This is a genomic window from Leptospira yanagawae serovar Saopaulo str. Sao Paulo = ATCC 700523, assembly GCF_000332475.2.
GTDB classification, from domain to species: domain Bacteria; phylum Spirochaetota; class Leptospiria; order Leptospirales; family Leptospiraceae; genus Leptospira_A; species Leptospira_A yanagawae.
Genome location: NZ_AOGX02000015.1, coordinates 1 through 230,686 on the forward strand (window position 1 = coordinate 1; position 230,686 = coordinate 230,686).

At 38.2% G+C, this 230,686-nt stretch carries 222 protein-coding genes and 2 pseudogenes (1 of these 224 cut by a window edge); 123 read left to right on the forward strand and 101 right to left on the reverse strand.

Annotation, left to right across the window (positions count from 1 at the left end):
- Together LEP1GSC202_RS03585 and LEP1GSC202_RS03590 are read right to left on the reverse strand one after the other, a co-directional pair.
- The coding region (locus tag LEP1GSC202_RS03585) for an IS3 family transposase (protein ID WP_083930001.1) at nucleotides 1-705 on the reverse strand (705 nt) is incomplete at its 3' end.
- A gap of 23 nt (nucleotides 706-728) precedes the next feature.
- Nucleotides 729-995 carry a transposase gene (locus tag LEP1GSC202_RS03590; protein ID WP_015676611.1) on the reverse strand — a complete coding sequence of 89 codons (267 nt, stop codon included), beginning with the start codon at nucleotides 993-995 and terminating at the stop codon, nucleotides 729-731.
- A gap of 67 nt (nucleotides 996-1,062) precedes the next feature.
- On the opposite strand from LEP1GSC202_RS03590, the gene LEP1GSC202_RS03595 reads away from it, so the two are divergent.
- From LEP1GSC202_RS03595 to LEP1GSC202_RS03605, 3 genes are read left to right on the forward strand one after another with little or no spacing between them, the layout of a single operon-like run.
- Nucleotides 1,063-2,574: a PP2C family protein-serine/threonine phosphatase gene (locus tag LEP1GSC202_RS03595; RefSeq protein WP_015676795.1), complete on the forward strand. Its 1,512-nt coding sequence runs from the start codon at nucleotides 1,063-1,065 to the stop codon at nucleotides 2,572-2,574.
- An 8-nt stretch (nucleotides 2,575-2,582) separates the two neighbouring features.
- The gene (locus tag LEP1GSC202_RS03600) at nucleotides 2,583-3,518 is read left to right on the forward strand and encodes an adenylate/guanylate cyclase domain-containing protein (protein WP_015677415.1); all 936 of its coding nucleotides are present in this window, start codon (nucleotides 2,583-2,585) and stop codon (nucleotides 3,516-3,518) included.
- 31 nt (nucleotides 3,519-3,549) lie between these two features.
- Entirely contained in the window at nucleotides 3,550-4,134 is a 585-nt protein-coding gene (locus LEP1GSC202_RS03605) for a DUF6272 family protein (protein ID WP_015677526.1), read from the forward strand.
- On the opposite strand, the gene LEP1GSC202_RS03610 is transcribed toward LEP1GSC202_RS03605, so the two are convergent.
- A complete protein-coding gene (locus LEP1GSC202_RS03610; RefSeq protein WP_015676962.1) occupies nucleotides 4,109-4,831 on the reverse strand; it encodes a TetR/AcrR family transcriptional regulator in 723 nt (240 codons plus the stop codon). The genes LEP1GSC202_RS03605 and LEP1GSC202_RS03610 overlap by 26 nt on opposite strands.
- Nucleotides 4,832-4,834: 3 nt before the next feature.
- On the opposite strand from LEP1GSC202_RS03610, the gene LEP1GSC202_RS03615 reads away from it, so the two are divergent.
- Together LEP1GSC202_RS03615 and LEP1GSC202_RS03620 are read left to right on the forward strand one after the other, a co-directional pair.
- A complete protein-coding gene (locus LEP1GSC202_RS03615; RefSeq protein ID WP_341830635.1) occupies nucleotides 4,835-5,821 on the forward strand; it encodes a hypothetical protein in 987 nt (328 codons plus the stop codon).
- Complete coding sequence (locus LEP1GSC202_RS03620; protein ID WP_015677110.1) at nucleotides 5,818-6,243, forward strand: ABA4-like family protein; 426 nt, start codon at nucleotides 5,818-5,820, stop codon at nucleotides 6,241-6,243. Before LEP1GSC202_RS03615 ends, LEP1GSC202_RS03620 begins: the two co-directional genes overlap by 4 nt.
- On the opposite strand, the gene LEP1GSC202_RS03625 is transcribed toward LEP1GSC202_RS03620, so the two are convergent.
- Nucleotides 6,240-7,880: an ankyrin repeat domain-containing protein gene (locus tag LEP1GSC202_RS03625; RefSeq protein WP_015676664.1), complete on the reverse strand. Its 1,641-nt coding sequence runs from the start codon at nucleotides 7,878-7,880 to the stop codon at nucleotides 6,240-6,242. The two genes, LEP1GSC202_RS03620 and LEP1GSC202_RS03625, sit on opposite strands and share 4 nt — an antisense overlap.
- Nucleotides 7,881-7,957: 77 nt before the next feature.
- On the opposite strand from LEP1GSC202_RS03625, the gene LEP1GSC202_RS03630 reads away from it, so the two are divergent.
- The 6 genes from LEP1GSC202_RS03630 to LEP1GSC202_RS03655 all read left to right on the forward strand — a co-directional run bounded on the left by LEP1GSC202_RS03630 (nucleotide 7,958) and on the right by LEP1GSC202_RS03655 (nucleotide 12,140).
- A complete protein-coding gene (locus LEP1GSC202_RS03630) occupies nucleotides 7,958-8,248 on the forward strand; it encodes a hypothetical protein (RefSeq protein ID WP_015676492.1) in 291 nt (96 codons plus the stop codon).
- A complete protein-coding gene (locus tag LEP1GSC202_RS20165) occupies nucleotides 8,229-8,408 on the forward strand; it encodes a hypothetical protein (protein WP_015676915.1) in 180 nt (59 codons plus the stop codon). Before LEP1GSC202_RS03630 ends, LEP1GSC202_RS20165 begins: the two co-directional genes overlap by 20 nt.
- A gap of 51 nt (nucleotides 8,409-8,459) precedes the next feature.
- A complete protein-coding gene (locus LEP1GSC202_RS03635; RefSeq protein ID WP_015677351.1) occupies nucleotides 8,460-9,482 on the forward strand; it encodes a zinc-dependent alcohol dehydrogenase in 1,023 nt (340 codons plus the stop codon).
- Between the two features lie 177 nt (nucleotides 9,483-9,659).
- Nucleotides 9,660-10,514: a DUF4846 domain-containing protein gene (locus tag LEP1GSC202_RS03640; protein ID WP_015676749.1), complete on the forward strand. Its 855-nt coding sequence runs from the start codon at nucleotides 9,660-9,662 to the stop codon at nucleotides 10,512-10,514.
- A 186-nt stretch (nucleotides 10,515-10,700) separates the two neighbouring features.
- Nucleotides 10,701-11,291 carry an LOG family protein gene (locus LEP1GSC202_RS03650; protein WP_015677254.1) on the forward strand — a complete coding sequence of 197 codons (591 nt, stop codon included), beginning with the start codon at nucleotides 10,701-10,703 and terminating at the stop codon, nucleotides 11,289-11,291.
- Nucleotides 11,292-11,327: 36 nt separating this feature from the next.
- The gene (locus LEP1GSC202_RS03655) at nucleotides 11,328-12,140 is read left to right on the forward strand and encodes a hypothetical protein (RefSeq protein WP_015676539.1); all 813 of its coding nucleotides are present in this window, start codon (nucleotides 11,328-11,330) and stop codon (nucleotides 12,138-12,140) included.
- Between the two features lie 793 nt (nucleotides 12,141-12,933).
- Here LEP1GSC202_RS03655 and LEP1GSC202_RS03660 read toward each other — a convergent pair.
- Entirely contained in the window at nucleotides 12,934-14,208 is a 1,275-nt protein-coding gene (locus tag LEP1GSC202_RS03660; protein WP_015676515.1) for an adenylate/guanylate cyclase domain-containing protein, read from the reverse strand.
- Nucleotides 14,209-14,601: 393 nt separating this feature from the next.
- Between LEP1GSC202_RS03660 and LEP1GSC202_RS03665 the strand changes: the two genes are divergently transcribed.
- Nucleotides 14,602-15,105: a hypothetical protein gene (locus LEP1GSC202_RS03665; protein WP_015676714.1), complete on the forward strand. Its 504-nt coding sequence runs from the start codon at nucleotides 14,602-14,604 to the stop codon at nucleotides 15,103-15,105.
- Nucleotides 15,106-15,372: 267 nt separating this feature from the next.
- Here LEP1GSC202_RS03665 and LEP1GSC202_RS03670 read toward each other — a convergent pair whose 3' ends face one another.
- Nucleotides 15,373-16,347 (reverse strand): DUF418 domain-containing protein, encoded by a 975-nt coding sequence (locus LEP1GSC202_RS03670; RefSeq protein ID WP_015677418.1) that lies wholly within the window; start codon nucleotides 16,345-16,347, stop codon nucleotides 15,373-15,375.
- Nucleotides 16,348-16,363: 16 nt separating this feature from the next.
- On the opposite strand from LEP1GSC202_RS03670, the gene LEP1GSC202_RS20420 reads away from it, so the two are divergent.
- From LEP1GSC202_RS20420 to LEP1GSC202_RS03685, 3 genes are all read left to right on the forward strand, one after another.
- Nucleotides 16,364-16,852 carry a TetR family transcriptional regulator gene (locus LEP1GSC202_RS20420; protein ID WP_051125282.1) on the forward strand — a complete coding sequence of 163 codons (489 nt, stop codon included), beginning with the start codon at nucleotides 16,364-16,366 and terminating at the stop codon, nucleotides 16,850-16,852.
- Nucleotides 16,853-16,957: 105 nt separating this feature from the next.
- Nucleotides 16,958-17,389 (forward strand): hypothetical protein, encoded by a 432-nt coding sequence (locus LEP1GSC202_RS03680; protein ID WP_015677096.1) that lies wholly within the window; start codon nucleotides 16,958-16,960, stop codon nucleotides 17,387-17,389.
- A gap of 20 nt (nucleotides 17,390-17,409) precedes the next feature.
- On the forward strand, nucleotides 17,410-17,757 hold the full coding sequence (locus tag LEP1GSC202_RS03685) for a YciI family protein (RefSeq protein WP_015677433.1): 348 nt from the start codon (nucleotides 17,410-17,412) through the stop codon (nucleotides 17,755-17,757).
- A 175-nt stretch (nucleotides 17,758-17,932) separates the two neighbouring features.
- Here the strand turns inward: LEP1GSC202_RS03685 and LEP1GSC202_RS03690 are convergent, their stop codons facing one another.
- Both LEP1GSC202_RS03690 and LEP1GSC202_RS03695 read right to left on the reverse strand, forming a co-directional pair.
- On the reverse strand, nucleotides 17,933-18,400 hold the full coding sequence (locus tag LEP1GSC202_RS03690; protein WP_208597382.1) for an adenylate/guanylate cyclase domain-containing protein: 468 nt from the start codon (nucleotides 18,398-18,400) through the stop codon (nucleotides 17,933-17,935).
- Between the two features lie 240 nt (nucleotides 18,401-18,640).
- Entirely contained in the window at nucleotides 18,641-19,234 is a 594-nt protein-coding gene (locus tag LEP1GSC202_RS03695; protein ID WP_015676577.1) for a DUF5939 domain-containing protein, read from the reverse strand.
- A gap of 419 nt (nucleotides 19,235-19,653) precedes the next feature.
- Here LEP1GSC202_RS03695 and LEP1GSC202_RS03700 point away from each other — a divergent pair, with 419 nt between their 5' ends.
- Nucleotides 19,654-20,997: an adenylate/guanylate cyclase domain-containing protein gene (locus LEP1GSC202_RS03700; protein WP_015677022.1), complete on the forward strand. Its 1,344-nt coding sequence runs from the start codon at nucleotides 19,654-19,656 to the stop codon at nucleotides 20,995-20,997.
- Between the two features lie 79 nt (nucleotides 20,998-21,076).
- On the opposite strand, the gene LEP1GSC202_RS03705 is transcribed toward LEP1GSC202_RS03700, so the two are convergent.
- Complete coding sequence (locus tag LEP1GSC202_RS03705) at nucleotides 21,077-22,474, reverse strand: hypothetical protein (RefSeq protein WP_015676485.1); 1,398 nt, start codon at nucleotides 22,472-22,474, stop codon at nucleotides 21,077-21,079.
- Between the two features lie 188 nt (nucleotides 22,475-22,662).
- Nucleotides 22,663-24,867 carry a PAS domain S-box protein gene (locus LEP1GSC202_RS03710; protein ID WP_015676627.1) on the reverse strand — a complete coding sequence of 735 codons (2,205 nt, stop codon included), beginning with the start codon at nucleotides 24,865-24,867 and terminating at the stop codon, nucleotides 22,663-22,665.
- Nucleotides 24,868-25,140: 273 nt separating this feature from the next.
- Here LEP1GSC202_RS03710 and LEP1GSC202_RS03715 point away from each other — a divergent pair, with 273 nt between their 5' ends.
- From LEP1GSC202_RS03715 to LEP1GSC202_RS03750, 8 genes are all read left to right on the forward strand, one after another.
- The gene (locus LEP1GSC202_RS03715; RefSeq protein ID WP_039928115.1) at nucleotides 25,141-27,420 is read left to right on the forward strand and encodes an autotransporter outer membrane beta-barrel domain-containing protein; all 2,280 of its coding nucleotides are present in this window, start codon (nucleotides 25,141-25,143) and stop codon (nucleotides 27,418-27,420) included.
- 96 nt (nucleotides 27,421-27,516) lie between these two features.
- Nucleotides 27,517-28,704: a GAF domain-containing sensor histidine kinase gene (locus LEP1GSC202_RS03720; RefSeq protein WP_015677121.1), complete on the forward strand. Its 1,188-nt coding sequence runs from the start codon at nucleotides 27,517-27,519 to the stop codon at nucleotides 28,702-28,704.
- A gap of 181 nt (nucleotides 28,705-28,885) precedes the next feature.
- Entirely contained in the window at nucleotides 28,886-29,524 is a 639-nt protein-coding gene (locus LEP1GSC202_RS03725) for a hypothetical protein (protein ID WP_015677049.1), read from the forward strand.
- 66 nt (nucleotides 29,525-29,590) lie between these two features.
- Nucleotides 29,591-30,787 carry a rod shape-determining protein MreC gene (gene mreC / locus LEP1GSC202_RS03730; RefSeq protein WP_015677047.1) on the forward strand — a complete coding sequence of 399 codons (1,197 nt, stop codon included), beginning with the start codon at nucleotides 29,591-29,593 and terminating at the stop codon, nucleotides 30,785-30,787.
- Nucleotides 30,784-31,299 (forward strand): rod shape-determining protein MreD, encoded by a 516-nt coding sequence (gene mreD / locus LEP1GSC202_RS03735; RefSeq protein WP_015676439.1) that lies wholly within the window; start codon nucleotides 30,784-30,786, stop codon nucleotides 31,297-31,299. Before mreC ends, mreD begins: the two co-directional genes overlap by 4 nt.
- Entirely contained in the window at nucleotides 31,296-33,233 is a 1,938-nt protein-coding gene (gene mrdA, locus LEP1GSC202_RS03740; protein WP_015676872.1) for a penicillin-binding protein 2, read from the forward strand. Before mreD ends, mrdA begins: the two co-directional genes overlap by 4 nt.
- Nucleotides 33,233-34,747, forward strand: a complete 1,515-nt coding sequence (rodA, locus tag LEP1GSC202_RS03745) for a rod shape-determining protein RodA (RefSeq protein WP_015677613.1) — start codon at nucleotides 33,233-33,235, stop codon at nucleotides 34,745-34,747. The genes mrdA and rodA overlap by 1 nt, the downstream gene beginning before the upstream one ends.
- A gap of 8 nt (nucleotides 34,748-34,755) precedes the next feature.
- Nucleotides 34,756-35,595, forward strand: a complete 840-nt coding sequence (locus LEP1GSC202_RS03750) for a hypothetical protein (protein WP_015677477.1) — start codon at nucleotides 34,756-34,758, stop codon at nucleotides 35,593-35,595.
- A gap of 114 nt (nucleotides 35,596-35,709) precedes the next feature.
- Here LEP1GSC202_RS03750 and LEP1GSC202_RS03755 read toward each other — a convergent pair whose 3' ends face one another.
- Nucleotides 35,710-36,639 carry a bifunctional riboflavin kinase/FAD synthetase gene (locus LEP1GSC202_RS03755; protein WP_015676548.1) on the reverse strand — a complete coding sequence of 310 codons (930 nt, stop codon included), beginning with the start codon at nucleotides 36,637-36,639 and terminating at the stop codon, nucleotides 35,710-35,712.
- 36 nt (nucleotides 36,640-36,675) lie between these two features.
- On the opposite strand from LEP1GSC202_RS03755, the gene LEP1GSC202_RS03760 reads away from it, so the two are divergent.
- Nucleotides 36,676-37,245, forward strand: coding sequence for an LIC10729 family protein (locus LEP1GSC202_RS03760; protein WP_244147631.1), 570 nt, complete (start codon nucleotides 36,676-36,678; stop codon nucleotides 37,243-37,245).
- Here the strand turns inward: LEP1GSC202_RS03760 and LEP1GSC202_RS03765 are convergent, their stop codons facing one another.
- Entirely contained in the window at nucleotides 37,246-37,590 is a 345-nt protein-coding gene (locus tag LEP1GSC202_RS03765; RefSeq protein WP_039928121.1) for an STAS domain-containing protein, read from the reverse strand. It lies immediately after the preceding gene.
- 119 nt (nucleotides 37,591-37,709) lie between these two features.
- Here LEP1GSC202_RS03765 and LEP1GSC202_RS03770 point away from each other — a divergent pair, with 119 nt between their 5' ends.
- Genes LEP1GSC202_RS03770 through LEP1GSC202_RS03780 form a run of 3 tightly spaced genes read left to right on the forward strand, consistent with a single transcriptional unit; the run spans nucleotide 37,710 to nucleotide 40,190 of the window.
- On the forward strand, nucleotides 37,710-38,429 hold the full coding sequence (locus LEP1GSC202_RS03770; RefSeq protein WP_015677071.1) for an LIC_12936 family protein: 720 nt from the start codon (nucleotides 37,710-37,712) through the stop codon (nucleotides 38,427-38,429).
- A 28-nt stretch (nucleotides 38,430-38,457) separates the two neighbouring features.
- Nucleotides 38,458-39,153 carry a DnaJ domain-containing protein gene (locus LEP1GSC202_RS03775; RefSeq protein ID WP_015676877.1) on the forward strand — a complete coding sequence of 232 codons (696 nt, stop codon included), beginning with the start codon at nucleotides 38,458-38,460 and terminating at the stop codon, nucleotides 39,151-39,153.
- A gap of 11 nt (nucleotides 39,154-39,164) precedes the next feature.
- Nucleotides 39,165-40,190: a type I phosphomannose isomerase catalytic subunit gene (locus LEP1GSC202_RS03780; protein ID WP_015677139.1), complete on the forward strand. Its 1,026-nt coding sequence runs from the start codon at nucleotides 39,165-39,167 to the stop codon at nucleotides 40,188-40,190.
- 147 nt (nucleotides 40,191-40,337) lie between these two features.
- Here LEP1GSC202_RS03780 and LEP1GSC202_RS03785 read toward each other — a convergent pair whose 3' ends face one another.
- From LEP1GSC202_RS03785 to LEP1GSC202_RS03800, 4 genes are read right to left on the reverse strand one after another with little or no spacing between them, the layout of a single operon-like run.
- On the reverse strand, nucleotides 40,338-41,198 hold the full coding sequence (locus LEP1GSC202_RS03785) for a pirin family protein (RefSeq protein ID WP_015677588.1): 861 nt from the start codon (nucleotides 41,196-41,198) through the stop codon (nucleotides 40,338-40,340).
- Nucleotides 41,195-42,373 carry a glycoside hydrolase family protein gene (locus tag LEP1GSC202_RS03790; protein ID WP_015676888.1) on the reverse strand — a complete coding sequence of 393 codons (1,179 nt, stop codon included), beginning with the start codon at nucleotides 42,371-42,373 and terminating at the stop codon, nucleotides 41,195-41,197. The genes LEP1GSC202_RS03785 and LEP1GSC202_RS03790 overlap by 4 nt, the downstream gene beginning before the upstream one ends.
- A 15-nt stretch (nucleotides 42,374-42,388) precedes the next feature.
- Nucleotides 42,389-42,931, reverse strand: coding sequence for an SRPBCC family protein (locus tag LEP1GSC202_RS03795; protein ID WP_015677458.1), 543 nt, complete (start codon nucleotides 42,929-42,931; stop codon nucleotides 42,389-42,391).
- 42 nt (nucleotides 42,932-42,973) lie between these two features.
- Nucleotides 42,974-44,293: an MFS transporter gene (locus LEP1GSC202_RS03800; RefSeq protein WP_015676703.1), complete on the reverse strand. Its 1,320-nt coding sequence runs from the start codon at nucleotides 44,291-44,293 to the stop codon at nucleotides 42,974-42,976.
- 46 nt (nucleotides 44,294-44,339) lie between these two features.
- Between LEP1GSC202_RS03800 and LEP1GSC202_RS03805 the strand changes: the two genes are divergently transcribed.
- From LEP1GSC202_RS03805 to LEP1GSC202_RS03815, 3 genes are all read left to right on the forward strand, one after another.
- A complete protein-coding gene (locus tag LEP1GSC202_RS03805; RefSeq protein WP_015677276.1) occupies nucleotides 44,340-45,314 on the forward strand; it encodes a cysteine synthase A in 975 nt (324 codons plus the stop codon).
- A gap of 451 nt (nucleotides 45,315-45,765) precedes the next feature.
- Nucleotides 45,766-51,498 carry a LamG-like jellyroll fold domain-containing protein gene (locus tag LEP1GSC202_RS03810; RefSeq protein WP_244147632.1) on the forward strand — a complete coding sequence of 1,911 codons (5,733 nt, stop codon included), beginning with the start codon at nucleotides 45,766-45,768 and terminating at the stop codon, nucleotides 51,496-51,498.
- Nucleotides 51,499-51,572: 74 nt separating this feature from the next.
- The gene (locus LEP1GSC202_RS03815; RefSeq protein WP_039928530.1) at nucleotides 51,573-51,932 is read left to right on the forward strand and encodes a c-type cytochrome; all 360 of its coding nucleotides are present in this window, start codon (nucleotides 51,573-51,575) and stop codon (nucleotides 51,930-51,932) included.
- A 71-nt stretch (nucleotides 51,933-52,003) separates the two neighbouring features.
- Here LEP1GSC202_RS03815 and LEP1GSC202_RS03820 read toward each other — a convergent pair whose 3' ends face one another.
- Together LEP1GSC202_RS03820 and LEP1GSC202_RS03825 are read right to left on the reverse strand one after the other, a co-directional pair.
- A complete protein-coding gene (locus tag LEP1GSC202_RS03820) occupies nucleotides 52,004-52,765 on the reverse strand; it encodes a hypothetical protein (protein WP_015677374.1) in 762 nt (253 codons plus the stop codon).
- Nucleotides 52,762-54,720, reverse strand: coding sequence for an acetoacetate--CoA ligase (locus tag LEP1GSC202_RS03825; protein ID WP_015676557.1), 1,959 nt, complete (start codon nucleotides 54,718-54,720; stop codon nucleotides 52,762-52,764). The genes LEP1GSC202_RS03820 and LEP1GSC202_RS03825 overlap by 4 nt, the downstream gene beginning before the upstream one ends.
- A gap of 241 nt (nucleotides 54,721-54,961) precedes the next feature.
- On the opposite strand from LEP1GSC202_RS03825, the gene LEP1GSC202_RS03830 reads away from it, so the two are divergent.
- Genes LEP1GSC202_RS03830 through LEP1GSC202_RS03845 form a run of 4 tightly spaced genes read left to right on the forward strand, consistent with a single transcriptional unit; the run spans nucleotide 54,962 to nucleotide 60,975 of the window.
- The gene (locus tag LEP1GSC202_RS03830; protein ID WP_015677179.1) at nucleotides 54,962-55,357 is read left to right on the forward strand and encodes a hypothetical protein; all 396 of its coding nucleotides are present in this window, start codon (nucleotides 54,962-54,964) and stop codon (nucleotides 55,355-55,357) included.
- Nucleotides 55,358-55,404: 47 nt separating this feature from the next.
- A complete protein-coding gene (locus LEP1GSC202_RS03835; RefSeq protein ID WP_015677012.1) occupies nucleotides 55,405-56,727 on the forward strand; it encodes a TolC family protein in 1,323 nt (440 codons plus the stop codon).
- Complete coding sequence (locus LEP1GSC202_RS03840; RefSeq protein WP_015676554.1) at nucleotides 56,724-57,863, forward strand: efflux RND transporter periplasmic adaptor subunit; 1,140 nt, start codon at nucleotides 56,724-56,726, stop codon at nucleotides 57,861-57,863. Before LEP1GSC202_RS03835 ends, LEP1GSC202_RS03840 begins: the two co-directional genes overlap by 4 nt.
- A gap of 1 nt (nucleotide 57,864) precedes the next feature.
- Nucleotides 57,865-60,975 carry an efflux RND transporter permease subunit gene (locus LEP1GSC202_RS03845; protein ID WP_015676807.1) on the forward strand — a complete coding sequence of 1,037 codons (3,111 nt, stop codon included), beginning with the start codon at nucleotides 57,865-57,867 and terminating at the stop codon, nucleotides 60,973-60,975.
- Here the strand turns inward: LEP1GSC202_RS03845 and LEP1GSC202_RS03850 are convergent.
- A complete protein-coding gene (locus LEP1GSC202_RS03850) occupies nucleotides 60,924-61,730 on the reverse strand; it encodes a dienelactone hydrolase family protein (protein WP_039928125.1) in 807 nt (268 codons plus the stop codon). The genes LEP1GSC202_RS03845 and LEP1GSC202_RS03850 overlap by 52 nt on opposite strands.
- A gap of 446 nt (nucleotides 61,731-62,176) precedes the next feature.
- Here LEP1GSC202_RS03850 and LEP1GSC202_RS03855 point away from each other — a divergent pair, with 446 nt between their 5' ends.
- Nucleotides 62,177-63,889 (forward strand): acyl-CoA dehydrogenase family protein, encoded by a 1,713-nt coding sequence (locus LEP1GSC202_RS03855; RefSeq protein ID WP_015677554.1) that lies wholly within the window; start codon nucleotides 62,177-62,179, stop codon nucleotides 63,887-63,889.
- 91 nt (nucleotides 63,890-63,980) lie between these two features.
- Here the strand turns inward: LEP1GSC202_RS03855 and LEP1GSC202_RS03860 are convergent, their stop codons facing one another.
- Both LEP1GSC202_RS03860 and LEP1GSC202_RS03865 read right to left on the reverse strand, forming a co-directional pair.
- Nucleotides 63,981-65,162 carry a fatty acid desaturase family protein gene (locus LEP1GSC202_RS03860; RefSeq protein WP_015676437.1) on the reverse strand — a complete coding sequence of 394 codons (1,182 nt, stop codon included), beginning with the start codon at nucleotides 65,160-65,162 and terminating at the stop codon, nucleotides 63,981-63,983.
- Nucleotides 65,163-65,218: 56 nt separating this feature from the next.
- The gene (locus tag LEP1GSC202_RS03865; protein ID WP_039928126.1) at nucleotides 65,219-66,304 is read right to left on the reverse strand and encodes a flavin reductase family protein; all 1,086 of its coding nucleotides are present in this window, start codon (nucleotides 66,302-66,304) and stop codon (nucleotides 65,219-65,221) included.
- Between the two features lie 148 nt (nucleotides 66,305-66,452).
- Between LEP1GSC202_RS03865 and LEP1GSC202_RS03870 the strand changes: the two genes are divergently transcribed.
- Entirely contained in the window at nucleotides 66,453-67,076 is a 624-nt protein-coding gene (locus LEP1GSC202_RS03870; RefSeq protein ID WP_039928128.1) for a TetR family transcriptional regulator, read from the forward strand.
- A gap of 10 nt (nucleotides 67,077-67,086) precedes the next feature.
- Here LEP1GSC202_RS03870 and LEP1GSC202_RS03875 read toward each other — a convergent pair whose 3' ends face one another.
- On the reverse strand, nucleotides 67,087-68,892 hold the full coding sequence (locus LEP1GSC202_RS03875; protein ID WP_015677059.1) for a PAS domain S-box protein: 1,806 nt from the start codon (nucleotides 68,890-68,892) through the stop codon (nucleotides 67,087-67,089).
- A 422-nt stretch (nucleotides 68,893-69,314) separates the two neighbouring features.
- Complete coding sequence (locus LEP1GSC202_RS03880; protein ID WP_015676631.1) at nucleotides 69,315-69,722, reverse strand: 6-carboxytetrahydropterin synthase; 408 nt, start codon at nucleotides 69,720-69,722, stop codon at nucleotides 69,315-69,317.
- 65 nt (nucleotides 69,723-69,787) lie between these two features.
- Between LEP1GSC202_RS03880 and LEP1GSC202_RS03885 the strand changes: the two genes are divergently transcribed.
- Together LEP1GSC202_RS03885 and LEP1GSC202_RS03890 are read left to right on the forward strand one after the other, a co-directional pair.
- Complete coding sequence (locus LEP1GSC202_RS03885) at nucleotides 69,788-70,009, forward strand: DUF1858 domain-containing protein (RefSeq protein WP_012390037.1); 222 nt, start codon at nucleotides 69,788-69,790, stop codon at nucleotides 70,007-70,009.
- A gap of 156 nt (nucleotides 70,010-70,165) precedes the next feature.
- Nucleotides 70,166-70,576 carry a DUF2721 domain-containing protein gene (locus LEP1GSC202_RS03890; protein ID WP_083929981.1) on the forward strand — a complete coding sequence of 137 codons (411 nt, stop codon included), beginning with the start codon at nucleotides 70,166-70,168 and terminating at the stop codon, nucleotides 70,574-70,576.
- On the opposite strand, the gene LEP1GSC202_RS03895 is transcribed toward LEP1GSC202_RS03890, so the two are convergent.
- The 8 genes from LEP1GSC202_RS03895 to LEP1GSC202_RS03930 all read right to left on the reverse strand — a co-directional run bounded on the left by LEP1GSC202_RS03895 (nucleotide 70,566) and on the right by LEP1GSC202_RS03930 (nucleotide 78,139).
- Nucleotides 70,566-71,576: a zinc-dependent alcohol dehydrogenase family protein gene (locus LEP1GSC202_RS03895; RefSeq protein WP_015677128.1), complete on the reverse strand. Its 1,011-nt coding sequence runs from the start codon at nucleotides 71,574-71,576 to the stop codon at nucleotides 70,566-70,568. The two genes, LEP1GSC202_RS03890 and LEP1GSC202_RS03895, sit on opposite strands and share 11 nt — an antisense overlap.
- A gap of 164 nt (nucleotides 71,577-71,740) precedes the next feature.
- Nucleotides 71,741-72,172: a VOC family protein gene (locus LEP1GSC202_RS03900; RefSeq protein WP_015677623.1), complete on the reverse strand. Its 432-nt coding sequence runs from the start codon at nucleotides 72,170-72,172 to the stop codon at nucleotides 71,741-71,743.
- A gap of 179 nt (nucleotides 72,173-72,351) precedes the next feature.
- Complete coding sequence (gene ccrA / locus LEP1GSC202_RS03905; RefSeq protein ID WP_039928129.1) at nucleotides 72,352-73,599, reverse strand: crotonyl-CoA carboxylase/reductase; 1,248 nt, start codon at nucleotides 73,597-73,599, stop codon at nucleotides 72,352-72,354.
- A gap of 64 nt (nucleotides 73,600-73,663) precedes the next feature.
- Nucleotides 73,664-74,608, reverse strand: a complete 945-nt coding sequence (locus LEP1GSC202_RS03910) for an LIC11086 family outer membrane transporter (RefSeq protein WP_015677459.1) — start codon at nucleotides 74,606-74,608, stop codon at nucleotides 73,664-73,666.
- Complete coding sequence (locus LEP1GSC202_RS03915; RefSeq protein WP_039928131.1) at nucleotides 74,605-75,480, reverse strand: hypothetical protein; 876 nt, start codon at nucleotides 75,478-75,480, stop codon at nucleotides 74,605-74,607. Before LEP1GSC202_RS03915 ends, LEP1GSC202_RS03910 begins: the two co-directional genes overlap by 4 nt.
- 23 nt (nucleotides 75,481-75,503) lie before the next feature.
- Nucleotides 75,504-76,712, reverse strand: a complete 1,209-nt coding sequence (locus LEP1GSC202_RS03920) for an MbnH family di-heme enzyme (RefSeq protein ID WP_015676585.1) — start codon at nucleotides 76,710-76,712, stop codon at nucleotides 75,504-75,506.
- A 57-nt stretch (nucleotides 76,713-76,769) separates the two neighbouring features.
- Complete coding sequence (locus LEP1GSC202_RS03925; protein ID WP_015677160.1) at nucleotides 76,770-77,615, reverse strand: MbnP family copper-binding protein; 846 nt, start codon at nucleotides 77,613-77,615, stop codon at nucleotides 76,770-76,772.
- Between the two features lie 92 nt (nucleotides 77,616-77,707).
- The gene (locus tag LEP1GSC202_RS03930; protein WP_244147687.1) at nucleotides 77,708-78,139 is read right to left on the reverse strand and encodes an LIC_11090 family protein; all 432 of its coding nucleotides are present in this window, start codon (nucleotides 78,137-78,139) and stop codon (nucleotides 77,708-77,710) included.
- A 164-nt stretch (nucleotides 78,140-78,303) separates the two neighbouring features.
- On the opposite strand from LEP1GSC202_RS03930, the gene LEP1GSC202_RS03935 reads away from it, so the two are divergent.
- Both LEP1GSC202_RS03935 and LEP1GSC202_RS03940 read left to right on the forward strand, forming a co-directional pair.
- On the forward strand, nucleotides 78,304-78,630 hold the full coding sequence (locus LEP1GSC202_RS03935) for an LB_289 family protein (protein WP_039928537.1): 327 nt from the start codon (nucleotides 78,304-78,306) through the stop codon (nucleotides 78,628-78,630).
- 68 nt (nucleotides 78,631-78,698) lie between these two features.
- Nucleotides 78,699-80,675, forward strand: a complete 1,977-nt coding sequence (locus tag LEP1GSC202_RS03940) for a 7TM diverse intracellular signaling domain-containing protein (protein WP_015677406.1) — start codon at nucleotides 78,699-78,701, stop codon at nucleotides 80,673-80,675.
- A gap of 24 nt (nucleotides 80,676-80,699) precedes the next feature.
- Here LEP1GSC202_RS03940 and LEP1GSC202_RS03945 read toward each other — a convergent pair whose 3' ends face one another.
- Entirely contained in the window at nucleotides 80,700-82,376 is a 1,677-nt protein-coding gene (locus LEP1GSC202_RS03945) for a Na/Pi cotransporter family protein (RefSeq protein ID WP_015676957.1), read from the reverse strand.
- 94 nt (nucleotides 82,377-82,470) lie between these two features.
- Between LEP1GSC202_RS03945 and LEP1GSC202_RS03950 the strand changes: the two genes are divergently transcribed.
- From LEP1GSC202_RS03950 to LEP1GSC202_RS03965, 4 genes are all read left to right on the forward strand, one after another.
- Nucleotides 82,471-82,962: an FKBP-type peptidyl-prolyl cis-trans isomerase gene (locus LEP1GSC202_RS03950; RefSeq protein ID WP_012390050.1), complete on the forward strand. Its 492-nt coding sequence runs from the start codon at nucleotides 82,471-82,473 to the stop codon at nucleotides 82,960-82,962.
- 255 nt (nucleotides 82,963-83,217) lie between these two features.
- Nucleotides 83,218-83,481, forward strand: a complete 264-nt coding sequence (locus LEP1GSC202_RS03955; protein WP_039928132.1) for an RNA recognition motif domain-containing protein — start codon at nucleotides 83,218-83,220, stop codon at nucleotides 83,479-83,481.
- A 268-nt stretch (nucleotides 83,482-83,749) separates the two neighbouring features.
- Nucleotides 83,750-83,956 carry an AbrB/MazE/SpoVT family DNA-binding domain-containing protein gene (locus LEP1GSC202_RS03960; RefSeq protein WP_015676399.1) on the forward strand — a complete coding sequence of 69 codons (207 nt, stop codon included), beginning with the start codon at nucleotides 83,750-83,752 and terminating at the stop codon, nucleotides 83,954-83,956.
- A complete protein-coding gene (locus LEP1GSC202_RS03965; protein ID WP_015677264.1) occupies nucleotides 83,953-84,324 on the forward strand; it encodes a type II toxin-antitoxin system VapC family toxin in 372 nt (123 codons plus the stop codon). The genes LEP1GSC202_RS03960 and LEP1GSC202_RS03965 overlap by 4 nt, the downstream gene beginning before the upstream one ends.
- Nucleotides 84,325-84,411: 87 nt before the next feature.
- Here the strand turns inward: LEP1GSC202_RS03965 and LEP1GSC202_RS03970 are convergent, their stop codons facing one another.
- The gene (locus LEP1GSC202_RS03970) at nucleotides 84,412-84,840 is read right to left on the reverse strand and encodes an ATP-binding protein (RefSeq protein WP_015676502.1); all 429 of its coding nucleotides are present in this window, start codon (nucleotides 84,838-84,840) and stop codon (nucleotides 84,412-84,414) included.
- A gap of 161 nt (nucleotides 84,841-85,001) precedes the next feature.
- Here LEP1GSC202_RS03970 and LEP1GSC202_RS03975 point away from each other — a divergent pair, with 161 nt between their 5' ends.
- A complete protein-coding gene (locus LEP1GSC202_RS03975) occupies nucleotides 85,002-85,334 on the forward strand; it encodes a DUF2878 family protein (protein ID WP_051125284.1) in 333 nt (110 codons plus the stop codon).
- Here LEP1GSC202_RS03975 and LEP1GSC202_RS20425 read toward each other — a convergent pair.
- Nucleotides 85,331-85,963 (reverse strand): DUF4785 family immunoglobulin-like domain-containing protein, encoded by a 633-nt coding sequence (locus LEP1GSC202_RS20425; RefSeq protein WP_341830639.1) that lies wholly within the window; start codon nucleotides 85,961-85,963, stop codon nucleotides 85,331-85,333. The genes LEP1GSC202_RS03975 and LEP1GSC202_RS20425 overlap by 4 nt on opposite strands.
- Before the next feature lie 11 nt (nucleotides 85,964-85,974).
- Here LEP1GSC202_RS20425 and LEP1GSC202_RS03985 point away from each other — a divergent pair, with 11 nt between their 5' ends.
- Both LEP1GSC202_RS03985 and LEP1GSC202_RS03990 read left to right on the forward strand, forming a co-directional pair.
- On the forward strand, nucleotides 85,975-86,241 hold the full coding sequence (locus LEP1GSC202_RS03985) for a transposase (protein ID WP_015676611.1): 267 nt from the start codon (nucleotides 85,975-85,977) through the stop codon (nucleotides 86,239-86,241).
- 47 nt (nucleotides 86,242-86,288) lie between these two features.
- On the forward strand, nucleotides 86,289-87,044 hold the full coding sequence (locus LEP1GSC202_RS03990; RefSeq protein ID WP_244147688.1) for an IS3 family transposase: 756 nt from the start codon (nucleotides 86,289-86,291) through the stop codon (nucleotides 87,042-87,044).
- A 50-nt stretch (nucleotides 87,045-87,094) separates the two neighbouring features.
- Here the strand turns inward: LEP1GSC202_RS03990 and LEP1GSC202_RS03995 are convergent, their stop codons facing one another.
- Together LEP1GSC202_RS03995 and LEP1GSC202_RS04000 are read right to left on the reverse strand one after the other, a co-directional pair.
- The gene (locus LEP1GSC202_RS03995; protein ID WP_015676355.1) at nucleotides 87,095-87,340 is read right to left on the reverse strand and encodes a hypothetical protein; all 246 of its coding nucleotides are present in this window, start codon (nucleotides 87,338-87,340) and stop codon (nucleotides 87,095-87,097) included.
- A 10-nt stretch (nucleotides 87,341-87,350) separates the two neighbouring features.
- Nucleotides 87,351-87,794: a Rossmann-fold NAD(P)-binding domain-containing protein gene (locus tag LEP1GSC202_RS04000; RefSeq protein ID WP_015676878.1), complete on the reverse strand. Its 444-nt coding sequence runs from the start codon at nucleotides 87,792-87,794 to the stop codon at nucleotides 87,351-87,353.
- On the opposite strand from LEP1GSC202_RS04000, the gene LEP1GSC202_RS04005 reads away from it, so the two are divergent.
- Together LEP1GSC202_RS04005 and LEP1GSC202_RS04010 are read left to right on the forward strand one after the other, a co-directional pair.
- A complete protein-coding gene (locus LEP1GSC202_RS04005; RefSeq protein ID WP_015676578.1) occupies nucleotides 87,784-88,560 on the forward strand; it encodes a glycosyl hydrolase family 18 protein in 777 nt (258 codons plus the stop codon). The genes LEP1GSC202_RS04000 and LEP1GSC202_RS04005 overlap by 11 nt on opposite strands.
- Before the next feature lie 87 nt (nucleotides 88,561-88,647).
- Nucleotides 88,648-89,703: an SH3 domain-containing protein gene (locus LEP1GSC202_RS04010; protein ID WP_015677206.1), complete on the forward strand. Its 1,056-nt coding sequence runs from the start codon at nucleotides 88,648-88,650 to the stop codon at nucleotides 89,701-89,703.
- Nucleotides 89,704-89,752: 49 nt separating this feature from the next.
- Here the strand turns inward: LEP1GSC202_RS04010 and LEP1GSC202_RS04015 are convergent, their stop codons facing one another.
- Nucleotides 89,753-90,685, reverse strand: coding sequence for an SH3 domain-containing protein (locus tag LEP1GSC202_RS04015; protein WP_015676829.1), 933 nt, complete (start codon nucleotides 90,683-90,685; stop codon nucleotides 89,753-89,755).
- Nucleotides 90,686-90,892: 207 nt separating this feature from the next.
- On the reverse strand, nucleotides 90,893-92,506 hold the full coding sequence (locus LEP1GSC202_RS04020; RefSeq protein WP_015676804.1) for a fumarate hydratase: 1,614 nt from the start codon (nucleotides 92,504-92,506) through the stop codon (nucleotides 90,893-90,895).
- Nucleotides 92,507-92,604: 98 nt separating this feature from the next.
- Between LEP1GSC202_RS04020 and LEP1GSC202_RS04025 the strand changes: the two genes are divergently transcribed.
- Nucleotides 92,605-93,201 (forward strand): class I SAM-dependent methyltransferase, encoded by a 597-nt coding sequence (locus tag LEP1GSC202_RS04025; protein WP_015677404.1) that lies wholly within the window; start codon nucleotides 92,605-92,607, stop codon nucleotides 93,199-93,201.
- An 80-nt stretch (nucleotides 93,202-93,281) separates the two neighbouring features.
- Here the strand turns inward: LEP1GSC202_RS04025 and LEP1GSC202_RS04030 are convergent, their stop codons facing one another.
- From LEP1GSC202_RS04030 to LEP1GSC202_RS04045, 4 genes are all read right to left on the reverse strand, one after another.
- Nucleotides 93,282-93,677 (reverse strand): DUF3703 domain-containing protein, encoded by a 396-nt coding sequence (locus tag LEP1GSC202_RS04030; RefSeq protein WP_015676476.1) that lies wholly within the window; start codon nucleotides 93,675-93,677, stop codon nucleotides 93,282-93,284.
- Nucleotides 93,678-93,798: 121 nt separating this feature from the next.
- Entirely contained in the window at nucleotides 93,799-94,263 is a 465-nt protein-coding gene (locus LEP1GSC202_RS04035; protein WP_015676881.1) for a hypothetical protein, read from the reverse strand.
- Nucleotides 94,264-94,320: 57 nt separating this feature from the next.
- Nucleotides 94,321-94,677, reverse strand: a complete 357-nt coding sequence (locus LEP1GSC202_RS04040) for a DUF3147 family protein (protein WP_039928540.1) — start codon at nucleotides 94,675-94,677, stop codon at nucleotides 94,321-94,323.
- A gap of 70 nt (nucleotides 94,678-94,747) precedes the next feature.
- A complete protein-coding gene (locus LEP1GSC202_RS04045; protein ID WP_015677070.1) occupies nucleotides 94,748-95,761 on the reverse strand; it encodes an alpha/beta hydrolase in 1,014 nt (337 codons plus the stop codon).
- 73 nt (nucleotides 95,762-95,834) lie between these two features.
- Here LEP1GSC202_RS04045 and LEP1GSC202_RS04050 point away from each other — a divergent pair, with 73 nt between their 5' ends.
- A complete protein-coding gene (locus tag LEP1GSC202_RS04050) occupies nucleotides 95,835-96,434 on the forward strand; it encodes a TetR/AcrR family transcriptional regulator (protein ID WP_015676869.1) in 600 nt (199 codons plus the stop codon).
- Nucleotides 96,435-96,680: 246 nt separating this feature from the next.
- Here the strand turns inward: LEP1GSC202_RS04050 and LEP1GSC202_RS04055 are convergent, their stop codons facing one another.
- The 7 genes and pseudogenes from LEP1GSC202_RS04055 to loa22 all read right to left on the reverse strand — a co-directional run bounded on the left by LEP1GSC202_RS04055 (nucleotide 96,681) and on the right by loa22 (nucleotide 101,015).
- On the reverse strand, nucleotides 96,681-97,484 hold the full coding sequence (locus tag LEP1GSC202_RS04055) for an IS3 family transposase (protein WP_015675630.1): 804 nt from the start codon (nucleotides 97,482-97,484) through the stop codon (nucleotides 96,681-96,683).
- A complete protein-coding gene (locus LEP1GSC202_RS04060; RefSeq protein WP_015675631.1) occupies nucleotides 97,481-97,747 on the reverse strand; it encodes a transposase in 267 nt (88 codons plus the stop codon). The genes LEP1GSC202_RS04055 and LEP1GSC202_RS04060 overlap by 4 nt, the downstream gene beginning before the upstream one ends.
- Nucleotides 97,748-97,811: 64 nt before the next feature.
- The gene (locus LEP1GSC202_RS04065; protein WP_015676463.1) at nucleotides 97,812-98,192 is read right to left on the reverse strand and encodes a DUF1801 domain-containing protein; all 381 of its coding nucleotides are present in this window, start codon (nucleotides 98,190-98,192) and stop codon (nucleotides 97,812-97,814) included.
- A 72-nt stretch (nucleotides 98,193-98,264) separates the two neighbouring features.
- Nucleotides 98,265-98,879, reverse strand: a pseudogene (locus LEP1GSC202_RS20175) (HpaII family restriction endonuclease); the annotation flags it as partial.
- 73 nt (nucleotides 98,880-98,952) lie between these two features.
- Nucleotides 98,953-99,720: an HNH endonuclease gene (locus tag LEP1GSC202_RS04075; RefSeq protein ID WP_039928139.1), complete on the reverse strand. Its 768-nt coding sequence runs from the start codon at nucleotides 99,718-99,720 to the stop codon at nucleotides 98,953-98,955.
- Nucleotides 99,704-99,928, reverse strand: coding sequence for a hypothetical protein (locus tag LEP1GSC202_RS04080; RefSeq protein WP_208597383.1), 225 nt, complete (start codon nucleotides 99,926-99,928; stop codon nucleotides 99,704-99,706). The genes LEP1GSC202_RS04075 and LEP1GSC202_RS04080 overlap by 17 nt, the downstream gene beginning before the upstream one ends.
- A gap of 517 nt (nucleotides 99,929-100,445) precedes the next feature.
- The gene (gene loa22 / locus LEP1GSC202_RS04085; protein ID WP_208597389.1) at nucleotides 100,446-101,015 is read right to left on the reverse strand and encodes an OmpA family outer membrane lipoprotein Loa22; all 570 of its coding nucleotides are present in this window, start codon (nucleotides 101,013-101,015) and stop codon (nucleotides 100,446-100,448) included.
- A gap of 56 nt (nucleotides 101,016-101,071) precedes the next feature.
- Between loa22 and LEP1GSC202_RS04090 the strand changes: the two genes are divergently transcribed.
- The 4 genes from LEP1GSC202_RS04090 (at nucleotide 101,072) to LEP1GSC202_RS04105 (ending at nucleotide 104,938) form a co-directional block, all read left to right on the forward strand.
- Nucleotides 101,072-102,010 carry an RluA family pseudouridine synthase gene (locus LEP1GSC202_RS04090; RefSeq protein ID WP_015676975.1) on the forward strand — a complete coding sequence of 313 codons (939 nt, stop codon included), beginning with the start codon at nucleotides 101,072-101,074 and terminating at the stop codon, nucleotides 102,008-102,010.
- Nucleotides 102,011-102,114: 104 nt separating this feature from the next.
- A complete protein-coding gene (locus tag LEP1GSC202_RS04095) occupies nucleotides 102,115-103,560 on the forward strand; it encodes a membrane protein (RefSeq protein ID WP_015677114.1) in 1,446 nt (481 codons plus the stop codon).
- A gap of 71 nt (nucleotides 103,561-103,631) precedes the next feature.
- Entirely contained in the window at nucleotides 103,632-104,366 is a 735-nt protein-coding gene (locus LEP1GSC202_RS04100) for a TerC family protein (protein ID WP_208597390.1), read from the forward strand.
- A 2-nt stretch (nucleotides 104,367-104,368) separates the two neighbouring features.
- A complete protein-coding gene (locus tag LEP1GSC202_RS04105; RefSeq protein WP_015676713.1) occupies nucleotides 104,369-104,938 on the forward strand; it encodes a DUF1569 domain-containing protein in 570 nt (189 codons plus the stop codon).
- Here the strand turns inward: LEP1GSC202_RS04105 and LEP1GSC202_RS04110 are convergent.
- Nucleotides 104,927-107,362 (reverse strand): hybrid sensor histidine kinase/response regulator, encoded by a 2,436-nt coding sequence (locus LEP1GSC202_RS04110; protein ID WP_039928140.1) that lies wholly within the window; start codon nucleotides 107,360-107,362, stop codon nucleotides 104,927-104,929. The two genes, LEP1GSC202_RS04105 and LEP1GSC202_RS04110, sit on opposite strands and share 12 nt — an antisense overlap.
- A 6-nt stretch (nucleotides 107,363-107,368) precedes the next feature.
- On the opposite strand from LEP1GSC202_RS04110, the gene LEP1GSC202_RS04115 reads away from it, so the two are divergent.
- From LEP1GSC202_RS04115 to LEP1GSC202_RS04135, 5 genes are read left to right on the forward strand one after another with little or no spacing between them, the layout of a single operon-like run.
- Complete coding sequence (locus tag LEP1GSC202_RS04115) at nucleotides 107,369-107,965, forward strand: response regulator transcription factor (RefSeq protein WP_015676622.1); 597 nt, start codon at nucleotides 107,369-107,371, stop codon at nucleotides 107,963-107,965.
- Between the two features lie 45 nt (nucleotides 107,966-108,010).
- Complete coding sequence (locus LEP1GSC202_RS04120; RefSeq protein WP_039928141.1) at nucleotides 108,011-108,523, forward strand: SixA phosphatase family protein; 513 nt, start codon at nucleotides 108,011-108,013, stop codon at nucleotides 108,521-108,523.
- Nucleotides 108,520-109,032: a hypoxanthine phosphoribosyltransferase gene (hpt, locus tag LEP1GSC202_RS04125; RefSeq protein WP_015676392.1), complete on the forward strand. Its 513-nt coding sequence runs from the start codon at nucleotides 108,520-108,522 to the stop codon at nucleotides 109,030-109,032. Before LEP1GSC202_RS04120 ends, hpt begins: the two co-directional genes overlap by 4 nt.
- Complete coding sequence (locus tag LEP1GSC202_RS04130; RefSeq protein ID WP_015676845.1) at nucleotides 109,029-110,525, forward strand: adenylate/guanylate cyclase domain-containing protein; 1,497 nt, start codon at nucleotides 109,029-109,031, stop codon at nucleotides 110,523-110,525. The genes hpt and LEP1GSC202_RS04130 overlap by 4 nt, the downstream gene beginning before the upstream one ends.
- Complete coding sequence (locus LEP1GSC202_RS04135; RefSeq protein WP_015677419.1) at nucleotides 110,498-112,036, forward strand: NHL repeat-containing protein; 1,539 nt, start codon at nucleotides 110,498-110,500, stop codon at nucleotides 112,034-112,036. The genes LEP1GSC202_RS04130 and LEP1GSC202_RS04135 overlap by 28 nt, the downstream gene beginning before the upstream one ends.
- A 117-nt stretch (nucleotides 112,037-112,153) precedes the next feature.
- On the opposite strand, the gene LEP1GSC202_RS04140 is transcribed toward LEP1GSC202_RS04135, so the two are convergent.
- Complete coding sequence (locus LEP1GSC202_RS04140) at nucleotides 112,154-113,065, reverse strand: phosphate ABC transporter substrate-binding protein (protein WP_015676814.1); 912 nt, start codon at nucleotides 113,063-113,065, stop codon at nucleotides 112,154-112,156.
- Nucleotides 113,066-113,174: 109 nt separating this feature from the next.
- Here LEP1GSC202_RS04140 and LEP1GSC202_RS04145 point away from each other — a divergent pair, with 109 nt between their 5' ends.
- The gene (locus LEP1GSC202_RS04145; RefSeq protein WP_015676581.1) at nucleotides 113,175-114,602 is read left to right on the forward strand and encodes an OmpA family protein; all 1,428 of its coding nucleotides are present in this window, start codon (nucleotides 113,175-113,177) and stop codon (nucleotides 114,600-114,602) included.
- Here the strand turns inward: LEP1GSC202_RS04145 and LEP1GSC202_RS04150 are convergent.
- Nucleotides 114,599-115,867 (reverse strand): lysophospholipid acyltransferase family protein, encoded by a 1,269-nt coding sequence (locus LEP1GSC202_RS04150; RefSeq protein ID WP_015677300.1) that lies wholly within the window; start codon nucleotides 115,865-115,867, stop codon nucleotides 114,599-114,601. The two genes, LEP1GSC202_RS04145 and LEP1GSC202_RS04150, sit on opposite strands and share 4 nt — an antisense overlap.
- A 48-nt stretch (nucleotides 115,868-115,915) precedes the next feature.
- The gene (locus LEP1GSC202_RS04155) at nucleotides 115,916-118,402 is read right to left on the reverse strand and encodes a sulfatase family protein (protein WP_015677180.1); all 2,487 of its coding nucleotides are present in this window, start codon (nucleotides 118,400-118,402) and stop codon (nucleotides 115,916-115,918) included.
- Between the two features lie 83 nt (nucleotides 118,403-118,485).
- Between LEP1GSC202_RS04155 and LEP1GSC202_RS04160 the strand changes: the two genes are divergently transcribed.
- From LEP1GSC202_RS04160 to LEP1GSC202_RS04200, 9 genes are all read left to right on the forward strand, one after another.
- Nucleotides 118,486-119,352: an alpha/beta hydrolase gene (locus LEP1GSC202_RS04160; RefSeq protein ID WP_039928543.1), complete on the forward strand. Its 867-nt coding sequence runs from the start codon at nucleotides 118,486-118,488 to the stop codon at nucleotides 119,350-119,352.
- A gap of 13 nt (nucleotides 119,353-119,365) precedes the next feature.
- On the forward strand, nucleotides 119,366-119,803 hold the full coding sequence (locus tag LEP1GSC202_RS04165) for an FAS1-like dehydratase domain-containing protein (protein ID WP_015676961.1): 438 nt from the start codon (nucleotides 119,366-119,368) through the stop codon (nucleotides 119,801-119,803).
- A gap of 17 nt (nucleotides 119,804-119,820) precedes the next feature.
- Nucleotides 119,821-120,240: a MaoC/PaaZ C-terminal domain-containing protein gene (locus LEP1GSC202_RS04170; RefSeq protein ID WP_015677334.1), complete on the forward strand. Its 420-nt coding sequence runs from the start codon at nucleotides 119,821-119,823 to the stop codon at nucleotides 120,238-120,240.
- 143 nt (nucleotides 120,241-120,383) lie between these two features.
- Nucleotides 120,384-120,809, forward strand: coding sequence for a PH domain-containing protein (locus tag LEP1GSC202_RS04175; RefSeq protein ID WP_015676912.1), 426 nt, complete (start codon nucleotides 120,384-120,386; stop codon nucleotides 120,807-120,809).
- A gap of 263 nt (nucleotides 120,810-121,072) precedes the next feature.
- Nucleotides 121,073-123,958, forward strand: coding sequence for an SNF2-related protein (locus LEP1GSC202_RS04180; RefSeq protein WP_039928145.1), 2,886 nt, complete (start codon nucleotides 121,073-121,075; stop codon nucleotides 123,956-123,958).
- 169 nt (nucleotides 123,959-124,127) lie between these two features.
- Entirely contained in the window at nucleotides 124,128-124,436 is a 309-nt protein-coding gene (locus tag LEP1GSC202_RS04185) for a nucleotidyltransferase family protein (protein WP_156825344.1), read from the forward strand.
- Nucleotides 124,423-124,815, forward strand: a complete 393-nt coding sequence (locus LEP1GSC202_RS19420; protein ID WP_015677034.1) for a HEPN domain-containing protein — start codon at nucleotides 124,423-124,425, stop codon at nucleotides 124,813-124,815. Before LEP1GSC202_RS04185 ends, LEP1GSC202_RS19420 begins: the two co-directional genes overlap by 14 nt.
- Nucleotides 124,812-126,875, forward strand: coding sequence for a site-specific DNA-methyltransferase (locus LEP1GSC202_RS04195; RefSeq protein ID WP_015676475.1), 2,064 nt, complete (start codon nucleotides 124,812-124,814; stop codon nucleotides 126,873-126,875). Before LEP1GSC202_RS19420 ends, LEP1GSC202_RS04195 begins: the two co-directional genes overlap by 4 nt.
- A gap of 2 nt (nucleotides 126,876-126,877) precedes the next feature.
- Nucleotides 126,878-129,922, forward strand: coding sequence for a restriction endonuclease (locus LEP1GSC202_RS04200; RefSeq protein ID WP_015677629.1), 3,045 nt, complete (start codon nucleotides 126,878-126,880; stop codon nucleotides 129,920-129,922).
- An 11-nt stretch (nucleotides 129,923-129,933) separates the two neighbouring features.
- Here the strand turns inward: LEP1GSC202_RS04200 and LEP1GSC202_RS04205 are convergent, their stop codons facing one another.
- From LEP1GSC202_RS04205 to trxA, 6 genes are all read right to left on the reverse strand, one after another.
- The gene (locus LEP1GSC202_RS04205) at nucleotides 129,934-130,518 is read right to left on the reverse strand and encodes a WG repeat-containing protein (RefSeq protein ID WP_015676821.1); all 585 of its coding nucleotides are present in this window, start codon (nucleotides 130,516-130,518) and stop codon (nucleotides 129,934-129,936) included.
- A complete protein-coding gene (locus LEP1GSC202_RS04210; protein WP_015677097.1) occupies nucleotides 130,515-131,279 on the reverse strand; it encodes a M15 family metallopeptidase in 765 nt (254 codons plus the stop codon). Before LEP1GSC202_RS04210 ends, LEP1GSC202_RS04205 begins: the two co-directional genes overlap by 4 nt.
- A gap of 80 nt (nucleotides 131,280-131,359) precedes the next feature.
- Nucleotides 131,360-132,241, reverse strand: a complete 882-nt coding sequence (locus LEP1GSC202_RS04215; protein WP_015677005.1) for a VanW family protein — start codon at nucleotides 132,239-132,241, stop codon at nucleotides 131,360-131,362.
- Nucleotides 132,231-133,514 carry a hypothetical protein gene (locus tag LEP1GSC202_RS04220; protein ID WP_015677252.1) on the reverse strand — a complete coding sequence of 428 codons (1,284 nt, stop codon included), beginning with the start codon at nucleotides 133,512-133,514 and terminating at the stop codon, nucleotides 132,231-132,233. Before LEP1GSC202_RS04220 ends, LEP1GSC202_RS04215 begins: the two co-directional genes overlap by 11 nt.
- 5 nt (nucleotides 133,515-133,519) lie before the next feature.
- Nucleotides 133,520-134,812, reverse strand: a complete 1,293-nt coding sequence (locus tag LEP1GSC202_RS04225; RefSeq protein ID WP_015676336.1) for a discoidin domain-containing protein — start codon at nucleotides 134,810-134,812, stop codon at nucleotides 133,520-133,522.
- A gap of 67 nt (nucleotides 134,813-134,879) precedes the next feature.
- On the reverse strand, nucleotides 134,880-135,194 hold the full coding sequence (trxA, locus tag LEP1GSC202_RS04230) for a thioredoxin (RefSeq protein WP_015677394.1): 315 nt from the start codon (nucleotides 135,192-135,194) through the stop codon (nucleotides 134,880-134,882).
- A gap of 132 nt (nucleotides 135,195-135,326) precedes the next feature.
- Between trxA and LEP1GSC202_RS04235 the strand changes: the two genes are divergently transcribed.
- Nucleotides 135,327-135,917 (forward strand): Crp/Fnr family transcriptional regulator, encoded by a 591-nt coding sequence (locus LEP1GSC202_RS04235; RefSeq protein ID WP_051125286.1) that lies wholly within the window; start codon nucleotides 135,327-135,329, stop codon nucleotides 135,915-135,917.
- Here LEP1GSC202_RS04235 and LEP1GSC202_RS04240 read toward each other — a convergent pair.
- Both LEP1GSC202_RS04240 and LEP1GSC202_RS04245 read right to left on the reverse strand, forming a co-directional pair.
- On the reverse strand, nucleotides 135,853-136,773 hold the full coding sequence (locus tag LEP1GSC202_RS04240; protein WP_015676522.1) for a type 1 glutamine amidotransferase domain-containing protein: 921 nt from the start codon (nucleotides 136,771-136,773) through the stop codon (nucleotides 135,853-135,855). The genes LEP1GSC202_RS04235 and LEP1GSC202_RS04240 overlap by 65 nt on opposite strands.
- 106 nt (nucleotides 136,774-136,879) lie before the next feature.
- A complete protein-coding gene (locus LEP1GSC202_RS04245) occupies nucleotides 136,880-137,911 on the reverse strand; it encodes an MBL fold metallo-hydrolase (protein WP_015677533.1) in 1,032 nt (343 codons plus the stop codon).
- A gap of 450 nt (nucleotides 137,912-138,361) precedes the next feature.
- On the opposite strand from LEP1GSC202_RS04245, the gene LEP1GSC202_RS04255 reads away from it, so the two are divergent.
- Together LEP1GSC202_RS04255 and LEP1GSC202_RS04260 are read left to right on the forward strand one after the other, a co-directional pair.
- Nucleotides 138,362-139,414: an SDR family oxidoreductase gene (locus LEP1GSC202_RS04255; protein ID WP_039928149.1), complete on the forward strand. Its 1,053-nt coding sequence runs from the start codon at nucleotides 138,362-138,364 to the stop codon at nucleotides 139,412-139,414.
- Between the two features lie 192 nt (nucleotides 139,415-139,606).
- Entirely contained in the window at nucleotides 139,607-140,191 is a 585-nt protein-coding gene (locus LEP1GSC202_RS04260; protein ID WP_015677232.1) for a DUF4269 domain-containing protein, read from the forward strand.
- A gap of 96 nt (nucleotides 140,192-140,287) precedes the next feature.
- Here LEP1GSC202_RS04260 and LEP1GSC202_RS04265 read toward each other — a convergent pair whose 3' ends face one another.
- The gene (locus LEP1GSC202_RS04265) at nucleotides 140,288-140,893 is read right to left on the reverse strand and encodes an alpha-ketoglutarate-dependent dioxygenase AlkB family protein (protein ID WP_039928151.1); all 606 of its coding nucleotides are present in this window, start codon (nucleotides 140,891-140,893) and stop codon (nucleotides 140,288-140,290) included.
- A 155-nt stretch (nucleotides 140,894-141,048) separates the two neighbouring features.
- Between LEP1GSC202_RS04265 and LEP1GSC202_RS04270 the strand changes: the two genes are divergently transcribed.
- Genes LEP1GSC202_RS04270 through LEP1GSC202_RS04280 form a run of 3 tightly spaced genes read left to right on the forward strand, consistent with a single transcriptional unit; the run spans nucleotide 141,049 to nucleotide 143,069 of the window.
- Nucleotides 141,049-141,285 (forward strand): hypothetical protein, encoded by a 237-nt coding sequence (locus tag LEP1GSC202_RS04270; protein WP_039928550.1) that lies wholly within the window; start codon nucleotides 141,049-141,051, stop codon nucleotides 141,283-141,285.
- On the forward strand, nucleotides 141,285-142,427 hold the full coding sequence (locus LEP1GSC202_RS04275; protein ID WP_015677041.1) for a suppressor of fused domain protein: 1,143 nt from the start codon (nucleotides 141,285-141,287) through the stop codon (nucleotides 142,425-142,427). The genes LEP1GSC202_RS04270 and LEP1GSC202_RS04275 overlap by 1 nt, the downstream gene beginning before the upstream one ends.
- A 60-nt stretch (nucleotides 142,428-142,487) precedes the next feature.
- Nucleotides 142,488-143,069, forward strand: a complete 582-nt coding sequence (locus LEP1GSC202_RS04280; protein WP_015676461.1) for a hypothetical protein — start codon at nucleotides 142,488-142,490, stop codon at nucleotides 143,067-143,069.
- Between the two features lie 333 nt (nucleotides 143,070-143,402).
- Here LEP1GSC202_RS04280 and LEP1GSC202_RS04285 read toward each other — a convergent pair whose 3' ends face one another.
- Nucleotides 143,403-144,422, reverse strand: coding sequence for a synaptic vesicle VAT-1 family membrane protein (locus LEP1GSC202_RS04285; protein WP_015677595.1), 1,020 nt, complete (start codon nucleotides 144,420-144,422; stop codon nucleotides 143,403-143,405).
- Nucleotides 144,423-144,499: 77 nt separating this feature from the next.
- Between LEP1GSC202_RS04285 and gcvT the strand changes: the two genes are divergently transcribed.
- From gcvT to LEP1GSC202_RS04310, 5 genes are all read left to right on the forward strand, one after another.
- Nucleotides 144,500-145,612, forward strand: a complete 1,113-nt coding sequence (gene gcvT, locus LEP1GSC202_RS04290) for a glycine cleavage system aminomethyltransferase GcvT (protein WP_039928153.1) — start codon at nucleotides 144,500-144,502, stop codon at nucleotides 145,610-145,612.
- Between the two features lie 23 nt (nucleotides 145,613-145,635).
- On the forward strand, nucleotides 145,636-146,028 hold the full coding sequence (gene gcvH / locus LEP1GSC202_RS04295; RefSeq protein ID WP_015677127.1) for a glycine cleavage system protein GcvH: 393 nt from the start codon (nucleotides 145,636-145,638) through the stop codon (nucleotides 146,026-146,028).
- 130 nt (nucleotides 146,029-146,158) lie between these two features.
- The gene (gene gcvP / locus LEP1GSC202_RS04300) at nucleotides 146,159-148,960 is read left to right on the forward strand and encodes an aminomethyl-transferring glycine dehydrogenase (RefSeq protein ID WP_244147690.1); all 2,802 of its coding nucleotides are present in this window, start codon (nucleotides 146,159-146,161) and stop codon (nucleotides 148,958-148,960) included.
- Nucleotides 148,961-148,974: 14 nt separating this feature from the next.
- The gene (locus tag LEP1GSC202_RS04305) at nucleotides 148,975-149,301 is read left to right on the forward strand and encodes a (2Fe-2S) ferredoxin domain-containing protein (protein ID WP_015676612.1); all 327 of its coding nucleotides are present in this window, start codon (nucleotides 148,975-148,977) and stop codon (nucleotides 149,299-149,301) included.
- 318 nt (nucleotides 149,302-149,619) lie between these two features.
- On the forward strand, nucleotides 149,620-150,396 hold the full coding sequence (locus LEP1GSC202_RS04310; protein WP_015676789.1) for a c-type cytochrome: 777 nt from the start codon (nucleotides 149,620-149,622) through the stop codon (nucleotides 150,394-150,396).
- A gap of 39 nt (nucleotides 150,397-150,435) precedes the next feature.
- Here the strand turns inward: LEP1GSC202_RS04310 and LEP1GSC202_RS04315 are convergent, their stop codons facing one another.
- Both LEP1GSC202_RS04315 and LEP1GSC202_RS20180 read right to left on the reverse strand, forming a co-directional pair.
- Nucleotides 150,436-152,889 (reverse strand): C1 family peptidase, encoded by a 2,454-nt coding sequence (locus LEP1GSC202_RS04315; RefSeq protein WP_015677527.1) that lies wholly within the window; start codon nucleotides 152,887-152,889, stop codon nucleotides 150,436-150,438.
- Nucleotides 152,886-153,269, reverse strand: coding sequence for a hypothetical protein (locus LEP1GSC202_RS20180; RefSeq protein ID WP_015677563.1), 384 nt, complete (start codon nucleotides 153,267-153,269; stop codon nucleotides 152,886-152,888). Before LEP1GSC202_RS20180 ends, LEP1GSC202_RS04315 begins: the two co-directional genes overlap by 4 nt.
- 82 nt (nucleotides 153,270-153,351) lie before the next feature.
- On the opposite strand from LEP1GSC202_RS20180, the gene LEP1GSC202_RS20185 reads away from it, so the two are divergent.
- On the forward strand, nucleotides 153,352-153,669 hold the full coding sequence (locus LEP1GSC202_RS20185) for a hypothetical protein (protein ID WP_015677044.1): 318 nt from the start codon (nucleotides 153,352-153,354) through the stop codon (nucleotides 153,667-153,669).
- Here the strand turns inward: LEP1GSC202_RS20185 and LEP1GSC202_RS04325 are convergent.
- From LEP1GSC202_RS04325 to LEP1GSC202_RS04335, 3 genes are all read right to left on the reverse strand, one after another.
- Entirely contained in the window at nucleotides 153,649-155,349 is a 1,701-nt protein-coding gene (locus tag LEP1GSC202_RS04325) for a hypothetical protein (protein ID WP_015677004.1), read from the reverse strand. The genes LEP1GSC202_RS20185 and LEP1GSC202_RS04325 overlap by 21 nt on opposite strands.
- 38 nt (nucleotides 155,350-155,387) lie before the next feature.
- On the reverse strand, nucleotides 155,388-158,762 hold the full coding sequence (locus tag LEP1GSC202_RS04330) for a methylmalonyl-CoA mutase family protein (protein ID WP_015676543.1): 3,375 nt from the start codon (nucleotides 158,760-158,762) through the stop codon (nucleotides 155,388-155,390).
- A gap of 103 nt (nucleotides 158,763-158,865) precedes the next feature.
- Entirely contained in the window at nucleotides 158,866-159,687 is an 822-nt protein-coding gene (locus LEP1GSC202_RS04335) for a lysophospholipid acyltransferase family protein (RefSeq protein ID WP_039928553.1), read from the reverse strand.
- A 71-nt stretch (nucleotides 159,688-159,758) separates the two neighbouring features.
- Here LEP1GSC202_RS04335 and LEP1GSC202_RS04340 point away from each other — a divergent pair, with 71 nt between their 5' ends.
- Both LEP1GSC202_RS04340 and LEP1GSC202_RS04345 read left to right on the forward strand, forming a co-directional pair.
- A complete protein-coding gene (locus tag LEP1GSC202_RS04340; protein ID WP_015676755.1) occupies nucleotides 159,759-160,769 on the forward strand; it encodes a phosphatase PAP2 family protein in 1,011 nt (336 codons plus the stop codon).
- A gap of 3 nt (nucleotides 160,770-160,772) precedes the next feature.
- Nucleotides 160,773-162,050, forward strand: a complete 1,278-nt coding sequence (locus LEP1GSC202_RS04345) for an oligosaccharide flippase family protein (RefSeq protein WP_015676931.1) — start codon at nucleotides 160,773-160,775, stop codon at nucleotides 162,048-162,050.
- Here LEP1GSC202_RS04345 and LEP1GSC202_RS04350 read toward each other — a convergent pair.
- Nucleotides 162,028-162,654, reverse strand: a complete 627-nt coding sequence (locus LEP1GSC202_RS04350; protein ID WP_039928162.1) for a hypothetical protein — start codon at nucleotides 162,652-162,654, stop codon at nucleotides 162,028-162,030. The two genes, LEP1GSC202_RS04345 and LEP1GSC202_RS04350, sit on opposite strands and share 23 nt — an antisense overlap.
- On the opposite strand from LEP1GSC202_RS04350, the gene LEP1GSC202_RS04355 reads away from it, so the two are divergent.
- Complete coding sequence (locus tag LEP1GSC202_RS04355; protein ID WP_015676765.1) at nucleotides 162,611-164,083, forward strand: hypothetical protein; 1,473 nt, start codon at nucleotides 162,611-162,613, stop codon at nucleotides 164,081-164,083. The two genes, LEP1GSC202_RS04350 and LEP1GSC202_RS04355, sit on opposite strands and share 44 nt — an antisense overlap.
- Here the strand turns inward: LEP1GSC202_RS04355 and LEP1GSC202_RS04360 are convergent.
- The 4 genes from LEP1GSC202_RS04360 to LEP1GSC202_RS04375 form a co-directional block, all read right to left on the reverse strand.
- A complete protein-coding gene (locus LEP1GSC202_RS04360; RefSeq protein WP_015677387.1) occupies nucleotides 164,074-164,979 on the reverse strand; it encodes an ATP-binding protein in 906 nt (301 codons plus the stop codon). The two genes, LEP1GSC202_RS04355 and LEP1GSC202_RS04360, sit on opposite strands and share 10 nt — an antisense overlap.
- A gap of 63 nt (nucleotides 164,980-165,042) precedes the next feature.
- The gene (locus tag LEP1GSC202_RS04365; RefSeq protein ID WP_015677123.1) at nucleotides 165,043-166,407 is read right to left on the reverse strand and encodes a PDZ domain-containing protein; all 1,365 of its coding nucleotides are present in this window, start codon (nucleotides 166,405-166,407) and stop codon (nucleotides 165,043-165,045) included.
- Nucleotides 166,394-167,851 (reverse strand): S1C family serine protease, encoded by a 1,458-nt coding sequence (locus LEP1GSC202_RS04370; protein ID WP_039928164.1) that lies wholly within the window; start codon nucleotides 167,849-167,851, stop codon nucleotides 166,394-166,396. The genes LEP1GSC202_RS04365 and LEP1GSC202_RS04370 overlap by 14 nt, the downstream gene beginning before the upstream one ends.
- Nucleotides 167,844-168,719 (reverse strand): LIC11113 family protein, encoded by an 876-nt coding sequence (locus LEP1GSC202_RS04375; RefSeq protein WP_015676984.1) that lies wholly within the window; start codon nucleotides 168,717-168,719, stop codon nucleotides 167,844-167,846. The genes LEP1GSC202_RS04370 and LEP1GSC202_RS04375 overlap by 8 nt, the downstream gene beginning before the upstream one ends.
- A gap of 172 nt (nucleotides 168,720-168,891) precedes the next feature.
- Between LEP1GSC202_RS04375 and LEP1GSC202_RS04380 the strand changes: the two genes are divergently transcribed.
- The 3 genes from LEP1GSC202_RS04380 to LEP1GSC202_RS04390 are packed head-to-tail and all read left to right on the forward strand — an operon-like array spanning nucleotide 168,892 to nucleotide 172,877.
- Entirely contained in the window at nucleotides 168,892-169,743 is an 852-nt protein-coding gene (locus LEP1GSC202_RS04380; protein WP_015676404.1) for a sulfurtransferase, read from the forward strand.
- Nucleotides 169,744-169,803: 60 nt separating this feature from the next.
- Nucleotides 169,804-172,038 (forward strand): alpha-glucosidase, encoded by a 2,235-nt coding sequence (locus LEP1GSC202_RS04385; RefSeq protein WP_015676822.1) that lies wholly within the window; start codon nucleotides 169,804-169,806, stop codon nucleotides 172,036-172,038.
- An 11-nt stretch (nucleotides 172,039-172,049) separates the two neighbouring features.
- Nucleotides 172,050-172,877, forward strand: coding sequence for a metallophosphoesterase (locus LEP1GSC202_RS04390; protein ID WP_015677543.1), 828 nt, complete (start codon nucleotides 172,050-172,052; stop codon nucleotides 172,875-172,877).
- Between the two features lie 72 nt (nucleotides 172,878-172,949).
- Here the strand turns inward: LEP1GSC202_RS04390 and LEP1GSC202_RS04395 are convergent, their stop codons facing one another.
- The 7 genes from LEP1GSC202_RS04395 to flgN form a co-directional block, all read right to left on the reverse strand.
- Nucleotides 172,950-173,357 (reverse strand): OsmC family protein, encoded by a 408-nt coding sequence (locus LEP1GSC202_RS04395; RefSeq protein WP_015676756.1) that lies wholly within the window; start codon nucleotides 173,355-173,357, stop codon nucleotides 172,950-172,952.
- Nucleotides 173,354-174,028 (reverse strand): lysophospholipid acyltransferase family protein, encoded by a 675-nt coding sequence (locus LEP1GSC202_RS04400; protein WP_015677326.1) that lies wholly within the window; start codon nucleotides 174,026-174,028, stop codon nucleotides 173,354-173,356. The genes LEP1GSC202_RS04395 and LEP1GSC202_RS04400 overlap by 4 nt, the downstream gene beginning before the upstream one ends.
- Before the next feature lie 61 nt (nucleotides 174,029-174,089).
- Nucleotides 174,090-174,329 carry a carbon storage regulator CsrA gene (gene csrA, locus LEP1GSC202_RS04405; RefSeq protein WP_012390131.1) on the reverse strand — a complete coding sequence of 80 codons (240 nt, stop codon included), beginning with the start codon at nucleotides 174,327-174,329 and terminating at the stop codon, nucleotides 174,090-174,092.
- 3 nt (nucleotides 174,330-174,332) lie between these two features.
- Complete coding sequence (gene fliW, locus LEP1GSC202_RS04410) at nucleotides 174,333-174,794, reverse strand: flagellar assembly protein FliW (protein WP_039928554.1); 462 nt, start codon at nucleotides 174,792-174,794, stop codon at nucleotides 174,333-174,335.
- A 52-nt stretch (nucleotides 174,795-174,846) separates the two neighbouring features.
- Nucleotides 174,847-176,112: a flagellar hook-associated protein 3 gene (locus LEP1GSC202_RS04415; protein WP_244147691.1), complete on the reverse strand. Its 1,266-nt coding sequence runs from the start codon at nucleotides 176,110-176,112 to the stop codon at nucleotides 174,847-174,849.
- Between the two features lie 5 nt (nucleotides 176,113-176,117).
- The gene (flgK, locus tag LEP1GSC202_RS04420) at nucleotides 176,118-178,031 is read right to left on the reverse strand and encodes a flagellar hook-associated protein FlgK (protein WP_015676925.1); all 1,914 of its coding nucleotides are present in this window, start codon (nucleotides 178,029-178,031) and stop codon (nucleotides 176,118-176,120) included.
- 9 nt (nucleotides 178,032-178,040) lie between these two features.
- The gene (gene flgN, locus LEP1GSC202_RS04425) at nucleotides 178,041-178,553 is read right to left on the reverse strand and encodes a flagellar export chaperone FlgN (RefSeq protein WP_015676373.1); all 513 of its coding nucleotides are present in this window, start codon (nucleotides 178,551-178,553) and stop codon (nucleotides 178,041-178,043) included.
- Nucleotides 178,554-178,639: 86 nt separating this feature from the next.
- Here flgN and LEP1GSC202_RS04430 point away from each other — a divergent pair, with 86 nt between their 5' ends.
- Entirely contained in the window at nucleotides 178,640-178,828 is a 189-nt protein-coding gene (locus LEP1GSC202_RS04430) for a DUF1289 domain-containing protein (protein ID WP_083929984.1), read from the forward strand.
- On the opposite strand, the gene LEP1GSC202_RS04435 is transcribed toward LEP1GSC202_RS04430, so the two are convergent.
- The gene (locus LEP1GSC202_RS04435) at nucleotides 178,821-179,108 is read right to left on the reverse strand and encodes an LIC10235 family protein (RefSeq protein ID WP_015677117.1); all 288 of its coding nucleotides are present in this window, start codon (nucleotides 179,106-179,108) and stop codon (nucleotides 178,821-178,823) included. The genes LEP1GSC202_RS04430 and LEP1GSC202_RS04435 overlap by 8 nt on opposite strands.
- A 216-nt stretch (nucleotides 179,109-179,324) precedes the next feature.
- Here LEP1GSC202_RS04435 and LEP1GSC202_RS04440 point away from each other — a divergent pair, with 216 nt between their 5' ends.
- Complete coding sequence (locus LEP1GSC202_RS04440) at nucleotides 179,325-179,660, forward strand: Mpo1-like protein (protein ID WP_015676346.1); 336 nt, start codon at nucleotides 179,325-179,327, stop codon at nucleotides 179,658-179,660.
- A 1-nt stretch (nucleotide 179,661) separates the two neighbouring features.
- Entirely contained in the window at nucleotides 179,662-180,252 is a 591-nt protein-coding gene (locus LEP1GSC202_RS04445) for a hypothetical protein (protein WP_039928560.1), read from the forward strand.
- On the opposite strand, the gene aat is transcribed toward LEP1GSC202_RS04445, so the two are convergent.
- Nucleotides 180,230-180,895, reverse strand: a complete 666-nt coding sequence (aat, locus tag LEP1GSC202_RS04450; protein ID WP_015676766.1) for a leucyl/phenylalanyl-tRNA--protein transferase — start codon at nucleotides 180,893-180,895, stop codon at nucleotides 180,230-180,232. The two genes, LEP1GSC202_RS04445 and aat, sit on opposite strands and share 23 nt — an antisense overlap.
- A complete protein-coding gene (locus LEP1GSC202_RS04455) occupies nucleotides 180,892-181,623 on the reverse strand; it encodes a hypothetical protein (RefSeq protein WP_015676617.1) in 732 nt (243 codons plus the stop codon). The genes aat and LEP1GSC202_RS04455 overlap by 4 nt, the downstream gene beginning before the upstream one ends.
- Before the next feature lie 12 nt (nucleotides 181,624-181,635).
- Here LEP1GSC202_RS04455 and LEP1GSC202_RS04460 point away from each other — a divergent pair, with 12 nt between their 5' ends.
- From LEP1GSC202_RS04460 to LEP1GSC202_RS04520, 13 genes are all read left to right on the forward strand, one after another.
- Nucleotides 181,636-182,808: a hypothetical protein gene (locus LEP1GSC202_RS04460; RefSeq protein WP_015676412.1), complete on the forward strand. Its 1,173-nt coding sequence runs from the start codon at nucleotides 181,636-181,638 to the stop codon at nucleotides 182,806-182,808.
- The gene (locus LEP1GSC202_RS04465; RefSeq protein WP_015677151.1) at nucleotides 182,805-183,179 is read left to right on the forward strand and encodes a hypothetical protein; all 375 of its coding nucleotides are present in this window, start codon (nucleotides 182,805-182,807) and stop codon (nucleotides 183,177-183,179) included. Before LEP1GSC202_RS04460 ends, LEP1GSC202_RS04465 begins: the two co-directional genes overlap by 4 nt.
- 65 nt (nucleotides 183,180-183,244) lie before the next feature.
- Nucleotides 183,245-183,748 (forward strand): RNA polymerase sigma factor, encoded by a 504-nt coding sequence (locus LEP1GSC202_RS04470; RefSeq protein ID WP_244147634.1) that lies wholly within the window; start codon nucleotides 183,245-183,247, stop codon nucleotides 183,746-183,748.
- Nucleotides 183,732-184,085, forward strand: coding sequence for a hypothetical protein (locus LEP1GSC202_RS04475; protein WP_015676993.1), 354 nt, complete (start codon nucleotides 183,732-183,734; stop codon nucleotides 184,083-184,085). The genes LEP1GSC202_RS04470 and LEP1GSC202_RS04475 overlap by 17 nt, the downstream gene beginning before the upstream one ends.
- Before the next feature lie 6 nt (nucleotides 184,086-184,091).
- A complete protein-coding gene (locus LEP1GSC202_RS04480) occupies nucleotides 184,092-184,472 on the forward strand; it encodes a hypothetical protein (protein WP_015676997.1) in 381 nt (126 codons plus the stop codon).
- A 71-nt stretch (nucleotides 184,473-184,543) separates the two neighbouring features.
- The gene (locus tag LEP1GSC202_RS04485; RefSeq protein WP_015676633.1) at nucleotides 184,544-185,218 is read left to right on the forward strand and encodes a response regulator; all 675 of its coding nucleotides are present in this window, start codon (nucleotides 184,544-184,546) and stop codon (nucleotides 185,216-185,218) included.
- Nucleotides 185,211-186,575, forward strand: coding sequence for a HAMP domain-containing sensor histidine kinase (locus LEP1GSC202_RS04490; protein WP_015676908.1), 1,365 nt, complete (start codon nucleotides 185,211-185,213; stop codon nucleotides 186,573-186,575). The genes LEP1GSC202_RS04485 and LEP1GSC202_RS04490 overlap by 8 nt, the downstream gene beginning before the upstream one ends.
- Before the next feature lie 51 nt (nucleotides 186,576-186,626).
- Nucleotides 186,627-187,781 (forward strand): bifunctional glutamate N-acetyltransferase/amino-acid acetyltransferase ArgJ, encoded by a 1,155-nt coding sequence (argJ, locus tag LEP1GSC202_RS04495; RefSeq protein WP_015677169.1) that lies wholly within the window; start codon nucleotides 186,627-186,629, stop codon nucleotides 187,779-187,781.
- Entirely contained in the window at nucleotides 187,778-189,046 is a 1,269-nt protein-coding gene (locus LEP1GSC202_RS04500) for a hypothetical protein (protein ID WP_015676600.1), read from the forward strand. Before argJ ends, LEP1GSC202_RS04500 begins: the two co-directional genes overlap by 4 nt.
- The gene (locus LEP1GSC202_RS04505) at nucleotides 189,043-191,412 is read left to right on the forward strand and encodes a SpoIIE family protein phosphatase (protein ID WP_015677431.1); all 2,370 of its coding nucleotides are present in this window, start codon (nucleotides 189,043-189,045) and stop codon (nucleotides 191,410-191,412) included. Before LEP1GSC202_RS04500 ends, LEP1GSC202_RS04505 begins: the two co-directional genes overlap by 4 nt.
- 15 nt (nucleotides 191,413-191,427) lie before the next feature.
- Nucleotides 191,428-192,309 carry a M50 family metallopeptidase gene (locus LEP1GSC202_RS04510; RefSeq protein ID WP_051125287.1) on the forward strand — a complete coding sequence of 294 codons (882 nt, stop codon included), beginning with the start codon at nucleotides 191,428-191,430 and terminating at the stop codon, nucleotides 192,307-192,309.
- Nucleotides 192,310-192,366: 57 nt separating this feature from the next.
- Complete coding sequence (locus LEP1GSC202_RS04515) at nucleotides 192,367-193,299, forward strand: UDP-glucuronic acid decarboxylase family protein (protein ID WP_015677514.1); 933 nt, start codon at nucleotides 192,367-192,369, stop codon at nucleotides 193,297-193,299.
- 1 nt (nucleotide 193,300) lies between these two features.
- Nucleotides 193,301-194,428: a Re/Si-specific NAD(P)(+) transhydrogenase subunit alpha gene (locus LEP1GSC202_RS04520; protein ID WP_015676919.1), complete on the forward strand. Its 1,128-nt coding sequence runs from the start codon at nucleotides 193,301-193,303 to the stop codon at nucleotides 194,426-194,428.
- A gap of 161 nt (nucleotides 194,429-194,589) precedes the next feature.
- Here LEP1GSC202_RS04520 and LEP1GSC202_RS04525 read toward each other — a convergent pair whose 3' ends face one another.
- The 5 genes from LEP1GSC202_RS04525 to LEP1GSC202_RS04545 are packed head-to-tail and all read right to left on the reverse strand — an operon-like array spanning nucleotide 194,590 to nucleotide 200,512.
- Nucleotides 194,590-195,507 carry a lysophospholipid acyltransferase family protein gene (locus LEP1GSC202_RS04525; RefSeq protein WP_039928168.1) on the reverse strand — a complete coding sequence of 306 codons (918 nt, stop codon included), beginning with the start codon at nucleotides 195,505-195,507 and terminating at the stop codon, nucleotides 194,590-194,592.
- Nucleotides 195,504-196,037 carry a phosphatase PAP2 family protein gene (locus LEP1GSC202_RS04530; protein WP_015676455.1) on the reverse strand — a complete coding sequence of 178 codons (534 nt, stop codon included), beginning with the start codon at nucleotides 196,035-196,037 and terminating at the stop codon, nucleotides 195,504-195,506. Before LEP1GSC202_RS04530 ends, LEP1GSC202_RS04525 begins: the two co-directional genes overlap by 4 nt.
- On the reverse strand, nucleotides 196,034-197,347 hold the full coding sequence (gene hisS, locus LEP1GSC202_RS04535) for a histidine--tRNA ligase (protein WP_015677118.1): 1,314 nt from the start codon (nucleotides 197,345-197,347) through the stop codon (nucleotides 196,034-196,036). Before hisS ends, LEP1GSC202_RS04530 begins: the two co-directional genes overlap by 4 nt.
- Before the next feature lie 26 nt (nucleotides 197,348-197,373).
- Nucleotides 197,374-198,498 (reverse strand): DUF1577 domain-containing protein, encoded by a 1,125-nt coding sequence (locus LEP1GSC202_RS04540; RefSeq protein ID WP_015676968.1) that lies wholly within the window; start codon nucleotides 198,496-198,498, stop codon nucleotides 197,374-197,376.
- Between the two features lies 1 nt (nucleotide 198,499).
- Nucleotides 198,500-200,512, reverse strand: a complete 2,013-nt coding sequence (locus tag LEP1GSC202_RS04545) for an OmpA family protein (protein ID WP_015677389.1) — start codon at nucleotides 200,510-200,512, stop codon at nucleotides 198,500-198,502.
- 92 nt (nucleotides 200,513-200,604) lie between these two features.
- On the opposite strand from LEP1GSC202_RS04545, the gene folP reads away from it, so the two are divergent.
- The gene (folP, locus tag LEP1GSC202_RS04550) at nucleotides 200,605-201,420 is read left to right on the forward strand and encodes a dihydropteroate synthase (RefSeq protein ID WP_015676387.1); all 816 of its coding nucleotides are present in this window, start codon (nucleotides 200,605-200,607) and stop codon (nucleotides 201,418-201,420) included.
- A 73-nt stretch (nucleotides 201,421-201,493) separates the two neighbouring features.
- Here the strand turns inward: folP and LEP1GSC202_RS04555 are convergent, their stop codons facing one another.
- Entirely contained in the window at nucleotides 201,494-202,417 is a 924-nt protein-coding gene (locus LEP1GSC202_RS04555; protein ID WP_051125288.1) for a tetratricopeptide repeat protein, read from the reverse strand.
- A 1-nt stretch (nucleotide 202,418) separates the two neighbouring features.
- Nucleotides 202,419-203,324: a tetratricopeptide repeat protein gene (locus LEP1GSC202_RS04560; protein ID WP_015676858.1), complete on the reverse strand. Its 906-nt coding sequence runs from the start codon at nucleotides 203,322-203,324 to the stop codon at nucleotides 202,419-202,421.
- A gap of 109 nt (nucleotides 203,325-203,433) precedes the next feature.
- On the opposite strand from LEP1GSC202_RS04560, the gene mpl36 reads away from it, so the two are divergent.
- From mpl36 to LEP1GSC202_RS04575, 3 genes and pseudogenes are all read left to right on the forward strand, one after another.
- Nucleotides 203,434-204,309: an RlpA family plasminogen-binding lipoprotein MPL36 gene (gene mpl36, locus LEP1GSC202_RS04565; RefSeq protein WP_015677585.1), complete on the forward strand. Its 876-nt coding sequence runs from the start codon at nucleotides 203,434-203,436 to the stop codon at nucleotides 204,307-204,309.
- Nucleotides 204,310-204,433: 124 nt separating this feature from the next.
- Nucleotides 204,434-207,656, forward strand: a pseudogene (locus LEP1GSC202_RS04570) (SpoIIE family protein phosphatase).
- A 93-nt stretch (nucleotides 207,657-207,749) separates the two neighbouring features.
- Nucleotides 207,750-208,274, forward strand: coding sequence for a DUF2147 domain-containing protein (locus LEP1GSC202_RS04575; protein WP_015677498.1), 525 nt, complete (start codon nucleotides 207,750-207,752; stop codon nucleotides 208,272-208,274).
- A gap of 66 nt (nucleotides 208,275-208,340) precedes the next feature.
- Here LEP1GSC202_RS04575 and dcd read toward each other — a convergent pair whose 3' ends face one another.
- Both dcd and LEP1GSC202_RS04585 read right to left on the reverse strand, forming a co-directional pair.
- Nucleotides 208,341-208,865 (reverse strand): dCTP deaminase, encoded by a 525-nt coding sequence (dcd, locus tag LEP1GSC202_RS04580; RefSeq protein ID WP_015676928.1) that lies wholly within the window; start codon nucleotides 208,863-208,865, stop codon nucleotides 208,341-208,343.
- Between the two features lie 3 nt (nucleotides 208,866-208,868).
- On the reverse strand, nucleotides 208,869-209,642 hold the full coding sequence (locus tag LEP1GSC202_RS04585; RefSeq protein WP_015677360.1) for an enoyl-CoA hydratase-related protein: 774 nt from the start codon (nucleotides 209,640-209,642) through the stop codon (nucleotides 208,869-208,871).
- A 69-nt stretch (nucleotides 209,643-209,711) separates the two neighbouring features.
- On the opposite strand from LEP1GSC202_RS04585, the gene LEP1GSC202_RS04590 reads away from it, so the two are divergent.
- Entirely contained in the window at nucleotides 209,712-210,404 is a 693-nt protein-coding gene (locus LEP1GSC202_RS04590; RefSeq protein WP_039928569.1) for an LIC10067 family putative lipoprotein, read from the forward strand.
- Here LEP1GSC202_RS04590 and LEP1GSC202_RS04595 read toward each other — a convergent pair.
- A complete protein-coding gene (locus tag LEP1GSC202_RS04595; protein WP_015676678.1) occupies nucleotides 210,401-211,882 on the reverse strand; it encodes a hypothetical protein in 1,482 nt (493 codons plus the stop codon). The genes LEP1GSC202_RS04590 and LEP1GSC202_RS04595 overlap by 4 nt on opposite strands.
- Before the next feature lie 44 nt (nucleotides 211,883-211,926).
- Nucleotides 211,927-212,277: a VOC family protein gene (locus LEP1GSC202_RS04600; protein WP_015677132.1), complete on the reverse strand. Its 351-nt coding sequence runs from the start codon at nucleotides 212,275-212,277 to the stop codon at nucleotides 211,927-211,929.
- 139 nt (nucleotides 212,278-212,416) lie between these two features.
- On the opposite strand from LEP1GSC202_RS04600, the gene LEP1GSC202_RS04605 reads away from it, so the two are divergent.
- The gene (locus LEP1GSC202_RS04605; protein ID WP_015676452.1) at nucleotides 212,417-212,881 is read left to right on the forward strand and encodes a DUF3347 domain-containing protein; all 465 of its coding nucleotides are present in this window, start codon (nucleotides 212,417-212,419) and stop codon (nucleotides 212,879-212,881) included.
- 3 nt (nucleotides 212,882-212,884) lie between these two features.
- Nucleotides 212,885-213,805, forward strand: a complete 921-nt coding sequence (locus LEP1GSC202_RS04610) for a hypothetical protein (RefSeq protein WP_015677474.1) — start codon at nucleotides 212,885-212,887, stop codon at nucleotides 213,803-213,805.
- A gap of 28 nt (nucleotides 213,806-213,833) precedes the next feature.
- Here LEP1GSC202_RS04610 and LEP1GSC202_RS04615 read toward each other — a convergent pair whose 3' ends face one another.
- Nucleotides 213,834-215,057 carry an MFS transporter gene (locus LEP1GSC202_RS04615; protein ID WP_015676763.1) on the reverse strand — a complete coding sequence of 408 codons (1,224 nt, stop codon included), beginning with the start codon at nucleotides 215,055-215,057 and terminating at the stop codon, nucleotides 213,834-213,836.
- 87 nt (nucleotides 215,058-215,144) lie between these two features.
- On the opposite strand from LEP1GSC202_RS04615, the gene LEP1GSC202_RS04620 reads away from it, so the two are divergent.
- Both LEP1GSC202_RS04620 and LEP1GSC202_RS04625 read left to right on the forward strand, forming a co-directional pair.
- On the forward strand, nucleotides 215,145-215,924 hold the full coding sequence (locus LEP1GSC202_RS04620; protein WP_015676349.1) for an SDR family NAD(P)-dependent oxidoreductase: 780 nt from the start codon (nucleotides 215,145-215,147) through the stop codon (nucleotides 215,922-215,924).
- A 1-nt stretch (nucleotide 215,925) separates the two neighbouring features.
- Entirely contained in the window at nucleotides 215,926-217,122 is a 1,197-nt protein-coding gene (locus LEP1GSC202_RS04625) for a pyridoxal phosphate-dependent aminotransferase (protein ID WP_015676710.1), read from the forward strand.
- Here LEP1GSC202_RS04625 and LEP1GSC202_RS04630 read toward each other — a convergent pair.
- The gene (locus tag LEP1GSC202_RS04630; protein WP_015677269.1) at nucleotides 217,104-218,072 is read right to left on the reverse strand and encodes a patatin-like phospholipase family protein; all 969 of its coding nucleotides are present in this window, start codon (nucleotides 218,070-218,072) and stop codon (nucleotides 217,104-217,106) included. The two genes, LEP1GSC202_RS04625 and LEP1GSC202_RS04630, sit on opposite strands and share 19 nt — an antisense overlap.
- The gene (locus LEP1GSC202_RS04635; RefSeq protein WP_051125314.1) at nucleotides 218,048-218,332 is read right to left on the reverse strand and encodes an LIC_11321 family protein; all 285 of its coding nucleotides are present in this window, start codon (nucleotides 218,330-218,332) and stop codon (nucleotides 218,048-218,050) included. Before LEP1GSC202_RS04635 ends, LEP1GSC202_RS04630 begins: the two co-directional genes overlap by 25 nt.
- A 168-nt stretch (nucleotides 218,333-218,500) precedes the next feature.
- On the opposite strand from LEP1GSC202_RS04635, the gene LEP1GSC202_RS04640 reads away from it, so the two are divergent.
- Together LEP1GSC202_RS04640 and LEP1GSC202_RS04645 are read left to right on the forward strand one after the other, a co-directional pair.
- Nucleotides 218,501-219,457 carry a YjgN family protein gene (locus LEP1GSC202_RS04640; RefSeq protein WP_015676855.1) on the forward strand — a complete coding sequence of 319 codons (957 nt, stop codon included), beginning with the start codon at nucleotides 218,501-218,503 and terminating at the stop codon, nucleotides 219,455-219,457.
- 3 nt (nucleotides 219,458-219,460) lie between these two features.
- Nucleotides 219,461-220,657 carry a M48 family metallopeptidase gene (locus LEP1GSC202_RS04645; protein WP_015677291.1) on the forward strand — a complete coding sequence of 399 codons (1,197 nt, stop codon included), beginning with the start codon at nucleotides 219,461-219,463 and terminating at the stop codon, nucleotides 220,655-220,657.
- On the opposite strand, the gene LEP1GSC202_RS04650 is transcribed toward LEP1GSC202_RS04645, so the two are convergent.
- Nucleotides 220,615-221,535, reverse strand: coding sequence for a GDP-mannose 4,6-dehydratase (locus tag LEP1GSC202_RS04650; protein ID WP_015677569.1), 921 nt, complete (start codon nucleotides 221,533-221,535; stop codon nucleotides 220,615-220,617). The two genes, LEP1GSC202_RS04645 and LEP1GSC202_RS04650, sit on opposite strands and share 43 nt — an antisense overlap.
- 86 nt (nucleotides 221,536-221,621) lie before the next feature.
- Here LEP1GSC202_RS04650 and LEP1GSC202_RS04655 point away from each other — a divergent pair, with 86 nt between their 5' ends.
- Genes LEP1GSC202_RS04655 through LEP1GSC202_RS04670 form a run of 4 tightly spaced genes read left to right on the forward strand, consistent with a single transcriptional unit; the run spans nucleotide 221,622 to nucleotide 225,947 of the window.
- A complete protein-coding gene (locus tag LEP1GSC202_RS04655; protein WP_015676620.1) occupies nucleotides 221,622-222,635 on the forward strand; it encodes an LIC_10202 family protein in 1,014 nt (337 codons plus the stop codon).
- Nucleotide 222,636: 1 nt separating this feature from the next.
- Entirely contained in the window at nucleotides 222,637-223,704 is a 1,068-nt protein-coding gene (locus LEP1GSC202_RS04660; RefSeq protein ID WP_015676727.1) for a glycosyltransferase family 4 protein, read from the forward strand.
- Nucleotides 223,701-224,756 (forward strand): glycosyltransferase family 4 protein, encoded by a 1,056-nt coding sequence (locus tag LEP1GSC202_RS04665; protein WP_015676780.1) that lies wholly within the window; start codon nucleotides 223,701-223,703, stop codon nucleotides 224,754-224,756. The genes LEP1GSC202_RS04660 and LEP1GSC202_RS04665 overlap by 4 nt, the downstream gene beginning before the upstream one ends.
- A 3-nt stretch (nucleotides 224,757-224,759) precedes the next feature.
- Nucleotides 224,760-225,947, forward strand: a complete 1,188-nt coding sequence (locus LEP1GSC202_RS04670; protein WP_015677251.1) for a glycosyltransferase family 4 protein — start codon at nucleotides 224,760-224,762, stop codon at nucleotides 225,945-225,947.
- On the opposite strand, the gene LEP1GSC202_RS04675 is transcribed toward LEP1GSC202_RS04670, so the two are convergent.
- The 3 genes from LEP1GSC202_RS04675 to LEP1GSC202_RS04685 are packed head-to-tail and all read right to left on the reverse strand — an operon-like array spanning nucleotide 225,928 to nucleotide 228,804.
- Nucleotides 225,928-226,740 carry an inositol monophosphatase family protein gene (locus LEP1GSC202_RS04675; RefSeq protein ID WP_015676509.1) on the reverse strand — a complete coding sequence of 271 codons (813 nt, stop codon included), beginning with the start codon at nucleotides 226,738-226,740 and terminating at the stop codon, nucleotides 225,928-225,930. The two genes, LEP1GSC202_RS04670 and LEP1GSC202_RS04675, sit on opposite strands and share 20 nt — an antisense overlap.
- Complete coding sequence (locus tag LEP1GSC202_RS04680) at nucleotides 226,740-227,609, reverse strand: DUF4870 domain-containing protein (RefSeq protein WP_015677088.1); 870 nt, start codon at nucleotides 227,607-227,609, stop codon at nucleotides 226,740-226,742. The genes LEP1GSC202_RS04675 and LEP1GSC202_RS04680 overlap by 1 nt, the downstream gene beginning before the upstream one ends.
- Nucleotide 227,610: 1 nt before the next feature.
- The gene (locus tag LEP1GSC202_RS04685; protein ID WP_244147636.1) at nucleotides 227,611-228,804 is read right to left on the reverse strand and encodes a toxic anion resistance protein; all 1,194 of its coding nucleotides are present in this window, start codon (nucleotides 228,802-228,804) and stop codon (nucleotides 227,611-227,613) included.
- A gap of 66 nt (nucleotides 228,805-228,870) precedes the next feature.
- Here LEP1GSC202_RS04685 and LEP1GSC202_RS04690 point away from each other — a divergent pair, with 66 nt between their 5' ends.
- The 3 genes in view from LEP1GSC202_RS04690 to LEP1GSC202_RS04700 are tightly spaced (at most 55 nt apart) and all read left to right on the forward strand, a layout consistent with a single transcriptional unit that may run on beyond the window.
- Nucleotides 228,871-229,488 (forward strand): tyrosine-type recombinase/integrase, encoded by a 618-nt coding sequence (locus tag LEP1GSC202_RS04690; protein ID WP_015676949.1) that lies wholly within the window; start codon nucleotides 228,871-228,873, stop codon nucleotides 229,486-229,488.
- A 55-nt stretch (nucleotides 229,489-229,543) separates the two neighbouring features.
- Nucleotides 229,544-229,882: an STAS domain-containing protein gene (locus LEP1GSC202_RS04695; RefSeq protein ID WP_012390191.1), complete on the forward strand. Its 339-nt coding sequence runs from the start codon at nucleotides 229,544-229,546 to the stop codon at nucleotides 229,880-229,882.
- A 7-nt stretch (nucleotides 229,883-229,889) separates the two neighbouring features.
- Nucleotides 229,890-230,686, forward strand: partial view of an ArnT family glycosyltransferase gene (locus LEP1GSC202_RS04700; protein WP_015676647.1) — the 5' portion only. Its footprint extends 637 nt past the window's final position; 797 of the gene's 1,434 nt are visible here — the first part of the coding sequence; it begins with the start codon at nucleotides 229,890-229,892; its stop codon lies off the right edge, out of view.

Sequence of the window (230,686 nt, forward strand, 5' to 3'; positions counted from 1 at the left end):
ATCCTTTTGGAATTTAGAAAGTTCATTCTTTAGTTCATTCAAATCTCTACAGAAGCTCAATTGCAAACATTCAGATCTTAACTTACCATTGAAGCTTTCAACGAATGCATTCTGAGTTGGTTTACCAAGGTCAATATAGGATATACCGATATTATTCTTTGATAACCAATTGATAAAAACTCTAGAAGTGAATTCAGGACCATTGTCAGTTACAAACGATTTTGGAAGCGCAGGCAATGATTCTAAGAATCGAATTAATCTTTCAGAAGAAATGGAATAGTCTGCTGATAAAACAACATTTTCTCTTGTGCAAAGATCTACACCAGATAGAATTCTTGCCTTCCGACCATCTATTGTTCGCTCATGAAGAAAATCTATTGCCCAGACCTCATTCGGTTGAGTTGGAATTGGAATAGGTGTACTATCAGCTAATTTCCGTTTCTTCCTTGGTTTTGTCCTTATTTTTAAGCCTTCTCGCGAGTATAATCTGTATACTTTTTTATGATTGATTCTCCATCCAGCTTTACGCATGAATTTATAAATCATTCGATATCCTGCTCGCTTGCGTTTGAAGGCAAGTCTTCGGATTTCATTTACAACTATCTCATCTTCATTTTTCGGATTGAAGTAGTATGTAGACTTCGGAAAATCTAAGAGCTTCAGGCTTCGCCTTTTTGAAATACCTTCCTCGTTTAACAGATCGATCGCTCTTAATTTACTCGGTCTGTCTAAAACTTTTTTCCGAGTACGTTTTTAATTGCCTGTATTTCTAGAGCCATGTTTGCCACAATTTTCTTCAATTCTGAATTCTCTCGTTCAAGTTCTTTCATTTTTTGGATGTCACTTAATTCAAGACCTCCATATTGATTACGCCATCTATACAAAGTTTGCTCTGTAAAACCATATTTTCTTGATAATTCTTTGATCGTAACTCCAGATTCTGCTTCTTTTAGAATTTGGAATATCTTAGGTTCTTCTACTCTTTTCTTCGCCATGCTTTACTCCTATTTATCGGAGGAAAACTAACTTATCAAGTGGTCCAATTTTTGGGGGGCAGGTCATATGTCACAAGCTTCTATGAATGAAAATCGTTTTGTCCTCTCCGATTACTATGAAAAACAACTAAAAGATATTATCTTTCAAGGAGAGTTTCGAGCTGAAATATTTGCGACCAAGTTTCGGTTCTTTTTTCTTGGTATGATCTTAATATTTGCTACCTTAGGATTGCTTGCTGGGCGCCCAATAATAGAGTTCTATTACCAGATATCTGCGCTTTTCATTCTAGTTGCATACAATATTTTCGTACTTTATTCATTACGTAAATCCGGAAAACATCTCAAGATATTTAAGTTTCTTTCTTCCTTTTTAGAAATATCACTTTTAACTTTTGTTGTCGGTTATACAGCCCATGCACAAAAAAATCCCAGCTTAGTGTATGCGGCTCCGATGATCTATGTGTTTTTTATCCTGATTGCCTTAGCCTCTATACGTAATAGCTCAGAGACTATTGTTTTTGCGATTGCTGTATTAGTAGTCGAATATGCTTCCTTAGCAATATTTTTTTATCCAGAGATGAACGACTTAAACAAAAGACTAATTGGGTTATCAGATTATCTAAAACCAAATTTCTTAGAGGAAAATAGTTACTTTTTTATTGTAAGTGCAGTTCCTATGGGAATTTTCTTAATACTTTCTTATATGATCATGACAGGTGGTTTGATTTTATATGCAATTCGAAACACTTCTCGAACGACAAAAGAACAAGCAGATTTAATCTTTAACACAGAAAAACAAGCAATTTTAGAAGAGAACATGCATCTTGGAATGGAATTAGAAGTCGCTAGGCAAATACAAGCGATGGTTCTACCGAAAAAAGCTGAATTAAACAAAATCAAAGTATTAGAAATATCTGCCCGAATGGATGCTGCAAATAAAGTTGGAGGAGATTACTATGACGTAATTCACCACGAAGATGGAACAGTTTACATTGGAATCGGAGACGTCACAGACCATGGACTAGCGTCAGGTGTTGTGATGCTCATGACACAATCTGCCTTCATCACAACATTACGTTCGAAGGTGATTTCCTTACGTGAATCCCTTCGTTCGATCAACTCCATTTTATTTTCCAACATCCATGTAAGGATGAATGACATCCGGAATTTAACACTTTCTCTCTTTTCTTATAAAAATGGAGTGTTTACCACTGCTGGCCAACACGAAACCATCATGGTGTACCGCCATGCCTCTAGAAAAACAGAAATCATTGATACAGTCGACAATGGTATGTTAGTTGGTCTTACCGAATCAATTGATGAATTCATCCACGAAAAACCTATTCCATTGCAACCCAAAGACATCATCTTACTTTATACAGATGGTGCCACAGAAGCAGAAAATCCCAAACGAGAACAGTTTGGCTCTCATAGGCTGATCGAATCTTTGGAACGTCATGCTGACCTTCCCACCACTGATGAAATATTATCTGCCATTTTCCAAGACATCTATGTCTTTATCGATGGTATGGATGTGTATGATGACATTACCATTATGATCATGAGGAAACGTGGTTAGGGTTTTTTATGGACAATGAAAAGGTATTGGAAGAGGAAAGAGCCAAATACGCTGAATTGGAAGTCCTTTACCAAAACATCATTGACCACTCTACCGAAATTGAGAACGAACTCTTAGAAAATAACAAAAAGATCCAAATGTATTTGGATCGAATGCGACGCTATCTCTCCCCACAGTTGTATGAAATGATCACTGGTGCGGAAGTAGAAACTTCTATCTCCCACCAAAGGCGTAAACTCACAATCTTTTTTTCAGACATTGTTGGTTTTACGACGATCACAGATTCCATAGAACCTGAAATCCTTTCCGATTGTCTCAACCAGTATTTGGATGTCATGTCAAGTATTGCGATCAAATACGGTGGAACCATCGACAAATTCATTGGTGATGCCATTATGATTTTTTTTGGGGCACCAAGTTTTGAAAACGACAAAGCTCATGCCTTAAACTGTGTAAAGATGGCAATTGAAATGCGAGACAGTTTACCTGCGTTAGCTGAATATTGGAGAAAGTCAGGTATCAATCACAACCTAACTTGTCGAATAGGAATCAACACTGGTTATGTGACAGTTGGAAACTTTGGAACCAATGAACGAATGGATTACACGATCATCGGTGGCCCTGTGAATGTGGCTTCAAGGTTGGAAACTGTCGCAAACGCTGGAGAAATTCTCATATCCAACGCAACCAAATCCTTGGTAGACGAATATGTAAATACAGTTCCCAAAGGGGAAATCCTTGTCAAAGGGGTACACACTCCCATCGAAACATTCCAAGTGATTGGAGTAAAGAATGACCAAGAGAAAAAGGAAAATCCATTTCTGAAATTTGATGGAGATGGTTTCCTTTTAAAACCCCTCCACTTCGACAAACTTAGCACAAACCCCGAAGAACGCCGATTAATGCAAAATGCATTAGAAAAAGCGCTTGCGGCATTGAAGTAGTTTCGCTACATTCTTTAGTTGAACTACGAATATGCGAAAATACGGCAATCTAACACACACAGCTTTCTCAGAACAAAAGCCAGAATCCATCATCGAAATCCATTTGAAACCTTTGGATTTGATGCGGTACTGGCGCCGTATTGGAATATTATCAGATTTTATTGGTTATTTTTATGGGTTTTCTTTTTTACCCGATGTTCCAAGCGATTCAATGGACATGAAAAATTCAGAGATCGTAAATTCGATCTCCACAGTATTCAACGAACTTTTAGAAAATGCCGCAAAATATTCTTATGACAAAAAAGCCGATATCGAAATATCACTCATCCACCGCGGCCAATCGTTTGAAATGTTAGTGAGAAACAAAACAAATGAATCCAATGTTTCAGCTTATGAAGCGAGTCTAAAAGAAATATTTTCTGCCAAAGATTTGGAAAAACTTTACTTTGATAAAATTGAATCCAATGACCCAAACTCGAATCGATCAGGAATTGGTTTGATTATGGTGTTAAAGGATTACCCTGTGGAGATGGAAGTAACGTTAGAAACAGAAGGTGAACACACCATTATCACTAGTCGCATCATCTATTTTACAGACGTGTCCCTTCGATCATAATCTCTAAGATTTGTAATACTTCTTTTTGAAAGGATTCTTTTTCTCCTTCAGAGGATTGTATGGATTTCCATTTGCGTTCATTCAGTACGGCAAAACCATGCACCCCACTCCAAAAACTCATCATAAGTGTTGCCGTAGGCACCGATTTTTTTAAAACCAATTGGTTTTGTCCATATTCTACAATCCGAAACATTCCCATATAAGCATCGTTTCCGTATTCCCTTAATTCATCCGAGATAGGATCACCTGAAACATAAATTTCTCCACCAAACATAAGTTCGGTTCTTCTTGGATTTTTGAGTAATAAGTAAATGTATTCTTCACCCGCTTTTCGGATTTTTTCCAATGGGTCTTCAGAATGTTCCCAAGCACGTTTCATGGCACCTGCCAATTCTCGAAAGCCTTCTGCCACGAGTGCTTGGAGGAGGTCCATTTTTTTTGGGAAATGCCGGTAGGGAGCTGTGTGGCTCACACCGAGGTCCTTTGCAATGTCCCTAAGACTCAAAGAAGAAACCCCAGTTTTCTCCAGTACATGACGTGAGTGTTCTAAAACATCCTCTCGCAGATTCCCGTGGTGGTAACTAGAGGGTTCCACTAGGTCTTTGGGTTTGCCGGATGTGGATTTTGATGATTGGTCCGATGGTTTTTTACTGGGGCTTAGGATTTTGGGGACTGATTGTTTTTTGGATGGTTTCATAAAATGTTTACAATGTATACTTTTTATGTTGACAGAGTATACTTATTTGTTTACGCTGTCAACATTATGAAATACGCCGACTTCAAAAAACAACCACTTTTTTGGAATGGAATCGCGATGGCAGTACTCACGATATCCATGATTCCCTTAGTTTTTCTAGATACAAGAACCCTTTTAGGAGTGAATCTCTGGATCAAACCGATTAAGTTCACCATTTCTTTGGGTGTGTATTCCCTATCCACTGTGTGGATTTTGGAACGGTTTTTAGCAGATTGGCGGTTCAATCGGAAAACACAAATCGCACTCACCATCACCTCTGTGATTGAAATTGTTCTTATCACATACCAAGCGGCAAAGGGTGAAGCTAGCCATTTTAATGTCTCTACTACTTGGAACCAAATTGTGTTTTCCGTCATGGGAACGAGTATCTCCATTTTTTGGTTATTCCACTTAGGAATGATTTTCCCAATTTTAAAAGAAAAAGGAATCTCACAATCTGCACGAGAAAGTTTACTTTGGGGACTATCGATCGCAGGGTTTGGAATGATCATCGGATTTTTTATGACACAACCTCGTCCCGAACAATTGGAACTAATGAAACAAGGGATATTCCAAACAAGTGGATCTCACTCCTTTGGAACTGGAGACCCAGGACCAGGCATTACATTTTTTGGATGGAGTACTGTGATTGGGGATATGAGAGTTCCTCATTTTTTTGGAATGCATGTGATGCAGGTATTTTTTGTGATCGCAGCATCTCTCTTCCATAAAAAAGAAACAAAGGAACAAGTTTTATTATTACGTTTTATGGGTGTGTTACTTTTTTCACTCATCATCGTGATGGTGATCCAAACTCTTTTGGGACAATCCATATTTTCGTTCCAACCATTATTTACGGGAGTTTACGGACTTCATCTCCTACTCCTTTTGTCTTTAGCTTTACGCCTTTTCTTTTTTCCTAAATTTTCGAATACAAAGGTAACTATATGAATCCATCTCTCGTTTTTACAATTGCCAATTCACTCACACTTGTTGCTTGGCTAGTTTTGCTTCTTTCACCAAATCAAAATAAGGTGATTCCCTATTTAAGGATTTTGGTCTCCGGATTATTCCTAGGTGGACTGTACATCCTTTCCTTATCGATTGGATTTGGAAATGCAGAAGGAAATTTTTCCAGTTTACAATCTGTTCGATCTTTGTTTCAGAATGATGAATTTTTGTTAGCTGGTTGGGTGCACTACCTTTCCTTTGATTTGTTTTTGGGAACTTGGGAAGCAGAAGATGGAAAAACAAACGGAATCCATAGATTGGTATTGGTTCCAATCCATGGACTTACGTTTTATTATGGGCCTGTTGGACTTGTTTTGTATTTTATCGTCCGAAGTTTTAAAACTAAACGTATTGGTTTTTAACCACCGTACACATCTAAGAGAGAAAGGACCCTTTGGTACCGGTTCTTTTTCTCTTCATCTGCTTCTAAATCTGCAATTTCTAAATTTTCGAAAGCCAAGTCTCGGCCTGTTTTATCATCCAATGTTTTCGCATTTGCCTTTGCACCCGACTCCAATAACAAAGCCAAAACTGAGGAATTTCCAAATTTACAGGCTTCGTGTAAAGCAGTACTTCCATTTTGGTCACCTATGTGGATGTCGACACCTGCTTGGATGAGTCGTTTTGCCAAACTCGGTTCCCCAAATACAGAACACCAATGCAGAGGTGACATTCCATTAATGGATTGTAAGTTTACCTTAGCTCCACGTCGGATCAGTTCATCCATCAAATTGGTTTTTTCTTGTAAACGTAGGATATTGTCTTGGCATAATTTAAAAATAGCAGTTTCGCCATTTGCATCTACGATATTGGGATCAGCACCTCTTTCCAATAATCGCATACAAGATTTGTACTTGGAGCGAACAAATGCTTCTTGTAAAAGAGTGAAACCTAATGGGTTACGGATCGAATCTTTGATGATATAATCCAATGATCCTACAGAACGAACAAAGGAATCCAAAAGATACACATCATCATCTTCTAACCAATCTAAGGTTTTGTCATCGTTTTTAGTTTCTAATTGACTCCCTAAATGTTTTTGGTATTCCTCTGGAAATTTTGTTTTAAGAAGAGGAATGAAAATGGGTTCTTTTTCAGAATGGCATACAACATCATGGATGATATGCCAATGATCAGAGTTTGGTGTTAATTGATTTGAAATTAGAAATATAAAACTTTCATTGAGTTTTCGTTGCGTGAGTTGGAAGATCGCTTGGATATTCCCTTCTTTAAAATGGACTTCCGAAACAGTGGTTTGGTTTTCGGGCCAGTGGTACATAACAAGCGATAAAAGTTCTGCTTTTTCTTTTTCGCTGAGAGTTGGAAAATGTTTTTGTAAGGACAAAATATTTCCAGACAAAACATAAATTTTTGCCGCTAAAAAACTGGTGATGAAATCAGGTAATTCTTTGTTTGCCACTCCATATTCATCAAATTGAATTTTATAGATATGTGTCGCAGTAAAACTACCATGTAAAAATGTATTCCACTCGTCCGAAATCGCAAGATACAATTTTCCATTCACCAACACATGATCATAGTCAGTAACAGTCAAAGATAAACGAACCGGTGCTTTATTCACATTATGATTGATGATGATACTCAAATTTTTGGAAGGTTGATCAGCAGTTACATCGTAATCAAAATTTTTTAGCCTAACAATTTCAGGAAGTCCTGAAATTGAAATGCGAACATCGTGATCGTTTCCTTCTTCATCTTTCAAAAAAACGAGTTCTTCATTGGACCATTCCGAAATAAAATTAGATGTATAACGTCCAAAAATTTGACCTTGTAAGTTGTGATTGGGTATTTGGCCAAGAAAATTTAGATCAAATAACACGAGTGAGTCGGATCTTTCTCCCGTTTTGATCTTTCGAAAATCGAAATGATTCCAAATGGAACATTTTTTACATCGGTACTTTCCTTTTTTGCCCTCCAGTTTGGATGAGGAGATGGAATGACCACTGAGACAGTTGGAGCAGGATAAAATCGTTTTCATATTTCGCTTGTTCCGATATAGAATCTAAGAGACTTTACCATGATCAATCGAAAATTAAAACCTTCAGGTAGGGATTCATGGGACAAAATCAATATTTACTGATCGGAGGTTCGGGGGAAGCAGGCCAAAGTGCCATCTCTACCATCAGGTCATTCGACCCCAATTCCTATATCATCTCTACCACTACGACAAAAGAACCAGTGTCGAATTCTGACCTAACTTTATTTGGCAAACGTGCGGACAATGGACTCACAGATGCCATCATCGAAGATGTAACGAAAGAGGGTCGCTCACTGATTTTCCAAGCCCTGATTTACACACCAGCTCTCGGTGAAGTGGGATTCCCCATTGAAGAAAGTACAAATTGATGAAACACTTGGAATTTGTTTAGATCCTATTCTCAGTTTGGAAAAACGATTACAACCAAAACTCACTGTCGCCTATTCAGCGTTTGGGTGCTTGGCGATTGGACTTGGGAAGAATCAGAACTACCCCATTTGCCAAACTGGTTCCAACAATTTTAGTTGATTAAAAAAGAAGGGAAACTAAATGTAGACCGATCGGTATACGGAGGGTCAAATGCAACGACTTGTGTTTCGCAAAAAAGGAATTTTGGAATGGGAAGGAATTGATACACCCACCATCACAGGTGGAAACCAAGCTTTAGTGGAACCGATTGCAATCGCTCGTTGTGATTTGGATTTACCCATCGTACGCGGAGAAACTCTTTTCCGAGCCCCCTTCCCCGTAGGACACGAGTTTGTCGGTAGGATCAAAGGTATATCAGAGGATTTGGAGGGAAAATTCAAAATCGGAACCATGGTTGCCATTCCTTTTCAAATTTCTTGTGGAACCTGTCCATCTTGTTTGTCCCACCATACAAATTCTTGTGAAACTGTCCCATACACTTCAGCATATGGTATGCCTCCTGGATCCCATGCTTTTGGTGGTGCCATTTCTGAATTGTTACTCGTACCATACGCAAAACAAATGTTATTTGAATTGGATCCAAATATCAATCCGGTAGGCATTGCCAGTTTTAGTGATAATATTGCAGAAGCTTGGAAACTCGCTGGTCGGTTCCTATCTAGAAAAAAAGATCCAAAAACATTAGTGGTTGGTGGCAATGCAGGGAGCATTGGACTGTACACGGCACTTTACCTCCACCAAACAAAAAAAGCGGAAGTTATGTATGTTGATACAAATAGAGAAAGGATTGATTTAGCATCTTCCCTCGGTATCCCAGTCACTCATCTTACCACTTTTCCCAAACCAAACGAACGGTATGATTTGGTATGTGACGCCTCTGCCACAAAAGAAGGTTGGGACTTTGCTACACGGTCACTGGGAAAAAATGCAATTCTCAGTTCTGCCTCCATTTTTTGGACCAATCGATTGGAAATTCCCTATTTGGAAATGTACAACCAAGGAGCAGAAATCCAAATAGGCCGCGTGGAATCCATTGATTCGATGAATGCACTTTACCCCGAAATCCAATCGGGTGCCTTCACTCCAGAGTCCATTGTGACGAAAACCGTTTCCTTTGCAGAAGCAAAAGAGGCATGGTTGGAAGAGTCTATCAAACTAGTGGTAACTCGTTAATTTAAGGATATGGAATCCAAACGATCGATCAACTTTTGATTAGGACTCTGGAACCATCTTATATCGGAATTGGAAATAGGAGTGGTGTCAAAAAAAGTTTTTGATTTATGTTTGGATTGAAAATTTGTTTTTTTTCAATCAAGATTTGATCCAATGAGATGAGGATTGAAACCTATTTTGAAAAAACTTTTCGATAGAAATCGCAAAACAAAACTTACGTCTCAAAAGAAATGGAATTTCTTTTTCCTTTTGGTAATGAGTTGCTTGTCTTTTGTAACCCTTCCCTTTATCCCACTATTTGCAGATACGATCCAAAAAAGGTTCATACCACCTAACGGATATTTGAGAGTGGATTATCCAAAAGATAGTTTTGCCAGTTACTTACAAAACTTTCCTTTAAAACCAGAGGGTAGCCCAGTCCTTTTGTACAATGGAAACCAGAAACAAAACCAAGTCCATGTCGCAGTTCTTCATTTTCCCTTACTGAAGAGAGACCTGATCCAATGTGCAGATGCCGTCATGAAACTCCGCGCTGAATATTTTTATGCACAAAAAAAATATGATCAGATCCTTTTTAAAATCAGCAATGGAATGGAAGTTCCTTTCCATCGATTTGCCAAAGGCGATCGAGTGGTAGTAAAAGGGAATAAAACAAGTTGGAAACTAAACCAATCCAAAAAAGGAACAAACCGGGATGTTTTTGAGGAATACTTACAATTTATTTATAGTTATGCGGGAACCATTTCTCTCAAATCAGAACTTATCAAAAAATCACTCACACAATTGGAGCCTGGTGATGTTTGGATTGAAGCAGGATCTCCCGGTCATGTGGTGATGGTTGTGGACAAAGCGATTGGAAAGGATGGACAGATGGTATTCCTTTTGGCCCAAAGTTATATGCCGTCACAGGAAATGCACATTCTAAAATCGGAAGGTGAGTTTTCCCCTTGGTTTACTCTCCCTAAAGGAAACAATTTCCAAACCCCAGAATGGGAATTCCCAGCCAAAGAATTTTATGGATTTTTAAAATGATGTATTGGTACATTGTACATATTTTTTTGACAAACAGTTTGTTTGCCAGACAGTATAGGTCAAAGGTCTTTCACGCTATCGAATCCAAGAGGAAATCTTTTCTAAGAACAAACCGACATGGAATCGATCACATTGATCTTTATAACTTCATTCTCAATACAATTGATTTCAAAGTAAGAACAACTGATGGCACCATTTAAAAAAATAGCAATTTATTGTGGATCTTCTTCTGGGAAGGATCCCTCAATTGAAAAAGAAGCCTACCGTTTAGGCGAAACTCTCGCGACACATTCCATAGGGATTGTATATGGAGGGGCCAGTGTGGGACTGATGGGGGCTGTCGCAAACGGGTGTTTGTCGAAACATGGGAAAGTAATCGGTGTGATTCCCAACTTTCTCAAACGAAAAGAAATCGAACACATTGGACTCACCGAACTCATCCAAGTAGAATCCATGCACGAAAGAAAACGTATCATGTTTGATCTTTCCGATGCATTTTTGGTTTTGCCTGGTGGGTTTGGAACCATGGAAGAGTTTTTTGAAGTGGTGACCTGGTCCCAATTGGGATTACACAACAAACCAATTGTGATTTTGAATTGGAATGGGTTCTATGACCCTCTTGTCAAAATGTTCCAAACCATGGTAGAACAAGGATTCTTAAAAAAAGAAAATTTGGATCTTGTGCTTGTTTTAGAGAAAACAGAAGACCTATTCATACAATTACAAAACTATTCTCCGTCTAAGACCGAGAAATGGTTGTCGAATGATGCCATCTAATCAAGATTCACTGGCAAGGAAGGAACAATCAGGATTATGCTCCGTTGGCTTTTTACATTTCAATTTCCTAAATCACTTTCTTTTGCCTTAGGGCTTACCCTCTCTATTAGTTTCTTCCCAGTACTTGTTGCAAACCCCGACCTATTGGAAAGTGATACTTACTATTACGACACCGTTGGCCAAAACCTAAACCGACCACCACAGAGGCCTCATCCAAACCTTCATGTACCGGCTGTGCCCGTCAAACACGGTGTCACGGTCTTTTCCAATATTCCAACTGATAAAACTGCTTACCCATACCTCCAAACAACGATTAACTTCGTAGAAGCCCATTTTGCCTTCAAAGCCTTTTTATCAGATGGAACAGAAGTATCCTACTCCACAAGAGGGGAACATGTTCGTTACTCCAAATGTAATGGAGAAATTTGTATCATCGTTTCTCAAAAAAATGTGTTAGGTGTGAGTAATACAAGCACAGAATGGGAAAAAGGCCATATCTTTGGTGAAGAACGATACGAAGTGGCAATGGGACACAGGGCCGCTCTAGTCGCAAGTGATCGCAAACTCTACCTTTACAATGGTTATACGAATCATTGGGATACCATCAGCCTTGAACAAGAAATCCTTCGTGGTTTTGCCAACCTCTATGATAAAGTAGCAATCATCACTTCGCGCCGTATCTTAGTGGTTGACCTTCCTTCCGAAGGCCAATTCGAACAAAATTTACTCCTCCGCGGTATATACCAATTCGAAATGCGAGATGGGTTCATCAATTTTTACTCAAGTGATAAACTTTGGATGTTTCGCCACCAAACAGAGGCTTTCGAAGAAGTGGATTTAACGGATTAGCCCTTTGATCACCTTAGTGTGGTGCAACTCGAATCTGTTAGTGGATCTATAACACCAGAAATATAACCAAAACTTATACTTAAATCCCTTCCAAAGAAATGATTCCTAAAAATGATATTTTCTTTCCGATCGTTTTTGGCCATGGATATAGCCATCCTAGTTCATGGTTTTGGACTTTTGAAATCAACATTTAGTCAATTTTTTTCCATTTTGGTTTTTATCATCTGCATTTAAAAACCCAATTCTTTGGGAAAAATTAATTTTTGATTGAAACAAATCGAAGGATTGATATTTATTTCGTAAATTTTTTCGAAAAACTTTCATTCGATTCACATTCGATAAGGGGAATGCAATGGTCCAAAAAAAAAAGCTTCTACTCCATCATTACGATTCTTACGTTAGCCTGTCTGTTTGGTTGTGTAACTTGGTCTTCAGGAAATCCAGGAGTTTCAAAATTAACTCACCCCGCTCCCGATAAAACATATGAAAAATTAAATTATTCTTATTCTTCAAATAATCCTTAACCGGAAGTAGTGAAAAACGCAAGGAATCGAATTGAAGAAAAAATGAAATCGTCTGGAATCTTTCAAACTGTGGAAAATCGACCACTATTGAGTAATACGGAGAAAGCTACTTACTTCCTACCAACTTTTAGATGAACTCGTAGAGGATTTTTTCCACGCAGAGGAATGGAAAAAATAAAAGAGCGTAGTCCGATCCAGCAAAACAACTAGTCAATTGTTTTGTTAGTTGTTTTGCTTTTCTCATATTGAACAAAGTAACCTACATTCTGTTATAATAAAGCATACACTTTTACTGGTTTTTCTTTGCCTTTTACATGGGTTTCTCCAAGCAGTTCCACAGTAGTAGGTTCTAAAGCAGAAGCGACAGAGTCGGAAAGAATCACATCACGGCCGTATTCTTTGGTTAATTGTTCTAATCGGCTAGCCAAGTTGACAACATCTCCAATGACTGTGTATTCCTTCCGATCCCGAGAACCTACAGTTCCGGTGACAACTTCCCCACTGTGGATTCCCATTCCGATTTTAATCGCGGGAATTTCTTTGCGTTCCACCAAACTTTGAATGCACTTACGAATTTCTTTTGCCGCTTTGGCACAGGATTGTATGTCGGTCCCATTGGAAATAGGGGCACCAAATACTGCCATAAAACCATCTCCAAGAAATTTATTTACAATTCCCCCGTTTTGGTTGATGCATATGATCACATCTTGGAAAAGTCGATTTAAAAATTGGATTAAGTCTGTCGGTTTTTGAGTCTCTGCAAATTTTGTAAAATCACGTATATCAAAGAATAAAATACAAACGTGTTTTTCTTCTCCATTCCAATCATCTCTTTGGTGTAATAATGTATTCACTACCTCTGGTGACACATGTTGCCCAAACAAAACTCGAATTTGGTTTTTTTCTGATTCTGCCGCCAAACTATTGATAAAACTAGTTCGAATTTGTCTCGAAACAAAAGCCGATAAAAAACCTCCCACTAAAAAAATATTCGCCTTACCAAAGTAAATCGGGAACGAATACAATAATGGATCCACTGCTCCTTGTTTTGTATTTTGTAAAAAATAATAAACAATTCCTAAATATTCTGCCCAAGAGACAAATCCTATAAAAATAGCCAAACCAATATCCAAACGCAACGTAGCTAAAATGATGAAGAAAAAATAAGCAAGCTCAGGAGGAGAGTTGAGTGCTAAGATTGGTACTTCCAGATTGATTCCCAAATATAACAAAAGTCCGGAGGGAATGCTACTTTCTACAAGTGCACCTAAATAACGAATCATGACTGGCGGAAATCTACCATCACGTAAGTTGGAGTCTAAAATTTTTAAGAGTATATATGCATATAAGGTATTAAAAAGAAAATACGCTGGAGGAACCCATATAGGGAATGGCTGAACATTTTTACTCAAAAGATCATCTCGGATAAAGAGCACTTGGAAAAGTAAGGCTACGGCTCCAGAGAGGAAAAGCCAAAATAGTGCTTTGGCACGTTTGCGTTCTGATTTTAAGATTTCAAATAAAAGAACTCTACTCGATTCCATGGTCTTAATTTCTGAACTGAGTATGAGTTGGAAATAAAAAATTAATACGTTCGTAACTTGTATAGGAATTGGAAATTTTTATTTCCCAACTGAATCCAAAGGAAATGAATCTCGTAGTTTCCAAGTTATGTTAGAATTTCTTCGGAATCGACAGGATTTATGAAAATCTAACTCGATCCTACTCCTTTGCTTCTTGTATGATCGCAGAACTTTGCTAATGCTTTGGTTCAAATGACAAAAAGAAATCTGCAAAGAGATGGTACCATGAATCTAAAATCGTCTTTGCAATCTCCGTACTTTGCGGAGTCTTTTCGGAGCTAGCCATAAACCTTGCGATTGGACAACCAAAGTATGCCTTTTGCCTCACTTATCTTTTTAACATAGAAATCCAAAATGAAGGATTCCATTCCCGAGTACAAGGCCATACGAGGCCAAATGCTCAAATCCTATAGTTTGGAAACCGATCAAAGTTTCTTTGGAGGAATTTATTTCTGGAAGAATGAACAATCCGCAAAGGATTGGTTCAATCCAAGTTGGTTTGCAAGAGTGAACAAGAAATATGGGGAAACAGAAGTTCCGATTCTACCTTTAGCTTGGATGCCAAAAGAGAATGAATTTCTCATTGCACGAGAATCTGCAAACTATGCAAAAGTTTTTCAAATCAAACTCAGTGAGAGTCCGAAAACGAGTAAGGAATGGGAAGAACTTATAAAATCATTCCAATCACAAACCGGTTTTTTGACTGCTTTTTCCACAAAACAAGGAACAGGTGAAACTCTCTTCTTTAGATTTTGGAAGGATAAACCAGAAGAAAAGGAAAGTGAGATCCAACAAAAGTTAACTAAGGGATCCATTTTGGGATTATGTGAGCTTCCCATACAATTGAATAATCTGTGATGAAGAAGTAATAATTTGATTTTGTCAAAATAATCAATTTACTTGAGTCTTGAAAATTCAAATAGGGTCTCACAATTACCAAAATAGTTCTTTGGAAAGAAGAGATAACTCGACTATTTATGCTTCGGAACATCACTATGTGGAATTTCTAAGTAGGAAACCATTCGAATGGTCCGATTTCAAAAAAATGAAACCAAACTTCCGCAAACACAATAAAGAAAAAAAAACATTGGGATTGAAAATGACATGATAGTATATAAATCAAATTTATCGAATAAAGAAAAACCCCCATGCCTGGAATAAAATACCCATAAATATTGATTCAAGCAAGTAGATTGTTAAAGACATTCTTCCAACCTTAGATAAATAACGAAACATGAGTAAATTCGGATATACTGAAAAATATCGTTGGATTAAAAATATATAAATAAAACTAAGTAACGGAGCCGTAACTCCAAACAATCCCATTAAAATCGCCTTTGAGAATCCAAAAACATTATATAAACTCAATGCCAATGCTGAAGTGATAGTGATGATGAATGATACAACAATCAACCAAGATGGGATTTGAGAAAATGGATTCTCAGATTGGAAAAAATTTTTTCTCCCTAATAAAAATCCAAGACAAAACATTGCAATTGAACTTGGCCAATTAAAAAGTAAAATAAATCCAAAAACCATAGAGGCAGAATTCATTCGCGAAACTACACTATCCAAAAAATTCAATTCGTTCACTTTTTTGAGAGAATTTATTTGGTTTTGTATTTCCAGTCCGGTGGGCTTATAATCACCCAAAAAATAGTAGGTTATCATGGTGCAAATCATTGCAATTGTCATCATAAATATCAAAGATTTGTCACTTGATTTGCGAAGGAAAAATAATAATAGTCCTATACAAGCATACGAAAATAGAATGTCTCCATTAAAAAACAAAACATTGTGAATTAACCCAATCAATGCTAAGCCGAATAACCTTCTCAAAAATATATTGGGATTGGTCCCAACTTTTCCCACCAATTGAATTGCAAATCCATAACCAAATAAAAATGCAAATATAGGAAAAAAGCGACCGTCACAAAACACGTAGTAAAGAAAAAAAGCAGTATTGTGTAAGAGACTCGTATTTGGATTAAATTGGTCAGAAACAAGAAAATCAGAAATTCCAAAAATTGGTAAGTGCACAAGTAAGAGGCCAAATAGAGAAAATCCCCGAAGGACATCCAAAATTTTTACGCGATTCATACCGTACACCTCTCATATGGATGTTCTCTGTCATCAGGTAGGCTTAACACGAGGAGCACTATACCACCATTTTGGCAACAAAGAGGGTCTTTTGGAGGCAGTGATCCTACAATTAGATGAGGAACTCGGAAAGGTCATATTGGAAGAATGGAATTCTCACTCGGACGAGTGGAAAGGTCTCCTATCCTGTTGCGAACTTTCATTGAAAATGGCTATGGATCCTGTAATAAAAAAAATCTATCATACCGAAGGTAGATTTGTTTTAGGGGAAAGAGTTCGAGAGATTGATGCAAAGAGTTCCATCCGCCCAATGGCCGCCGTCATCGAAAATTTGATTCGAGAAGGAAAACTAAAGAAAGTGGACCCTGAAACTTTAGCTCGACAGATCAATGCTCTCCTTATGGAGTCTGCGATTTTTATCTCTGAAAGCGAAAATCCAAAATTGACCTATTCATTGGCGATCGAATCCTTTCGAGTCATTATGGAGGGTCTCCGGACAAGATGATGTAAAATTTTTGACCAAACCTATTTTTTTTCCAAATCTCCTCAAAACTTGTCCAGATTTAAAAAACCCATTTGTCCTAAAGGAAATCAAACAAGGAGGATTCTTATGAAAAAGAATCTTATATTTACAATCATCACTTTCCTAATCATAGCGGTTTTGGAAACCATCGTCAACCAACTGCTCCTAAAAGAGACATACACTAGTTTATCACAAGTTTGGCGAACACCAAATGAGTTGGGAACCTATGCTCCGATTTTTTTAGGAATCTATTTGGTGTTTAGCATTGCTTATGTTTTTCTTTTCACTCGAGCTTACAAAGGCGAGGGAGTTTTAAGTGGAATTTGGATCGGTCTTGCCATAGGTGGAATCGCAAAATTTTGGTATGGCTATACAAACTTGATTGTACTTCCGATCCCACACGAATTGGGTTTTCTTTGGTTTTTGTATGGGACCCTAGAGACGATGATTTTAGGTGGAATTTCCGCTTTGTATTTAGACGGTCAGTCATCTGAAAAAAAACATTCTAAAAAAACGTAACGAGTGAAAGGAAAAATACGATGAAAGAGTTCTTATTATTATTTCGTAACCAAACAGCTGAAAATGGTTATCTACTATCGCCAGAAGAAATGGCAAAAGAGATGCCCAATTGGAGAGAGTGGATTGGTGAAGTGATTCAATCAGGAAAGTTTGTTTCTACACAACCATTGGAATATGAAGGTGTTGTCATTCGCCCAGGAAGTGTAACCGATGGACCTTATGTAGAGATGAAAGAAATTTTGGCAGGGTATTTAATTTGTAAGGCAGAATCGATTGAGGAGGCAATTGCCATTGGAAAAAAATGCCCTATACTAAACTATCCGATGGGAAGTTTGGAAGTGAGACAAATCACTCCTTTCCAACCATAACATATTGAAAATAACAAAATGTAAACTAGATGAATCACGTGAATGTTACGATTCATCTAGTTTTATATCTGCAATTCAAAATTCTAAACTTTAAGGACTGCAAAATGATCCAAAGGTTTGGTTTATGAACAAAAAATACTAGAGGCTATCCAAATTCATAACCATTCAATCAATATTAGGTTGTATTCTTATGAAACCTTAGTATGTCTATGGGCTGAACCACACCTTTAACAAAAACTGATTCTTCTAATATAGACTCTCCCAAAGAAAGTGAAACATTCGCTTTCTGAATTCCTATTTTTAATAATATATCATTTGAATGATGGCGTCGATTAAATTCCGCAATGACCTCAAGGATGAGCCGAGAAGCAACAAAGGCATCATTTGCATTCAAAAAAACAGCCATAATGGCATCTCCGATAGTTTTCACAAAGTAACCATTGTATTCCTTGATTACTTTTGCAATTTTTTCAAAATGAGATTGAACAAGAGAAAATGCTTTTATATCTCCAATCCTTTCGTAAAGAGCTGTTGAACCCTTTAGGTCTGAGAAAAAAAATGTGAGGTCTCGAATTTTAAGAGCATCTGGTCCAATCACAGCTTCCGTTTGAAAGAGTTGGTTGTATGTCTTATTTGTGATCAATTGTTTCCCCGTTAAAAATGGATCAAACTCAAGTTGAAATTCGGACGTCAAAAAATCTTGACCCATTTGGAAAAAAGCCAGAGGAAGATTTGATTGAGAAGCATTTTCAAAGTAAATTGTGTTTTCGCCAGATTTTAAAACTGCATTCTCTGGCCCTCGAATTTGTTTGCCGTCAAACGATATAGTAAGCTCAGATGCAGTAACTTTTTCTTCTTCGTTTGTACTATAGTAAAACTCTGATCATAACATTAGATTGTTGACGATTACATATCCTGGTTTTGTTTGAAATTTGACGATTTGTTTTGAATTTTCTTTTACATCGACTAACGAAAGTTCTAATGATTTAAGCCAATCTGTAAGAAGCAGTCGGCTCCCTGGAAAATGACCTTCTCTTGAAAAATGATATTTATAATAAAAATCTTCTAAACTTAACTCATTCGGATTATGGAATTTAATCTTTCGTACAGTTGGATGAATGGTAAAGTCGACCAATATGTAATCATCTAAATATGATTCATATTCGCATCGGCAAAAAGTACAATAAAAATGCGAATGGAAATCTTTGAGTTTACGAAAGTCTTCGATCGAATCCCCACACCTGGAGCAGATCAACCTCCAATTTAAAATCAGGATACTTTCTCTAGAGCAATGAAGGAAAAAGTCAATACAGTCTGAGGTACTATATTGCCATTTGCTAGCAATTGTATATGGGTTCATGCGATAGAGTGAATCGTCATCATCATATTCGACCAAATGTTTAAACTTTAGAACAAGCCCATTAGGCCATTCCCTTTTTTCATTTACAACTTTTAGTTTTTCTTCCAATCCATTCATTTTTAGTTTTCCTAAACTCCAAATTGTTTAAAAGTCGTACAACAACCAAAACCCAATCCTAAATTAAAAAATAGAATATCCGAATTCAATCAGTCTAAGTCCAAGTTTACACAATTGCAACTATCCTTTCTTAGACCATTGGGACAAAAAGTTGGTTACAAACTTCGATTTGCTTTCAATCACTTCTCAATACTAACTTTGGTAATGTTGTTTTTGACTTAGGAAGCATAGCGGATTTTATGTAGGGTAAAACCATCGATTTTCCGAAGCAAAAATAGAAAATTTTATATTCAGTTTCTTATTTTTATCTAGCAAAGAAAACAAACAAGTGAGTTGTATACCAATAGGAAATTTGAATTCGTTTTGCGAAAATTCCAAAATAATAATACTCGAAACTCACTTCCCAAAGGTAAAAGTCAATGTTTGATCTCTCTTTTTTAGAACCGGAAAGGAAAACCTTAAAAACCAAACGGTCCGGCGATACAATTTTGGAAACCGCCATCGCACATAACTTCCCTCTCTATCATTTATGTGGAGGAAATGCACGTTGCACAACCTGTCGCGTTTTTGTTTCTGATGGGTTATCTTCTCTCAGTGAAAGGAATGATAGGGAAAAAACAATTGCCGATCGGAAAGGTTGGCCTAAAGAAATTCGATTGTCATGCCAAACAGAAATCTTTGGTAATGTCGAAGTCCAAAGGATCATTCGAGATGAAGAAGATCTTAAAAACATAACTTCCGAAAGAAAAAATTCGAAAACTGGCGAGGAGTGTTATGCGGCAATTTTATTTTTAGACATAAAAGGTTTCACTTCTTTTACAGAGTCAAGTTTAGCTTATGATGTTGTATTTGTTCTCAATCGATTTTTCCAAGAGATGAGTGATCCAATTCTTAACAATGGTGGATTTATCGATAAATTTATTGGGGATGGTATCCTTGCGTATTTCTTTTTAGACAAAACAAAATTACAAACATCACAACTTACTTTGGAAGATGCAAAAAAACAAATGTTTGTCCAGGCATTACGAGCTTGTTTTCGTATTTTTGATCAACTAAAAAAATTCAATGTTTATGTTAAGGAACGTTTCCACCATGAATTTGACATTCGGTTGGGATTACATGCAGGTCAAGTGATCTACGGTGATATAGGTCATTCCGATCATAAATCACAAACAGTTCTCGGAGATACAGTAAACGTGGCTTCGCGATTAGAAGCTCTGAATAAAAAAACTGGGACAAGATTTTTAATCTCTGACGAGATTTACCAATACGTCTCTGACAAAATTCAAATTCAAAAAAAGATTCTTACAAAACTCAGAGGAAAAACGGAAAGAATGGCCGTTTACTCCGTGTTAGGCTTTAAGGAGAAAGATCAAATTTTAGAATTACAACGATCACTAGAACTGGCATTACAACTGAATCCGAATTTAGCTCGGGATTTTTACATTCACTTTCTCGAAACCAAACCAGAGTTCCAAAAATTTTTCCAAAATACAGATATGGAAACACAAGCCAAAAAGTTACTGGCTATGTTTGGAAAAACGATTGAGAGATTAGGAAATTTGAACCAGATCCAAATTGAACTCCAAAATTTAGGAAAAATGCATGAAGAAATGGGCATTCCAGTGACTGATTTTGGAGCAATTGCACCAAGCCTACTTTATGCGTTAGAAAAAAGTTTAGGGGATCAATGGAATGCAGAATGGAAGTCGATTTGGGAGACGGCTCTTGGATCGTTAGTTCGGTTGATGGGAATGAAATAAAAGGAATGCCTTCATCATTTCGTAGTGATCAAATCACTAAAAAGCATTCCTTATCCAACATTCACTCAGTAACAATCGATCATTCAACTTGAATCGAAATCTTTGGTAAAAAGTATCCAAATACCTTTCCATTGGATGGATCAATTTGATTGGGGTCTGATGCGGTGGTAGGCCAAGCACTTCGGAAGATACCATTCGCTACAGACCAATTGTCATCGATTTCATACTCGGAAGATACCCCTGGACCTTTATAGTCGGCCATTAACTTCGGCGATGTGATCGGAGTGTAAATGGAATTCCCATTGGATGAATGAAATAACAAGGAATTGTTTTTATCGACAACGATTTTCATTCGATTTCGTGTCGTATTCCCTGGAATCTTTAATACAAGGAGTCTCTCATTGTTCCATGAATTGGAACTGTATTCGGGCATTAAATTGCCATGGAGTACTGCTAAATTGCTTCCCGGAGGAACGGCATCACCAGGAAGTCCACTCAACTCATTGAGATTTGTATCCCATGTTCCTTGCGGAACACCAAGTGCCAAGTCACCATTTTGGATCCTAACATAGGAAGATGAAATTTTGTATGCGCTAGGTATTGCAGAACCCGTGTCTGCATTAACATTTAACAATGGTTGTAGACTCATCCCACAGAACACTGCTTGGTGGATGTTGATGATCCTTGGCTCATCAGGATAGAGCGTTTGGCAAGGAGTTTTCATACTTAAAATGGTTTCGTTACTACCTAAATAGGGCATATCGAAATTTGTAACGGTTGCATTCCGATAATAATCCTCAGAAGTATTGATGTTCCCACCATTATTTGAACTCAATGCCCTTACCCTCATCTCAACCAAACGTTGCATAGGTGAACTGATATAATTACTATCATACTCAATTTTGAAATCAAAGATGATGAGACCCAATCGATCATAACTTCCGTCTTTCCAAGTTGGATCAATTGAGAAAGTTTTTAATGGTTGGCCTAATCTTTGGACTCCATATAGGGATTGGAAGATATCCCACTGTCCAAATTGGAAGGGAACTTTAAATTTTGCATCACTTCCATAGGCTTCGGCACCCATATCCAAAAGGATTTTATCAGCATTGGATACTGTTTCCTGACCATAAGGAACACCACCAAACTCAGGTGATTTCCATACTAAAAATCCCGCAATATTCATTGAAAAATCGGCAATCGGGACTGACTTGAGTTCGAAGTTGGGGTTATTGAATTCTGCAGGCAAAACAATAACAGAGTTCGCATTCCTTACAAGAGAATTGGAATTTAAATTTTCGCCTAACTGAAATTCTATCTTGGATTGAAACAATTGTGAGAGTAAAAACAGGTTCAATACATCATCATTTTTTGACTTAGGAGCAAATAAATTACAATGAAGTAGTGAGAATATGAGTAAACCTTTCGCAAGTTTTGAACTTAGTTTAATGCCTGTTTTTTGATAGAATCCCTTCATCTTCAAATCTCCATTTTCAAATCTGTTTTCGTTTAGTTGCAGATCGTACGTGAATGTTAGATGATTCAATGGAAAAAAGAGAGCTGGGAAAAAAATTTTTTAAAATACCGCTCAAATCGTTCAAAATTTCGCTAAAAAACATTTTGACAGGTTGAAAGTTTTTGAACATAGTTCAAAGATATTCAATATTAGTTTTTTTGTATGGTCGGAAAATAGAGATGGAAACTTGTTCCTTTATCAACTTCACTCTCTACTTCAATTTTTCCCCCTAAGGATTCGATTTGGTATTTTGTTAGAAAAAGACCCATGCCCTTCCCTTCGATATTGGGATGGAACCTTGAATTCATTTTAAACATTTTATTTCGATATTTTTCCAAATCGATTCCAATTCCATTATCGGAGATTGTCAGTATGATAAACTCTTCGGACAGTTTCGCTTCGATTCGGATATGCCCAATACTTTTCTGAGATAAATATTTAAATGCATTGGATAAGACATTATTAACGATACTTTCGAAATAAACCGGTATCGTATAAAGGAATAAATCGTTTGGTATGATGACATCAACTTTAGTATGATTCGATTTATCAGATACATATAACAAAAGTTGGTTTTGAATTTCTTGTTGAAGGTGAATTTCTTTTTTTACAAGCGAATGGGAATCCTTTTCAATTGTAAGCAATTCATTTAAGTTTTTCATCATATGATCCAACTGTTGCGCAGAAGATTCGATCATTTGAACCAAAGTTTGATCACCAGGATCATCTTTCAGTAAATTACATAAACTTAATATATTTGCAATGGGTGCTCGAAGGTTGTGAGATGTAATATAAGTATATTCTCTTAACCTTTCATTCTGTCTATTTGTGACTTGAACGAGCGTTTCAAGTTCTTTATTTTTCGCGACACGATCTGATATGTTGCGATTGTAAATGACAATTCCATCTGTAGTTGGCAAAACGATGTGATGGAAATAACCTGGTGTGTAGTATCCGTCTGGAATTGTATACTCTTGTTCAAGTGGTTGTTTTGTCAGAAATACATGTTTATACTGCTCAAAAAACCCGTTTTCTAAATTAATAGGATATAATTCACATATTCTTTTTCCAATCAGTTCTTCCTTTGGGACTCCTAAGTTTTTTACACCTTTATCATTCATTTCGTTGAAAGCGAAATCAATTATCGTTCCATGATCGTCTTTCACTACAGATAAAAAATAAATTGATTCAAGAGAAGCTTCTAAAGATGCTTTGAATCGTTCATTACTTTCTTTGAGTTTTGTTTCAACTTCCTTTTCAATCGTAATATTTTTTGATGCTCCAATCAATCTGGATAATTTACCAAACTCATCATACAATGGTTTGCTATAATCTCGTATCCAAACATACTCCCCACTTTTTGACAAAACCCGGTATTCCGAAACACCAACCTTGCCTTGGAGAATTTCAGATACTCGATTTCCAACAAGATCCAGATCATCGGGATGGATGATTTTGATCCAACCTCCGATTTTTCCAATTTCCTCAACAGTATACCCAACAATTTTTGATAAATTCCCTGAACTCCAATCGGCAATGATTTCACCTTCTATGATATTTGCAGTATAGATATAATCCGAAGTGATCTCAGCGATTAATTTTAATTTTCCTAAAATGTCTTCAGAATCGGTGATGTCTCTTGCTACAGCGACAAGTTCATTTATATTTCCATATTGATCACGAATCGGAGTTTTGACGGTATTAAAATAACGAACCAATCCATCTTTTCCCAAATGAGGTTCTTTTTCGATTTTTACTTGTTTGCCTTCTTTGAAGACAAAAGAATCGATTTTGTGATACTCTTCGATGAATTCTTGTTTGTTTTCTGGAATATCATAAGTACCAATTAAATCTGATTTTTTTTGACCAAGGTAATCTGCACAGGCTTGGTTCACATAGGTCATTTTGAAATTAGAATCTTTACAGATAATAAAATCAGAGATTGAGTCAAGTATCTGCGAATAATAATTTTCTGTTTCGCGGATCGTATCCGATGTACGTTTGCGGTTTGAACTTTCAAAAAAGTTAAATAAAATGAATTGAATTTCGTTTGAAGTCGATTTCGAAATACTGAATTGGGCTACACCATGCCAAATTGATTTGTTTTTTTTTACCGCTTCAAATTCCCCAAAATAAAAACCAGTTTTGATCAGAGAATCGATACCATTTTTTTCATTTTCAGATGGGATCCAAAACTCATTTGCATTTCTTCCTTCCACCTCTTCTTTCGATGCATAACCCCAAAGGCGTAGAAACGCTTTGTTCACAAAAACGATCTTACCTTTTGGATCTGAAATCGCAATGGCACTAATGGATTCTTCCACTGCTTTTTCAATAATCGATTTTATATCCATCTACCAGTCCTTTTCTTATCGTTCGCTCTTAAATCGTAAATCAATTTGACTTGAGTGACAGCCGATGTTTTGTCTTTGAGAATCTGTCTCCCATTGCAGATAAAATACAAGTATTGCACACTAAAATTTGCCAGTGTGCCAAAACGAAGGAGAAGGTTCCGTTTGGAATCGCAAATCAGAGAGAAACATTAAGGTATTTGTTAACAAAAAAATACTTGGGCAATTTGATTCACTCAGTAAATTCGATGAAAAACATTGAATTGTCAAATCCAAATGAAAACTAAATTGCGTATTTCAATTATTTATTTCTCAGTTTCTTTGGTCTTTTTTTGTTCCCCTAAACTTTCCAATGGTTGTGACCCTGAATCTGATTCCTATCTGCGAACCACACTACTACGATTTATTATAAATGATTCTTCTCCTTCTTGTTGGCCAGGATTTAACAAAAACTTCTCATTGTGGGGAGTCCACGGCTCATCTGCAACAGTGTTTTCCATCTTTGCTGATGCGGAACGAATTCTTGTTGGTGGCCAATTCAATTATGTAGGACCGAATGTAGGAAATGTAGCCGTTTTAAATCCTTCTACAGGAATGCATATCGATCCGTCCGAGTGTGCTTATACGGACGTTTCAGGCATCGCGAATATCGCTATTTCTGACGGAGAAGGAGGATTCTATGTTGGTGGATCGTTTGCTACCGTTCAAGGACAAGTCAAAAACAGAATCGCTCACTTCCTTCCCAATTGCAAACTGGATTTAAATTTTAATGCACCCTCTCCCGATACCGCCTCACAAATTGTTGAAGCAATGGAATTGGATGGAGATTTCCTCTACATTGGTGGTAATTTTACGACTCTTGGTGGAACAGGTCGAATTGGGATTGCTCGGTTGAATGCAAAAACAGGTGCCTTAGATTCCACTTGGAACCCTAGCATTACCGGGGGAAGCCAATCAGTTTTTGTCATCAAAAAGAATGAAAACTTTCTCTACATTGGTGGTAGATTCACGAATGTAAATGGAACCAATATAAACTCCATCGCAAGGTTTTCACTGTCAACTGGTGCCATGGATACAACATGGGTTCCTGTCAACGTAAATGGTGATTCTGTGCGTGATATGACCTTTGGTACACTGAGTACGGGAACGAATGTCATTTTGACCGTTGGAGTTTTTGGATCCTTTTTGATCAAAGCAGCCGATTTAACCACAGGTGGTGCTCCCGTGGGATGGCCCTTATCGCTTACAGGTGGTAATGCGAATACGATCAATTTTCACAAGGGCAAAATATTGGTTGGAGGCGCATTCAATCAAGTATCAGGAACCACTACAGGTAATTTTGCTATTTTGAACAACAGTGGGGCAATCATTTCTGGTTTTACAAACTTCAATGTTAACAATGAAATCACTTCATCTATCGTCATCGGTGATCAAGTATTCATTTTTGGAAAATTCACATCTGTGTTAGGTGCCGAAAGAAATTATGGGGCCGGGGTTGACCTAAATTCTTTTACTTTGAATGAGTTTAATCCAAATTTTAGTAAAGATGCAAGTATTGGTAATTGCAAAGCCACTGTAACGACAAACAATCGGCTTATTGTTCCAGGAGATTTTACATCTGTCAATGGAGTGACTAGGAATCATATTGCCGAGATCAGTCGGATCACGGGAAAAGCAACAGATTGGAATCCTAATCTGGATTTTCCTGTAATCAAAATCAAATCTTTTGGGGAAAAAATTTATATTGCAGGGAGTTTCACCAATTTCTTTGGTGAGGCAAAAACACAAGGATTTGTATCGTTAAACAAAAAGGATCTTAGCCTGACTTCTGAAAGATTTGATATCACAGCAAATCCATATATTGAAGACATTCACATAACAGAATCCAAAGTTTATGTGGGAGGAAGTTTTGACTTTGCACAAGGATACACACGTTATAGTATGGCGGCTTTCTTTCGAGATTCTGGATCAGTTGATACTTCATGGAGTGCTACAATTGCCGGTGGTTCGGTGAGTAGTATCATCGAAAAAGACGGATTTCTTTATGTCGGTGGTGGGTTTACAAATATAGGAGGATTTACGGTAAACAATCTCCATCGCATTCGATCTTCCGACGGGCAAAATCCTTCTGCTTTTTTTCCAACTGCCCCAGACAATTCCATATCAGCATTAGCTTTTTATAATAATAATTTATACCTTGGGGGAACATTTTCCAACCTTGGAACCTATTTTGCGCGTTATGATCTTTCGGGACCAACGGTAAACGCAACTCCATTCAACTTTTCTGCAACAGTTCAGAATATCCTAATTTTGGAAAATGGAATCGCACTCACACAAGGTACGTTTACAAATGTTTCTGGTGTTACACGCCAGAGGCTTGCTGTTCTTGATTTGCCAAATGGAACACTTACTAGTTTTGATCCACTCCGCACTGGAGATGTAAATGGATTTTTTAGAGGAGAAAAAGAAATTATCATCTTTGGTAGCCTAGCACAAGTGAATCGTCATGTACGCGGAGGATTTGAGATTTTTTCTACTTCTCTTTTTGGCCTTTAATTGGGTACAATTTCCTAAGAGAAAATAGACTCATTCATATCTATAGGTAATGTTTCAAAAATCTAGAAGAATCGTGAATCCATGAGGAATCAAGCCATGCAAACCATACCAGAAAATGAAATCCCTCGATTGCTCCAATTAGCAGAATTAAACTTAGATTATGTTTCCCTAAAAGAGGAATTTAATGGACTCGCAGAGCTAGCGGCAAGGATCACAGGTACACCGATTTCTCATATCAATCTGATCGATGCATTACACCAGTGGACCATTGGCGATTTTGGTTTCCCTTCCACACTTACTCCAAGAGACGAAACGGTTTGCCAATATACCATCTTAAACAATTCACATTTAGAAGTGAAAGACTTACGGTCGGATCTAAGGTTCAAAGAGAAAGGCTTTGTCACCCAAGGTCCTTACTTGCGATACTATTATGGAATTCCCATTCATTTAAAAGGATTAAACATAGGTTCCATCTGTGTTATCGATACAGAGGAAAATTCTATTTCCTCGGACAAAATCAAACTTTTAGAAATCATCGCCGAAGAGGTAACCCAGCGGATCAAACTGAAAAACACCATCCATCTCATCACTGAAAGGAATCTCAAATTATGGAAACAATATAAAATTTTAGCTCATGATATCCGAGGACCCATCGGTGGCATATCTGGATTGGCGGAAATCATCCTCGAAGAAAAGGAAAATTTGGACATGGCAGAATATGTTTCCAACATGAAAATGATGAAGGAAAGTAGTGATTCTGTTTTGAATTTGGTAAATGATCTTATGAGTGAATTTACCGATGAAGGTGCCTTTCGTTATGAGACCACAATACAAGAATTTTGCGAACAATTGTTAAGTCTCTTCCATGCGCAAGCGCAAGCAAAACAAATCGTCATCAATGTAAACATTCATCCCAACTTAAACAAAACAAAAATTCCGAAAAACAAATTCCTTCAAATCATTGGCAACCTAGTTTCGAATTCCATTAAGTTTTCGCCGATGAAAAGTGAAATACAGATTCATTTTGAAATCATGAATTCCGAAAAACAAACAGTTATCATTCGGATCAAAGACTTTGGAATCGGAATGACAGCGGAACAAATCAACGAAGTATTATCAGATAAAGTAAATTCAACCATCGGGACAGCGGGCGAGGTTGGAAACGGATTCGGGATCCAATTTGTTAAATTACTTGTAGATGAATTGAAGGGAAGATTTACAGTGAATTCGGAAGTAGGAAAGGGAAGTGAGTTTGTCATCCAACTTCCGATTGTAAATCCGTAAACCATTAACGCCTCGAATCTGTTAGGGGATGGTCATTTCTTGTAAGAACGACCGCGTGACCCGCTACAATCTTTTCAAAAAGCGGGATTCTTAAGATCGAACGCATAAGGAAAGATTTTCCTTTTTAATATTGTAACTGAGATTCAAGTGTTTCCCCCACTCCCTTATCGTCTAACCAACAATGTTCCCAGAAAAACCAATTTGGATCTGGAAAGGAAATCCTGAATTTGTCCTTTTACAGCTCATTGGCCTTATCTTATTTTTTTATTATGCCTTTCGGATCAGTGCCTACTTCACCCACCGTTTTGAACTCATCCAGATGCATAGAAAACGACTCGACCGCTTGGCGTTCAAAGCGGGTTGCAACCAAACAGAACGTTCGCTACTCCAAACCTTTTACAACCAACTGGACAGACGCCACCGTGTCCTACTAGCCCACAACCATGCCAAAGAGTACTTACGAGCCCACCTCTTACAATTTGTTTCCCATCTGGACAAAGAGGAAGATAGGACCTTTCTTTCCCTTGTCGCTAAGTTTTTAGGAACAGCAAGGGACAAATCCCCTGCCTTCGGCATCCGCGAGTTTGTCCTCGTCCATTGGGGAAGGGACTCCTACTTGGCACAAGTCGTCGATCCCGGTGTTGCAGAGGTTAGAATCAGGTTCAGTCCAACGAAACGAAACGGCGGGACTCTAAGCCAAACAAAAGTCACAGTGTTTCGGGAACCAAAAGGGTTTCGGTCCATCCAAGGCAGTGTGGAAATGGAGTCTGCCTCCACATTTTATTTCCGCCCACACGAGAAACCAGAGGCTAGTGAATGAAAAATGGACCAAATCCGATTCTCGCTTGAAATATTCTTTCCACGAAAATTAATGTGACATAAGTCCATGAAGTGGAATCGTATCAATCAAAATGACGAATTGTTTTCCCTACTTTTCGTATTCCTGTTTTCCTTTACTTCCCTAATTTGGAATGGCAACTTCATGGTAAGAGGGATTGCCAGCTTTCAGGGTGTAGGCGACTTTTTTTCCGGTTCCTTTGATTCCTTTGGATCCCTCATCAAAAGTAGTTATAACAAACTGGAATCCTTCGAACGAGTCAGAGAAGAACGTGACTCTTGTTTGAATGTGATGGAAGAATACCGCCAGCTCTCCAAAGATGTGGAGCGCCTCAAAGCAGAAAACGCAATCCTCCGCCAAGAGTTAAACTTCCCACTCCGCACCGAATACCCATCGGTTCGCGCGGAAGTACTCAGTGTTCGTTTGAATGCGATTTACAGAACCATCATCATCAACAAAGGTTCTGAATCGGGTATTAAACCTTATATGCCAGTCGTAGCACGCGCGTTAGACGAAAAAGGTAAATTCACAGAGGCACTTGTCGGAAAAATCATCGCTGTCTCCAAAGGTTCAGCTGTCATCCAACCCATCATCAATTCCAACTTTTCCATGGGAGTCTCCATCCCAGGCACAAATTTATGGGCGTCTCTCAATGGGAACAGTGGCCGTGGAACAGACGTTTTGTTAGATTACATTGATTCCGGAATCGTAATCGATCCAAAAGCCATCGGAAATTTTCCAATGGGACCGAATCCACCTCCCACTTCAGCAAACACAATGTTTACAGAAGGGTTTAGTAAAATTGGAAAAGCGGTGTTTAGTTCTGGTGGATCGGGAGTTTTCCCTCCAGGGATTCCCGTTGGAACCATTATCGAAGAAGGACCAAGGAATGGTTCTTTTAAAACAGCCATCTTACGCCCGTTTGTTGAGTTTGATAACCTTTTACACGTCATTGTCTTAAAAAAACTTCCGGAGAAATGGCGTGAAGAGTGGCCTGCGGAAAAAACAATCCAAATCGAAGGCCCATACTTTGGAGAGATAGATTTTCCAAAAGAAAAAGATTATAATAAAAAAGAGAAAGAGAAAAAACAAGGAACACAGGGATTTGGTGGACCAAGTACGTTTGGAACTCCAAACACAGGACGAACCAACCCTTCTACGAATCCTAGTTCTCCATCAGAGCCGTCTCCCGCTCCTTCCCCATCTCCTCAGACCATGGAAAGTCCAAAAGAGGTGAACCCATGATTTTAGATAAGGTATTTATCGTCATAGGCCTGTTACTCGCTCATTTCCTAAATGGTTCCAATGTGTTTGAACTAGGAAATGCAGTAAGACCAGATTTTATGGTGATCTTTGTTGCGTTTTTTGCACTCCGTAAAGGACCAATGTATGGACTTTGGTTAGGATTTTTTGGTGGCCTTCTCACTGACACTGCACTCGGTGGTGAAATTGGTGGAGACAATCTTGTTTATTACAAAATTGGCCTACATTCCTTTTCCTATGCAATTGTAGGTTACATCGTTGGGAAAGGGTTACGAAGTTCTTATACAGAAAACTATATCTCCATCACAATTTACATTTTGGGACTTACCTTTGTTTCGAGACTCATCACCTATTTGCTGTTTTTGATGTTCTTTCATTCCAACCATAGTTACTCGTTTTTGTATGTTTCACTTTACAATGCTTTCCTTGGTCCTGCTCTTTTCTTTTTGTTTTCATGGGCGTATCGATTGGATGGAGATGAGGTGCGGCAATGAGCCAGTCGGCTTCTGAGTTTCGTTTAGAAGCAAGTTTCCGGAAACGTTTGTACTTCTTTACGGGAATGATTGTATTTACGTTAACTGCTTACATTTTACAATTATTCAACTTACAAATTGTACAAGGGAGTGAAAACTCTCTCAAAGCCGAACGATTTGTCCGCCGTAGTGAATCCATACCTGCTGACCGTGGGAATATTTTTGATCGTAACTTTTTAACTCCAGAAACAAGCCAACCACTCGTTTCCAACTCCGCTTCCCTGGATGTGATCCTCAATACAAGTTTACTGAAAAACGATGCCAAAAAAGTAAAAGAATTCATTTATAAATTCTGCGAAGCACTTTCCATACCCATTGTTTATTACGAAAAAGAATTACAAGAATCACGCCTTATTAAAAAAATTCGATCAAGAGAACCGTTTGTTTTACTCGAAGGGATCTCAAGGGAACAACAAGAACGTATTTTAGTATTAGACAATATCAATCGTTATGTGTATCTTGTGTCCTCACCTGCTCGTGTTTATCATATGGGGCCAGCACTCTCGCATGTGACAGGTTATGTGGGAAAACCAACAACAAGTGACTTACAAGAAAAAGAAATCAAAACCTACCAATTGATTGGAAAAGGTGGAATCGAATCATTATACGATACAACCCTTCGCGGACAAGACGGTTTTCGCATCCAAAAACGAAACACAGAAGGAAATATCGAAGAAGAACGTGTCATCGAACATTCTGTCCCTGGCAATAACTTAATCCTCACCATTGATCGAGATATGCAAATTGCCGCTTACAAAGCCCTAAAGGGTGTTAGGGGAACGGTCCTTGCCATCAAAGCAACCACTGGGGAAGTGTTAGCAATGGCATCAAACCCAGCGTATGATCCCAATATATTGTCAGGGAAAAATAAACTCGAAAGATCCAATCACTTCACCAGAGTCACAAACAATGGTGGGTTTTTAAATTTAGCAATCCAATCTAGGTTCCCACCAGCATCCACTTTCAAAACCCTGGTTGGACTTGCGGCCATGGAAAGTGAACACAAAATCAATTATGATCCCAAACAAACGTTTTCATGCCCTGCCAGTTTTACTTTAAAATCAACCTTTAAAGGTGTACCGGACCAAGTATTTTATAACTGGGATAAAAAAAATCACGGCGAACTAAACTTAGCGCAAGCCTTGGAAAAATCCAACTCAGTTTATTTTTATCAATTGGGATATAAATTGGGTGCAGAACCAATCCTCGCCTATTCAAGGTTATTCGGCTTAGACAAAAAAACAGGGATTGATTTACCAGGAGAGGCTACTGGATTTATCCCAAGTTCCGATTGGAAAAAACGAACTTATGGAAACAAATGGTTTGATGGAGATACGGTAAACTTATCCATCGGACAAGGTTTTATTTCTGTCACACCAATAGAGATGGCATTGTTTTATATGGCAGTTGTGAATAATGGAAAAATTTACAAACCGTACGTTGTGTCCGAAATCAGAAGCCCACTTGATAACTCCCTTATCCAAAAAACAGAACCAACCATTTTACGTGATATTCCTCTCAAAAAATCGACCGTAGAAGCTTTAAAAGAAGGATTGTATTTGGTTGGATATTCAGGAACAGCATCTGGAGTTTTGAATTCTCCAAACTTACCAGAAATTGCTGGTAAAACGGGAACTGCGCAAACTCGAAGGAGAGGTGCATCCTCTTCCAATCACGCTTGGTTTATTGGTTATGCACCAGTAAACGCACCTGTCGAAAAACAAATATTAGTTGCTGCCTTCGTAGAATATGGTGTAGGTGGTGCGGCATCCGCGGCTCCTGCAGCAAGAGAAGTGTTTAAGGCAGCGTTCCCACCAGGTTCTTTCCCAAGAACGGATAGATCCCGTGCGAAAACCATGGAAGAAGAAGCACCAGTCGAACAAGAGGCATTTTAATGGCTGATCGTAATACAGAAAAACTCGATTATTTTTTAATCTTTTCCGTTGTACTTGTAGCAATGGCTGGTGTTCTCACACTTTATACACAAGAGGCAAACACGGCAGATGCACTGGGACGCTGGTACAAACAATTTTCGTTTGTATTTGTTGGTCTGATAGCAATGTGGTTTATGTCGAGGATCAATTACCAGTTGATTGGTTCGTATGCTCTCTTTATTTATTTATTTTCCATTTTCCTTCTTGTGATCACCCTCATCCCAGGCATTGGATACCTTCCCTCTGGTCGAGGAGCAAGGTCATGGTTAAAACTTGGTCCCATCACCTTACAGGCATCAGAGTTTTCAAAACTTGCGACAGTGATTTTGTTAGGTCAATACCTTGTCATGAAAGAAAAGGAAATGCACAAAATTACGGTTCTAATCATACCATTTATCATATGTTTGGTGCCAATGCTTTTCATCATCTTACAACCTGATTTTGGAACAGCAGTTTCTTTTTTACCAATGTTATTTACAATGTTGTACTTAGGTGGGGCAGATATATTACACGTCGGATCCCTTCTCACCTTTGGTGGGATCTCCCTTATGGTACCGATGTACCTAGCTTATTCACAACTCACTCTCATCCAACCGCTCATCGATTTACTTCGTAAAGATAACAAAACCGAACTTGTATCACTTGTGAACCAACTCCAAGGTAAAATTTGGCTCATTTTAGATGGGAAAAAAGTATCAGGACTCACACTGCCTGGGATCGAAAATCCAAAAAACCTACAGATGATCCGCGAAGCCGCAGAAATAGTAAAAGATGAATATGCAAGTTTGGGTTATAAAATTTTATCCAACGAAGCCTTTATGTTTGGTTTGGGTGGCACACTAACACTCATTAGTCTTGTCATGATTTTCATTCGGATCGCACGTGGTTCTCGCCATCTTAGAAATTATTATATCACGATCGGGATACTGGGACTCTCTGTTCTTTCTGCGATTGCGGTTCACAAATCCATTCCGTTCCGTGAAAACCAAGTCATCCGTCTTACAGCTTTTTTAAACCCCGACCAATTCAAACAAGGGGCTGGTTACCAACTCCGCGCTTCCAAACCTGCCGTTGGTTCGGGAAAGGTTTTTGGAAAAGGACTTTTCCATGGGGAAATGACAGAAGGCAGAATCCCTCATGTTCCCGAATCGGGAACAGACTTTATCTTTGCTTCATGGGCAGAACAAACTGGATTTTTTGGAAGTGTATTGTTATTGTTCTTTTTGATGTCCATCCCACTCCGTGGACTACAAATTAGTTTTGAGAGTAAGGATAGGTTTGGATCACTACTTGCAGCAGGGATTGTTGCCATGATTTTTTTCCACATTGCCATCAATGTGGGCATTGTGATTGGACTCCTCCCAGTAACTGGTGTTCCACTCACATTTATGAGTTATGGTGGATCCCATTTGGTGATGGCGATGACAGCTGTTGGTATCATTTTATCGATCAAAAAGCGTAAGTTTGCCAACTAACAAAGAACATGAAACCTACCAAAAAAATTCTGGATGCAGATAAGTTTTTCGAAACAAAGGTAAAGTTAGAAGAAGAACTCATTCGCCTGGAAGGGCTAGAGCGGGAGGTAAACGAACAAATTGCGAAGTTGGTAGGATTGTCTGAAAAACTCATCCATACTTCTGAATCAAATGAATCCCCTTATTTTTTACAACGTAGCAAACGATTAAATGCCGAAATTATAAAATTTAAAATCCGAAACGAATACAAACAAAAGGAATTTGATTCCATTTACCACATCTTAAACAAAATCAAATCAGAAGATAAAATTGAATTTTTAGATTCAGCCTTAAAAAACAGAATCACAAAAATTGCCAATCGATTGGTCGATAAAAAACAAATTCAAAAAAATATAAATTCGAAAAACACAACCCCTTCTTTCACTGAACGCGTGATGAACGCATCCATTCTGACAAAAACAAATCCTAACAAACCATCTACAGGAAAACTCGTTTTTATTTGTTATGTGTTAGAAGGTGTTAACTTTTTGTTACCAAAAAAATCCTATCGCATCCTCCGTAACATCCCTGCTTTTAAAAAACAAATTAGGATCAAAGACAAATTGATTTCTATGTTCCCAGGTCCTGGTTTTGTCCTAATGGAAGAAGGTGAATCCAAAAACAAACATGTGATTCTTATGAAAAATGCAGAGAAAAAGGAATGTGGTTTTTATTTTGATGAATTAAAAGAGGACTGGGCCATTTCCAAATCTTCACTCGATGCCATCTTAGAACCTGAAAACAGTCACAATTCCATCCTCGGTAAAATCAAACGCAAAGGAAAACTCTACCACATCATCAAACTATAACCATCATCGTGCGCCTCATCGCTAGTCCATCGTCGTGCGCCGCAGTGAGTTCATCCAAGTGCCCCCTACCGACCTTATCCAAGTGCGTCGCACTGAGTTCATCGAAGTGACGAACTAAAATTGTAAAATTTGCAAACTCGTTTCTTTGTCTATTGAGAGTTGGGCTTTTAAGGTTTCGATTCCGTCAAACTTTTGTTCCTCTCGGATTTTTTTCACCATTTCCAATTCGATTTCTTTGCCATATAAATTTTCATCAAAATCAAAGATGTTTACTTCCACATGCAAACCTAACCCATCAAAGGTGGGATTGTATCCAATGTTTACCATACCTTTGTGGTCTTTGCCATCAAATTTGGCAAAACAAGCATATACGCCAACCGATGGAAGGAGTTTGTCACTCGGAACTTTTAGATTGGCTGTTGGGAATCCAATGGTGCGGCCACGTTTGGCACCTTCTACCACTATGCCAGTGATATGATAGTTACGGCCGAGAAGGATTTTGGCTTCCTCCATTTCCCCTTTGTCGAGAAAACCTCGGATTAAGGAGGATGAAATTTTACTGTCTTTTTTTAAAACAGCTTCCCGGAGTTCTACCGTATAACCATACTTAGTTTTATTGGAATTGAGAAGTTCAAAATCTCCGCGTCGTTCTGCTCCAAAAAAATGATTGTAACCAATAACGATGTGTTTGGCATGTAGAGTTTTGATCATGATGTTTTCCAAAAAGTCTTCTGCAGACATTTTGGAAAGCTCCAGGGTAAACTCTAAAACAATTAGATAATCTATCCCGAAGCCACGGATGAGTTCTTCCTTTTCTTTTTCGGAGGAAAGGTATTTGAAATTTGGTTTTTTGCCAAGAACGACAGAAGGGTTAGGATAGTAGGTGACTACAACAGAAGGAATTCCAAGTTCTTTGGCTTTTTCGACCGTGCGTAATAGTAGTGTTTGGTGGCCTACATGGATTCCATCAAAATTTCCAAGTGTCAGCGATGAGCCGTTTCGGAATTCATTTTGGATCGATTCTAAAGAACGAATAATTTTCAAAGGGGGACTTGTCTCGTAATCCGATACTTGGAATAGGTGTTACCATTGAAACTACGAACCCTTCTCATTACGGCAATCTTTTTATCAACCCTTGGTGCACTCCCTGCAGATGATTCCAAAATTCCCAAACAAGAATTTGGACTCGAAGAAGGATTACTCCCAGAAGACATCTCCACCTTTCCAGAACTCAAAACATGGGCCATTTACCAATCGTATGAACTAGAACCGGATTCCCCCCACTTGGGTTTAGAAGATTCCATCTGCCGAATGGTGCCGGAATCTGGCCTTCGGTTTTTACTCGATAAACCAAGCAATACGAAATCCACAGTTTATTTGTATTTGGATTTAACCAAGTATAGACCACTCAAAGGATCCAAGTTCAAACCGAGAAAATTGCAAATCCTTGTGAATGGAAAACCCAAACGTTCCATTCTCACCGAAAGGAACCAAGGGTTCCAAAACCCAGTGGAAATCCCACTGGAACCTTCCGAATACCCAGATGGAAAGATTTATGTGGAGTTATTGCCCAGCCAAAACTCAGTGGGACGTTTTTGGGGGATATGGGATGCGTTTGTCGTGGAAAATCGTTTGGACGAGAAAGAGTGATTATACCGCGTATTTTTCGCGGTATTCGTCTTCCCCAATGGTTTGGAAGTAACTGGTGAGCCCTGCCACTTTGAAAACCTTCTCAATTGCTGGTTTCATATTGGCTATGGAGAACTTACCTTGCAATTCTTGGACATAATTCAGCTGTTTGATGAGCATTCCAATCCCAGAAGAGTCAATGTAGTTGAGTTTTTCTAAATTGATGATCACGTGAAGGTTAGCAGCTGGTTGGCTTGGGATATTCGTTTCTAAGAAGTTTTTAAAATCCAAGGAAGTATAGATGTCCAAACTTCCAGAAATGCTGATCACAAAGGCGTCTGCATTCTTTTTCAGATTTATTTCCATGGGAGACCTACCGCAAGCCTCCTGTTTTTACGTTTTTTATTCAACCTTATTTTTAACAAATTAATGATTTCATTTCAAAAGTCGAAAATAGATATAGAGTCTACTATCTGGGAGTTCGTATGCGCACCTCGTTTGTCTTAATTTTTACCTTCTTATTCACCGTTGGTCTTTTTGCCGCGGATGAAAAAAATGAACCTGTGAGCCAAGCCGATGGCCACAAACTGAATCCAGATGGAAGCATTGCTCTCATTCCCTATAACGCAAAACAACAGCAGAAAATCGAACGGATTGGCAAGGAAGTGGATGATTACCATGCCATGATCAACGAAAAGGTGAAATTCCTAAGTTTTGAGAAAAAAATCAAAGACAGTCGTTATGGCCAAGTATCAAGTGCGCGTGAGATTCACCTCCCTTATGAGCCTAGTTATGTGATGCACAGCCGATTTGTGATGAAACTAAAAGGTGGTGGCGGTGCTGAAGGTGGCGGATTTTCTCTGGATGAACTTTCCTTTTGGTCTCGTAAGTCCTTAACAGAAAAAGGAAAAGACCCTGTCACTACATACCGTGAGTTAAAAAATAGCACAGCTGGTGGAGTGAAGGGACTCGTACTTTCTGTTCGCACAGTAACAAATGCGGATGACAACACTCTCACGTATGAATTGGAAAAAATCCAAAGCCCGTGGGAAAGAATCCGATTGGCAACTGCTTACCGCGATCGACTCCGTGAAGTTGCAAGAACCATTGACCGATACATCCAAGCAAAAGGAAAATTAGAAGCAAAAATGGTTTCTGAATCTGTTTTGGAAGTTTCTGTGAGTGGAGATTTCGAAGAACCATAACATGAATTAGGTGGAATTTGGGAACAGAATGCCACCGCAAAACACAAACCTTTACGAAGTATTAGAAATTCCCTTTGGTGCTACGACGGAAGAAATCAAAACTTCTTTCCGTCGTCTTGCAAAAATTTACCACCCCGATATCCCAGAAACAGGTTCCTATTCCAAATTCCAAAGTTTGCATTTTGCTTACCAAACTCTGACTGGCCTTACAAGAAAACAGTATGATGAAGAATTTAAAAAAAATTATGCAAAGGCATTTTTAAAACGAAAACTCGAAGAACACCCCATCGTTTTACCTGTATCCAGAGTCCGATTTACAACAGGGATCATGGACCTTGCCAAACGTGGGCTGATGCGAAAAGGATTTCGAAACAAGGACCGAAGGAAAGTCACAGGAATCGATTATGATTTGGTGATCGATCTTAAAGAATCAGAAATCATCCGGCCTGTGATTGCAGTGATCCCACTTACCGTTCGCATCGTATGTCGGGATTGTATGGGGGGAGACCCACACTGCCCTGCTTGCAATGGGCGAGGGAGTTATAAAGGATACCGCAAATTGAATGTAGAATTTCCTGTATCATCCCTTGTCCCTTCCAAGGTATTTGAGTTTGATCTTTCCAAATTCCGCCCCGATTCCTTCACCCATTTTAAGAAAAAATTCCTTCGGGTCAAACTTCTCGTTCATAAAAATATCCCTTTACGGACAAAGACCGCCGTCTAAAACGGAAACGAATGGAGAGGATTCCAAAAGTCTTATTTGTTACCCCGATTTATAAAGAAAAGATATGGGGTGGCAGAAAATTGGAAACCCAATTGGGACGAACGATCCCAGAAGGCCTGATTGGTGAATCTTGGGAAGTATCCGTTTACGACAGCGACATTTCTCTCCTCGAAAACCCTGAGTTTAACAAACTTCCACTCACAGACCTCATCCAAAAAGCACCAAACGAAGTATTGGGAAAACCATTTGCGAATGCTAGTTTGCCCCTTCTTGTCAAAGTCATTGATGCCAAAGAAAAACTATCAGTGCAAGTCCATCCCGATGATGCATATGCTCTAAAGTATGATCCCAAATCCAAAGGGAAAAAAGAATGTTGGTACGTTTTGTCCGCAGATCCTGGAGCGGAACTTGTCGTAGGTTTCGAGATAGAGACGAGTCGAAAAGAATATGAATCTCTCGTAAAACAAAATTTAGGTGAGTCAGTCTTAAAAAAATGGCCTGTGAAACCTGGAGATGTTTTCCTCCTCAACCCAGGTACGATACACGCAATCGGTGGTGGGGTGGTACTGCTCGAAGTGCAACAATCCTCCGATTCCACGTACCGTGTTTATGATTATGGTAGGATTGGTGATGATGGAAAACCAAGGGAACTCCACTTAGAAAAGGCATTGTCTGTTTTGAAATTTGAAAAAACAAACGGTGAGGAAAAATTACAAAAAGTACTGCTTGGCCATCATCCCTTTTCCCGTTATCTTTTCACATCAAATGATAAGTTTAGGTTAGAGTCTTGGGAATTTAACCAAGCACAAAACTTCACCTTTTCTTCGTTATGTGAACCAACATGTTTTGGAATCTTTTTTACTATTTCTGGTTCGTTGTACATTCCAGAATTGAATCGAACCGTTTGTGAGGGAGAAACGTTTTTTGTAACAGCAGCAGGATTCCAGGAAACCTTTACTGCGACCGCATCCCCTGGTACCAAACTCGCATTTATGTCCGCTGGAACCGATCAAGTCCAATTCCCATCACAAACCTAAGTGACATTTCGGTAAAAACTCACGAAACTGAATGAATTAGAATCGTTTGGTAACGCCTTTTTCGCCTAACGCATGTATATTTTTTCTAGTCTATTGACTGTCTGAATTTCCAATTACAAAAAAACAAAGCATACGTTTAGAAAAAGATTAACCTGGCAAAGGAATCCGATCCGTTTCACCAGGCACTTTTGGAAATTCATCCTTTGCCCATCTTACCTTTGCTTGATCAATCAAAGTTTGGTCAGTAGATACAAAGTTCCAATACAAATGTCGTTTTTCTTTGAGTGGTTCGCCACCAAGTAACATCAAACGGCTGTTTTGTTTGGCTTTGAATGTTACTTTGGTTCCTTTTTCAAAGAGAATCATGGATCCCATGGTATATGACTCACCATTGGATTCAATGGCACCTCGGGATACATAAAGACCAGCTTCTTCCTCCGAACCGAGATTCCATTCGATAGGATTTGATTCCATTTTTAGATCAATGTCTGCATAAAATAAGGGAGAATGAACGATTGCTTTGGATTCTAGTTCTAAAAATTTGCCACCTAATAAACGCAATGTGACGCCATTCCCTTTCCAAACGGGAATTTCGGATTCGGAAAGATGTTGGAAACTTGGCTCCATTTGTTCCTTTTCTTTTGGTAAGGCAATCCAAGTTTGGATGCCTTCTAACACCTCGTATTTAGGATCAAACTTAGAGCGTTCACTGTGTACGATTCCGTTTCCTGCAACCATCCAATTGGTTTCGTTGGGACGAATGTCCATTTCCACTCCTAGGCTATCACGGTGGGTGATCACCCCATCATACAAAAATGTGATGGTCGCAAGTCCAATGTGAGGGTGGGCACGGACAACAAGTTCTTCACCCGTGACTACAGGAACAGGTCCAAAATGATCAAAAAAAACGAAAGGTCCGACAGATCGTTTCTCTAACGCTGGTAATACGCGACGGATGATGAAGTTGTCACCTAAGTCTTTGGAATGTCCGAGGAGTGATTTTGTCATTTCGTTTTAGACTTCTTTGGTTTTGGTTTGGTTGGTTTCTTTTTTGCAGAATCCTTCGAATTCGTTTTCAACTTACCTTTGGAAGTTTTAATGAATTTATCTTTGGATTTGGTTTTTGTTTGAGACTTGGCACTTAAATTCCGATTCGTTTCAGAAGCTAACTTTGGTTTGGATTTTGTATTGGAATTTTGTCTCGATTCTAATTTGGAATTTCCAGTTGATTCTTCCACCTTTCCTACAAAAAGTCCAATGGCTTCCTTCCCTTTTGTCCAATGGGCTTTGTCCCTTGCATTGAAATAAAGGATAAAGATTTTTTCTGCTTCTGAATACTTCACATCACAGGCATAGACATGGCTTGCCTTCCATCCCCTGCCTGTTGGCCCAAGAATGGGTGTCTGGTTGATCCGATCAAAATGGATCCCATCTTCACTCTGTAAAAATAGAATCGCAGAACAAGATTCCTTTCGCACGGGATTCCAAAAAATTCCATTTTGAAATCCTAAGTACCTTCCTTTCCATGGGATGACTTTGATGGAACCCGCACCTAAATTACAAAATGGATCCATTTCATTGGGTGCGATAATCGGCTCTGAAAAATAGGAAAACGGGCCGAGGGGATTACTTGATTCTGCAACGGTAATGTATTTGGGTTCACAAAATCCACAATCAGGGACCATCACAAGCGAAGAAGAAAAGTACATTCTGTACTTATTTCCAAATTTCAAAAGGCAAGGATTACTTACAGATTCACCATAGTTTGGATCTTTGTGAAAGGGAAATTTTGGAATGATAACCGTTTTTGGCTTTGACCAATGATTGAGATCTTTACTCGTTTTTACTTCAATCCTTGATTTCCATTTGCGGTAGGGAAACCAGGACATCAGCACATGGAAAAATTTGTATTTCTCATAATACAAATAATAAGTCCCATCTTCAAAATAGATAAAGGGTCGCATTGCATTTCGTACGATGGACTTTCTTTTTTTCCAATGGATTCCATCTTCCGATACATACTCTAAGACACCAAAGATGTTATGCGCAAATAAATGCCAAAGTCCATCGGGACAAACCTCAGGAAATAAAAAACTGGGATCCGCCAAGATGGGAGATGGGAATCCAGGTTTGAGGATGGGATCGTCTTGGTAGAGTTGCCAATAGATGTTTTGTTTGTTCAAATGAAATGAGTTTCCTTATTTTTCCAAAACAGATTTTAGATTAGAAAGTCCTTCTTCAAAATCGTTCCCAATCATTTCTTCAAAGTTCATAAAAAGTAACATTAAATTAAATGGATAGGGCATTGATCCATCAAATCCCCAAATGACTTTGGATTTTTTGGGATCAAGAGAAGATACTTTCATATAACTTCTTTCTGTACCTTCAAATGGTTCATAGAATCTCAGTTCGGTTTGCATTTCCAACGCATCAGCATTGATCATCTTGATTTCTTGTTCGCCGACACCCACATCTTTCACTTGGCTTTCCCAACGTGAGATAAATCCAACCGTCCCATCCTCACCAGTGAAGATTTTTTTCATGTTGGGATCACGTTTGGCCCAAACACTGTACTGGTCTTGGTTTTTTAAAAGCCGTATGTAGGCGAAAACCTCAGTAGCCGATTTTCCAATATCAATGGACCTTTCCACTTGGTAGGTTGAAGGTAAAAAAATTGCCAACACAAGTGGGATGGCAATGATACCGATGATTCCGATTGCGATTTTTTTGCCGAGATTCATAACTCGTAAATTTGAATCAAAATTTGATCTTCGTCAATTGATTTACCCTCTTGGCCTTAAATTCCAACTAAAAATCAGGAGGAAAATCGCGATGAGTGTGGAAACCAAAATAGCTCCAAGTGCAACGTCCCATGAATAATGGGTGGATAAAAGAGCAAGGCCTTTGCCTTGGGCAGTCCGGCCAAGGGAACCAAAAAGGCCAATAAATCCAGCCGCCGTTCCTACTGCTTTTTTTGATGTAAAGTCCATACCCGCGACACCTAACAACATAACAGGTGGATAGATGAAGAGTCCAATCATTCCAAATAAAACATAGTCAATCCAAATATTGCCAGGAGGATTGATCATAATGCCCACAAAAGCAAAAAAGATTGGAACGATACAAAGTAAACTTACCATTCCACGACGTCCTCCCAACCGATCGGAAACCCATCCCATCAGTAACGTTGAACCAATCCCACCAAATTCCAAAATCAAAGTGGAATAACCTCCGCCGAGTAAGTCAGCACCTTTGGTTTCTTTTAAATATGTTGGGCCCCAATCGATTAAACTATAACGAATGATGTAAACAAAAAAATTGATAATCGCAAATAACCAAATGTATTTATTCAATAAAACCTGTTCAACAATCAGCTGTTTGGTTGTAAGTTCCTTTTCGTGATCTTCCTTCTCTTCTGGTGGATAATCATTACGATATACTTCGATCGGTGGAAGGCCGACAGATTGTGGTGTGTCTACGAGTCGAATGTATACAAGATAACTTTCTATGAGGGCAATAAAACCTGGAATAAAAAATGCGTATTCCCATCCATACTTGGCAGCAGAGTGTGATGCGACCACACCAACTAGGCCTCCTCCAATATTATGTGCAATATTCCAAAATGCAAACGTAGTACCCCTCTCTCCAACAGAGTACCAATGTCCAAGAGAACGACCACTAGGTGGCCAACCCATGCCTTGCACTAAACCATTGGCTCCCCATAAAAACAGATGTACCCAATAATGATTCGCAAATCCAAAAGAAAAATTCAAAATGGCTGTTAGGAAGAGTCCTACTGCCATAAATTTTTTTGGATTGGATCGGTCTGATAATGCACCCATAAAAAATTTTCCAATTCCATAGGTGATAGCAGTTACTGCCAAAATATCACCGATCTCTGATTTGGAATAAGACAATGCTTCTCCTATTTCTTTTGAAACAGGAGAAAAGTTATTACGTGTGAGATAGTAGACCGTATAACCGATGAAAGTTGATTCGAGTACTCGGAACCTATATTTTGGATAAAGAGTTTGAATTTCTTTTTCCGATTTTTGTGGGATGGCAGGTGCAGGAGAAAACCACTGCCTTATGGACTTGTACATAAACTTGGAAATTGCTATCTAACAGGAAGGAGTCAAGTGTAATCTTATGGAAACAGAAATTCGGAATGGTTTTATCGATACGATTGGGAATACCCCACTCATTCGCATTCGTTCTTTAAGTGAAGAGACTGGTTGTGAAATTTTAGGAAAAGCTGAATTTTTAAACCCAGGTGGATCTGTTAAAGATCGTGCTGCCCTCTACATCATTGAGGATGCCGAAAAAAAAGGCCTGTTAAAAAAAGGTGGCACCGTTGTCGAAGGAACTGCCGGGAATACCGGGATTGGCCTCACCCATATCTGTAATGCAAAAGGTTACAAAACCATCATCGTCATTCCAGAAACCCAATCGAAAGAAAAGATAGAAATGTTACGAACGTTAGGCGCAGAAGTCATCTTAGTTCCAGCCGTTCCTTATTCCGATCCAGGTAATTATGTAAGAGTCTCTGAACGAATTGCAAAAGAAACACCAAACTCCCTTTGGGCCAATCAATTTGATAACCTTGCTAACAGGAATGCTCACTTCGAAACCACGGGTCCTGAAATTTGGAAACAGACCCAAGGGAAAATCGATGTTTGGACCACTTCCATTGGTACTGGTGGAACGTATGCGGGCACCGCCCTTTATCTCAAATCAAAAAATCCGAACACTCAGTGCATTGTCGCTGATCCGTACGGATCGGGAGTGTACTCCTTCGTCAAAACTGGGAAAATCACCATCGAAGGTTCCTCCATCACGGAAGGGATCGGGCAAGGCCGCATCACCAAAAATATGGAAGCTATGCCAGCTGATGATGCCATTCGCATCCATGACAAAGAAGCCCTTGCCATTTTACAAAAAGTTTTAAAGGAAGATGGACTCTTTATGGGAGGTAGTGTGGGGATCAATTTAGCAGCCGCCACCCAAATTGCCAAACAATTGGGACCTGGTCATACCATAGTCACCGTGTTATGTGACACCGGAACCAAGTACCAATCTAAAATTTACAATCCCGAATTTTTACAATCCAAAGGACTTATGTAAATCGGTAATGAGACAAAATCTTGACCACACACCGACTAGCCCGTGCCATACGGTTGGTGTGTAACAGTTTGTATCGAAAGGAGATTTTTTCCTTTTGGTATTTGCACATTGTTTGCAATTTCTTTCCCACTTCTAATTTAGATTGTATCTCAATTGGAGTGGTAGTTCTTACAGGGAACTGTGATTTCTCACAGAATACCGTTTCTAAATTCTCTTAAAAAATAATGATTTTCTCTGGACGAAATCGATTCTCAGCTGTTATACTTCGATAGATATGGTAATGGAGAAATATTTTTTTTGGTCTAAAGGTCGGACTTCCTTCCTTCAAAAACTTTTCCTCTCCTTATTCCTCCTCCCTATTTTTGGCTGTTCGTTTCCAAGTATCAATCGCTCTTTTTTAGAGACTTTCACTACATTTCGTTTTTTGCAGGCGAACACCCTCGCTTATACTGTGAGCTTTCGTGTTTCAGGACTTCTCGGAACTGGACTCCAAATGGAAAACAATGGCGAAGTCCTGGAAGTGACTAACGACGGCACTTATACGTTCACAAAAAAAATAGGCTCAGGTGCCACTTATAACGTAACTGTCAAAACCCCTCCATCTTCCCCGATCCAAAATTGTATCGTTTCCTCCGGCCAAGGGACGGTTCTCAGCGGAAACATCGAAGGAATCCAAGTGGTTTGTGGGAACGCATTGTACCTTATCAGTGGGACAGTGACTGGACTTACGGGCAATGGACTCCAATTACAAAATGTGACAGGTGCGGGGACCGACACCATCAACGTCAATAGTGCCAGTTTTTCTTTTCCACCACTGCCTGCTGGTGAGACTTATAACTTTAGTATCACAAGCCAACCCACAAACCCAAGCCAAACTTGTTCCATCACCTCACCTGGTGTTACTTCAGGAACCATGACCACAACACCCATTGCAGTCACCATCAATTGTACTACGAATTCCTATGTTGTGAGTGCACAAGTGATTGGAATTTTAGGAACTCTAACAGTTGGAAACGAACTCAAACTAACATTAGATGGCTCCAATACAATTGATGTCACAGCCGATGGAACCTTTCCGTTTCCAGGAACCTATTTGAGTGGTGGGACTTTTTCCGTTTCCATTGATAACGCAGGTGGAGTCATCACAACAGGAGTTTGTACTCTGGTTTCGAGTTCAGTAACTGTTGGCAATGGTAATACGACTTTCGCCGTGAATTGCTCGAATGCATTTCTCGTGGGAGGATCTGTTTCGAGCCCTGGTGGAACCACAACAAGTGTGATAGGTGGAGCAGTCTCTCTGGATTTGGTTCACACGGGAGGAACACCTGCCTTCGTCACACAATCTTTATCGGTTAACCCTGGTGTTGGCACATTTACCTTTGGCTCCACCATTCCAGGTGGAGTGGATTATGAAATCGTAGTGTCGGCAAATCCACCTAACCAAGTCTGTACGATTACAACTGGAGCCACCCATTCAGGTATCGTTGCGAATATGTCGAATGCAGTTCTAAATTGCAGTTTGACTTTACCAAGTGTTTCACCCGTTTCTGGTTCTACATTCAATGACGATGGAACGGTTACCCTCTCCAGTTTGATCCCTGGTTCCGAATACCGTTACACTTTAGGGAATGGTGGCCAAGCCGATCCTACCTGCGCAACAGGAACGATGACAACAAGTACAGTTTCCATTACCGACAATTCCCAAGCAGTCATTAAGGCCATTCATTGTAAAGTTGGTTGGGTTCCTTCACAAGTGGTCACGTCTTCCTATTCTTTAAAAGTGGCGACACCTACACCTAGTTTGGCGGCAGGTGCATTTTTAAATTCAGGGCAAACAGTGAGTTTTAGTACAACCACAACAGGAAGTACTTGGGTTTGTCATACAAATGCCGTGGCAGTACCTGCTGATCCCGATTGCGGAATGGCTGCAAGCACCTGTAATACGGGTGTGTTAGGCAATTATGTATTTCCTACACCGGGTGTTTCTGAAAACGTAAAAGTAAGAATGTGTAAAGTGGGTTTTGCACAAAGTGACATTCTTAGCGTTAACTACCAACCCAATGTATATACAGTGGGTGGAACCATTAATTTACTGACAACTCCCTTTGGAGCTGGAACCTTTGTCTTACAAAATAATGGTGGTGATGATTTAACAATCGCTAGTAACGGAACTTTCACCTTTAACACGGCACTTCCCACGGGAACAAACTATACAGTTTCGGTTCTCTCTTCGCCTCAAAATCCATGGCAAACATGTAATGTCACATCACCAACTGGCACGGTTACAAATGCCGCTGTCACAAATGTATCTATCAATTGTTCCGTTAATCAATACAATATGAGTGGAAATGTGAGTAGTTCCGTTAATTTACCTACGGGATTAACCATTACTAACGGTATCGATTCCATTAACGTTCCGTCAGGTGCCACTTCCACTCCGATTGCATTTGCGACACCACTTGCCAGTGGAACTGGTTATGAAATCCAAATCACACAAGAACCACCAGGATTTGTTTGTGCGGTTCAATCCGATGTAACCGGTACGATGTTAGGTGCCAATATCACTAATGTTGCTGTTAATTGTATCGCTGGGTATCGTTATGGAAATGCCATTGGCCCACAAAAACAAGCACCTGTTCAAATCCATTACTACCGTGGTGAAATCACGACGGCAGCAGGACAAGTCACCAGTGGAGCAAGTGATGGCCTTGCAGGCACTGCTTCTTTCAATGATATCAGTGGGATCACTTTCGATGGAGCAAAGGGTTATATAGTCGATTCAGGAAATCATAAAATCCGTGTGTTCAATCCAATGACCAATTCGGTTTCGTCTCTTGTGGGAACGGGAGCAGCTGGTAATACGGCTGGCTCAGGTGTGAGCGGTAGTTTCAATTTACCAAAAGGAATCACAACTGACGGAACCTATTTATATGTGACTGAAACATTGGGAAACCGGATCAAACGTGTTCTCATTAGTACAGGTTATGCGGAAACATTTGCCGGAGATGATACGGTACTTTCTCCAGCAAATGCTTTGGCTGATGCAACAGACCCACTTGCCGCAAGATTTGCTTCACCTGCCGGAATTGTGATCGATGATGGCAAACTTTATATTGCTGATCGGAATAACTCTGCCATCCGAGTCATGAAAATCAGTTCAAGGGAAGTGACTACCCTTGTGAGTGGTGGGGATATTAATTTCCCGGAAGGAATCACGGTAATTGGTGATTACCTCTACACCACTAACTTGGGAACGCATAACATTACAAAAACACACAAAGTAACTGGTGCCACAACAATCCTTTGTGGGAGTTCAGCATTTGGTTATGTTGATGCATCGGGTTCGTCGGCCGCGTTTGACTCGCCAAATGGAATCACATCGGATGGTATCTTTTTGTATGTAGCTGATTTTGGAAACAACCGGATCCGCAGGGTGCATCGCGACACCGGAGAAGTGATCACCGTAGCAGGATCAGGAAACACAGGTTTAACGAACGACACGGGAGCTGCCGCAAATATCCAATCACCAAAATACATCACAAACGTTGGAGATGTGATCGTGTTTGGAACCGTCCATACTTTACGGACAATGAAATCCAATAAGTTTTCCGCCTTTTATCCGTTAAATGGTTCTACTTCCAATTTTTTAGGTAACCAAACCATCACTGCCATTGGAAGTCCAACCTTCGGTAGTGGTAGGTTCGGAGAAACAAATGGTGCCGCAGTTGTTTCGACTGGAAACGCAGGTACTGCACCTTCACCCGGTTCCTCTGTGACTAAAATCACGTTTTCCACTTGGTTCCTTTGGGATGGGACAAATCCTGGATCCGCAAAAGTCATCTTTTACCATGGAGACTTTACGAGTAATGGACATGGTCTTTTTATCGACGGCAATGACCAATTGTCAGTTTACCGCGGCGGTTTCACTCCATACTCCACTCATACAACCATCATTCCAAACCAATGGACCCATGTTGCCCTAACAATCGATAGCAACGATGTGTACAAAGTGTACATGAATGGAAATTTGGTTTTACAAAGAACGATGCCAACAATCGCAATTTCGGGTGATTTGACTGTAGGTGTTTCTTCCTCGGGGACCTTATTTTTTCCAGGAAAAATAGCTGACTTACGATTCTACGAACGCGAGTTAAACGAAGCGGAAGTGAATGACCTAGCAAAAAATGCGGATAGTGCCCTTGTTGGCAATTCCTATGCATCAAGGCCGATCCAATTGATGGTGCAGTATTCTTTTACGGGAGATACAACATCCACAGGTGCCATTGGCGGAAACTTAACCTCGTACGGATCCAATGTTTTCACAACAGGAATCGGTAGGCAGGCGAATACGGGAAGGCGAATGCGATTGGGGGGGTATTTGCAGGATCCAACTCTCAACGCATTGCCTCTCGGAAACCATCCAAGGAGTGTCTGTGTTTGGGTGAACCCGGAACGTTACCCAGTCAATATCAATGAAAATGCAGCGATTTTGTCCTATGGCAATCCATCATTTTCAAATCAAGCCTTCATACTTGGAATGTTCAAAGATGCCGGTGGCAACCAAAGACTTCGGTTTGGTGGCATAAATGGTTCTGAAATTTATATCTTCTATACACTCCCCCTCAATCGTTGGACTCACCTCTGTGGAACCTTTGATGGAAACTTTGGCTGGTTGTATGCAGACGGCGTAGAGATTGCAGGTCCGACTGATTTTAGTGCTGTGAATACAACGATTGGCTCAGGTTTATTCGTAGGAAGGATCGACTCAACTCCCTCTCAAACTTTCAATGGCAAACTCGATGAAATCAAATTTTATTCCAAGGCACTCACTGCAAAAGAAGTGAGAATCCTCTCCGCGCAAATCCCTGATGGTCTTGTGGCTCGTTTTGATTTTAATAAGGACTTCCAAGATGTGAGTGGGTTTGGCAATCCGACAAGTAATATGGGTGCCTCTTTAGTGGTTGATAAATATGGCCAATCCATCTCGGCCTTAAATACAAATGGTTCCACTTACTTAAATGTCATCACTACCACATCATCCTTACCTAAAAAATTCCAACCGCGAACCGTTTGTGTCCAATACAAATCGGGTGCCATCAATCCTGGAACCATGCTGAGCATAGGTCCAAACTCAGCCGACCGCATGATCGCGTTAGGTGCAGGGCTTACCAATTCAAAATACTTTTTTTCAGGTTATTTGAACGAAGTTGAGGAATTTTATTATAACCAACAGAACATTTGGCATTACCTTTGTGGTGTCTACGAAGGGCCAGCTGGCGGTTATGGAGCAACCATCTACCACAATGGTGTGAAACTCATCACACAAACCAAAAGCACTTGGGATGCCGATCCAAGTGTTTTTACCATCGGTATTCGATCTGATTTAACCAATGGATTCAATGGTCAATTGGATGAAGTCCTAGTATACAATAGAGCACTCACCATGGATGAAATCCAAGCGATCTCAGGATATGATCCAAGGCAAGTGGGATCATGGAATTCCAATCCAGCGACAAGTTCCTTGAAACTCCACCTAAGTGCTGATAGTTTTTCCAATCTTACAAATTATACACCAGTTACAAATTGGCAAGACCGAAGTGGGAATGGTGCTTCCTTTGTAGCAGGAAATCCTCCTTTATACCTTAATGGTGGGATTGGTGGAAAACCAGCTGTTAACTTTGATGCTGGTAGTTCCCAGTATCTATACCGACTGAGTGCCCCGGGAATCCCTTCCAATAGTTCGACAATGTTTTTTGTCCTAACTAGAAGTACTTTAACCAACGGACCCATCTTCGAATCAAATGGTGGTGTAACTTATTATTTTGATAGTAATATCTTTCGTATGGGAAAAATATCGGAAGGCATCATTGGATCTAGCTCCACTAACTTTAACCTCACATACTTTCCATACATGACTGCGTTTGAGCAATTGAGTGGAGTGAATTTTTCCTTTTACTCAAGTGGTCTAAGCCAAACGATTGCAACGGATCCAGGTAAAACCTTTACACCAAGTGATCTTTATTTAGGATCAGATGCAGGTGCGGCCAATTTCTTTTCAGGAAATATAGGAGAAGTCATTTATTTTAACAACACACTTCCTGTATCCGGTCGCACGATTGTCTTTTGTTATCTGTCCCAAAAGTACAATCTTGACTTAACCGGGGTACCCATCTATTGCGATTAACAGTATTTAGTTTAAAACCGATGTTTTCATTTTCTTTCCTAACCTCTGTTAAACAATGTCTCTTTGTTTTCACCATGTGTTTTCTCTATTTCCAATGTAATGCGGAAGATGAATCCACAAAAAAAGAACCTCCGCCACCGAAAGCCATCACCGTACCATTCCCAGAAGCCATGTACGTCCAAAATGGATGCATTTCTTGCCATGGACCAGAAGGAAATGGACGGGGGACACGGACTCATTTGTTAAAGGATGCAAGGATTCCGAATTTTCAAGACATAACGACTTATGTGAATGGTTCTTCCAAAGAAGCGATCGCCAAAAGTATCAAAAATGGAATTCCTGGCAGCTATATGAAAGCATATTCGCATATGCGTAAAAATGAAATTGATGCCTTGGCAGAATACATTCAAAAAATGCAACGAAACAATAGATAATAAGAAGTGATCATCATAGATAATCTTTGGTGATTTCGAATATCTCAATCAAAAATCAATAAGATTCGATACTAACGACCGAGATTGATTAAGTTGGAATACATCTCACAGGAACTCAAAACCCCCAATTCACATGCATCATCCAATTCCTCTAAAGCTATGGTGATCTGATCAATTTGTTTAGTTTTCAATCGCGATTGGGCACTCATTTCTAATTCTTTTGCCTTTTTCATTTGATCACCAATAGAAGAAAACTTCCAAGGTGAAATTCTTTTTTCATACTTTAAAGAACCTAAAAACACTTTGATGTCCCTTTCGATTTGTGGATAAACTGATTCCAAACAAGTTATTATGATTGTGATTCCAAATGTATCATTCGTTGTTGTGATATAATGTTGGATGACGGTGTCTTCTTTGTCCTTAAAACTGCCAACCATTCCTAAAAACTGAAATACTTCCTGTTCTGGTTCTGAGTTTAATCTTTGAAGATTGTAATACTCTTTAATGTTTGTGACTAAAATGTATTTTTTTGATTCTACATGGAATAGAATGGGATTTAAGTTTTGTTTGGTGTCAGATTCCTTAAAAAGGATGACCAAAGCAGGAATGATGTCACGTCCAAACCCATCTTTTAAACCGTTTGTGCGAAAGTGATCAAATTTTGTAGTCTGACCATTGGACCTTCGATTGGTAAGATACCACGAGGAAGGTAACCGAAACGAAAGACAATGGGTTTGCAAACAAGTTTTCCAAGTTTCCTCTTCTGCCACTAAGGGTGTCGAAATGGTTGAAATAAAAAGCAGCAGAAGCAGTGGAATCTTTAAAAATTTCATTCCAATAATTCTTTTCTATTTTTAAAAAAATCAAGTGCATTTGGATTCGCGAGAGCATTTTTATTTTTCACCTCCAAACCAGCTACTGTTTGTTTTACGGCAATTTCTACTTTTTTTCCATTCACTGTGTATGGAATTTCAGGAACCGTAAGAACAATCGATGGTACATGTCTTGGAGAAGTTTCATTTTTAATCTGTTCTTTGATTTTTTTGATTAGTCCATTATCTAAATTTAATCCTTCAGCCAACACCACAAAAAGAACAACCCTCACATCATCTTTATACTCTTGCCCAATAATGACGGAGTCTTTGATCTCAGGAATTTTGGCCACAACAGAATAAATATCAGCAGTTCCAATCCGAACACCACCGGGATTCAATGTGGCATCCGATCTTCCATAAATGATCACACCATTTTCATTTGTAATGGAAGCAAAATCACCGTGGCACCAGATTCCATCATATGTTTCAAAATAAGCAGACTTATATTTAGAACCAGTTTCATCATTCCAGAAAAAAAGTGGCATAGATGGAAACGGAGTGGGACAAACCAACTCTCCTTTTTCCCCAACTACAGATTTACCCATATCGTCAAACACTTGGACATCCATTCCAAGTCCCTTACATTGAATTTGACCAGCATACACTGGTAAGTTGGGATTTCCCAATGCAAAACAACCATTTAAGTCGGTGCCACCCGAAATGGATGAAAGTTGCACATCTTCTTTGATGTTTTTATACACGTATTCAAAACCAGAGACCGTTAGAGGGGATCCCGTTGAAAGGATAACTTTTAGATTGGGTAACTTGTATTTTTCTTTGATTGAAAAATTCTCTTCTTCTAATACAGATAGGTATTTGGCACTTGTACCAAACACTTGTATGGATTCCTTTTCAACCATGTTCCAAAGAGTCTCTTGATTCGGATAAAATGGGTTTCCATCAAACTGATATAAGGTTGCCCCAAGAGCCAATACGGATTGTGACCAGTTCCACATCATCCAACCACAAGTTGTGTAATAAAAAAGTTTTTCACCTTTCGAAAGATTGCAATGTAAGGATAATTCTTTTGTATGATTGAGTAAAACACCTCCTCCCTGAACGATGCATTTAGGAAGACCAGTTGTCCCCGATGAAAACATAATGTAGACTGGATCTGAAAAAGAAATGGATGTGTAGGAAATTTGATCTTCCTCACCAACAGAAGGTAATGATTGGTAACGAAATGGATATTTGATATTTCCAAAATCTGTTATCGGTTGGGTAAATTCATATAATATCGTTTCCTTAAATTGAGGTGTATTACCCAAGGACAAGGTTACTTCTTCTAGTTTATCAATGATTGAAATTTTTTTTCCTTTGAAAAAATAAGCATCCACAGATATCAAAACTTTTGGGTAAACTTGTTCAAATCGATCCAAAATACCCCTTACACCAAAATCTGGTGAGGCACTTGCCCAGATGGCACCAATTGATGTGGTTGCTAACATTCCAATTGTGGATATAGGTGCATTGGGAACCAAACCAACCACTCGGTCTCCCTTCGTAACACCTAACGAAAGCAGGTGGTTTCGTAATTTTATCACTTCTTTTTTTAATTTATGGTAGGTATACCGTTCAATAGTTCCATCTTCTCCGTAAAAGACAATGGCTTCTTGATTTGGATTTCCCTTCTCTAATAGATTTTCTGCAAAGTTGTAAAGGGCATTGGGAAACCATTTTGATTTTGAAAATTCCTTATGGCCTTCCAAGGTTTTGGAGGGATTTTGGTGCAAAATAAAACCAGAATAAGAGAGCCATTCCATCCAAAAGGTTTCAAACTCGGAAACAGAATACGAATGAAAGGATTGGTAATCAGAAAACGTTTTCCCAATTTTTGATTCCAAATGGGTTTGGAAACGGCTTAGATTTGTAGGAAGTTTTGATGGAGTCCAAAGAGGATTTTGTTTCGCCATGAGAACTGATCTTCTTTACTTCAAATTCCAAGGCAAGAAAGTTACCGTCTTGCTACAAACAAACGAAACGCAGAACTGATTCAAAGAAACTGAGTCTCAAGAATTCAATTGCAATCGATTTTTGATCGCATGGCAAAATCAAACCGACTGTTCGTTAAAGAAGTATCCTAACTTTATAAAAGTTCATCTCCTGATTAGTGATTGCAAATGCTAAAGGGAATCACATAGTTTCATTTAGCATATGAAAACCAAAGGGAATCAAAGTAAATTTGCAAAACAAATGTTATTGTATTCCTTTGTCCTCGTATTCGCATCCCATTTTATCTACCAACGTTTGGTGGACAATGAAATCAATTGTGGTGCCATCGGTGCCCCAGAAAGTGGATGCCCTTATTCATTTTTGGACCACACTTTTGGATTGGAAACAAACCATGATTTAGGTGAAGAAGGTGAACATTCTGAACATGTTTGTATCTCCTGCCCTTGTAATCTCATCGTATCCATCACTTGGGATTTATATCTCACTCACGTTCTCATCCAACTCCATAAATTTTATTATGTAGCTAACGAAATTCAAATTCCTATCCATTTAGGCATCAAGTTCCACTTTAGACCACCCAAAACAATTCTCTCTTAGTTTATCCGCACAGTATTCTAATTGCGATTCACTCATGGGAGGGTTCCATGTTTTTACAAATGTATTTTTACAAACTAAGATGGTTTGTGTATTTGGGGTGTTTCTTTTTTGTTTTTTCAACAAATGGAAATTCGAATGATTCAAATGTACAATGCCAAAATTCAAACTCAATTTTTGATTTGAGTTTATGTATAGTCCAACGCCATCCGGATTATCGTTTAGAAGAAATCAAACTTAGAGAAATTTCTGGAAGGAAAAAAATAGCATCTTATTATTTTCCTTCGAATCCAACATTTTCAGGTTATCTGGCAAACCGAAATGGAGAAACATCTAGCCCTATTTTAGGTTCAAGTTCAAGTTCTTCCAATAATTTTCAAGTAATGGTAAACCAAGAAATTTTTACCAATGGCAAACGAGAAATAGCCATCCAAATTGCTGATGAAGAATTTAAATCTCAAGTTTTTCGTTTAGAGTCCATCAAACGAATTTTGGAATTTGAAGCACTCAAAAAACTAACAAGGTATCGATATCTTCATTTAGAAAAAGAAAATAGTAACAATAGTTTACAACTTGTAAAAGAATTAAAAAAAATTTCCAAAGCTCGTATCAATGAAGGATTGTCCCCTGGAATCGATGAATCATTGTCAGAATCAGAGGAAATCAGAATTTTTAAACTTTGGAACCAAACACACCGGTTATTCGAAAATGCAAAATCTGAATTAGAAGTATTACTTGGATACACGATCGAATTAAACGAAGAATCAACGATTCATTGGAAAATTCCCACAGACCTTCCAAAAGAAAAATCAGAATTGGTAAAAATCGCATACCAATATAGGCCTGAAATCTTTTTAACAGAAAAAGAAATCGAACTGGCTTTGCTACGGCATAATGAAGTTCGCAAACAAAAGATTCCCAATGTTAGTTTGGGAGCTTTTGCACAAAATGATGGATTTAACGAACGTGTCGTCGGTGGTATGTTAACCGTTCCTCTTGTCATTTGGAGAGACTATGAAGGAGAATCAATGATCTCTGCTTCCAAAATTGAAACATCAAAAGAATTAAAAGAGTCAGTTTCTCGAAATGTTAAACAAGAAGTTTTGTTTGCTCTAACAAATTATCTAACTCTCTCGGAAGAAATTCAATTGTATGATGAAAACAAAATGAAAAGAGCGGAGTTTGATTTAAAAAACCTACAAGAAGCCATTCAATTTGGAAAAATCAAAATCATCGATGCGATTAACCACCAAAGAATCCTATTACAAACAAAATTAAATTATCTTAATACAAAATCAGAATATGAAATTTCACAAATCGAACTCATTCGTGTTCTCGGTTTGCCCACTCATTCAATGGAAATACAAAAATGAACCGAAATACTAAAATTTTACTCACATCCATCATCATTATCCTTTCTGCATTTTATTTTTGGTATACACGTAAACCGAAAACCTCTGATTTAGAAAACCAAAGTGCAAAAGACTTGCTTGAAATCAGTTCAGAACAAAGGAATGAAATCACAATTGAAACACAAGTTATGGAACTTAGTCCGATCCATACTCAAATAGAACTCTTAGGTGAAACAGAAGCTGTCCCTGATCAAATCATGGACGTACCTGCAAGAATATCTGGGCGGGTAACATCCGTATATTTTGTGGAGGGAGACAATATATCGAAAGGCCAAAAGTTAGCTACCATTGACTCACCGGAACTTGCAAAACTTAGATCCAATTATCTTGTAGCAAATTCCAAATTCCATGCAGCTGAACAAAACTTAACTAGAATTAGTTCACTTGTAAAAATGAATTTGGCCGCTAAACAAGAGCAAATAGATGCGGAAGCAAATTTACGTGTCATCGAATCAGAAAAAAATTCAGCAGAGGAATCATTACGTGCAAATGGATTGCCAATCAATAATGTTTCATCTGGACAATACATTGTTTATGCACCTAAATCAGGTTTAGCGCTATCTCGAAATGCAATTCCAGGATCTATTATCAATGGCAATCAAATTTTGACAACAATTGCAAATCTAAATGATTTATGGTTCCAAGCAAAGATTTATGAAAATGATTTACAATTTCTATCTGAAGGACTAACTGCAAACGTCCTACTCAACGCATATCCTGATCTCACCTTTCAAGGAAAATTAGAACATATCGGTGAAAAAGTAGACCCCGAATCACGTACAGTACATGCGCGTGTTGTCTTCAAAAACCAAAATCGGAAAGCAAAAATTGGATTATTTGGAAAAGCGATTTTACTGGTCAATGAACGAAAAAGTTTTCAATTGCCGGATCATAGCATTCAATCCTATCAAAACCGTAAATACATCTTTCGCGAAGAAAAAAAGAATCAATACCGTTGGGTAGAAGTGAAAACTGGCATTACCTCCAATCAAAAAACGGAAATATTACAAGGGTTAAAGGAAGGTGATCGAGTTGTTACAAAAGGTGCCTTTGAATTAAAAGCCATTTTATTCAAAGATACTTTTGGAGGGGAATGATATGGAATTTTTAACAAAAATAGTTTATTTTTCCCTTCATAATAGACTTCTCGTTGTAATACTCACAACATTACTTGCATTTGGTGGATTTTATTCTTTAAAAAATTTGAAAGTCGATGCAGTTCCTGATATCACTAATGTCCAGGTCCAAGTCATCACAACTTCCCCTTCACTTTCGACATTAGAAATTGAACAGTACATCACTCTTCCAGTAGAACGCGCCCTCACAGGAATACCCAACTTAATTGAAATTCGTTCCGTATCCCGATATGGATTTTCCCTTGTCACTGCCGTTTTTTCAGATGGTACCGATTTATTACAAAGTAGACAACTTGTAAGCGAAAAACTAAACGAGGCATCCGAAAACATACCTTCAATTTATGGAAAACCGGTAATTGGTCCCATCACTACTGGTTTAGGTGAAGTGTTTCAGTTTACTTTGGAAAGTAACTTTCATAGTCAAATGGAACTCACAACTTATTTGAATTGGGTCATCAATCCAATGTTAAAAACAGTTCCAGGGATTGTAGAAGTTAATAGTTTTGGAGGAAAAACAAAACAATACCAAGTGATTGTGGATTCTTATAAGGCAGCATCTCTAGGAATTTCTTTAGAACAAATTGTAACATCTGTTCAATCGAATAACCTATCGACTGGTAGTGGTTATATTGAAAGATCCAATGAACAATTGATCATTGGAAGTGATGGTCTCTTAAAAACTCTACCAGACTTTGAAAAAATCCAGGTCGGAAAATCGAAGGATGGCTTTCCCGTTTATTTGAGTACAATAGCGAATATTATCGAAGGACCAAAACTTAGAAAAGGGGCCGCAACTTCTTCTGGAAAATCTGAGGTAGTCGGTGCCGTCACACTGATGTTACTCGGTGAAAATTCACTGACTGTTACAAAGTCTGTAAAAGAAAAAATTTCGATGATCGAAAAAACCTTACCGGCAGGAATCAAAATCAAACCCTACTACGATAGGTCCATTATGGTTTCAAACACTCTTAAAACTATTGTTTGGAATTTGTCGGAAGGTGCCATCCTTGTTATCATTATTTTGTTTTTGATGATCGGTGATTTTCGATCGGGATTGGTCATTGCTTCGGTCATACCCTTAGCAATGTTATTTGCGATTTCACTGATGTTTTTACGTGAGTTGCCAGCCAATTTGATGTCGATGGGAGCGATTGACTTTGGATTAATTGTAGATGGAGCTGTCATCCTTATCGAAAATTCTCATCGGAGAATAGGTTTAAAAGTAAAAGAACTCAAACGTAAATTGAATCCAAATGAAAAAATTGACACAATTTTAAATGCGACAATCGAAGTCAGAAAGGCAACGATCTTCGGTGAAATCATCATTGGTATCGTTTACATTCCAATCCTTACCTTAAGTGGAACAGAAGGTAAAATGTTTATTCCAATGGCAACCACTGTCTTATTTGCTTTGATTGGTTCGTTTATATTGACTTTGACAATTATACCGGTGTTGGCTTCATTTTTCTTACATGCAGACGTAAAAGAAGATCATAAAACAGTTTTTTTCCAAAAAATAGAAAACTGGTACATTCCAAAACTAAAGTTTTGTATGGATCATGGATCTGCCATTTTAAAAGGTACGATTATAACATTTGTTATTTCAATCATACTCTTCTTTCAATTAGGTGGTGAGTTTTTACCAAAGTTAGATGAGGGTAATTTATTGATCGAAATCAGTCGTTACCCATCCACAACATTAACTGAATCATTAGCCTCATCCAATAAAATTGAAAAGGCAATATTACAAACAATTCCAGAAATTACAGAAGTTGTTTCTAGAACTGGATCACCAGAACTTGCCATTGAACCAATGGGTGTCGAAAAAACAGATATGTACCTAACGATGAAACCAAGGTCAGAGTGGGAACAGTCGAAATCGGATATTGAAGAAAAATTGGAAGAAATCATACAACGAGTGGCACCACAAGTTGCATTTGGTCTCTCACAACCAATTGAAATGAGAAATAACGAAATCATGGCAGGAATTCGTGCTGATGTTGGAATTAAAATTTTTGGAGATGATTTAGTCCAACTGAAAGCCATCGCGGAGGAAATTTCCTCTAAGATTAAAAGCATTGAAGGTGTCGCTGATCTAAGAATCGAACAGCTGTATGGTTTAGAATATTTACGTATCAAACCAAATCGAGAAAAGTTAGCAAGGTATGATTTAAACATCCAAAAAATCAATCAGACCATCGAATCTCTTTCTTCAGGTGTATATGCAGGTATCGTTTATGAAGGGATGAAACGATTTGAAATTGTTGTGAAAACGGACATTCAATCAAATTCGGAAAAAATTCCAAATGTTCCGGTACATGTGGGAGGGAATCAATTTGCACCATTACATGAATTGGCTGAAATAAAAATTGAAGATGGCCCAGTTCAAATTTACCATCAAAATCAAAATCGATACGCACTCGTTCAATTTAATATTCGTGGAAGTGATATGGTTAGTACAGTGAACCACGTCAAAAAGGTTTTATCAGAAAAAATCAAATTTCCGGAAGGATATTACTTTAGCCTAGGTGGTGAATTTCAAAAATTTGAATCGGCAACAAATACATTGTTAGTTGTTGTACCCATCACACTGTTGATTATATTTTTGATTTTATACTTTGCCTTTAACGAAATCCTTCCAGCGTTTATAATCTTTTTAAATGTTCCTTTCGCTATAACAGGAGGGATAATTTCCTTATTTCTCAGGAATTTACCATTTAGTATTTCGGCGGGAGTTGGTTTCATTGCACTCTTTGGAATTGCTGTCTTAAATGGACTTGTTTTGATCAGTTTTATTAAAACCATGGAAGGTTCTGGAAAAACACTTGTGGAATCAATAAAAGATGCTGCGGTTTCTCGTTTAAGGCCTGTACTGACGACGGCCCTTCTAGCTTCTATTGGTTTTATACCAATGGCGATTAGCACTTCACCAGGTGCGGAAGTCCAACGACCTCTTGCCACCGTTGTGATCGGAGGATTAATCACAGCAAGTGCATTAACCCTCTTTGTTTTACCGATCGTTTATTTAAAGTTTTTTGCGAAAAAGTCCTTCATACTTTCAAAGGAAGCATAATCAGCTTTTTCATTGTAAGCAAGACCAGGTAATCCATGTTTATCGGCACCTGGTCTTGTGAATCCATGAACCGCACCTGGATGAGAAATAAACGTCACGGGAGCCTTCGCTTCTGCAATTGTTTTTATAAAGGTTTCAACAGCAGTTTTTGGGATAAAAGGGTCATCTGCTCCATGGTGAACTAATACATTCGTTTTAATTTTCTTAACACCAGTCACCAAATTTTTACTTCCCAACATCCCATGAAAGGACACAACCCCTCCTTTCAAATCTGCTCCGTCTAATGCGAGTTCAATAACTCCACCACCACCAAAACAATAACCGATAGCACCAATTTTATTTGGATCTACATTTGGATTCGATTTAAGTATCTCAAGAGCTTTGTATATTTTTTTTAATAAAATCTTTGGATCCCCATTGGCACTAGACAATTTACCTGCTTCGACATGGTCTTTTGCTAACACTCCTTTCCCGTAAACATCCATTACAAATGCCACATAACCTAAGTCAGCCAATTGTTTTGCTCTTTGTTTGGGATAATCATTCACTCCCCACCATTCATGGATCACAAGCACTCCCGGACGTTTGCCAGTAATGTTTGAATCCACAGCCAAAAATCCTTCGTATGTTTTGCCATCCATTTTATATTCTAAGGCATTCCCAGTTACCGTTGGTTTGACAGGTTGCTCTGCTGTTGGCAAGGAAGTACATTGAATTAAAAGAAATGATGTGACGACTGCAATGAAATGTTTCATATCTCTCCTCTTCGGACTTTGCAACATAGAAAAGGTTCCAAATATCCGAATCAAACTTTAGAACAAAAAAAACATTCAGAAAATACAAAAAAATTCCGATTCCAAATATTTTTTCAATGATTGGCATTTGATTTGGTTTCTAACTCACTCTTTCCCTCTCAATGGAGAAGGAATCGTTCCAAACCAATCCTTGATTGTCAAAACAAACCCAGCTTTTTCCATCACTTGAACCAAATGTAAATCGTTGGTTTTTGAAAATCTGAACTGCAAATTTCAATCACATACTCCTTTTCATTCAATTATCGGTAGACCGACTAGTTCACAAAAGGAAATCAAAAGTATACCGATCGTTTCACCAAGTTCAAATATTTAATTATTTATAAACTGAATTTTTTTTTGATCGCAAAGGAATATCGAATGTTGTCTTTTTATCCAAAGGAACGAACATGATCCAAAACAATTACTTTCTTACAAACGAAGACTTAAAAGAACATTTTTATGAATTAATCGATTGGAATGAGATCGTTCCTATATACGAAAACAATTATTCAGATGCAAAACTATACGAATCAACTCAAAATACTAAATTAGAAATGGCGCCATCTAACCCAGATGAGGCTACTTCTTATTATGAGGAGATTTTAAAATCCTGTGGAGAAATCAGTGGAATGTATGTTTCACAAGTTGCATCAGTAGTAGATGCCAAAGGATTAAAATTTGAAAATGGAGAAGTTATCCATCCACAAGAGATGGTGGATGTGATCCAAATGTACCATGATGCTGGACTTGGACCCGCTGCGTTTAAAAGGAAGTATGGCGGACTTGGTGTGCCAAGCATCATCAAAGCAATGATTGCAGAACTTATGTATCGATCCGATAGCTCCATTACCATTGCTGTCGGTAGCATGGGACTTGCGGCCATTTTAGAAGTTTGTGCTTCTGAAGAAATGAAAAACGAATGGATTCCAAAATTGATTTCAGGAAATTATACCGTCACTATGGGATTGTCCGAACCAGATTTTGGATCAGACTTACCTAATATCACAACAAAAGCCATTCAAAAAGATGATGGATGGTATTTATCAGGTACAAAACGGTTTCAAACTGTCGCTTGTGGAGTGAATGGAGGACCAGGAATTACCCTCACGTTAGCAAGAACAGGATCTCCTGAAAGTGGAGCCAGAGGTTTATCCTTTTTTATTGTAGAGAACAAAGACTATTCGATCCAAGGAATTGAAAAAAAACTTGGTATCAAAGCTTCCGCAACCTGCGAAACTGTTTTTGAAGATAGCAAAGGTTATTTGGTCGGCAAAGAAGGTTTTGGACTCGTAAAGTATGTGATGGGAATGCTAAACGGTGCTAGGTTAAGTGTTTCCTCACAAGGAACAGGAATTGTGACGGCAGCATACGAAGAGGCCTTAAAGTATGCAAAAGAAAGGTACCAATTCGGAAAACCAATTTATGAAATTCCTGCTGTCAAAAAATTATTAGATCGGATGGAAAGGGAACTTGCTGGTATGCGTTGCCTTATGGTGGAAGCAGCTTACTCCGTTGATAAGTACTATTGGTATGAAGATGGAAGAGAAATCACAGTAGAAGAAAACAAAACTGCAAAGTTTTGGGAAAAAGTAGCAAATACTCTAACCCCTATCTCAAAATATTACAATTCAGAAATGTGTAATGACTTAGTATACGACGGTTTACAAGTATTAGGTGGAGCAGGTTATACAGAGGATTATGATTTGTCCAGGTTGTATCGAGATGCAAGGATCACCAATATCTATGATGGAACCACTCAAATCCAGGTAAATGCCGCAATTGGAGGAATTACTTCCGGTATGAGCCAAACAGGTACATTTCGTGCTTATTTAGATCATTTGACAAAAGGTTCTGAATCAAATCAAAGGCTAACAGAAATTCGTTCTGTTTTTGAATCGATTGTGGATGCATACAAGTCAATTCCAGACCAAAATACAAAAGAATCATTCAGTTTCGAAGTCGTTGAATCTGCCGCAAGATTGGTGGTAGGATTGTTAATGGAAAGAAGCAAAAACAAATCCAAATCAAGAAAAGAACTACGAAGCAAATGGTGTAAAGAATTTCACATTGATAGTTTCGGAATTCTGACTGCAAATCTTATCAAACTAAAATCAGTGTAAAAAAAAAGGGTCTCTGGTATGAGAACCCTAAAAGAAAGGAAAGGGATAAATCTCCTCTATTGCGAGTAGGGGAGATTTAAGTTAGTTCAGGTTATGTGATAGAAACAGTTTTTTCTTCTGGGGACAAACTCACTTGAAAACTTGGTTGTGTTATAACAACTGTAGGTTCTAAAAACTTTTTTCTTTTTCCCATCAGTTTACCAGCTACATGATCAGGAAATGAATACGCGATGATACGTTTCCAAACAGAACCAAATTGTTTCACGAAACTTCCTGTGTTGTAATGTTGGCCATACTTTGCACAAATCTCTTTTAAACGAGGAGCCACTTCACGGTATCGTTTCGCAGGCATATCAGGGAACATATGGTGTTCAATTTGATGGCTTAAGTGACCAGTCATGGTGTAAAACAAATTGTTACCATCAAGGTTCGATGAACCTTTCAGTTGTCTCAAGTACCATTGTGCTTTTGTTTCCCCAACGATTTCATCTGTTGTGAATGATTCTGCATTTTCTGTGAAATGACCACAGAAGATCACTGCATAAGTCCAAAGATTACGAATCAAATTTGCTAACATATTACCCAAAATGATTTTTGGAAAATTGAGACCAGCAAGTGCAGGGAATAAAATATAATCTTTTAACATCTGCATCTCAATTTTTTTGAAGAAAAGAGCTTTATAATCTTTCAAAGTTTTTTTCTTTCTAAGTTTCTTTGGTGTTTCCAAGTATTCTACTCGGTAACCATGGGCGCCAATTCCCCATTGAAAATTGATCGCTAAAAACAAATTTGTAAACGGTTGTGTTAAGTGTACCGGTTTCCATTTTTGTGCTTCTGTCAATCTTGTAAAATTATAACCATAATCATGATCTTTGTTTAAAACATTGGTATAAGTATGGTGCATGTAATTATGATAAAATTTCCATTGGTGAGCATTACAAACGATATCCCATTCAAAGGTTCTAGAATTAAATCTTGGATCATTCATCCAATCATATTGGCCATGTAAAACATTATGCCCAAGTTCCATATTGTTGATGATTTTAGAAATTGATAATAATAATGTTCCGGCTGCAAAAGAAATTGGTTCGAAACTGAAATGAATCAATCCTCTACCTAATACTTCTGTATACCTATACATTTTGTAAATAAATCGGATATGATCTGCATCTTCTTTTCCAACTTTGGCCATTACTTCCTCACGAAGTGCATCTATTTCTTTACCAAATGATTCGATTTCTTCTTTGTTTAATTTTTTACTAATTGTTCTCATTTTCTTATCCTATGATGATTTCTTTTTTCAATAAACTGATACGCGATGCCACCAATCTAAAGTTCTAATTCCAAATTCGACTCAGCTCTTGCTACACAGATTTGGATATTCTCTTCACCTAACTCAGATACCTCTCCATTCGATAAATCGGTGACTGATCCAGTTTGTTTTTTACAAACACATGTATGGCATATTCCCATCCGACATCCACTTTGCGGGTAAATACCTTGTTCTTCGAGTTCCTCTAAAAGAGATTTTTCTCCTTTTACTTGGATCGTTTTGTGACTCAAAGTTAAGAATACATCCACAGTTCCTTCTTTTTTTACGTGATTCACATTTTGATTTGGTAACAAAAAGAGTTCGGATTTAACATTCACACCTTCTAACAAACTCAGTGCTTTGGTTTGCATTGGAGAGGGACCACAAACATAAACTGATGTAGACTTAAGATCTTTGTTGTATTTATCTAAAATTTCTTTAGTTAAAAAACCTGATTCGTATCCTTCTTTTGGAACATCAGAGAAAACATATACAATTTCCAACCATTTCACATTTGATTTTATCTTCTCGAGAGAAGTTTTCAAAATGATATCGTCATAAGAACGAACAAAGTAAAGTAAAGTTACTTTGCCATCATACTTTGATTTTTCTAAGTCTTTGAGTAGGGAATGAATGGGTGTGATACCACTTCCTCCCGCAATGAATAATAACTGCTTAGGAATTTCCTTTGTGAGAATAAAATCACCACTCACATCACCCAATTCTAAAATATCTCCTTTTTTGATATTTTGATTGATGAAGTTGGAAACAAGACCACCTTTCTGGCGTTTAACGGTGATTTGAATGTATTTGTCTGATGGATGTGAAGATAATGAATAAAATCTCGTAATCCTTCGGCCTGCGATTTCAACCGTAACTGGCACATGTTGGCCAGATTTGAAACCTTTCCATAACCAATTGGGTTTTAAAACTATTGATTTGGTATCAGATGTTTCTTCGATCACATCCATCACCTTTGCTTTGGTAGCAGTGACAGAGAATCGTGGGTTGATTTCTCCGAGGAAAAAATTGGCCCAATCTTTGGGTTGGAGGAATTTTAAGAATTCCTTTGGTTCGTTGTAGATAAAAGGAAATGTTTTCATTTTCGCCTCTTTTCGCATTTAAGTGAACAAGTGTTCACGGATTTATCTAATAGTGTTAACTTACGCTGTTCACTATGTCAACCCTAATCTGGGGATTTTTTCCTTGCTTTCCAAAAAAAAGTGAACAATCGTTTACTCAATTCATTCTATGAAACCAGGCAAACGAGACAGCCAGAAGCAGAAAACCCACGCAAACCTGCTTGAAAGCGCCCTGAAGCTGATGGGTGAGGAAAAAGGGCTCGGGGATCTCAGCTTACGAGAAGTGACAGGAAAGGCTGGGATCGTCCCTGCGGCGTTTTACCGCCATTTTAAGTCAATGGAGGAATTAGGCCTCCATTTGGTAGCGGAATGCAGCATTCGGATCCAAATGATCGTAGGAGATGCAAGGGTCAAAGGTGCTTACCGATCCGCATTACAACTGACCATTGGATTTTTTTTCGACTACGTCACAAATAACCGTTCTTTGTTTCGTTTCATTGCCAGAGAACGTACGGGTGGCAATCGAAAGATTCGTGAAGGAATCCGCGAAGCCATGCACTTGATTGCGGTGGAACTTGCAAAGGATATGAGAATGCCAAAATCCATCTCCAAGGTGGATACTTTGTTTGCTTCAGAACTCATTGTTAGCATTTGTTTTCAGATGGCTTCCGATTATTTGGACTTAGAGGAAGATGCCCATCTGGAAATGCGAAAGTTAAAGGTGAAAACGATCAAACAAGTTCGATTGGTTTTTATCGGAACCATACGAGGGAGAAAACATAAACATCGTTAGTTGCTGTAGATCAATCTTTCCCATGGATAGGAAAGGAAATAATGATATTTAATCCTTCCCCTTTTTTCGAAACAGAAGAAAACACACCTTTCAATTGTGAGGTTAAACTTCGGATGAGTTCGTACCCAAAATGATTGCCTTTTTCAATGTTTACAGATTCTGGTAAACCAACTCCATCATCTCCAACAGTCAATTGAATGTGTTCTTTCGTTTTAGTGAGTTGGATGCGTATATCACCACTCGCATCATTTGGATACGCATATTTGAGTGCATTCGTGAGTAATTCATTGACAATCAAACCCAATGGTAATGTTCGTTTGAGATCCAATCGAATGTCTTCTAGTTTGACATCAAATTTGATTTTTGTTGGATTTAAAACAAAGATATCATGTAAACTGTAAACCAAATCTTCAATGTACTTTCGTAAATCAACTGATTCCAAATCTTCGGATTGGTATAGGTTTTCATAAACTTTAGACATTGACATGATCCGAGACTGAGCATTTAAAAAGGATTGTTTTGCCAGTTCATTTTCGACCTTAAAGGATTCGAGGTTGAGAAGTCCAGATATGATGGCTAATGTATTTTTAACGCGATGTTGCAATTCTTTTAAGAGTATATCTTTTTCTTCTAATGATTTGGCAAGTCGCCCTTCGATATCCAAAATTTTAGTAACGTCTAAATTGATCCAAAGGACAAATCGTTCGCCTGATATGTCCATCGCTTGGCTAAACACTAATACTTCATACTGTTTTCCATCCGCATGAGTGACAGACATCCTTTCACCAGCCAATCTGCCATTTTGTTCGTATAAGGCATTGAGTCTTTGGATTTGTTCTGGATTACTCCATGCTTTAAACTCATCCGTTCTTCGACCGATCACCTTTTCTTTTTCAAATTGAAAAATTGTTTCCATGGCTGGGTTGATATCTAAATACGTTCCATCTTTGATGGTGGAAATTGCCATTGCAATTGGGCTAAGTTGGAAAACTTTTGCATACAAACTTTCACTGTCTTTGGGTGGAACCAATACAGGAGTTTCGGGATTCTCTCGAAATACAATGACAATCCCACTTAAATTTTTATTTGCATCTAATATTGGTGAGACGGTCTCTGTTACATTGATTTCACGGCCGTTTCTAGAAATGATCATCAAATCGTTTCTACGTTTTGTTTCGATGAGTCCTTCTGAATTGTTTAAGAATGGATATGTGATTCGCATTCGCGACTCAGCTTGTATGAGGTATAAAAAGGAAGTAATTTCTTTCCCAATGACTTCCATTTTTTGATAACCTAACAAATCTAAGGCTTTTTGGTTGATATCGCGGATTTGACCTTCGGGTGTTAATACAATGACTGCATCACCCATTGCCTCAAATGTGATTCTTAGTTCTTTTTCACGGAAAGATAAACTCTGTTCGACTTGGTGGAGTTTAAGTGCTGATTTAATCATACACTCAACAATATCAGGACTTGAAATTTTAGGAACGAAACCGTAGTGTTTTAAATCAGCTACTCGATTCAAAATTTTTTGATCAGAATAACCACTCACAAACAAAATTGGTATTTCTTTGATATCTAATATTTTTTTGGCAAGTTGGATTCCATCTAACTCATCGGATAAATTGATATCCATTAAAATTAAATCGGCTCTTTCCCCTGATGTGACAAAATCAATTGCATCATAGGAATTGGAAACATGTTGTACGGAGTATCCTTTTAGCTTTAGAAACTCTGCTTGGGAAACAGCCAATATGGCTTCATCCTCTACAAGTAGGATATGACCTAAACTATGTTTGATTTCTGTTGCTGGCATACCGACTTCTACCAAAATTTAAGAATGGGGATCGAAAAGGCAATCCATTCTGTAATTCATTTTTTTTGAAAAAAATAATTATCTATGCAATAAAAATAAAATCAAGGCAAAATAGCAGCTAAACGTAGAGTTAGGTGGTATTGAATCAATACCATTGAAACAGATTTCGAAACCTAACACATAGAAACATTTTACAATTGGATGACAATGAGTAAATCTAACTACAAATGATCTGTGCGAGAAGAGAATAACCGCTGTGATATGGAAGGAAAATTCACATCGCAAAAAGAACGTTTTTTCTAACAGGTGTTCTATATCATAATCCGATGAAATCTGTTCTGTTTTGAAAAACGAACAGGTAAGGAGAGAACGAAGGATCCAGGATTCGAATCCGTTCTTTTACAGAATTAGGACTCTAATGTTTAAACGTTCTCAGGTTCAAAAAAAGCGAGATTCTCTGGACCTTCATGGATGACAATACGTCGGATTTTGCCTTCAGAAGCCTTGACATCGTCTTTTAATCCAAAATAAAACCACCTAGCAACATTTTCGGACGTCGGGTTGATGCCTTTAAAGTCGGGATGGTCATTGATGAGGATGTGGTCAATGGAATGAACAAGTTCCAATAATTTGTTCCTAGCTGTCAAAAAGTCATAGGAGATTCCATCTGGGCGGATGTTCGTTTTTCCTTCTAAAAACACCTCCACTTTCCAGGAATGGCCGTGGATGGGTTCGTCCGTTCCATCAGCAAAATACTGGTAGAGGAAATGTGCGGATTCAAACCGACCTTCAATGCGGACATAAAATTTCCCGTTTTCTTGGGTAAACATTCCATTGACGAATAGAGCATCGTCCAATATTTGTATAGTAATTTCCTCTAAGGGGACTCTAGAAGATGACTGAATCAACAAAACCACGCTTTTTTAAAGAAATGACCGTAGGCGAAGCAATTGCCATCCATCCGGAAGCGGGGCTTGTTTTCTCAAGTTACCACTTAGGTGGGTGTTCCCACTGCTCGATCAATGAAGTGGAAACCATTGAACAAGTATGTATGGGATATGGAGTGGAAGTAGACACTCTCATCGACTCATTAAACAATTTATTCGCTGAAGAATAATTCCAATCCTGATCCATTGGGTCGATCCTTCGGCCCAATTGGTTTTTACCAAAACCAATTGGTAACACCTGGATTCCCTTTGCTTTGCAAGTCAACGGTTCCTTTCACATCCAAACTCCCATTCAATTACCGATCCCGACTCAAACTTAGAAACCATTGGACCATTTAACATACAATATACCTGGTTTATTATTCCCTGCGATTTCACTCTTGATGTTGGGTTTTACCAATCGCTTTTTTGGATTGGCTAGTTTATCGAGGCAACTTCTTGCAGAGTATGAAACTTCTAAATCGGAAGTTCTCGTGAAACAAATTCATAATTTGCGATTCCGGATTTCTCTCATCTTGTATTCGCAAAGTGCTGGGATCTTAAGTTTAATCCTTTGCACCTGTTCTCTAGGAATGATTCCTTTTTATAACTTGGTTGCTTGGATATTCTTTTCGATCTCTTTATTGTTTATGGTGGTCTCTCTTATTTTGGCGCTGATTGAAATCCATCTGTCAGTCAATGCATTGGATATAGAAAGAAAATCCATTTTAGGATCCTCTACCCAAATCAAATCGTAATGACTATTTTCCCAAAATGAGAACCTGAGCGTAAGTATTGGATGGCTTCCACTGCGTTTTCTAACGGAAAAACTTTGTCTACAACTGGTTTTAATCCAGATTGTTCGATCGCCTGATTCATTTCGATAAATGCTTTCCTACCACCCACAACAAGGCCTTGGATTTTTAAATTGTTCATGACAGCCGGTAATAAATTGAGTTCTCCTGAACGACCCGCTAAGATTCCGATTAGATGGATCACACCAAACGGACGACAGGCGGCAATGGATTGCTCCAAAGTCCCGGCTCCACCCACTTCAATGATATGATCAGCTCCTACTTTATCTGTGATCCGTCGAACTTCTTTTCCCCAATCTTTGGTTTCTTTATAATTGATTAAAAAATCTGCACCTAAGTTTTTCCCTCTCTCTAATTTTTCATCACTTGAAGATGTGAGGATCACCTTGGCCCCCATTAGTTTTGCAAATTGTAAGGCAAATATTGAAACTCCACCTGTTCCCTGTACAACGACAAATTCACCTGGTTTTAATTGGCTAAATTGGAATAGTCCCGACCATGCAGTGAGTGCTGCACAAGGTAAGGTAGCGGCTTCTTCGTATGTCAAATGTTTTGGCATTTTGACTAACCCCGTTTCCGGAACGATGGCCAATTCGCGAAGTGTTCCTGGAAGTGGGCCACCTATGGTGTGGCGAATTTCCGAATGAGTTGCTTCTTTTGCGATCCATTTTGGCGCAAAGGTGAGGAGTACCTTGTCACCCACTTGCCATTCGGTGACTGACGAACCAATTTGGATCACTTCTCCTCCTCCATCACTACAAGGAACCAGTGGTAAAGGAAACTTAGGGTTGTATTTCCCTTCCACAACCAGTGAGTCTCTATAATTCAAAGAGGCAGCCCGTAACCTTACAAGAACTTCTGTAGGTCCCACTTCTTTTGGGTCTGGGACCTCAATCACGTTTAAATTTTCAAGTCCAAATTGTTTTATCTCAGCTTGTCTCATCAGTCAAATGATCCTTAAAAGAAGTTCGTTAAAAAAATAAATTCAAAATCTTATTATTAGAAAAAGGAAAAAGAAGCAAAAAAAGTTCATACAAGAATAAGCTAAGTTAAACTTATCGATTTGAAATACAATTGTTCGCTCGCTATCTCTCTATCTAACAATTTCTACTTACTCAATTCAATTTCACCTTTCTCATTGAGTGGGAAAAATGGATTATAAGCAATTTCAAATATATGTCCATCTAAATCTTTAAAGTAAGCACTATATCCACCCCAAAATACTTTTTGTGGTTCTTTTAAAATAATTGCACCTAACTTACGTACATCGTTAATAATTCTATCAACTTCAGTTTCACTTTCTACGTTCTGAGCCAATGTGATTCCTGAATATTCTTGTCTTTTTTGAAAAGGAATTCCAATATCATCGGCTAAATCTTTTTCACCGAATAATGCGAAAACCAATGCTCCAAGTTGAAAGAAGGCAACTTTGTCGTTACTCTCTAACGATTTTTTCCAACCAAGCCCAGTTTCATAAAAATGGACTGCCTTTTCTAAATCAGTAACTCCTAGAGTGATCAAATTGATTCTTGGAAACATGATTGGCCTTCCTATGCGAAAATATGAACTTTTGGAAATGAAATTTTTTGGATCTTACGAATTGGATTCACAAAACGAAGGTTGTGTGGTAGATGGAGCCATTGGGTGGCGGGTGGTTAACCCCACCCAGTTCGATATGGGCGGGGACATGTACTCTAAATACAGGCTAAACGAAAAAATTATTTCTTTCCTAAACCTGTCGTTTTTGCACCAACTAGGATTGACATGTTTCCTGATGGGTGTTTGTTTTCTCGCATCAATTGGTGGCACTCACCAGTTTGTTCGAAACGATATGTTTCTGCCAAAACTGGATCCACTTTTTTATCAATCACCAATTGGTTGAGATCACGGCAATTGTCGTCGTTTGCGAAGTGTGAACCTTGCAGACGTTTTTGTCTCATCCAAAGGTAACGTAAATCACCAGTTGCATTGAAACCAGTAGTTCCCGCGCAAATCACAACCATACCACCAGTTTCACAAACAAAAACAGAAGTTGGAAGTGTAGTTTCCCCTGGGTGTTCAAAAACGATTTGTGGGTTTTTGCCTTTGCCAGCGATGTCCCAAATTGCTTTTCCAAACTCACGTGCTTGTTTTGTCCACTCAACGAAAGCTTCTGGTTTGTTGATATCAGAAGTGAGTGCACCCCAGTGTTTGAACTTGTTACGGTTGATCACACCTGCAGCACCTAAGTTTTTACAGAATTCAATTTTATCATCAGAAGATACAACAGCGATTGGAATTCCACCCGCTGCTTTTACAATTTGGATTGCCATGGCACCGAGTCCACCTGCTCCACCCCAAATGAGGACAACATCACCAGGTTTCACATCATTTGGTTTCCAATGGTGTAACATTCTGTAAGCGGTTGCCGCAACTAACATATATGCAGCGGATGCTTCCCATGTTAAGTGTTGAGGGCGAGGCAGACATTGGTGGTCTTGTACTTTGCAAAATTGTGCAAAGGAACCCCAATTGGATTCATATCCCCAAATGATTTGTGATGGCGCATACATTGGGTCTTTTCCAGAAAGAACCCATGGATCTTTTGGATCCCACATGGCACAATGGACAACTACTTCATCACCCACTTTTACATTTTTAACTTCTGAACCAACTTTGTACACAATACCAGAAGCATCAGAGCCACCGATGTGAAACTTTTCTGGTTCACCTTTTTTATTACGCGCAGCAATAACATCAACAGGGTAACCTAAAGCCGCCCAAACGTTGTTATAGTTTACCCCAGCAGCCATAGTGGCCACGAGAACTTCGTTCGGACCGATCTCCGGAACATCAATGACTTCTGATTGGAAAGAAGTTTTCGGTTCGCCGTAACGTTCCGGGCGAATGACCTGTGCGTGCATTTTTTTGGGCACGACTCCAATAGGAGGTAGTTCCCCTACTGGTACGATTTCTACGTTGCTCATAGATTACCTTTTACGATTAAGATTTATACAGTTTCTTAGAACGTTTTAAAAAAGGCATGAAATGTCAATCGCTTCCCCACTCCATTGAGAAGGCAAAAGTCCAAGCTGACTGGTACAATCTATACTCACGATCACGCTGTAACGGATAACGATATGCTAAACTCATATTGTATTTCTCAGAAAAATTCCAAGAAAAGCCCGCACTCGCCTCCGTAAAATACGATGGATTCGCTTTGTCCTTTTCTTTCGAATAATCGACTCCGTTATATGGATTTCGATACAAAACTCCTGTAAAAAGTGAAATTTCGGGCATCAAATAATACGTCACATAGGCGGAGATTAGAGTCGTTTTTTTGAATTCATATTCTGGTTCAGGCGGTGTAGCAGATGGTTTACGAAAATAATACGGAATCCCATCATTATCTTGTAAATTATTCGGCTGTGGCCTTGAGAGCGGATTTAAGCCGCCAATTTTTGTTACAAACGACCATTTCTCATACAAGTACCCAAGTTTGATAAAACCAGAACCCGTATAATAATTCCCTCCGGTGAACCGATCCGTATCAGGACCACTCGGGAAACCAACCGCGCCTTCGATCACAAAAAAGTAAGGTTTGTCCAAATCGAAAAATGGTTGGTATTTAAATCCAAGATAGGTTTTTCCAATGCGAGCTGCATCTTCCCTCCCTCGTTGTTGGTAATAATTCCATGGAACAGAAGCATTCAATGCAAACCGACCATCAAAAAAATTCAATTCTGCAAACGCAGTGGTTGTGAAGAGGTGGCTATTCTCTCGTGTTGATTGGTAATAATCCTGCGTCACCACCAAATAATTGGCTGGTTTTTCCCGTTTGCCAGTAAATGGGTCCACAAATCTTGCGGTTGCATTGGGACTATCCGACGAACCTGTGTGATGCGAATGTAAAGAATAATTTGGTAAGATAACTAACAGGAAAAAACTGAAGGAAAAGATTCTTTGCAAAGACTTTCCACAAAACATTCGTTTCATCGTTCGACTCCCGGGAAACATCCAGGGAAACTGAAGGTGATATCCTCAGCTTGTAGGTTTTGTTGGAGGATTGTATACAAGTCAACATTCGAAACTTTGGAAATAACGACTGGATCCGTTTTTCCACTCAATGTTGTTAAAAAACTAACCGGTGATCCTGAAACTGTTCTGTCTTGGAATAGGGATGCCAGAGAAAAAAGAATTTCAATATTCCCACTGCGACCATTCTTGATTGGAATTTTACATTTGGGTGTAATGGCTTTGGATCCTTGTGGCAATAGAATCGTAACAGTTTTAGTCGTAAATCCAGTCACATTCATTTGGATGTAAATCTCTTCCCAGCTAATATTTGCAAGAGCAACAACACCTAAAGGCATATTGGATACCCTTGTATTGGGATACAAAAAACTTGCACCAGTTCTATTTGCACTATTGAATTGGGTGATATTGGAAATAGTCCCACCTGTTAAAAAAGTATAGGACTTACCATACAAATCATCTGAAGGTAAATCAAGTGGGATTGTATACGGAGTATGGGTTTTGGCAAAAGCAGCACTCCTCTCGGAACTTGAAGTCGATATGCCAAATATTTGATTTGGTGGGTTGATCCGGTACGTTCCTGTCTCCCAATTGGTATAGGTGCTCGTTTGGACAGCAATATTAAATGTATTAACACCACTCGTTAGAGTAAACTGATCGATGTTATTATCCGCTTGGTCATCATAACTTCGTAAATTCGTACCAACGGCAATGGTTTGGTTGTTATTGAAGAAAATTAGATTTTGTAAGATGACCAATTTTTCTTCTTCCCGATCACCAACAGAACCAAATGTACATTGAGAGACTAGACCCAAACACAATATCAGGGCCATATGATTTTTTATGTTAGGTGCTTTCAAAATGGACTCGCAAATTTTGGATTCGTCAAAAACTCTTCATCTGTCAAGGACAGAAGGAAATTCACCAAATCATCTCTCTGGGAATCACTGATACCAAATGCACGAATCAAAGTAGCATCTTTGGCAGAATGGTTTTGCCCGCCGCTGCGATAATGGTTTATTACTTTGGTTAATGCATCCCTTGCACAATCTGTTTTTGTTTTCCCAATTGTGATATTGGGATTATTGGCATTATCACACATAAAACTTCCATCATGCATGTAAGGATATGTGACACCAACGTTTCGTAGAGATGGAGCGCGAAATTTTCCTGTATCCGAAGCAATCCCCGTTAAATCATATAACCCTCGTTTGTTACTAGGGACTCCATCATAATACGCATCATCATGGATCCCATTGCTGTGATAAAAAAACTCTTCTTGGGATCCACCATGAAACGAAGTGTCCGTAAAATTAAATCCACCGTGACAATGGAAACACTCAGCCACTTCACCATTAAAAATTTCCATCCCTTTTATTTCAGACTCAGTTAAAGCAGATTCATTTTTCCGGAAGGCATATTGGTCATACTTTGAATTCCCTGAAATCAACGAGCGTTGGAAACTTGCGATGGCAAATCGAACATTCTGTTCATTCACTGCTGCATCGGCATTTCCAAAAGCATTCGTAAACAGTGTTTGGTAAATTGATTTGGATTTTAGTTTATCTAAGAAGGCATTCGAAGACAAACCAAGTTCAATTGGGCTTTCTCCAAACATCGGAGCACGAGCCTGGATTTCCAAACTTGACATCTTAGGATTACTCCAAGTTAATCTAGGAAGGTATGCTACATTGGATAAATGTTGAGAATTTCTTGGATGTGAAACATTGGTAATACCTTTTGGAAAATCTTTTCCATCTGCGAATGCGAGAGATTGGATATGACAACTTCCGCAAGACATGGTTTCATCACCAGAAAGTACTTTCTCATTGAATAGATGCCTTCCCAACTCAACTTTTGCTCTGGACATTGGATTTTCAGGTGGTACTTTCGGAACGGGAAATCCAGGTGGCAAGTCCCAAACCCAGTCGGATGCATTTGCCAAGATTCCAAGGGCAGCTAACAGCAGATTATCATTTGATTCATCTTTCTGGAATGGCAAAAGTATACAATTAGAGAAAATACTGATTGCTAAAATTAATATTGAAAATTTCGACTTTATCATATGATTCCTATTTATTTTGAGTTGGTATATTTCTAATACCATCTCTCTTTATCACACTTACCTTAAGCTAAAGAATCTTTGCGTAATAGAACTATCCATCGCACCATTTGAAATATTCATTCCAAATGCTTGTACCAAACTATCGCAAGGTGCACCTGTCCCTGGCATACACATACCCATAGCGCCGTATGTATGACCAGTTAACAATTTATCTACATCCAACGAGATCTTTTGATTACTTACGTTTACTTGACCACTTAGGAGAATTATAGCACGAAATTTTTTGGAACAATTTCCATAATTTGGAGCACCAGAACAAGTTGTAGAACCGAGGTGTAAACTTGTCCAATCTGTTCCATTATAAGAAAATTCTATGTTCGCATGTTTATATCCGCCAGTCCAAGACCAATACATACTACCAATATTTAAAGGTGAACTTTGGTTTGTACTGTTTAAATGGTTTAAAGCCGCAGGCACTCCCACTGTAAACTGAATTCCAGTATAACTTCCAATGGGTACAGATCCATTTACTTTTATATTAGTTTCAGTTGTCCGGTATGTTTCCAAATCAACCAAAGAAACACCATTGGCTTGCCAAACGTTATCTGTAGATAAAGAAACATCAGCCGTTGAACCATCTGCTCGAACAAATTTCACTTCTGATATGTACAATCGGAAGTCTCTAAATTGCACACTACGAGAATCTGACAAAGTGTTTGTTCCAGATGTAATCTTCTGACCATTCACCAATGCTTCAAATTCTAAATTCACAGATTGTGGTAAAGCAAGCGCTAATAACGCTAATGTTTGATTATCACTTGGTTCAGAAATGATATCACAAGAGACAAACCCAAAAAGGAAAACCGAAACAATGGAAATTTTAATTAAATGCAATAATTTCATAAATACCTAATATTCTAATATAACTTTTATTTTTTTTGCGACAAAACTATGTGAATCCCAAGTCGCCAAGGAAAATGTTGGAATATATATTCCTAAGTGATACGTGGTGGTCTTAGTAAAGTAGGTAGGTTTCCATCCTCAAGAGTGGAAGGAGACTCATAAATTTTATAAAAATACAAAATGGGAACTGCAATGCCAAATGTCAAATTTGGTTGGTCCATGGTTTGGTGGTGAGTCCGAAGGGACATTGCGTCCTTTTTTTTCTTTTTGCAAGAACAGAGGTGGGCTTCTCCATCTTTTGCGTCATGGCAACTTGGTTTTAGTGCCAACTCTTTTGTATGAGCATGATTCTTTTCTTCAGATGAGGTGATTTTTATATTTTGGCTCTCTGAAAACAATTGGTCTTCGGAGTTTGTGTGCTTTTCTTTTTTGGATCCGTGGTTACACTTACAAATTTTGGAATTGGTTTCCAGGCAATACCCAAGTAACCCACTGCCCAAAAAGAAAAATTGGGTCGTTAGCACTAAGGTCAAAAGTCCTGCTATCCACCGAAAGGAGACCATCTACCCCAATCTTTTGCCCTCAGACCAAAAATCGAGACAATTTTAGGACAAATTGAGTGTTCCCCCTCCCGCCCTTTGAAAATATGGTCTTGGAACCAAATGCTTCCAAGCTAGAGGCCCTTACAATGAAACGTACAGAACTGGAACGCAGAGAACGTGAGCTGCGAAAGGCAGAAAAGAAGAAAATCCAAACTGGTGAAAAGGAATCCATGAGTGTGGGTGATTACATTGATGCCCTTTTTGGAATGTTTCGCTACGATACAGACGAAATCTTCAATGCATCTGATGATGAAAACATTTTGGAACTGCTTGAAAATATGAAGATGGAACACCCAGAAAAACAATGGGACGTGATCATTCGCAAGGCAGTGAACAAAACCAAAGTGGAACAAAAAGAAAAAGCATACGACGCTCTTCGCAATTTAGCGGGAATTACAGTCGCCACCACATAATTCCTTTTTTTCCCATACAAACAGATTTACAAAGGAAGGTTCACGTTTTATACTAGTGGCCTTCCTGTATGAAACAGACCCTTACCATCATACTTTTATGTCTCTTTCATACCACATTAGGAGCGGAAGAGAAACTCTGCCCGAACGTCCAGACATTTCCCATTTCAACCAACCAAGGAAAACCATTTGATGTATCAAAGGAACTCGCTTTCCTTGCAGTTGACGAACCGATCAACACAATTTCAGAAATTCTCACTCAATTCAAAACCAACCCAGTCTCATTCGCGAATGGTGTGATCCCAAATTTTGGGAATACAACAAAACAATATTGGTTCTGTTTCGAATTACACAATGATCTAAACCACAACAAACGTACGATCACATTCATTAAATACCCCCTTCTAGATGAAGTGCAATTTTACGCATTACGCGAGTCAGGCGAAATCAAACAAAATATCCAAGGGAGACGTTACCCGTTTCAAAATCGTGACAAAGACTACCGAGGTTTTAGTTTTGCTACCGAACTTCTACCTAGTGAAACAGTAACGTATTTTGTCGGAATCAAAACAGATAGTTCTGTTTCAGTACCACTTATGGTAGCGGAGGAAAAACATTTTGATTCCTATGAATCGTTGGATACTCTTATGCAAGGGATGTTTTTTGGCATCGTAGGTGTGATGAGTTTATACAATTTATTTGTCTACTTTATGGTGAAAGACAAAGCATATCTGTTTTATGTGAATTATCTAATCCTTGCTTCCATCCTATTCCAACTTTCACTCCAAGGTCTGTTGCCTGTCTTATTTTTCCCCGACTCACCCGAGTTAGTTTATAATGCTCATAATTTTTTGTATTTTTTATTTTTAATTTCTTGTTTTCCCATGAGCATCACTTTTATGAATTTAAAGGAAAATGCACCTCTCTTGTACAAAGGGTTTATGGGACTTTCCATCATTCCGATGCTTTGTTTGGCCCTTTTACCTTTTGTACCTTACCGGCCATTAAACCAATTTGGAGATTCTCTTTCTTCCTTTCTGGCATTTTATGCCCTTTTTGTTTCCTATTATGTTTCCTTTGTGAAAAAATTTCCACCGGCAAGGTTTTACTTTTTCGGATACTTTATGCTCATCGTAGGTGGTCTCACGACTGTACTAAAGTACATGGGATTTTTCCCAGTGAATGTTTTTACGGAAAATGCCTTCCAAGCTGCAATGGCATTAGAAGTTCTGCTGATGGCATTTGGACTTGGTGACCGGATCTCTGTGGTCCAAAAAGAAAAAGAAAGGATCCAACTCAAAGCCGAAATCAACAAACAAAAGTTAATTGCGTATGGAAAAGAGCTAAAACTTGCCCAAAAACTCCAAGAATCAACCTTACCCCAAATCCTTCCCAAATTCCCTGGCCTAGCAATCAAAACTGGTTATTTTCCAGCATCTTTGGTAGGTGGAGATTTTTACGATTTAACTGTTTATGGAAAACAACAAATCTGTGGCCTCATTGCCGACGTTACTGGCCATGGTGTCCCTGCGGCCATTGAAGCGGCGATGTTAAAAATTGCCTATATGCAAACCTTGGCTTTTGCGAATAAACCAGGAAAGGTGTTAGAAAACATCAACCAAGCACTCGCAGGGAACTACAAAAATCAATTTTTAACAGCCAGTGCCATTTTTATCGATTTAGAACAAAAAGTATTAAAAGTGGCCAATGCGGGACATCCCGCCTTATACAAGTTTAATGATCTTTCAAAATCCATTGATGTAATCCGACCAAAAGGAAAACTGATCGGTTATTCCAAAGAAGGACAGTATTCAGAAGAGGTTCATACCATTCGGAAAGGTGATAAGTTATTATTATTCACCGATGGGATTTGGGACCTTTGGGAAAATGGGGACTCCGGAGAAGAGGCTCTCCTCAATTGGTTATTGGAACGAAAAGCAGAATCCGTCGAATCTTTGTATGGTGGGATAGATGAACACATTCGTCTGCGAAACAAAGAAGGCCCCGCAGACGATGATATAACGTTTATTCTATTCGAAATATCCTAAATATTTTTCTCAAATCAATACGGACTATACGTCCGCATAAATGGCTGCATTCAACAACCTTGAGATATTATCTAAGTTTCTGGAAATATCACGGTAAAGAAGAGCCGGCAACAGATTCTCTTTTTTCTGGTACTTTTTCTTTTTCACTTTTGATTCATTCTTTTTGATGGAACGAATCATTTGAAACCTATACTCACGGCTCTGGTTACGAACTTGTGGGTTTCCAAGGATATCAAAGGTTTCACTTTGTTCCAAGTTCACAAGTAGAATATCGTAATGGTGTTTGAGTAAATCCATTTGGTCTTTCACAGAATTGGAAAAGTTTTTATCAAAGGAAATTTTTTGTCTGTGGGACTTACGAATTTTTCTCGCGATAGATGCAAAATTGTCTCCCATCTCTTCCACAGCCTTTACCCTTTCCATAATCCCTAACACATCTTTTGCGTAGTTACCGGTGATTCCAGATTCTTGTACTTGGTTCAGATAGGTTAGAACTTCTGTTCGTACTTGGTCAAGTTCCTCTTCTTTTTTCAGGACTTGTCCTATCCTTGCCGCATCATACGGTTGCAGTAAAATTTGTTCTGTGAGTCTTAAAAAATCATACGTATCTCTGATGATTTTTTTTGTGAACTCTACAAGTTCTACCATTGCAAGTTCTGTGGTTTTCACAGTGCCTGCTTGTAACAAACGGATGCTATCTTTGTCTTTTCCTGTTTTCGAGGCGAGACCGTCAACAATCGTACTCACCACTTTGGAGATTGTATTCACAAACCAAATGAGAACGAGAGTGTTCGTCACATTAAACATTGTGTGGAATAAAGAAATATGAAACCTTGTAGATTCCTTATCTGTCAATGGATCCCCTGGAATCAAATCATCCACAATCCCTGTGAATACTTTAAAAAAGAGGAGTGCCCAAACCACACCAAACACATTAAACAATGTATGGGCAAGGGCAGCTTTCTTCGCATTACGATTTCCTGGAATGGCGGCTAAATTGGCAGTGATTGTAGTTCCAATGTTTTCACCAAGGATCATTCCATACGCTGCATCAATTGGGATATAACCTGAGAAGGCAAGTGTGATGGTGATCGTCGTTGATGCGGAAGAAGATTGGATCACAATGGTTAACAAAGCTCCAATCAAAACAAACAACAAGATGGAGTTAAAACCCATGTTTGTGTATTGTTGCAAAAAGAGAAAACTCTCTGGGTCTTTGGCGCTATCAGGTACGGAGGTTTTGAGATAATCCAATCCCAAAAACAAAAATCCAAATCCGATGAGGAAACTTCCCCAACCAGATCGACTTTCTTTTCGTGAGAAATGGAGGATGACCCCAAGAGCGATGGCTGGTAAGGCAAACGAAGCAATGTTGAATTTGAATCCTAAAAAGGAAACAATCCATGCCGTGATCGTGGTTCCAATGTTTGCTCCCATAATCACACCGATGGCTTGCGCAAGGGAGATGAGTCCCGCATTGACAAACCCAACAACAAGGACGGTGGTTGCCGAACTGGATTGGATGGTTGAAGTAATGAATAATCCGCTGAACACAGCAGACACACGATTTCGTGTCATGGACGAAAGAAAGGAACGAAGCCTATCTCCTGCCACACGTTGTAAGGACTCACTGAGTAATTTCATCCCATAGATGAAAATCCCGAGCCCACCTAAAACTTGAATGAGTAACGGCCAATTCATAGATATTGATATTTCCAGGGTTCAATTTCTTTAATTACAATATGGTACCAACCTTTTATTCGGTTGCAGTATTTTTTTCCGTATGTAGAGTGTAATGAATATGTCAAAAACCATCAGCAAAGGAATGGTTGTAGGATTTTCCTATCACCTAAAGAACGCCCAGGGAGAGACTCTGGACCAATCAGACGAACCGCTATTATACCTCCATGGCTGGCAAAATATCATCCCTGGACTGGAAAAAGAACTGGAAGGTTTAGTGAACGGAGATTCCAAAAATGTCACAGTACCACCTGAAGAAGGTTATGGGACATATAACGAAGCCCTCATTTTCCAAGTTCCCAAAACAGAACTCCCTGCCGAAGCGGAACTCGAAGTGGGAATGGAATTCCAAACCGACACACCAGAAGGTAGAATGATTCTATACCTCCAAGAAGTTCGAGACGCGGATGTTATTTTGAACGGCAATCACCCGTTAGCTGGCGAAACCCTACATTTTGATGTTACCATCAAATCGATTCGCGAAGCAACCGATGAAGAAAAACAACATGGACACGTACATGGTCCAGGTGGACACCACCACCATTAAAACGAAATCTTTCGTTATTTTCCCTCTGGGTCTTCTTTCAGATTGCTTTTTTTAGAAAGGGTAATTACACTGACAGAAGATTCAGAGTATTGTTGATTTTCACCGCCGAAGTAGTCCTTTCAAGCTTGCACGCTGGTAGCTTTCCCAAGTTTTTCCCTGCATTTTTCTGGAGTTCTTACCCAAAATCCCTTTTAGGGTCCCGACGATTGTAAATCTAGAATTCCCGAGTCAACTTTAACAAACAGGACAAAAACTATGTCAGTAAACATTTACGTTGGCAACCTCTCTTACGATATGACTGAAGGTAAACTCAGTGAGCTTTTCGGAGCACACGGAGCAGTAACTTCTGCAAAAATCATCACTGACCAGTACTCTGGTCGTTCTAAAGGTTTCGGATTCATCGAAATGAAAGATGGAAAAGAAGCTGATAACGCGATTAAAGATCTTAACGGAAAAAATGTACTCAACCGTGAGATGAAAGTAAACATCGCAAAACCTAAAACAAACAACTGGAGATAATCCAAGTTTGTTAAAAGACCGTCGCTTAACTCTGTTTAAGTGGCGGTTTTTTTTTGCCTTCCATTATTTTTATTTCGTTTTTTGATTCAACTCTCTTCAAATTCTCTAAACCAAATCGATGTTTATAAAATTTTAAATTGAAAGGATTTATAGATATATCCTTCTCAATCAATTTGCCAGTTTCTTTTCAATGATGACCTCATTTTTCGTATCCAAACACCTTGACATTTAATCGATCAGCATTTAGTATTACGAGAGGAGTATCGATATGGGAAAAGTAACAGTCTCTCCAAAATTTCAGGTAGTGATTCCTAAAGAGGTTCGCGAGCAAATCGGTGTGAAAGTAGGTATGAAACTCGAAATCATCACTTTTGGCAATCGAATGGAGCTCATTCCGATTGAACCCATCAAAAAATTGAGAGGATCATTGTCAGGAATCAATTCAAAAATTGATCGAGAAGGAGATCGATTTTGAATGTCGTAGATTCATCAGGATGGTTAGAATATTTCAGCGGAACTAACCGTGCGAATCTTTTTGCGGAAGCGATTGAAAAAACAGAAAACTTAATTGTACCAAGTTTATCTTTATTTGAAATCTTTAAAAAAGTCTATAAAGAAAAAGGAGAAGATTTTGCGTTAAAAATTGTAGCTCATATGCAACAAGGCAAAGTCATAAACCTAGACCCAAGAATTTCAATCTACGCAGCAAAGATCAGCGTTGAAAAGTCAATTCCAATGGCAGACAGCATCATTTATGCAACTGCTCAATTGAACAACGCAATTCTCTGGACACAAGATAATGATTTCCGTGGATTACAGGGAGTGAAGTTTTTCGAAAAATAAAAAAATCATATTTCCAGTACTTGTTATTGGAATCCCATCAATTGTTCCACGATCATCGTCTCTTTATAAACATCCTACCCTAATTCATTACAAAACCACTTTAAACTTTGCTTTCATCTTTTCAATTTGTTCCTCTGGAATTTGATGAACGTTTTTTCCTCCATGTCTGTTTTCTACCGTGATCACAAAACATAGATATCCGAATGTTTTCGCCAAATCTTCGTAAGGTTTCATTTCCCAATCTAATGTAAACGTGTTATCGACAATGACAAAGGGAATTCCTTTTTCTAAAGCATCTTTTGTTTTGGATTCACATTCTTTGTATGCCAAGTGGTTTTTGGTGTAATCAAACTGATACTCTCCCTTTTCATTTTCAAAATAGGAATCGATAGAAAAGATTGGTGCGCCATTGGAATTTGAAATTTGTTTGGCAAAAGTGGTTTTTCCTGAGCCAGGGATCCCTCGTAGTAGAAGCAGGGTTTTGGATGGGGATTCACTGAGGAAAAGAGACTCCATAACTTCCAAAGAATTATCTTAGCACTGGGAATTCCTAGTTTTTTTCTTGGGAAAGGTTAGAGAAAACTCTCGCAAGGAAAACGAAGTTTTGAAAGAATTGTGAGAGTTACAAGGAGTCATTTGTGTCATACGAAGCTTATAAATTAATCCATATATTCGGAATGTATCTTTTATTTTTTTCTTTGGGTGGCGTAACCCTTTATTCAATCAATGGAGGGAAAAAATCGGATAACAAATTCAAAACCTATGTTGCCATCTTTCATGGAGTTGGGTTGGTTTTGTTACTTGTTGCAGGATTTGGACTGATGAAGTTCCGTGATATCTCTCACTCTGCGCTTCCGGTTTGGATTATCGCAAAGATTCTCATCTGGCTTGCGTTTGGTGGACTTCTCACTCTCGCGTATAAAAATCAAAAAGCAGCAAAGATCCTTTGGTTTGTATTCCCACTTTTAGGACTCCTTGCAGCTTATTTGGCTTTTTACCAACCAAGTTAAGGTACCAAATTATTTTTGATTAAATTTAACTCGCTCAATCGAGTTCTTTTTTCTTCTGAATCATAATGTTTGTCACTAAATTCAGATAAAGAATATACTTTTGTCTCGATTGGGCCGGTATATAATGGAATTACCTTTTTTTTAGGTCGATCATCATGAATTGATTTTAATATTCGATCTACTTCATTTGGAGATTTTAATAACAAGTCTTCTTGTATTACATCAGTATTCAACTCTCCTCTCAGGAAAGTTATTTTGTAAGGGCCAGACTCTCTTCGTTTCACAATCGCTTTTCCAAAAAACATCAAAGTAACATTCTGTTTTCCTTGTTCCAATTTCTGATTTTTTCTAGCATAAGCAATTGGTTCATCCTGATTGGTTAATAGATTTGCCTCAATTGTATATCTTCCTTTTTCGATTACGTTGATTTCAAAATCGATGAAAAGTGATCCATCTTTTGTATAATCATCAAATTTACCAGTAAATTTTGCAGGAGCTACTGGTGATGAAAAAAAATGATGTGTTAAGGAATAAAGATAATTCTTTTTGTCAGATAATATTTGAAACTTTGTCGTGACCTGCCCCCCAAAAATTGGACCACTTGATAAGTTAGTTTTCCTCCGATAAATAGGAGTAAAGCATGGCGAAGAAAAGAGTAGAAGAACCTAAGATATTCCAAATTCTAAAAGAAGCAGAATCTGGAGTTACGATCAAAGAATTATCAAGAAAATATGGTTTTACAGAGCAAACTTTGTATAGATGGCGTAATCAATATGGAGGTCTTGAATTAAGTGACATCCAAAAAATGAAAGAACTTGAACGAGAGAATTCAGAATTGAAGAAAATTGTGGCAAACATGGCTCTAGAAATACAGGCAATTAAAAACGTACTCGGAAAAAAGTTTTAGACAGACCGAGTAAATTAAGAGCGATCGATCTGTTAAACGAGGAAGGTATTTCAAAAAGGCGAAGCCTGAAGCTCTTAGATTTTCCGAAGTCTACATACTACTTCAATCCGAAAAATGAAGATGAGATAGTTGTAAATGAAATCCGAAGACTTGCCTTCAAACGCAAGCGAGCAGGATATCGAATGATTTATAAATTCATGCGTAAAGCTGGATGGAGAATCAATCATAAAAAAGTATACAGATTATACTCGCGAGAAGGCTTAAAAATAAGGACAAAACCAAGGAAGAAACGGAAATTAGCTGATAGTACACCTATTCCAATTCCAACTCAACCGAATGAGGTCTGGGCAATAGATTTTCTTCATGAGCGAACAATAGATGGTCGGAAGGCAAGAATTCTATCTGGTGTAGATCTTTGCACAAGAGAAAATGTTGTTTTATCAGCAGACTATTCCATTTCTTCTGAAAGATTAATTCGATTCTTAGAATCATTGCCTGCGCTTCCAAAATCGTTTGTAACTGACAATGGTCCTGAATTCACTTCTAGAGTTTTTATCAATTGGTTATCAAAGAATAATATCGGTATATCCTATATTGACCTTGGTAAACCAACTCAGAATGCATTCGTTGAAAGCTTCAATGGTAAGTTAAGATCTGAATGTTTGCAATTGAGCTTCTGTAGAGATTTGAATGAACTAAAGAATGAACTTTCTAAATTCCAAAAGGATTACAATGAAGAACGTCTCCATTCCTCTTTAAATTATTTGACTCCTTTAGAGTTCAAAGCGAAGTATGGAAATTGAGTTATGAGGATTTTACTAACTTAAGATTTGGTCCAACAAACGGGGGCAGGTCACTGATTGCTATTAAAATTGGAAATAGGAAACTTCCCTTCAAATTTATATCCTAATTTACTTTGCTCAATTTTTAATTCAATTTTACAATTCAAACCAACTGGAGATTGTTTGTTTACTACGATTAGAGTTTTGTCTGTCTTCCAAGCGACACAACTTTGCCCTTTCGGAAAAGAAATTTCTTCACCTGAAACCGAATTGATAAATCCCAAAAAAAGAATCGTATAAATCAGAATGTTTCTCATTTGCATAACCTCATAAAAATTTGATTTTTTCTTCTGCATAATTCCATAAATTGTTACGATTTTTTTCAGATAAAATCCATGGATCACCATCAAAAAATTTCTGATCTTTATAAAATCGATGATTTCCTTTTTTTGGAGATTCCCTTTGAATGACATTCCACAATTCATTCGAAACTTCCTTGGCAGTTTTCGTTTTAAAAGTAAAAAAAGGTGCAATTAAATATTCAAAAAAGTTTGGAATTTCTCTTCGGATATTCGTTTTTACAATGCCTGGTCCTATTCCAATGGTTGAAAGATGGTAACGTTTCGCAACTTCCACTACCCATAAATCATTGGCCAGTTGAGCCTGACCGTGACCAGCCATTCCCATTCGTACATCATTTTCTTCATGGTTCGCAAAGTTTACCTTCAAATAATTTGGTATTTTTTCTGAGGAAGCTGCAATGTTCACCATAACTGAATCATTTTTACATCGATTTCAAAATTCTTTACAGAACTTATCTTCTAATTATAAAAATCTATCGGGATTGATCCTCGATGCGGAAATGAGTCCGATCCAAACAAAAAATGAATATTCTACGTTCGTTTGTTCGCTATTCACCGGAATAAAAAATTTCAAATCCCATTGGATGTTTTCAATCGCAATTTTCCCTCCGAATCACCCTGACCAAAACAATTATTACGACTTACAAAGATTATTTACTTGTTCCGATCATTGGATTTTAATGTTATACGATGAACATAACCCCAGAACAAAAGAAGGGCCAGTATCTTCCTCAGATTGGATCACTTACAATTTAAAAACAATCGAAACTGAATTGATCCAATTCAATCAAACAAAATCGATTCATTCTAAATCGGTTTCAAACGACAAAAATTTGATTCCACCAGAAAATGATTCCAATCCCAACACATCCAAACAAAATTTTATCTCAATCACTTCCATTCGTAAAAAAATTTATTTAGGTCTGCCATTATATGGTTATGCAAAATCGAAATCTGGAAAATTTGGAAAGGTAAAACCAATTCAAAATTGGATGCATTTACCTGAAATTCAAAATGCAAAAACCGACTATGTCAAATTCAATCATATGGATGAAGTTATTTATTTACCTACCGCTTATTTTTTACGAAAATGGGAACAAAACAGCATCGAACTTGGATATTCTGGTGTTGCGTATTGGAGAAAAGAATTTGGGACTCAGTATTTAGATCCTTAATCAAATATTAAAATCATTTCATATCAAAAACAATCCTTGACGTCCAACTGAATCAATGGTACTTTTTTCCTTCTAAGGAACGCCCCTATGAAGAAATCTTTGATTCGATTCGAATGTATATTCACTTATTTTCTGGTTCTTTCATTTTGTATTTGGAATTGTTCCACAGGAAAGGATGGTAAATCAATCGCAAACAAAAACTCAAATATTGGTTATATCACTGCCAAATCTGGTCTTTTTTTGCGAGAAAACCCAGGAAAAAAATTTCCAAAAGTAACACTCGTTCCTCATGGTGAGAAAGTAAATATATTAGAATATGCAAACACAACCGATTTTATAGATGGCATCGAAGCAAAATGGGTAAAAGCCAAATATAAAAATTTGGAAGGATGGATGTTTAGTGGTTATTTATCTGATACTCCTTTCGCTCATAGCGTGTCCTCATCAATTGCCGATATAACATATTTTCAAGATGATACGTATGATATTGATACTGAACTAAAATCTCGTTGCCCAATTCAAAACGACATCCTTTGCATTCTCAACACTGCCATTTCCTATTCCAATTCAAATTACTATAAAAAATCAATCGCTGCCAATTCGAAAGCTCTCGCGTTAGATCCCAAAAATTATATCGGACTCAATAATCGAGGTTTTGGGTATTTAGTCATAAAGGAATTGGATAAAAGTTTGGATGATTTGAATCTATCCATCGAATATAGGCCGACGTATAATGCGTATTATTTGCGATCGCGTATCCATTTAGAAAGAAAACAATATGAGAAAGTAAGTGCCGACTTAAATCAGGCTTTACAATTGAATGCACAAGATTGTATTTCCTATTCCCTTTTAGGATGGAATTATTTATTATTGGAAAAATGGGAACTCGCAAAATCAACTCTTATGAAATCCATTGATTGCGATCCTAGTGACTCATATTCTTATGCCAACCTTGCCAATTATTATTGGAAAGCAAAACGAGATAAAAAAAATGCATTAGCTTTCATTGAAAAATCATTACAACATGGTTATACAGATTATGCCAGCTTTTATAAAGTGGATTCTGATGGAAAATTTTTAAAAGGACTTAGCCAAACAGACGAGTTCAATCAACTAATTGATAGGTATCGAAAGAAAAAATGAATAAGAACTTACTTTTAACATTCGAAATCAAAGACACTAAGGAAAGGACTCATTCATTTTCACCAGAAGATTCTTCAGAAGTTTCCTCTTCTAATGATGCACTTTCACTTAGACTACAATTGATAAATGGATCCAATTCATCCTCAGTGATGGAATCATCGATCACTCGCTGCAATTCACCAACAAAATCAACTCTTCTCATTTCACAAACGTACTGTTTCCCGCCACTCACCGAGAGATCAAAGTAGACTGCTTCTTCTGGCATTCCAAAACTCGACTCTCCCATTCGGTATTTCGCAGAACATTCTTCTTCTCCTACCTTACAGGAAAAGACAGAAAATCCTTCCCCAATGATTTTTAATTCTGTATTAAAATCTTTTTCCTTAACTTGGAAAAGATAAGGGCTTACAAGCTCATGGAGATTTTTTTTATAAAAACGAATGTCAAACTCATCATCGCTTAATGAAGTACGATGTACCCAACCAATCTTTTCATTAAATTTAACCTTTACATATCCAGTATTTTGAGTGAGTGGGTGTGTATTTTCTAATACATCTAACGGTATGTTTTCAGGTATGTTCATCAGAATTTTTGCACTGCTATTTGGTTCGTTATAAAGTTGGATTGGATTTTGGCTAAGTGTTCGTAAAGTTTTGCTTGTATCTAAATCAAACCGACTTATCAGAATTTCTTTTCCTTTCCAAATCACTTGGTAATAAAAAACATTCTCTGCTATTTTGACTTCTTTGATTTTTCCATTTTCGTTGAGAGGTATTGTGATTAGGTCCAAAGCTTTTGGACCAGAGTTCTTGCTGACTGATAAATCCAATTCACGAGCCAACAAAATCGAACCGAGTGCAACAAATGTCGTCAAACATTTGAATTTTTTTGGACATTGGTTGGATTCAGAATTGGAAACGAATGTTCCATTCAATAATAAAATGGAAATTAAAAAAATAGCGATTTTTTGAAATGGATTCATTTGTTTAAAATCTTCCCTCACGATGGAACTTTTTCTTCGCAGACATTGAATGTGTATCTTTCTCTATCTAATCCAGAAGAGCAAACGTATGGATTTTCGATATTAGGATTCGATTTTCAAGTTTTATGAAAAGCATTTGATTGCTTCTCGGTGTAACAATCGAATCTTATTTCGATCGTTACACCTATCATGCGTTTGGAACGAATGTTAATTCAACATTTGGAAAAAGTCATTCCCTTTATCATCAACGACAATGAACGCCGGGAAATTTTCCACGTCGATGGACCAAACCGCTTCCATTCCAAGTTCTGGAAAATCCAATACTTCTACCTTTTTGATGTTTTCCTTAGCTAGTAATGCAGCTGGGCCACCGATGGATCCGAGATAAAACCCACCATTTTTTTTGCAACTATCGGTCACAACCTTGGAACGATTGCCTTTCGCAAGAGTGATCATCGAAAATCCCTTCTCTTGGAAAACAGGAACATAACTATCCATTCGACCAGCAGTGGTCGGTCCAAACGAACCTGATGGCATACCTTCAGGAGTTTTCGCAGGGCCTGCATAATACACTGGATGGTTTTTAAAATAATCGGGAAGGGGTTCTCCTTTGTCCAATTTTTCTTTGAGTTTGGCATGGGCAATATCACGTGCGACCACCAAACGACCGCTAAGCATCACTCGAGTTTTTACCGGATATTTGGTCAGCACTTTCAAAATTTCTGGCATCGGTTGGTTTAGATCAATGTGAACCGATTCAGTATTCGAATCCACTTCATCTATCGTTGGTAAAAATTTGGCTGGATCGTATTCGAGTTTTTCTAAAAAGATTCCATCTTTTGTAATCTTCGCTTTGATGTTACGGTCGGCACTGCAACTAACACCTAGACCAACAGGGCAAGAAGCTCCATGACGTGGAAGGCGAATCACTTTAAAGTCATGTGCCAAATACTTTCCACCAAACTGTGCGCCTATCCCTGATTTTTGAGCCGCTAATAACATTTTTGCTTCGAGCTCTGTATCTCGGAATGCGGAACCAAACTTATCTCCTTTTGTTGGTAAATGGTCCAAATATCCAGCTGACGCTAGTTTTACGGTTTTTAAATTGGATTCCGCTGACGTTCCACCGATGACAACTGCGATATGGTAAGGAGGACATGCTGCTGTTCCCAAATTGGCTACTTTGTCTGCGATAAACTTTTCAAGAGAAGTAGGATTGAGAAGTGCTTTTGTTTCTTGGAAGAGATAAGTTTTGTTTGCTGACCCACCACCTTTCGCCAAAAAAAGAAAACTATATTTATCACCAGGTGTGGAATAGATATCAATTTGAGCGGGTAAGTTGGATCCAGAGTTAACCTCTTCATACATAGTCAAAGGAACGACTTGTGAATAACGTAAATTTCTATTCACATAAGTATTATAAATTCCTTTGGAAAGTGCTTCAGAGTCATCTCCGCCTGTAATGACATACTCACCTTTTTTTGCCATGACAATGCCTGTTCCTGTGTCTTGGCAGGATGGCAATTGTTTGTCAGCAGCGATCACTGCATTTTTTAGTAATGCCATTGCCACAAAACGATCATTTGGTGTTGATTCAGGATCGTCTAAAATTTTTCGTACCTTTTCCAAGTGAGCCGTTCGTAGGTAAAAGGAAACATCCTCCATCGCTTTTTCTGCAAGGAAGGTGAGGCCTTCTGGTTCCACTTTCAATATTTCTTTATCGCCAAAGGGGACTGTGCTGACATAATCTTTTGTCAAAAGTTTGTATTCGGTAGTGTCTTGTGTGAGTGGGAAGGGATCGGCGTAAAAGAATTCTGGCATAGAAACCTCTAATTTGTACTTCTAATCTCTTGGGAATCCTTCTTTCGTAAATGAATTTTTCACGACAATAGGACGGGATTGTGTTTTGCTGATTCCAAATGGAACCAAATGTTTTCAATCAAATTGCAAATCAATATGATACAGAGGATAGAATCCAACTTGCTCGGCGCATATTAGAAACATTATACCCAACTCTGTCACTTGGCCAAAAGAAAACCTTACTTGATTTCGGATGTGGGACAGGACTACTCGGAATCCCTCTCACTGCACATTACAATGAAGTGATCTTTGTTGATGACTCATCTGTGATGTTAGAAGTGTTGCAATCCAAAATCAAAACAAATGGGATTCTAAATGCAAAAACAATGGCCGTAAGTGATTTGTCTGGATCAAAGGTTCTGCCAGTGGATGAGATCCTTTTGTCACTCGTACTATTGCATATTCCCGATACAGAAAAAATCCTAAGGTTTCTGTATGGTTTACTCAAACCAGGTGGAAAACTATTTCTTGTGGACTTTGATAAAAACGAAAGAGTTTCCCACCCAAAAGTTCACAATGGTTTTAATCAGAAAAACTTACAGGAATTAATGATAAAAATTGGATTCCGAAACGTTTCGTCTTCCACCGTTTTGGAAGAGAAAAAAGTATTTATGAATGAGGACGCATCGTTCTTTCTTTTAGTAGCTGAAAAATAACAAATTGATAAAATTCGTCTAATGAATCTTATGCGAATCTATGAGCTTCAGAAGGATTGAAGCAAGGCAGATATTGTTTACTATTTAAAGCCAGATAATCCTTTTGCATCTGTGTCCGCATTCCATAATAGTGATTTTAAATCTTCTGGAATCGGCATGGGAGCAAAAATAGGTACAGTTGCACTGCCAGTATTTCCCACTGGGATCCGATTGAATAGACTCCCAATCCAACCAAAACTCATTCGCACAAATTGTCCTAAAATTTCATTGAAATCGAACTTTCTGATTCCAAAAACAAACATCCGGAAATGGACACCCGTATGTGAAACTGGATGGTATTGTCCAATGATATGGGCTCGCTCCAAATGATGCCATGCCAACGAATCGTTATTATGTGCTAGAGCTTCTTTGTATTTTTTTAGTTCGTTTTGATAAGCAAACTTTAGATCATTTGGCATTTTTAAATTTAGTTTCATGATGGTTCCTATCTCGTTTCTTGGATTCCTAATATTTCAAAATTCAAATTATTGTAGACGGATCATCATGAATATTCTAGCAATTTTTCAAAGTTTTAAATAAGAAATTCCGAAGTATGTTTCACCTAACGGGATCTAACATTTGAAAATTTCGAATCCATTCTTCTGATACAATTGGATCATCATAAAAATGTTCATTGTCTTTTCCGAATCGTTTTTCATATTCTTGTATTTTGTAGCTATCATGATGACAATGAACTGCCGCATAACATTGAATATCTTTATTGGAAGTAATTTTTAAACCATTGGCCTCCTCAAATAAATCCAAATAACCGATCCTCCAACCATATTCACTCAAAAGAAGTGGCATCACATTTCGGTATGCTTTGTGCGCACTGACAGAACTTGGATTCAATTCAAAAAAGTTGACAAATATTTTAAATTTGATCCCCTCCGGTAGCGCTTGTAACACTTGGGTCAGATCCTTTTCCCATGCGATTGCATCTGCTTCTGTAATGGCGCCTGATAACCTTGTGGTGATTAAATTTGAGTCCTTTTCCCATTTTGTATAAAATTCAACTTGCATATGACTTAGACTCAATTGGGACAGATTCCAAATCAAACTTAGTATTTTCAGATTGCCTTATGATGAAAATAAATGAATCCCCAATCGACCGAGGACCAATTGGAATAAATAAAACAAAACAAATGTAAGAATGATACTGACAAAAAGTGCCAACCAAAAACCAATCAGTGGATTCAGTTTTGGGAAAATCAAAAACATCGGCAATGTTGGCAAAACAAACCAAAACGTATAATACGCATGGTTTGAAATCTTTTGATCCGATGCATTTTCAACTTTTAACCAAATGAGTGTTAGGATAGTGATCAACGGAAGGGAAGCAATAAGACTTCCCAATCGGTCATTTCGTTTTGCCACTTCCGAAATAAGCACAACAAGAGCTGCTGTGATTAGGTATTTAAAAATCAAATATACCAAGGGATTCATTTTCAAATTTATCATCCATTTTAAAATCACAAAAAGATTTCATACACAAAATCAGATCTCTTTATTTTATTTTTAAATCTGAGAGGAATTTTGTAACAGATTCTTTCAGCAAACTGACACCAGGCTCCTCGTAAGGAAAGTGACCTGCTCCGACAAGTAAGACGAATTCTTTCGTTGCTGGAATTTTATCAAAAAACCGTTTACTCAAATGAGTTGGTGTCCATGGATCGATACTTGGATGAGCAAGTAAAACAGGACAGACTCGAAAAGTTTCTGGTTCGATTTTAGGTTTGTAATTGAGGAATGTATTTAAAAAACCCAGACTTACTTTAGAACCACCTGCATAAGGATCATTGGAAAATACTTTCGAAAAGTTCGGATCATTTGTAATGAATTCCATTTTGCTAAACCACTTGATTGGGAAATACATCCTATTTGTGGCAAAGGAAAAAAACGAATTTAGTGGCATTCCAATGCGACTCAAAAACCAATTGGATGAAATTGCATCTCGTACATCTGATTCTCTCGGATCAACTAACGTGGTCGCTATAAGGCCATCCACTTCTCCGTTTTCGGAAGCTGTATGATAGGCAAGCATTCCTCCTATACTAAGTCCAAATAGAATGATTTTTTGATTTGGATTTTTTTCTTTTTGGATCAAATCGTTCAATACGAAAACCCAATCCTGATAAGGAACAAAAGCTTTGTCAGATGGGATTTTCGTGAGGCCAAATCCAGGGAGGTCAGGTGCCAACCATTCACATCCTAAATGTTCCAAACCGATAGCCAAAGTACCTAGGATACGACCGTTCCCTCCTCCTCCATGAATTAATAAAATTTTACACTTAGCATCTTTTTTCGGATACCGATCCAAATGAATCTGATATCCTTGCGACTCAAAATATTCTTCAGTTGGTAAATTGTATTTTCTAAATCTTAGATCATCTGGAAGGAAATGTTGGTATCTATGCCAATAGGAGATCTCCGCATAACTTTTAGGTTTTTCCAAGGAAGAGGAACAGGTGATCAAAGTAAATCCAAGTCCAAATACGTTTAAAAGGTTGATGAATTTCATAGACGTAAACTGAAATATGTATCTGTGAATGTCGAAACTTTATTCACCATTTCAAGGAGATAATATTTTACAGATGTATAATAAAAAAGACAAAATTTCGGAATCCTACGAAAAATTAATTCGCACCTTCCACGAAATTTTCTTAGTCACTCCATACGAAAAAATCAGTATAGAAAACATTGCAAAACGAGCAGGTATGACGCGTGTTAATTTTTATCATTATTTTGTTGATAAAGAGGATATTCTATATCGAACTTATATTGATTTCTATAGAAAAATGGAATCAGAATCACCTACGGTAGATCCAAAAACTTTACTAGCCAATGGACGTTCATTGACTTACTATGCATTAGAAAACACGAAAGCCAATATTCAATTTTACAAAATGTTATTTCAAAATTCAATTCCGGCATCCGTTACCTATCGAATTTTAGATTTTATCACAGAAGAATCGTATCGAACACACGAACCATTAAGAAAACTTTATAAAGAGAAATTCCCACCTTACCAATTTGTGAATCAATACTTAGCAGGAGCCTTTTGGAACTTAATTCGTAACTTAGTTTTATCTGGGATCGACTTTGATTCAGAATTGGTCTCCGATTTTTTTACAAAATTATCAACTCAAGGTTTACCATCATTTTTAGATGTTGGAAGCCAAAAACAAAATTAAGAGTATCATCCTTTTTATTCTTTGACGAAAACGATGTCAATTTTTGAACATCATACATCTGCAAGGTGTCATCTTTTAAATTTTGATAGAATTCTATTTTCCTTTTTTACTTTTTTCTTTTGACTTCTTCAAATTCTTTTCATATAGATCGATCCACTCTTTTGGACCCATTCTGGAAACAAGTTCCTCGATTTGACCTGCCCCCATTTTCAGTACCAATGGATAAGTTAGTTTTCTCTAAACATTTCAACCATAAGATCGCTTAAACTCTGAAGGAGTCAAGTAATTCAATGAAGAGTGAAGACGCTCGTCGTTGTATTCCTTTTGGAAAATTCGCAAAGCATCGGTTAACTCTCTTTGATTTTTAAAGTAGTGTAGATTCAAACACTCATCTCTAAGTTTACCATTGAAACTTTCTATAAATGCATTTTGTGTTGGTTTTCCTTTTTCAATAAAGTGAATTTCTATCCCCTTATCTTCTGCCCATTTCTGGAAGTCTTTGGATGTAAATTCTGTTCCATTATCCAAAACAAATGCTCTTGGAAGTCTTTCGAGGGTGTTTAAATATCTGATCAACTTTTCTGACGAAAAAGTAAACTCTGCCTGAAGTATGGTATTCTCTCTTGTTAAATGATCAATACCTGTTAAAATTCTTTGCTTTCTTCCATCAATCGTCCGTTCGAAAACAAAGTCCATTGACCAAACTTCGTTTGAATTCTTAGGCAATGGTAGTTGCTGTGATGATGCATTTCTTTTCTTTCGCTTCGGTTTTGTCCTTATTTTAAGCCCTTCTAAGCAATATAGTCGATATACTTTCTTATGATTGATTGTCCTACCCGACCTTCTTAACCTTCGGTAAATTCGTCGATAGCCTTCCCGTTTCCATCGAAAAGCAAGTCTTCGAATTTCGTTCATTGTCTCTTCATCAATAGCTTTCGGCTGATAATAATAACTTGATTTAGGAAGAAGAACAACATCTAGGCTTCTGTTTAGAGAAAGTCCCTCTTCAACTAGCAGATCAACTGCTCTCTCCTTCGTTGATCTGCTCAAAACTTTTTTCCCAAAACATTCTTAATTGCTTGGATTTCGAGAGCCATGTCAGCTACCAATCTTTTGAGATTTGAATTTTCCTGCTCGAGTGCCTTCATCTTCTTGATTTCGCTAAGCTCCATTCCTCCATACTTGTTACGCCAGCGATAAAATGTTTGTTCAGTGATTCCGTATTTTCGTGAAAGTTCCTTGATTGGAATACCTGTTTCTGCTTCCTTTAATATCCGAAAAATCTCGCTTTCTTCTATCTTCTTTCTTGCCATAATGCTCTCTCCTTAATATCGGAGAAAACTAACTTAAATATCGGTGCAGTTTTTGGGGAGCAGGTCAGATTAGTTTCCATGGAATGTCTTCTATTTTCTTGAATCGAATGCAACTTTTCCCCATATCCAATTTTGTTTTACAATGTTTTGGGTATTCCGTTTGGAACCATTGGAGTAATTTTGGATCGGAATAAATTCCCATATGATAGAGGGCAAGGCCATTCTTTTGGGAAGCAATATGGAGGAAAGGAAGTGCAAGTTCAGGTGTTACATGATAACCGGCAGGGTACATTTTTTTTGGAACCACATAACCAATCATATTGTATTGAAATGTTTCTTCAAAACCTTTGGGGAGATTTTTTTTAACAAAGTTCCGAAGTTTGGAAAATGATTCTCTTAGATCGTCTGGTAAGGATTGGATGTATTCATCGACTGTGTTTGGCATGGTCTGACAATCTAATTGTTCCAAATTTAATATTTCTGTACCTAAATACTTGAATGCTTATTGTCTTTAATTCTACTTATTAAAACGGATCTGTAGATTGAGATCAATATGGAATTGACCGATTTCCTCATAAATGTTACCAAATTTATGACGGGTAGAACTTGGAGTTTCCAATCGAGTGTTATAAAATATATAATCTTCAAATTGAGAATTATCATAAATATGGTAACAGATTATATCTCCATCCTTTTTTACAATGAGGTATCCACCAGTAGCCTCATACTTACCATCCCAGACTTTTCCAGGAGTAAATCCTAAAGCCACATCAGTTAAAAATCGTTTTAGTTTTTGGCCATAAAAATCTTGACCCAAAGATAAAACGAAGTTTTCAGAATTTAGTTCTCATAAATCTTCTGCAAGTTCTGAAATTTTGGCTTTTTGTGAACTATAATAAGAATAAACAAGTTTTCCCAATATTGTAGGTAGACTCGAATCTATATAAACTAGATTATTTAGAAACAGTGAACTTTTTACTTTTACAAAGGATACATCTACATTTAACTCTTTTAGTATTTGAAATTTATTATAAAAACGTTCTGCAGAATCAATTTTTTTAATGTCATTCTTTATTAATCTATGAAGAGCATATTTAAAATTTGTTCCATCTTTCTTGAATTTGAATAAAGTTGATTTTGCACCTACCTAATATTTAGCACTCAATCCTAGCAGATGAGATGGGCTAGATAATATTACCTACATCCTACAGTTTGAAAATGTTTTTGGAATGCCAATCTAAAAAGTCTTTAGAAGGAAGAAATCTGTCAGGCAAAATGATAGATTGATTATCATATTTTAAAAATAAATCGGGCACAGCATGATCTTTTGTGAAATCTTCAAAATATTTGGAAACTTTTATTTTATAATCTGGAGTAACAGTCATAAAACCTCTATCAAAGGCTCTATCATGAATTGAATTTAAGCATAAACCATTATGTGGATTCAAACGATTGAATTCATCTGTTTTCCAAGGCTTTATATGACTTGCTACCAAAAAATCGGGAACAGATAAGCCTGTCATACAACACCTTATATTGTAAGATGAAAGAATTGTTGAACGGAAAAAATTTTGATTTACCCTTTGCTTTACTAATGATTCTTTTTCTTTGCCAATAGGAAATTCAATTACAACATCTTCAAAAAGTTCTTCTATTTTTTTATTTTGGAATTGAGCAATCAATAACTCGCTTTCATAAGCTAACTTTTCCCAATTCCCATGAAATTCATTCCAAACGATTTCATCTAGTTTACTTCCGTTTCCTAAGCCAACGATTCCTTGTTTTTTTAATTCTGGGTCAAGTCTTCCAAAGTTTCCTACTTTCATATTAAGCGCGGAAGGACTTCTGCCAATTATGTTCGCATATTTGACAATTGTGGGATTCGTTTTGCTACTACTTTTAAAAGGTATTTTACAATAGACATTGAAAGCAATAATCGTTTCTTCTTTTGTCCAATTATTGCTTCTCGTCATTATAGAATTCTATTACTCCCAAATTATCTACAGAATAGTTAATCAAAAGATCATCTAATAATTCTTTCGTTATATCTGAACTTCCCAGTAAAATTGATTTGAATATTTCTATTCGATCGTCTGGCGTTAATTGATTTAATTCATCTATATTGCGAAAAAATTCCATAAAATCTTCTCTTGATATTTTTTTCCCTATATTCATTTTCATGTAGCCAGATGCATTTTATTTAAATCTAATTCGGATGAAAAATCATTTGCAGGATTTAGAGATATATTTAAAAGAGATTCTCGGTTCATCAAAATTTTTTTACAATTATTCTTTATAAAATCAAAAATAAAAATGCGCCCATGATTTTAAGTTATACCGTAGTGCATATAATATGCGTTAAAACAGCTTTATTATGATTTAAAGTTTCCAATGGCAACACCTTTGCAAAAGAGTTATCAATATCGAAAAGGTAATTGTTTGTATTATTTTTCACAAAAACTGGTCAAATTGAATTATGTCTGCTTCGTCACTTTTCGTCAATCTTGTAAATTGAAGTAAAATATCAAAATTTCCGAATAAATTATTCCTGATTCCATATTCGCATAACCAATACGAGGCGCCAAACTCCTCCCGGATTTGATCAAAACCTTTTGGAGATACTCACATGCCATAAAAAAACCCACCTAATGGTGGGCTTTTATTAGAGAAAGGTCTCTAGGTAAGAAAATCGAATTTCTTATTTAGAAACAACTTGGAAAGTCACTCGACGGTTGATCGCGTCTTTTTCATCAAAACCAGAAATTGGTTTAGACGAACCAGCAGCTTTTGTCACGATTCTTTCCGCAGGGATCCCTTGTTTTACGAGAGCATCTTTCATGGCATCAGAACGGATTTGTGAGTAGTAACCGTTTCCTTTTTTAGCACCTTCTGCTTCTTCTGGACCAGATGCATCCGCATGGCCAGTGATTTCTAATGCATAACCTTCAGGAAGTTTTGCAAGAGCGTCTTTGATATAAGCAACATTGTCTTTTGCCCAAGTTTTGAAATCTTCTGCTTGGATGTCTGCTTGTTTGTAGCTAAATCCTCTGCGACGAACGCCATCTGGGTAACGGTAGTCTTTGAGTGCTACGTTGATTTCATCCAAAAGAGCTCCGTTGAGATCTCTGGAAGAAACTGCAGTTGTGTTGTCCGTAGTTGTGGACGTTTCTTTTGGAGTTTCTTTTTCTTCAGAAGACGAACAATTCGTTAATGAAATAGAAAGACCTACGAGGAGGATGAGGCTTAAAAAAAATCCTTTTTTCATCAGTTGACCTACCTTAATGTTTCCATAGTTTAGTTCTTTTCATTAGATAACAACCGAAAATGCAAATATTTGTAACCGTTTCCGAAGATTATGACCAAAGTCGTTTAGACGTTTTCCTAAAAGATAACGCTGGCGACGATCTTAGCCGTTCCACCGTTCAAAAATGGATCGATTCTGGCTTTGTGACAAACAAAACAAAGGACCAAGTCGTGCATAAAAACGGCTATAAGGTGGCCTTAGGAGAAGAGTATGTGGTGGATGTCATCGCAAGACCTGCTTCTCGATTGGAACCAATCCCAATGGATATCCCTGTTTTGTATGATGAAGATGAATTTATGGTCATCCATAAAAAAGCGGGGATCGCTTGTCACAGTGGTCCCGGTGACGACTCCCCATCACTTGTCAACGGACTCCTCCACCAATTTAAGAACCTTTCGGGGACGGGTGGTGAACGCCGTCCAGGAATTGTGCATCGTTTGGACAAACCCACGGAAGGGGTTCTCATCATTGCCAAAACGGACAGAGCCCATGCCGCCTTATCCAAACTCTTCCAGGATAGGCTTGTTGACAAAACCTACTATGCCTGGGTTTTGCAAGCGCCTGTGGAAGCAGAGGGAACCATCAGTATGCCGATTGGCCGTCACCCTGTAGAACGAGTGAAGATGTGTGTCAGAGAAGATGGACGTATGGCCATCACCCATTACAAAACAGAAAAAATTGTCCAAACCCAAACGGGACGTAAGTTTAGTTTGATGAAACTTGGTCTTGAAACGGGTCGTACCCACCAAATCCGTGTTCACATGGCAAAAGTAGGATGCCCTGTGGTTGGGGACAGTTTGTATTCAAGGTCTGCAAAAGATTACACTCAGTATGGACTATTACTCTTTGCTAAAAAATTAGATTTCCCTCATCCTTTCGTACCTGACAAACGGATTGTGGTGGAACTTGAGTTTCCAGAGCGATTTAAGATCTTTGAACGAAAATGCCCTAGTTACTAAAGGATCTAGGAATGGAAAATGGAATCGGCATCCTATGTTCAGTTTGGAAATGAATCACCAATCAAAACCTAAGACAACTGATTCCCAATGGATCGTTTGACATCGTGAAACGATTCCGATTCTTAAAACCCTTATTTTTCCTTTCGGTGATTTTTGTCAGCTTCCATCTGTTATATGATGTGATCTACGAAAATCATTTAGGAGAAGTTACGGATAGTGACGTGTTGTATCCCTATCTATTTGCTCGGGATTTTTGGACTGGGGGGTTTGCCGGAATCCGAGGTTGGAACCTCCCTCCCTGCACCTACCTCTTTCCTGAAATTGTACTCGCGATTCTTTTATTTCCAGTCATTCCATCTGTATATGGGTTCCATTTGGTATTTGGGTTTTTCTCCTTTGTTTTGCCATTTTTTTTGGCCAGACAATTGGGAATGCCAAAACGATATGCTTATTCCATTTCTCTTGGGTTTTTCGTTTTAGCTGGTCTCCATCCAAACTCCTTTGGGCAGTTTTATTTGCCTGGGTTCCATGCGATGGTCTTTTTCTTTGCGATAGGGACTCTGTACGAATTGGAACATTGGAATCCAAAAAAAGTCAAAGTTTGGTTTCGGTTTCTCATCCTAATGACACTCGTTTGGGTTTCCGAATATTGGTTTTTTGTACAATTTGTCCCCTATTTATTTCTTTATGCCATCATACGTTTGGGATGGAAATCTTTTGGGCCAACTTTCATCTGTTTGGTTGGGTTTTATTTGGCGAAGGCTGTGGCAAAGGGCCTCCGCTTAATGGGGATTGGGACTATGGGAACAGACAATGTTTATCTTTTATCCCAATTGAAAGGTATAGGGCATTTGTTAGTTTCCGATCCAAATTCACTCTGGAAAGGTATTGTCCAATCATTTGAAATCCAAGAATTGTTTTCGCAGTGGATTGATTGGTATTTGGTCATAGGTGTTTTGTTTGGAATTTTATTTGTCTTTCGTAACAACCGTAAGGATTTTTTCTTAGAATTCGTATTCTACCTCTCTCCGTTCATCACACTTGTATTTTTGTATACCATTCAAGTAGAACCAAACATTCGTTATCTGTATTTTTTGCCTTTTGGTATTTTATATTTTTCGTTTCGGATCCTGGAACGAATCCCTTTCCTTCGATGGATTTTTCCCATTGTTTTGGTGATTGGATGTTTTTGGTATTATTTAGGCAAACATACGGAACTCGTTTCCTTAGTGAAAGCTGGAGAAACAAAACGAAACCATCGAATGGAATGCCTCTCGCAGTTTGACCCAAACCTCCCAGGTGCAGCCACGTACTGGCCAATCAAATACAGTTATACATTTTCCGACCAAAATTGGAATCTAGTTCCCTTCACCAAAGACGGTGTGTATTACCCTTGGATTGCAAACAGCTCTTGGGATAAAGATTTCAAAAATCAAACGTTTGATTCCTTCGGATGGGGTGTCACCGAATCCAAAGAAAATTTGGCCGATTGGAAGGATGTGAGGTTGGTTAAGGAATGTGAAGGTTGGTATTTTTTTCAAAGAAATTGACGATTCGAAATACTAAACCCAAGAATTGAATTGATTCTAGTTTTCCTTCAAACAGTTTGGGACAGGTTATGATAGAACTCCTTTCCGATCCATCTCTTTGGCTTGCTCTTTTCACCTTAACTGCTTTGGAAATTGTCCTAGGCATTGACAATATCATTTTTATCTCTATCCTCTCGTCCCGTTTGCCCAAAACCAAACAAAAACAAGCCAGACAAATCGGTTTGTTTTTAGCGATGGGAACTCGCATTTTATTACTTTTTTCCCTTTCTTTTATCATGAAACTCACAACTCCTCTCTTTACAGTTTTGGAACATGCCATCAGTGGCAGGGACCTTATCTTAATTTCTGGAGGACTTTTTCTCATCGCTAAATCCACCACCGAAATCCATCACAAATTGGAAGGCGATTCTTCGTTAAGCGATGACTCCAAAAAACAAATATCCTTCACCCAAGTAATCGTTCAAATTTTGATTCTCGATGTTGTCTTTTCATTGGATTCAGTCATCACCGCTGTAGGGATGACTGACAAATTAGGTGTCATGATCACGGCCGTTGTATTATCCGTTGGATTTATGTTACTCTCAAGTGGAAGTATTTCTGATTTTGTGGACCGCCACCCCACCATTAAAATCCTTGCTCTTAGTTTTTTAATTTTGATCGGTGTTGCTTTGTTAGGCGAAGGACTAGAACTTCATATTCCAAAAGGTTACATTTATTTTGCAATGTGTTTTTCTGTGATCGTAGAATTCCTCAATATGAAACTCCGAACCAAATCTGAAAAACCAATTGCTCTCAGGGGAAAATAAATATGAAACGTAAAGAATTCATCAAACGATCTGCCCTGTCATTCACTGTCGCACAACTTCCATTATTCGGAGAATCAAATGACGATAACACGAGTTCCGATCCATCGGAAAAAACTTCCCCATGGATGGATGCCGAGGATTTAAGTGACTACCAAGCCCTTGTGACCCAACTTCTCTCCAAACCAGATGGATATAAAGTTGAGGGAAACTGGACACTTGGAAAAGTATTGTCCCATTGCGCACAAAGCATCGAGTATTCCTTGAGCGGGTATCCCGAAATGAAGTCTTCCATCTTTCGAGGTTCTATCGGGAAAATTGCTTTTTCAGTTTTTGCTTTCAAAAATAAAATGAATCACGGTTTGGAAGAACCAATTCCTGGCGCAGAAGAGATACCAAACAACACGGATGTGAAACTGGGAGCCAAACGTCTCTTACAAGCCATCGATCGTTTTTCCAAAACAGCAGAATCAAGTTTACGGCCCCACTTTGCTTACGGTGAATTAACAAAAGAAGAGTATGACTTAGCGCATACCCTCCATATCAAAAATCATATGGAACGATTACTGCTCTAAACTGAGTTCAATTTGTTGGCAAAGGTCTTCTGCTTTGTACATTTTTGAAAAATAAGCAGTCACTATGGTTTCCAAACCTTCTTCTTCGAGGAAGGTTTCTCCCCCACTCAATGGAGCATCGGAGCTTATTAAGATGATGGGGATTTTTTGGTTTTGGTTACGCCTTCCTTCCCATTCGTGGATGAGAGAGATTCCATTCATTCCTGGCATATGCAAATCAGTGATGATGAGAGAAGGTGTGATCCTTGCCAAATGGGAAAGTGCCTCTTCACCATTGCCTGCCTCAATTACAATCCACTGATTCCTTCGCATAACTTCTGCTAATTCCGATCGAAAGTTTCCAGAATCATCTACAAGTAATACAGATTTGGTGCTTTTCGACAAAGAAATTTCAAAGGAAGAACCAACACCGAGAACTGACTTAATTCTGAGTTTCCCGAAATGAACTTCTAGGATATTCATACAAAGTTGTAATCCAAGACCTGTCCCACGTTCGCCAGCCGTTCCTGGTGTACTTTTGATATTTTCATCGCCGGTTAATTTGTGGATTTGGTCTTCACTCATACCAAGGCCTCGGTCTCGGATTTCGACAGACAACCATTTTCCTTTAAAAGAAACTCCAACCCAAACTTCTGAATTCAAATGCGAGTATTTGATGGAATTGGTAAGGATATTTTTGAAAACCTCTCCAATCAATGTGCGGTCAGCGATGATTTCTGCTTCGATGGGTGTGTCTTTTTGGATTCGTATTCCTTTGAGTGTCGCGAGTGGTTCGATGGACTCAATGGTTTCATTCAAAAGTTCGTTCACTGAAAATTTTGTTTGGATGAGTTTCGTTCCAATGGCATCAAAGCGACTCACATCTAGAAGTTGTTCCAACATCCGAAGGGATTGGCTCACTCCTGATTTACAAATACCCAAAAATTTCTTTTTTTCCTCTTCTGAGGTTTCATTAAAACTAAACTCGATCACATCTAATATTTGATTTACGCTATTTAGCGGCGAACGTAAGTCATGCGAAATTAAGGAAACGAAATTAGCTTTCCATCGATTGGCTTTTTCCAAATCTGCAGTTCGTGCTTTTACTTTTTTCTCCAACGCCTCTTTGCGTTTGTAGAGTTCTTTTGAGATGGATTCCGAACGTTTGTAAACCCGCACCAAACCAAAAGTAACACCCAAAGTCTGAGGTAAAATAAACAAATACAGGGAAACTAGGCCCATTGGCCGATAACCAAAGTTAGGATTTGATATTAAAAAAACATCAATGATCCCACCAAAAATGGCAAGGACCAAACTGTAAAAATACAATTTGCTGTCCTTTCTTTGTAAATAAAGGGCGAGTGAAACCGAAACCAAACTCACCAAGATAAAAAATCCGGAAAGAGTTTCAAAATAAAAAGTAATTTCTGATAAATGTCTAACTGGAGTGAGAACCGATACCATTAAAAAGGTTAAACAATACAATTTTAAAAAAGAAATAACCTTTTTAAACACACGCATTTGTGCTAAGTTTAAGAGGATGGATGCTCCAAAATACAATACGATCACAATTCCAATCCTTGAAAATCGAAAGAGTGGCATACAAAACACATCGGGAAGTAGATTAAACAAGATCCTTGATTCGATCAGAGTAGAACTTAAAATCAAAATGCCTAAATAGACGTATGACATTCGTAATGCGTTTTTTTCAGAACGATTGATAAAATACACTAACATATGATAGAGGGACAAAATTCCCATAAACAACATGATCATCCAAGACACAGTGTAGTTCACATTCCAAAGAGGAATGATTCGATCCAAATGTCCTAACCGAATGAGTCCATGAATCCCCGCATACTTATGCGAAAAATTGGAGATATGGATGACCAAGTCCAATTCCCCGCTCAAAACCGCTAGTGGAAGGATTTTTGTATGAAAGGAAGGTTGGTGGGTCGCAACGTTGATTCCCAAATTTCCATTTTCAGCAATCAACTTCCCGTTTGCGTACATTTTGTAAGCGCTATGGAGGACTGGCACAAACAACGCATAGGCTTTCGTATTCTTTGTTGGTTTGGGTAATTTAACACGGAGACGGTAGGTCGCATAACCATAACTGGGATAATCTTCACCTGCCTGATTGGCCTGCGAAAACCAAGGTACACCCACTTTGAGATACGTTTTGTTTGGTGGGGACTTCTGGTTTGGGTTTAAAAATTCATTCCAATAGAATTCCCATTGGCCGATCAGAGGAATGGTTTCCTTCGTGAAATCAACGAATTCCGTATCCAAAACACCTTCGTCGGCAAGCAAAGTGGGATAGGAGTCAAACCGACAGGAAAGGGTTCCACCTAAGACCAAAAGAAAAATTAAGGGATAACGACAAAATTTTACTGAGTTACAAAAAGATTTTTGGATAGATGAGAAGGAGACACTGAAAATCATAAGGTTGTGGAATCTGTTAAAATCGCTATCTTAGAAGACCATTCCGTTGTCACTGAAGGAATCATATCTATTCTGAAATCCAATCCTTTCTTTTCTCTTGCCGGAGAATTTCGAACTGCTGCCGATTTGTTTTCCTTCCTCGAATCCAATCCGATCGATGTCCTAGTCCTTGACATTGATTTACCGGATCGGAATGGAATTGATGTGTTACGCGAAATCAAAGAAAAACACCAACCCACAAAGGTCATTATCTTCTCGTTACATGGAAGCCGAGTGTATGTAGAAGACGCTCTCAAATCAAAAGCTGATGGGTATATGCTCAAATCAGACCCCATCTCCAAACTACCAGAAGTCATCCAACTTGTGATGAAGGGTGGATCATTTGTATCTGACGGCGTGAGTAAAGTCCAACTCCCATTCTCTGCATTCCAAATGGAAATTTTAAACTTACTGGTGCAAGGCCTTTCCCAAAATGAAGTGGCAGACCGCATCCAAAAATCCCGTAAAACTGTGGAATACCACCTGAACCAAATGCGGACAAAATTTTCCTGTAAGAACAATAACGAACTCATTTCGAAATACGAAAAAGAAATACAAAAATAGCGATTTCGTGATTTCTAAGGCGGATGTTTCGACTAAACTATTCGTATGAAACATATTTATCTTTTACGGCATGGAAAGTCCGAATGGGACCTACCGTACGAAACCGATTTGGAAAGGACTTTGTCTCGCAGGGGAAAAGAACAATCCAAAGCTTTACGAGAGTATCTCAAAGAAAGCCGGTTTGAATTTGACCAATGTTTGGTTTCCCCTTCCGAACGAACCTTAAAAACCTATTCCTCACTTCGTAAGGAAGTCCTTCGGTTGCCAAAACCTGAGATCCGCGAAAACTTATACGACGCAGACAAAGAAGATTTATTATTTGTATTGCATGGCCTTCCGTCTAGCACTCGTTCCGTTTGCTTGGTCGGTCACAATCGAGGACTCGAAGAATTGGGCTCTTCCCTTGTTTTGGGTGAGAAAGAAAAATCCCTCTTCCAAAAATTCCCAACTGCTTCCTTTCTCGGGCTTAGTTTTTCTGAGGATTCTTGGAAAAATCTTAGTTGGGGAAGTTGCCAATTAGTAGTATTCTGGATCCCTGGGCAAATAGGGAAAGAATGAAACCACTGTATTCAGAAGAGCGCATCCACCACCGTGTCGAAGAATTAGCACGTGAAATCTCTCGGGATTTTTTAAGTAAAGATTTAGTTGTCATTGGGATTCTCAATGGCGGGTTTATCTTTACGGCGGATCTTTGCCGGAGTATCGCCATTCCTCATGAAGTCGATTTTATGGCAGCTTCTTCTTATGGTGACGGGACCAGTTCTGGAGAATTCAAAATTACGAAAGAATTAAAAAAATCTGTGCAAAACAAGTCCGTTTTGCTTGTCGAAGACATAGTGGATACTGGGAAAACTTTGGAATACCTCCTGACCGAAGTCCAAAAACAAAATCCTAAGGAATTAAAAGTGGCGGCTCTTTTTTGGAAAAAACAAAAGGCAAACCCACACATCCTTGTGGATTACCCAGGATTTATCATCGAAGATGATTTTCTTGTCGGGTATGGACTCGATTATAAAGGGAAATTTCGAAATTTACCGTATGTTGCTAAGTTAGAGGGCACGGATTGAATCATTCTATCATCAAACAAAAATTTAACACGCTGACAACTTTCCCCGTTTTAAAACCAGAAATTTCAAAAGTCGCCGAGGATTACGTAAACCATTCAGATGATTGGAAATTACTCCGTGTCAATCCATTGAAATTTGCCACCGAACATAAATTAAGCGAAAACGACTCAGTAGATTTTTTTGTACACGCTGCTAAAGTTGGACTTTTTGATTTTGCTTATAATTTGATTTGTCCGATGTGCGGTGGAATTGTCCACAGCCATCATAAATTGGATGAAATCGAAGGAAAAGAATTCCATTGTGTGTCTTGCAATATCATAGTTCCAACTTTACTTGACGACCAGGTGGAAGTTGCCTTCCAAATCCACCCTTCTCTTCAAAAAAACGAAATTGATCCTTTTGTGGATGTAAATAACTACTTTCGCTATTTTTTCTCCGAAAACTTTGATAAGTCAACCGAACTAAGGGATTGGATCCAATCGACAATCAAAGATTATGCGAAGATAAAACCAGATGATTCCTATCATTTTACCTTTGAGACAAGTTTTGGTGGGTTACAAGGCCATCTCGTACAATTTGTGAGTATCGACCGAAATGCCATGTGCCTATTTTCGGTAGATCCAAGTTTGCCACCTTCCAACCAATCGTATTTAGTCGATTTGATGGAAAGTGGGATGAAACCAGATACAACCTCCATTCCGTTGGGAACACATAAGTTTACGATTCATAACCGTACTCGCTTCCAAGTGGGTCTGAATGTCCTAACGTCAAACCCAAATGAAATAGGTCGGATTGCAAAAGAATATCCGACGATACGCCATTCCTTTTTAACAGCGAAGATGTTGTTAAACAACCAATCGTTCCGTGACCTATTCCGCATCCAAAAACTTTCCCCCGATCTAAACTTAAACGTGAAATCTCTCACAATCATGTTCACTGACCTAAAGGGTTCTACAGAAATGTATGATACAGCTGGGGATATTTTCGCGTACAAATTGGTACAAGAACACTTTCGGATCCTAACAGAGATTGTGCGAAAGTTCAAAGGTGCCATTGTCAAAACCATGGGAGATGCCATCATGGCTACCTTTTCCACTCCAACCGAAGGGTTACTCGCAGCTTTAGAAATGATGGAACGAATTGAATCCATGAACACGCAGTGGAAAGAAGAAGGTTACGAAATTGGATTGAAGGTGGGACTGAACGAAGGGTCCGCATTAGCGGTTGTCAATGATGAACGCCTCGATTATTTTGGACAATCTGTGAACATTGCCGCACGTGTGCAAGGCCTTGCCAAATCGGGAGAGGTCTGGCTCAGTGAAACCGTTTGGAATGCCACAGGATCGGAATCTCTGGTCAAAGAACATGATTACTTTTATCGCAAACAAAAGGCAACCTTGAAGGGAGTGGGAACTCCTGTACCAGTCTTTCAATTGAGTCGAAAAAAACTAAAGGAACCTTCCAAGTGGAAATCATTGTTCACCAAAAGCTAAAATGGAAATTTTTTTACAAGATCGTATTCCTCTTCTCTCTTCCAATTGTGGCCAATGCTTGCAAACCTGAGGGCCTAAACAACCTCTGTGATCTCAAATCAGATGACTTTGTGCCCACTGTGATTTTGCAAACAGCAACCGCCTCTGGATCCTACCATTGTGGATACAAACTAGTAGATGTTCCCCCTTTTGGTTACCGTTATACCCAATTTCGTTTTTATTTAAATTTTCCAGTTTCCATCTTACCTGAATTTGAGACAAATTCAAGTTATGCGATCGAAGGGAATTTACCATCTGGTCTTAGTTTTGATCAGGTAACGGGAGAAATCAAAGGGACTACTCTTTCCGTCACGGCACCAACCAACGTCCGAATCACTCGGAATAGCCCTGGTTTTGCCACCGTGGATCTTACTTTACAAGTGGCAGAACCCTCCGCGACTTTTGTTTACGGCCAGTATGGATCGCTTACTTGTGGTGCGGCTTATAATATTGGAAGTTGTTCAGGAAGTTCCAATCCCAATAACCAAAACTTAAGTTCGCCAACAGGAGTGGTGACTGATTCCGATGGTGGGGTCTACATTGCAGGGGTGAATCGGATCCAATACTTCCCACCTAATACCAATCAATCGACATTTGTATATGGTCAATTTGGAAACTTCAATTGTGATATCGCCAACAACAATCAATCTTGTGGAGGTGGAGGCACATCAGCGGGAAATTTGAGTTCAGTCCGAGGGATCACACTCGACCGAGAGAATGGCTTATATGCCACTGATCTTGGCAACCATAGAATCTTGTACTTTCCTAATTCATCCAATGTACCGGCAAGAATTTACGGTCAAACGAGTTACACAACTGCAATTACTGGTTTATCAGATACGGCGTTCAATGCTCCTCGCGCTGTTGCATTATCACCTGAAGGTGGACTGTATGTTGCCGAAGCTTTCAACATTCGTATCGTTTACTTCCCACCTGGATCCACAACGGCAACAAGGGTGTATGGGCAAGTGGATTTTTCAACTAGTGTTTCCAATACCTCGGAAACGAGATTTACCGGACCGTTTGGAATGGCTGTCGATTCCAAAGGTGGCTTGTATGTTGCCGATTCTCCGAGCCACAGAGTATTGTACTTCCCAGTTGGATCCACAACCGCTACGCGGGTCTATGGCCAATCGAATTTTACAACCAATACCTTATCGATCGCATCGGCCACAGCTTTGAACAATCCTACATGGATTGCCCTCGACCAAAGTGAAAACTTATATGTTTCCGATTCTGGTAACAACCGTGTGGTGGTCTTTCCAAAATCGACACAAACCGCTGGTCATACAGCAGTGGCCGTATTTGGTCAGTACAATAATCTTTCTTGTGCCGTGTCAAACAATGTAGGTGGTTGTACGGGTGGTTCCGTAAACCCTGCCAGTTTGTTTGCACCTTCAAGCATTACGTTCAATCGACAGGGACAATTGTACATCAATGACCAAAACAACCATAGGATCTTGGTGTTTTGAAGGAATCCAACACATCACACCGGTCGGAATTCCGACCAGGTGCGTTTGTAAGTGAATTGGAAGGGTTTGGGTAAGGTTAAGCGATTAAACTGCTAGATAAGACGAGAAAAGACCCACCTACTTTACTGGTTCTGCAGACACTTCTACTTCAGGAAGTGACGATCGCAAATACCCAGATTGCAACACTGCCACCTGCCCTTGTTCACTTGTGAGATAAGTCACAAAGGCATCAATTTTGTCACCCTGGTCTGTTTTATAGATGATAAACAATTCACGTGCTAGTTTGTACTTTCTATCGTACACATTGCGAATGGAAGGAGTCACAAAAGGATCTTTTGCGTTTTTTGCATACTCTAGCGCTTTTAATTTGTCTTTATGGTCCACAAGTGCAGAACCCATACCCATATAACCGATGCTATTTGGATTTTCTTGGATGTATTTTGCCATTTCTGCATTGTCTTTCACAATTTTGGCGTTTGGAGAAAACACATTGGATTTGTAGGTTGTGTATTCCTTTTCTCCCAAATCCCTACGTTTTAAAATATGATTTTGGAAATAGTCTTGTGTTCCGGATTTGTCGTTCCGAATGACAATGGAAATTGGTGCATCCTGTCCCCCAACTTCCTTCCAGTTTTTGATTTTACCAGAAAAAATATCCGATGTTTGGATCAAATGCAATTTGGAAACTGGATTGCTTGGATTGACCACAAGGGCGACACCATCATAGGCCAAACGAACTTTTTCAAGGTTTCCCGTTTTCCTAAGATCATCAAACTCCGCTTGGTTTAGGTCACGTGAAGAAACTGCCATATCAATTTCTCCTTTTCTGAGACGGTCAATGCCGGACTCTGATCCACCGCCTTCTACTGTTACACGAACATCTGCATTCACCTTTTCGTATTCTGTTCCTAAAAATCGCATCATGCTGTTCATGGTCTCGGAACCAGCAACTTTTAGAGTTTGTTTGTCTTTACAGGCGACAAAATTAATTGTAATCAAAATGTAAAAAAGCAGAGAAAGGTTTTTCATCGTAAATCAGGTAAAGCCCAAATTCCATCCTTCGTCAATCGCAAAAACCCATTGTTTTTTCCAAATCCACCCTCAGTTTTTCAGAAAAAACCCCGATCTTTGCAACGTGATGACCCAAACCCGTTTTCTCGCCATTTGTTTTGTAACAATCATCCCTTTTTTGGATTTGGTTGCAGGCCCCGACTTGAAAACCCAATTCCGATGGAAATGGGATTCAAACCAAGTATTGGAGCTAAACGAATACCATGATGTATTCTTTCGGGTGGGGACAAAAACAGTGGAACGGGAAGACAAAAACCGAGTGGTCATGAAAACCAAACAATGTTCGGCTGACTCTTGTTTGGTGAATGCTTGGTTTGATACCTACATGCGTTATGGCAAAACATCGGGGCCATTTTGGAAGGACAAAGAATTTTTATCTGATTTTACACTTTTTCGGAATGGCCGTTACGAAGTACCTAACGAATTTTCCATGCCCAATCTCAGAAGTTTTCCTTCCTTTCCCGAAACTCCAGTTTCTGTCAACGATGTCTGGAAATTGCCTGCTGAAGAGTCTTTTGATTTTACTTCCGAACGAATTCGAGTGAAAGTCACACCGGAATACTCATACCAAGGGATTTTTCCCTGGAAAGAAGGAAACTATTCTGGCAATTGCGAAAAAATTACATATACCTATCCCATTTTTTATTCTAAACCTGATTCTGAAAAAATGGCACCTAACGTACCTTATAAGATTTTTGGCTTTGCATCTGGCACAGTTTTTTTTAATGCAGAACGAGGAGTTCCTGAATTTAAGGAGGTAAAACTTTCTTATACTTTCATTTATCCAAATGGCACAGTCCAAGAAGCAAACTTCCATATCAAGGGAGTGTATTTTTTGCGGAACCAAGTGAATGCGAAAGACAAAGAAACCATCCGTGAAGACATTTTAAATGATTTGATTGTGGGTTATACAAGAGATGGATTGCCCAATGGAAAACGGATTCAACATACATTCCGACCTGAAGCGGGAAATCCGAAGCCAAATCAAGTCGGAGGTCCAGATAACAATCCAAGTCGAATCACTAATCCAACTGGAACTTTAATAACAAACGAAAATCCAGATCCGAATAGAATTCCCATTGGAGACGTTGAGGAAAAGGATAGAGTTGCGGATCAATTGCCGGTGAAAGTGCGCACCACAGAGGATGGAATTGTGTTTTCCTTGGATTCCATTTTGTTTGATTTCAATGATAGCAAATTGAAACCTGATGCTGAATCCGCTGTCGCTAAAATTGCTGAGATATTAAAAAAATACCCTGACCGCGAAATTCGAGTTTCCGGTCATACTGACAATATTGGAAAAAAAGAATACAACCAAAAATTATCCGAAGATCGCGCAAAATCAGTCTTACATTCGTTAGTTGATAATTATAAAATGGATGAAAAACATATTTCTTTTCGAGGGTACGCGGATGAATTTCCTGTTGCACCAAACGATACGGAAACAAACCGTCACAAAAACAGAAGGGTGGAAATTACCTTGGTTCTAGACTAACCAATTTGTAAATCAAGGCCTACTGAGTAAGGTGGAACCAAAGGTTCACTTTCTTTTTTCCCACGTTCCAATAGCTTTTCCATCTCTTTTCGGATGTCACCGAGTAACAAGTGATAACTTTCTTTTTTACTTGTTTTGTACTTTTCAAAATAAGGAGTGAGTGAAATGGAACGAGACGCATATACGTAAGCTTTTTTTGCTCGAACCTCTGATTTCCCGTAAATATGTCTTTCAAAACTACAAATCCATTCCATCAGTCTTTCGGCGGATGGCCATTGGATGAGGTTTTTTGGTTGTGTGATAAGAAAAGCATACGCAGTCTCCACCAATTGTTTAGCCCTGCGGATATTTTGGTCTGTTAGGTGTTTGGGGGTGGATTCCAAGGGAATCCCTGCCTCAATTCGATCCAAGGTATGGAATAAAATTCGGATCTTTTGGATGGCATTATCAGAGTCCTGGAATTTAATTTGTAAGATTTGACCCGCAAGATTGAGTGCAGTATGCCTTGCCCGCCCTAAACGGTAATCAAAATCTTTACCATTGATTGCCGATTTCGGAATGCCAAGTTCGAATTCTGTTTCTTCTAACATCACACGACCAACAGTCAAAAATCGACGAAGGAGTGTCCTTCCGCCAGGGTATAATTTTAACTTAAGTTCTATTCGAGAAAGTGAGGTTTCAATGTCCTTTAAAATTGAATCTCGTGTTCCCGAGATTTTATACTTCACAAAGGTAGGTTGCAAAAACAGTTCTGCATTTGGGTCTTTTTTTCTGGCTTCTTCTAAACCCCAATAAATGAGTTGGGCCGTACTTGGCAAAAACGAGACCAAATTATCGTTTTCTCCCGACATAATCCCCTCAGGGTACATCACCAGTTTCCCATCTCGCTCGGATAAGATCCGTTTGGTGGTGCGTATCATCTTACGATTGGAACTTCCGTGTAAAACAGAAAATGCGCCAACACGTTTGATGAGCTCACCTACAATCCCAAATCCCCAATTAAAGACACTTCGTGATGCCATAAAATGAAACCGAGTACCAATTGTATTGGCAACTTGGTAAGCGATGATGGATTCCAATTCAGTGGGTTGGTTGAAAAGATACACAACTCGTTTGTCTTTTGTTTCCTTCAAACGTTGTTCATCATCTTTTGAGATGACCACTCCATCTAAGTTAAACAGAAGTTTTGTGAGGATGGGAAATCCCAAATCCAATCCCAAAGCAACAGGAAATTCAAAACGAGGAGCAATAAACGTATCTTTCATAGAACTGTGTATTTAGACTAAGAAAAAACCCTTCATAACTACGAGCAATCATTCATGGATGTAACCCCATGTTTCCAATATTTTTTTTACTTCTTTGCCCATCTCTTTTTGCACTTCCGTTTCTCCAGAACCACTAAAGGCACCATCATTGTACACCCAAGGAAGTGGCGATTGGAAAAGTCCATCAGGTTGCCTTTCGGAAACAATTAAGTCCTCTAAATTCGTCATGGACCTTTGGTATTCTAACCCATACTTTCCAAAACGAACAGGGATCGTTTTTCCATTTCGTGTGAATTGGAAATAAGCTCCCAATTCTGGATTTACTGTTTTCAGAATGATTTCTTCCGATTGGTCCAAATTTTGAAGTTTCGATTCATTTGTTTTTTTCGATCCGGTAGGCCCATTTCGTTTTTGAGATTCCTTAGCCACTAAAACTGATTTCGCAGAACCTGATTGTATTTGCACCGATTCTGGCGCTTCCCAGTCATAAACGGATCCTTGCACATTCATTGATAAAAAATCGTGACAAATGGCCTCCTCACAGGGTGGGATCCAAATGCGGATTCCATTCCGTTTTAAAAAATTCTCCCGTCGGAAATCAACCCTTGCGATTTGTAATAAAGTTTCGCCTGCCTTTTCAAGACTAAGGTTGTGTAATTCTTTCGGATCGTTTTTTAGATCATACAATTCTTCCGCCATTGTATGTGGTTCTCCAGATGAAGTTCGCCTAACAGTTGTAAATCCAGGATAACGACGGATGTATTTGTAGGTTTCCGTTCGAACCGATTCCGACATCCGCCCTTCTGTATAAATATAGGTTTCCACTGGGCAAGGATCGGATTTTAAAATGCAGGTTGCATAATCCACTCCTTGGTAAGTTGCATGATTAGGTCTCAAATCCAAAAATCCTAGAATGGTTGGTGCCAAAGATAGTAACGAGGACTGACCTGAAATTCGAATTTGGGTTTTCTCAATTCTAGGTGAATTGAATTGAGAATCGGATACTTTGTTTTCCAATTGGTTTTCTGCTGAGTAGTGTTTGATCTTTGGGTAACGATTTGGCATTGAATTTTTATCTTCGCTAAACAATGATTTGTTTTGTTTATTTACCAAATTATCTGCCAGTGATTTGGGTAGTTTGATAAAATAAGGCACATTGATTTCTTCATCATAATGGGTCTCCCCATGACCAAACCGTGTTTGCATGATAAAATGATAACTATAATCATGTTCTGGGCTAAATAGTTCACCGTGATCCCCGGTCACGATGATCATGGTCTCATCATAAGTTCCAAGTTCTTTTAATTTATTTACCAAACGACCGATCTCACGGTCTGTATAGTGCATTTCACCTAAGTAACGTTGTACGGGCGATTCAAACCGATAAAATTCAGAGTCAGGGACAATCTTTCGTACTGCCAACATATCTTCTTGCGGTGGAGAATAGGAGGCATGTGGTGTGTTCAAATTAAAATGTAAAAAATAAGGAATGTCTTTTTTCTCTGTCACAAACGAAATGGCCTCGTTTGTTAGGACTTCTGTATCCACGATGTCCATCCCCACCTGGAAGGAATTATGAAATCCCAAATCCAATCCCACCGTTGTATAATCCAAAAAGAACACATTGTTCATAATGGTTTGGGTAAAATACCCTGCATCCCGAAAGGTTTTAGCCAAATTATCACGTTTTTTTCCGTAGTACACTTTTCGTTGGTACGGTTTCGTAGAAAACCAAGAATTCCCCAAACCGAGGTTAGACGAATATTCCGAATGAAAAAATGACATCATCGAAGGTTTTGTCCAGTTCCCGTTTGCGAATGGATTTTCAAAGAATACGGATTCTTTCGCAAGTTCATCCATTACAGGTGTAACGGAGTGTTTAAATCCATATGCTCCAAAAAAATCTTTCCTTGCGGAGTCGATGACAATCAGGATCACTGATTTCGGTTTTTTCATATTGGAAAAAGATTCCGACCAATCCGACGGATATAACAATGGTTCGCCGACAAATAGGTAACTATCCTTACTTTCCCAAAGAAGGCGTAAGTCCCCATCTAGGGTGATGGACTCCGTTTTTTTTTGCCATTGTTCTTTGGGTGTGCCAGTAAAGTCCCATACCAAAATTGGTTCCGACCCGGAATACAATTTTAGTTTCCCTGAAACAGAAGACTGAAATTCTTTTTCGCCTAACAGACCCATTAGCGAAGAAAATTGGTATCTGCCTTTCGGAATGGTAAATTGGTATTCTTGTCCTGGTGGGAAAAAAAGTGCATCCAGAGAATGGTTTAAAAATATATCTTTGTTTGTGTTAAAGGTGATCTGGGTATTTTCCCATTTTCGAGAAAGAGGCAGTCCACTTTGCCTACCTGGATTTTTTTTCCAATGGTAAGGCAATGGGTCCTTGGCAATTTTGATTTTGGACCTAGCGTGTTTTAATTCCAAAACCAAATCCACTGGGAAACGGAATTCCGATTTGTTCAAACAGTGAATGAGACAAAAACAAAGGAATAGGGCGAAGGGAAGGATCTTTCGCATTTGGAACCAGTTTGCAAAACAGGTTTCCTAAGAATAGGAAAAGTTGTTTCTTTTTAGGTTTCCATCGTCCATCCTTGACATCTATGAGTAATTGGGAACAAGCCTACTCCCGCGTGGAGTCTACCTTTCAAAACAAAGATGGTGGTAAAATTTATTACCAAATCTACCGACCAAAGTCAGGTGTCAAACGAGTGCTCGTTGTCCACCATGGGATTGGGGAACACGGTGGTCGTTACAATTTTTTATTGGAAGCGATGGCAGAACGTAATTATGCAATTTACCTCATCGACTGCAGAGGCCATGGTAAGTCCGATGGACGTCGTGGTGTCATCACTCATTTTTCTGATTTTTTTGCTGACCTAAAACAACTGATTGATATCGCCAAACAAAATGAAGGTGTTAGCAAAGTCACTTTGCTTGGTCACTCCATGGGTGCTGCCATCACGTTCTTATACACTGCCACTGACAACTACCAAAATGATTTGGATGCGTATATCTGCAGTGCCCTTCCAATCAAAGTGAAAACTGATATCGTGATGGACATTAAAAAAGCTGCGGGCGGTTTTTTAGCAAAAGCGCTCCCCACTCTCACAATCCCAACTGGTCTTAATGTGAATCTCATTTCTCGTGACAAATCAGTGGTTGATGCTTACGTAAAAGACCCACTTGTTCATGGAAATGTATGTGCCTACCTAGGCGATTACCTTCTTAACTGTCATACACTTGCATTGGAATCTGCCGAAAAAATCAAAGTTCCAATTTATATGTTTCACGGAAAAGAAGACCAAATTGCTCTTCCAGAAGGGACAAACGAAGCTTTTGAACGCGTAGCGTCCAAAGACAAAACCAAAAGACTTTTTGATGATTTATACCATGAAACCATGAACGAACTTCCTAAAGACAGAGCAATCGTCTTAAAAGAGTTAGTTGCTTGGATCGACAAACACTAAGGAGAAAATGCCAATGGCAATAACAAAAGATATAGTTGGAAAAAAACTAGATCGTTTTGATTTCACAGTGGAACGAGGAAAAATCAAAGAATTTTGCCTCGCCATCAACGAAAAAAACCCAATCTATTTTGACGTAGAAGAAGCAAAAAAAGCAGGATACTCAGATGTTCCTGCTCCACCAACTTTCCCTACGGTCATCATGTTTTGGGGATACCCAAAGATTTGGAATGATATGGCCGAACTTGGGATCGACCTTTCCAAAATCCTTCACTTAAAAGAAGAATACACGTACCATAAAATCCTATATCCGGGCAAAGTGTACGCTCAATCTGAAATTTCTGACGTTAAAGTGGGAAGAGCAGAAATTGTAACTTTCAAAACCACCATTTACGACGAAAAAGATGATCCGATCCTCTCTGCAGAGATGGCGATTTTCATTCGTAAGGATTAATTCCAAGGAGGCAAACAATGGCAAAAATTCAATTTGATAAAGTAGAAGTTGGTCAAACTCTTCCTCCGCTAGACGTCCCAGTGATCGAACATGCAAATTTAGTTCGTTATGCGGGGGCATCTGGAGATTTTAACCCCATTCACAATGATCCTGATTTCGCGAGAAAAGCAGGTTTAGATGGAACAATCTCTCACGGTATGTATGTGATGGCACAAGTAGGAAGGCTTTGTACTTCTTGGGCAGACCAAAAAGACATTGCATACTTTGGTGTAACTTTCAAAGCGATGACAAAACTTGGCGAAAAACTAACAGTTGTTGGAACCATCAAAAAGAAATTTGAAAAAGATGGTAAAAAAACTGTGACTGTTCTCGTTGAGGCTAAAAACGAAGCTGGCGAAGTAAAAGCTGGTGGTGATTTAGTTGTGAACGCAGTTTAAAAATTTTGAATCTCAAATAAGAATCAGAAAATTTAATTTACGTCTCAAAAGGCATCTGACGAAAGTTGGGTGCCTTTTTTATTGCCAAAGTTGGAACAAACATACAGAATTGGCACTTTCTACGTTGAGGTGAAAGGAATATTATGCAAACTTCGGACCAAATGAAATCTCAAATCCAATCTTTACTTTCCAATCACCCTGAAATCAGTGTCGATGTTCTATTTTTGTATGTGCCTGAATTGAATATCCTCAACCAGTTCCTCCAAGACGATGAAACCATCCAAGGGTATACCATTGGCCTTTTGGAAACGAAACAACAAAAGCATACCGCTGGAAAATGGTTACTGGTTCTCACGAACAAACAGATCCACTTGCTCCGTAATCCAATGTTAGGAAACCCAACGCATATCCCAATTGAATTTGCAAAATTACAAAACACGTCAACAAAACTTGGTTGGTTTTTTGGACAAATCCATTTGGAAACAGAAGAAGAAACGTTTCGGTTGATCCAAATTGGAAAAAAAGATTACCAATTCTTTTTGCCAAGTTTCCAACCGCATTTAAAATAATCCAAATCTTTGCGTAGCCGATTTGGGAATATAAATCGATTAAAAATTATGAAACGTTCGCATAACGACTGCAATAGATTTGCTTCAAATCGATTCTTGGCGCCTCGAATTGATCGTTGATTCGAAATCGATTCCAAATCGACCGCGCTTTACGCTCCAATCTTTCGTTTCACGAAAGGATTTCCGCTACAATCGCTGGCGCAGGGATTTTTTTTGCAAAAACAGGCTTGCTATCTCTACTAAATTATCTTCAATTTCTCTAGATGCACCTAACTTCGCACCAAAGGAAAATTCTTGCACTAGATCTTACCAGAAAACGTGCATCAGGTGATCCAAACAGGCTTGGACAAGCCATGCTTGGAGCGCAAGTAGATTTAAATCCTCATCAATTAGACGCCGCACTTTTTGCCTTAGATTCGCCACTTTCAAAAGGAGCCATCTTAGCTGATGAAGTTGGTCTAGGAAAAACAATTGAAGCTGGTTTGGTTCTTAGCCAGTTTCTTTCAGAAGGAAAATCAAAAATCCTAATCATTTGTCCTGCAAACTTGAGGAAACAATGGGGTGGAGAATTACATGAAAAATTTCACTTAAAATCCGTAATTTTAGAAAGTAAAAACTTTCAATTGGAACAAAAAGCTGGAAATCAAAATCCGTTCCAATCCGATCAAATAAAAATCATTTCTTATCAATTTGCAAAATCAAAAGCATATGAAATTTCGCAAGTCCAATGGGACTTGGTTGTCATTGACGAAGCACATAGACTTCGCAATGTTTATAAAGAATCCAATATCATCTCAAATACCATCAAAGAATCATTAATTGGTCGGTTTAAACTCCTACTGACTGCAACTCCTTTACAGAATTCATTGAGTGAACTTTTCGGATTGGTAAGCATCATTGATGAACAAATCTTCGGCGATTTTGAAAGTTTTTCAGGACAGTTTTTACGAATCCAATCAGAAGACCAACTGCAACTATTAAAAAATAGAATCAGTGGCATTTGCAAACGAACACTTCGCAAACAAGTATTGGAATATATAAAATATACAAAACGTATCTCGATCACAAAAGAATTTGTTCCGAGCCAGGATGAAGACAAACTTCATGAATGGATCAGTGCCTATTTACAACGAGATAAATTAGCGGCTCTTCCAAAAAGCCAACGCAAACTCATGACACTCATTCTACGAAAACTTTTGGCATCTTCCACTTATGCCATTGCCGGAACCTTGCAGGCCCTAGTAGACCGTTTGGAAAGAAAGATTGGAAATGCTGATAACGGAATTGATGAAGAAATAGCTGAAATCCTGGCTGAAGACTTCGAAGAATATGAAGAGATCAAAGATGAGTGGCAAAGTTACCAAAACCAAAAAAGTAATCCAGATTCTCCGTCCAATATTGAATCGATAGAAGATTTAAAATTAGAAGTAAAAGAGCTGAAAGAATTTTTGACTCTTGCCAATAGCATCCAAGCCAATAGCAAAGCAGAAGTACTTCTCGCTGGGCTTGGTCAGGCTTTTTCCGAAATGGAACGATTAGGTGGGGCAGAGAAAGCAGTCATCTTCACAGAATCCAGACGAACTCAAAACTATCTATTTGATATACTATCAAGTAATGGTTATGCGAATCAAATTCTACTTTTCAATGGTTCGAATAATGATGAAACTTCTAAAGAGATTTACCAATCTTGGGTAATCAAATACAAAGATACAGAAAAAATATCTGGGTCAAAGTCTGCCGATATGCGGGCGGCGCTTGTTGAAGAGTTTCGAGAAAGGAGGCAAATTCTCATCGCGACGGAAGCGGCCGCAGAAGGAATCAATTTGCAATTTTGCTCAATTGTTGTGAATTATGACCTCCCCTGGAACCCACAACGAATTGAACAAAGGATTGGTAGGTGCCATCGGTATGGCCAAAATTTTGATGTAGTTGTCGTAAATTTCCTAAATAAAAAAAATCTAGCTGATGTTCGCGTTTATGAACTGTTAAGCGAAAAATTTCAATTGTTTAGTGGGGTATTTGGGGCAAGTGATGAAATTTTAGGAAATGTCGAGTCTGGCGTGGACTTTGAAAGGCGTATTGCAGAAATTTTCCAAGATTGTCGAACCAAAGAAGAAATCCAAGAAGCCTTTGACCTGCTCCAATCCGAATTACAATCTGATATTAACGAAAGGCTTAAAGAAACACGAGAAAAACTTTTAACCAATTTTGATGAAATCGTCCAAGAAAAGTTGAAAATTCGAATGGAAGAAAGTGAAATTTTGTTTGATCGCCAAACAAAACTACTTTGGCTTTTAACTAGGGATGCCATTCAAAAGTATGGAAAGGTGAATGATGCAGATTATAGTTTTCGGCTTGATTCTCATCCATATTCTACTGCTTCCATACCACTTGGTCATTATCGGATGGGGAAGTCGTTATTCCAGGAAAATCACTACCACATAAATCATCCACTTGCGAAAACTATAATCGACGTTGCAATCAAAGAACAACCATCATCCGAGGGAATCTTAACTTTTACTCTGAGTGAGGATCGCATAGATCAAAGTTATGCGAATTTTAGAAACAAAAGAGGATTCGTATTTGCAAGTCTATGGATTTTAGATAGTTTTGAAAGAGAAGAAATTCTATTGGTAACTATCGTATGGGAGGATGGAACCAGTTTAGATAATGACCTTGCCATCCGACTTTTTTCGAGAACATGTAAGTGGCAAAAAAATTCTGACACATTCGAAGGTTTCGAAAATCTAAAAGCAAAATTAGAAGAAATCCATTCTTCAAAAAAAAGCCAAATCTTAGAATCACGCGACCTAAGAAACCAAGAACTCTTTAGCAAAGAATATGAAAAATTGGATGCATGGGCAGATGACAGGCGTTTGAGCTTGCAAAAAGAGTTAAAAGCCTTTGATGACGAAATCAAAATAAAGAAAAAATTAGCAAAAGAGTCTGGAAACATCACAGATCGTTTAAAGCTCGAACGGGAACGGAAAGAGATTGAACGAAAGCGTGACGAAGCCTGGCGAAATTTTGAAATCGCACGGCGATCCATCGATGAAGAAAAAGATAAATTTTTAAATGATATGGAAAAGAAGGCTCATTTGCAGTCTGAGGAGCAGATTCTCTTTTCATTAGGAATTCAAATTGTATAACGTATGAAAGTGGAAATTTTCACTTGCAAATTACAAAATTTTTGAGGAAACTTACATCAGCATACCTGCCAGGCCTATCCACGGAAGCCCAAATAGGCAGGTCTTTTTCCCTTATAGCTATAATAGAAGTTAGAAAATGATTACTACCGAATCAAAAGATTTTCGTTCGATGATACCTATTATTACGGAACGATGGATCCAAGAAACGAATCCGATTCGTATTTATTTATTTGGTTCTTCCACTCAAGTAAAAGAGTCTTCTACTGTTCCAAACGATTTAGATTTTTTACTGGTTTATGATACTATTCCAAACAATCGAGACCTTCGCATTAGATTGCATTCTTTGATTGCTGATTTAGGAGTTCCTGTTGACTGTTTTGTTGTAGAAAACAGCAAAATCAAAAACGAAATTTTCTCTGCAAATGACATAGTTGGTTCTGCTTTAAACACTGGTATCTTGATTTATGAATCCAAATGATTATAGGGTTTGGTTACAATTTGCGGAGGAAGATTTAGATTCGGCCCAACTCATCACAGAAAAATCAAATCACTACAGACAAGCATGTTTTTTAATCCAGCAGAGTGTCGAAAAATCAATTAAAGCGTGTTATGTGAAAACAAATCAACAATTCTTAAAGACACATGACCTCAATGCTCTACGCGATCAATTAAACTACAATTTCCTTTGGAAAAAAGTTTATCCCAACCTTTCACAATTTATTGTCTATGCAGTTGAGGCTCGTTATCCAGGTGATTGGGAAGAAATTGATTTCGAAGAGGCAAACAGTTTACTTTTAGTTGCTAAAAAAATTTTAGAATCCATAAAAAAAGAATTAAGCGCAGATCTCACCCCATGACAACAGCACCCAAACTCCCTCTCACCTCTCACAACCTAAACGAGGACAAACTCCGCATCCTAAAAGAACACTTCCCTGAAGTCTTCACCGAAGGCAACTGTATCGATTGGGACAAACTGCGCCTAACACTCGGCGAAACCCTCGAATCCGAAGACTCCAAAGAACGCTTTGGCCTAAACTGGCCAGGCAAACGAAACTGCTTCAAAGCCATACAGGCACCAACAACCGCCACCCTCCTCCCCGACCGAGGGGCTTCCGTTGACTTTGACACCACAGAAAACCTCTACATCGAAGGGGACAACCTCGAGGTTTTAAAACTCCTGCAAAAGTCCTATCTGGGCAAGGTCAAAATGATCTACATCGATCCGCCTTACAATACGGGGAATGACTTTGTCTACCCCGACGACTACACCGAATCCTTAAAAACCTATTTGGAATTCACGGGCCAAGTGGACGCTGGGGGACGCAAGTTTTCCAATAACACGGAAACGACGGGCCGGTTCCATTCCAAATGGCTAAACATGATGTACCCAAGGCTCTTTCTCGCACGAAACCTTCTCCGCGAAGATGGGGTCATCTTTATTTCCATTGATGATGGTGAAGTCGCCCACTTACGGAAAGTATGCGATGAGATCTTCGGGGAAGAGAACTCGCGCGGGATGATTACTCGGAATACAGGTACACCCACTGGACAAGGAAACAAAATTCTCGTGAATACCATTGACTATATCCTTGTATATTCAAAATCCGATTACTCTAATTTCTCCGGACTAGAATTCAATGAGGACGATGAAAGTATATATGATCAGGAAGATGAAAAAGGACGATTTCTTATTAGAAGCCTTCGTAAAACAGGTGGGGAAGATAGGAAAGAAGATCGTCCAAGTATGTATTACCCGATATTAGCACCAGATGGCACGGAAATATATCCAATCGGTCCTGGAGGTTATGAAAGTCGCTGGCGCTGCGGACGAGGAAGATTTTTACAATTATCAAAAGATGGACTAATACTTTGGAAAAAGAGTAATGATGAAAAAAATGAATGGAAGCCACACCAAAAATTCTATCTCGAGGGACGAACCAAGCAACCTTCGAATTTATGGAATGACATAGAAGGAAACAAAAAAGCTTCCATTGATATAAAAAATATTTTCAATGGAAAAATATTTGATTTTCCGAAACCGGTTGAACTGATATCCCGTTGTATAGATATCAGCGGAGTAAACTCTCCCTCCGACATCATTCTCGATTTCTTCTCCGGCTCTGCCACCACCGCGCACGCCGTACTGGCGTTAAATGCCGAAGATGGGAGGAATCGCAAATTCATCTGTGTCCAACTCCCCGAACCCACTCGCACCAAAAAAGCGGATGGAACCTGGGAGGAATCGGAAGCCTACAAAGCCGGGTTTTCCACCATTGCCGAAATTGGAAAGGAACGCATCCGTCGGGTGATCGCCAAACTGAAAGAGGAAGGCTCTGCGAACAAGGGAAAGGCGACGGGTGGCAAAAAAACTGTCAAAATCCAAGCCTTTCAGGCAAATGAAGAAGCACCGTCCCTCGGCTTCGAGCGAACGGATGACCAACTAACGCATAACGGGGGGGGTACCGAACCGCCGCTTAAGTCGCAAGACCTCGGCTTTCGTGTTTTTAAACTCGCCCCAAGTAACTTTCCTGTCTGGAATGGGAATCTGGAAAAGTCCAAAGAAGCCCTAGAAGAGGTGCTCTTTGCCACTCCGGAATTTCCCACAAACGACCCTGTTCACGGAACAGAAGAAGCCATTCTCTTTGAAGTCCTTCTCAAATCGGGCCTAAGCCTGGCCCTAGCCAATCCTTCCATCCGCACCGAAACGATTGCGGGAAAAATTGTCTACATTGCCGAGGAAACCGCCTACTATGTGTTAGGCAATTCTCACACAGCCGAAGTGTTTGATGAAATCATGAAACGAAATCCATCGCAAGTTGTGGTGCGAGAATCGGGATTTGGAGGGAATGATGTACTAAAGGCAAATGTCCATGCCCAATTCAAACAGATGAAAGATGTCCGATTTTTGGTGGTCTAAGCATGAAAATCCACTTTGAACACCTAACATTTCAAGAAGAAGCCACCCACGCCGCCTTATCCTTGTTTGAAGGGATGGAAACTTCCCCTTCGGGGATTTCCTTTGCGCTTTCGGGCGAGAAAGGTTCTCTCTTTCAAAATGAACTGGGTTTTGGGAATGCCCTACCTTTGGACGCAGATACCCTCTATGAAAACTTGGGGAAGGTGCAGGACAAATACTCGCTCGAGGCAACCACACGGGACGCCTTCGATGCAAGCGGACTTCGGTTTACCATTGAGATGGAAACAGGTACAGGAAAGACCTATGTGTATCTCAATACCATTCTTTCCCTCCACAAAACCTATGGATGGTCAAAGTTCATCATCATCGTACCTTCCATTGCGATTAAGGAAGGGGTGCTCAAAACCTTAGAGATGACAGCCGACCACTTTCGGGAAAAATTTGGAACTCCCCTCGTCAAAGGAAGCACCTATTCGCTATACCAAGGTTCAGCGCCGAGTGCCCTCCGCCATTTTGCCACCACCAACCAATTGCAAATCCTTGTGATAAACATCCAAGCCTTCAATAAAGACAATGCCGTTATTCTTCGAGATGATATAGATAATTTAAATGGCTATCGGCCCATTGACTTTATCCGCGCGGCAAATCCCATCCTCATCATCGACGAACCACAGTCAGTTGACAATACCGAAACCGCAAAAAATGCAATTGCAGAACTAAACCCCCTCTTCCAGCTCCGGTATTCGGCCACTCCCAAAACCAAACACAATCCCATCTTTCGTCTTGGGCCAGTCGAAGCCTTCCAAAGAAAACTTGTCAAACGCATCCAAATCCGCTCCCTCGAAGTCACAGGCACAGAAAATGCGCCATATATCAAATTAGAATCCACCCAAGGAAAACCAGGGAGTAGTTTTACCGCCAAACTCACAGTCAATGTCCAATCCAAAGGGAAAATCTCTAAGAAAACCATCACCGTCAAAAAAGACGATGATCTGGCTCTCAAAACCGAAAACTCGCATTACGAAAGCTATGTGGTTGATACCATCAGCATCGAACCAGGGAATGAATTCCTCCGTTTTACAAATGGAACCACTCTCTTTGTGGGAAAAGAAATTGGGTCTCTCGACCAAGTGGTACAAGACGAACGGATCAAAGAAACCATCAAAGCCCATTTAGAAAAGGAATTGCAACTGAAGAGGATGGGTGTGGACGCAAAAGTCCTAACCCTATTCTTTTTAGATCGTGTCTCCAACTACCGCATTTACAATGCTGATGGCACAACGAGTCTCGGCAAGTATGGGCAAGTTTTTGAAGCCGCTTACGAGGAACTCACCAAACAACAGGTGTTTCGCGAACTACAAAGTCCAGCTGTAGATTCCGTCCACAATGGTTACTTTTCCGGTGACAAAAAGAAAAAAGGAAATACCGAGACCATCGAATGGAAGGACACGAAAGGAGACAGTGCGAAAGACGATGATACTTACAATCTTATCATGCGAGACAAAGAAAAACTCCTCGACCCAAAGGAACCACTCCGTTTTATCTTTTCCCACTCCGCTCTGAGAGAAGGTTGGGACAATCCAAACGTATTCCAAATTTGTACCCTCCTCGAAACTCGCTCTGAGTTCACCAAACGCCAGCAAATTGGGCGAGGACTCCGCCTCCCTGTCGATGCAAAAGGAAACCGTATCCAAAACGAAACCATAAACCAACTCTCTGTCATCGTAAACGAAAGTTATGCGAATTTTGTCAGTGGCCTACAAAAGGAATACAAAGAGGAATCAGGAATTGAATTTGGAAAGATCAGCTCACACCAATTTTTGGAACTCATTTCTGGGATCGTGCCAGAATCAACAAACCCGAAGGAGAAGAGAAAACAAGCAGAAGGACTTTTTGACGTTCTAAAAAAGCTTGGTTATCTCAATGACAAGGGTTCGTTTACAACCAAACTAGAGGATGCGTTTTTACGCCCTTCGGACTTTGTCTTGGAAGGTGATTTCGTCGGTCGAGAAGAGGTTATCTTGGAATGGTTAAAGGGACTCAACATACAAACCTTTGTCAAAACCAAACAGGAACCTACCAAAATCCAAAAAAATGAAGCTCTTTGGAACCACCCTGAGTTTTGGAAATTGTGGGACATCATCAAACAAAAAACCATCTACAAGTTCCAATTCGATTCAAATTCGATTAAGAAAGAAGCCATCGCGCGCATCAAAGAAATCCAGTGTGAACCTATGAAGGTGGTCACTGCCGTTGCCCAAAGTACATTCGGCCAAGGGGGAATCTCCGCGAAAGAAATTCGAGACAAGGAAACAAGAGAGGTTGTGAGTCCCTTTCCTCTACCCGATCCTTTGGAATACCTACAAAAGGAAACCGACCTAACTCGTGAGACCTTAAAACAAATTCTTAAGGAATCCAATTCGCTTGGTGAATTTATCAAAAACCCACAAAACTACTTAGAGCGAGCCTCTCAACATATCAAAGAAGTGATCCGAGAAATTGGAATCAAAAATGGATTGGAATATGTACCCCTTCCCAATACGTATTGGGAGCAGTGGAATACAACAGAACCAATCTTTGTGACTTACAAAGAAGTCACATCAGAAACTGTAGATACCAAATTACACGGGCTATACGAAAAAATGGAAACGGATAGTGATACTGAGAAACGGTTTGCGCAGGAACAAGAACGATCCGATACTGTCCAAGTTTTCACAAAATTACCACGCCGGTTTACCGTTCCCACACCCGTTGGAAATTACAACCCCGACTGGGCGATTGTCTTAAAAGAAGAACATTCCGGAAAAGAAAACTTCCTCTATTTTGTAAAAGAAACAAAAGGTTACTCCACTTTTGAAGAAATTAGATCCGAAGAGGAAAAACAGAAAATCAAATCCGCAAAAAAACATTTCGAAGTGGTCTTTGACTCGTACAAAAAAAGAATGCTCGCGGAAAACAAAAAGGAATCTGAGCTACCCAATTTTGAGTTCCGAGTGGTCTTAGGAACGGGAAAATCGGATAATCAGTTTCAGGATATTGAGTCGTGAAAATAAAATACCTATTCCAGTTTCAACTTACTAGTCTTTCCACTTTCTTTCACTTCGACCCATCTTTTTTTGGCATCAACCGTAAGGATCGCATCATATTGGACAGGCACTACCAATTTCCCTTTTTTGTTGATGAGTCCATACAAACCACCCACAATTCGTTTGTGTTCCCCCTCTGGTTTCAACTCACACCCGTTACATACGATCGCATGTCCATTTTCAAATGGGTACACAAAATCATAATTGGCAACAATTACCTTTTGGCAACGTTCGTTATGAAATCCCATTTTGCCATTTTCCACAAATCTTGCGAGCTTCTCAGAAAGGTAGTCAGGGCCATTATCATATAAAAAACTTTCGAGTAATACATTGTTTTTTTGATCAATGCAAACCCATTTGTTGTTCCATACAACGAAGGCAACTCCAGCTTTTGTAAAATCCAATGTTTGATCGTATTGCGGTTGAATGATCACTTTTCCTTTTTTGTCTTTAAATCCATACAATCCATTTTCTTCAAAAGAAGTAAGCGCTTTGGACTCTGCGAAAATTGATCCCGAGACAACAAGGGATAGAAAAAGTAACATTCGTATTTTCATATTTGTTTCCTTAAGGCATCATCTTCTAGTTCTTCAAACGGAATGTCCAATACTTCATACCCTGCACAATCTAAAAAATCAAAATGCCACCACTCCGTTTTGTTGACGCGAAATCCAAATCGGCTCATCCCGGCGATGAGTTTGTCTCTGTTTTGTTTGGTCACTGGATCTGATATGGGAGAATTCGCCCAAGCTGCCTTCTCAAAGGAATCATATTCGGTTGGCATTAGTAATTCTTGTTTCGTTTTTGAATCTACTAAGGTCAAATCGATCGCACAACCTCTGTTATGCCTTGATCCGGTTTTGGGAGATGCTACATATCGAGTGTCCTTAATCAATTCATAAAACGTAACAGTGGCATGATACGGCCTGTACGCATCGTAAATCTGAATGGCATACCCTTGTTTTAAAAATTCCATTTGGGCTTTGCGGAGGGCTTCTGCGACTCGTTTTCTAGCATATGCCTTACCAGTTGTGTATATCTTCTTACCAGTGAAGTTGTTCACCGTGGCATAACGAATCTCCAATACAATGTTGGGAATTGATTCTAAGTTTACCAAACCACGATTTGGATCTTTTGCAATGGATTCCTGGTAAGCCTTTTTTTCAAAAACGATGAGTTTCGTTTCCTCACTGTGTATTGAAAAACTGAGGAATGTTAGAAAGATAAAATGGATAAAGAAACTTTTTATAAACATTTGTGTGCAGATAAAGATTCTATTATAAAATAAATTGAATCGAATTTCAGATTTTTTATACATACCACGACCTTCCATCTTTCCTACTTACTTTCACTTATTTTATTCCAAATATGATTGCAAAATGGATACAACTGGGCAAATCACTGTGGGGGATCATTTTTCCTTTGATCTGATTCCAATAACGGTTCATACATCATCCAAGCGGTATTTTCTGTAACCAATTGGTCATCCACTATTTCATTTGTGGATTTCAAGAAAATCTTTCGACGAATGGTATTTCGTCTCGTGTAACCACCATAAGGTTCAGCATGAAATGCATGGTACGATTCGTATACGGAATAGGTATATGGAATGTCTCGATCTGTCCTCCATTCTCCATTTAAATTGTCGTTTTCGATCCAAACATGCAACACAAACGGTTGTTTGGTTGTATTTTGAATTTGTAGGTCAATATAATTATAGGATAAAGTTGCACCTGATCCAAAGGGAAGTGTGCGGTTCGAATCAGGAAAGATATCAAAACTATGACGCCATCTTTCTTTTACTGTGAGTGGTGTGTGGAGTGTCATCCAATAGATTAAATTTGCCATTTGGCAAAGACCTCCACCTGTCCTTTCCACAAACCCACCATTCTTCAACTGCATCCCAGGTAAATACCCTTTCCGTTTTGTAGGTTTCCCGACTAAGTACCAAAAAGAAAAAATTTGGTTAGGTTCCAAAATAATTCCATTTATCTTTTGTAAGGCGATTGATAAATTGACTTTTTTATTTTCTTGGAGGTACATAGGAACATCTTTCAGTTTTCGATAGATGGGAGAATGGTGTGAAACAATCGAAATCGGAAATTCTTTCTCTAAAAGATTCGATTCCACAATTTTTTTAGCAAAGAACTTTTGTTCGCATAACCAAACAAAGTTTCTTTTCCATTGGAAATACAATTTACCAAAGAAGAGCCGAAGTTCACTCCTTTGGACTTTTTTTGGAAAGTATCCAGGATTGTGTTTTCGAAACTTAAATTCCATATTTTTGTTTTCTCTGGATGAATCCTGGCCGTTTACGATATGGATTTTTCCAAGACTTGGCAATCGATAAAAGTTTCGAATTTTTTGCTTCTAACCACTTTCGGTAAGATTGCCATTCATCCTCCAATACAAGTTGGTATTCACCCATTGGTTCGATAGTAGAAAAAATTGGATTTCCATTCTCCTTACTTGCCCGAAGGTTTTCCATTCGGATGCCATAAACAAGTCGGTACACTTGTGTTCCTTTCGGAAGTTCCGAAATGGCTTTCTCGTCTGGTTCCCAAGACATACAATCCTTTCTAAATTGAAAATGATAGTATTCGCAAAAACCATGGTGTGCCACAAGCAGACCGTTATTAGAAACGGTTGCGGCTTTTTCGCCAGGAAGCCACATAACTTCATAAGGGTAACGAAATAAATTGGGAGATTGGACCAAAACAAAGATCCACAAACCAAAACTAACAAACGTAATCAAAATTTGTTTGGAATTGAAGTTGGAAAATATCTCTGCCACAAGTAGGAAAGAGATTAAAATTCGAAATTGAATATCGGCAAAATGAAAAATGGGTAATACTAAAGCCATTCCAGCAAAAGCAAGGCTACGACGAATGGGTAGTTGACGATCCATTACGTTTTTTCCAAAAATCAAAATGCACCAATCCCACAAAATCCCTAAACCCATCATTCCATATGCAGCAAAGATTGGAAAGGTTGCACCATCTATCACAAAACGGTCGTTATCATCTTTTGGAACCAAAAAAGGTAAGATGATTAAAATCAAAAATATGTGCAAATCAAACTTTCTCGGAATTTTATAAAGACACCATAATCCTAATCCCAAAATCCCAACCATGGCATGAAACCAAGTTGTGAGTAATAGAAGAACTGCAACGATCAACCATTTGCCATGTTTCCATTTAAATCGATCCGATAAAAAGAAACCATAAGTCAAAAGGAGAAATCCAACCGCCCAAGCTTGTTTTGGATAAAGAAAACCCAAAACAAAAACCATGACACTTGGTAATAAATTCCAAGATTCATGTGATGATATTAGAATGAACCTAGCAAAATATAGGCAAAATAACAACCAAATGACTGTTAGAAGTTGAAATACAAATAAACTTTCATCAGTGGTTCCTAAAAACCGAAAGACGAGAGCCACAATGTGAAAAACAGGGGAACGATCTGGAGAATGTAATTCTCCAGATTCTAAAAGAGAAATCGCTTGGACACCATACCAATAGATGTCCTTGCCGAATAATGAATCAAACAATCGAATTAATTAGAAATTTGGACTTTTTTGCCCACCATTTGGATTCCATTCCCAACTTTTTTAACAGTTAGTGTATCACTAAAGATCAAAGTTGATTTTTCTTCTGTTTTTTCGGAATAAGGGCTATTAGAATCTAAACTTTGAGTCACAACTTTGTGATCACGGCCAAAAATTTTTATTTTAGCTTCAGTTGCATTCGCTTCTAAAAAGACCCAATTTCCATCTAACACACGTTTTTCCTTAAGATCATCTTGCCAGATCACAAAAGATCCATTGGACCGAAACACATAATCCATTCTTCCTTCAGGGATATCTGCAAAGTAAGCCTTGTTCACAACTCCAGATAAAATCGTATTTTTGGATTTTTTCAAAATTTCATCTTTGAATTCTTTTGCATTTTGGTCGATCACTGTGTACCGTTTTCCTTTTTCTCCGAGCAGAATGATTTCAGCAATCACAGTGTCTTTCCATGTTTTTCCAGTTCTCACTTTTTGAATTGTAAATGTGAACGTTTTGCCAGAAAGTATTTTTGGAAACACAATCCTTTGTCCACCTTGTTTGTCCGCTACTGGAATCGTAAAGGAATCAGAACCATTCGAAACGAGTAATTCTGTAACAGAACCATTTTTATGGAAAAGTGCATCTAACCGTTGGTAACCATTAAAAATTTCTATACCTGCTAAATCAATTTTGTCTTCCAATTGTACCTGAATAGACTCACCTACCCCATCGGTTTTTACACCTTCTACCCATGCAAAATCAATACTTCCATCAAACAGTCCATAGGCGGGATAGTTAGGAAGTGTACTACTAGCAGTCACCTGTCCCTCTATTGGTTCTGGATACACTACATCTAATTTTTTACCATTTTTGAAAAAGGAAACTGTTTTGATTCCATTGGCAGCATCTGGTAAAAGATAAATGACATGGACTCCATTGGATTTAATTTTGAGTGGAGTATCCTTTGAGCAGTCAAAATTAGTTGCATAACTTCCATCTTTATAAAAAGCTACGTAACCTTTTTTCTCTTGGCATTCAATGGAAATTTCGTTGAAGTAAGCACGACCATCTGTTTTTCCAATTTGATTCCACTTGGCTCCATTGGAAAAGAAAATGGTGATCCCATCTAAACTTGTTTCAGGTTTCCAATGTTTGCCAGGGATAAAGACATTGATTGGCATTGTTCCATCTGCGGATGAAGCAGCTTGGATCCTTTCGATCACAATTGATGTTTCAATTGAACTTTGATTGGAGAATAGTAAAAAAAATGACAAAAGAGCAAAGATTGTTTTTTTCAAGAAGGTTCACCTCAGAGAAACAAAGAATCCAATACTCTTTTGGACGGTTCAAGTAAAAAATGAAGGGTTAAATGAAACTTCCAAAAACTTTTTTAAACTCTTCACTTCGCATAGCACCGGAAATACGATGAATCTCTTTCCCATTTTTAAATAAAATAAAAGTTGGGATTCCAGAAATTCCATATTTGCCTGCAATTTCTTGTTTTTCATCGGTATTCACTTTAATAATGGAAACCTTTCCCTTCCAATCCTTGGCAAGTTTCTCCAGTTCAGGTGCTACCATTTTACAAGGACCACACCAGGGAGCCCAAAAATCCACCAAAATGGGTTTATCATGAGTTTGGAGTAAGGATTCAAAACTTTTTGGGTATACGTCAGACATATTTGCCCTCCTATCCATTAGACTATATACCCACCAGGGTATATAGAAAAAACTAAAAATTCGCACAAAAAATAATTTTTAATCCTTTTTTTTCATTCGGACAATCAAACTCGTAACGGAAATGGGAAACCTATGACTCAATTGCAAAACCAAAGGGATGAGTGGTCACAAATCAGCGAAATTTTCCAAAGCAAAGGCAAACTTGTAAAACTAAGGAAAAAGGAATTTTATGCAAAACAGGGTGAAGCTTTCGATAGCATTGGTTATGTGAAAAAAGGCGCTTTTAAATTAGTGTATCAGAATGAGAAAAAACAATGGATAAAATCCTTTCTCTTTGAAGGATCATTTTTGGGAAGTATCCCCAGTATTTTCCAAAAAAAACCAAGTACCTATTCTATCATTTCAATGGAAACTTCGGAAGTAATCGTATTACCAATAAAAGTTTTGAACCAAATCTTTGAAGTCGAATCTTCTTACCAAAAATTTCTCATCCAATTCCTAACTACTTTGTATTTAAAAAAAGAAAAACGTGTTTCCGATTTTTTGCTTTTGGATGCTCGTCACCGTTACCAAGAATTTATAAAAGAATATTACCCTCATATTTCAAGAAATTCCCAAATAGACCAAGCTGCCTATTTGGGAATCACAAATGTGGCACTTAGTCGGTTAATGAAACATTCATTTGTAAATAATCCTCTACCGCTTCCCAATACAATTCGCTAAATTCAGTTCCAGAAAATGGATTTTGAGACGTGATTAAATTTCTGTCACGGATCGCATAACTTCGACCAGGTAAAAAAGAAGATTTGTATTCCATACCTAAATCTTTTAGAGATCCTGAAATGTTTCTTACTTTTGGTGTTCCCTTCATGACAAAAGTTTCAATAAACCACTCTTCAATTTTTGTTACTGAATTCACTTTGTATCCTTTAAAAATAAATTTTTCATTTTCACCTTCTAAGTGTAAGGTTGTTAACAAAGCAGGTGCATGGCATACAAGTCCGATTGGTTTTTGTTTTTGGTGAAAAATTTTTAGTAATTGAGGTATTTTTTCATCGTACAACAAATCGGTCATAAGCCCTTGCCCGCCAGGGACAAGAATTCCCACAAATGATTGGTGGTCTCCCATCGCTTTTTCTAAGCTGATTGGTTTTGAGTAAGTTGGAAATGAAGATAACAATCGGATCGCTTCTTCTTTCTCAGCTTCGGATTTCCAATATTTTTCCTTTGTGCTTTCCGGATCAATGGTTACCTTTTTTCCAAAAGGAGTGGCAAACACAATTTCGTATCCTTTTTCACTTAAAGTTTTGACAGGGAAATAGAGTTCATTTAAGAAAACACCTGTTGGATGTTTTTTCTCACCATCTAATAAAATGGTATCGGAAGCACTCATCACAACAAGAATTTTTGTTTTTGCCTTTGGATTCGCGATAAGACCAAAGGCGAAGGGAGTTATGAAACAAAAGGTTAACAGGCTGAACCTTATCTTTCTCCATCCTCGAAATTCGTTTTGTTTGCGATCCTCGTACTTTTTTGACTGCGAATGGCTTTCACCATTCGTTTCACTTAATTTACCCATCCTATTCACTCCTCATCAATTGAATTCCAAAGCCAACCAATCTGATGATTGGCCCTAAAGATAGAGTGAAGATAAGGTAGGAATACTTTTAACCTAGGTTAAAAAATTAAAATAAATCAATGGTTTCAAACCCTTGCATCAATTGAACTTGGATTTGGTCCTTTGCAGTTCTTTTTAACAATGCATTCATATTTGCATCAAAATCATCTCCAAGTTTCAAATTTGGTTCCAACGGTTTGTCCAGTGGTTTGAAAAAATTATCCCAGTGGATGGGAATGATGAATTTTGGATTCAATTTTTGAATGGTTTCATCAAAAAATTCTTCCTGGAATTGTTTAGGTTGTAAAGACAATTGAGCAATTCCCAAAAACAAAACATCTGCTTTGATTTTGTCATAAGCTCCCTTTACAAAATTAGTACTACTTTTGATCACAATTTTATTTTTACCATGTTGGATATAAAAATCAAATGTTCCCCCTTCAATGTAAGCAAAGGCCTTTACGGGTTGGATGAGTGGAGATGTGATGTTTGGAAAATCTGGATCTGTTGCATTCGTTTTTCCTAAGATACGAAAGGGAGGAGTGTGTTTGGACTCCAATACTGTGATGACAAACTTTCCCAGTTTGATTGGTTTTCCTATTTGAAACTCTTCCATATTTGCCATATCTAAACCAGCACCGAGACCCACATTGATTGTTGAATTTGAACCAAATAACTTTGCATTGGTGAGTTTGGCAACAAAGGGTGAATCCATGGCATGGTCATAATGCGAATGACAAACGAAAATACCTTTCAATCGATTGATTTTTGCTTTTTCTAAAACAGAAGCTAATATGATGGGATCTGATTCAATTTTTGAAAAAGCAGTTTTCCATAATGATGGTCTTGTAAAAAATCCATCGGTTAATACTTGTGTCTCGCCATCATCTAACAAAATCGAAGTCGTACCTAAGAAGGTAACTCTAACCTTTCCTTTTTGGATGAGAGAATTTGGATTTTCATGAGGAAAATATGATTCAAATTCTCTTAGATCACCAGAAGGGCGTAAAACACATTGTAAATTCGCCAATACCAGGATTCCTAATAGAAAACATTGAAGCAAAGTCTGTAGGTATTTATTTTTAAAATAAGGAATCATAGTATCTCCAAAGTATTTCTGAAACGTCTCTCAACTTCACAGAAGGATAAAAATCAAATCACATTCCTTATGTAAAAGACACCTCTTAAGGAATGCACAAAACTCTAGTCGAAATTTATTTCATGTCTAACTATTTTTAATGGCGCCTAATCCGGCTCTACGCTGCAATCTTTGCTTCGCAAAGGATTTCCGCTGCGATCCGGGGCGTTGGTGATTTGTTCATGATTATTTGTATGTTTTCGATGCATCTTTGAATCCTTGCGAGAGGGATTTGGAGGACTTGGTCCCGATTTGCCATAGAGTGGTAAATCGGGACGGGAGCGAACGCGGACTCCGGAAAAGCCCGGCCCATCGGGACTCGCCCAATAAAAGGAAACAAATTGTATTTTCGTTTTTTTATCCGAATGGAAATGTTCACACTGCAGATTGGAATTGAGTCTAAAATTTGAAATGAAATTCATTAATGAAAATTTGCCCGTTGTTGTCACTGGAGGTTCTGGATACATTGCATCCTGGATCGTGAAGTACCTGTTAGAAGATGGTAAAAAAGTTAGGACAACAGTTCGAAGCCTTAAAGATACTTCGAAAATCCAACATCTCTTGGACTTAAAAGAAAAGTTCAATGACAAATTAACTTTATTTGAAGCAGACCTTATGATCGAGGGAAGTTTTGATAAAAGTATAGAAGGTGCTGAACTTGTCATTCATACCGCTTCTCCTTTTTTTGTGGCAGGCATTAAAGATGCAAAAAAACAATTAATCGAACCAGCATTACAAGGAACAAAAAATGTTCTCGAATCATGCAATCGCATATCATCCGTTAAACGGGTTGTTTTAACTTCTAGTGTAGCCGCAATTCATGGGGACAATATTGATTCCTTGAATGTCCCGAACCAAACTTTTACAGAAGAACATTGGAATACCACAAGTAACCTGACACACCAACCTTATGCTTATTCCAAAACACTCGCTGAGAAGGAAGCATGGGAAATTCAAAAAAAACAATCACGTTGGGATTTGGTTGTCATCAATCCTTCTTTTGTGATGGGTCCATCACTTTCCAAACGTTTGGATGGTACAAGTGTGGAGTTTATGAAGAATATGTTGAAAGGAATTTTCCGAACTGGTGTTCCTGATACAAAAATGGGATTTGTTGATGTTAGAGATGTTGCAAAGGCACATATCTTAGCAGGGTTTACACCAAATGCAAAAGGAAGGCACATCACCTCGGCGGAAGTTTTACCGATGTTAGGTTTTGCGAAATTGATTAAAGAAAACTTTGGAAATAAATATGCTGTGCCTACTGGTGTTCTGCCCAATCCTCTCGTGTATTTGATCGGTCCATTTTTTGGATTATCATGGGGGTATACAAACAAAAATATTGGCCAACCATTAAACTTAAACAATGAGTATAGCAAAACCGATTTGTCACTCACCTATCGCCCGTTAAAAGAAACGATTATCGATCATGTCAACCAAATGGAGAGTTCAGGATTATTATAATATTGAATTCATTCAAAAGGAATGGAGATGAGTGAAACTGCGAAGTTTTTTTAAAATTTTTCGGTAAGATTGAATTCCCAAAAGACAAGCGTTCGGTTTTATGGTAGGAGTTCGGGCAGGAATTTTCTCCCACAAGCCCACCTCCACCACCCAATTAGGGTGGGGGCCGGTACAAGCCAAATGAGACATAATATGCAATCGCTGGAATCCAATCCGTTTTTAGAACCTGATTACTTGCGGTTAGGAAATCCCAAACAACAAGAGTTGTGGCAGGATTTAGAAAAATGGAAAATTCTAAAGAACTTAATTGGTTTTAAACCCACTCTCGCCGGTACAATTCCAATCAATATTGATACAGAAACAAGTGATGTGGATATTTTAGTAAAATACAATGTGCCTTCTCATTTACAAAAAATTTGTTATGCAAAGTTTCGAAATTTTGCGAATTATTCTTTTTCCGAAAAAACAATTTCTCTTCGAGTAACCTTGTTGTGTCGATTTTCCACTCCCAAATTCCAATATGAAATCTTTGGACAATCGTTGGAACCAACAGAACAATACGCTTGGATCCATATGATGGTAGAAAATCGCTTTTTAACATTAGCAAATGAAAATTTTCGTGAGACCATCCGTGCTTTGAAACGAAATGGAATCAAAACCGAACATGCTTTTTGCCAGACACTCGCACTCAAAGGGGATCCCTTCAAAACGCTTTTGCAATGGAATCAAAAATCGGATGATGAATACAAAGAATTATTATCCAAAAATGGTTTTTGAAACGATTTTACTTCGTGATTCTATGGATGAATTGAGTGGATTCCTTTCACCTTACTTGATGCATTCTATCGCAAGGTAAAGGATTCGAATTTTTGGTTACATTGTTCCAAATTGGCGAAAGGTTAAATTGATCCGAGGTTGTTTGACTTTAAGTGCTTTGGGTAAGGAATGAAGCCAATGGTGTTGGATTTCACCTTGCATGAGAAGTAGGCTTCCTGGTTCTAAAGACAATTCTATCACTGTGTTCTTTTTTTTGTGTTTGAATCGAAAGATTCTTTCTGCACCTAAACTCACAGAGGCAATGCTCGAGTTTTTTTTAAGAGACGTTTCATCATCACTATGCCATGCCATCCCTTCCGAACCATCATGGTATAAGTTTAATAAACACGAATTATAAATTTCCTTTGTTTCCTGTTCCACTTCCTCTTTTAAATTCAATAATTCTTTTGACCAAGCTAAGGCAGTTTTCGTAGTCCCAGAATACCGATACGAAAAACCTTTGTCTGCATACCAAGCTACACTCCGTTTGGTCGTGATGTGTTTGCCATAGAGTATGGCTTCATCTTGTTTCCATTCAATCGTATGCAGAAAGGTTTCAAAATAGATCCTATTCTTCTCTAAATCTAAAAAATGTGGAAAGTAAGTAAGTCTCCCATCGAAGGGCAAAAGATTTGTTTCCGGAGTTTGATGGAATAATGTCATTGTTTCGAATTTCAAGTGATCGAGTTTCCAGATTCAACTCTTTAGACCTTCTAGGAAACCTAGACTACCCATTTCAGAAAACCTAAGAAATTCATCTCTTTTTGTCTAAAATTTTGGTTGGATTCCCTTCGATCCCAAAGAATCTATACGATAGTATGACCCCTACGCGAACAATACAAGCTTTCGTCGATGCCAAAAAAGAGAACTCCACACCCTCAGAAGAAGTTTGGAATGCCTTAAAAGGATACCGCCAATGGAACGAACCAGAACTGATTGGACTTCGGAATGCCTCTGGGTTTTATCCAGAAATTTATTTTGAACCTGGTATGGACGAAACCATTTCAAGACTGCTTGCGAAGTTTAAAGAGAAAGTGGTACCACACAAATTTTAATGAATCCCATCACGCCCAAAGTTTTATACCAAGAAGCAAATCCATATGGCTCCTTCACTGCATTTTTAGAAGATGATGGAAGGACCATTTACTTATATTTACAATCACATAACAACCCTGAGTGGCCAATGAAAACACTTTGGGTTCGTAATACTATTGATGCACCTGACTCGAGAACAGATGAGGACTTTGATTTGGGTCTTGCTCCTGTACTCACCAAATCGGAAGTTACCGATCCAAAAGCGCAAAGCACCCTCACAGAAGACCAAATTCATTTTATTTGGTCAGAAGAAGGTGATGCCGTTGCGTTGTTTGTGGAAGAAGAACTGCAAGCTTACCTTCCATCATGGTCTGGCATCAAAGGCATACATGGGTATTCTAAGTTTGCAAAAGAAGAAGCTCCCACTGCATCCCCACTCGGTGATCCCGAAAATGGAGTGATAGCAGAACGTGTGAAGGGCAATCGAAAGTTTTGGGAGTCGGTTGCCGAAAAAGACCATTGGAAAAAAGCACAATCACTTCGATTGGAATTTTTAGAATCCAAACTTGGCAAACACCAAACCTATTGGTCAGCCGATGGAGGAAAGTATCCTTCCCTCGGGATTGCATCCTTTTTACCCAAAGAATTTCCAGGGATCAAAATTTTTTCAACGATTGGGATGAGTGTACAAAACCAACCAAGCATTGAACTGTATCATAAAGAATATGAAAACTTTTCACGAATCGAACTCGTGTTTGCAATCCAGTTATTAAAAGATGCACCTGATAAATCAGAAATATGGATCCAACATGTTTTAGGTGAGATGGTAAAATTCCCTTGGAACACAGGGATTTGGTTTGGTCACTCTCATACCATCCAAAATCCACGAAAGGACCCTGATCAATTGTATTTGGATTTCAATTGGTTTGTCCTTCGAAACATCACTGACGAACTCGACCAAGGTTCCACTGAAGGATTACCAAAACTGAACGGTCTTATCACTGAAAATGGGAAACGAGCTAACTTTCTATTTTTAACACCGATCTCAACAGAGGAACGAATTTGTTTTATGAGAGAAGGTTCACAAAAGTTTTGGGATACATGGAAAAAAGAAGGTTATCGTTTTTTTCATGATTCAGAACGGCGAATGTTAGAATTCTAGTTCTACTTTTCAAAAAAAATCCGAATCAAACTCTAAATTCTGACCGTTACTCAATATGATATGGCAGAGACGTATACAAAGTACTTCAATTTAGGGTTTGAACCCTTTTCTTTAGAAAGAATCATCGAAGAAAGACAAGATTCCACAGGATTTTTCCTCTCTACCGTATTCCAGAAGCGGTTTTCGGAAGAAGTGAATCTAAAACGCCATGAAGACCAAAAATTATGGATCCAATCGAAGAATCTTCGCTACGTTGTCCTTGATGGAATCCAAAAAATTTCAGACGAAAATGGAAGATTAGAACCTACCAACATCCTATACTTACTCGTTTTTTTTGATTTTAACTCCATCACAGAGTATGGATTCGAAGAGGTGTGCAATGTTCTCATCAAACGATATGATTTGCCTTCGCTGATTTTAAAAATGCCAGAGAATGACCATTTAGAAATTTGGGGAAGAGATCATGCGAGAAAAAGTTATAAGAACGTGATCCATCCTAACATCGAATCACTCATGAAAGCACTCTTTGATTCCATCAACAAGAAGGATCATTTTCAGTTTATAGGCATTGAAAGGGCAAATTCAGAGAGAAAATCAGGTTTTCTCATGACAAGAAGGGGTTTTACAAGGGCAATTGCGTAATTTTTTCCGAATTGAACCTCTATAAATGAAAAAACCCGCAGGTTTTGCGGGTTCACACAATCTTACTTCGATAGTTTCGAAGGAAGAATCGAATCTAAGTTATTTCTTAGATTTTTTCTTTGCAGCTTTTTTCTTAGCAGCTTTTTTCTTAGCGGCTTTCTTTTTAGCAACCATTGTGATCGTCCTTATCTTTTGATTTCAAAACACGGCTGTCCTTGGCAAACAGAGAGTGAATTGATACGACATAATTAAATCATATCATTTTAAATGTAAAGAAATTTTATTTTTTGCATGAATTTTTATTCAAAATAAAAAAACAGACTAATACTCATTCTACGGAACATTGATAACAATCTTACCGATTGATTGTCCACTTTGCATTGTACGGAGTGCATCATGCATTGAATCGAATGAAAATTCATGTCCAATCGTTTGTTTTGGTAAAGATAACATCATTAATTCCGAAAAATGTTTTCTCAATTCATCAATTTCATTCCACAACCATATTAAATTGAATCCCAATACTGATTTATTGTCTGAAATCATCGATAACGGATCAATTTTTGGTCTTGTAAGGTATGAATAGACAATTGAAAACCAATTTCGGAATGATTGAGAAGGTGTGAAGTTAGCACTTCCATAGGTAACAAGCCTTCCCATTGGTGCTAATAATTCATAACTGTCGTGAAAATAACGACCACCTAAACATTCTAAAACGATTTTTAATGGCGCTCCTAATAAAATTTTACGCATCTCTTCTTTAAAATTTGGTGATCGAGTGAGAAAATAATCATAACCAACCTCTTTTAAGATCGAAAACTTACGAGAATCACCTACAAGACCGATGGCAATTGCTTTTTTTTTCTGAATGATGTGACCAGCCATGATACCAACACCACCAGCAGCACTATGCACAAGCACATGATCCCCTGCTTTCACTTGTCCAAGTGGGATGAGTGCATAGTATGCTGTGAGAGCTTGCACTGCAAAGGATGCACCGTCTTGCATGGTCCAATCCTTTGGTAATAGGAAGATAGTTTTTTCCGAAATGTTGAGATGAGTTGCATACGCACCAAATCTCGTAACACCAAAAACAAGGTCACCAACCTCAAAATCCTTCACATTTGCGCCTATTTTTACGATTTTCCCTGAAAATTCTAAACCAGGTATGAAACTTCCCTTAGGAGTAGCTGAATACAAACCATAAACAGAAAATACATCTGCAAAATTTAAACCTATGGCTCCCACTTCGATCGTAACCTCATCGTTCTCTGGAGGACGTAACATTTCTTTTTTTCGGTGTAGTTGGTCGATGGATCCTGGTTTATCGATTCGGTAGACTTCTCTTTGCATATTGAGTTAAAAAAAATTCAATTCCAGTACCATGAAACCATTTTTCTATGGTAGAAGAGTCTACATAAGAGAACACCGTGGAACTAAAACAAACACCCCTACACTCAATTCATAAAGAAATGGGAGCCAAGATGGTTCCTTTTGGCGGATGGGACATGCCTGTCCAGTATACTGGAATCATCCAAGAACATTTGGCAACACGATCGAACGCAGGTCTTTTCGATGTATCCCATATGGGTGAAATTTTTGTCACTGGTGATGCCAAAGAAGTTTTGGAATTTTTAGAATCAGTCACATGCAACATCATTTCTTCCATGAAAGATGGCCAAGTGCAATACAATGCAGTTGTAAACGAAGTTGGTGGGCTTGTCGATGATATCACTGTTTATAAATTTAATGATTCAAAGTATATGATTTGTTCCAATGCATCCAATTATGAAGCAGTGACCAAACATTTACTTAAATTTGTGAAAGGAAACGTTACTGTTGTTGATGATAGCAAAAATTGGCACCAAATTGCATTACAAGGTCCAAAAGCCGATGCAATCTTCTCAAAATACTTAGGAAAAGATTTATCAAATTTATTGTATTACCATTTCACTGAAATGAACTGGAAAGGTGAAAACATCATAGTGTCTCGCACTGGTTATACGGGTGAAGATGGATTTGAAATTTATACTTCAAACTCAATTGGTGTCAGTTTATGGAAAGAGTTACTCGAAATCGGAAAGGATTTTGGACTGGTTCCCGTTGGCCTCGGGGCACGCGACACACTTCGTTTGGAAGCAAAATACCCTCTCTATGGACATGAATTGAATGCAGAATGGACTCCTGTGGAATCGGGAATCAATTTTATTGTGAAGGAAAAACCAAAACCGTATCTAGGGTATGAACGCATCATTGCGGACAAAAAAAATGGACCAAAACAAAAAATCGTTGGGATCCGCTTGATGGAACCCGGGGTTCTCCGAGAAAATTTTCCCATTTTTGCAGCAGATGGGAAAGAAATTGGCAAATCAACCTCAGGAACCCACTCTCCCAGCCGGAAAGAATCCCTAGGACTTGCCATCCTTCAGAGCGAATTCGCAAAAAACCAAACGGAAGTATTTGTGGAGATTCGTGGCCAGAAGAAATTGGCTAAAGTAGAGACTGGTGCCTTCATCCAAGGCAGTGTCCGAAACAATCGCTAAACCAAAGATGTAAGGAAAAAACCATGGCAGACACACAAGCAAAAGACGGATATTATTATACCGAAAAACATGAGTGGGTGAAGGTAGACGGTGATGTGGCACTCATCGGAATCACTGACTTCGCACAAAATGCATTAGGTGACATTGTCTTCATCGACCTTCCAAAACCAGGAAAACAAATCAAAGCAAAGGATAGCCTTGGAACCATTGAATCTGTGAAAGCAGCAGAAGACTTGTATTCTCCAATTTCTGGCGAAGTTGTAGAGACCAATGCTTCTCTCGGATCCAACCCACAGTCTGTGAATGCAGAACCATTTGATACTTGGATGGTAAAACTAAAAAACATCCAAACTTCTGAGTTAAGTGGATTATTGTCCGCAGCACGATACAAAGAATACGTTTCGAAATTAGACTAATAGGAGTTATTTGCAAGTGAGTTCCGTTCAATCTACATCACCCATCCATTCCCCATACGAAGAGACACTTGAACCAAGTGATACCTTCCTTCGCCGTCATGTTGGTGTGACAGAAACCACAGTTTCTGAAATGCTTGCTACGATTGGGTATAAGGAATTGGACGATCTCATCAATGATGCAGTACCAGAAAACATTCGGTTGCGGAAGGAACTCAATTTACCAAAACCAATTGGTGAATATGCACTCCAAAAAGAATTAAAAAAAATCGTTTCTAAAAACAAAATTTATAGATCGTATTTAGGTCTTGGTTACTATTCTTGTATCACTCCACCTGTGATCCAAAGAAACATTCTGGAAAATCCAGGTTGGTATACTGCTTACACTCCTTACCAAGCAGAAATTGCACAAGGACGTATGGAAGCACTCATCAACTTCCAAACGATGATTACGGATCTTACGGGAATGGAAATTGCAAATGCTTCCCTTCTTGATGAAGGAACAGCAGCAGCGGAAGCAATGAATATGTTGTTTTCATTGAAAGATGATGCACAAGGAAAATCATTTTTTGTATCCCAATCCGTTCACCCGCAAACCTTAGATGTGATCCGCACACGTGCAATTCCGCTAGGAATTAATATTGTTGTAGGCTCTTTCAAAAAGATGGTTCCTTCCAATGATTTTTTTGGAGCGATTGTCCAATACCCATCCACTGATGGAACCATTTATGATTTTAGCGAATTCATTGAAAGTCTGCATAAAGTTGGTGCCAAGACGGTTGTTGCTGCTGATTTACTTGCACTCACCATTTTAAAATCTCCTGGTGAAATGAATGCAGATGTGGTTGTAGGAACCACACAACGGTTTGGTTTGCCACTCGGATTTGGTGGACCACATGCTGGTTACTTTGCAACCAAAGAAGAATACAAACGCAATATGCCAGGCCGTCTCATTGGAGTTTCCAAAGATTCACAAGGGAAACCTGGTTACCGCCTAAGCTTGCAAACACGGGAACAACACATTCGCCGTGACAAAGCAACATCTAACATTTGTACAGCGCAAGTATTACTTGCCGTATTATCATCAATGTATGCCGTTTACCATGGACCAAAAGGACTCAAACAAATTGCCTCTCGTGTCCACCGAATGACAACCATACTTGCCACAGGACTCGAAAAGTTAGGATACAAAATCATTTCCAATCCATACTTTGATACCATTCGGGTTGAGTTATCCAAAATATCCTCTGCTGAAATCATCCATTATGCAGAAGAAAGAGAAATCAATATCAGACAAGTTTCTGGTCACGTGATCAGTATCTCTTTAGATGAAACAACCAACTTAAAAGACATCAAAGATTTATTAGAAGTATTTAATGAAAACAAGGCACTTCACTTCCCGTTAGAAGATCTAACGACAAAAGAAGAGTGGAAAATTCCAGAACTACTTGAGAGAAAATCGAATTACCTCACTCACCCTGTGTTTAATAGTTTTCACACAGAAACAGAGATGTTACGATACATTCGAAGACTGGAAGCAAAAGATTTATCGTTAACCACATCCATGATTGCATTAGGATCATGCACGATGAAACTCAATGCATCAACTGAGATGTATCCAGTCACATGGCCAGAACTTTCTAATATCCATCCTTTTGTTCCAGAAAACCAAACAGAAGGATACAGAACACTTTTTAGCCAATTGGAAAAATGGTTATGTGAAATCACTGGATTTGCTGAGGTATCACTCCAACCTAACGCAGGTTCACAAGGTGAATATGCGGGACTACTCGCCATTCGAAATTACCACCAAAGTCGAAATGATATGCACAGAGACATTTGTCTCATTCCAATTTCTGCTCATGGTACAAACCCGGCATCTGCCGTGATGGCAGGTTTCAAAGTGGTTCCAGTGAATTGTGATATCAATGGAAATATCGACGTAGATGACTTAAAGAAAAAGGCCATAGAATACAAAGACAAGTTAGGTGCCTTAATGGTGACCTATCCTTCCACACATGGTGTCTTTGAAGCATCCATCAAAGAAATTTGCCAAACCATACATGACAACGGTGGCCAAGTGTATATGGATGGTGCCAATATGAATGCGCAAGTTGGTCTAACACGACCAGGTGATATTGGTGCAGATGTATGCCATTTGAACTTACACAAAACATTTTGTATCCCTCATGGTGGTGGTGGACCAGGTGTTGGTCCCATTGGAGTTGCCGAACACTTAGCTCCATTCCTTCCAGGCCATAGCCTTGTAGAAAATGGATCCAACAATAGCCAGTGGGCTGTGTCAGCTGCCCCATGGGGATCTGCATCAATCATTGTGATCTCTTGGGCATACATTGCGATGTTAGGTTTTGAAGGTCTGCGATATGCAACCAAAATTGCCATCCTCAACGCAAACTACATTGCCAAAAAACTAGAGAGTGCTTTTCCCGTGTTATACAAAGGGAATAAAGGTCTTGTTGCTCACGAATGTATCCTTGATATGCGTGGATTCAAAAAAACAAGTGGAATCGAAGTAGAAGATATCGCCAAACGACTCATCGACTATGGTTTCCACTCACCTACAATGTCATTCCCAGTCCCTGGAACACTCATGGTTGAACCTACGGAGTCCGAATCCAAAGAAGAATTGGATCGTTTCATAGACTCCATGTTATCCATAGCAGGTGAAATCAAAGACATTGAATCCGGTGTACTTTCCAAAGAGGATAACCCTCTTAAGAACTCACCCCACACAGCAGACATGGTGATCAGTGATGCGTGGAACCATTCGTATCCAAGAGAACGTGCGGCTTACCCTCTCTCTTGGTTACGAACTCGTAAATTCTGGCCTAGTGTGGGTCGTGTCGACAATGTATATGGTGACAGAAATCTAGTTTGTTCTTGTATTCCGATGGAAAACTACGTCGTTTCCTAAGGGCAATCTAATTTATGTTTTACGAAAAACATATCTTTGTTTGTGAAAATCAAAGGGCACCCGGCGAACGGGTGTCTTGCGGGAACCAAGGTTCGATTGAACTTCTTAAACTATTAAAACAAAAAGCGGCTAAAGCAGGAATAGAATACAAATTCCGAGTCCAAAAATCTGGTTGTTTGGATCGTTGTGAACTTGGACCCATCCAAGTTTCCTATCCCGAAGGGAAATGGTTTGCAATGAAAACAGAAGCGGATGTCGATACCATTTTAGAATTCTATCTAAAAACCAACCAACCCGAAAATTACGAACATCTGATTGTTTCAGATGACAAAGGTCTCTAATAACGCGAACAGAATGCACTCCTAATATGAACTTTTGTTAGGAATTTTTTTTAAGTTTTAGGGAATGGATCGTCAACCAATTGGATTTGTGATAGGTTGGCGTCAATGGGTGGCGGGTGGATAACCCCACCCATTGTCAGGGCGGGGAGATAATTTCCGCAAAATCCTCAAAAAATCCCACTTGACCAAATCCCCTACTCCACTCCAATTCCTCCACCTATGAAAAAAATTTCCCGTATCCTCTTTATCTTTTTCGTAACACTATTCCTCCTCCTCACGGTAGTTGTCTCTGCAGTATACCTAATCAGTAATCGTCGCATGGGGAAAACATTCACTGTGAGCCAAACCCCAATTCCAAAATTCAATTCAACCCAAGACCTTTTGGAAGGAAAACGCCTTTACCAATCTCGTGGTTGTGCGGATTGCCATGACGTCGATGGAAGTGGTCGAACATTCATCAATGACCCAGCCATTGGCACACTTTCTGGTGCTAACCTAACGGCTGGTATTGGAGGAATACTCCAAGAAAGGAGTGATGAAGAATTGGCGATCGCGATACGCCATGGAGTTGGCAAAAATGGACGTGCCCTCATCTTTATGCCATCAACAGATTTCCAAGGGATGACAAATGAAGATGTTGGGAAATTAATCTCCTACCTTCGTTCAACACCTGCTGTGAACAAAGAACAAGGGGAAATCAAACCAGGCCCATTGGGTAGATTTTTATTTTTAATAGGAGAAATTCCAATTCTTGTATCAGCAGAACAAATTGATCATGATGTGAAACATCTAGAAAATTTGAAACCAACTGTATCCTTAGAATACGGGAAGTATGTAGCAGCAACCTGCACAGGATGCCATGGGTTGCAATTGATCGGTGGACCCATCCAAGGTGCTCCTCCAGAATGGCCACCTGCACAAAACATCACGAAGGTGGGACTAAACCATTATTCTGAGAGCAGTTTTATCAAAGCCATCAGAACAGGCAAACGTCCCGATGGATCTGAAATGAAGTTCCCTATGCCTTGGCAAAGTTTGGCAAAACTAACGGACACAGAACTCAAAGCACTTTGGATGTACTTACAATCCATTTAAAAAATGGTTTGTTCCGTGCCCAATCAGGAAACAACGTATCTAATTTTCTTTTTCGAAACTCAGTTCCACTCCATTTTCGATCTCTTTGATGGATTGGAACTGAACGATTGAATTCCCTTCCAACGCATTAGAAAGTTCTAAACTAAATCCTTTTGTTTTGATCATTTTACTTCCTGGTGTCCAAGAACCTGAGAATTGCTTTACTTCTTTATCATTTAACTTTAATTTTGCGATAAAGTCTTGTCCATTACCGGAAATTTCCATTTGTAAATTTTGGGGACCCAGTTTAGGATTCCAATACATCGAAGACCACTTACCAGTAAATTGAGTAGGCAACTCTTCCAAAGACATCGCTCTCTTTTTTACCATCTGTTTCGGTTCATTCCAAAATACAGATACAAAATTAGAATCCTTAGATTCAGATCCAAACTCTGATTTAGAACGTACCGAATATAAATACAAATCTCCTGATTTACCAGGGAATGGTTCTGTAAAATTTGTTTTTTTGCCTTCTACACTCGAAACAAATTCCAACTTTCCAGGTTTTCCATTTTGAATGGGTTTTCGGTAAATGTAATATTCAAAACTATCCTTCACAACATCCCATTTTAATGACACTTGTTTGTCCTTTCCCACTGGATTGGAGATTAACTGTTTCGGAGCAGCCAAAGTAACTCCTCCTGCACGTTTTGTAAGGCCAGGATCTGTTTTCCCAAATGCAACTTCACTCGGCTCCGCATAACCCATGTCATTTGCTGCTATCACAGTATAAATATATGATTTTCCATTTTGAATGGTTGTATCCGCGTCGGTATACGAAGTTCCGGAAACTTCAAATTGGCCTGAAGGTTCTGCATTTTCATCAAAGCGAAATAAAAAATAATTTTTCGCGCCAGGGGCCGCTTTCCAACTCAATAGAATTTTATTCGCATAATCTCCATTGGTTGCTGAGAGTTGGCTCACTTGGTTTGGTAACAAATTTTGATTGGCTACTTCTACTGCAATTGAATCACTCCAATCAGTGGTAAGTTTCGAACTGAGCACTGCACTTACTTTGTAATAATTCACTTCACCTGATTTTGGAGATGTATCCACAAAATCAGTGGATTTCGTACTTCCAATGGTTTTCCATTTAAAAGATGAGTCTGCTTTCGCAATGGAATAGTTTGCCGCTCCATCTATTTCAGACCATGTCAATTGCACACTTGTTGCATTGCCTGTTGAAAAAACTATTCCCGATAAACCGACAACTTGTGTGACATTTCCATCGTTTGTTGACTCGGATGAGGTAAAACCTTCCACTTCTAAAGAAGCCACTGATACTTCATCGGATCCAATTGCTAAAATTCGATATGAATAACTTGAATTAGGCGATACTGCCAAGTCGGTAAAACTTGGTTTATCAGAATATGCTAAGTCAAAAAAATCAGATTCTTCCTTTCTTTGAATTAAATATGCTACGACAGATTCTTGGTGATTCCATGTGAGTAAAATTTTATTATTAAAATCACCTTTGGATACTTTAATTTCAGTTGGAGGGAGAAGTGGTTTTTTAGTTGGACTTACATTGACTGTCGGTGTTTGCGTGTTTTGTGGTGCTGGTTCATCAATGATGGCATAGGTTTCTTGGCCTACTTTTGCAAGGATAGAATACGAAACCCAACCAAAACCTTTGTCACCCCAATTGGTTCCCCAAGAATTTTGTAATTTAAATGCACCTTTTTTGCCTGATTTGGATTTTTTGTTATCGTCATAACCTACAATTGTCATGGCATGCCCACCATAACTTTGCCCACCATTCGCATCGTAAACCGCATCTCCTTTTAACTTATAGAATGCGTCATCAATAATCATTCCCACCATCACAACATTTTTGCCAGCTAATACACGTTTTATCTCATCTGGATTTTTAAAATTCAATCGAGAAAACGATTTAATTTTATACTTCAACGCTTCTCTTTTTGAATCTGCGGATGGTTGAGATAAATAATCTTTATCCGTGTAAGGCATGGAACTCCAAGGTGCCACTCCATTTGATTTTAAAAATTCCATCGTTTTGTAATAATACAATCCCTTGTCTTCACCACCATTCTGTTGGTTGTAAATAAATGCTGGCGAAAAAACATAATTCCCTTTGCCACCAGCAAAGGGAGGATCATAGGATGTACTTTGGCCGTTATTTTTCAAAAGATATGATTTGATCGCATAACCAGTTGCCCACGCCACACAACTATTTTGTCTACCTTGGTTCCCAACCGGTGGCATTTGCGAAGATAAATCGATTGATGATGGTAAGTCCTCAAAAGAATTAAAATCTCGTTTGAGAGGGATTGTATCTTGGACTTCTTTTGGGCTTGGGATATAACCACAAGAAAAGGTACCAGGTTTACAACCCGGCGAACGTACGCTACTTGGATCAAATTCTTCAGCAACAATTGTATTGAATGTGAACAATACAAATCCTATTATGATTGTTTTGAGTTTGAGATTCATGGTTTCATCCTTTCTATAGATTCAATGATTGCTTTTTTATGTACCCATTCTGGTTGATTGATTTCTTCTAATTTATAATAAAACTTTGATTTGGTGGAACTGTACCGAAAATTCACGAAGTTATAACTAATTCCGGTAATTTGTTCTTTCGGAATTTCTTCATAGGGCAATTGGTGGATACCTTTTTTGAAAAGATCATTCATCCATTTTTGGTACAACTTGTCTGGAATTTCTTTTGTTTCTTCCAAAACCAATTTTCCATTTTTGATTATCTTTCGAGATAGAAAAATTTTTTTTACATCCGTAAAGAGATGAAACTTTTTTGCATAACGAAATTCTGGTGCCACTGCTCCAGAACTTTCTTCCCAGGTTAATTCCATCGGTTTCCAATTCCCTTTATGGTTTTTATAATTTCTCTTGAAGTTAGAAAGTTGATTCGAATCCGTTTTTTCATTTCGATTTTTGGATACTGGTTTCGAACTCAGCTTTGTATTTGTTTTTTTGGTTTGGGATGCTTCAGTATTTTTCTTTGATGCGGAAGTTACAGACGGATTTTTTGATTCCACTGTTGTTGGATTTGCCACCACTTCTCCTCCGAATGAAAACCATAAGGACAAAGTTAGAAATATCTTTACAAAGAATACCAAAGTGGATCGATTCCATCTTGTTTTAAAAAGAAAACAAGACATTTTTTCAAGGGAAAACGGTGTTCGAGTCTATCGATTTGAATATGTTTGCAAAAAGGGAATTGGAATGGTTTTAACTACTTCCAATCTCTGATTTCAACCATTTTTTCTCACCAATAGACCTCTTCATATTTTCAATGAGCGCAACAGTGATATTGGTATTGAGTTTCACCATGTCCGGGTCTTCGGCCACAAGGATCATTTCATCAATAAGATAATCTATTAAGTTCTCAATCGATTTCCTTCCAGAAGGATCTGTTGCCATCGCAACTGTTGCTTGGGACAAAGCTGTGTAAATGGTCAAACTTATTTGTTTGGTGAGATTTGCCTGCATTTCTTTTGGAAGTAAAGAAATAGGTTTCATATTGGCCGACACTCGTTCTGAAACTTCAGTCACTAAGTTTTGGATCAACGCTTGTAAGTTAGGATTTTGAGCAGACTTCGCTATGTTTTTGATCGCTACCTTTTTTAACTCGGTACGATTTTGGTCAATGGCATTCACCAATTGGTCAAGTGAATTGCCAGATTTTACTTCATTCTGCATTTCTGTTAAAATTTGGATCGTAACAATATCAGAAATTTCTTCTTTGATGATATTGGAATAATACCGAAGAGTTTTACTGATCAAATCATTCCCTAAAATTTTGGTGAATTGATTGGTTTGTAACATTAAATATATTTTATAAACACGAACCAAACGAAAGAATCGAAATTCAACAATTGGGATAAGGCCTAACACATCGTACCAATGGTAAATCGGATATAAAAACCATGCAATGTAGGTTTTATTTTTGATAGCGAGTAACCAACTCAAAACAAATTCTGCCAAAAAGAAAAATAAAAAAGGAGCATCTAACAACAAATAGTTGTTTACTGGACTTCCATCAGAAGCGATAGAACGGTAATAATTGAGTGAAAAATATTCTCGAAAATTTTGATTAAAAAAATCAATTTTTTGTTCTAAAGACCTGTTTTGGTCTCTCCAAAACCATGCAAAGGCTACAACAGTAGAAGGAATACGATCACGACCTAAGATTGGATCAAGTTCCTGTCTTAATTTTAAATCTCGCGCTTTTGTTTTATAGGGTTGGTATTCGTTTTTTATTCCTGATTGGATATCCAATAAAAATTGCGTTTGTCCAGACATTGCAAAGGGATTGGTTTCAACAATCTCTAACATCCGTTTGTCCATTTTTTGAATGATGGAGGAAATTTCTTTTGCTTCGTTTGTTTCAATACTCAACCGATTGATAAAAGCATACTTTTCAGAAAGTTCTCCAAGTGTTGTGATTTCATCTGTTTCTTCCATCACACTGAAAAAATCATTCAATTGTGCGAGTATCTCTTCTACTTTTTTCCTTCTGGATTGAACATCCTCAATTTGAAGTGCCAATTCAAAATTGACATAAAGTGAATCAAATTTCTCGTTTGCTACTTGGGTTTTGAGAGTTGTTAGTATTTTATAAATTTCTTCTCTCGTATTTTTTCTTTGTGATTCACGAAACTCATCATCTCGCAATTGTGTGAGGTATTTGAGGTCATCCACCAAATCAGTGTAAGCTGTTGTAGTCCTATGTGGTTCTATTCCTAATATAGGTTTGTCATATAATGTGAGGATCTCTGGAAATTTGTGAAAGTAAAAAGGCCTCATGCTCAAATAACTCAAATCAAAAATGATGAGAGCCAAGTTTCCTAGGACAACAAACACCATGGTGATGTCCCATAATAGTGGAATTCCCAACTTGTGTTTTTTGATCAAATCCCAGGAAATCATAGTTTTACCAAGGGTAGACTTCCTCTACCCCATCCTTTTTACATATTGCGGCGGTACTGGCCTCCCACTTCATACAAGGCATGGGAGATCTGCCCTAAAGACGCCACTTTCACTGTTTCCAGTAACTCTTGAAAGATATTTTCTTTGGCACGTGCCACTTGTTTTAATTTTGTGATCGCAGCTTCGGTTTTGGAAACATTTGCTTTTTGGAATGCCTTAAGATTGCCAATTTGTTGCCTTTTCTCCTCATCTGTTGAACGAATCACTTCTGAAGGAATGACTGTCGGCGAACCATTGCGATTGAGGAAGGTATTCACACCAATGATCGGATACTCTCCTGTATGCTTTAAGGTTTCATAATGGAGAGATTCTTCTTGGATTTTATTCCTTTGGTACATCCGTTCCATGGCACCGAGCACACCACCACGTTCTGTCAAACGGTTGAATTCGGTTAGGATTGCTTCTTCAACCAAATTTGTTAGTTCTTCGATGATGAAAGCCCCTTGCAAGGGGTTTTCATTTTTTGCAAGACCTAACTCGCGATTGATGATGAGTTGGATGGCAACAGCGCGGCGCACTGATTCTTCTGTAGGAGTTGTGATTGCTTCATCATAGGCATTTGTATGAAGGGAATTACAGTTGTCATAAATGGCATATAATGCCTGCAATGTGGTTCGAATATCATTGAAGTCAATCTCCTGGGAGTGAAGTGACCTTCCCGAAGTTTGGATGTGGTATTTCAACATCTGTGATCGTTCATTGGCACGGTATTTGAATTTCATCGCTTTTGCCCAAATCCGACGAGCCACACGTCCTATGACCGAATACTCTGGATCAATTCCATTCGAAAAGAAGAACGATAAGTTTGGAGCAAACTCATTGATATCCATCCCACGGCTGAGATAGTATTCAACATAAGTAAATCCATTGGCTAATGTAAATGCCACTTGTGTGATTGGGTTTGCACCTGCTTCCGCTATGTGATAACCACTAATCGAAACAGAATAAAAATTACGAACTTGGTTTTGGATGAAATGGTGTTGGATATCACCCATCATCTTTAAAGCAAATTCAGTGGAGAAGATACAAGTATTTTGTGCTTGGTCTTCTTTTAAAATGTCCGCCTGTACTGTCCCTCTCACTTGGGACAAAGCTTCTTTTTTTAATTTTTCATAGGTTTCTTTGGGAAGGACATCGTCTCCTGTCACGCCAAGTAACAATAACCCTAAACCGTCATTTGACTCTGGCAATGCACCATCAAACTTTGGAATGGCGACACTTCTAGAATCATAAATTTGTTTGATTTTGGATTTGATTTCTTCGGTTTTCCCTTCAGATCGAATGTACTTTTCACAAGCTTGGTCGATGGCTGCATTGAGAAAAAAAGCAAGCACCATAGGGGCTGGGCCATTGATTGTCATAGAAACGGAAGTTGTTGGATCACAAAGATCAAAACCGGAATACAGTTTTTTTGCATCATCTAACGTTGCAACATTGACACCTGAATTTCCAATTTTACCATAAATATCAGGCCGGATGTCAGGGTCTTCTCCGTACAAAGTAACTGAGTCAAATGCGGTTGACAGACGTTTGGCGGGCATTCCTGAACTTAAGTAATGAAACCTTCGATTGGTCCTTTCAGGGCCACCTTCTCCCGCAAACATACGAGTTGGGTCTTCTCCACTTCGTTTGTAAGGGTATACACCTGCTGTATAAGGAAAAAATCCTGGGAAATTTTCTTGGTAAGACCATTCCAAAATATCTCCCCAATCGACAAATCGAGGAGTCGCAATTTTTGGAATTTTTAGATGGCTAAGGGATACGGTATAATTATCAACTTTGATCTCTTTCCCACGAACAAAATAGGAATATTGGTCTTTACGAAACGATTCAATGGTTTCAGACCAAGATTCAATGATCTTTTTCGAATCAACAGACAAAGAATTCCATACCAATTGGTATTCCGATTCTAGATCAGTGACAACCTTTCCTTTTTTAGAAAGTTGAGAAATAGCACCTTTCAGTTGATAGGCGGTCCTTGCTAATTCTGCTTCTTGTTTGATCCAATCTGCATTTCGATTGATTTCTTCTTTGATTTCTGTTAGGTAACGAACCCGGTCAGGAGGAAGGACAACTGATGCTTCTCTACCATTTTGATTTTTTTGGTATTTTGATTTCCAATCCAGTTTTGACTTTTGGATCACAACACCAATGAGGTGTGCATACAATTCGTCCGTACCTGCATCTTGGAATTGGGAAGCAATGGTTCCAAATACCGGCATGGCATCAATCGGATCATTGAATAAATTGCGGGACCTTTGGTATTGTTTTTTGACATCACGTAACGCATCAAGTGCTCCCCGTTTGTCAAATTTATTGATCGCAATCACATCGGCATAATCGATCATATCAATTTTTTCTAATTGGGTAGCAGCACCATACTCAGGTGTCATCACATACAACGAAACATCTGCGACTTCTGTGATTTCAGAATCACTTTGTCCAATTCCCGCTGTTTCTACGATGATCAAATCATATCCAGCTGATTTTAAAATTTGGATGGCACCTTTCACACTACGATTGAGTGCAATATTTGCTTCTCTCGTGGCAAAGGAACGCATGTACACCCTTTCATTAAAAATGGAATTCATACGAATTCGGTCACCGAGAAGTGCCCCACCCGTTTTACGTTTGGAAGGATCCACAGATAAAATTGCAATTGTTTGGTTTGGAAAATCATCCAGATACCTACGGACTAGTTCATCGGTTAACGAAGATTTACCGGCACCACCTGTTCCTGTAATTCCAAGGACTGGGATAGTTTTTTTAGGAGTGGGAAAATCAAAATTGATTGAATAATTTGTTTTTTCCTGTAAAAGCGAAAATTCCATCTGTGTGATGGCTTGTCCCAATGCTAAATAGTTTTTCTTTTGGATATGTGACGCCAAATCTCCGTTAAATGACAGTGGCGTAGGGAAATCAGATTGTTTGACAACATCGTTGATCATCCCTTGTAAACCTAAGGTTCGACCTTCATCGGGGGAATAAATATGAGCAACACCATAATTGTGTAAACCTTGGATCTCTGAAGGTAAAATTGTCCCGCCTCCACCACCAAACACACGTATGTGGCTAGCACCTTCTTTTTTAAGCAGATCAATCATGTATTGGAAGTATTCTACGTGACCACCTTGGTAACTAGTGATGGCGATCCCTTGGACGTCCTCTTGGATGGCACATTGGACAATCTCTTGCACACTACGATTATGACCTAAATGGATCACCTCTACCCCACTTTGTTGTAAGATCCTTCGCATGATGTTGATGGAAGCATCGTGACCGTCAAAAAGGGAAGCCGCCGTGACAAAGCGGATTTTGTTTTGCGGGGTGTATGTCAAAATTTCGGTGCTCATAGAGAACAACGTTCTATAATCACGGGTAGGGATTCAATATGAAAATGTGACGAGAATGACATAACTTGTCAAATCATGCCATAGATTCAAAAAAAGGTCTAGCCTAAAGGATGGATTCTGCCTCTTTCATCAGCTCTCGGACACGATTTTCCAACATTTCTGTCAGTTCTTTTGCAGCTTTTTTCTCAGGTCCCGTAGGAAATTCTGAAGGTAGGATGGGTTTCCCGATTTGGTACCTGATTTTGGTTTTGAATGCATCACCCGTGAGAAAGGCTTTGGGTTTGGACATATTGGTCGCACCGACGATCCCTGATGGGATGATGGGAACACCAGCTCGGATCGCAAGTTTAGCTGCCATGGCGCGGAAAGGTTGCAATTCCCCCGTTTCGGAGCGAGACCCTTCTGGATAAATGGAAAGTAATTCTCCGTCCTTCATTAGGTCGACCATATAGGTTTCCAATTTTTCGTAATATTCCATCGCTGCCCGTTTGTCCATCTCTGATTCTTTGGCTGCATTGCGGATGATGGGCATACTCCCCCAATTGATCAGGTTTTTTTTCACCACGCTTCCAAGAGAGTTTAACAGGATTTCGATGACCGGTTTTGTGAGGCTTAACGGTGGGTATTGGAAAGGAGAGTTTTTATGGTTTAAAATGGCAATGATCTCTTCTTGTGGGTGAAAGAGTTCATATTTGCCCAAATAGACAATTTTCCGATCGGCAAAGGCACCTTGCACAGGAATGTCCAAATAATCTGTGTGATTGGAAATGATGAGAGCCCCACCCGATTCTGGGATATTCTCCGATCCAGCCACTTTGACATCGTAAATGAGCTCCAAAAGGTTACGAAGGATGGTTTTTGGCACTTCCCGAGGGATTATGAACAAACTTTCGAGGATATCAGCTGGATTTTGGTTAGGTTCCATAGAAACATCACATATTTCAAAATAAAACTTTATGAAATCAAGTTCGATTTTCATCTTAGATGGAAAATCCTATGAACGAACTTTTGATCGCAAATGCCTCCTTTTGGTTCTCTTCTGGCCCACTTGAATCCTTACATTTCTTAGATCCATCCCTTGGGGGAATCTTATATGTGATTTCTACCATCTGCCATTATTTGGGTGGGAGTAGTTTTTTCCTCGGTCTTATCTCTTTCGTTTATATTTATTACCGCCCAAAACTAGCATTTGAACTATCCTTGGGTTTACTCACTTCAGGGATCGCTGTATCCTTATGCAAATTTTACTTCGAAAGTCCAAGACCATTTCCATATCCAGAGGCTTTTGATGAAAAAGCTTTCGGTTTGCCTTCCGGACATGTTTATTCAGCTGTTGTCGTTTGGGGTCTGTTAGCTTACCGAATTCCCAAACTATGGTTTCGCATTGTTTCGGTCCTTATCATTGCACTCATGCCATTTTCGAGAATGTATCTCAAAGTACATTATTTAGGAGATGTCACTGTTGGATTCGGCTTAGGAATTATACATCTAATCATTGTTTTATTGTTATTAAATCAATTTTATCCACCAATGAAAGAAAAACCATTTTTCCAAACAATACAATACCGTACATTAGGTTTGTTGGGAATTGTTGTAACACTTTTTCCTATTACCTTAGATTCGCCATTTTTATCGGAAGAACACCACCATAGTTTATCAGGAGTACTAATGGCAAGTGGAGCATTAGGTGGATTTTGGCTTGGAATTTTATTTTACCCAAGGCTCAGTAAAAAAGAATTTTTGAACTGGAGTATGCCAAACTTCAGTCTGCAATTTGGTTCAGATTCTTTTGGGATATTTTGGAAAACCTTTTTCGTACGACTCCTTGTCTTAGGAGCAATCATTTTACTCCTTTATGTTGTACCAGGAATTTTGATTAAAAAATCCATTTGGAAAGATGATTTATTTTTGAGATACATCCGTTATTTAGTGGTGGGATTTGCCTTAGTTTGTATCGTTCCTCTTGTCTTACAAAAGATACAAAAAGGAAAGTTTTTGCAAAACTAGTACATGCAAAAAATCAAAAAAATCTTCCAAATTCTAAAAGTGGAACTCATGAAAGAAGGAGTTTTAAAAAACTCTTTCTTTGTCAGCAGTTCTAAAGCGATATCCGCTATTACCAATTTAGTATTTATGATTTATTCCGTAAATTTGCTTAGCAAAGCAGAGAATGGAAAACTCCAATACTTCTTGGGATTTTTACCTGTTGTACTTGCGGTTGCCGAATTTGGATTGCCAAATGCCCTCATTAAATACATCTCCCCTTTGGCGGAAAAAAAAGAAAATCCTGGAGCAATCTTAAATGCTTCCCTTCGTATTAAGTTTTATTCTTTTTTATTTTTATCACTGATCACCATCATTGCCTATTTTACGAGTGATGAAAATTATTTAGTCCTTTTATTATTATTATTTGGTGGGATCATCATTTCCTTTATATCTTATTTTGAAAGCCTATTTGTATCGTATAGAAAGTACAAATCCTTATCTTTATGGAATCCTCTTCCTAATATAGTTCGTTTGTCATTACTCATTTATTTTTCCGAAACGAATGCGCATCCATTAACTTATATGGATATCTTGGCCATATTTTGTATTGCGCCAATTTTTGTTTTGTTTCTCTTTTTTCTTTTTTTTGGTAAGGAAGAAATATCGTTTTCCGCAGAAGCTTCTGAAATCCGCTCCAATGAAAAAAAATTATTACTCTTCAATTTATGGGCATTTGCTGCTTCGATCTGTGCAATTTTATCAGATCGACTAGAAATATTTTTTTTAAACCAGTTTCATCCCCCTGAAATTGTTGCAGATTACGGAACCGCCTTACAGTTGTTTAGTGGATTTATCATCATCCTGGCTACATTTAATTCAATCATCTATCCAAAATTGGCACGACTTGCAGAAACTGAAGAATTCCCAAGTGTTCTCAAAAAATCCGTTTTTCTCGGTGGTATGATTGCGATTGCTTTATCACCAGGAATTTTATTAGCAGAGCCCATCTTGACTTTGTTATTCGGAATGAAATACACAAACTCAATTTCCGTGTTTAAAATACTGTATCCAAACTTTTTATTACAGTTAGTGTTTGCACCTTTAGGAACAGCATTATTTGCTTTGGGTTTACCAAGGTTATTGGCAGGACTTGCATTATTACGTTTGATTTTTGGAGCTATATTTGACTATTGGATCATTCCTGATTTTGGTGCGAATGGAGCTGCAGTATCTTTATTTTTAGGTCAAATTGTATCCTGGTTATTACTGATTGGATACTTTATGGCTTATTTTCGGAAATAACATACTCATATACTTTTTTGTAATTTTGAATGAGATTTTCCCATTCATTGGGACTTAAGTTAGACTTATAAATTTTTTCATAAGCTTCTTTGACCGTTTTCCCTTCCGCCAAATATTCTTTAAATTTCAATAGTACTATTTTGAATTGGATTGAGTCATTTTTAACATCATACTCACGATTGATTTTTACACCTGATGATATTTCGAATTCTCTGATAAAAATTTCAGATAAAGCTAATATTCCATAACCTTTTGGAGATTCAGGTTGAAAGTTTGTTCTAGTTTTTGCCCAAGTTAAAAAAAAGAGGGAAGGCACAGGGGGATATTCACCTAACATTGATTTATCCGGGAATAACAATTTTTGAGAGTTTCTCACAATCACTCTTGCAAATTCTTTTTTCCTTCGAAGGGATAAGTTTGAAGTTTCCATATGGAGCAAATACGAAACAATTACTTCTTCTTCTTTGCTATGGTCAGTTTTTTCAAAAAATCGACTTAGGTCATAGGAAAAACGAGTGTCAGCTTCTCGGTAAGAAAAAATAACAAGTAGAAGAGGGAAAATGAGAAGAAATCCGTGTCGATATTTCAAAAGTATTTTCTTCATCCCTTTTAGTATCGGGATAGTTTCTCTCCACTTTCTGTCTTTTTTTCCGAACCTTTTTGCTCAAACGTATTCTGATGCTGTTCGTGACGACGACAGAGCAAACCGTGATTTCGGACGAGTGATTCCCAAAGAGAGAAATCCTCGTTTACAAAAGGACAATTCTCTCAACGGATTTGGAAGTGAAACTTCCTTCATTACGGGTGGTCGATTCCAATCTCAAAAAGGTGGGATCGATTCGGAAAAAGCAAATCGATACCATTCAGAAGGTATGGTCACAACACCTACTCTTTTTTCCTACCAAACAACAAGTGGAAGTGTTGGACTCTTTTTGGCTCCTCGTGTCGTTTTGTCCGAAAGTCGTGTGACAAATAAAGAAGTGCGAACGGTTTATGATTCAGAAGTTTCCTTATTGTGGAATCAGGAATTTGCCAAAATCCAATTCGCAATGGAGGTTGGCCGAGGTTATAATAGGTTAGATCGTTATGGTTTTATATTTGTGGGCATGGCAAATTTTGTATCCATGTCCCTCTTCACAAATTCCGGTTTTCGCATAACAGGCATTCGTTTAAATGCAAAACCTGAATTGGAAAATTGGTTTGGTCCACCATGGACTGGGTATCGGAGAGAATTGTACGGTGGAAGGATTTCTTCCGAGAATATCCTATTTTGGAATGAGTTTCGACTCTTTCATTTTGTGTATGAAGACCCAAATCACAATACAAATTTTGTCATTGGCTCTGGGCAAAGGGTCTCAGGACGTTATTCTTACAGTGGAATTGAATTTTCATCCAAACCATTTTTTGAAACTTGGGGATTGGATTTCGCACTCATCCGACTTTTGGGTGAATCGAAGTCGTCCAGTTCACCTTGGTCCGAAACCAAAATCGCAACAAATTCCCATTTGGCATTTTTCTCAATACATTCACAATATGAGAAATTAAGTTTTGCCTTAGCAGGGTTTGTCACGAAAAAAGATGAAAAGGATCGACTTGATTCAAATAGCAATGGTTATGCGTCTAGTTTTGCAGAACCTAGAGTTTTAGGAGGATATTCTTCCTTTTTATTATACCAATCTTTGGACTTTGTACACCCACCGCTCTTTCGTGAACGCGCATTAACTCAAAATCCCAATTTTGAAAACAAGGGAATGCAAATGTTTGGAATCCAATTGGGATGGGATTGGAATTCATGGTTTCGCAGTGATTTGTTTTTGAACCGGGCTGATTCCATTTTAGGCAAAGGGACCGAAGCCATTCTTAAATTCAGTCTCTCAGCAAAAGAATATGGAAATCTGGTATCACAATTCAGTGTATCCTATACTGAGATGGATCCTCGCACACAAAAAGTTCTAGTAACTGAACCATTTACCGAACAAGAACCTAACAAAGAATATATGAGAGTTTATGTTTCGTTAGGAATTCAGTTTTGATGGTTTTGGCCAGCGATTCGATTCCATGTTTTAAAAAATCGAACTTCATTCCCCTTTTCATTATACACAATCGAATCAATATTCATTTTTGCTAAAAATATCCCTCGTCCGCTAACTAAATTGGCACTTGGATTTTCGATTGGATTGGGAATTTGGCTGACTGCAAATCCATTTCCTTCATCACGGATGACGACAGTCACTCCTACATCATCCATTAGTAATTCAACAAACACAGATGAATTGGTATCAGCACACCTTTCATCAACAAATTTAAAATAGTCCTGATTGGCCTCTAAACATTCCTGTTTTTCAGCATAACTCACCCCAGCGACTCCATGTTCGATTGCATTTGCTAAAAGTTCATACAGAACAATTTTGATAGAAATTAAATCTTCAGGAGTGGCATGAGGAGAATTTAATATTTGTCTGGTTAAAAATGCAATGTACGAAGTTAGTTTTTTGATTTTTGGTTTTAATTTGATTTTGCAATCACCACTGAATTGGGTGATTTCTCCACTGTTATAAAGTAAAGTGAGATCGATGTCAGCATTTTCAAATTTTTTGATCCGTGAACGGAGTGCTTCCATTCGGAATGGTTTCAAAAAAAAGTCAACCGCTCCCATACGAAACACATCGATCGCAATTTGGATATCACTATCTCCCGTGATCACGAGAAATGGAGTTTGATTTCCATCTGCCCTTAATTTCTGGATAAATTGAATCCCATTTAATTTTGGTAAGCTGATATCTGATATGATTAAATCAAATGTATTTTGGTTGGAAATGGCAAGTGCCTCCATCCCATCAGAGGCAAGTGTGACATTAAATTCGTCTTTGAAGTATTCCCAAAACAATTCGCGGATTGTTTCTTCGTCGTCTACAAAAAGGATTTTCATATGATAAGGACTTAGAGAAGAAGTATCCCTAAGCGTTAACAATTGTAAATCTCTTTTTAAAAATTACTCTTCAAGGTTGTACGAACGCCCTAGTTTGTATGTGGATTGTAATTCTTGTTGGAGATCTAAAATCTCCTTTTTTGTAAAAAATGCAATTTTACCACCTGACAACTCAAAGGCAAAATAACTGTTTTGTTCCGATTGCAAAAGAGTTTTTAATTGGCTTAGGGAACTGATGCGAGTTCCATTTACCTTCTCTAAAACCAAATCCTGAAAGTCTTGGTATCCTAGGTTACCTTCTAGGGGGAAAACACGACTAAGGATCACGATTTTTTCCCTAACCGGGTGGACTTTTTTCTGGTAATAATCAGAGAGATACACCAATTTTTTTTCTGATTTCACTCGGTATTCCGACCCAAATTCTTTGAGGTAGGCATTGGATAATTCAGTAAAGAAAAATCCACCTACAATCAAATACAATGGCCTACGGTTTTTGGCTTCTTCTGGAATTAAAAAATCATTTGAATCATATGCGCGTAAATCATAGGAAACAGCTAAGTTCTGAAAATTACGATAGAGTTTGAGTTGGACAGTTTCACCTAACTCACGCAAACGACCATCTGACTTTCTCAAAACCAAATCAAAAATTTTATCAGCTCGATCCCAATCATCCACTTTAGTCAAAGAAAAAGAATTGATCATGGTGACCAAATCTCCAGGGAACAAATTATAAGCAGGACCAACACCTGGAATCACTTCAGTGATGAGAAGTGGATTCGGAAACGATTTAGAATAATATTCTTTTTCGGAAGGTGTTAGATTAACATCAAATAAAAAACCTGGATGGGGGAATGACTTCCCACCTGATCGCAAAAACAATTCTACATAGTCTGTTGGAATTAAAAAATCAGAGATAGTGATTCCGCATAACAATTGGTTTTTGAAGAAAAAATCTGCTTCTTCCGTTTTTTTCTGATCCAAAAGAAACACTTTGATTGGAGTTTTGGAAAATGGTAAATACACATATTTGGATTTTCCGCTAGGGCAAAGTTTGGTTGTTTGTTTTAAATCTAAACCAACAGATTTTGGTAGTTTATTCATTCCAGAAGATTCTAATAATAAAAAACCTGTTTCTCCGTCGTAAGCCTTAATCGAAAGTTTCGGAACAGAATAATCAAAGGATTCAAATTCCGCATACACAGGATTTTGTTTGGAGAGGGTAACACCAAAAAAAATTCCCTTACCTAAATGGATGAGATTGAGCTTTCTAGTAAATGGTTCACCGACAAGCCACGGGTTTTGGTGGCTAATCTTTTGAAATGTAACTCTCGATTCTATGACACGTTTGTCTTCAAACTCTTCTGCATTCAAAAAAGTATATGTGCATAGGAAAAAAGTAACAAAGATAATTGTTTTAAAGTTCTTCATAATTGGCACCATATCTTTTTTTCACTCTTTGGTTCATTTGGTATGTGGATTCTGGTCGAAGGACAATTGGCAAATCCATTCCCCGAAATTTGATGACAATCATTCCACGTTTGTTTTCCTTCCAAATTGACTTAAACTCATTTAAATCTTTTGGAACACGACTGTTAATGGATTCTACAACTTTGTATTTGTATTTTTTGTACTTTGAAGTTTCTGGATCATTAAAGGTATAACTAAGGACTATATCTCTTGTTGTGTAACGATAGAGAAGGTCTTGGATAAAATAACTATAATGGTATTGTAATGAGCTGTCCAAATCGCCATCTTCCGAATGGAAAAATGACCTTGTGATCGGCTGGAACACAAACCCTGCTTGTAAAAAATAATCATCGGATCCATCGCGATAAAGTTCCAATGCATAGTTTTTTTGTAAGTTCACCTCTGCTTGGTTTTCTTTCCCGGCACGAAAATATGTGATCGTAACTTTTGAATTCAATTGTTTGTCTTCAATCCAATCGATGATAAATTCTTTTTTATTTGCCAATGTCATTTCACCATCATTGGAAATACGAATCCCATCAAATGCAGTTACAAAATCTTTTTCCTTTAGAACTTTTGAAAACGTCGAAGAAGGATAAATCCGATTCACAAAAATCCCGGTTTCACCTGAAGGCACCTTCATCGCTTGTTTTAAACTTTTAGGATTTCCGTTTTGGAACGTAAAACCGATGTTTGGAAATCCATCATACTTTCCATCATTGATATCTTCTAAAAAATGCCGAATGATATCATTTGAAATCAAATAGGCGATACCTTGTTCCAAAGTACTAATCTGAAACACAAGCCCTACTACTTTTCCATTTTGAACCGCTGGACCACCTGAATTACCAGGTTGGATATTGGCAGAAATTTTTAATACATTACGATAATCTAACCCAGAATAGGTGTATCTGTTTTTTTCAAATCGTAAAATAGATCCTTTTTCTACAGACAAACTATCATTCCCATTGGGAAACCCAAGTAACAAAACATCGGAACCTAAATTAGGAATCCCTTCCAAAAATGATAAAGAAGTAGTTTGCTCCGAAAAATCGGGATCGTTTACTTGCAGTAAAGCCAGATCACAATCATAACCTATATATTTAACATCTGCTAGGTATTCTTTTTTGGTGAAACTACTCTTTACTAAAATTCGTTTTGCATCCCGAACCACATGAGCATTGGTCAATATGGTTTGGTTGGGTAATACAAGACCTGAACCAAATCCAGTATAAAGATTTTTTTTCATCCACGGTTGTGTTTTGTTTTCTGTGTTAAATCCCTCATTTCGTATGAGAACAACAGAACGAAAAATAGAATCCACAGCCGGTTCTACTTCTCCTTGCGAAAAAATGGAATCACTCCAAAACAATACAATTAGAAAAGCTAGTATAAGTTTATTCATAATATAGAATTACTTTCTCCCAAATGATTTGAGTTTCTGAAATTTTTTTTAAGAGAGCCTTACCTAACACTCTGTCGCCTGGCAAAGGATTTTTCCAAATCGTATTAGAAACGATAAGTTCTCCATTACTTGTTGATGGGACTCGCATCAATCGATACACTGAATCTTTAACGCATGTGATGCGAAAAACATAAGAAACAGTTTGGTCCCAATAAAAACTTTGATCCTTTTCTACGAATTCCAAAGGACAAGATGGATCAAAAAAAACTTCTAAATTGGAAGGAACTTCTTTTCTCCTTTTAGGATTTTCAGCAATGGATTGGAAATAAAACAAATTAGGATTTTGAATGGTTTTTGTTTGGATGGCTGATTTTCGATTCTGATTCCCAGATTGGATTTCCTTTTTTTGAGGGTAATCCAAATCAGTATCATCGGTATTTTGTTTAATTTCAATTTTCTCTTTTGAATCAGAAAACAATTTACCTGTTTGTATCTCAATGTATTGTTTTTTTCCGATTCGCTGAACAGACTTTAAACGAAATTCATTTTGGTTTAAATGATTTCTATTTTGGGATAAAAATTCGATGAAACTTGGTTCATTCGTTTCTTGGCAACTGAGACGGTAGTATGTGACTGTGGATATTTTGGAAGCAAGTTCGAGTTCACAAGTTCCATCACTCATCACATATCTGGAGCTGTTTCGTATCTTTTTTTGGAATCCTCGAGAAATCTTACCTTGTTTCCATTGGGAAACCTCGTCTTTCAATGAAGACAAAGACTGATCCAATGGAATTTTGTCAGCGAATAGATTGGCCAACGAAAATAGAATGAAAATCACAGTTGAGATGATAGAAAGATGCCAATTCATGGATTACCGACTGTCTTAAGTATCGGCTTCCTTACCCCTTAGAATCAACTCACGAACAATTGATTTCTCTTCTCATTATGTCCCAACCCAGCTTTGAATTTTTTTTTTGGTTTTCAGACTTTCAAAAATTCGAGGGGGGGAAAAGTAATGTAAGAAATAGGAGAATACTTTTTTGAACTGGAACTTTCTTAAAACCGAAATAGAACCTGGTGACTTCCTCATCGATTGTCGTTCCCAATCAGCATATGAAGAAGAAACATTAGAAGGTGCTTATTACTATCCATTCATCAAAAAAGCATTCGGCTCTGACCCAGAATCCCAAAAAAAATTGTACGGCCCGATGGCGGCAGTGATACAAGAGTTTCAAAAATCCAAAAAAACACGAATCATCGTTTTTGATGAAGGGATGGGGATGTTTTCCACGAGGATGGTCTATTTACTCCGTGGAATGGGGATCAAAGATGCTTATGTTCTTGGTCAGAAATGGCCAGTAGAAGGAAAAAAGGCCAAGGGGGAACTCAAAATCGAACCTCCAATTGCAGACAAAGCAAAACCAATTGAAGGTGTTGTCGACAAAGCCTTTATGGAACGTAATTTAACCAAACTCCAAATCTTTGATGCAAGGACCATGGACGAATACGAAGGTCGTCTGCCTCGCCTCACCGCACCCGAAGAAGGAACCCTCTGCGGTCGTTTGCCTGGAGCTTTCCTTTGGGACTGGAGGAATTTGTATGATGGTGAGGCCAATCTCATCGAACGTTCCCTTTTCAAAAAACGCCTGAATGGATTTCCTTTTATGCCAGAAAGACCGACTGTGATCTATGATTACAATGGTGCCCGTTCTTGTTTATTGGCTTTGATGTTACGAGAAGCTGGATACATAGATGTCACTACCTACCAAGGTTCCTGGTTTGAATGGAGAAAATCCAACTTACCAAAACAAGCAGTGGCCGTATTTGGTGCCAAACAAGGGGCAGCGGCTGGAGCTCCACGAGTGGGTGGAGTGGATCGCAAGAAAGTCTAAAAAAAGATTTACGAATCCTAAGACCATCGGTTCACTAAGCTCTCGCTCTTGGAGGATCCGATGGTTTTTCGTTTTTTATCCCTTTGTTCTTTGTTTTTATTTTTAGAATGTGCCTCACATGTTCTTTCCCCACTCCCCATTTCTGAAGAAACCTTCTCCGTCACAAAACAAATCCAATGGATCCAAACTCCAATCGAGTTTAAACTAAAGAACACCTCCTTTGATCGGAATTTCATTGAACTTTCGTTAAACGAACCTTTCCTTACGGTTTCCGAGGTGGAAACTGTTTCCAAATACAGAATGGCCTCGTTTAAGTTTGAAGAATCAACGAAACGCACTTGTTCCAATCAAACCGTTGATTCCATCAAAAAAGAAATTGGTAAAATCATCATCCAAGGCAAATTAACTGGTAAAAATTGTGAAAGTAATTACCAGGTTACGTTCTCCGCAAAATCCGATACAGAAATTGAATTCAAAATCACAGTCGCAGATGAAACACTAAACCGAATCCAACTCATCTATGGATCACACCCTGAGGAAAAGTTTTTTGGTCTTGGGGAACAATTCACCTATGATGAATTCAAAGGGAAAAAACCATTTTTTTTCACCGAAGAACAGGGCATTGGACGAGGTGACCAACCCATTACTGCAGGCGCCAATTTACTTGCTGGCGCAGGAGGGAATGCTTACACTACGTACGCTCCGATCCCCCACTACATTACATCAGAAAATCGATCTGTCTTTTTTGAAAACAGCGGTTATGCGAAGTTTGACTTCAGTGACTCCAAAAAAACAAAAATAGAGTTTTGGGACTTCCAATCAGAAAAATCCATCACCGGTACTCTTTGGTTAGGAAGTTCAGCTAAATCTCTCATTCAAACCTATACAAAAAAAACAGGCCGATTCCCAAAACTACCAGATTGGGCCTACGGAACTTGGCTTGGTGTTCAAGGGGGTTCTGAAAAAGTTACAACCATTGTCAAACAAGCAAAAGATGCTGGTAACCCAGTCACTGCCCTTTGGATCCAAGATTGGTGTGGCAGAAGAGTCACCAACTTTGGCGACCAACTCAAATGGCGTTGGTATGCGGATGAAACATTATACCCTGATTTTAAAAAATTTGTAAAATCAATGAACGATCAAAACGTACAGGTGTTAGGTTATATCAATTCATTTTTGGCTGATACCGATCCAAAAAAACCCGGTGATGATTTTACAAACCCACTGTTAACAGAAGCAAAATCAAAAGGATACCTTGTTAAGAACGGAAAAGGAGAAGATTACCTCATCCAAACTGTAGGTTTTCCAGCTTACCTCATTGATCTCACAAACCCAGCGGCCGTGAAATGGACAAAGGATCTTATCAAAAAGAATTTAATTGGAATGGGTCTTTCGGGATGGATGGCTGATTTTGGAGAATGGCTTCCGTATGATGCAAAACTCCATTCTGGTGTGGATGCAAAGATTTACCACAACCGTTATCCAGTGGATTGGGCAAGGATCAACAGGGAAGCAATCAAAGAAGCAGGAATGGAAGGAAAAATCGTTTTCTTCACAAGAGCTGGTTACAGTTATTCCAACGCCTATTCCACTCTATTTTGGGAAGGAGACCAAATGGTAAGTTTTGGAACAAATGATGGCCTTCCTTCTTCCATCGTTGGTCTCACAACATCGGGTATCAGTGGTTATGCGTTAAACCACAGTGACATTGGTGGTTACACAACAATTTCCAACCCATTAAAAAACTACCACCGCACCAAGGAATTATTACTGCGTTGGGCGGAGACCTCAGCCTTTACTCCAGTGTTCCGAACCCATGAAGGCAACAGACCTTTGAAAAACTGGCAAGTGTACACTTATACAAAACCTGATGGAACCAAATCTCTTGGAGATGAAGATACAGTGCAATTATTTGCAAAAATTGCAAGGATCCATTTTGCCTTAAAACCATATATCCAAAGTTTGGTGGAAGAAGCTTCCCTAACAGGTCTTCCTGTCGTCAGACATAATGCCATCGTGGAACCAGATGACAAAACTCTACTCAATTACAAATACCAATTTTTCCTTGGGGATGACCTACTCGTCGCACCAGTTGTAGAGTCCAATGAAATTGTTAAGGATGTGTATCTCCCTCGTGGCAAATGGACTCATTTTTGGACAGGTACAACATATGAAGGAAATCATAAGATCCAAGTATCAGCACCAATTGGGAAACCACCAGCTTTCATTCGTGTTGGAGGAAAATCAGAAATGTTGATTCGTTCTTCCTTAGAAAGCATTCGGAACAAAAATTAAGGAATCTCAAAATGAAATTTGCTCTGATCGGAGACATCCACGGGTATTGGAACCAAAAAGACATCGAGTATTTTAATGAGTCCGATTATGATATTTTATTTTTCACGGGTGACCTTCGAGGGAATCCTAAAATGGGTAAGGTATCCTTTCAGGGCCTCACCAAACGCGCGTATATGATTCCAGGGAATTGGGATGGGACTAGCCTCACATCTGTCATAGGGGAGATCATCCATTCAAACCTTCTCATCCAATCTGGCCAATGGGGCCAAGGTAGGAGGTTACGCAAACTTTCAGAACGAGTCAAACCCATCACCATCCTTGGTTACAGTTCGGTTGTTTTGTCACAAGAATTGGATGTATCACTGGTTGTTGGGCGCCCCCATGCCATGGGTGGAGGACTTAGTTTTTTGCCTCATATGAAAAAAACGTATCTAGTTTCCAATATGGAAACCTCAATTGAAAAATACAAACGACTCATTGATGGAACCAAAGAAAAAAACATCATCTTCTTGTCGCATAACGGGCCTTTTGGGCTCGGTAGTGCCAAAAATTCCATTTATGGTGCCGAGTTTAAAAAAGAAGGTGGGGATTGGGGAGATGTCGATCTTACTGAGGCGATTTCCTATGCCAAATCCATTGGGAAAAAAGTTCCACTTGTTCTCTCGGGTCACATGCACCATTCCATTAGCAAAACAAAAGAACGAGAAACCCATGAATACACAGGTGGGACGTTTTACGTGAATGGTGCGAAGGTACCAAGGATCAGAGAAGGAAAACACTTCCACACGAAGATTGAATGGTCTGGTGGCTCCGCTACTGTCATCCCTTTGTGGGTATAATGAAGTTCAAACAAACAGATTGATACTTAAGGTTCCATGTCAAATGAGGTTCAATCATTTTCCAAATTGAGTTTAAGGCAGTAACAAAGTCTCAATTTCTATTTTACCAGTAAGGATTTTATGAACAGGGCAAGCATTGGCGACTGAATACAATCTGTCCCTTTCTTCAGGTTTCAAATTCCCTTTTAGTTCGACTTCTCGTATGAATTTATGATCATCTGGAGTCCGTTTATCAATTGTTACCTTCACGGATACGGAATCCAAAGCATATCCTTTTCTGTCTGCATACATCCTAACAGTAATCGAAGTACAGGCACCCAATGAAGAAGCAAGTAATTCTGTTGGCATCGGACCCAAATCCGTTCCTTCTTTATCCGCTGGTTCATCGGCGATCCATTGGTGTTTGCCTTTTGTGATTTTCGTTTCGTATTTTGTTTTCTCAGTGGTGACAATGACTTTGTCTTCGAATACTGCTGTCATTTGGAATCTCCCTTATTGATACGTTCGGCTTCTCGTATCGCTTTATCCCGATTTTGTAACATAGCTTCTTCGACTTGCAATCGCATTTTTTCAAATTCCACTTCGTTCAATTCCCGAGGGATATAAATTGGTTCACCATATGACACAACAAACGTAGTAAAGGGTTTGGGAACTCTATGTTTGTCCCAAGCTCTTTCCAAAATCCACTGTCTACTACATTCATAATGAAACGGAACAATGGGAACTTGTGTGACTTGGGCAGCCGCAATGATCCCTGGTTGTACGATAAATGCTGGCCCTCTTGGACCGTCAGGTGTGAAGGCTGCAGGCAGACCTTTTTTTAAATGTTGGATCACAGCTTTTAGTGCTTTGGATCCACCTTTGGAACTACTTCCACGAATGCTTGTATTACCAAATCGATGGACAACTTCGTTGATATAATCTCCGTCTTTTGATTCTGATATTAAAACAGCGACTTTTTTCTTTCGGTGTAAGTATGGGGAATACAAAACATTTGTATGCCAAATGGAATAGATGTATGGTTTTTTGTTTTTAAATAATTCTTCGTATTGTTCGTTTTTGAGGATACGAAATGAAGATGTGAGACCAATGAGCCGCTGGAACCAAACAACGATTAAAGGTAAAAGCCAAACTAATATTTTACGTTTCAAAAGATGGACTTACTCCCTGGAGGTTGTCTCCAGAGAATTTTGGATTCAGAGAAAGATCAAGTTAAGTTTTCTTTTTGAATAGGTCTCCCAACTTACCTAAATCTTCAGGTTTGATATTTGTACCAGCCGCCTTTTTGTTCTCTTCTTGGATTTCTTTGTATACTTCTGCTCGATGAACAGAAACATTTTTAGGAGCTTTGACACCAATCTTTACTTGATCCCCTTTAATATCAACAATGACAATTTCAATATCATCACCGATCATAATGGATTGGTTACTCCTCCTTGCTAAAACTAACACGAGTTAAACCTTTTCGGAAGACATTTCTTCCATGGACTCAATGATATTTTTACGGATAGGATGATTTTCATCGCGGGAAATACATTGTTTTCCTTTTCCCTCTTTTCCATTGAGAATGATAGGACCTTGTAAATTGGCTGTCATCCCTTTTGGATTATCATGAGGAATGGTAACAATTAGGAAAATAATTCCTTCCTTCCAACTTGAAAGCCCAATGTCCTGCAATTCTTCATCACCAATTGCAGGTTTGTAATGATTCATAAACAGTTCAGGTTGTATCACAATGAATGCAAGACCTGATTCTTTTGTGGACTGTAACCACTTAAATGGACTTTCTGCACTTTCTTCAATCAATGCATATTCATCAAATTCTTCAAATCCAAGTAACCCTTGTGGGAATTTTAGAATTTGTTTTGAATCCACTTGGATGGTTCCGAAAGGTTTTGTATGAATCGTTACCGACATTCTAGTTCCTGTTGTTTCTAATCTTTCTAATGTGCCTGTCATTCTGACCTAACTACCTAAGGAAATCCATCAATGTTGGTTTGATGATTTTCGATCCGACATTGAGCGCATAACTATGGATTGTCTCTAACCACTTCATATTCATGATGGTTTCTGGAAAATCGATCCCTTCATTTTTAGCGAGTAGTTCCGTCATATACATTTTATCGTAAGAAACTCGTTCTTCGTGTTGTTCCAAACGATTCATACGAGCACCAATGGTAGATCGATGGCGTAAAATGTTTTCCAATGCCAAATCCAAATCACCTAAATCACGTCCACCAATTCGTTCTTGGTCTTTTTGGATCAGGTCATTTCGGAGTTGAATGAGAACATCAAATACAGAGAGCCCTGTTACAGTAGCAGATTTGGAAAAATTGTTTGGTGGTTCACTTGCACTTGGTTCAATGAGTCCGATATCTCGCAATACAGTTCCGCCATCTACGTCTTCCAACCAAATTTGATGTGGTGCCGTGGATGAAATCGAGATGTTATCTTGCGCAAGTTTACTTGCTTTTACTTCAAGAGGTGCATTGTTGATTTTATCAATCACATCATCAATGGTATCCCCAACAGAGATATGGATTTCTACACCATCTATTTTAAACTTTTGATCAGAAGTGGCTTGGTAGGCAGAGTTATCCACTTTGGAAGTCACACTGACGTTCGTACCCCAAAATACTTTATTACCAGGAATGGTGATTGGGATGTATTCCCCTTTTTCAATTTCACGGAGTTGTTCCCCGATATCACCTCGGTATTCCACTCCCACATATTGGTTTTTGAGTTCTAAGCCTTGTAGTCCTTTGATTTTTGATTCGATTGGCTCAAAAGGAGGTCTTTCAATCACATGGCCACCAAACAAGGGTTGCCCTGTCGCATCACGAGCGTTTGCAAGGTCAACGATTGCTCTTAAATGTTGGTCGATCTCTTTTCCAATCGCAACTTCGAGTTCAAATCCTTTGTCACCTTGGTAAATACCATTCCCCGCTTGGACGGTCAAAACACGTACACGTTGGAAAATTTCACCCATCTTATCGAGAACACCATCAACCTGTTGGAGCCTTTGGTATCCGTCCCCAATGTTTTCTTCGTATTGGGAAAGTTCGTTCAGGCGTGATCGAAAGTACATTTGGTTTGTGGCTGCACCAGGATCGTCCGATGGTTTTCGGATTTTTAATCCGGTACCCAATTGGGTTTGGGTTTCGTCCATTGCTACTTGGTGGCGGTTTAGGTTCCGCACCAAGGAATTGTTTTGCATCATGTTAGTGATTCTGATCATGATTATACACCTAACCTATTGATGATGGTATCTAACATTTCATTGAGTGTCGAAATCATCCGAGCGGACGCATTGTACGATTGTTGGAACTGAACCATATTGGCCATCTCCTCATCTAAGTTTACACCCATTACGGATTGGCGCATATTTTCCAACTCAACCATGAGTTCATTTTGCGTCGTATATTCTTGTTTTGCTTCCCGAGCCTCAGTTCCAAGCCTTGAAATCAGTGAATTGTAAAAATCATCCGTTGTTTTCGAATAATCAAACATCACTGGTTTTTCACGAAGGGCGGCTGCGATGAGGAGCGCATTGGATCCATCCTTTTGGCCGTTAGGTGAATTGTAATCACCAGATCCGTTTACATCTTTACCACGCGCGGCAGCAATGTTGGCTGGGTTATTCCTTACATCATCTGACATTTTAAAGAATGATGATGGGTGATACATCGGAGTGAGAGTGATGTCTTGTGCATTGGATTGGAATTTATTGATTTCACCAATCTTACGATAATCGAATGATCCTGATACTCCAGAAGCTGTTAAAATTCCAGTGAGACCCACAAGGAGTTCTCCAGAATCTTCTAAGTGGCGGATCATAAAATTTTCTTTTTTATCATTTGGATTTGTTGTTGCTTTTAGCGCCAACTGGTTGTCATGCGACATGTAAGCAACAACACCTGTTTCCGATCGATTGATCCGTTTGATGACTGCATTTAGTGTGTCATCTTTGGAATAAGGTACTAAAATTTCCGTTTCCCCACCAGGACTTGCTTTTAAAAAACGCATGGTTCCTGAAATTCCAATAGGACGATCCGGATCAAGGGAGGTACGACCTGTCACACGAAAGACTGCGGTTTTATCGTTTAGTCCGTCACCATCTGTGTCAATTTCCCCAAAGGTATTTGTGGCAAGGGCTCTTTGTTCAAAGAAGTTCACATTGGTTTTGCCATTGAGGCCAAATCCATCTTTGTGGATTTCATTGATGACATCCATTGCATTGATGGCGAGAGCATCTACCGCATTGATTTTTTCAACGAGGATCCGGTCTCTGATTTCATACAAAGCTTGGATACTGCCTTGGCGTAGGAGAACGGTATCGCCAGTATTTGACCATTTTAAATCGAGTAAACCATCATTGTTTGGATTTCCAACCAAATCAATTTTGTGAACCTTTTGTCCTTGGATGAGGATTTGTTGGCCAATAAAAACCATGAGTTCATCATCATCACTTCGGCCAATGGTAATGTCTGCCATTCCAGCCAGTTCTTGTAAAAGTTCATCTCTTCTATCCAAAAGGTCATTTGGATTATCACCTAATGCTTGTGACTTGGTAATTTTTTCATTGAGAGATTTGATATTTTCTGCAACAGTATTGAGATGGTTGACCTTCGCTTCAATCTCACGATTGGATTGGTCACGTAAAAGGGAAAGTTTTCTGTAAACATCCTCCATCCTTGAACCAAGTGCTTCTGCTTTTTCCTGAACCACAGCGCGGTGGGCTGTTTCTTCCGGGTAGTTTGATAGGTCTTCCCAAGAAGACCAAAACTGGTCCATCATGGAACGAAGTGTGGTTCCAGTTGGTTCATTAAAAACGGTTTCTACTTGGTACAAATAATCATTTTTTTTACCCCAATACTCTTTTAGAGATGAGGAATCAATGATTCGGTCATCGATGAAGTTATCACGAACTCTTTCAATTTCAGAGATTTTGACACCTTGTCCAATTTGGCCAGGTACTTCTGCACGATTAAATGCTGGATCATATATTGGATCCATACTATTCATGACAACTCTTTGACGCGCATAATGTTTGTTATCCGCATTGGAAATATTATGACCTGTGGTTTGGATCGCTTGTTGGTGGACCGAAAGTCCTCGTTTTCCGATTTCTATACCTTGGAATGTTGATCCCATACGATTCTCCTAGGCAGTCGCGTTCAAAATGATCGCGCCTTTTTGGCTCTGCCCACGCCTTGTTGGTTGTTTGTGTGATGTATACACTTTCTCACGAGATAACTCTTGTAATGAGTCTACGGTTGCTTGTAAAAATTCCTTTCTGGTCTTAAGAAGTTTTTCGTTTGTGATGATGGCATCTTTTAAGTCAGAAACGACTTTCTTCAATTCCAATGCAAAGGTTTTGAGTTTAAAATTGGACTCACGGTCCATATGATTTAGAAAATGAGTGAGGGTGATGGAAGATTCGTCTTTTTGGAATTTTTCCTTTTCATAAACGTCTTCAATGGTTTTCATCCGAATTCGTTCGAGTTCAGAGGCTTCGACCATAATATGATAACTTTCTTTGACAAGGGACTCTAACGTTTTGCCGTCCGCAACATGGATGGCCGCTCTTTTTTTGCCTTCCAATTCCAAAAGGCGCTTGTAACAGTCTATTTCTGTAGTAAATAAACTTCTAAGTGATTCAACCCAATCCAACATGCGAATTCCTTTTCCCTTATGGGTAGGATCGACGGATTCCCAAACTAGCTTAGGAAAATTTATAAAAATTTACTATTTTCAGGTCTATGTCTCGAAACTCACCTTGTAATAAAATTTGTATGATGGACCCCGAATCCGGGCTTTGTGCTGGCTGTTTCCGTACCATCGAAGAGATCGGGAATTGGTCCCGAATGACCGAAGGGGAGAGGGAAAAGGTTTGGGGTGAGCTCCCGCTACGAAAGGCGGGAAACTCTTCCAAGGATTCGGTTATTTAGAACCTTTATCAATTTTATTACGGTGTTCTTCACAGAGTCTATAAAGTTGATCTGTAGATGGATTTTTCTTTGTGACTTTTTTTCCGCATACAATGCACATACCTTGTGCCCTTCTACGTTTGTATAACAATTGAACTCTTTCGGCACCTGATAAATTGTATTTACTGATTTGAAGTCGAACTCCTTTTACCAAATAACTTCCGATAGCAGACTCCTCTCCTTTTTTTAATTCGGAAAAAATCTTGTTCAGCTCATCCGGTTTAATCGATTTAGGTTTCATACAATCTCCTGCTTTCCTGCTAAATTTAACTCTCTGTTAGATTCTAAATGTTAATGCACATTAGTTTCTACCCACTAACGTGCAACTCTATTTTAAAATCATATCTGAATTCTCGAATATAGATTCAAAAACTAGGGACAAACTCTAATATTTGGTATGATTTTTGAGTTGGCAAACTGAAAAGATCGACTATCGTTTAGTGAAAGGAACCAAACCATGGAAAAGAAATACAAAACTCTCAAAGATTTTTTCCCATTTTACTTAGAAGAACACAGTCATCCCATCAATCGTGCCTTACATTTTATAGGCTCAAGCCTTGCACTTGGTTGTATCTTGGGGTTCATTGCTACGGGCAAATTTTATATTTTGGGTTTGGCACTTGTTAGTGGGTATTTTTTCGCTTGGATCGGTCATTTTTTCATCGAAAAGAATCGTCCAGCTACCTTTACTTACCCGATTTATTCCTTTATTTCCGATTGGATCATGTACTTTAAAATGTTAACGGGAAGAATTGATGTTGAATTTGCCAAAATTAAGTCAAAACAAAATTAAGATGAATCTAGTTCTCAAATTGATTCTGACTCTTGTTTTGGTTTCGAATTGCAGGCCAAGTACGATTACAAAAGAAGAGATCACTTCCTTACGCGACAAGAACCAAGAAAACATTTCACAGTTTTCGCAAATGATCTTACCAAAAATTTTAGGAAGTGAGTTCAAACGTTTTGAAATCGGTTTGGATAAGGACAATCAGAACGAAGTTCACATCACCTATGGAAGTAACTCAGCACTCACATTCAATGATGCAACGGAATACCGTAAGGTAAGTTTGGAATACCAAAGTTTGGTATTGTTGCGAATTGGGTATGCACTAGGTTTACATCACTTCCATCGCCTTTCACTCAGTTTATCGAAACCTTTCTTCATCCAAGGGGAGAAGAATCCTGAAACAGAAATCCAAGAAGCAGAAATCTTAAGAACCACAATTAGCCAATTGGAGTTGGTAAAATTTTTTGAGGACCATCCCAATTACGATCCATACAAAGCTCCAATGATTGGGGAAAAAGAATGGGAATCAATCACAGGAGAGGTCCAAAAACTTTGGAAAGTGGAATTGGATGAAATTAATCGTGTGAAGGTGGAATGACCCACGCGGTTTGTTCTGCCACTGCTCGTTCCAATCGATCCAAATAAGACAATTTTGGAATTTCATAAGCACCCAGTTGCCAGGTCACATGATTGAGTTGTTGGGTGTCAAAAAGGACAAAATTTGATTCCCGTAGTTTTGCAAATAAATGATAAAGGGCTATTTTTCCTGCATCTGATGCAAACGAAAACATACTTTCACCTGCAAAAAACTTTCCAATCGCCACTCCATACACTCCTCCCACAAGTACGTTCTCCGAATTCCATACTTCTACGGAATGGGCCCAACCTTGTTTGTGAAGTTCCTTATACCCTTCAATGAAACCAGGTGTGATCCAAGTATTGTCTTTTTCTCGATAGGCACATGCCTGCATGACTATGGGGAAGGCTTCATTGAAGCTGACTCGAAATCGATTTTGTTTTACCTTTCGTAAAACGGTTTTAGAAAAATGTACACGATTCAAATCAAAAATTGCACGAGGGTCAAGGCAATACCATCGAATCGGATCCTCTGACCATGGGAAAATTCCGTGAGTGTATGCATATAACAGACGCTCAACGGAAAAGTCACCACCTACGGCGACCAAATCTTCCCTCCACTCTCGTGGGTTTTTAAAAAATTGTGCAAAACTCCTTTTTGTCAAGGTTCCAAAACTTCCTTTGGATAATCATAAACGATTTTTACTTTTAAACTTTTTCCATTTTCATCATTGATATTGGAAAGACCTTCAAATTGTAAGATACGACGCGTTTCTACATCATACACAAGTAAAAATGGTTTCACCACTTGTTTCAAAACAAAGTTATCAATTTCCAAACGTAAATAGAGTGCCTGTCTTCCCTTCCATTCACCATCTTTGATTTTTAAAACAGCAAACTTATAATCATCTAACTGGACCGGGGCAATAAAATGAAATGAAAGCCTTGAACCATTTGCTAATTCATCCCAATGGTTCCGAACAAAATAATCAAATCCACCATCGAGTACGGCTGGTGATTTTGGTGTGTAGGTCTTTTCAGAAATCGGATCTTCTTTTTTCCTTTTGAAAAAGAGACGGACGGATTTTCCCTTTACGTCAGCACCTTCCGTATATCCATCCCTTTCATCTACGGTTTTGAAAGTGGGAACTTCTGGATTTTGATCAAACTCAATGTGTTTGGATCCAAACACTTTCCCATTTGCATCCTTGTATTGGATTTCGGAATGGGTATGCTTTCCATTATTATAATATTCTTTATGGTTATCTGAATAAACGTATTTTCCGGTGGATAGGTCGTACGCTTTGCCAAAATACTGGTACTTTGGTTTTTCTGCCAGAAGTGGCAAAAATGATGGAAAAACTATGGCGAAAATTAGGATTTTACGTATCATATTCTTTAGACCATGAAAAAATACAGACTGACCGACCAACGGACACTTTTAGGGATCGTTTCCAAACTCACCACCACTGTTTTGCAGGACCGAGACACCAAACAAAAGATCACTTTGAACAATCCCGTTGCCGTCAACGATATCTTAAAATCAGTCCATATCACCATTGAGGCCACAGAACCATTGGTTTCCAAACCCAAATCTTTAGTCTGTGTTTTGAAAGAAAATCGAGTGGAACTCCGGGTGAAACCGGTTAATCCCTACCAAGATGATTTACTCCAAGTTTATGAAATTTTAATCGAACCATTAGAACGCTCTGCCAAACGAGCTGCCATTGAGGACATATCTGCTTATGAAGTACAAATGGCACAGACAGCTGATTTGGGAACCGTCATTTCCATTTATGGAAAAACATCGATCATCAACCAAGCTTTGAACCAATGGCAGGTTCATCTGGAACAAGTTTTAACTAATTTTGGATACTTCATTAAAAAGGTACAAATTGGGTTTTATTATGCCGCGGACACCCAACTGATGGAAGCTTTGGCGACTTCAAAGGCTCCGTATTACGTACGTGATGCGAATCGCAGAATTTTTTATACAGACAGAGGATTTTATAGTCCTAAAAAACTAAGTGAGATGTACGTTCGATCTTACCTAGATTCTCTATTAATCAATAATACAAAATCGACTTTGATATTTCCATTTTTTTCCAACGGTAAAGTATTACTTGGTTATTTTGAAATCATAAGCAATTTACCTGACCTAGGAAATGCGTCTCTCCAGTCCGATATTGAAGGCCCAGAAGGCATAGGACCGTTATTATCATTTTTGGACCAAAAAGCGGAGGAATTTGTTTTCCAACTTGAATTTGCCTATGCAAAAGATTGGGAAACCGTGATTCGCACAACACCCGTTAGGGATATTAGCCAAGATGGTCGGGGTATCGGGATAACCTTACCCAAAGGAACAAATCTGGATGGAAGGCCCATAGGATCTCCTGTATCTTTCCAACTAAAAATCAATTCCTCTCCCTATACTTTTTTTGGAAGTTTACGGAGTCTAAAAAAAGGAGAGAATGATACCACACATATTGGTTTACAAATTTTCCAATGTGATAAAACAGAAGGGATGTCACTCCTTAGCACTTATGCATCAAATTTAATTGGAGAAGCTGTTTCATGACACCCGAGCAGTATGAAACGATCATAACCATTTTAACAGAAATCCAAAACCAAGGAGGTTCGGATCCTTATCGATTGGCTCTGTATTTGGTTCCTCACATCGGAATCATCTTCGGAACCACATTTTTGTTTTTTTTGTTTCAGTGGTGGCATAAACAAAAAATGGCCCTCATCCAATCTGGGCAATACAAACCTTGGAGTTTTGACATCAGATTGTATTCATTTTTCCTTGGTCTTTTGTTGACATTCACTGGATTTGCCTTATCGTTTGTATTTATACTCGTCTTAGGTCGTTCTATGGCGATGTTAGGAGGGTTAATCCCATTCGCAATTGGACTCGGTCTCTTGACCTTTTACAAACAACACAGGTAACAGAGACCAAACGGAAATGTAACGATGAGGACTGGAATTCCATCCAGTTGGTCTTACGTGGAGATATGTCTCAATTTGAAGTACTGATGAAACGGTACGAAGGAATGGTGTACTCACAAGCTCGGAAAGCATTTTTATCGAAAGAAGAAGCAGAAGATTTCACACAAGAAGTATTTCTGAAAGCCTATGAGTCATTAAGTCAATTCCGTGGTGAGGCACAATTTTCTACTTGGTTATACCAAATTGCAAAATTTCGCTTAACAAAAGTTAATAAAAAGAAGTCCCATATCCTAACAGATTGGTCAGAAGATGTGGCAACTGTTCCCGACAATTCCAAACCTACCACTGTAGAAATTTTAGATAAAGAAGAAACTCATCATATTTTACATTGCCTCATTGCAAAACTTCCTAAGTCCTACCAACTACCTATTCGCTTACATTACTTTGAAAACAAACCTTTGAAAGAGATAGCAAACGATCTCAATATCAAACTAGGTACCATCAAAAGTCATATCTCTAGAGGAAAAGAACTAATACGAAAATGGTGGTCACATGAAATCGAAGGATAAAAACAATGTATATCCCGATTTATTTGGCGATATTGATCCCTTCCTGAAACATTCGGAAGCTCCTTCGATCATACGTATCCGAGTCATGGGACAAATTTTACCTTTAAAATTTTTGTTTTCTTCCTTATTTATATCGTTCTTACTTTTGCTCATCCCATTTGGGACAATGTTATTTTCTATCATACAAGATACCAACTCAGTGTATTTGTTACCTCTTCTCATCAGTTCCAGTTTATTTTTTTGTTTTTATTCCCTTGTCCTTGGCTTTTTACTCCTCAACACAAGAATTCCTTTTCTGAATGCATGGAAAGAGAAACTTGGATTTGAAGAGGTTTGATCATTCGTGAAAGTCGTATTCGTTTCTTTTCTTTTACTTTTTGTTTCTTCCATTTCTGCTGAGGTTTTACCTTCCGCAGAAGAATTTTTGAATATGGATTTGGATAAATCCATTCGGTTGGTAGAATCCTTATCCAAAGAAGATTCAAAATCGTTAGTATCAGAACTGCGCGTGGAAATGAAAAAATCCTACCCCAAAGCAGATCATTTTTACTTTCTCATTTCCCATTTGGAAGAAATCCAAGCCATCGAAAAAGAACAAGCAAGACTCAAATCATTACTTTGGGTGTATGCACTTGCCTTTGTTTTGTTCACTGGATTTTTAGGTTTGATTTTACTCCGCCAAAGGAAAGCAATCCGAGATATCAACCAAATGCTTGGTCATTAAAAAGGAATCGATTTTTTGTCATGGTTTTGTATTCTTTTTGTAACGAACCCATGTTAACTTGAAATATATTCATGAAAATATTGATTGTAGATGACGAAGAAGACATTGCGGGCCTGATCCAATTCCACTTGGAAGAGGAAGGTTTCCAAACCGAAGTTTGCCATAATGGCATGGAAGTTCTACCTCGTTTAGAAAAAAACCTACCTGACGGAATTATATTAGATTTGATGTTACCTGGCATTGGTGGTATGGACCTATGCAAACGGATTAAAGAAAAATACCCCCAAATACCTATCCTTATGGTCACGGCAAAAACAGGGGAAACTGATGTGGTTTTAGGGCTTGAGTTAGGCGCTGATGATTACATTCGTAAACCATTTAATATTAGAGAACTTGTTGCACGTGTGCGAACTGTTACACGAAGAACCACTGATCCCAATCAAGAAGTCCAAGGCACAATCACAACTGGAAAAATCCAAATCAATCCAACAGCACACAAAGTCTTTGTAGAAGGAACTGAAATTGATTTAACATTAATTGAGTTTAAATTATTACAGTTGTTTGCTGGTAATCCTGGTGTTGCATTTTCACGGGACAAATTATTAGATCGAATTTGGGGCAAAGATGTATTTGTCACAGACCGCACAGTGGATGTTAATATCAAACGCCTAAGGGACAAACTGCTCTCAGAAAAAGAACGACTCGAAACCATTCGCGGAGTCGGTTATCGATTCCGCGATGCGTAGTTTTTTCTCCACTCTACTTCTTCTTAACTGGGGTTTGTTACTTGTTTTACTCACCCTTGCACTCGGTGTATTTTATATTTACGACCAAGTGGTCCCAGCAGTACGCCCCCTTATTTTATTTGGTTTTGTCCTCATCGCTATTTTTGGTACCTTCTATATTTCCACGAACATTGCCATGCGGATCACAGATCCCCTAGCCACTGTCGAAAAAAAAACCAAAGAAATCAATGCGGGTGATTTTGGTGTTGAATTATCTTCGCCTGAGATTCGTGAGTTGGCCACCCTTGCCTCTTCCATCAATGAAATGGCAAGACGATTAAAAGTTCAATTTTTAGATTTAACTGTCGAAAAAGAAAAATTCAATTATTTACTTCAAAATTTAAAAGAAGGTGTTTTTGCAATTGATCGTAATCATAAGTTTTTATTTTTAAACCGAAATATTTCAGACACTCTTATCGAACAAAATTCCCAATTCAAAGAGTTCGCACCTTCTATAAAAAACAAAGAATTATTAAATTTTATAACCGACAAAATCAAATCTGGGAAAGAGGGTAAAACCGAATTCCAAGACGGTATTCATTTTTATACAGCTAGACTTTATCCGATTAAATCCGATGCAATGATTCAACTTTATATTGGTGTGATTTCTGATATTACAGAAGACCGTCAAAACCAAATGATTCGGGAACAATTTTTTCAAAACGCTTCCCATGAATTGAAAACTCCTATTACATCAATCAAAGGTTATGCGGAAACTCTTGAATATAAATTGAAACTGGCTCCCGATTCAAATGAACGAAAGTTTTTAGATGCCATCTTACGAAATACAGAAAGGCTCATTCGAATTGTTGAAGATATGTTGACCGTCTCTCGTTTAGAAAGCCACAAAACAGTTTTGAATCTGACAGATGTGTCCTTATCGGAACTCGTAAAAAATGTTTCTGAATCCCTTGGGGTGATCTATTCCCAAAAAAAACAGAATTTGGTTTTAGACATTCCCACTAATTTGAAAGTGAAGGCAGATCGTTTGCTTTTGGAAGATTTATTAGTTAATTTGATTTCCAATGCATCTGCTTACAGTCCGGAAGGTTCTAGTGTAATTGTAAGGGCGAGTTCTTTAGATGAAAATCATTTGATCCAAGTCATTGACCAAGGGATTGGCATTTCAGCTGAAGATGCAGAACGAATCTTTGAACGTTTTTTTAGAGTGGATACAAATCGATCCAGAAAGGAAGGAGGAACGGGTCTTGGTCTTTCCATTGTGAAACACATTGCAAGGCTCCATTCTGGTGAGGTTTCTGTATCTCCCAATCCTAAGGGTGGGTCCATTTTCTCCTTTGTTTTTCCTAAAAAATAGATTCTCGTAAGAGAAGTCCCCGGATAAAATATTGGTATCCGGTAGGTAATTATGAAGTACCCTTTGGGATTTTACTCCTTTGGCAAAAACATTGGTATCAAAGATACAAGTTTAGATTTTGCAGTGATTTATTCCGATGTTCGTTGCCACGCTGCGGCTGTATTCACACGGAATAATTTTCCAGGAGCTCCTATTTATGTTGGCCGAGACCACATCCAAGATGGATACCTCCAAGCCATCGTCATCAATTCCAAAAATTCAAATGTAGCAACGGGTGAAAAGGGAATCCAAGATTCTTACCAAATTTGTGAAACATTGGCAAAATCTTTACAAATCAAAAAAGAAGATATCCTACCATCTTCCACTGGAGTGATTGGAGTTCCACTTCCCATTGAAAAAATCTTAAATGCCTGTTTGACTGCGAAAGAAAACTTAAAACCTGGAAATTTAGATGAAGTGGCTGAGGCCATCATGACAACAGATACAAAGAAAAAAATTTCTTACCGCACGATCAATCACAACGGAAATGAAGGTGTGATGTATGGAATTGCCAAGGGTGCGGGAATGATCGAACCGAATATGGCAACGATGTTGTCTTATATCTTATGTGATTATCTACCTGAATCGAAAGACCTAAAAGGAATTCTCAAAAGAGTCGTTGATCAAACTTATAATTGTATCACTATTGATTCCGATACTTCTACAAGTGATACAGTTGTTTTAATGTGCTCGGGAAAACTGGGAACAATTCCAGATGATTTATTCGCATCCAATTTAAAAGAGATTGCAACAGAACTTTCAAAAAAAATTGCAAGGGACGGTGAAGGAGCAAGTAAATTAATCGAACTCACCGTAAAACACGGTCGAGACGACAACCAAGTGACAAAAATTGGTAAATCGATTCTCAATTCACCACTTGTGAAAACCGCTATTTATGGTGGGGATCCTAATTGGGGACGATTTATCATGGCCATCGGCAAAGTATTTGATGAACCTATTCCCTATGACAAACTTGAAATTCAATTAGGTGGAATTTCGGTAAAAGGTGCAGATTCAGAAACAAAATCAAAGTTAGCCGAATATCTTAAATCCAATGAAGAAATTTTCATTCATGTCGAATTAAATACAGGAAAGTTTGAAAAAACGTTTTGGAGTTGTGATTTTACAGAAGGTTACATTCAGGAAAATGCTTACTACACAACATGATTTCGAATAAATTAAAAAATACGATTAAATTCTTTTTGCCGTCGAGTTACCAACTCAAACTCTCGGTAACCAATTTATTCACTCGTACTGTTTTTATTTTATTTGTTTATATATCTTATTTTATTATTTTATTTCAGATTCCGGAATCAATGTCTTACCGTTTGGAACTTGCACTATTACTCACGTGTGCGTTTTCATTGATTTTATACTTACCATTGATTGAGCGGCTTACACGACTCATACGAACAAAGTTTTTGTCCGAATACCTGACAGAAGATGCTGAATCCTATCGCCAGGCAATCAAACGATTTAACTTTGATGCTTTAATTAAAAATGTATTTCCCGATATGGTGAAAATTACAGGAAGCCAATCAGGGACCATGGCTGTCCTTACACAGAATGGAACGTTTGCCTTTCACTCTTATTTTAGAGGGAGACAAAAAAAGCTAAGCCCCACCAAAGACATTGTCGTCAGGACTAGTTTTCAATCATTTTTACTCGCAAATCGAAATGGGGCATCCGTTGCGAATACGTTCTCAAACGAAAACATCAATAATGACTTTATGGAACTTCATGCCAATTACATTTATCCATTTATCTTTCGTGAAAAACTATTTGGTTTTATAGCGGTTTCTAATATTCCAAATTCAGATGCAAGCCACAGTTTATCTTTGTTAGCCGGTCAATCTGCCCTTACTATACATAATCATATTCTCTCTTACCACATTTCAGAAAACAAAAAATACCAAAAAGAAGCTGAGTATGCGGTACGAGTTCAAAACTTATTGGAAACAGGAACCATTCCAAAATTAATTGGATGGGAAATCACTCCCTTTAAACGCACGAATCGGAATTTAATCGAATTTTTCCAAGTGGAAGATGGAAGTTGGTTTTTTGTCATCCTAAATGCAGGTAAATCATACCAACACATTGGAATCATCCTTTCTTATATTTTAGGAGTTGTATATTCACAATCCAGACTAAAATTATTGAAGGGATTTTCTGATATCAAATCATTAATCCAAACCACCTTTCAGAAGTTAGATTGGAAAGAAAACTACGAGATGATCATTGGAAAAATTGGTTATTCCGAGTTGTATATCATCCAAGAAGGAAAACAATTTAAAATCTTACGAAATTCTGAGGAAGTTGTCGCAAGTATGGGTTGGAAAAATATGATCAGCATGGACAAAGGTCCTATCATCATCCAACAGCGCGGTGAACCCGTTTTAAAATTTAATTTTATCGAGACGGAACTCAAATGAGAGAACTTGCGATCACAATCCTCTCATCATTACTGTTCTTTTTGCTCTTATTTTTTTCTTTTTTAGGAGTCCAAAACAGTTCCAAACGACTTCCATTTTATTATTACCCATCAGGACTTATCGTTAATATTGGAGAAGAAAATCGAAACCATTGGGGAAACGTGATCGAATCTTCTGATTTGGAAAACTTTGAATCGATTCAGGATTTATCCAAAATAGATTCTTATCATTTAAAAATTAGAAGTTCAGATGGTGGGATTTATGAAGAAGATTTTAAACTAAAAATCGTTCGCAAAACGGATGTTTTAGGAGTATTTTTTTCTGATTTATTTTTAGCCTTTTTTAGTTTAGCGATTGCAGTATATTTTTATTACTCAACTCGAGATGCATTAATATTCGGATTTTTTCTCAATTTTGGACTCATTATCCTTTCCAATGTATTTGTTTTAGCATTTAAAAACTCTATTTTTTTATTCATCCTCACTTTGTATTTAGGAAGTTTTCTTCAATACCATTTAATATATCGCCTCCGAGGGAAAGAAATCAACTCAAAGTGGTTGTTACCACAGGTCTTGATATCCTTCATTATGGCAATGATCGCTTCTCAAGAAAAATACGATATGGTCTTAATCGAGCGAATTGCAATTGTTGCGCACGCGATCACTGTTTTATTCGGTTCTATCAATATCATCGCCAATATATTTGAACTGATTCGATCCAAACCACAAGATGAAGCTCTTCTCAAACGAGTTGTATTAGTAATTTCGATTATTCTTTATGTGGCACTTCCAATCAGCATTCTGTTTTTTGATGGATATCCTTGGTTTTATGTCCATCGATCACTTTTTATCATCACCTATTTACTATTTATTTTAAGTTTTTTTTATGGAACCTATCGTTATACCTTTGTTCCTTCGTTTGTTATCTTCACTCCAAGTCTTGTAACATTAATCTTAGTTGGTATCATTTTAGGAACTTACATTGGATTGATTTTTTTATTGGATTTTGTTTTCCCCATTCGTTATTTAAAGGACAGATGGGTATTTAATTTTATCTTTTTGTTTTTAGTAACTGCGTATTTGATTCCACTCAAATTAAAAGTAAAGGAATTGTTTGATTACTGGTTCTTTGAAAAAAATCCAAAACTCAGTGCAGGTATTAACAAAATCACAGCCTTGTTGTCTTCCCCCCTTTCGATGAGAAAAACCATCCTCACGATCAATAATACTGTAAAATATACTGTCAATGTTTCCAACCTCATCATACTGATACCAGGAGATCAATTTGCCAACACGGACTTAAGAAATATCAATTTTATGAGAATCTCTCCTCAATCCGAAATTTGGAATTACTTCAAAAGTACAGATCGAGTGACAGTAACCTCTCATTTGGAATATGGAATTGGTTTACGAGAAACACTCTATAATTTTCTCAAAGGATTACAAATCCAATTAGCATTCCCAGCTTATGATTCATCGTCTAACAAAAAAAATATCCAAGCAATGATCTTAATTGGAGAAAAATTAGATAAAAAATATTTTTCCATCGGCGAATTAAAGTTTATCAATGAAGTTGTAAAAATTTCAGGTATGTTGCTTGAAAACTATAGTTTACTCGAAGATGAAATTCAGAAACGTAAAATCGTTCGTGATATCCAAACAGCTTCTATTGTCGACAATACTCTACGGTTAATTTTACCGAGTGAAATCAAAGGAATTGATTACGGATATATCTCTAAACCAGCCGTTGGAATTTCTGGTGACTATTTAGATATCATACCAATATCAAATACAAAAATGATTGTATTGTTAGGTGACGTTGCTGGCCACGGATTAGGTACTGGTTTTTTAGTGAGTGCGATTAAAGGTATTGTAAGAGAACAACTCCGAAATGGAACTTCACTGGAAGGATTATTCAGAGAAATCAATTCCTTCTTTCGTGCAAGATACAAAGGAAATGAATTTATGACATTACTCGGTGGGATTTTTGATTCCACAGAAAACGTATTCAAATATGTGAATGCAGGCCACCTTTCTCTTATTGAAATGCGCACAGATGGCCAAATCAAATTGCATTCAAAAACACAAAGGGTTCTTGGGATTTTAGAAACAGATTACCATGTTCAAGAACTTAAATTGTTACCCGGTACGAAATTGTTTCTATATTCAGATGGGATCACGGAAGCCTTTAGCGAACGCGATGAAATTTTTGGGGAAGAAACCCTCATTGACTTTTTGCATTACAATGCTCATAAATCGGTAAAGGAACTTCCCGCTCTCCTAGACCAGAGAATGACCCAGTTTCGTGGTAACCGCGAACAATCTGACGATATTACATTTATTGGTCTTTCTTTTAGCCCAAACTAGCCGATACTTAAATCGATGATGGCAGAAAAACCGGTTAAGTTTGTCATTTTTTTATCTCTCATATTGAGTTTAGTGGCGTTTTGGGACCACCAATTCACATCATATCTGAAAGAATTTGTGGTTCTCATCCATGAGATTTGCCATGCTACGGCCGCCCTCTTTAGCGGTGGAGTTGTAAAAGGCATAACCTTACATGGCAATGAAGGTGGTGAAACCATTGCAGTCCCTGCATCGTTTCGAGGTTCCTTTATTCTCGTAGTGTCCGCAGGTTATATCGGTTCTTCCCTTGTAGGTGCTATGTTATTACGTTTGGGATTCCAAGGCCGTCATGCTCGCCAAACAATGATTTTATTTGGACTGTTCTTGATTTCTGTCAGTGTATTGTATTCGAAATTAGGTGATTTGGCTTATTTTACAGGAATCTTTTGGGGTGTTGGAATTCTCGTTGTCGGTATGTTAGGCGAAACGGCTTCAATTTTATCCCTTGTTTTTTTGGGTACAAGTATATCCCTTTATTCCCTGTATGACTTATCCGACTTTGCAGACCGATTGACAGAAACGGATGCTGGGATCTTAGCATTTTGGATGGCAGGACTTGGACCAGAGGACTTACAAAACGAAGAAATCCCAACTGTGGTTCTCATTTTGGGTTACCTCATCGCAACACTTTGGTCCCTCCTTAGCATCGGGATCATATTTATGTCCCTCAGAACCTCTCTTTCCCATGAAGAACACCAAGAACCACAGGAATCCATGGAACAGTTTGAACGATTTCCAGGTGAATTGTCTCCTGAGGCCAAACTTTGGTTAGAAAAACGGGGAGTTGACCCAGAAAGTGGGATCGTACTGCCTCCCAATTTCTTTTTAGAACCACCTTCCAAAGACAACCAAGGTTAATCCTTTACGCAAATTTTCATTTGCGTAGGACACCGACTTCACAAATATAGAATCTCAATGGCAAAAAGAATTCTCATTACCGGTGGAGCCGGCTTCATCGGGTCCCATTTGGCAGAAAGATTGTTAAATGCGGGAAATAAAATCATTGTTTTAGACAATTTCCACACAGGGCGAAAGGAAAATCTAACCCACCTACTCTCAAATCCCAATTTTGAACTCATCCGTCATGACATTACCGATCCAATCAAACTAGAAGTGGATCAAATTTACAATATGGCATGCCCTGCATCCCCCGTTCATTACCAAAGTAACCCTATTAAAACCATCAAAACAAATGTATTAGGGATGATGAATATGTTGGGTCTCGCAAAACGTGTGAAGGCTCGGATTTTACAGGCCAGTACATCAGAAGTATATGGAAACCCTTTGGAGCACCCTCAAAACGAATCGTATTGGGGGAACGTGAATACCATCGGAATTCGAAGTTGTTATGATGAAGGGAAACGAGTCGCTGAAACCTTATGTTTTGATTACCATCGACAACATGGCGTCGATATTCGAGTGATTAGAATTTTTAACACCTATGGCCCAAGGATGATTCCTGATGATGGTCGTGTAGTCAGCAATTTTATTGTCCAAGCATTACGTGGTGAAGACATTACCATTTATGGAGATGGAAGCCAAACACGGTCATTTTGTTTTGTGGATGATCTCGTAAAAGGCATTATCGATATGATGAATGTCGAAAACTTTGTTGGACCTGTGAATTTAGGTAATGATGGCGAATTTACTGTTAAAGAATTAGCAGAACTTGTGATCAAAGAAACAAAGAGTAAATCAAAAATTATTTACCTTCCACTTCCTCAAGATGATCCAACCAGAAGAAAACCAAATCTTAGTTTGGCGAAAGAAAAATTGAATTATGCAACCACTGTTCCACTTGTGGAAGGTGTAAAAAAGACAATCGAATATTTTAGCAAAAGAGTATAAAATGAAAATAGGTGTAATCAAAGAACCATCGTTTGAAAATCGTGTTGCGATCACTCCAGATGTGATTGATCCTCTAAAAAAATTAGGATTCAGTGTGTCAGTTGAATCCACTGCTGGGGATAATGCATTTTTCTCTGACCAAGATTATAAAGACGCTGGAGCTTCTGTAGAATCCAGAGATTCTATTTTGTCAGGTTCTGACATCGTTGTATCCATTCATGCTCTGGATGAAACTAGTGCAAAAAAAATTGGAAAAGACAAACTATACATTGCAACTCTTTCTCCTTTGGCATTCCCCAAAAAAGTAAAAGAAATTGCGACTGCATCATTCAAAATCTTTTCAATGGATACAATCCCAAGGATCACACGTGCTCAATCTATGGACGTACTCAGTAGCCAGGCAACAGTTTCTGGATACAAAGCAGTATTACTTGCGGCCTCTAATTACAGTCGATTTTTTCCAATGTTGACAACAGCCGCTGGAACCATAACACCTGCTAGAGTTTTGATTTTGGGAGCTGGAGTTGCTGGATTACAAGCAATTGCAACCTCACGTAGATTAGGTGCTGTAGTAGACGTTTTTGATACTCGACCTGAAGTGAAAGAACAGTGTATGTCACTCGGTGCAAAATTTGTGGAAGTAGAAGGTGCTGCTGATGCATCTAATACGGGTGGTTATGCAGTTGAACAATCAGAAGATTACCAAAGACGCCAAAAAGAAGCAATTGCTAAGTATGCTGAGAAAGCTGATATTATCATCACTACAGCTCTTATCCCAGGAAGAAAAGCCCCAGTTCTCATTACTAATGAGATGGTGGATAAAATGAGACAAGGGTCTGTAATCGTTGACCTTGCGGCTGTTAATGGTGGAAATTGTGAGTTAACAGAAAATGACAAAACCATTGTTTACAAAGGGATCACCATCATCGGAAACTCAAATCTACAAAGTACTCAACCAATGGATGCAAGTAAAATGTATGCAAAAAACATTGTAAACTTTCTCAAATTGTTTGTGAACAAAGAAAAACAATTTAGCATCAACTTAGAAGATGAAATCATCAATGCTTGTATGATCGCAGAAAATGGTTCCATTCGCCACAAACCAACACTCGCTCTTTTAGGAGAGTGATCCAATCAAAAAGGCCAGATTTTATCTGGCCTTTTTTTTCAACTGATCCTAACGATCCATCCAACAATTGTTCTCTCAACTTTCCAACTAAGAACTAAAAAAATCAGAAAATTTGTAATCTACGCAATTGGGCAAAAGACAAACTTTTAAAAAATTCAATTTTAACTGTTTGTATTAGGATGAACTTCTGGAGCAGGTTGAGTTCGCCACCTTCTATGAACCCAAAAGTATTGTTCTGGAAATAATTTCACTTCTTCTTCAAGTGTTTTTGTCCAAAGTTCTGTATAATGGCGGATGACTTCATCTTTTGTCGGATACAATTTTTTATCTAGAAATCCAAGGTCTTTCACTCGAACAATGACCTTTCCCTCTTTTCCAGCTAACACAGAATAATAGAGCATTTTGGCACCAGTAAGATATGCCATAAGTGCTGGGCCAACAAAAGTAGACGCTTGCCTGTTCATAAAGGGAACAAATATGCCCGCCTTACCAGCATTTTGGTCAGCACCAAATCCAATCCAATACCCTTGTTTGAGAAGTTTGATCACTTGTGTTGATTCTTGTACAGGAACTAAAACAACTCCATTTTTGGAACGCATTCGTTTCAAAAGAGAATCTACGAAGGGATTTCTTACTTTTTTGTAAATGCCGCCACCTTTCATTCGAATTCCTAAAAATTGAACTAAAATCTCCCAGGTTCCAAAATGGCCGGAGATAAGGATGACTCCCACACCTTGTTTTTTCGTTTCTTCTTCAATTTTTAAACTGTCTTCATCAACTTCGAGATATTTGTCCAACCAAGCACGCGTCATACGTGGAGCCCAAAGTGTATGAGCCAGTAAAATTCCCAAATGTTGGTAATGTGCTTTGACTAAATCTAATATTTGATTTTCAGAATAATTTGGAAATGCAAATGAAATGTTTTCTGCTGCAACCTTTCTATGTTTTTTATCAAACTTATAAATTAAATTTGTTAAAAACACTCCGTATGACAAACACCACTTGTATGGTAAAATTTTAAAGGGGGAATAAAATAGATAAACGATGATAAAAGAAAAAAAATAACCAATGTATTTCATAAACTTAATAAGATTGGCCATAAAAAATAATGAACCGCAACAGCTACAAGCCCAATACTAAACCCAATCATCCATCCTCCCACAATATCACTAACGAAGTGATGTAAGGTAATCAACCTACCAACACCTGCAAACAAACTAAAGAAAAAGAAATATGGTGTTTCTCCAAACGCAAATACAAGAATTGTTGCCACGACAATTGAGTTAGCACTATGAGCAGAAGGAAAAGAATGTTTCATATCTGGATTGGAATCCACTTTCCCCATGACACTAACTAAAGGACGTTTTCTAGCAAAATATTTTTTTAAAACTAAAACCAATCGATCAGTCATATAAGTGAATACCAAAACAAATGGCAAACTTAGATAAACTGGTTTATACAAATCACTGATAAACATCAAAGGTAGCAAAACCAAAGCAAACATCTCACCCCGATTGATTCGAGACAAAACCCAACTCAAATTTTTATGATGTAAATGTTTTTTTATCCAGGTGGATAATTTTAGATCAAACGAACCAATCCAATTCATTTCGAAAGCTCTTCTTTAATCTTTTGAAGTGCTTCCGAGAAACTAAATGTAAACTGGTTTCTTGATGCCATATCCTTTAATGTTACAGATCCCGATTTGATTTCGTCTTCTCCTCGAAGTAATATCCATCGGTATCCTTTCTTTTCTGCATAAGAAAGTTGTTTTCCCATTTTTTGAGAAACTAAGGAAACTTCGACATTGATTTTCTCTTTGCGTAACTCTTTTGCAAAATTATGATTCTCAGCAAAAGAAGAATCGTCGAGGAGTGGGATATAAACAGTTGCATCATTGGCAAAACTAGGTAACAAATTGTGGGCAGTTAAAAAATTTTGTAATGTTACATCCCCTAATCCAAACCCTATCCCTGTTAATTCTTCATTCGAAAAAAGTCCAATTAAGTTATCATACCTTCCACCGCCATACAGTGAACGTTTGTTTTGTGGAGAAGTATCAAAAATTTCAAAGATAAACCCTGTGTAATAATCAAATCCCCTTACGACAGAAGGATCAAAATGAACAATATCAGCGAGTCCAATCGTTTTGATATCCTCAAACAAACCGGAAATGGCTTTCAATGTGTCATCTTTGATTCCAGGAATTTGTTTGAGAGAATCAACTGAGGAATTCAAAAACAAATCAATTTTAGAAACAGCCGTTGGATCGTTAGGTATGGTTTTTGAAACTAAGGTTATATATTCTTCTTGGGTGATTTTGTTTTTTTTGTCTAAAATTTTTGAAACTTCATGTGCTTGGTTTGGACTCACCTTAAGTCCATCTAACAAAAACTCATCGAGAAGAGACCGATGGGAAATCGTTACCTTAAAACTGCTTTTTGGTGCTCCAAAAGCAAACAGGATGTCGCAGGCTAAGGATAAAATTTCTAACTCGGCACGACTGCTAGTAACGCCAAACATATCCACGTTCAATTGCCAATGTTCCCGCAATCGACCATGACCTGGTTGTTCATATCTCCATAAATTTGGAATGGAAAACCAGCGAATGGGCCTTGGTAATTCTCTTAATTTTTTGGCCACCATACGGGCAACCGTAGGTGTCATCTCCGGGCGAATCGCCACTTCGCGATCACCTTTATCGATAAAGTTGTAAATTTGTTTACCAACGATTTCTTCGCCAGTTTTTGCACGGTATAAATCCAGAGATTCAACCATAGGACCATCGTACTCTTCGTACCCATAAGACCGTACAACATCTTTCATAACTGAAAATAAATAATTCCGAAGGCGCATATCCTCGGGATAAAAATCTCTCGTGCCTTTATAATTCTCTGTGGTTAACTTTTGTTCTTTCAATGATGGCTCCTATTGAACCGAGTGGATTAATTAAAAAAATCAATGAGACTGTGGTAGATCTCTTTGGCTTTTTTATCACCACTCACGCCAGTGATCCTTCCTCCCAATCGATAAAAATCATTTACTTCCTCCAAATGGCGTAATTCAACGGCCATCCGAATTGGAGCTTGTAATTTAAAATTTATATCCAAAGTAAAAGTTGGTTTCACTTTTAGTGCTTTGATAATTTCCATATCGTTCACTTCCAAGGCGACTCCACCTCGGGAAACGTTTAAAACGTTTTGTTTGATATCAAGAATATGGGTATTAGAATCCATAATTCTTTCTTGAAACGTACGTTCAACCTCTTTAAACAGATCCAAAACTTCACTTGGAATTCTTGTTCGTTCTGTTTCCAATGAAAGATATGCAAAAAAATGCATTTCTTTCATCTGAATGAAAAGTGGGTAATAGATAAATGACCCAATTTTTTTCTTTTTGTATTCTAAAACTTTGTCATCGAGCAAAAATTCATCTTCAAATGTTTTTTTGGGATCAAATACTTCATCTGAGTTGAATGACTCAAAGGATTCCGTATCCAAAATAAAGATTGGTTTTTTGTGCTCTTTCATCATATCGATTTCATCACTATGGATAGAGGAAGATAAAAAAACTACTTTTGATTGAGGATAATTTTTTAAAACAGTCCTTTGGATATCAGACAAGATCACTTGAGAACTAACGCCTGTTAGCTTTGAAAAATCAATATTTGTTTTTGCAATCAAAAAGTTAGAAGCAACAACATTCCCTCTGACTTTTTCATTTCTTGGATCTTGGCGAGTCGTGTAGGTTTGCCTACGATCGATCACTTTACCGAGTAACAAATTATCTTTTTGGTTTTGCAGTTCGTAATCAAGTTCTACATGGAAACTAGGAGTGGCTTGGATTGTAAAAATTGTTTCGATCATTTCAGGCATTGTTTCCAATTCCCAAATATGAGCTCCATCAGGGCGTTCACCCTTAAACTTCACCTTCACAGCGGAATCATAACCTTTAAGAAACAATCCATTCCCAGCCATCATTTGTTTGAAAAACTCAGGTAGAACACGTACTGCTTCCAAAGGAACATAATCGCGTTCTTGGTCGAAATGGATTTTGACTCGATTGATCATATTAGTCTATCTTCTTAAAATTCACACGTCTATTGCGAGATCGCCCTTCTTCTGTTTCATTGTCCGCAATGGGTTGAGAATAATGATAGGCTTGCACCTTCATTCGTTCTTTAGGAACTCCCTTCAGACGTAAGTATTGGTATACAGAAAGTGCTCTATCTTCACTCAGATTGATGTTATATTCCTTATTCCCTATATTATCAGTGTGCCCACCAATTTCAACTTTTTCATTTTTATGTTGGATGAGGAAGTCTGCGAAAAGATCTAATTTTCTCTTATCTTCATCACTCAATGTTCGTTCGTTGAACGGGAAATAAATAATTGTATTGTACAAATCATCAAAATCTTTTATGTTCCGAAGGTACAAAACTGTTTCTTTCCCTGACATCTCGGAAATTTTTTCTTTGGAAAACAAAAAGGTTTCTTCTTTGAATCCTTTGGCACGAGCAAGGATTTCAAAGTCCATGTTTGGTGTAGGATCCAAATCAAAATGACCATCCACAGCTGCAATTGATTTCCCTTTTCTTGTGAGGTCATCAAAGTAAAAGCAAATCGCATTTGGAATCACTAGGTCCGTTTTTTTATCTTTCACCACAAAACGAATTCCCTGGATGGTTTTATCAGGACGGTTTTCTTTGATGGGCCGAATTGGCTGTAAGATGATCTGTGAATACTGCTCTTTGTCTTTACCCACATTTCCCCGAAGGTCAAGGAGTAATTCGGTAGGATGAAATCCTGGAGAGGAAACTTCTACTCGGTACAATTTCCCAGTACGGATTGTGGTGCGAAAATTTTCGGCGTCTTCTGTAGAAAGATCTGCACCAATTCGTTTGGAAGTGATCACCTGGATTGGCTTAGTATCATCATAGATTTTTAATGTAGAATCTAAACCAATCATAATGGCTTCTGATCCATCCAAAACCAAACCTCGGAAAACAAATTCATAGGTTCGTCTTAAGTCTTCAGGCACCATGGTACGATAGATATCAAATTGGCCTTCGCCACCTGGGCGATTTGATGCAAAGTAAAACCATAAGTCGTCAAAAGTAACCGAAATCCCTTCGTTATCACTTTCTTCCCACAAACTATAAGTTGAATAATCAGATGGAGTATCAAAAGGAAATCCTGTTGATTCGCCTGACAGCGGTTGGTTGGTATTAAATGGATTCCCAAGTAATTTTGGTGTTTCAAATTGACCGCTGGCTTCGTTCAATTCACTATAATAAAAACTAAACTTTCTGTTTTTATCTCCGCGATTGGAGCTAAAATACAACCGAAGTCCATCCCAATGAAAATTCGGACTAATCTCATCTTCCGCCGTATTGATCACGGGTCCAAGGGAAATTGGTTTTTGCCAAACACCGTCCCTACATTTGATTTTTGGTTTGTCTGGGTTTTTTTCCGTTTCCTTTGTTGTTGGTTCTCTTTTGGATATCCATAAATCAAACCCACCTAGACCTCCAGGTCTGTTTGAAGAAAACACAATTGAACACCCGTCAGGCGAAACTGCAGGCATTTTATCTTCGAAGTTAGAATTGATTTCGTTTAAATGGGTAGGAACTGCCCAAAGCCCTGTTCTTTGGTTGATTTTTGTATAATAGAGGTTTAAGCCGTCATACCCTTCTCTGTTTTTCTTTGTATCCTTTTGGGACTTATCTCGAACGGAGGTAAAGTAGAGTTCGTATGGTTTTTCTTCTTCGTCAAAGAGAATGGAGAACATCCCTTCAAAATTGGTAGTATTGAGTTCTCGGAAATTTTTCGGAGCTGACCACACTGGCAATTTCATTCGGTCAGGAAAACTTAAGTTTTCCGAAATCCAAATGTCCATTCCCCCTTCACCGCCTGGGCGATTTGACTGGAAAACAAGATACCTTCCTGTCGGCGAAATGATGGGATTGTATTCCACATTTTGGGTGTTGAGCGGTGGATAAAACCTTACATCCTTCACCTTCGGAAGTGGCTGGCCAAGGAGTGGAAACACCGAAATGAGTAGGGAAATCAGGAATTTTTTCATCTGCCGTCTCTCCTATGTATCGGCTGAACGGAATTTTCTGCCAAGGGAAAATTTGGCTTTAAGAGGAAGGCTCCCAAGGAATCCTCTAAAACATGGCTGAAATCTTTGGAATCTTAAACATAACCACCGACTCATTTAGTGACGGGGGTAAGTATTTAAACCCAGACAATGCAATTTCCAAAGGAATCGAACTTTTGCAGGAAGGGGCTGATTGGTTGGATATCTCAGGCCAATCGTCAAACATCGAAGCAAAATTTGTCACCGAAGAAGAAGAGTGGAACAGGGTGGAACCAGTCATCCGTTACTTTGTCCCCAAAGGGATTCGCATCAGTTTGGATAGCTTTCGGCCAAATGTCCAAAAAAAAGCGATTGAGGCAGGTGTTCGGTGTTTGAATGATATTACTGGTTTTACATATGAAGGGGACCGTGAGTTTCTAAAGTCGTATGCTAAAAAATACCCAGAGCTGAAATTTATCATCATGCATTCGCATAACAGAAACATTGCGAAAGTAAAATCAAATTTGTCTCCAGAAAAAGTAATTAAAAAAATCCAAATGTTTTTTCGAGATAGGCGAAACGAATTATGTTCGTTCGGAATCAAAGAATCCGCAATTGGTTACGACCCAGGTATGGGATTTTTTTTAAGTGAAGATCCGATGGTATCATTTCGTGTTTTGCAAGACATTGAGATTTTAAAATTGGAATTCCCACAACTGATGGTGAGTGTTTCTCGCAAATCCTTTTTAGGAAATGTATTGGGGAATTTACCAATTGATGAGCGTGAGTTTGCAACCTTAGCATGCGAACTACATTTATTAAAAAATAAAATCCCATACATTCGGACGCATAACGTGCTTAAGCTGAGACAAGCAGAAAAAATTTGGAATTTATGCCAAGATAGTGAATGAAGATTTTATTTAAAAAAACAAAACAAATCCTATCGAATCCAAAACTTATTTATGAAAAACTTGGATCTGCGAATTAACTTCTTCCTGAACGGACGGCTTTTCGCACATCCTTTCCTTCTTTCGATAAGGTAGGAAAAAACACAGATTCAGGAACAGAATATCCTTTTTCTTTTGCCTTTCTGTAATATGGCAATAAAGTTTCCCATTTTGGGTGGTCTTTTAAGACAAGGAGTGTATCCCTCCATAGTTCTAAAAAATGGATTTCTGTTTTTTCATTGGCTGAAGCAGATTCGGCCCACTTTAGTGCCACTTCATACCGACCCAATTCATAATTCCCTTTTAAAAAGTAATAATGGTACTCCTTATTCTTTTTGGCTGAGATTTCGAGTGACTTTGCATAATCCAATAAACTATACCAATTCCCTTTGTGAACTTGGATATCACTCATCCCATACAATGCATTTTCATGAAACGGAACGGCCTCTAAAATTTGATTGAAATACCCTTCCGCATAAACAAAATTCCCGGTTTGCAAATAATAATAAGCCAGTTCTTCATAAGCATAAAGTTCCCAACCTTTCACCCTTGAAAGTGCATCGAGTAAAATCACTTTTTCTTCGTAGCGAAGCCTTTGGTCTAATTCTTTTAAAATGGATTGGTAGGTCACCGAACTTCGTGAAGGGGATTCTTTTGCTACCTTTTGTTTAAAGGTTTCATATTCTTCTAAAAGATAATAAAATCGTATTCGATTCAGGTGGACTGCCACCTCATTGGGATTCGATAAAATACAAGTTTCCCAAGTCGCAGAAGCAACATCCAATTGAATTGATTTTGTCAAACGAATGGCTTCTTCATTGCACTGCTTTGCGGTTGGATTACTGGTTTCTAAGAATAAAGTATCGGATTCAATGGAATCTTGTTTTGCAATTGGATACCGACAAGTACCCAAAAAAAATAATAATACCAAAAATGAACAATAAGATCTAAATTGTCTCAAGCTAAGAAGTTCCGTCAGAATCTGATTTTTCCTTCATCTTTTGAGCAAATACTAAATATTGCATCGCTTTTTCTGGGTTTCCGTTGAAAAGATATAACAAACTTAGGTCTAGTGCCTCTTGTGGGTCTGGAGGGGAAAACTCATCGGGATTCTCTTTAGAAAGTTCTAATTTGGTTTTGAATTCCTTTAATTTCTTTTTTGCCTTTGATTGGATTCTTTCCAAACTTTCTTTTGCGATCGCATCTTCTTCTTGCCATGAAGATTGTAAGGTCTCATTAAAATGAGTGAAACCCACATCTTCCTTCACCATAGCCGTTAAAAGATTGGCAGATGCTTTGTAATTTCCTTGTTTGGCAAGGATTTCGGATTGGATGATTTTTAACTGAGCATTTCCTGGGTACAAAATCAAATAACGCTCAATCATTTTTAAACTTTCTGGAAAACGATTCCTTTCGTAATAAAACATCGCAAGCCCTCCTAAAGCTGATTTATGGTTTGGTTCAATTTTGATCACATTATTCAAATACACTTCAGTTTTCTCATCATTTCCCAATTTTTGGTATGCCTGGGCTAAAAGCAAATGAGCTGAAATAAACTTCTTCTCAAACGATAACGTTTGTTTGAGAAAGCTAATCGCTTTTTCGGTTTCATTGTGTTTATAGAGAGATACTGCTAAATTATAACAATTTTTTACATTGGCATGTAACTTGTATGCTTTGGAAAAAAGTGGAATGGCTTCTGCATGTTTTCCCTGTTTGGCGTAAATCACACCTAAGTTCTGTAATGCCAGGTGGTAATCAGGATTTTTTTCTAACAATACTTTGTATTGGCTTTCGGCACGATCCCACTCACCATTACGCTCCAAACGCACTGCTTCATTGAAAAGAGCCAATATTTCCTGTGCCATACACAGGGATTATCGTTTCAGAATCGAATCTCCCCTAAAGAATTTTTATCAGGAGAATGGAAAAACCTTCCGAAAGGTACACACAAGAGTCCAGAGGAAGGGGAAAAATATGCAAAGGCTCATATTCATCACCATTGTATTGTGGTTCGTGTCCTGCACATCCGCAGATGCCACGCGCAGGGATTATAGTGCTTCTGGTGATCCAGAAGATATTTTCTTCGAACGTTCACAAAAATCGAAATCATCCGGGTCGAACGACCCAGTAGCAAGGTCCATTATGGACGATTTGGATTCAAAATCCAAACCCAATGTAGCAGTAGCTCCAGTGGAATTACCAACCAAAAAACCAACCACTCAGTTTGATGAAGTGGGGCTTTCTTCTTGGTATGGTCAAAAATTCCAAGGACGTCCGACAGCAAGTGGGGAACCATTTGATCGCATGAAGATGACAGGCGCTCATAGAACTCTACCAATTGGAACGGTTGTCAAAATCCAAAACTTAGAAAACCAAAAAGAAGCTGTTGTTCGCATCAATGATCGTGGGCCATTTGTGGATGAAAGGATTGTGGATGTTTCTGAAAAAACTGCTGAAATCTTAGAATTCAAAGACAAAGGGATTACCAAGGTTGGGATCAAGGTATTAAAAAAAGGGGAAGAGGAACTGGCAGATGATTTAGATGATGCCGACCTTTTGGACGATACTCCAGCAAAACCTGAAAAATTGATTCCTGTGAAACCGGGTGTGGCAAAACCAATCGCTGCCGGAAAAGGATTCACTGTGCAAGTGGGTGTCTTCCAAGAAAAAGAAAGAGCGATCAAATACCAAGAAACCATCAAATCGGAGTACAACCAAAACGTATTTGTGACTCCTAGAGATGGAAAATACGTCGTACAAGTTGGTGATTTTTCAGACCGTGCCAAGGCCGAATCACTCAAGTCTAAGTTAAAATACGACGGGATTGATTGTTTTATCGCAACCCGTTAGCCATTTCCCCTTTGCTCCGAGCAAAAAAGTACAGTTCTGATTTGCTCGGGGTGAGTGGAAAATGGATTGATTTCACATTTTCCCCTGTTACGATTTCGTATTAAATTCACATCTAGAAGACCCTATGGAAAGCACCTTATCCGTTGACCACATACTAACAAATTATTATACATTCGGTAGTTTAATTGTCACTGTCCTCCTTGCGGTCTTGTCGACATTCTTTTTCTCACTCAAAGACAAAACTGTCGCAACCAAACACATGGCGTTAGCATGTCTGTTTTTAGCTCTTTTTCAATTAGGTTATCTACTCGGAGCCTTTTATTACCATCCCATTGCCTCTTACCATCGTTGGATGACTGGCGGGATCATTATCTTTGGAATCATTCACTTTGGACAATACTTCTTTCGTTTTCCAGACAACCGAGATGCAAAAGCTGCAAACATCATACAAGCAGTATCGTATGCGATCGCTGTAGTAGTTGTACTTTGGTTTTTGGTTAGTGTTTCACAAGGTGAGCGGAAATACCACTTCACTGCACACCACTGGGATTTTAATTCAGAAGGAGCAAGTCGCATCCTAAGTTTATTCATCGCAGGGTATTCTTTTATCAATTTTATCGCCTTACCTTGTTATCGACTTTTGAATGTAGAAAAAGACAAACGTAGCACACTCTTTGTCATTATGATTGCGGGTTTGATTGCGGCTGTTGTTCCGAATTTAACAAATGTGATGAGTCGCGATGGTGCAATGGAACGATCTACTTATTTAACGGCCATCGTATTAGCATTTACGTTTTCATTTTTCATCATCACGATTACCTTCATCAATAATAGTATCGAACGTACAACATTTATGGTGAAGATCGTAGGAATTTCGTTTGTAACTATCCTACTCATCATGCAAGCGTTTTCGTATTTAGTGGACCAAGAAAAAGAACTTTCCTTCGATAATACGGCGATACAAAAAGCACTCCGGGTAGCGGAAGGTGGGGAAAGGTCAAAAGACATTGTTTTTGTAATCGAATACGATTCTAACGGACAAAATTTAAAAAAAGCATACCTTCCTTCCAATGTCACTTTGGACTTACCATTAGTGCAAGCCGACTTATACAATACTGCATTTTATGATGAAGTGATATCTGTTGGTGAAGACGATTACAGAAGTTCCATTAAAGCACTGTTAGGCAAAACACCCTATTATTTTGAAGGTTACAAAAATGCAATTTTGAACTTTTTAGAAGAAAATGGGGATTTAGAAGGTAAAGAACTCAAAGCAGAAGTCTCCAAACTCATCGAAAAGTTAAACAAACGAACGTTTATCAATACCAACAAATTAGCTGATATTGATCCTGATGTTTTCTGTGAAGAAGGTGTTAAATACATCGAAAAAGTTAAGAATGTCGATACCTTCCGCGATTCCATTTTGAAACATGTGAACGAATGTAAGTGGGATGGAAAGGAAATCTCTGGTCGTGACTTAAAAGTGGAAATGTTAAAGTATTTCCGTTATTTCAAACCAGATTTAACTCGCCACTATCGTAAAGACTTAGACGGGCTTTCGCATTACGTTGCCTATATGACGTACGATGCAAAAAAGAAAATCAATCGAGAAGTAGGATTTAATTATCGCGATTATAGAAACTACATGCACAAATCGGCAAAACTAGAGTTAGTGATTCTTGCCATTGTGATGATCGTGCTTTTAGTTATCTTTCCATTATTCTTTCGATCGGCTCTTGTCAATCCACTTTATGCATTACTTGCAGGGGTAGAAAAAGTAAACCAAGGGAATTTAGAAGTTGAAGTTCCGATTAAGGTAAACGATGAAATCGGATATTTGGCAGAGTCGTTTAATGGGATGGTTTCCTCGATTCGCGATGCAAGACGAGAACTTCAAGATTATGCAGAAAACCTTGAAGAAAAGGTAAAAGAAAGAACCAAAGAACTACAAGAAAAGATGGATGAAATCCACCGCTTGAAAGTACAACAAGATGGTGATTATTTCTTAACATCCTTACTCGCCAAACCATTGTGCTTCAATGCAAATAAATCAGAAAATATTCGATGTGATTTTTTTGTTCACCAAAAGAAAACCTTTGAGTTTAGAAATAAAACAGGAGATCTTGGCGGAGATATTTGTATCACTGGAAACCTAAAGTTAGGAAAACCTGACGACTTCCGACGTTACACAATGGTGATGAACGGAGATGCGATGGGAAAATCCATGCAAGGTGCTGGTGGATCTCTCGTTATGGGAGTTGTGATGAACTCAATAATGGCTCGTTCTGCTGGTAACAAACGAATATTAAACCGTACACCAGAAGAATGGCTAACAGATGTTTATGAAGAGGTTAACGCTGTCTTCAAATCTTTTAGTGGAACCATGGTGATCTCAGCTACAGTGATGCTCATTGATGATGAAACAGGAAAAATTTGGTATTTCAATGCCGAACACCCTTACAGCATTTTATACCGTGATGGCAAAGCTAGTTTTATCGAAAGTGAATTGAAACTGAGAAAACTTGGACTTGATTCTGAATATCCATTTGAAGTGCAAACCTTCCAGTTGCTGCCTGGGGACCAACTCATTCTAGGATCAGACGGTCGGGATGATATTGATTTAACTCCTGATGAAGATGTTCGAACCATCAACGAAGATGAAACATTGGTATTACGTTTTGTGGAAGAGTCCGATGGCGATATCTACGAAGTGGAAAGACTTGTGAAAAATGCTGGAGATATCACAGACGATATCTCTATGTTAAGTGTTGTCTTCAAAAGTGAAAAAACTCCAATCCATCACACAAACAAAAGATGATTTATCCCACCAACCGATTGATTACTTTTTTGATACTCCGGGTGATGATTGGGATGAAGCTCTCACAACAGCCGGTGCTTTTGAAGAAGGAAAAGCCCTCTACCAAAATGGTGAAATCGAACGTGCCATTACCGTGATGAAAAAAGCATTCCTTGCCGATCCGTACAACCAGAAACTCAATAAATTCCTTGGACTCGTCAGTTACAAAGGAAAAGAATATGATATCGCTGCCAAAGTTCTCACTGAATTTTTAAAAGAGAACGAAGGCTCAGGTGAGTATTGGTATTACCTTGCTATGTCTGAGAAAAAACTTGGGAATTATGAACGAGCATTGAAAGCCGCACAAGAAGCTCTCAAACACGAACCTGAAAATTTCCAAAATTTAATCAATTTGGCAGATGTAAGCCGGTTGTTAGGAAATGTGGACAGAGCACTCACTTATGTGACCAGAGCCCAATCCATTGATCCTACAAACAAAAACGTGGTCAAACTTTCAAAATTATTAGAAAAAGCAACTAGCCTCAATTGATTGAGGCTTACTTTATTTTTAAAAAAAGCAGCTTGCCAGAGATAACAAAATCTGTCAAAGTTAGCGAATCCATTTTTTAGAATAAGGATCTGTATGAATTTAAGAATTGTATTCAGTGTATGGGCATTAGTACTCCTCTCTAGTACTACATTACTCGCGCAAGATGCCGATGTGGCTATAGGAAGATACCTTCCACCAGAAAAAGATTCCGTCATCGAAATCTTCAAGTGTGGAGACAAATACTGTGGAAAAACAGTTTGTATCAAAGACAACGCATACCCAGAAAAAGACAAAGACAAAGGAATTCCGGGTACACCTTATTTGGACCACAATAACGAAGATCCAAAACTCAGAACTCGTCCTAATTTAGGAATGGTTTTCATCACTGGTTTTGATTATGTTGGGGAAGGTGTTTATAAAAACGGTCGAATTTACAACCCACGTGATGGAAAAACATACTGTGGAAAATTCACTGCGTTGGAAGGTGGAAACAGATTGGATCTCAAAGGAACACTTTGTTCCATTACCTTCATTGGAAAAACCAATAGCTGGGTAAAACTTGGTTCTACAAACGTAGATGACCCTCGCTGGGATTGCACATTTAAATCTAAAAAATAATTGAATTGATATAACACCTGCCGTCCTGATCGGCTGGCAGGGAATGTTTGTTAGTTGACCGTAATCTTACTTTTTTTCAAAATCTTTATACAATAAGGAAGGTTGGATTCCTTGGTTCGCTTGGTATTTACCAGATTTGTATTCGCTAATCTCACCCTCTACTGTATGGTAAAAGATTTGGCAAATTTGGACTCCTGAATACACACGAAGTGGATGAGTGACTTGGATTTCTAATGTCCAAAATCCTTTAAACCCAACATCACCAAACCCTGCAGTTATATGAACAAACATTCCTAGTCGACCAATGGAAGATCGACCTTCTAACATAGGCACTAAATTATGAGTTTCGGTAAATTCAATTGTTCTACCGAGATATAACTTTCCAGGTTCTAAGAGTAAACCTTCTTCAGGAATTTTAAGTGTTTCTACTGGATTTGGTTTTTTCATATCCAAGGGAAATTCCGAATAAACCATAAGATCTTCGTGTAAACGTAAGTTATAGGAATTGGGATTTAAAAGTGTTTCATCATAAGGTTCAATCTTAATATCAGAACCCAATCGTTTCAAAATTTCTTTACCAGTTAAAATCAAAGTTCATTCTCCCTTAAAATGTGGTTTTCTTTTTTCAGCAAATGCTTGTAAGGCTTCCAATCGATCTTTCGTTGTCAGCGTTTCAGAATAACACAATTGTTCCCACTTGAGTGCCGATTCCATTGACAATTGGAATCCTTGGCGAATCGCTTTTTTAGCAGCAGAAACCGCTATAGGTGCAGATTCCGATATCTCACTTGCTAAGGCAAGAGAAGATTGTTTTAACTGCAAAGGATCCACTACTTTGGAAACAAGTTCTCGGCGAAGTGCTTCCTCGCTACTTAGTTTTTTTCCCGCAAATATCCATTCCATTGCGGTGGCTTCTCCCACAATTCTTGCAAGTCTTTGTGTTCCCCCTGCCCCAGGAATGATACCTAATTTTGTTTCAGTAAGACCCATAATAGCCGTTTCACTCGCATAACGAATGTCACATGAAATCGCCAATTCCAATCCACCACCAAAGGCATAACCATTGATGGCTGCAATCGTTGGAATCGATAATCCTGCCAATTTGTTAAAACAATTGTTTATATTTCGTAAAAACTCCCTTACTTGGGGTTCGGACATGGATTTTCTTTCTTTTAAATCCGCCCCAGAGCAAAAGGCATCACCAACTCCTATAATGACAAGTGCCCTGTATTTTCCTGTTTTCACTTGGTCAATGCAATCCGATAATTCCTGCAAAAATTGAATGGAGATTGCGTTTTTTGCTTCTGGACGGTTAAGCTCAATGAATGCTACATAATTGTCTATCGTTTGGAGGGAGACAGAGTTCATAGAATTTCCTTGGGAACAAAAAATAGAAATGAATCTAGGAAAAAATATCCGATAATGGAAAAGGTAGTCATGAGAAGGATTTTATACACAATCGGATTCTCACTAGTGTTTGGAAACAGTTTTTCCTGTGTGAAGTCTTCATCAGAAGATCCCCTTGCGGCCCTTCTCACCTCTCCACCAATCATCACCTCAGTGACTCCCCAAATCGGTACACCTGCCCAAAATAACGCCAATGCTACCTATTCAGCAACGGAAGTGATCATCAAAGGGGAAAATTTTGGCGTGGATCCGGTGGTTAGGTTCAATGACATCGTAGCCACAATCACAGCAAACTTGGGCACTGAACTTTATACAAAAGTGCCAGACGGAGCCTTTTCAGGTTTTGTCACCGTGTCTAATTCAGGTGGATCCTGTTTACCCAATTCAAAAACAGGTGTGAACTGTGATGGTACAGAATTTTTCGTCGATTGTTATGCGGTAACAAATAAACAATATGGTCCAGAAATTGAATTAAAACAAGGCCAAGGAATTTCCGTTGAATATGATGGAAATGAAACCAAAGCATTTCGAACCGATACATTATTAAGCGAACGGAATCTAACAGTTGGTTGTGATAGTGTTGTGACGGTTCGTGTTTTTAACAGGTCTTGCCAAGCCACTGATTACGTATTGCAAAACAACCCGATCATTCCATTTCCAGCGGGAGTCGCGACACAATTTTACATCACCGCCGAATCGGTCACTTGTAGTTTTGTACTTTAAAACGATTTGTTTTTCACAAAACGTTTAAAAACAATCAGATTGGCCGCTCCCATCCATTCATTCATGTTTTCTCTAAAAATCGTTTCTCGTGGTTTCGATGCTTTGATTTCAGGATCAAGTGCATCATAATTTTGAATTGCCAATTTAGATATTTCTTTGTATTTTTCTTCAATTAACTCAGTTATTTTTTTAAGAAGTGCTAAATTGTTTTTTTCTTCCCCAACATTGGGTAAAATCACTTCATTCCAATAATCGATCACATGTTTTTTTACATACTCACCTGGTATGACACGAATTACTTTTTTGCCATCGTTTCCTCTTGCATGTACATAACCGGTATTCACTTCCATTAGAAATTTTTTTGCAATCATAAAAAAATGAGAGGGGCCAAGATGAAATAAAAACACATACTTAAATTGTGTGGGTAACATCATATTCATCAAAATGATGTTTTCGCAAAACGTAAAAAATTGTTTTAAAAAATTTTGGTATTCTAATTCAAAATCATCCCCAGACTTACTTTTTTTTTCTATACTCGTCATTGATCGGATTAACTCCGATCGCAAAACTTGTTCATCTGCTCCGAGATGGGAATCCAAACTGATTGCATTTTTAAATAATGCTTTTTCTGCCTGGTACTTATCTATTTCATATCGGAAAAAATAGTGTTGGTCAGAGTTCCAAGTATATTTTCCATACGCTTGGATGTAGTTCAATTCCCCACTTGATTTTACTTTTTCTTTGATTGATTTCCAATTATCTTTGGATTTTTCCTTATGATTTTTTATTACCTCTTCCGCTTGGTATTCAATTCCCGTATCCTCTGGTTCTAATTCTTTTGGTTTATCATAAAGGGCTTCTTCAAATACAGCAGATAATCGATAAGTTCCTTTATCGCGATACTTTGGTTTGGTGGGTTTAAATTCATTTAATGAATTCGGATTATCAATTTGCAAAATAAAACTCATTCGTTTGAGTAATATTTCCAATGAGTTTAGTTTTTCTAACGCTGGTAATATGCGATAATTTAACAATCCATTCTTTTGAAATTCCAAATCAGTGAATTGATTGTTTAAAACTGAGGTTTTTAATTTTTCCCAACCTTCTTTAGTTTCGATATAAAAATACCTTAACATTTCATAAATCAAATGGAATTGGATAAAATCATCACGATTATGATCTTCAATAAACCTGGAGAAATAGCGTGAATAGTCCTTTCTCACTTGGGCATATAAATGTTTTTCATCTAAATTAAAGATGATTTCTTTTATTTTTTTTTGTGATTTGTCAAGTTCTTGGTCGAGAGTTTTGCGAAAGGATAAAATTTCCCGTTTGTTTGCCTCCGTAAGTCCTGTGCTTAGGAATTGCAAAAAACTCCCAACGATATTTTGGAAATTATTTAGAAAGTAAACATACCCTTTTTTGAAATCAGAAATGGATTGAATTTCGGGCTCACCCTCTTGGATCTCTAATGACATACCAAGAGGATGTTACGAAGAAAAGATTAAAAAAGCAACAGGATTTAGTTCGAGTAAAAAATCTCGATAAGATTTTGACTTGGGTCAGCAAAGGTAAGACTTTCCCCAGAATCAGTTCCTTCTGGTCCTTTGATGATTTTTACATTTTTTTCTTCCAATTCGCTGATCGCTTCTGTGAAATCATCCACATCCATCACAAAACTTAAGATCGGAAGAGATCGATCTGCGACCTCAGCCTTTACTAAACGAATCCGGAATGCATCGAGAGAAAGAATTGCCTCAGTAGCCTTCTTTGTCTCCACTTCGAAGTCAAAAATGTCCCTGTAAAAATCGATAGAGGTGTCGAGTTGGGAGACGGGGATACTGACGTGGCCAATGCCTTCTACAATAATCATAATGGAATTACACCTTCGTGAACTTTTCTGTCATCATGCTTGAAAAAGCGGCTTTGTCGAGAAAAAAGCAATTTCCTTCCAACAAACTCGCCTGTAAAATTTGAATTCCAATTCCAAGTAAGGTAAAAAAAATCAATTTATGAAAGTATTTCGGATTTCACTCCTCGTTTTCGCCTTTTTTGCCCTTTCCTGTAAGGAAGCGATGGTTCCGTTTGAGCCTAATCATGAAAAAATGGTGGAATCGCTGCTCTTAGAGAACCAATCCATCTTAGAAGTTTTCTTAAACGAAAATCCAAAACCAGATTGGAAAGATTTTTCAAATGTTGTACAAACGCTCATCACAAGTAACCACCCAAAACTGAAATCCTGGGGAGAAGCGATCAAGGTTCAAATCCCAAATTCTGAAACCGATTTAGATACAAGTTATGAAAAAATTTCTAAAATCCAAGAAATATTGATTCAAATAAAAGCCGAAGTACCGAACCAATCGAAGTACAACCGATTTTATTGTCCAATGGTCGATAAATCATGGTTAATGACTGGAAAAGAAGTAAAAAATCCATACGCTCCCGAAATGAGAGATTGTGGAGAATTAATGCAATAATTCATGCCAAAATGTTTTTTAGGAACTTCACTATATGAAGCCTGCCCACCAAGTTGCAGGCATTCATTCGCTAAACAAGATGTAGACGAAGATTGTATTGCAAAAAGCAAACTAGAAGCATTTTTAGAAGACAGAGTAACCTTTAAAATTGGTTTCTCCGCTTTTTCACAAATCCCTGCTAAAAATTTAGAAAAATTCCTTTGGTATGGAAAAGACAATTTGGAACTCATCACTTACTTTTTGTACATTGGTGAACCAACTCTTGTCAGAGAAATTATTGAATCATTTTCCAATCATACATTAAGTTATTTATTCAAAGTTGATTTTGAAAACTATATGAACCTTCGCGATTCTATCAAACGCGAAAAATCGATCAAACATATGTTTGATATAAGAAGTTTTAAATATTGGACCTTTGTTAGTTATTTACGAATTTGTGATTTGATCCAATATTTTGTGCGGTATTTAAAAGAACCAGAATATGCATGTCAGTTTTTAATTATATTACCATCGGAAGTGGTTTCTAATTTAAACAAATACACTGGCCTGGATTTTGAAGAAGAAAAATCACTTTATACTGCTCTTGGCGATTCCATTTATGAACTTCCTTTACAATCTCCCAAAATCTACGACCATATGATGCAATTGTTCGCAGAAGATCCTGAAGTATCGATCATTTTATCTACGATGGAAGAACTGGTCCGCCGCCAAAATTTAATTTTAGAAACAAGTGCCAAATTACAATCTTATATCTCAGGACATCGAATTGATAAATACTTTCAGTTCATTTTCTCAGAATTGAGTGGAATCGAAATTGGAACTGCCGAAGAAATTTTGAACCAACTATTGGAAAAAAAGATGATCACAAATTCTCAAAAACATATGATCATCGATTTTCTTGAAACAGGAAAATTAGAATTATAGTATAATCTAACTTATGCTAGTCTTAAAACTAACCAGCAATTCTGATTTTTTTGGCTAAATAGATACTAAACAACAAACTAAAAACTGAAATCATTCCAACCAATTCATAATTTTCGAAAACTTTATCTGAGTTTTGGACCACAATCAAACCCGCCACATAGGATGCAGCACCAGAAGCTATTTGTTGGATTGCTGAATTAACAGACATAAAACTTCCTCGAATCCTTGGTTCTACGGCAGAAGTTACCATGGCAAAAGCCGGGACCATACGACCTGATACAAAGATCATAAAAACAGTCGTTATTGCTAAGACCACTGGTAACGAAGTTTTTGTCATCGTAACAACTGTGATCACTGGTAGAATTGCGATCAGAGTAACGATTTGGTAAATGAAGAACTTTCCATACCGATCTGCTAATTTTCCGATATACCTACTTGTAAAAAAAGTAGCGAGACCACCAAAAAAATAGATATAAGGAATTTGTTTGATCGTTAAACCCACATTAGAAACTAAAAATGGACTTAAAAAAGGAATCACAGTAAATCCACCAAACATCAAAAATACCATAAATAAAAAAGGAGCAAAATGTGATTTCTTAAGCAGAACTTCCACTAAAGATTTCAGTTGTGATTGTTTTACTTTAACATCTGAATCAAGATGGTACCTTATAGAAGGTAATAATTGATACGCAAAAGGTAAAATTAAAAACCCGGCGATTCCTAAAGATAAAAATGGGAAATGCCATCCAAAACGATCTGCTAACTCGAGTCCAAAAGGAACACCTACTACCGAAGCAACAGAAAATGATCCCATTACCACACCAGTTGCTGTTCCTCTACGAAACACAGGGATGATATCACCGATAATGGAAAGAACCGTTGCGCCAATCATCCCTCCAAATCCACCCGCAATGATACGAGCGATGAGTAAAAAAAGATAGGAGTTTGCAAAGGCACATAAAAACGTTCCAAACGAAAAACCAAAAAACAAAACAAGTAAACTCAACTTTCGATCAAAGGAATCTAAAAACAAAGCACCAAAAAGTCCAAACACACCAGCACTGATCGAATAAGATGATACTAACAAACCAAAGGCAGCCGCATCAATTTTGAAACTTTCCATAAAAACTGGACCAAGTGGCATCATGATGACAAAATCTAAAACATGCAAAAACTGCAAACTTGCTAGGATAAATATAATGGCTCTTTCTTTTTGAATGGTATGGAGGGGATGAGTAAGAGGTTGGTCCATATTACGATCATTGACCAGGTAGTCAAAAATGCCAAAACAATTTAATTAAGAATTGCCAAGTTTTCGAAATCGAAATAAATTTCCCTAATGAAATACGTATTAATTACTGGTGCCTCCACTGGACTTGGAAAAGATTTTGCAATTTCTTTGGCAAAAATGGGATATTCTCCCGTTCTTTTAGCGAGAAACATTGACCGACTCAAAAGTTTAGCTTCTGAGATTAAACTCAAATTTGGATTAGATTCTTACGTCATTGCGGAAGATTTATCAAAACAAGGTGCAGCAGAGAAAATTTATAAGGCTGTTAAAAAATTAAAACTTCCGATTAGCGTTCTTGTGAACAATGCTGGGTTTGGATTGAATGGTGAGTTTCATAAAAATTCGTTTGAAGAAGAATCAAAAATGATCCAAGTGAATGTTACCACCTTGACTGAGTTATGCCATCTGTTTTTGCAAGATATGGTAACACGAAACGAAGGATATATTTTAAATGTAGCTTCAACAGCTGCGTTTCAACCAGGGCCACTGATGACAAATTATTATGCGACCAAAGCCTATGTTCTTTCGTTAAGTGAAGGTTTAGCGGAAGAAGTAAAAGAATATGGTGTTGCGGTGTCTTGCCTTTGTCCTGGTCCAACCAAAACGGAATTTTTTGAACGAGCAAAGATGGCTGGAAGTAAACTTGTCCAATCATCCTTTTTGGCAATGGATTCACAAGAAGTAGTCGACATTGGACTAAAAGCCCTTTTTGCAAAACGTGTTGTAAAAATCCCAGGTTTCATCAATTTTATTTTGGCAGAATCGGTTCGCTTCACACCAAGATTCCTGATTCGTAAGATTGCGAAGTCACTAAACAAAGTGGGATGAATTGACAAAGGAAAACGTTTCTTTTATTTCGAACCGATTGCAATCGTTAGGCGATTTGGAATCAGAGAATGAAATATCTTTGACCAAAAAAAGGTTTATCCAATCCGGACAAAAAATCCTGGATCTTACTAACTCCAATCCTACTCAAGTGGGTTTGGAGTTTCCTGCTTCTGTTTTATCTCATATTTTATCCAATCTCAATGCCAGTGTTTATGATCCCATTCCAGAAGGATTGGAATTGGCAAGGGCAGAAATTGCCTCCGAATATAGAAAACGTGGGGTCATTGCAGAAACCAATCAAATTCACCTAACGGCTAGCACATCAGAAGCCTATTCCTATTTATTCAAACTTCTAACCAATCCAGGAGATGAGGTTTTAACACCCAATCCAGGTTATCCGCTTTTCCATTTTCTGATCGGATTTGAAAATTTAAAAGAAGTCCATTATGAACTAAAAACCGATCCTCAGAATGGTCAGTGGGTGTACGATGCTGAGACAATCGCAAGTTCCGTTAGTACCAAAACAAAGGCCATCATACTCGTTAGTCCCGCAAACCCAACGGGTTCAAAAACCACTGAATCGTTTTGGAATGAGTGGGATTCTTTTGGAATCAATCTTCCAGTCATCATCGACGAAGTCTTCGAACCTTATGATTTTTCTGGGAATCCACACTGTTTACCTAAATTTCCCAAATACCCTGTTTTTGTTTGTAATGGATTTTCCAAACTACTGGCTTTGCCCCAAACAAAATTGGCTTGGATTTTGAACCTTTCCCCGGAACCATACTTGACCCATTTCCAAAAAAACTTAAGTTTTATTGCTGATACCTATTTATCCGTGAATTCTTTGATCCAATTGGCAACAAAAGAACTTTTACCTTGGAAAACCATGATCCAAAATCGCATCCGAACAAGGATTATGCGAAACAAAGCACTATGTTATGAATTTGTCAATCAAACACCATCCACAAAAAAAATCCAAGAAACGGAAGCAGGTTGGTATTATCTCGTACAAATAGAAACGGAACAAAAAGATGAATCTCTTGTCTTAGAAATTCTAAAGTCAACAGGAGTTTTGGTTCAACCAGGATCATGGTATGGTTTTTCGCATAACAAGTGTATTCTAGTCATCAGTTTGATCACGGAAGAGGAGACCCTAGAAAAGGGTCTCAATTTACTTCAGACCTTTCTCAAATAATTAATGATTTCTGTTTTTTTTGCTAATGCATCGGCTTTTCCCATCTCATAGGTATCTCTTACTCCTTTCGGATTTGTATAATCAAAAGAAGTGATAGGAAGTGGTTTAGAAGGAGTAATGAGAAACGACCGTGCAAGTAATTCTGGATCTTTTCCTACGATGGTATTGGGTTCGTAATGGATGCCGATGATTTTTGCATTAGGCGAAAAGGTTTCAATCATCATATTGTTGGTAAGTCCACCATCTAGGTAGTATTCATTGCCAACAGACTGGAAGTCAACGATGGGAGGAATGGAAGAGGAATTCATAATAAACTGTTCTATGGTTTCTGGATTTGTGAAATCTTTTTCAGTGAAATCGACATCTTCCATATTCCACTTTTTGATGATCTCCGCTGTACGATTTGCAGGAATTCCTTCCGACCGATCCCTATCATCCAATAAAAAGGCTCGGCCAGTTTCCGAAATCAAACGAGCCAATCGAAATTTGTTTTTTAGAGAATCTTCTTTCGGATGCGCTTTTACCGAGTGGATCCAAATTTTTGCTCCCGATTCTAAAACTCGATCGAAACGCATTCCAAATCGAATCGTACGCCTGTACATATCTTCATGAGGGAACGTTGATTCCCCTCGCAATAGATTCGAAAAATGAAAATTTCGTGAATTCCGTTTGGTGATTTCTTCAAAGTATTCAACGGATTCTTCTTCTGTTTGGGAAAGGATGCAAAGTGCCATGGCAGCTCCCGCAGAAACACCAGACAGTTCTGTGAATCGGACTCCCCATTCACGTAGGGTTTTCCCAACACCTAAGGCATAAAATGCCTTACAACCGCCACCTGCGATGGCAAGTGATGCATCATAGGAAGGAAATATTTTAACTAATGTTTGTAATACTTGTTCACGGACGCCCATAAATTCGGCAAATTCTAATCCCCTTCCCAACGAAAGCATAGTGTATTGTTTTCTCCCAGAAATCTGTCAAAATACAAACTCGCACGACAATCCTCTTCCGTAGCCAGAAAGAAGTCATACCCTCCAGCAGGGTATTTGATTTTACAACAACCTTTTTTGTCTTTTCGATCTGGTGGCTGCCGCACTGACTTATCCTGCCCTTTCAAATCACCAAGTGTAGGTGGTAATTCTTGACGAGGATCAGAAAAAACTCCGGTTACGATTCCGAAACTTAGGAGAATCATTATGAGTGTTCGCATACTGTACATGTAGACGCTACGAAAGAAGGACAAGTTCAGTCGTTCCTCAAAAAAAGTGAATTGTGTTCAACCGTATAAAGTGTATTTCTAATGGATAGGAAATATTTTTCTTTACCCTTTTGAATCATACATTATAATCTGCACACTAATCATCCTTTGGGGAAATCAATGAGCAACACAAGACTACAATACCACGCCACGGGCGGACAACTCTTCATTTTATTTTTGAAGAATATGTTTCTTACAGTAGTGACGTTAGGGATCTACAGCTTTTGGGCAAGAACCAACATCCAAAAGTTTACAGCAGAAAATTTAGAGTGGGCTGGAGAACGTTTTTCGTTTCATGGAACTGGAAAAGAAAGATTCATCGGGTTTTTAAAAGCCGTTGGAATCTTCATCGTCCTTTTTGTCGCCATGATCATCATCCAATGGGTATTACGGTTCATTCCGATTCCCTATCTCTCACAGATTGTGGGCCTCTTACTCTATATCGCAGTGATTTTGGCTTTAGTGCCGATCATCATCGTTGGTGGACGAAAGTACTTAACTTCACGCACTGGCTACCGAAACTTACGTTTTGGTTTTGATGGTAAAATCATTGAAGTAGCAAAAATCTATGGAAAAGGAATCCTTCTTACCATCGTTACCTTAGGGATTTATTACCCATGGTTTTTCGCTGAAAAAGAAGCTTACTTACAAAGCAAAACTCGTTATGGAAATACAAACTTTGGATTTTCAGCAGAAGGTAAGGAAATTTTCTTTTTATATTTAAAGGGATTCCTGCTTAGCATCGTAACTTTGGGAATTTATTATCCTTGGTTCCTTGCAGACGTGCAAAACTACATCTGGAATCGGACTAGTTTCCAAGGGAAAAAATTCCGATCTGACATTACTGGTGGCAAAATTTTTGTGAATTTTCTGATCGCTTATCTGATCATTATCTTCACATTAGGTATTGGGTTTGCTTGGGCCGTAGTTCGATTGACAAAACTGTTCATCGAATCTGTGAGTTTAGAAGCAGAGGTTGATTTTTCAACGATTTCTGCCCAACCAGATACCAAGGCAAATGCGACAGCGGAAGGATTGGAAGCACTTGCTGAAACTATAGAAACCTTCCTATCATAAACATTGTTTCAAAACCAAACATTTACATCACGATATTTTAATGGTGTATCAGCGGTCCCTGAAGAAGGGACCGTTCTGATTCATGGACAAACAGTTCAATTTACTTCCTCCGATACCAACCATAAAATCAGTTTATCTCAATTTACCGAATTCATTCGGACGCATAACGGCTGTAAACTTGTATTACTTCCTGACGAAAGGAAGGAAAGTCCTACTTTAGAAATCTTTTGTACAAAAGAAGAATCAAAATTATTGGAAAAAATTTGGATCCAAAATAAAAAGTCACAAAGCCATTCGAGTGCTCTTTTTTATTCGATTCGAGAAATGAATCCCTTAGTTTTAGGGGTTTTATCTTTATTGGTCGTTTCGATAGTTGGATTTTTTTACTTCAAAGGATTGGAAATTGTTACGAATTTCATTCCTCTATCGATGGACAAATCCTTGGGTGATTCCGTCCAAGTTAAAATGGAAACTGGGTTTAATGCCTGTGATTCCAAAGCCACCGATCGTTTTTTTGCTGAGGCATTAAAACAAATAGTTCCAAAAGATAGCAAACACCAATTCACAGTTTCGGTGCTTGCTTCAGAGATACCAAATGCTTTTGCTTTATCCAACGGTAAAATTTATTTTTTCTCTGGATTGCTTAACGAAGCGAAATCACAAGAAGAAGTTTTGGGAGTTTTGGCACATGAAATTGCCCATATCGAAAAAAGACATCATATGCGTAACCTTGTCAAAGCAGGTGGAACATCACTTGCGATCAGTTTGGTGATCGGACCGGGCCTTGGCAATATGGAATTTTTGGAAACAATTACCGAAATAGGTTCCACAATTTTGGTTTTAAAATTTTCCCGAGACTTTGAAACAGAAGCCGATATCACTTCACTTGACTATCTAAAATCAAAAAATATTTCCACGGATGGATTACTCAGTTTTTTCAAACGGATGGAAGAATTGGAAAATGGAGATAACGAATCAGAAGATAATGAAGTTGCCATCAGTGCAAAAGAAGAATCATCAACCGCAAACCAAATCACTGATTTTTTGAGTACTCACCCTGCCACAAAGGAAAGAATGAAAACTTTAGAATCTTTAATTCAAAAAGGGAAAAAAGGAAGCGTTAAAAAAATTGTTTCTGATAAAACTTGGAAAGAAGTTCAATCAACTTGTTTAGATCTCAAAAATTCTGACTCTAAATGATCATAAATTTCTTTTAAAGTTTCGCTTAAGCTGTGTTTGTTTTTCCATCCTAGAGATTGCAGTTTCTTATTGTTTCCATAGATTCTTGATGTTTCGGAAACACGAACACGACTTTCATCAACAACAAACCGAATGTCTTCACCAGAAAAGTTAACCAATGTTTCAACCATGGAGCGAATGCTTCGTTCTTCACCCGAACATATATTATAAATTTCACCAGACTCACCTTTTTCAATTAAAGTGAGGTAACCATTGACAATGTCTTTTACATGTGAAAAATCTCGAGTTGGTTGTAAATCTCCCACTGAAATTTCTTTTTTTCCTGCATACTTCGCTTGGATGATCTGTGAACAAAAATTGGGGATCACAAATTCTTTTCTTTGTCCAATTCCTATGTGATTAAAAGGTCGTGCGATCACAACTGAAACATAAGAACTGTATTCTGCGTACTGACGGCAATAGGATTCCGCTGCCAATTTACTACCAGCATATGGATTGACGGGATTCGGCAGTAATGTTTCCCCCAATGGAAGTACATCCATGTTTTGTTTTCCATAGACATCTGCAGACGATACATACAACATCTTACAAGGTTTTTGCAATCGATGTAAGGTTTCTAAAAGATTTAAAGTTCCTCCAACATTAATGCCTTCGGTTTCCCATGGATTTTCAATGGCGTTGGGAACAAATGCTTGTGCGGCCAAATGGATCAAAATATCAGGTTGGACTTTTTTTAATTGTTTGGAAACAGTTTCTAGGTCGCGTATGTCACCTTGGAAACAATGGATTTCGTGATTCCCTTGGGATTCGAGTGCTGGAAGGAGATAACTTCCTACAAATCCGCTGGCTCCGGTGACTAAAGTTTGTTTTTTTTTCATAGAAAAGGGAAATTTCTGATCTGACCCTAAGATTTAGTTGCCATTCTCCCAATTTTTCAAATCCTCTCAACAAAAGAAAGAAAACTGTGGAAGACAAAAAGAATTTCAATCCAACCCCCTTTGTCGCAATCCGTGACCCACAGATCAATGTACAAGAAATTGTCCAAAACTTGGAATCAAAGATTCCTCTTGATCCGAGCCATCCACGCGAATGGTCCGAACTCACTAAAATCAGTTACAAACCTGAATCCCCATTGGGGTTCCGAAAATTTGACCCCGCAGGCACAGCCCATCTATTTGAAAAAGGGATTTCTAGTCCTAAATTTTCAAATCCTAAATTCTGGTACATCCGTGGACCAATCAAGTTTATCATCAATCGCTTGGTTTCTCTCTACGGACAAATCGACAAAAAACTTTCGGAAAACCGCATACGCGCTTTTTTCTCTGTTTTACACGAACTTGTACGTCTTGGAAAGAGAATGGAACAGATGGAAAGAAGGTTTGATGGTTTTTACCGAGATCATTTGTTACATTCTGACGGAAAAAATTCGCCTAATTTCAGTTGGGCGACCTCATCTTACTTTGTTGATGCAGGAATGAATCCGAATTGGAATTTGGCAATCGATGATTTAAAAAACAGAAACCAAGTTTTTGTTTTGTTTCCAGAATGGGGAGAAATATTAAAAGAATTTACCATTTCAAAAATTCCTTTCCATTCAGTTACAACAAACAACGACCAATACAACTTTATCAAAAGTAATATTACACAAAATATAAGATATGCTGAATCTCAATTCCCTATTTCAAATCAAAATATTGTTAATGGAGATGTGGTTGTTTATTTAGCTCTCAACAAGTTTCCTTCTTATGCTTTGGAACGATTGTTTGCAGAAATTTCTTCGGTTTTGAGTAAAGGTAGTCACCTTTATTTTTCAATCTCCATCATACCTGAAAAATCAAATCGTCCTTTCCGCGATCTCCAAGTAACAGAAATTAACTTAAATTTACTTCCTAGTTATTTAGAATCATTGGGTTTTTCCTCACCAAGAGACTTGTCAATTTCAGAAGAAACCAAGGTTTTCCGTTATACCAAATTCTAAAATGAATGTCTTTCAACATCTAGATGAATTAAAAGATTCTGATGGTGTCGGCAATGATGCGATTGGATTATCAGAAGTTTTTCGGTCGTTAGGTTATCGATCACATTTCATTACTAGAATTCCAAGAAAAGGAAAACCATTACAAAGCACTTTCCATATAGTAGACAATTTTCATGAGCAAACGAATGTAAACGATATCCACATCTTACATTATGGTGGCGCTGGTTACCCATATACACTATTCCAAAACCTACCTGGTACCAAAATTTTAAGATTTCACAATGTCACTCCCGCTAAATTTTACGAACATACCACAACTGATGACATTTTTCACGCGATGGAAAAGTTTGAATCACTGTCTTATTTAGAATTAGCTAGTTTATCAATTTTTTGTGATTCAGTTTGGTGTGATTCACAATTCAATTATGAAACCATAAAAGGATACGATTTTCGAAATCCTTATGTAATTCCAATCTGCAAATCTTATGAAAAATTACAAAAAGAGACTTTATCGCATAACGATCATTCTATTGCATTTATAGGACGATATTCTCCTCAAAAAAAATGGGAGGACTTAATTACATTTTTTTCCTTTTGGGAAAAAGAATTCCCAAACGCAAAATGTTATTGTATCGGATCAATTATTGGTGCATTTGATGGATATTTTGAACGACTAACAGAAGTTGTGCGAAATTTTCAATTGGAGAACAAAGTAGTATTTTTAATGGGTAAATCCGATTCAGAAGTATTAACAATCATTCAAAACTCCAGTGCTTTTGTTTCAATGAGTGAACACGAAGGGTTTTGTTTGCCGATTTTGGAAGCTTTTGGATGTGGAATACCAGTTTTTGCCTACGCGGCGGGTGCAATCCCAGGGACAATGAAAGAAGGCGGAAAATTGTTTGATTCAAAAAACTACCCATCTCTTGTGAAAATGATCAAAAACCATTTGAGTGAAAAAGATCTTCGTGATCAAATGATCGATACCCAATACAAGGTATTGGAGGATTACAATAAATTTCCTTTCGATTTGGTGATCTCTGGCATCTTACAAAGTGGTATCAAATGAACATTCACCAATTCTCAGCCGGTTTTCAATTAGGTGATGCCATCTCACAAGAGATGTTGGAAATCAAACGATTGCTCGCAAAAGAAAATTATGAAGGTAATATTTTTGCAGAAAATGTATTATCAAGTGATCGCAAATTTGCAGAAAAGTTAACAAAAGCAAATATCAAACCCAAAGATGTCATTGTTTACCACCATTCAATCCATTCAAAAGTTTTAGATTTCCTTTTACAGTTTCCCAATAAAAAGATACTTATTTATCACAATGTAACTCCAGAATCTTTTTTTGAGGCATACGATTTACGATTTAGCTATTTACTCAGAAAAGGTAGAGAAGATTTATCTGTGATCAAAAACAATTTCCAACATTCATTTGCTGTATCTCAATTTAATTTGAATGAACTCATTCATTTGGGATTCAAACAATCTAGAATTTTTCCATTACACTTAAATTTTCAAAAATGGAATTTAAATTCGGAAGATACTAAAACCAAAGCATATTCTTATCAAACCCCATCGTTTTTATTTGTTGGTCGTATCGCTCCGAATAAATGTCAGGACGATCTCATTCGTTTTGCTAGAACTTGGAAATCGAATTATGGAAACAATTTTTCACTACGAATGTTAGGTTTCTGTAACCCAGACCAACAGTCATATTTAGATGAACTTAATTTTATGATCACCCAACTCGATTTGCAAGAAGAAGTGAAAATCATTCCTTATGTAGATGAGTCGATGCTAAAGAAAATTTATTCTGAAAGTAATTTGTTTTTATCAATGAGTGAACACGAAGGTTTTTGTGTTCCACTTATGGAGGCCATGCATTTTCAATTGCCAGTAGTTGCTTATGCAGCAGGAGCAGTACCAGAAACTTTAGGAGAGGCAGGATACCTTTTCCATTCTAAAGATTTTGATCAATTGGCAAAGGAAATATACAAAATCTTTCAAAATAATGAATACAGAAACACAATTCTATTCCAACAAAACCAACGATTGGACTCTTATTTAAAATCTACGAGCATTTTACCTTTGTTAGAGGTTATTAAAAGTTAAGAAATGGCAAAAATTTTATTCATTACTCCTAGATTTTTGCAAAATGCATCGGGAGGTGCTGAAAAATTAGCTTCTGACTATGTAGATATTTTAAGTGAAACACATGAAGTTACAGTTTGTACCAGTGCGGCCAAGAATTATGTTACTTGGAAAAATGAATTCAATCCAGGCCAAATAGAAGAAAACAATTATAAAATCATACGTTTTCCTGTTGAACGATCGCGTAACATAAACAAGATGAACTCAATATTGGATCGTTGTTTAAAGGCAGGTGATTCGGTTTCGATGAAGGACCAGATGTCTTTTCTTATAGAACAAGGTCCGTTTTGTCCCAAGTTAGTTGAATATGTATCCAAACATCAGTTTGAATATGATTTGATTATTCTTGTTGGATATTTGTATTATCCTGTGGTACTCAGCATTCCATTATTAAAAGTTCCCTTTGTAATTGTCCCTACGTTTCATGATGAACCACCGTTCCGTTTGCCAATCTATAGACAAACCTACCTCAGCCATTATCTATATAGTTTTAATGCACCCGAAGAGTTAGAAGTTTATGAATCCATTCACCGCCAAAAAGTGAATCGATATTTTTTAATTGGAACCTATGTTGATGATCTAAATCCAAAATTTAAAACTTCTAACTCTGACATCGTCAAATCCGAAAAAACTTTCCAACTCCTCACCATCGGTAGGATCGAACCTGCAAAAGGATATCCAACCTTATTCGAAAATTTTCATCAATGGAAACAATCAAATCATAGATCCGACGTTACCTTGAAATGTCTAGGGTCAGTTTTTTCCATGGATGTTTCTAAGGAAAAAGAAATTCTGTTTCCAGGATTTGTTTCGGAAGAAGAAAAAGTTTTGGAAATACAAAACTCATATTTATTATTGAATCCATCTGCTTATGAAAGTTTTTCCATTTCTATCATGGAGTCTTGGCTCCAAGAAAAACCTGTACTTGTAAACGGAATGTCTTCTGTTATGAAAGGACATTGCATTCGTAGCCAAGGTGGTTTGTATTATTCCGATTCTATTTCCTTTCAAAGGATGTTAGAGTATCTTTTGGAAAACAAAACAATCGCAGAAAGAATGGGAAAAAACGGCAGGAAATATGTTCTTTCAAATTTTTCTAAAGATGTTATTAAAACAAAACTCAATCAAATGGTTAATACACTACTCGGTTGATTTGGCCTTCAAACTCTGCCAATAGGTATTCATGAACATAACCATTACTTGCCAGTAAACTTGGAATCATAATGGAAAAATCATTCCCGTCCATAGATGTCAACTTACCATTTGCTTCCAAAACGATAAGACCAGCTGCTGCCATATCCCATGGTTTTAAACCTAATTCATAGTATCCTTCGAATTTTCCTTCTGCTAACCAACATAAATCGAGAGTGGCTGCCCCAGTTCTACGTATGCCTCGCGATTTTTGTAAAATGGATTTATAATATTGCATTAACGTGTCTAAAGACAAATTTCGATCATAAGGAAATCCTGTGACAAACAATGAATCTTTCATTGACTTTGTTTGTGAAACTTGGATTTGTTTTTTTTCACGAAAAGCACCCTGGCCTTTGATCGCATGATAATATGTACCGAGTTCCGGGAAAAAAACCATTCCGATCACAGGAGACATCGTCTCGGTCTCCACAACACCTACCGACACTCCATACAAAGGTAATCCATGGGTATAATTCGTTGTACCGTCTAATGGATCAATCACCCAAGTATAACCAGATGTGCCCGCAATAGGATCTCGTTCTTCTGAAAGAATTCCGTCCAAAGGAAAGTTTTTTTGGATTTCTTCTAGAATCATTGATTCCGCTTTTAAATCTGCTTCTGTGACTAAGTTGTATAAACTTTTTTCATCAACTTTTAAGTTGGATTCCTTGTGTTTTTCAACAAGGAAGTTTGCAACATTCGGTAAAAAATTTAAAAAATGATAAGATCTATCATGTAATTCAGAAAGCATCAATACCCGCCAAATTCGATGTTTTTTTTCATCGCGGTGATCTCAACATCTAAATTTAGGGTTTCGTCTGCTTTCAGTTTATTTCTGACTTGTTCAGTTGTTTTAATGACTTCGCTTAACAGAGAATTGAGTTCCGTTTTTCTTTTTTCGGAGTCGGGAGAACTAACACTTTGGCTTACTCGAATGTATTGGCTAAGAATTTTGGAAACGGTTTCTGGAAAGTAATTGAGAAACTGTTTTGCTTTACGATATGAAAGTGGATCCTCAGCTAGTTTGACACGTAAATCAGATAAAGAATGAAGGTATTCATTACATAATCCCTGCAAAGTAACATCCGTTAAAGATTTTGCATCTTTTTCTGTAGACAGCCGGAATTCATCGAGTTTTTCCATTTGGGATTTGTATTCTGAAAATTCTACTTTGTCTTCAAATTTCTTTTTTAGTTCATTCCAATTTTCTTTTGTTTTGCTATTGGAAAAGAGGAGTGGAAAAAAACTAAATGGATAGTGGTGTGGTTTTCCTATGGTTGTGCGGTAAATTGCGATTCCTAAAAAAATCACATGTAAAAAAGCCATAAACACATAGGAAAATACGAGCAAAACTCTATCGTCCCCAAATTTCGTTCCAAATCCAAAGTATCCCAAAGACAATAAAGCCTGTAAGTACATTGCCTCTAATGATTGTTTGGCGGAGTAGGAAGATTTTGTGCGAGATAACCACATCACAAAAGGATAAATCATAGCTCCAAGTGATGAAATATAAAATGGAAAAGGCAATAATGCCATTGGATAAGTGAGTAAAGTTGAAATATGGGCCCGCCTGGCCCATTTTTTCTCTTCTTGATTTTGTTCTGATTGTACTTCTGTCATTCTATTTTGATTCCAATAGTTTTTGTTTGATATCAGATTCGATTTTAATCATCTCTTGTTCAGCCAACTTACGTTTTTGGCGACCATCTTCTTGGATTTTCAAAGTTTCTGTAATCGTTTCAATCAATTGTTGGTTCACATTTTTTAAGGTTTCAATTTCAATGATCCCTTTTTCTGATTCTTTTGCGATCTCAACAGTTCCTGATTTTAACATCTCTGCATTTTTTTGGATCAGGTCATTGGTTGTTTTCGAAACTTGTTTTTGTGCTTCCAGAGCTTTCCTTTGGCGCATCAATCCAAGTGCAATGACAATCTGATTTTTCCAAAGTGGGATCGTATTCAAAATCGAACTTTGGATTTTTTCAACCAAAACTTGGTTTCCACTTTGGATCAAACGGATTTGTGGTCCTGTTTGTAAGGACAGAATTCGTGTGAGTTTTAGGTCATGGATTTTTTTCTCAAATCGATCCACCATTTGTACCATATCTTGGTATTGTTGGGATGCAAGAGTATCTCCTTGGGCCTTCGCCTTTTCCAACATTTCGGGTAAAATTTTATCTCGAAGTTCTTGGATCTTTTTATCACCTGCTGCGATGAAAATTTGAATCTCTTTGAAATATTCTAAATTTTTCTCGTATAACGCCTGCAATAAAGTGATATCTTTTGTGAGATTCGTTCTAGCTGAATGTAGTTCATCTACAATTTTTCCAATCTGTGATTCCAGGTCTTCGAACTTGGCTAAAAACTTTCGAGAAGCATCAAAAAGCCCACCAATCAAAGGAATTTTAGAAAGAGTGTTCCCTTCTCCGGCGAAACTATCCATATCTAAGTCTTTGATTTTAAATAGGAGTTGGTTTAACAATTCACCAGCATATCCTGAGTCTTTTGTTTTGATCTCGGATAAAACCTTGTCCGCAAAATCGGAAACTTTTGCTTGGGCAGACGATCCATAGGAAACTATGTCATTGGGATTATTGAGTTTAATTTGTCCGGTCAATTCCTCAACTTTTTGAATGTCTTCCTTAGTCAGTTGTAGTTCCGGGTCATTTGATTTTAGTTCCAGAGAGTCCATACGTTTTGATCCTTTATTGTTTCTCACAAAGATAGAATCGTTTTTAAAATATGAATCAAGCAGAAAAATACTTTGTGCAGAAACACGAACTTGGAAATTTATTTCTCCAAAAATGCGATCCAAAACTACGGTTTGGTGACAATTTCTTTGTAAGGATTGTTATACTTTGATACATTCCCTGAGAAAAATATGCTAAATACGAATTTGAATTTACCAACCTTCCTCCCTCCCATTCTCACCGTCGATGTATTCACTTTGGGAAACCGTTTGTTAGCCCAAACCGAGATCCTGAATTTACTCAATAGACTGAGGAACAAAAATCACTTTCACTATTTGATCATCAAATTCTTAGTTTGCACTGGTTTGTCTTTACCAGAGCTCATCCATTTGAAAATCGCTGATTTTAACAAAGAAATGGATCGTTTTTATATAACGAACGTCGGTCGTCTGAGGAAACGACATATCTTTTTGGATCCAAAATTTGCTGTGGAGCTGTATCGTTACTCTTGTGAATTTTCGCCAGGAGATTATCTGTTCCCAGGCCGGGATGGAGAGTTACGCACCCGCACCATCCAAAAGATTTTGAAGACCGCAAGCCGCATGATCTCACGAGAAATACACATACCTTTTTTGCGAGATGTAATTGCTCTCGATTTATTCCAAAAGGGATTCCCTCTCAGGGAAATCCAAGAATTTTTGGGCCATCGAACCAAACGTTCCACCCGACATCGGATTATGTTGCATATCACAGAGATGGACCATAGGGATCCACGACTTTTTACGAGAAACAGAAACCAAGCAGCGTAAAAATTTCTTGAACCTTTGGTGTTTTCAAAGATTCTAGTCACCAAGTAGGCTCGCTTTGGAAATTAAAACCAAAAAAATCGGAAAGCACACACTCGTTCACCTAAACGGTCGTTTGGATATCACTCATTCGGATGAGGTTGAGGCAAAATTAGCTGATGATGTGCAAAACGGAGATGGTGACATCATTATCAATTTAGAGCTCATATCCTATATCTCCTCTTCTGGAATTCGTATCTTTGTTGGTATGGTGCGAGAGCTCGACAAACAAGGAAGAAAGCTCAAACTCTGCTGCATCACTCCACCTGTAAAAAAGGTTTTTGATGTTGTAGAACTTTTGGATTTGTTTGAAGTTTTCGAAACGGAACAAGAAGCCGTTAATTCCCTTTCTAAGTAATACAAACTTGGCGTATGCCTCGTTTTGTATCATTTCTCTCGTTTATTTTTTCCATGTTGGGATTAACTTAGCTGTTTTTCCCGTCGTCTGGCCAGATGAAGTTCTTTTTTATTCTCCTGCCTTTTCGTTTTCCCAATCCGGGGAATTAAAAACCGAAGTCCTAAAGGGACTCATTCCTGGAATGGAATTCAAAACCCTTTGGATGCCCCCGGTTTATTTGTTATTTTCTGGTTTATCCTTATCAATTTTTCCTGATACATTAATAACACTTCGCCTAGCAAACGTTTGTTTAATTTACTTAACAGCATTTGCATTTTATCGATTACTGAAACGATTTTCCATTTCAGAAGTAGCCGCACAAATTGCATTTGTAAGTATTCTATGGGAACCACTTGTCTTTCGTTTTGGTACTGTTGCCAGAATGGAAGCACTCACATCATTTTGTTTTATCATCAGTTTGGTTTTTGCATCGAATCCTAAAAAAAACACGTGGAACCCTTTTTTGTCTGGGTTGTTACTATCGTTTGCCGCTCTTTCTCACCCATTTGGTGCTTTTTTTGGTTTGGTGAGTTTGTTTCTTGTATACCAAAATTTTGGTATACGAGGAGTCACTTATTTTGTGTTTGGTGGCGTAATACCAGTTCTAGGTTGGATCATTTACATCCATCCAAATTGGGATTGGTTCCAAATCCAGTTTGGGGCACAACTCACTCGAAAACAAAACTTATTGAAAACATTTACATTAATAGATAAAATCAAAATTTTTTCGTTTGGATTTGGTTTTTCTAAAATCCGTTTGGTTCT

What these genes read in the sequence shown, in the direction of transcription:
- LEP1GSC202_RS03590 (WP_015676611.1), bottom strand. Translation starts at nt 995, where the DNA reads ATGGCGAAGAAAAGAGTAGAAGAACCTAAGATATTCCAAATTCTAAAA.
- LEP1GSC202_RS03595 (WP_015676795.1), top strand. Translation starts at nt 1,063, where the DNA reads ATGTCACAAGCTTCTATGAATGAAAATCGTTTTGTCCTCTCCGATTAC.
- LEP1GSC202_RS03600 (WP_015677415.1), top strand. Translation starts at nt 2,583, where the DNA reads ATGGACAATGAAAAGGTATTGGAAGAGGAAAGAGCCAAATACGCTGAA.
- LEP1GSC202_RS03605 (WP_015677526.1), top strand. Translation starts at nt 3,550, where the DNA reads ATGCGAAAATACGGCAATCTAACACACACAGCTTTCTCAGAACAAAAG.
- LEP1GSC202_RS03610 (WP_015676962.1), bottom strand. Translation starts at nt 4,831, where the DNA reads ATGAAACCATCCAAAAAACAATCAGTCCCCAAAATCCTAAGCCCCAGT.
- LEP1GSC202_RS03615 (WP_341830635.1), top strand. Translation starts at nt 4,835, where the DNA reads ATGTTTACAATGTATACTTTTTATGTTGACAGAGTATACTTATTTGTT.
- LEP1GSC202_RS03620 (WP_015677110.1), top strand. Translation starts at nt 5,818, where the DNA reads ATGAATCCATCTCTCGTTTTTACAATTGCCAATTCACTCACACTTGTT.
- LEP1GSC202_RS03625 (WP_015676664.1), bottom strand. Translation starts at nt 7,880, where the DNA reads ATGAAAACGATTTTATCCTGCTCCAACTGTCTCAGTGGTCATTCCATC.
- LEP1GSC202_RS03630 (WP_015676492.1), top strand. Translation starts at nt 7,958, where the DNA reads ATGGGACAAAATCAATATTTACTGATCGGAGGTTCGGGGGAAGCAGGC.
- LEP1GSC202_RS03635 (WP_015677351.1), top strand. Translation starts at nt 8,460, where the DNA reads ATGCAACGACTTGTGTTTCGCAAAAAAGGAATTTTGGAATGGGAAGGA.
- LEP1GSC202_RS03650 (WP_015677254.1), top strand. Translation starts at nt 10,701, where the DNA reads ATGGCACCATTTAAAAAAATAGCAATTTATTGTGGATCTTCTTCTGGG.
- LEP1GSC202_RS03655 (WP_015676539.1), top strand. Translation starts at nt 11,328, where the DNA reads ATGCTCCGTTGGCTTTTTACATTTCAATTTCCTAAATCACTTTCTTTT.
- LEP1GSC202_RS03660 (WP_015676515.1), bottom strand. Translation starts at nt 14,208, where the DNA reads ATGGAATCGAGTAGAGTTCTTTTATTTGAAATCTTAAAATCAGAACGC.
- LEP1GSC202_RS03665 (WP_015676714.1), top strand. Translation starts at nt 14,602, where the DNA reads ATGAAGGATTCCATTCCCGAGTACAAGGCCATACGAGGCCAAATGCTC.
- LEP1GSC202_RS03670 (WP_015677418.1), bottom strand. Translation starts at nt 16,347, where the DNA reads ATGAATCGCGTAAAAATTTTGGATGTCCTTCGGGGATTTTCTCTATTT.
- LEP1GSC202_RS20420 (WP_051125282.1), top strand. Translation starts at nt 16,364, where the DNA reads ATGGATGTTCTCTGTCATCAGGTAGGCTTAACACGAGGAGCACTATAC.
- LEP1GSC202_RS03680 (WP_015677096.1), top strand. Translation starts at nt 16,958, where the DNA reads ATGAAAAAGAATCTTATATTTACAATCATCACTTTCCTAATCATAGCG.
- LEP1GSC202_RS03685 (WP_015677433.1), top strand. Translation starts at nt 17,410, where the DNA reads ATGAAAGAGTTCTTATTATTATTTCGTAACCAAACAGCTGAAAATGGT.
- LEP1GSC202_RS03695 (WP_015676577.1), bottom strand. Translation starts at nt 19,234, where the DNA reads ATGAATGGATTGGAAGAAAAACTAAAAGTTGTAAATGAAAAAAGGGAA.
- LEP1GSC202_RS03700 (WP_015677022.1), top strand. Translation starts at nt 19,654, where the DNA reads ATGTTTGATCTCTCTTTTTTAGAACCGGAAAGGAAAACCTTAAAAACC.
- LEP1GSC202_RS03705 (WP_015676485.1), bottom strand. Translation starts at nt 22,474, where the DNA reads ATGAAGGGATTCTATCAAAAAACAGGCATTAAACTAAGTTCAAAACTT.
- LEP1GSC202_RS03710 (WP_015676627.1), bottom strand. Translation starts at nt 24,867, where the DNA reads ATGGATATAAAATCGATTATTGAAAAAGCAGTGGAAGAATCCATTAGT.
- LEP1GSC202_RS03715 (WP_039928115.1), top strand. Translation starts at nt 25,141, where the DNA reads ATGAAAACTAAATTGCGTATTTCAATTATTTATTTCTCAGTTTCTTTG.
- LEP1GSC202_RS03720 (WP_015677121.1), top strand. Translation starts at nt 27,517, where the DNA reads ATGCAAACCATACCAGAAAATGAAATCCCTCGATTGCTCCAATTAGCA.
- LEP1GSC202_RS03725 (WP_015677049.1), top strand. Translation starts at nt 28,886, where the DNA reads ATGTTCCCAGAAAAACCAATTTGGATCTGGAAAGGAAATCCTGAATTT.
- mreC (WP_015677047.1), top strand. Translation starts at nt 29,591, where the DNA reads ATGAAGTGGAATCGTATCAATCAAAATGACGAATTGTTTTCCCTACTT.
- mreD (WP_015676439.1), top strand. Translation starts at nt 30,784, where the DNA reads ATGATTTTAGATAAGGTATTTATCGTCATAGGCCTGTTACTCGCTCAT.
- mrdA (WP_015676872.1), top strand. Translation starts at nt 31,296, where the DNA reads ATGAGCCAGTCGGCTTCTGAGTTTCGTTTAGAAGCAAGTTTCCGGAAA.
- rodA (WP_015677613.1), top strand. Translation starts at nt 33,233, where the DNA reads ATGGCTGATCGTAATACAGAAAAACTCGATTATTTTTTAATCTTTTCC.
- LEP1GSC202_RS03750 (WP_015677477.1), top strand. Translation starts at nt 34,756, where the DNA reads ATGAAACCTACCAAAAAAATTCTGGATGCAGATAAGTTTTTCGAAACA.
- LEP1GSC202_RS03765 (WP_039928121.1), bottom strand. Translation starts at nt 37,590, where the DNA reads ATGGAAATAAATCTGAAAAAGAATGCAGACGCCTTTGTGATCAGCATT.
- LEP1GSC202_RS03770 (WP_015677071.1), top strand. Translation starts at nt 37,710, where the DNA reads ATGCGCACCTCGTTTGTCTTAATTTTTACCTTCTTATTCACCGTTGGT.
- LEP1GSC202_RS03775 (WP_015676877.1), top strand. Translation starts at nt 38,458, where the DNA reads ATGCCACCGCAAAACACAAACCTTTACGAAGTATTAGAAATTCCCTTT.
- LEP1GSC202_RS03780 (WP_015677139.1), top strand. Translation starts at nt 39,165, where the DNA reads ATGGAGAGGATTCCAAAAGTCTTATTTGTTACCCCGATTTATAAAGAA.
- LEP1GSC202_RS03785 (WP_015677588.1), bottom strand. Translation starts at nt 41,198, where the DNA reads ATGACAAAATCACTCCTCGGACATTCCAAAGACTTAGGTGACAACTTC.
- LEP1GSC202_RS03795 (WP_015677458.1), bottom strand. Translation starts at nt 42,931, where the DNA reads ATGAATCTCGGCAAAAAAATCGCAATCGGAATCATCGGTATCATTGCC.
- LEP1GSC202_RS03800 (WP_015676703.1), bottom strand. Translation starts at nt 44,293, where the DNA reads ATGTACAAGTCCATAAGGCAGTGGTTTTCTCCTGCACCTGCCATCCCA.
- LEP1GSC202_RS03805 (WP_015677276.1), top strand. Translation starts at nt 44,340, where the DNA reads ATGGAAACAGAAATTCGGAATGGTTTTATCGATACGATTGGGAATACC.
- LEP1GSC202_RS03815 (WP_039928530.1), top strand. Translation starts at nt 51,573, where the DNA reads ATGTGTTTTCTCTATTTCCAATGTAATGCGGAAGATGAATCCACAAAA.
- LEP1GSC202_RS03820 (WP_015677374.1), bottom strand. Translation starts at nt 52,765, where the DNA reads ATGAAATTTTTAAAGATTCCACTGCTTCTGCTGCTTTTTATTTCAACC.
- LEP1GSC202_RS03825 (WP_015676557.1), bottom strand. Translation starts at nt 54,720, where the DNA reads ATGGCGAAACAAAATCCTCTTTGGACTCCATCAAAACTTCCTACAAAT.
- LEP1GSC202_RS03830 (WP_015677179.1), top strand. Translation starts at nt 54,962, where the DNA reads ATGAAAACCAAAGGGAATCAAAGTAAATTTGCAAAACAAATGTTATTG.
- LEP1GSC202_RS03835 (WP_015677012.1), top strand. Translation starts at nt 55,405, where the DNA reads ATGTTTTTACAAATGTATTTTTACAAACTAAGATGGTTTGTGTATTTG.
- LEP1GSC202_RS03840 (WP_015676554.1), top strand. Translation starts at nt 56,724, where the DNA reads ATGAACCGAAATACTAAAATTTTACTCACATCCATCATCATTATCCTT.
- LEP1GSC202_RS03845 (WP_015676807.1), top strand. Translation starts at nt 57,865, where the DNA reads ATGGAATTTTTAACAAAAATAGTTTATTTTTCCCTTCATAATAGACTT.
- LEP1GSC202_RS03850 (WP_039928125.1), bottom strand. Translation starts at nt 61,730, where the DNA reads ATGAAACATTTCATTGCAGTCGTCACATCATTTCTTTTAATTCAATGT.
- LEP1GSC202_RS03855 (WP_015677554.1), top strand. Translation starts at nt 62,177, where the DNA reads ATGATCCAAAACAATTACTTTCTTACAAACGAAGACTTAAAAGAACAT.
- LEP1GSC202_RS03860 (WP_015676437.1), bottom strand. Translation starts at nt 65,162, where the DNA reads ATGAGAACAATTAGTAAAAAATTAAACAAAGAAGAAATCGAATCATTT.
- LEP1GSC202_RS03865 (WP_039928126.1), bottom strand. Translation starts at nt 66,304, where the DNA reads ATGAAAACATTTCCTTTTATCTACAACGAACCAAAGGAATTCTTAAAA.
- LEP1GSC202_RS03870 (WP_039928128.1), top strand. Translation starts at nt 66,453, where the DNA reads ATGAAACCAGGCAAACGAGACAGCCAGAAGCAGAAAACCCACGCAAAC.
- LEP1GSC202_RS03875 (WP_015677059.1), bottom strand. Translation starts at nt 68,892, where the DNA reads ATGCCAGCAACAGAAATCAAACATAGTTTAGGTCATATCCTACTTGTA.
- LEP1GSC202_RS03880 (WP_015676631.1), bottom strand. Translation starts at nt 69,722, where the DNA reads ATGTTTACCCAAGAAAACGGGAAATTTTATGTCCGCATTGAAGGTCGG.
- LEP1GSC202_RS03885 (WP_012390037.1), top strand. Translation starts at nt 69,788, where the DNA reads ATGACTGAATCAACAAAACCACGCTTTTTTAAAGAAATGACCGTAGGC.
- LEP1GSC202_RS03895 (WP_015677128.1), bottom strand. Translation starts at nt 71,576, where the DNA reads ATGAGACAAGCTGAGATAAAACAATTTGGACTTGAAAATTTAAACGTG.
- LEP1GSC202_RS03900 (WP_015677623.1), bottom strand. Translation starts at nt 72,172, where the DNA reads ATGTTTCCAAGAATCAATTTGATCACTCTAGGAGTTACTGATTTAGAA.
- ccrA (WP_039928129.1), bottom strand. Translation starts at nt 73,599, where the DNA reads ATGAGCAACGTAGAAATCGTACCAGTAGGGGAACTACCTCCTATTGGA.
- LEP1GSC202_RS03910 (WP_015677459.1), bottom strand. Translation starts at nt 74,608, where the DNA reads ATGAAACGAATGTTTTGTGGAAAGTCTTTGCAAAGAATCTTTTCCTTC.
- LEP1GSC202_RS03915 (WP_039928131.1), bottom strand. Translation starts at nt 75,480, where the DNA reads ATGGCCCTGATATTGTGTTTGGGTCTAGTCTCTCAATGTACATTTGGT.
- LEP1GSC202_RS03920 (WP_015676585.1), bottom strand. Translation starts at nt 76,712, where the DNA reads ATGATAAAGTCGAAATTTTCAATATTAATTTTAGCAATCAGTATTTTC.
- LEP1GSC202_RS03925 (WP_015677160.1), bottom strand. Translation starts at nt 77,615, where the DNA reads ATGAAATTATTGCATTTAATTAAAATTTCCATTGTTTCGGTTTTCCTT.
- LEP1GSC202_RS03935 (WP_039928537.1), top strand. Translation starts at nt 78,304, where the DNA reads ATGAAACGTACAGAACTGGAACGCAGAGAACGTGAGCTGCGAAAGGCA.
- LEP1GSC202_RS03940 (WP_015677406.1), top strand. Translation starts at nt 78,699, where the DNA reads ATGAAACAGACCCTTACCATCATACTTTTATGTCTCTTTCATACCACA.
- LEP1GSC202_RS03945 (WP_015676957.1), bottom strand. Translation starts at nt 82,376, where the DNA reads ATGAATTGGCCGTTACTCATTCAAGTTTTAGGTGGGCTCGGGATTTTC.
- LEP1GSC202_RS03950 (WP_012390050.1), top strand. Translation starts at nt 82,471, where the DNA reads ATGAATATGTCAAAAACCATCAGCAAAGGAATGGTTGTAGGATTTTCC.
- LEP1GSC202_RS03955 (WP_039928132.1), top strand. Translation starts at nt 83,218, where the DNA reads ATGTCAGTAAACATTTACGTTGGCAACCTCTCTTACGATATGACTGAA.
- LEP1GSC202_RS03960 (WP_015676399.1), top strand. Translation starts at nt 83,750, where the DNA reads ATGGGAAAAGTAACAGTCTCTCCAAAATTTCAGGTAGTGATTCCTAAA.
- LEP1GSC202_RS03970 (WP_015676502.1), bottom strand. Translation starts at nt 84,840, where the DNA reads ATGGAGTCTCTTTTCCTCAGTGAATCCCCATCCAAAACCCTGCTTCTA.
- LEP1GSC202_RS03975 (WP_051125284.1), top strand. Translation starts at nt 85,002, where the DNA reads ATGTATCTTTTATTTTTTTCTTTGGGTGGCGTAACCCTTTATTCAATC.
- LEP1GSC202_RS03985 (WP_015676611.1), top strand. Translation starts at nt 85,975, where the DNA reads ATGGCGAAGAAAAGAGTAGAAGAACCTAAGATATTCCAAATTCTAAAA.
- LEP1GSC202_RS03995 (WP_015676355.1), bottom strand. Translation starts at nt 87,340, where the DNA reads ATGAGAAACATTCTGATTTATACGATTCTTTTTTTGGGATTTATCAAT.
- LEP1GSC202_RS04005 (WP_015676578.1), top strand. Translation starts at nt 87,784, where the DNA reads ATGTTCACCATAACTGAATCATTTTTACATCGATTTCAAAATTCTTTA.
- LEP1GSC202_RS04000 (WP_015676878.1), bottom strand. Translation starts at nt 87,794, where the DNA reads ATGGTGAACATTGCAGCTTCCTCAGAAAAAATACCAAATTATTTGAAG.
- LEP1GSC202_RS04010 (WP_015677206.1), top strand. Translation starts at nt 88,648, where the DNA reads ATGAAGAAATCTTTGATTCGATTCGAATGTATATTCACTTATTTTCTG.
- LEP1GSC202_RS04015 (WP_015676829.1), bottom strand. Translation starts at nt 90,685, where the DNA reads ATGAATCCATTTCAAAAAATCGCTATTTTTTTAATTTCCATTTTATTA.
- LEP1GSC202_RS04020 (WP_015676804.1), bottom strand. Translation starts at nt 92,506, where the DNA reads ATGCCAGAATTCTTTTACGCCGATCCCTTCCCACTCACACAAGACACT.
- LEP1GSC202_RS04025 (WP_015677404.1), top strand. Translation starts at nt 92,605, where the DNA reads ATGGAACCAAATGTTTTCAATCAAATTGCAAATCAATATGATACAGAG.
- LEP1GSC202_RS04030 (WP_015676476.1), bottom strand. Translation starts at nt 93,677, where the DNA reads ATGAAACTAAATTTAAAAATGCCAAATGATCTAAAGTTTGCTTATCAA.
- LEP1GSC202_RS04035 (WP_015676881.1), bottom strand. Translation starts at nt 94,263, where the DNA reads ATGCAAGTTGAATTTTATACAAAATGGGAAAAGGACTCAAATTTAATC.
- LEP1GSC202_RS04045 (WP_015677070.1), bottom strand. Translation starts at nt 95,761, where the DNA reads ATGAAATTCATCAACCTTTTAAACGTATTTGGACTTGGATTTACTTTG.
- LEP1GSC202_RS04050 (WP_015676869.1), top strand. Translation starts at nt 95,835, where the DNA reads ATGTATAATAAAAAAGACAAAATTTCGGAATCCTACGAAAAATTAATT.
- LEP1GSC202_RS04060 (WP_015675631.1), bottom strand. Translation starts at nt 97,747, where the DNA reads ATGGCAAGAAAGAAGATAGAAGAAAGCGAGATTTTTCGGATATTAAAG.
- LEP1GSC202_RS04065 (WP_015676463.1), bottom strand. Translation starts at nt 98,192, where the DNA reads ATGCCAAACACAGTCGATGAATACATCCAATCCTTACCAGACGATCTA.
- LEP1GSC202_RS04075 (WP_039928139.1), bottom strand. Translation starts at nt 99,720, where the DNA reads ATGACGAGAAGCAATAATTGGACAAAAGAAGAAACGATTATTGCTTTC.
- LEP1GSC202_RS04080 (WP_208597383.1), bottom strand. Translation starts at nt 99,928, where the DNA reads ATGAAAATGAATATAGGGAAAAAAATATCAAGAGAAGATTTTATGGAA.
- LEP1GSC202_RS04090 (WP_015676975.1), top strand. Translation starts at nt 101,072, where the DNA reads ATGCAAATATTTGTAACCGTTTCCGAAGATTATGACCAAAGTCGTTTA.
- LEP1GSC202_RS04105 (WP_015676713.1), top strand. Translation starts at nt 104,369, where the DNA reads ATGAAACGTAAAGAATTCATCAAACGATCTGCCCTGTCATTCACTGTC.
- LEP1GSC202_RS04110 (WP_039928140.1), bottom strand. Translation starts at nt 107,362, where the DNA reads ATGATTTTCAGTGTCTCCTTCTCATCTATCCAAAAATCTTTTTGTAAC.
- LEP1GSC202_RS04120 (WP_039928141.1), top strand. Translation starts at nt 108,011, where the DNA reads ATGAAACATATTTATCTTTTACGGCATGGAAAGTCCGAATGGGACCTA.
- hpt (WP_015676392.1), top strand. Translation starts at nt 108,520, where the DNA reads ATGAAACCACTGTATTCAGAAGAGCGCATCCACCACCGTGTCGAAGAA.
- LEP1GSC202_RS04140 (WP_015676814.1), bottom strand. Translation starts at nt 113,065, where the DNA reads ATGAAAAACCTTTCTCTGCTTTTTTACATTTTGATTACAATTAATTTT.
- LEP1GSC202_RS04145 (WP_015676581.1), top strand. Translation starts at nt 113,175, where the DNA reads ATGACCCAAACCCGTTTTCTCGCCATTTGTTTTGTAACAATCATCCCT.
- LEP1GSC202_RS04150 (WP_015677300.1), bottom strand. Translation starts at nt 115,867, where the DNA reads ATGAAAGATACGTTTATTGCTCCTCGTTTTGAATTTCCTGTTGCTTTG.
- LEP1GSC202_RS04155 (WP_015677180.1), bottom strand. Translation starts at nt 118,402, where the DNA reads ATGCGAAAGATCCTTCCCTTCGCCCTATTCCTTTGTTTTTGTCTCATT.
- LEP1GSC202_RS04160 (WP_039928543.1), top strand. Translation starts at nt 118,486, where the DNA reads ATGAGTAATTGGGAACAAGCCTACTCCCGCGTGGAGTCTACCTTTCAA.
- LEP1GSC202_RS04165 (WP_015676961.1), top strand. Translation starts at nt 119,366, where the DNA reads ATGGCAATAACAAAAGATATAGTTGGAAAAAAACTAGATCGTTTTGAT.
- LEP1GSC202_RS04170 (WP_015677334.1), top strand. Translation starts at nt 119,821, where the DNA reads ATGGCAAAAATTCAATTTGATAAAGTAGAAGTTGGTCAAACTCTTCCT.
- LEP1GSC202_RS04175 (WP_015676912.1), top strand. Translation starts at nt 120,384, where the DNA reads ATGCAAACTTCGGACCAAATGAAATCTCAAATCCAATCTTTACTTTCC.
- LEP1GSC202_RS04180 (WP_039928145.1), top strand. Translation starts at nt 121,073, where the DNA reads ATGCACCTAACTTCGCACCAAAGGAAAATTCTTGCACTAGATCTTACC.
- LEP1GSC202_RS04185 (WP_156825344.1), top strand. Translation starts at nt 124,128, where the DNA reads ATGATACCTATTATTACGGAACGATGGATCCAAGAAACGAATCCGATT.
- LEP1GSC202_RS19420 (WP_015677034.1), top strand. Translation starts at nt 124,423, where the DNA reads ATGAATCCAAATGATTATAGGGTTTGGTTACAATTTGCGGAGGAAGAT.
- LEP1GSC202_RS04195 (WP_015676475.1), top strand. Translation starts at nt 124,812, where the DNA reads ATGACAACAGCACCCAAACTCCCTCTCACCTCTCACAACCTAAACGAG.
- LEP1GSC202_RS04200 (WP_015677629.1), top strand. Translation starts at nt 126,878, where the DNA reads ATGAAAATCCACTTTGAACACCTAACATTTCAAGAAGAAGCCACCCAC.
- LEP1GSC202_RS04205 (WP_015676821.1), bottom strand. Translation starts at nt 130,518, where the DNA reads ATGAAAATACGAATGTTACTTTTTCTATCCCTTGTTGTCTCGGGATCA.
- LEP1GSC202_RS04210 (WP_015677097.1), bottom strand. Translation starts at nt 131,279, where the DNA reads ATGTATAAAAAATCTGAAATTCGATTCAATTTATTTTATAATAGAATC.
- LEP1GSC202_RS04215 (WP_015677005.1), bottom strand. Translation starts at nt 132,241, where the DNA reads ATGGAATTTAAGTTTCGAAAACACAATCCTGGATACTTTCCAAAAAAA.
- trxA (WP_015677394.1), bottom strand. Translation starts at nt 135,194, where the DNA reads ATGTCTGACGTATACCCAAAAAGTTTTGAATCCTTACTCCAAACTCAT.
- LEP1GSC202_RS04235 (WP_051125286.1), top strand. Translation starts at nt 135,327, where the DNA reads ATGACTCAATTGCAAAACCAAAGGGATGAGTGGTCACAAATCAGCGAA.
- LEP1GSC202_RS04240 (WP_015676522.1), bottom strand. Translation starts at nt 136,773, where the DNA reads ATGGGTAAATTAAGTGAAACGAATGGTGAAAGCCATTCGCAGTCAAAA.
- LEP1GSC202_RS04245 (WP_015677533.1), bottom strand. Translation starts at nt 137,911, where the DNA reads ATGATTCCTTATTTTAAAAATAAATACCTACAGACTTTGCTTCAATGT.
- LEP1GSC202_RS04255 (WP_039928149.1), top strand. Translation starts at nt 138,362, where the DNA reads ATGAAATTCATTAATGAAAATTTGCCCGTTGTTGTCACTGGAGGTTCT.
- LEP1GSC202_RS04260 (WP_015677232.1), top strand. Translation starts at nt 139,607, where the DNA reads ATGCAATCGCTGGAATCCAATCCGTTTTTAGAACCTGATTACTTGCGG.
- LEP1GSC202_RS04265 (WP_039928151.1), bottom strand. Translation starts at nt 140,893, where the DNA reads ATGACATTATTCCATCAAACTCCGGAAACAAATCTTTTGCCCTTCGAT.
- LEP1GSC202_RS04270 (WP_039928550.1), top strand. Translation starts at nt 141,049, where the DNA reads ATGACCCCTACGCGAACAATACAAGCTTTCGTCGATGCCAAAAAAGAG.
- LEP1GSC202_RS04275 (WP_015677041.1), top strand. Translation starts at nt 141,285, where the DNA reads ATGAATCCCATCACGCCCAAAGTTTTATACCAAGAAGCAAATCCATAT.
- LEP1GSC202_RS04280 (WP_015676461.1), top strand. Translation starts at nt 142,488, where the DNA reads ATGGCAGAGACGTATACAAAGTACTTCAATTTAGGGTTTGAACCCTTT.
- LEP1GSC202_RS04285 (WP_015677595.1), bottom strand. Translation starts at nt 144,422, where the DNA reads ATGCAAAGAGAAGTCTACCGAATCGATAAACCAGGATCCATCGACCAA.
- gcvH (WP_015677127.1), top strand. Translation starts at nt 145,636, where the DNA reads ATGGCAGACACACAAGCAAAAGACGGATATTATTATACCGAAAAACAT.
- gcvP (WP_244147690.1), top strand. Translation starts at nt 146,159, where the DNA reads ATGCTTGCTACGATTGGGTATAAGGAATTGGACGATCTCATCAATGAT.
- LEP1GSC202_RS04305 (WP_015676612.1), top strand. Translation starts at nt 148,975, where the DNA reads ATGTTTTACGAAAAACATATCTTTGTTTGTGAAAATCAAAGGGCACCC.
- LEP1GSC202_RS04310 (WP_015676789.1), top strand. Translation starts at nt 149,620, where the DNA reads ATGGGGAAAACATTCACTGTGAGCCAAACCCCAATTCCAAAATTCAAT.
- LEP1GSC202_RS04315 (WP_015677527.1), bottom strand. Translation starts at nt 152,889, where the DNA reads ATGAATCTCAAACTCAAAACAATCATAATAGGATTTGTATTGTTCACA.
- LEP1GSC202_RS20180 (WP_015677563.1), bottom strand. Translation starts at nt 153,269, where the DNA reads ATGGAATTAACCTGGGAAGAAAGTTCTGGAGCAGTGGCACCAGAATTT.
- LEP1GSC202_RS04325 (WP_015677004.1), bottom strand. Translation starts at nt 155,349, where the DNA reads ATGATTTCCTGGGATTTGATCAAAAAACACAAGTTGGGAATTCCACTA.
- LEP1GSC202_RS04330 (WP_015676543.1), bottom strand. Translation starts at nt 158,762, where the DNA reads ATGAGCACCGAAATTTTGACATACACCCCGCAAAACAAAATCCGCTTT.
- LEP1GSC202_RS04335 (WP_039928553.1), bottom strand. Translation starts at nt 159,687, where the DNA reads ATGGAACCTAACCAAAATCCAGCTGATATCCTCGAAAGTTTGTTCATA.
- LEP1GSC202_RS04340 (WP_015676755.1), top strand. Translation starts at nt 159,759, where the DNA reads ATGAACGAACTTTTGATCGCAAATGCCTCCTTTTGGTTCTCTTCTGGC.
- LEP1GSC202_RS04345 (WP_015676931.1), top strand. Translation starts at nt 160,773, where the DNA reads ATGCAAAAAATCAAAAAAATCTTCCAAATTCTAAAAGTGGAACTCATG.
- LEP1GSC202_RS04355 (WP_015676765.1), top strand. Translation starts at nt 162,611, where the DNA reads ATGAGAAGAAATCCGTGTCGATATTTCAAAAGTATTTTCTTCATCCCT.
- LEP1GSC202_RS04350 (WP_039928162.1), bottom strand. Translation starts at nt 162,654, where the DNA reads ATGAAGAAAATACTTTTGAAATATCGACACGGATTTCTTCTCATTTTC.
- LEP1GSC202_RS04360 (WP_015677387.1), bottom strand. Translation starts at nt 164,979, where the DNA reads ATGAAAATCCTTTTTGTAGACGACGAAGAAACAATCCGCGAATTGTTT.
- LEP1GSC202_RS04365 (WP_015677123.1), bottom strand. Translation starts at nt 166,407, where the DNA reads ATGAAGAACTTTAAAACAATTATCTTTGTTACTTTTTTCCTATGCACA.
- LEP1GSC202_RS04370 (WP_039928164.1), bottom strand. Translation starts at nt 167,851, where the DNA reads ATGAATAAACTTATACTAGCTTTTCTAATTGTATTGTTTTGGAGTGAT.
- LEP1GSC202_RS04375 (WP_015676984.1), bottom strand. Translation starts at nt 168,719, where the DNA reads ATGAATTGGCATCTTTCTATCATCTCAACTGTGATTTTCATTCTATTT.
- LEP1GSC202_RS04385 (WP_015676822.1), top strand. Translation starts at nt 169,804, where the DNA reads ATGGTTTTTCGTTTTTTATCCCTTTGTTCTTTGTTTTTATTTTTAGAA.
- LEP1GSC202_RS04390 (WP_015677543.1), top strand. Translation starts at nt 172,050, where the DNA reads ATGAAATTTGCTCTGATCGGAGACATCCACGGGTATTGGAACCAAAAA.
- LEP1GSC202_RS04395 (WP_015676756.1), bottom strand. Translation starts at nt 173,357, where the DNA reads ATGACAGCAGTATTCGAAGACAAAGTCATTGTCACCACTGAGAAAACA.
- fliW (WP_039928554.1), bottom strand. Translation starts at nt 174,794, where the DNA reads ATGTCGGTAACGATTCATACAAAACCTTTCGGAACCATCCAAGTGGAT.
- flgK (WP_015676925.1), bottom strand. Translation starts at nt 178,031, where the DNA reads ATGGGATCAACATTCCAAGGTATAGAAATCGGAAAACGAGGACTTTCG.
- flgN (WP_015676373.1), bottom strand. Translation starts at nt 178,553, where the DNA reads ATGTTGGATTGGGTTGAATCACTTAGAAGTTTATTTACTACAGAAATA.
- LEP1GSC202_RS04430 (WP_083929984.1), top strand. Translation starts at nt 178,640, where the DNA reads ATGTCTCGAAACTCACCTTGTAATAAAATTTGTATGATGGACCCCGAA.
- LEP1GSC202_RS04435 (WP_015677117.1), bottom strand. Translation starts at nt 179,108, where the DNA reads ATGAAACCTAAATCGATTAAACCGGATGAGCTGAACAAGATTTTTTCC.
- LEP1GSC202_RS04440 (WP_015676346.1), top strand. Translation starts at nt 179,325, where the DNA reads ATGGAAAAGAAATACAAAACTCTCAAAGATTTTTTCCCATTTTACTTA.
- LEP1GSC202_RS04445 (WP_039928560.1), top strand. Translation starts at nt 179,662, where the DNA reads ATGAATCTAGTTCTCAAATTGATTCTGACTCTTGTTTTGGTTTCGAAT.
- LEP1GSC202_RS04455 (WP_015676617.1), bottom strand. Translation starts at nt 181,623, where the DNA reads ATGATACGTAAAATCCTAATTTTCGCCATAGTTTTTCCATCATTTTTG.
- LEP1GSC202_RS04460 (WP_015676412.1), top strand. Translation starts at nt 181,636, where the DNA reads ATGAAAAAATACAGACTGACCGACCAACGGACACTTTTAGGGATCGTT.
- LEP1GSC202_RS04465 (WP_015677151.1), top strand. Translation starts at nt 182,805, where the DNA reads ATGACACCCGAGCAGTATGAAACGATCATAACCATTTTAACAGAAATC.
- LEP1GSC202_RS04470 (WP_244147634.1), top strand. Translation starts at nt 183,245, where the DNA reads ATGTCTCAATTTGAAGTACTGATGAAACGGTACGAAGGAATGGTGTAC.
- LEP1GSC202_RS04475 (WP_015676993.1), top strand. Translation starts at nt 183,732, where the DNA reads ATGAAATCGAAGGATAAAAACAATGTATATCCCGATTTATTTGGCGAT.
- LEP1GSC202_RS04485 (WP_015676633.1), top strand. Translation starts at nt 184,544, where the DNA reads ATGAAAATATTGATTGTAGATGACGAAGAAGACATTGCGGGCCTGATC.
- LEP1GSC202_RS04490 (WP_015676908.1), top strand. Translation starts at nt 185,211, where the DNA reads ATGCGTAGTTTTTTCTCCACTCTACTTCTTCTTAACTGGGGTTTGTTA.
- argJ (WP_015677169.1), top strand. Translation starts at nt 186,627, where the DNA reads ATGAAGTACCCTTTGGGATTTTACTCCTTTGGCAAAAACATTGGTATC.
- LEP1GSC202_RS04500 (WP_015676600.1), top strand. Translation starts at nt 187,778, where the DNA reads ATGATTTCGAATAAATTAAAAAATACGATTAAATTCTTTTTGCCGTCG.
- LEP1GSC202_RS04505 (WP_015677431.1), top strand. Translation starts at nt 189,043, where the DNA reads ATGAGAGAACTTGCGATCACAATCCTCTCATCATTACTGTTCTTTTTG.
- LEP1GSC202_RS04510 (WP_051125287.1), top strand. Translation starts at nt 191,428, where the DNA reads ATGATGGCAGAAAAACCGGTTAAGTTTGTCATTTTTTTATCTCTCATA.
- LEP1GSC202_RS04515 (WP_015677514.1), top strand. Translation starts at nt 192,367, where the DNA reads ATGGCAAAAAGAATTCTCATTACCGGTGGAGCCGGCTTCATCGGGTCC.
- LEP1GSC202_RS04520 (WP_015676919.1), top strand. Translation starts at nt 193,301, where the DNA reads ATGAAAATAGGTGTAATCAAAGAACCATCGTTTGAAAATCGTGTTGCG.
- LEP1GSC202_RS04525 (WP_039928168.1), bottom strand. Translation starts at nt 195,507, where the DNA reads ATGAAATACATTGGTTATTTTTTTTCTTTTATCATCGTTTATCTATTT.
- LEP1GSC202_RS04530 (WP_015676455.1), bottom strand. Translation starts at nt 196,037, where the DNA reads ATGAATTGGATTGGTTCGTTTGATCTAAAATTATCCACCTGGATAAAA.
- LEP1GSC202_RS04540 (WP_015676968.1), bottom strand. Translation starts at nt 198,498, where the DNA reads ATGATCAATCGAGTCAAAATCCATTTCGACCAAGAACGCGATTATGTT.
- LEP1GSC202_RS04545 (WP_015677389.1), bottom strand. Translation starts at nt 200,512, where the DNA reads ATGAAAAAATTCCTGATTTCCCTACTCATTTCGGTGTTTCCACTCCTT.
- folP (WP_015676387.1), top strand. Translation starts at nt 200,605, where the DNA reads ATGGCTGAAATCTTTGGAATCTTAAACATAACCACCGACTCATTTAGT.
- LEP1GSC202_RS04560 (WP_015676858.1), bottom strand. Translation starts at nt 203,324, where the DNA reads ATGGCACAGGAAATATTGGCTCTTTTCAATGAAGCAGTGCGTTTGGAG.
- mpl36 (WP_015677585.1), top strand. Translation starts at nt 203,434, where the DNA reads ATGCAAAGGCTCATATTCATCACCATTGTATTGTGGTTCGTGTCCTGC.
- LEP1GSC202_RS04575 (WP_015677498.1), top strand. Translation starts at nt 207,750, where the DNA reads ATGAATTTAAGAATTGTATTCAGTGTATGGGCATTAGTACTCCTCTCT.
- LEP1GSC202_RS04585 (WP_015677360.1), bottom strand. Translation starts at nt 209,642, where the DNA reads ATGAACTCTGTCTCCCTCCAAACGATAGACAATTATGTAGCATTCATT.
- LEP1GSC202_RS04590 (WP_039928569.1), top strand. Translation starts at nt 209,712, where the DNA reads ATGAGAAGGATTTTATACACAATCGGATTCTCACTAGTGTTTGGAAAC.
- LEP1GSC202_RS04595 (WP_015676678.1), bottom strand. Translation starts at nt 211,882, where the DNA reads ATGTCATTAGAGATCCAAGAGGGTGAGCCCGAAATTCAATCCATTTCT.
- LEP1GSC202_RS04600 (WP_015677132.1), bottom strand. Translation starts at nt 212,277, where the DNA reads ATGATTATTGTAGAAGGCATTGGCCACGTCAGTATCCCCGTCTCCCAA.
- LEP1GSC202_RS04605 (WP_015676452.1), top strand. Translation starts at nt 212,417, where the DNA reads ATGAAAGTATTTCGGATTTCACTCCTCGTTTTCGCCTTTTTTGCCCTT.
- LEP1GSC202_RS04610 (WP_015677474.1), top strand. Translation starts at nt 212,885, where the DNA reads ATGCCAAAATGTTTTTTAGGAACTTCACTATATGAAGCCTGCCCACCA.
- LEP1GSC202_RS04615 (WP_015676763.1), bottom strand. Translation starts at nt 215,057, where the DNA reads ATGGACCAACCTCTTACTCATCCCCTCCATACCATTCAAAAAGAAAGA.
- LEP1GSC202_RS04620 (WP_015676349.1), top strand. Translation starts at nt 215,145, where the DNA reads ATGAAATACGTATTAATTACTGGTGCCTCCACTGGACTTGGAAAAGAT.
- LEP1GSC202_RS04630 (WP_015677269.1), bottom strand. Translation starts at nt 218,072, where the DNA reads ATGCTTTCGTTGGGAAGGGGATTAGAATTTGCCGAATTTATGGGCGTC.
- LEP1GSC202_RS04635 (WP_051125314.1), bottom strand. Translation starts at nt 218,332, where the DNA reads ATGCGAACACTCATAATGATTCTCCTAAGTTTCGGAATCGTAACCGGA.
- LEP1GSC202_RS04640 (WP_015676855.1), top strand. Translation starts at nt 218,501, where the DNA reads ATGAGCAACACAAGACTACAATACCACGCCACGGGCGGACAACTCTTC.
- LEP1GSC202_RS04650 (WP_015677569.1), bottom strand. Translation starts at nt 221,535, where the DNA reads ATGAAAAAAAAACAAACTTTAGTCACCGGAGCCAGCGGATTTGTAGGA.
- LEP1GSC202_RS04660 (WP_015676727.1), top strand. Translation starts at nt 222,637, where the DNA reads ATGAATGTCTTTCAACATCTAGATGAATTAAAAGATTCTGATGGTGTC.
- LEP1GSC202_RS04665 (WP_015676780.1), top strand. Translation starts at nt 223,701, where the DNA reads ATGAACATTCACCAATTCTCAGCCGGTTTTCAATTAGGTGATGCCATC.
- LEP1GSC202_RS04670 (WP_015677251.1), top strand. Translation starts at nt 224,760, where the DNA reads ATGGCAAAAATTTTATTCATTACTCCTAGATTTTTGCAAAATGCATCG.
- LEP1GSC202_RS04675 (WP_015676509.1), bottom strand. Translation starts at nt 226,740, where the DNA reads ATGCTTTCTGAATTACATGATAGATCTTATCATTTTTTAAATTTTTTA.
- LEP1GSC202_RS04680 (WP_015677088.1), bottom strand. Translation starts at nt 227,609, where the DNA reads ATGACAGAAGTACAATCAGAACAAAATCAAGAAGAGAAAAAATGGGCC.
- LEP1GSC202_RS04690 (WP_015676949.1), top strand. Translation starts at nt 228,871, where the DNA reads ATGCTAAATACGAATTTGAATTTACCAACCTTCCTCCCTCCCATTCTC.